The organism is Endozoicomonas sp. G2_2 (assembly GCF_017744135.1).
Lineage (GTDB): Bacteria > Pseudomonadota > Gammaproteobacteria > Nevskiales > Salinisphaeraceae > Salinisphaera.
In genome coordinates this window covers 1-217,307 of sequence record NZ_JAGHQU010000007.1, presented here as the reverse complement: position 1 = coordinate 217,307, position 217,307 = coordinate 1, and the positions used below count along the sequence as shown (strand labels likewise).

The 217,307-nt window shown below is 65.3% G+C and carries 214 protein-coding genes, 1 tRNA gene and 1 other RNA gene; 98 read left to right on the top strand and 118 right to left on the bottom strand.

Features of this window, described 5'->3' with window-relative positions; translation table 11 throughout:
• From J7355_RS10720 to moaCB, 4 genes are all read left to right on the top strand, one after another.
• On the top strand, positions 1 to 227 hold a 227-nt coding region (locus tag J7355_RS10720; RefSeq protein ID WP_209062511.1), incomplete at its 5' end, for a hypothetical protein.
• The gene (locus J7355_RS10715) at positions 217 to 1,422 is read left to right on the top strand and encodes an MFS transporter (protein WP_209062507.1); all 1,206 of its coding nucleotides are present in this window, start codon (positions 217 to 219) and stop codon (positions 1,420 to 1,422) included. The genes J7355_RS10720 and J7355_RS10715, both read left to right, overlap by 11 nt.
• An 88-nt stretch (positions 1,423 to 1,510) precedes the next feature.
• A complete protein-coding gene (locus tag J7355_RS10710; protein ID WP_209062504.1) occupies positions 1,511 to 2,224 on the top strand; it encodes a molybdenum cofactor biosynthesis protein MoaE in 714 nt (237 codons plus the stop codon).
• A 23-nt stretch (positions 2,225 to 2,247) separates the two neighbouring features.
• On the top strand, positions 2,248 to 3,168 hold the full coding sequence (gene moaCB / locus J7355_RS10705) for a bifunctional molybdenum cofactor biosynthesis protein MoaC/MoaB (protein ID WP_209062501.1): 921 nt from the start codon (positions 2,248 to 2,250) through the stop codon (positions 3,166 to 3,168).
• A 191-nt stretch (positions 3,169 to 3,359) separates the two neighbouring features.
• On the opposite strand, the gene J7355_RS17885 is transcribed toward moaCB, so the two are convergent.
• The 4 genes from J7355_RS17885 to modA all read right to left on the bottom strand — a co-directional run bounded on the left by J7355_RS17885 (position 3,360) and on the right by modA (position 6,148).
• Positions 3,360 to 3,488 carry a hypothetical protein gene (locus tag J7355_RS17885; RefSeq protein ID WP_280637602.1) on the bottom strand — a complete coding sequence of 43 codons (129 nt, stop codon included), beginning with the start codon at positions 3,486 to 3,488 and terminating at the stop codon, positions 3,360 to 3,362.
• Between the two features lie 84 nt (positions 3,489 to 3,572).
• Complete coding sequence (gene modC / locus J7355_RS10700; protein ID WP_209062499.1) at positions 3,573 to 4,673, bottom strand: molybdenum ABC transporter ATP-binding protein; 1,101 nt, start codon at positions 4,671 to 4,673, stop codon at positions 3,573 to 3,575.
• Complete coding sequence (modB, locus tag J7355_RS10695; RefSeq protein ID WP_209062496.1) at positions 4,673 to 5,362, bottom strand: molybdate ABC transporter permease subunit; 690 nt, start codon at positions 5,360 to 5,362, stop codon at positions 4,673 to 4,675. The genes modC and modB overlap by 1 nt, the downstream gene beginning before the upstream one ends.
• A complete protein-coding gene (modA, locus tag J7355_RS10690; RefSeq protein ID WP_209062493.1) occupies positions 5,363 to 6,148 on the bottom strand; it encodes a molybdate ABC transporter substrate-binding protein in 786 nt (261 codons plus the stop codon).
• 298 nt (positions 6,149 to 6,446) lie between these two features.
• Here modA and J7355_RS10685 point away from each other — a divergent pair, with 298 nt between their 5' ends.
• Positions 6,447 to 6,833 carry a hypothetical protein gene (locus tag J7355_RS10685; protein WP_209062491.1) on the top strand — a complete coding sequence of 129 codons (387 nt, stop codon included), beginning with the start codon at positions 6,447 to 6,449 and terminating at the stop codon, positions 6,831 to 6,833.
• Between the two features lie 96 nt (positions 6,834 to 6,929).
• Here J7355_RS10685 and J7355_RS10680 read toward each other — a convergent pair whose 3' ends face one another.
• The 3 genes from J7355_RS10680 to J7355_RS10670 all read right to left on the bottom strand — a co-directional run bounded on the left by J7355_RS10680 (position 6,930) and on the right by J7355_RS10670 (position 10,002).
• Entirely contained in the window at positions 6,930 to 7,724 is a 795-nt protein-coding gene (locus tag J7355_RS10680; RefSeq protein WP_209062488.1) for a DUF1223 domain-containing protein, read from the bottom strand.
• Positions 7,725 to 7,807: 83 nt separating this feature from the next.
• A complete protein-coding gene (locus J7355_RS10675) occupies positions 7,808 to 9,286 on the bottom strand; it encodes a HAMP domain-containing sensor histidine kinase (protein WP_209062486.1) in 1,479 nt (492 codons plus the stop codon).
• On the bottom strand, positions 9,283 to 10,002 hold the full coding sequence (locus J7355_RS10670; RefSeq protein WP_209062483.1) for a response regulator transcription factor: 720 nt from the start codon (positions 10,000 to 10,002) through the stop codon (positions 9,283 to 9,285). Before J7355_RS10670 ends, J7355_RS10675 begins: the two co-directional genes overlap by 4 nt.
• A 210-nt stretch (positions 10,003 to 10,212) precedes the next feature.
• Between J7355_RS10670 and J7355_RS10665 the strand changes: the two genes are divergently transcribed.
• The 11 genes from J7355_RS10665 to J7355_RS10615 all read left to right on the top strand — a co-directional run bounded on the left by J7355_RS10665 (position 10,213) and on the right by J7355_RS10615 (position 20,629).
• A complete protein-coding gene (locus tag J7355_RS10665; RefSeq protein WP_209062480.1) occupies positions 10,213 to 10,551 on the top strand; it encodes a hypothetical protein in 339 nt (112 codons plus the stop codon).
• 67 nt (positions 10,552 to 10,618) lie between these two features.
• Positions 10,619 to 11,479: a cytochrome b/b6 domain-containing protein gene (locus J7355_RS10660; RefSeq protein ID WP_247739912.1), complete on the top strand. Its 861-nt coding sequence runs from the start codon at positions 10,619 to 10,621 to the stop codon at positions 11,477 to 11,479.
• Positions 11,472 to 12,257, top strand: coding sequence for a molybdopterin-binding protein (locus J7355_RS10655; RefSeq protein ID WP_209062479.1), 786 nt, complete (start codon positions 11,472 to 11,474; stop codon positions 12,255 to 12,257). Before J7355_RS10660 ends, J7355_RS10655 begins: the two co-directional genes overlap by 8 nt.
• A 158-nt stretch (positions 12,258 to 12,415) precedes the next feature.
• Positions 12,416 to 12,871 (top strand): peptide-methionine (R)-S-oxide reductase MsrB, encoded by a 456-nt coding sequence (msrB, locus tag J7355_RS10650; RefSeq protein ID WP_348523025.1) that lies wholly within the window; start codon positions 12,416 to 12,418, stop codon positions 12,869 to 12,871.
• 10 nt (positions 12,872 to 12,881) lie between these two features.
• The gene (gene msrA, locus J7355_RS10645) at positions 12,882 to 13,610 is read left to right on the top strand and encodes a peptide-methionine (S)-S-oxide reductase MsrA (protein ID WP_209062476.1); all 729 of its coding nucleotides are present in this window, start codon (positions 12,882 to 12,884) and stop codon (positions 13,608 to 13,610) included.
• Between the two features lie 76 nt (positions 13,611 to 13,686).
• Entirely contained in the window at positions 13,687 to 14,385 is a 699-nt protein-coding gene (locus tag J7355_RS10640) for an acetoacetate decarboxylase family protein (protein ID WP_209062473.1), read from the top strand.
• Positions 14,386 to 14,605: 220 nt separating this feature from the next.
• Positions 14,606 to 15,853, top strand: coding sequence for a cytosine permease (codB, locus tag J7355_RS10635; RefSeq protein WP_209062471.1), 1,248 nt, complete (start codon positions 14,606 to 14,608; stop codon positions 15,851 to 15,853).
• 88 nt (positions 15,854 to 15,941) lie between these two features.
• Positions 15,942 to 17,807: an ABC transporter ATP-binding protein gene (locus J7355_RS10630; protein ID WP_209062468.1), complete on the top strand. Its 1,866-nt coding sequence runs from the start codon at positions 15,942 to 15,944 to the stop codon at positions 17,805 to 17,807.
• A gap of 3 nt (positions 17,808 to 17,810) precedes the next feature.
• Complete coding sequence (locus J7355_RS10625) at positions 17,811 to 18,707, top strand: DMT family transporter (protein ID WP_209062465.1); 897 nt, start codon at positions 17,811 to 17,813, stop codon at positions 18,705 to 18,707.
• 96 nt (positions 18,708 to 18,803) lie between these two features.
• Positions 18,804 to 20,072 (top strand): HAMP domain-containing sensor histidine kinase, encoded by a 1,269-nt coding sequence (locus J7355_RS10620; RefSeq protein WP_209062463.1) that lies wholly within the window; start codon positions 18,804 to 18,806, stop codon positions 20,070 to 20,072.
• The gene (locus J7355_RS10615) at positions 20,069 to 20,629 is read left to right on the top strand and encodes a response regulator (protein WP_209062460.1); all 561 of its coding nucleotides are present in this window, start codon (positions 20,069 to 20,071) and stop codon (positions 20,627 to 20,629) included. The genes J7355_RS10620 and J7355_RS10615 overlap by 4 nt, the downstream gene beginning before the upstream one ends.
• Before the next feature lie 22 nt (positions 20,630 to 20,651).
• Here J7355_RS10615 and J7355_RS10610 read toward each other — a convergent pair whose 3' ends face one another.
• Positions 20,652 to 21,365 (bottom strand): RES family NAD+ phosphorylase, encoded by a 714-nt coding sequence (locus J7355_RS10610; protein ID WP_209062458.1) that lies wholly within the window; start codon positions 21,363 to 21,365, stop codon positions 20,652 to 20,654.
• Entirely contained in the window at positions 21,362 to 21,787 is a 426-nt protein-coding gene (locus tag J7355_RS10605) for an MbcA/ParS/Xre antitoxin family protein (RefSeq protein ID WP_247739911.1), read from the bottom strand. Before J7355_RS10605 ends, J7355_RS10610 begins: the two co-directional genes overlap by 4 nt.
• Positions 21,788 to 22,210: 423 nt before the next feature.
• On the opposite strand from J7355_RS10605, the gene J7355_RS10600 reads away from it, so the two are divergent.
• Both J7355_RS10600 and J7355_RS10595 read left to right on the top strand, forming a co-directional pair.
• On the top strand, positions 22,211 to 23,461 hold the full coding sequence (locus J7355_RS10600; protein WP_209062455.1) for a dienelactone hydrolase family protein: 1,251 nt from the start codon (positions 22,211 to 22,213) through the stop codon (positions 23,459 to 23,461).
• Positions 23,462 to 23,516: 55 nt separating this feature from the next.
• Positions 23,517 to 24,392: a DMT family transporter gene (locus J7355_RS10595; RefSeq protein ID WP_209062453.1), complete on the top strand. Its 876-nt coding sequence runs from the start codon at positions 23,517 to 23,519 to the stop codon at positions 24,390 to 24,392.
• Positions 24,393 to 24,443: 51 nt separating this feature from the next.
• On the opposite strand, the gene J7355_RS10590 is transcribed toward J7355_RS10595, so the two are convergent.
• Together J7355_RS10590 and J7355_RS10585 are read right to left on the bottom strand one after the other, a co-directional pair.
• Complete coding sequence (locus J7355_RS10590) at positions 24,444 to 25,043, bottom strand: cyclodeaminase/cyclohydrolase family protein (protein ID WP_209062450.1); 600 nt, start codon at positions 25,041 to 25,043, stop codon at positions 24,444 to 24,446.
• Positions 25,044 to 25,073: 30 nt separating this feature from the next.
• Positions 25,074 to 26,726, bottom strand: coding sequence for a thiamine pyrophosphate-binding protein (locus J7355_RS10585; protein ID WP_209062447.1), 1,653 nt, complete (start codon positions 26,724 to 26,726; stop codon positions 25,074 to 25,076).
• A gap of 186 nt (positions 26,727 to 26,912) precedes the next feature.
• Here J7355_RS10585 and J7355_RS10580 point away from each other — a divergent pair, with 186 nt between their 5' ends.
• Positions 26,913 to 27,275 carry an STAS/SEC14 domain-containing protein gene (locus J7355_RS10580; RefSeq protein WP_209062444.1) on the top strand — a complete coding sequence of 121 codons (363 nt, stop codon included), beginning with the start codon at positions 26,913 to 26,915 and terminating at the stop codon, positions 27,273 to 27,275.
• Positions 27,276 to 27,290: 15 nt separating this feature from the next.
• On the opposite strand, the gene J7355_RS10575 is transcribed toward J7355_RS10580, so the two are convergent.
• From J7355_RS10575 to J7355_RS10540, 8 genes are all read right to left on the bottom strand, one after another.
• A complete protein-coding gene (locus J7355_RS10575; protein ID WP_209062441.1) occupies positions 27,291 to 29,087 on the bottom strand; it encodes an IucA/IucC family siderophore biosynthesis protein in 1,797 nt (598 codons plus the stop codon).
• A gap of 13 nt (positions 29,088 to 29,100) precedes the next feature.
• Positions 29,101 to 29,676, bottom strand: coding sequence for a GNAT family N-acetyltransferase (locus J7355_RS10570; RefSeq protein WP_209062439.1), 576 nt, complete (start codon positions 29,674 to 29,676; stop codon positions 29,101 to 29,103).
• 58 nt (positions 29,677 to 29,734) lie between these two features.
• Positions 29,735 to 31,069 carry a SidA/IucD/PvdA family monooxygenase gene (locus tag J7355_RS10565; RefSeq protein WP_209062437.1) on the bottom strand — a complete coding sequence of 445 codons (1,335 nt, stop codon included), beginning with the start codon at positions 31,067 to 31,069 and terminating at the stop codon, positions 29,735 to 29,737.
• A complete protein-coding gene (locus tag J7355_RS10560; RefSeq protein WP_209062435.1) occupies positions 31,062 to 32,651 on the bottom strand; it encodes an aspartate aminotransferase family protein in 1,590 nt (529 codons plus the stop codon). The genes J7355_RS10565 and J7355_RS10560 overlap by 8 nt, the downstream gene beginning before the upstream one ends.
• A 145-nt stretch (positions 32,652 to 32,796) precedes the next feature.
• The gene (locus tag J7355_RS10555; protein WP_209062433.1) at positions 32,797 to 35,163 is read right to left on the bottom strand and encodes a TonB-dependent siderophore receptor; all 2,367 of its coding nucleotides are present in this window, start codon (positions 35,161 to 35,163) and stop codon (positions 32,797 to 32,799) included.
• Between the two features lie 237 nt (positions 35,164 to 35,400).
• Positions 35,401 to 36,255, bottom strand: coding sequence for an SDR family oxidoreductase (locus J7355_RS10550; protein ID WP_209062431.1), 855 nt, complete (start codon positions 36,253 to 36,255; stop codon positions 35,401 to 35,403).
• A 106-nt stretch (positions 36,256 to 36,361) separates the two neighbouring features.
• A complete protein-coding gene (locus J7355_RS10545) occupies positions 36,362 to 37,180 on the bottom strand; it encodes a thioesterase family protein (protein WP_209062429.1) in 819 nt (272 codons plus the stop codon).
• Between the two features lie 78 nt (positions 37,181 to 37,258).
• Entirely contained in the window at positions 37,259 to 37,915 is a 657-nt protein-coding gene (locus J7355_RS10540; protein WP_209062428.1) for an HAD hydrolase-like protein, read from the bottom strand.
• A 151-nt stretch (positions 37,916 to 38,066) separates the two neighbouring features.
• On the opposite strand from J7355_RS10540, the gene J7355_RS10535 reads away from it, so the two are divergent.
• Positions 38,067 to 38,501, top strand: coding sequence for a septal ring lytic transglycosylase RlpA family protein (locus J7355_RS10535; RefSeq protein WP_247739910.1), 435 nt, complete (start codon positions 38,067 to 38,069; stop codon positions 38,499 to 38,501).
• Positions 38,502 to 38,504: 3 nt separating this feature from the next.
• Here J7355_RS10535 and J7355_RS10530 read toward each other — a convergent pair whose 3' ends face one another.
• A complete protein-coding gene (locus tag J7355_RS10530) occupies positions 38,505 to 40,163 on the bottom strand; it encodes an FAD-binding dehydrogenase (RefSeq protein WP_209062426.1) in 1,659 nt (552 codons plus the stop codon).
• A 114-nt stretch (positions 40,164 to 40,277) separates the two neighbouring features.
• The gene (locus J7355_RS10525) at positions 40,278 to 40,886 is read right to left on the bottom strand and encodes an NAD(P)H-dependent oxidoreductase (protein WP_209062424.1); all 609 of its coding nucleotides are present in this window, start codon (positions 40,884 to 40,886) and stop codon (positions 40,278 to 40,280) included.
• Between the two features lie 102 nt (positions 40,887 to 40,988).
• Here J7355_RS10525 and J7355_RS10520 point away from each other — a divergent pair, with 102 nt between their 5' ends.
• The gene (locus J7355_RS10520) at positions 40,989 to 41,882 is read left to right on the top strand and encodes a LysR substrate-binding domain-containing protein (RefSeq protein ID WP_209062422.1); all 894 of its coding nucleotides are present in this window, start codon (positions 40,989 to 40,991) and stop codon (positions 41,880 to 41,882) included.
• Here the strand turns inward: J7355_RS10520 and J7355_RS10515 are convergent.
• The gene (locus tag J7355_RS10515) at positions 41,879 to 43,027 is read right to left on the bottom strand and encodes an alpha/beta fold hydrolase (protein WP_209062421.1); all 1,149 of its coding nucleotides are present in this window, start codon (positions 43,025 to 43,027) and stop codon (positions 41,879 to 41,881) included. The two genes, J7355_RS10520 and J7355_RS10515, sit on opposite strands and share 4 nt — an antisense overlap.
• 150 nt (positions 43,028 to 43,177) lie before the next feature.
• Here J7355_RS10515 and J7355_RS10510 point away from each other — a divergent pair, with 150 nt between their 5' ends.
• The 3 genes from J7355_RS10510 (at position 43,178) to J7355_RS10500 (ending at position 46,940) form a co-directional block, all read left to right on the top strand.
• On the top strand, positions 43,178 to 44,242 hold the full coding sequence (locus J7355_RS10510) for an aldo/keto reductase (protein ID WP_209062419.1): 1,065 nt from the start codon (positions 43,178 to 43,180) through the stop codon (positions 44,240 to 44,242).
• Positions 44,243 to 45,220: 978 nt separating this feature from the next.
• Positions 45,221 to 46,054 carry a PHP domain-containing protein gene (locus tag J7355_RS10505; protein ID WP_209062418.1) on the top strand — a complete coding sequence of 278 codons (834 nt, stop codon included), beginning with the start codon at positions 45,221 to 45,223 and terminating at the stop codon, positions 46,052 to 46,054.
• Positions 46,055 to 46,142: 88 nt separating this feature from the next.
• Complete coding sequence (locus J7355_RS10500) at positions 46,143 to 46,940, top strand: hypothetical protein (protein WP_209062417.1); 798 nt, start codon at positions 46,143 to 46,145, stop codon at positions 46,938 to 46,940.
• A 7-nt stretch (positions 46,941 to 46,947) separates the two neighbouring features.
• Here the strand turns inward: J7355_RS10500 and J7355_RS10495 are convergent, their stop codons facing one another.
• From J7355_RS10495 to J7355_RS10465, 7 genes are all read right to left on the bottom strand, one after another.
• Positions 46,948 to 48,513, bottom strand: coding sequence for a sulfite reductase subunit alpha (locus J7355_RS10495; RefSeq protein ID WP_209062415.1), 1,566 nt, complete (start codon positions 48,511 to 48,513; stop codon positions 46,948 to 46,950).
• A gap of 76 nt (positions 48,514 to 48,589) precedes the next feature.
• A complete protein-coding gene (locus tag J7355_RS10490; protein ID WP_209062414.1) occupies positions 48,590 to 50,509 on the bottom strand; it encodes a NirA family protein in 1,920 nt (639 codons plus the stop codon).
• 49 nt (positions 50,510 to 50,558) lie between these two features.
• Positions 50,559 to 53,234, bottom strand: a complete 2,676-nt coding sequence (locus tag J7355_RS10485) for a nitrate reductase (RefSeq protein WP_209062413.1) — start codon at positions 53,232 to 53,234, stop codon at positions 50,559 to 50,561.
• Positions 53,234 to 54,499: an FAD-dependent oxidoreductase gene (locus J7355_RS10480; RefSeq protein ID WP_209062411.1), complete on the bottom strand. Its 1,266-nt coding sequence runs from the start codon at positions 54,497 to 54,499 to the stop codon at positions 53,234 to 53,236. The genes J7355_RS10485 and J7355_RS10480 overlap by 1 nt, the downstream gene beginning before the upstream one ends.
• Before the next feature lie 13 nt (positions 54,500 to 54,512).
• The gene (locus tag J7355_RS10475) at positions 54,513 to 55,880 is read right to left on the bottom strand and encodes an MFS transporter (RefSeq protein ID WP_209062408.1); all 1,368 of its coding nucleotides are present in this window, start codon (positions 55,878 to 55,880) and stop codon (positions 54,513 to 54,515) included.
• A gap of 48 nt (positions 55,881 to 55,928) precedes the next feature.
• Positions 55,929 to 57,305, bottom strand: a complete 1,377-nt coding sequence (locus tag J7355_RS10470) for a CmpA/NrtA family ABC transporter substrate-binding protein (protein WP_209062406.1) — start codon at positions 57,303 to 57,305, stop codon at positions 55,929 to 55,931.
• A gap of 353 nt (positions 57,306 to 57,658) precedes the next feature.
• Positions 57,659 to 58,228, bottom strand: coding sequence for an ANTAR domain-containing protein (locus J7355_RS10465; RefSeq protein ID WP_209062404.1), 570 nt, complete (start codon positions 58,226 to 58,228; stop codon positions 57,659 to 57,661).
• A 247-nt stretch (positions 58,229 to 58,475) separates the two neighbouring features.
• Between J7355_RS10465 and J7355_RS10460 the strand changes: the two genes are divergently transcribed.
• Complete coding sequence (locus J7355_RS10460; protein ID WP_209062402.1) at positions 58,476 to 58,637, top strand: hypothetical protein; 162 nt, start codon at positions 58,476 to 58,478, stop codon at positions 58,635 to 58,637.
• An 823-nt stretch (positions 58,638 to 59,460) separates the two neighbouring features.
• Here J7355_RS10460 and J7355_RS10455 read toward each other — a convergent pair.
• From J7355_RS10455 to miaB, 11 genes are all read right to left on the bottom strand, one after another.
• A tRNA-Gln gene (locus J7355_RS10455) sits at positions 59,461 to 59,534 on the bottom strand.
• A gap of 57 nt (positions 59,535 to 59,591) precedes the next feature.
• The gene (rpsI, locus tag J7355_RS10450) at positions 59,592 to 59,984 is read right to left on the bottom strand and encodes a 30S ribosomal protein S9 (protein ID WP_209062399.1); all 393 of its coding nucleotides are present in this window, start codon (positions 59,982 to 59,984) and stop codon (positions 59,592 to 59,594) included.
• 3 nt (positions 59,985 to 59,987) lie between these two features.
• Positions 59,988 to 60,416 carry a 50S ribosomal protein L13 gene (gene rplM / locus J7355_RS10445; RefSeq protein ID WP_209062370.1) on the bottom strand — a complete coding sequence of 143 codons (429 nt, stop codon included), beginning with the start codon at positions 60,414 to 60,416 and terminating at the stop codon, positions 59,988 to 59,990.
• Between the two features lie 113 nt (positions 60,417 to 60,529).
• Positions 60,530 to 61,117, bottom strand: a complete 588-nt coding sequence (locus J7355_RS10440; protein ID WP_209062368.1) for a nitroreductase — start codon at positions 61,115 to 61,117, stop codon at positions 60,530 to 60,532.
• A 36-nt stretch (positions 61,118 to 61,153) separates the two neighbouring features.
• A complete protein-coding gene (lptE, locus tag J7355_RS10435; protein ID WP_209062366.1) occupies positions 61,154 to 61,705 on the bottom strand; it encodes an LPS assembly lipoprotein LptE in 552 nt (183 codons plus the stop codon).
• Between the two features lie 8 nt (positions 61,706 to 61,713).
• Positions 61,714 to 64,152: a leucine--tRNA ligase gene (leuS, locus tag J7355_RS10430; RefSeq protein WP_209062364.1), complete on the bottom strand. Its 2,439-nt coding sequence runs from the start codon at positions 64,150 to 64,152 to the stop codon at positions 61,714 to 61,716.
• A 79-nt stretch (positions 64,153 to 64,231) separates the two neighbouring features.
• On the bottom strand, positions 64,232 to 65,761 hold the full coding sequence (gene lnt / locus J7355_RS10425; RefSeq protein WP_209062362.1) for an apolipoprotein N-acyltransferase: 1,530 nt from the start codon (positions 65,759 to 65,761) through the stop codon (positions 64,232 to 64,234).
• A gap of 3 nt (positions 65,762 to 65,764) precedes the next feature.
• Entirely contained in the window at positions 65,765 to 66,622 is an 858-nt protein-coding gene (locus J7355_RS10420) for a transporter associated domain-containing protein (protein WP_209062360.1), read from the bottom strand.
• A gap of 72 nt (positions 66,623 to 66,694) precedes the next feature.
• Positions 66,695 to 67,165: an rRNA maturation RNase YbeY gene (ybeY, locus tag J7355_RS10415; protein ID WP_209062358.1), complete on the bottom strand. Its 471-nt coding sequence runs from the start codon at positions 67,163 to 67,165 to the stop codon at positions 66,695 to 66,697.
• A gap of 6 nt (positions 67,166 to 67,171) precedes the next feature.
• Positions 67,172 to 68,152, bottom strand: coding sequence for a PhoH family protein (locus tag J7355_RS10410; protein WP_247739908.1), 981 nt, complete (start codon positions 68,150 to 68,152; stop codon positions 67,172 to 67,174).
• Between the two features lie 29 nt (positions 68,153 to 68,181).
• Positions 68,182 to 69,564 (bottom strand): tRNA (N6-isopentenyl adenosine(37)-C2)-methylthiotransferase MiaB, encoded by a 1,383-nt coding sequence (gene miaB, locus J7355_RS10405; protein WP_209062356.1) that lies wholly within the window; start codon positions 69,562 to 69,564, stop codon positions 68,182 to 68,184.
• 446 nt (positions 69,565 to 70,010) lie between these two features.
• Between miaB and J7355_RS10400 the strand changes: the two genes are divergently transcribed.
• Complete coding sequence (locus J7355_RS10400; protein ID WP_209062354.1) at positions 70,011 to 70,856, top strand: endonuclease/exonuclease/phosphatase family protein; 846 nt, start codon at positions 70,011 to 70,013, stop codon at positions 70,854 to 70,856.
• A 39-nt stretch (positions 70,857 to 70,895) separates the two neighbouring features.
• Here J7355_RS10400 and J7355_RS10395 read toward each other — a convergent pair whose 3' ends face one another.
• The gene (locus J7355_RS10395) at positions 70,896 to 71,642 is read right to left on the bottom strand and encodes a cyclic nucleotide-binding domain-containing protein (RefSeq protein ID WP_209062352.1); all 747 of its coding nucleotides are present in this window, start codon (positions 71,640 to 71,642) and stop codon (positions 70,896 to 70,898) included.
• Between the two features lie 187 nt (positions 71,643 to 71,829).
• On the opposite strand from J7355_RS10395, the gene J7355_RS10390 reads away from it, so the two are divergent.
• Positions 71,830 to 72,318, top strand: coding sequence for a universal stress protein (locus J7355_RS10390; RefSeq protein WP_209062350.1), 489 nt, complete (start codon positions 71,830 to 71,832; stop codon positions 72,316 to 72,318).
• A gap of 107 nt (positions 72,319 to 72,425) precedes the next feature.
• A complete protein-coding gene (locus J7355_RS10385) occupies positions 72,426 to 72,872 on the top strand; it encodes a universal stress protein (RefSeq protein WP_209062348.1) in 447 nt (148 codons plus the stop codon).
• A 59-nt stretch (positions 72,873 to 72,931) separates the two neighbouring features.
• On the opposite strand, the gene J7355_RS10380 is transcribed toward J7355_RS10385, so the two are convergent.
• From J7355_RS10380 to J7355_RS10370, 3 genes are all read right to left on the bottom strand, one after another.
• Positions 72,932 to 73,525: a pyridoxal 5'-phosphate synthase gene (locus J7355_RS10380; RefSeq protein WP_209062346.1), complete on the bottom strand. Its 594-nt coding sequence runs from the start codon at positions 73,523 to 73,525 to the stop codon at positions 72,932 to 72,934.
• Positions 73,526 to 73,663: 138 nt separating this feature from the next.
• Positions 73,664 to 74,197, bottom strand: a complete 534-nt coding sequence (ssb, locus tag J7355_RS10375) for a single-stranded DNA-binding protein (RefSeq protein ID WP_209062344.1) — start codon at positions 74,195 to 74,197, stop codon at positions 73,664 to 73,666.
• A gap of 39 nt (positions 74,198 to 74,236) precedes the next feature.
• Positions 74,237 to 75,601 (bottom strand): MFS transporter, encoded by a 1,365-nt coding sequence (locus J7355_RS10370; RefSeq protein WP_247739907.1) that lies wholly within the window; start codon positions 75,599 to 75,601, stop codon positions 74,237 to 74,239.
• A 218-nt stretch (positions 75,602 to 75,819) separates the two neighbouring features.
• Here J7355_RS10370 and uvrA point away from each other — a divergent pair, with 218 nt between their 5' ends.
• On the top strand, positions 75,820 to 78,786 hold the full coding sequence (gene uvrA / locus J7355_RS10365; protein ID WP_209062340.1) for an excinuclease ABC subunit UvrA: 2,967 nt from the start codon (positions 75,820 to 75,822) through the stop codon (positions 78,784 to 78,786).
• A 132-nt stretch (positions 78,787 to 78,918) separates the two neighbouring features.
• Here the strand turns inward: uvrA and pgeF are convergent, their stop codons facing one another.
• A complete protein-coding gene (gene pgeF / locus J7355_RS10360) occupies positions 78,919 to 79,674 on the bottom strand; it encodes a peptidoglycan editing factor PgeF (protein WP_209062339.1) in 756 nt (251 codons plus the stop codon).
• Positions 79,661 to 80,638: a 23S rRNA pseudouridine(1911/1915/1917) synthase RluD gene (gene rluD / locus J7355_RS10355; protein ID WP_209062337.1), complete on the bottom strand. Its 978-nt coding sequence runs from the start codon at positions 80,636 to 80,638 to the stop codon at positions 79,661 to 79,663. The genes pgeF and rluD overlap by 14 nt, the downstream gene beginning before the upstream one ends.
• Before the next feature lie 134 nt (positions 80,639 to 80,772).
• Here rluD and J7355_RS10350 point away from each other — a divergent pair, with 134 nt between their 5' ends.
• Entirely contained in the window at positions 80,773 to 81,675 is a 903-nt protein-coding gene (locus tag J7355_RS10350) for an outer membrane protein assembly factor BamD (RefSeq protein WP_280637601.1), read from the top strand.
• Positions 81,676 to 81,747: 72 nt separating this feature from the next.
• Here J7355_RS10350 and J7355_RS10345 read toward each other — a convergent pair whose 3' ends face one another.
• From J7355_RS10345 to sucC, 4 genes are all read right to left on the bottom strand, one after another.
• Positions 81,748 to 83,370, bottom strand: coding sequence for an NAD+ synthase (locus tag J7355_RS10345; protein ID WP_209062333.1), 1,623 nt, complete (start codon positions 83,368 to 83,370; stop codon positions 81,748 to 81,750).
• Between the two features lie 162 nt (positions 83,371 to 83,532).
• Entirely contained in the window at positions 83,533 to 83,955 is a 423-nt protein-coding gene (locus tag J7355_RS10340; RefSeq protein WP_209062331.1) for a GFA family protein, read from the bottom strand.
• Positions 83,956 to 84,129: 174 nt separating this feature from the next.
• On the bottom strand, positions 84,130 to 84,999 hold the full coding sequence (gene sucD, locus J7355_RS10335) for a succinate--CoA ligase subunit alpha (protein ID WP_209062329.1): 870 nt from the start codon (positions 84,997 to 84,999) through the stop codon (positions 84,130 to 84,132).
• A gap of 68 nt (positions 85,000 to 85,067) precedes the next feature.
• Positions 85,068 to 86,231 (bottom strand): ADP-forming succinate--CoA ligase subunit beta, encoded by a 1,164-nt coding sequence (gene sucC / locus J7355_RS10330; protein ID WP_209062327.1) that lies wholly within the window; start codon positions 86,229 to 86,231, stop codon positions 85,068 to 85,070.
• Positions 86,232 to 86,402: 171 nt separating this feature from the next.
• Between sucC and J7355_RS10325 the strand changes: the two genes are divergently transcribed.
• The 8 genes from J7355_RS10325 to J7355_RS10290 all read left to right on the top strand — a co-directional run bounded on the left by J7355_RS10325 (position 86,403) and on the right by J7355_RS10290 (position 93,807).
• Positions 86,403 to 86,660: a hypothetical protein gene (locus J7355_RS10325; RefSeq protein ID WP_209062326.1), complete on the top strand. Its 258-nt coding sequence runs from the start codon at positions 86,403 to 86,405 to the stop codon at positions 86,658 to 86,660.
• Positions 86,660 to 88,309, top strand: coding sequence for an ATP-binding protein (locus J7355_RS10320; RefSeq protein ID WP_209062325.1), 1,650 nt, complete (start codon positions 86,660 to 86,662; stop codon positions 88,307 to 88,309). The genes J7355_RS10325 and J7355_RS10320 overlap by 1 nt, the downstream gene beginning before the upstream one ends.
• Positions 88,293 to 89,714, top strand: coding sequence for a sigma-54 dependent transcriptional regulator (locus J7355_RS10315; protein ID WP_209062324.1), 1,422 nt, complete (start codon positions 88,293 to 88,295; stop codon positions 89,712 to 89,714). The genes J7355_RS10320 and J7355_RS10315 overlap by 17 nt, the downstream gene beginning before the upstream one ends.
• 76 nt (positions 89,715 to 89,790) lie before the next feature.
• On the top strand, positions 89,791 to 91,017 hold the full coding sequence (locus J7355_RS10310; RefSeq protein WP_209062323.1) for a type II secretion system F family protein: 1,227 nt from the start codon (positions 89,791 to 89,793) through the stop codon (positions 91,015 to 91,017).
• Positions 91,018 to 91,899, top strand: a complete 882-nt coding sequence (locus J7355_RS10305) for an A24 family peptidase (RefSeq protein ID WP_209062322.1) — start codon at positions 91,018 to 91,020, stop codon at positions 91,897 to 91,899. It abuts the gene before it with no gap.
• 112 nt (positions 91,900 to 92,011) lie between these two features.
• A complete protein-coding gene (gene coaE / locus J7355_RS10300) occupies positions 92,012 to 92,653 on the top strand; it encodes a dephospho-CoA kinase (RefSeq protein WP_209062321.1) in 642 nt (213 codons plus the stop codon).
• 121 nt (positions 92,654 to 92,774) lie between these two features.
• On the top strand, positions 92,775 to 93,530 hold the full coding sequence (gene zapD / locus J7355_RS10295; protein ID WP_209062320.1) for a cell division protein ZapD: 756 nt from the start codon (positions 92,775 to 92,777) through the stop codon (positions 93,528 to 93,530).
• A 70-nt stretch (positions 93,531 to 93,600) separates the two neighbouring features.
• Positions 93,601 to 93,807 carry a DNA gyrase inhibitor YacG gene (locus tag J7355_RS10290; RefSeq protein ID WP_209062319.1) on the top strand — a complete coding sequence of 69 codons (207 nt, stop codon included), beginning with the start codon at positions 93,601 to 93,603 and terminating at the stop codon, positions 93,805 to 93,807.
• Positions 93,808 to 93,827: 20 nt separating this feature from the next.
• Here the strand turns inward: J7355_RS10290 and J7355_RS10285 are convergent, their stop codons facing one another.
• Genes J7355_RS10285 through secA form a run of 3 tightly spaced genes read right to left on the bottom strand, consistent with a single transcriptional unit; the run spans position 93,828 to position 98,824 of the window.
• The gene (locus J7355_RS10285) at positions 93,828 to 94,799 is read right to left on the bottom strand and encodes a Nudix family hydrolase (RefSeq protein ID WP_209062316.1); all 972 of its coding nucleotides are present in this window, start codon (positions 94,797 to 94,799) and stop codon (positions 93,828 to 93,830) included.
• A gap of 4 nt (positions 94,800 to 94,803) precedes the next feature.
• Positions 94,804 to 96,018 (bottom strand): bifunctional glutamate N-acetyltransferase/amino-acid acetyltransferase ArgJ, encoded by a 1,215-nt coding sequence (gene argJ / locus J7355_RS10280; RefSeq protein WP_209062314.1) that lies wholly within the window; start codon positions 96,016 to 96,018, stop codon positions 94,804 to 94,806.
• Between the two features lie 7 nt (positions 96,019 to 96,025).
• Positions 96,026 to 98,824 (bottom strand): preprotein translocase subunit SecA, encoded by a 2,799-nt coding sequence (gene secA / locus J7355_RS10275; RefSeq protein ID WP_209062312.1) that lies wholly within the window; start codon positions 98,822 to 98,824, stop codon positions 96,026 to 96,028.
• 160 nt (positions 98,825 to 98,984) lie between these two features.
• Between secA and J7355_RS10270 the strand changes: the two genes are divergently transcribed.
• Positions 98,985 to 99,434: a DUF721 domain-containing protein gene (locus J7355_RS10270; RefSeq protein WP_209062310.1), complete on the top strand. Its 450-nt coding sequence runs from the start codon at positions 98,985 to 98,987 to the stop codon at positions 99,432 to 99,434.
• Here J7355_RS10270 and lpxC read toward each other — a convergent pair whose 3' ends face one another.
• The 18 genes from lpxC to rsmI form a co-directional block, all read right to left on the bottom strand.
• Complete coding sequence (gene lpxC / locus J7355_RS10265; protein WP_209062521.1) at positions 99,435 to 100,352, bottom strand: UDP-3-O-acyl-N-acetylglucosamine deacetylase; 918 nt, start codon at positions 100,350 to 100,352, stop codon at positions 99,435 to 99,437.
• Positions 100,353 to 100,629: 277 nt separating this feature from the next.
• On the bottom strand, positions 100,630 to 101,775 hold the full coding sequence (gene ftsZ, locus J7355_RS10260; RefSeq protein ID WP_209062308.1) for a cell division protein FtsZ: 1,146 nt from the start codon (positions 101,773 to 101,775) through the stop codon (positions 100,630 to 100,632).
• 96 nt (positions 101,776 to 101,871) lie between these two features.
• Complete coding sequence (gene ftsA / locus J7355_RS10255; RefSeq protein WP_209062306.1) at positions 101,872 to 103,107, bottom strand: cell division protein FtsA; 1,236 nt, start codon at positions 103,105 to 103,107, stop codon at positions 101,872 to 101,874.
• Positions 103,091 to 103,837: a cell division protein FtsQ/DivIB gene (locus J7355_RS10250; RefSeq protein WP_209062304.1), complete on the bottom strand. Its 747-nt coding sequence runs from the start codon at positions 103,835 to 103,837 to the stop codon at positions 103,091 to 103,093. The genes ftsA and J7355_RS10250 overlap by 17 nt, the downstream gene beginning before the upstream one ends.
• Complete coding sequence (locus tag J7355_RS10245; RefSeq protein ID WP_209062302.1) at positions 103,824 to 104,783, bottom strand: D-alanine--D-alanine ligase; 960 nt, start codon at positions 104,781 to 104,783, stop codon at positions 103,824 to 103,826. Before J7355_RS10245 ends, J7355_RS10250 begins: the two co-directional genes overlap by 14 nt.
• Positions 104,780 to 106,234: a UDP-N-acetylmuramate--L-alanine ligase gene (gene murC / locus J7355_RS10240; RefSeq protein ID WP_209062300.1), complete on the bottom strand. Its 1,455-nt coding sequence runs from the start codon at positions 106,232 to 106,234 to the stop codon at positions 104,780 to 104,782. The genes J7355_RS10245 and murC overlap by 4 nt, the downstream gene beginning before the upstream one ends.
• Positions 106,231 to 107,337, bottom strand: a complete 1,107-nt coding sequence (gene murG, locus J7355_RS10235; RefSeq protein ID WP_247739906.1) for an undecaprenyldiphospho-muramoylpentapeptide beta-N-acetylglucosaminyltransferase — start codon at positions 107,335 to 107,337, stop codon at positions 106,231 to 106,233. Before murG ends, murC begins: the two co-directional genes overlap by 4 nt.
• A complete protein-coding gene (gene ftsW / locus J7355_RS10230; protein WP_209062297.1) occupies positions 107,334 to 108,485 on the bottom strand; it encodes a putative lipid II flippase FtsW in 1,152 nt (383 codons plus the stop codon). Before ftsW ends, murG begins: the two co-directional genes overlap by 4 nt.
• Positions 108,482 to 109,822, bottom strand: coding sequence for a UDP-N-acetylmuramoyl-L-alanine--D-glutamate ligase (murD, locus tag J7355_RS10225; protein ID WP_209062295.1), 1,341 nt, complete (start codon positions 109,820 to 109,822; stop codon positions 108,482 to 108,484). The genes ftsW and murD overlap by 4 nt, the downstream gene beginning before the upstream one ends.
• The gene (mraY, locus tag J7355_RS10220) at positions 109,819 to 110,901 is read right to left on the bottom strand and encodes a phospho-N-acetylmuramoyl-pentapeptide-transferase (RefSeq protein WP_209062293.1); all 1,083 of its coding nucleotides are present in this window, start codon (positions 110,899 to 110,901) and stop codon (positions 109,819 to 109,821) included. Before mraY ends, murD begins: the two co-directional genes overlap by 4 nt.
• On the bottom strand, positions 110,895 to 112,277 hold the full coding sequence (gene murF / locus J7355_RS10215; protein WP_209062291.1) for a UDP-N-acetylmuramoyl-tripeptide--D-alanyl-D-alanine ligase: 1,383 nt from the start codon (positions 112,275 to 112,277) through the stop codon (positions 110,895 to 110,897). Before murF ends, mraY begins: the two co-directional genes overlap by 7 nt.
• Complete coding sequence (locus tag J7355_RS10210) at positions 112,274 to 113,761, bottom strand: UDP-N-acetylmuramoyl-L-alanyl-D-glutamate--2,6-diaminopimelate ligase (protein ID WP_209062289.1); 1,488 nt, start codon at positions 113,759 to 113,761, stop codon at positions 112,274 to 112,276. The genes murF and J7355_RS10210 overlap by 4 nt, the downstream gene beginning before the upstream one ends.
• Positions 113,761 to 115,494, bottom strand: coding sequence for a penicillin-binding protein 2 (locus J7355_RS10205; protein ID WP_209062287.1), 1,734 nt, complete (start codon positions 115,492 to 115,494; stop codon positions 113,761 to 113,763). Before J7355_RS10205 ends, J7355_RS10210 begins: the two co-directional genes overlap by 1 nt.
• Positions 115,491 to 115,760, bottom strand: a complete 270-nt coding sequence (ftsL, locus tag J7355_RS10200) for a cell division protein FtsL (RefSeq protein WP_209062285.1) — start codon at positions 115,758 to 115,760, stop codon at positions 115,491 to 115,493. The genes J7355_RS10205 and ftsL overlap by 4 nt, the downstream gene beginning before the upstream one ends.
• Complete coding sequence (gene rsmH / locus J7355_RS10195; protein WP_209062283.1) at positions 115,757 to 116,725, bottom strand: 16S rRNA (cytosine(1402)-N(4))-methyltransferase RsmH; 969 nt, start codon at positions 116,723 to 116,725, stop codon at positions 115,757 to 115,759. The genes ftsL and rsmH overlap by 4 nt, the downstream gene beginning before the upstream one ends.
• 33 nt (positions 116,726 to 116,758) lie before the next feature.
• The gene (gene mraZ / locus J7355_RS10190; RefSeq protein ID WP_209062281.1) at positions 116,759 to 117,220 is read right to left on the bottom strand and encodes a division/cell wall cluster transcriptional repressor MraZ; all 462 of its coding nucleotides are present in this window, start codon (positions 117,218 to 117,220) and stop codon (positions 116,759 to 116,761) included.
• Between the two features lie 380 nt (positions 117,221 to 117,600).
• Positions 117,601 to 117,954, bottom strand: an RNA gene (gene rnpB / locus J7355_RS10185) — RNase P RNA component class A.
• 61 nt (positions 117,955 to 118,015) lie between these two features.
• On the bottom strand, positions 118,016 to 118,861 hold the full coding sequence (rsmI, locus tag J7355_RS10180; protein WP_209062279.1) for a 16S rRNA (cytidine(1402)-2'-O)-methyltransferase: 846 nt from the start codon (positions 118,859 to 118,861) through the stop codon (positions 118,016 to 118,018).
• A gap of 96 nt (positions 118,862 to 118,957) precedes the next feature.
• Here rsmI and J7355_RS10175 point away from each other — a divergent pair, with 96 nt between their 5' ends.
• The 3 genes from J7355_RS10175 to J7355_RS10165 all read left to right on the top strand — a co-directional run bounded on the left by J7355_RS10175 (position 118,958) and on the right by J7355_RS10165 (position 121,895).
• A complete protein-coding gene (locus tag J7355_RS10175; RefSeq protein ID WP_209062277.1) occupies positions 118,958 to 120,853 on the top strand; it encodes a penicillin-binding protein activator in 1,896 nt (631 codons plus the stop codon).
• Between the two features lie 75 nt (positions 120,854 to 120,928).
• Positions 120,929 to 121,291 (top strand): YraN family protein, encoded by a 363-nt coding sequence (locus J7355_RS10170; RefSeq protein ID WP_209062275.1) that lies wholly within the window; start codon positions 120,929 to 120,931, stop codon positions 121,289 to 121,291.
• A complete protein-coding gene (locus J7355_RS10165; protein ID WP_209062274.1) occupies positions 121,281 to 121,895 on the top strand; it encodes a phosphoheptose isomerase in 615 nt (204 codons plus the stop codon). Before J7355_RS10170 ends, J7355_RS10165 begins: the two co-directional genes overlap by 11 nt.
• A 36-nt stretch (positions 121,896 to 121,931) precedes the next feature.
• Here J7355_RS10165 and J7355_RS10160 read toward each other — a convergent pair whose 3' ends face one another.
• The 11 genes from J7355_RS10160 to J7355_RS10110 all read right to left on the bottom strand — a co-directional run bounded on the left by J7355_RS10160 (position 121,932) and on the right by J7355_RS10110 (position 131,030).
• The gene (locus J7355_RS10160) at positions 121,932 to 122,357 is read right to left on the bottom strand and encodes a ClpXP protease specificity-enhancing factor (protein ID WP_209062271.1); all 426 of its coding nucleotides are present in this window, start codon (positions 122,355 to 122,357) and stop codon (positions 121,932 to 121,934) included.
• A 30-nt stretch (positions 122,358 to 122,387) separates the two neighbouring features.
• A complete protein-coding gene (locus J7355_RS10155; protein ID WP_209062269.1) occupies positions 122,388 to 123,017 on the bottom strand; it encodes a glutathione S-transferase N-terminal domain-containing protein in 630 nt (209 codons plus the stop codon).
• A 22-nt stretch (positions 123,018 to 123,039) separates the two neighbouring features.
• Complete coding sequence (locus J7355_RS10150; RefSeq protein WP_209062268.1) at positions 123,040 to 123,789, bottom strand: cytochrome c1; 750 nt, start codon at positions 123,787 to 123,789, stop codon at positions 123,040 to 123,042.
• Positions 123,786 to 125,021 (bottom strand): cytochrome bc complex cytochrome b subunit, encoded by a 1,236-nt coding sequence (locus tag J7355_RS10145; RefSeq protein ID WP_209062267.1) that lies wholly within the window; start codon positions 125,019 to 125,021, stop codon positions 123,786 to 123,788. Before J7355_RS10145 ends, J7355_RS10150 begins: the two co-directional genes overlap by 4 nt.
• Positions 125,022 to 125,621 (bottom strand): ubiquinol-cytochrome c reductase iron-sulfur subunit, encoded by a 600-nt coding sequence (petA, locus tag J7355_RS10140; protein WP_209062266.1) that lies wholly within the window; start codon positions 125,619 to 125,621, stop codon positions 125,022 to 125,024.
• Between the two features lie 130 nt (positions 125,622 to 125,751).
• Entirely contained in the window at positions 125,752 to 127,059 is a 1,308-nt protein-coding gene (gene hisD / locus J7355_RS10135; protein ID WP_209062265.1) for a histidinol dehydrogenase, read from the bottom strand.
• Complete coding sequence (gene hisG / locus J7355_RS10130; RefSeq protein ID WP_209062263.1) at positions 127,059 to 127,700, bottom strand: ATP phosphoribosyltransferase; 642 nt, start codon at positions 127,698 to 127,700, stop codon at positions 127,059 to 127,061. The genes hisD and hisG overlap by 1 nt, the downstream gene beginning before the upstream one ends.
• On the bottom strand, positions 127,697 to 128,989 hold the full coding sequence (gene murA / locus J7355_RS10125) for a UDP-N-acetylglucosamine 1-carboxyvinyltransferase (RefSeq protein ID WP_209062261.1): 1,293 nt from the start codon (positions 128,987 to 128,989) through the stop codon (positions 127,697 to 127,699). The genes hisG and murA overlap by 4 nt, the downstream gene beginning before the upstream one ends.
• Positions 128,990 to 129,029: 40 nt before the next feature.
• Positions 129,030 to 129,269, bottom strand: a complete 240-nt coding sequence (locus J7355_RS10120) for a BolA/IbaG family iron-sulfur metabolism protein (protein WP_209062259.1) — start codon at positions 129,267 to 129,269, stop codon at positions 129,030 to 129,032.
• Between the two features lie 79 nt (positions 129,270 to 129,348).
• Positions 129,349 to 130,104, bottom strand: coding sequence for an ABC transporter permease (locus J7355_RS10115; RefSeq protein ID WP_209062257.1), 756 nt, complete (start codon positions 130,102 to 130,104; stop codon positions 129,349 to 129,351).
• Positions 130,101 to 131,030, bottom strand: a complete 930-nt coding sequence (locus J7355_RS10110; RefSeq protein ID WP_209062256.1) for an ABC transporter ATP-binding protein — start codon at positions 131,028 to 131,030, stop codon at positions 130,101 to 130,103. The genes J7355_RS10115 and J7355_RS10110 overlap by 4 nt, the downstream gene beginning before the upstream one ends.
• 147 nt (positions 131,031 to 131,177) lie before the next feature.
• Here J7355_RS10110 and J7355_RS10105 point away from each other — a divergent pair, with 147 nt between their 5' ends.
• The 15 genes from J7355_RS10105 to mgtE all read left to right on the top strand — a co-directional run bounded on the left by J7355_RS10105 (position 131,178) and on the right by mgtE (position 142,824).
• Entirely contained in the window at positions 131,178 to 132,155 is a 978-nt protein-coding gene (locus J7355_RS10105) for a KpsF/GutQ family sugar-phosphate isomerase (RefSeq protein ID WP_209062254.1), read from the top strand.
• Positions 132,152 to 132,676 (top strand): HAD hydrolase family protein, encoded by a 525-nt coding sequence (locus J7355_RS10100; RefSeq protein WP_209062252.1) that lies wholly within the window; start codon positions 132,152 to 132,154, stop codon positions 132,674 to 132,676. Before J7355_RS10105 ends, J7355_RS10100 begins: the two co-directional genes overlap by 4 nt.
• A 23-nt stretch (positions 132,677 to 132,699) precedes the next feature.
• Positions 132,700 to 133,251, top strand: coding sequence for an LPS export ABC transporter periplasmic protein LptC (gene lptC, locus J7355_RS10095; RefSeq protein ID WP_209062250.1), 552 nt, complete (start codon positions 132,700 to 132,702; stop codon positions 133,249 to 133,251).
• On the top strand, positions 133,226 to 133,759 hold the full coding sequence (lptA, locus tag J7355_RS10090) for a lipopolysaccharide transport periplasmic protein LptA (RefSeq protein WP_209062249.1): 534 nt from the start codon (positions 133,226 to 133,228) through the stop codon (positions 133,757 to 133,759). Before lptC ends, lptA begins: the two co-directional genes overlap by 26 nt.
• A complete protein-coding gene (gene lptB / locus J7355_RS10085) occupies positions 133,756 to 134,523 on the top strand; it encodes an LPS export ABC transporter ATP-binding protein (RefSeq protein WP_209062247.1) in 768 nt (255 codons plus the stop codon). Before lptA ends, lptB begins: the two co-directional genes overlap by 4 nt.
• Positions 134,520 to 135,974 carry an RNA polymerase factor sigma-54 gene (locus J7355_RS10080; protein ID WP_209062245.1) on the top strand — a complete coding sequence of 485 codons (1,455 nt, stop codon included), beginning with the start codon at positions 134,520 to 134,522 and terminating at the stop codon, positions 135,972 to 135,974. Before lptB ends, J7355_RS10080 begins: the two co-directional genes overlap by 4 nt.
• Positions 135,975 to 136,016: 42 nt before the next feature.
• Entirely contained in the window at positions 136,017 to 136,343 is a 327-nt protein-coding gene (gene raiA, locus J7355_RS10075) for a ribosome-associated translation inhibitor RaiA (RefSeq protein ID WP_209062243.1), read from the top strand.
• Between the two features lie 31 nt (positions 136,344 to 136,374).
• On the top strand, positions 136,375 to 136,839 hold the full coding sequence (locus J7355_RS10070; protein WP_209062242.1) for a PTS sugar transporter subunit IIA: 465 nt from the start codon (positions 136,375 to 136,377) through the stop codon (positions 136,837 to 136,839).
• Positions 136,840 to 136,853: 14 nt separating this feature from the next.
• Complete coding sequence (gene hprK, locus J7355_RS10065; protein WP_209062240.1) at positions 136,854 to 137,861, top strand: HPr(Ser) kinase/phosphatase; 1,008 nt, start codon at positions 136,854 to 136,856, stop codon at positions 137,859 to 137,861.
• Positions 137,858 to 138,004 carry a hypothetical protein gene (locus tag J7355_RS10060; RefSeq protein WP_209062238.1) on the top strand — a complete coding sequence of 49 codons (147 nt, stop codon included), beginning with the start codon at positions 137,858 to 137,860 and terminating at the stop codon, positions 138,002 to 138,004. The genes hprK and J7355_RS10060 overlap by 4 nt, the downstream gene beginning before the upstream one ends.
• Positions 137,995 to 138,852, top strand: coding sequence for an RNase adapter RapZ (gene rapZ, locus J7355_RS10055; protein WP_209062236.1), 858 nt, complete (start codon positions 137,995 to 137,997; stop codon positions 138,850 to 138,852). The genes J7355_RS10060 and rapZ overlap by 10 nt, the downstream gene beginning before the upstream one ends.
• A 36-nt stretch (positions 138,853 to 138,888) precedes the next feature.
• Entirely contained in the window at positions 138,889 to 139,284 is a 396-nt protein-coding gene (locus J7355_RS10050) for a hypothetical protein (RefSeq protein WP_209062235.1), read from the top strand.
• A gap of 48 nt (positions 139,285 to 139,332) precedes the next feature.
• A complete protein-coding gene (locus tag J7355_RS10045) occupies positions 139,333 to 139,602 on the top strand; it encodes an HPr family phosphocarrier protein (RefSeq protein ID WP_209062233.1) in 270 nt (89 codons plus the stop codon).
• 34 nt (positions 139,603 to 139,636) lie between these two features.
• The gene (gene ptsP, locus J7355_RS10040; protein WP_209062231.1) at positions 139,637 to 141,376 is read left to right on the top strand and encodes a phosphoenolpyruvate--protein phosphotransferase; all 1,740 of its coding nucleotides are present in this window, start codon (positions 139,637 to 139,639) and stop codon (positions 141,374 to 141,376) included.
• Between the two features lie 83 nt (positions 141,377 to 141,459).
• A complete protein-coding gene (gene mgtE, locus J7355_RS10035; RefSeq protein ID WP_209062229.1) occupies positions 141,460 to 142,824 on the top strand; it encodes a magnesium transporter in 1,365 nt (454 codons plus the stop codon).
• Between the two features lie 920 nt (positions 142,825 to 143,744).
• Here the strand turns inward: mgtE and pmbA are convergent.
• Complete coding sequence (gene pmbA / locus J7355_RS10030) at positions 143,745 to 145,118, bottom strand: metalloprotease PmbA (RefSeq protein WP_209062227.1); 1,374 nt, start codon at positions 145,116 to 145,118, stop codon at positions 143,745 to 143,747.
• A 96-nt stretch (positions 145,119 to 145,214) separates the two neighbouring features.
• Here pmbA and J7355_RS10025 point away from each other — a divergent pair, with 96 nt between their 5' ends.
• The 4 genes from J7355_RS10025 (at position 145,215) to J7355_RS10010 (ending at position 149,271) form a co-directional block, all read left to right on the top strand.
• The gene (locus J7355_RS10025) at positions 145,215 to 146,714 is read left to right on the top strand and encodes a HAMP domain-containing sensor histidine kinase (RefSeq protein WP_209062226.1); all 1,500 of its coding nucleotides are present in this window, start codon (positions 145,215 to 145,217) and stop codon (positions 146,712 to 146,714) included.
• A complete protein-coding gene (locus J7355_RS10020; protein WP_209062224.1) occupies positions 146,704 to 147,336 on the top strand; it encodes a hypothetical protein in 633 nt (210 codons plus the stop codon). Before J7355_RS10025 ends, J7355_RS10020 begins: the two co-directional genes overlap by 11 nt.
• A gap of 5 nt (positions 147,337 to 147,341) precedes the next feature.
• On the top strand, positions 147,342 to 148,703 hold the full coding sequence (locus J7355_RS10015; protein WP_209062222.1) for a sigma 54-interacting transcriptional regulator: 1,362 nt from the start codon (positions 147,342 to 147,344) through the stop codon (positions 148,701 to 148,703).
• Between the two features lie 286 nt (positions 148,704 to 148,989).
• A complete protein-coding gene (locus tag J7355_RS10010; protein WP_209062220.1) occupies positions 148,990 to 149,271 on the top strand; it encodes a hypothetical protein in 282 nt (93 codons plus the stop codon).
• A gap of 377 nt (positions 149,272 to 149,648) precedes the next feature.
• Here the strand turns inward: J7355_RS10010 and mpl are convergent, their stop codons facing one another.
• A complete protein-coding gene (mpl, locus tag J7355_RS10005) occupies positions 149,649 to 151,010 on the bottom strand; it encodes a UDP-N-acetylmuramate:L-alanyl-gamma-D-glutamyl-meso-diaminopimelate ligase (RefSeq protein WP_209062218.1) in 1,362 nt (453 codons plus the stop codon).
• Positions 151,010 to 151,540, bottom strand: coding sequence for a hypothetical protein (locus tag J7355_RS10000; RefSeq protein WP_209062216.1), 531 nt, complete (start codon positions 151,538 to 151,540; stop codon positions 151,010 to 151,012). The genes mpl and J7355_RS10000 overlap by 1 nt, the downstream gene beginning before the upstream one ends.
• A gap of 45 nt (positions 151,541 to 151,585) precedes the next feature.
• On the opposite strand from J7355_RS10000, the gene rnd reads away from it, so the two are divergent.
• Entirely contained in the window at positions 151,586 to 152,734 is a 1,149-nt protein-coding gene (gene rnd / locus J7355_RS09995; RefSeq protein ID WP_209062214.1) for a ribonuclease D, read from the top strand.
• 34 nt (positions 152,735 to 152,768) lie between these two features.
• Here the strand turns inward: rnd and J7355_RS09990 are convergent, their stop codons facing one another.
• Entirely contained in the window at positions 152,769 to 153,323 is a 555-nt protein-coding gene (locus J7355_RS09990) for an adenylate kinase (protein ID WP_209062517.1), read from the bottom strand.
• A gap of 189 nt (positions 153,324 to 153,512) precedes the next feature.
• Between J7355_RS09990 and J7355_RS09985 the strand changes: the two genes are divergently transcribed.
• Both J7355_RS09985 and ppa read left to right on the top strand, forming a co-directional pair.
• Positions 153,513 to 154,775, top strand: coding sequence for a 6-phosphofructokinase (locus J7355_RS09985; protein ID WP_209062212.1), 1,263 nt, complete (start codon positions 153,513 to 153,515; stop codon positions 154,773 to 154,775).
• 98 nt (positions 154,776 to 154,873) lie between these two features.
• Positions 154,874 to 155,407, top strand: a complete 534-nt coding sequence (gene ppa, locus J7355_RS09980) for an inorganic diphosphatase (protein ID WP_209062210.1) — start codon at positions 154,874 to 154,876, stop codon at positions 155,405 to 155,407.
• 98 nt (positions 155,408 to 155,505) lie between these two features.
• Here ppa and J7355_RS09975 read toward each other — a convergent pair whose 3' ends face one another.
• Both J7355_RS09975 and moaB read right to left on the bottom strand, forming a co-directional pair.
• On the bottom strand, positions 155,506 to 157,050 hold the full coding sequence (locus J7355_RS09975) for a porin (protein ID WP_209062208.1): 1,545 nt from the start codon (positions 157,048 to 157,050) through the stop codon (positions 155,506 to 155,508).
• 177 nt (positions 157,051 to 157,227) lie between these two features.
• Positions 157,228 to 157,743: a molybdenum cofactor biosynthesis protein B gene (gene moaB / locus J7355_RS09970; RefSeq protein WP_209062206.1), complete on the bottom strand. Its 516-nt coding sequence runs from the start codon at positions 157,741 to 157,743 to the stop codon at positions 157,228 to 157,230.
• A 209-nt stretch (positions 157,744 to 157,952) separates the two neighbouring features.
• Here moaB and J7355_RS09965 point away from each other — a divergent pair, with 209 nt between their 5' ends.
• Both J7355_RS09965 and J7355_RS09960 read left to right on the top strand, forming a co-directional pair.
• Positions 157,953 to 158,822: an SDR family oxidoreductase gene (locus J7355_RS09965; RefSeq protein ID WP_209062204.1), complete on the top strand. Its 870-nt coding sequence runs from the start codon at positions 157,953 to 157,955 to the stop codon at positions 158,820 to 158,822.
• Positions 158,823 to 159,125: 303 nt separating this feature from the next.
• On the top strand, positions 159,126 to 160,271 hold the full coding sequence (locus tag J7355_RS09960) for an acyl-CoA dehydrogenase family protein (protein WP_209062202.1): 1,146 nt from the start codon (positions 159,126 to 159,128) through the stop codon (positions 160,269 to 160,271).
• A gap of 13 nt (positions 160,272 to 160,284) precedes the next feature.
• Here the strand turns inward: J7355_RS09960 and J7355_RS09955 are convergent, their stop codons facing one another.
• A complete protein-coding gene (locus J7355_RS09955) occupies positions 160,285 to 161,406 on the bottom strand; it encodes a CNNM domain-containing protein (RefSeq protein WP_209062200.1) in 1,122 nt (373 codons plus the stop codon).
• Between the two features lie 308 nt (positions 161,407 to 161,714).
• Between J7355_RS09955 and J7355_RS09950 the strand changes: the two genes are divergently transcribed.
• The 5 genes from J7355_RS09950 (at position 161,715) to J7355_RS09930 (ending at position 167,234) form a co-directional block, all read left to right on the top strand.
• A complete protein-coding gene (locus tag J7355_RS09950; RefSeq protein WP_209062198.1) occupies positions 161,715 to 163,028 on the top strand; it encodes a DEAD/DEAH box helicase in 1,314 nt (437 codons plus the stop codon).
• Between the two features lie 81 nt (positions 163,029 to 163,109).
• On the top strand, positions 163,110 to 165,017 hold the full coding sequence (locus J7355_RS09945) for an ATP-binding cassette domain-containing protein (RefSeq protein ID WP_209062196.1): 1,908 nt from the start codon (positions 163,110 to 163,112) through the stop codon (positions 165,015 to 165,017).
• A gap of 34 nt (positions 165,018 to 165,051) precedes the next feature.
• Positions 165,052 to 166,491 (top strand): exodeoxyribonuclease I, encoded by a 1,440-nt coding sequence (gene sbcB / locus J7355_RS09940; protein ID WP_209062194.1) that lies wholly within the window; start codon positions 165,052 to 165,054, stop codon positions 166,489 to 166,491.
• Positions 166,492 to 166,605: 114 nt separating this feature from the next.
• Positions 166,606 to 166,851: a type II toxin-antitoxin system prevent-host-death family antitoxin gene (locus J7355_RS09935; RefSeq protein WP_209062192.1), complete on the top strand. Its 246-nt coding sequence runs from the start codon at positions 166,606 to 166,608 to the stop codon at positions 166,849 to 166,851.
• Positions 166,848 to 167,234, top strand: coding sequence for a type II toxin-antitoxin system VapC family toxin (locus tag J7355_RS09930; protein ID WP_209062190.1), 387 nt, complete (start codon positions 166,848 to 166,850; stop codon positions 167,232 to 167,234). The genes J7355_RS09935 and J7355_RS09930 overlap by 4 nt, the downstream gene beginning before the upstream one ends.
• 139 nt (positions 167,235 to 167,373) lie before the next feature.
• Here J7355_RS09930 and J7355_RS17880 read toward each other — a convergent pair whose 3' ends face one another.
• The 5 genes from J7355_RS17880 to J7355_RS09910 form a co-directional block, all read right to left on the bottom strand.
• Positions 167,374 to 167,508, bottom strand: coding sequence for a hypothetical protein (locus J7355_RS17880; RefSeq protein ID WP_280637600.1), 135 nt, complete (start codon positions 167,506 to 167,508; stop codon positions 167,374 to 167,376).
• A gap of 106 nt (positions 167,509 to 167,614) precedes the next feature.
• Positions 167,615 to 168,376, bottom strand: coding sequence for an amino acid ABC transporter ATP-binding protein (locus tag J7355_RS09925; protein ID WP_280637599.1), 762 nt, complete (start codon positions 168,374 to 168,376; stop codon positions 167,615 to 167,617).
• 2 nt (positions 168,377 to 168,378) lie between these two features.
• A complete protein-coding gene (locus J7355_RS09920) occupies positions 168,379 to 169,203 on the bottom strand; it encodes an amino acid ABC transporter permease (RefSeq protein ID WP_209062188.1) in 825 nt (274 codons plus the stop codon).
• Positions 169,204 to 169,212: 9 nt separating this feature from the next.
• Positions 169,213 to 170,043, bottom strand: coding sequence for an ABC transporter substrate-binding protein (locus J7355_RS09915; RefSeq protein ID WP_209062186.1), 831 nt, complete (start codon positions 170,041 to 170,043; stop codon positions 169,213 to 169,215).
• A gap of 116 nt (positions 170,044 to 170,159) precedes the next feature.
• Positions 170,160 to 171,200: an AraC family transcriptional regulator gene (locus J7355_RS09910; RefSeq protein WP_209062184.1), complete on the bottom strand. Its 1,041-nt coding sequence runs from the start codon at positions 171,198 to 171,200 to the stop codon at positions 170,160 to 170,162.
• Positions 171,201 to 171,378: 178 nt separating this feature from the next.
• On the opposite strand from J7355_RS09910, the gene J7355_RS09905 reads away from it, so the two are divergent.
• A complete protein-coding gene (locus tag J7355_RS09905; RefSeq protein ID WP_209062182.1) occupies positions 171,379 to 173,370 on the top strand; it encodes an alkyl sulfatase dimerization domain-containing protein in 1,992 nt (663 codons plus the stop codon).
• A gap of 96 nt (positions 173,371 to 173,466) precedes the next feature.
• On the opposite strand, the gene J7355_RS09900 is transcribed toward J7355_RS09905, so the two are convergent.
• On the bottom strand, positions 173,467 to 174,573 hold the full coding sequence (locus tag J7355_RS09900; RefSeq protein WP_209062180.1) for a DUF1615 domain-containing protein: 1,107 nt from the start codon (positions 174,571 to 174,573) through the stop codon (positions 173,467 to 173,469).
• Positions 174,574 to 174,646: 73 nt separating this feature from the next.
• On the opposite strand from J7355_RS09900, the gene J7355_RS09895 reads away from it, so the two are divergent.
• The gene (locus J7355_RS09895) at positions 174,647 to 174,997 is read left to right on the top strand and encodes a TraR/DksA C4-type zinc finger protein (RefSeq protein WP_209062178.1); all 351 of its coding nucleotides are present in this window, start codon (positions 174,647 to 174,649) and stop codon (positions 174,995 to 174,997) included.
• A 7-nt stretch (positions 174,998 to 175,004) separates the two neighbouring features.
• Here the strand turns inward: J7355_RS09895 and J7355_RS09890 are convergent, their stop codons facing one another.
• Positions 175,005 to 175,970, bottom strand: a complete 966-nt coding sequence (locus J7355_RS09890; RefSeq protein WP_209062176.1) for a LysR family transcriptional regulator — start codon at positions 175,968 to 175,970, stop codon at positions 175,005 to 175,007.
• A 243-nt stretch (positions 175,971 to 176,213) separates the two neighbouring features.
• Here J7355_RS09890 and J7355_RS09885 point away from each other — a divergent pair, with 243 nt between their 5' ends.
• The 6 genes from J7355_RS09885 to J7355_RS09860 all read left to right on the top strand — a co-directional run bounded on the left by J7355_RS09885 (position 176,214) and on the right by J7355_RS09860 (position 180,890).
• The gene (locus tag J7355_RS09885; protein ID WP_209062174.1) at positions 176,214 to 177,434 is read left to right on the top strand and encodes a Zn-dependent hydrolase; all 1,221 of its coding nucleotides are present in this window, start codon (positions 176,214 to 176,216) and stop codon (positions 177,432 to 177,434) included.
• A gap of 56 nt (positions 177,435 to 177,490) precedes the next feature.
• Positions 177,491 to 177,643, top strand: coding sequence for a hypothetical protein (locus J7355_RS09880; RefSeq protein WP_209062172.1), 153 nt, complete (start codon positions 177,491 to 177,493; stop codon positions 177,641 to 177,643).
• A 37-nt stretch (positions 177,644 to 177,680) separates the two neighbouring features.
• A complete protein-coding gene (locus J7355_RS09875; protein ID WP_209062170.1) occupies positions 177,681 to 179,279 on the top strand; it encodes a sodium:solute symporter family protein in 1,599 nt (532 codons plus the stop codon).
• Positions 179,280 to 179,714: 435 nt separating this feature from the next.
• The gene (locus J7355_RS09870) at positions 179,715 to 180,374 is read left to right on the top strand and encodes a DUF480 domain-containing protein (protein ID WP_209062168.1); all 660 of its coding nucleotides are present in this window, start codon (positions 179,715 to 179,717) and stop codon (positions 180,372 to 180,374) included.
• A gap of 85 nt (positions 180,375 to 180,459) precedes the next feature.
• Entirely contained in the window at positions 180,460 to 180,696 is a 237-nt protein-coding gene (locus J7355_RS09865) for a hypothetical protein (RefSeq protein ID WP_209062166.1), read from the top strand.
• Entirely contained in the window at positions 180,693 to 180,890 is a 198-nt protein-coding gene (locus J7355_RS09860; protein ID WP_209062164.1) for a DUF2283 domain-containing protein, read from the top strand. The genes J7355_RS09865 and J7355_RS09860 overlap by 4 nt, the downstream gene beginning before the upstream one ends.
• A gap of 824 nt (positions 180,891 to 181,714) precedes the next feature.
• Here J7355_RS09860 and J7355_RS09855 read toward each other — a convergent pair.
• Positions 181,715 to 182,557: an FRG domain-containing protein gene (locus J7355_RS09855; RefSeq protein ID WP_209062162.1), complete on the bottom strand. Its 843-nt coding sequence runs from the start codon at positions 182,555 to 182,557 to the stop codon at positions 181,715 to 181,717.
• A gap of 321 nt (positions 182,558 to 182,878) precedes the next feature.
• Between J7355_RS09855 and msrB (J7355_RS09850) the strand changes: the two genes are divergently transcribed.
• On the top strand, positions 182,879 to 183,325 hold the full coding sequence (msrB, locus tag J7355_RS09850; RefSeq protein ID WP_209062160.1) for a peptide-methionine (R)-S-oxide reductase MsrB: 447 nt from the start codon (positions 182,879 to 182,881) through the stop codon (positions 183,323 to 183,325).
• The gene (gene msrA, locus J7355_RS09845; protein ID WP_209062158.1) at positions 183,325 to 183,834 is read left to right on the top strand and encodes a peptide-methionine (S)-S-oxide reductase MsrA; all 510 of its coding nucleotides are present in this window, start codon (positions 183,325 to 183,327) and stop codon (positions 183,832 to 183,834) included. Before msrB (J7355_RS09850) ends, msrA (J7355_RS09845) begins: the two co-directional genes overlap by 1 nt.
• Positions 183,835 to 183,936: 102 nt before the next feature.
• On the opposite strand, the gene J7355_RS09840 is transcribed toward msrA (J7355_RS09845), so the two are convergent.
• The 4 genes from J7355_RS09840 to dctP form a co-directional block, all read right to left on the bottom strand.
• Positions 183,937 to 185,139: a PQQ-dependent sugar dehydrogenase gene (locus J7355_RS09840; RefSeq protein WP_209062156.1), complete on the bottom strand. Its 1,203-nt coding sequence runs from the start codon at positions 185,137 to 185,139 to the stop codon at positions 183,937 to 183,939.
• A gap of 113 nt (positions 185,140 to 185,252) precedes the next feature.
• Positions 185,253 to 186,563, bottom strand: coding sequence for a TRAP transporter large permease subunit (locus J7355_RS09835; RefSeq protein ID WP_209062154.1), 1,311 nt, complete (start codon positions 186,561 to 186,563; stop codon positions 185,253 to 185,255).
• Positions 186,560 to 187,102, bottom strand: coding sequence for a TRAP transporter small permease subunit (locus J7355_RS09830; protein WP_209062151.1), 543 nt, complete (start codon positions 187,100 to 187,102; stop codon positions 186,560 to 186,562). Before J7355_RS09830 ends, J7355_RS09835 begins: the two co-directional genes overlap by 4 nt.
• 74 nt (positions 187,103 to 187,176) lie before the next feature.
• The gene (dctP, locus tag J7355_RS09825) at positions 187,177 to 188,226 is read right to left on the bottom strand and encodes a TRAP transporter substrate-binding protein DctP (RefSeq protein WP_209062149.1); all 1,050 of its coding nucleotides are present in this window, start codon (positions 188,224 to 188,226) and stop codon (positions 187,177 to 187,179) included.
• 449 nt (positions 188,227 to 188,675) lie between these two features.
• Between dctP and J7355_RS09820 the strand changes: the two genes are divergently transcribed.
• Positions 188,676 to 190,655, top strand: a complete 1,980-nt coding sequence (locus tag J7355_RS09820) for a hypothetical protein (protein WP_209062147.1) — start codon at positions 188,676 to 188,678, stop codon at positions 190,653 to 190,655.
• A gap of 14 nt (positions 190,656 to 190,669) precedes the next feature.
• A complete protein-coding gene (locus J7355_RS09815; protein ID WP_209062145.1) occupies positions 190,670 to 191,302 on the top strand; it encodes a pseudouridine synthase in 633 nt (210 codons plus the stop codon).
• 130 nt (positions 191,303 to 191,432) lie between these two features.
• On the opposite strand, the gene J7355_RS09810 is transcribed toward J7355_RS09815, so the two are convergent.
• The gene (locus tag J7355_RS09810; RefSeq protein WP_209062144.1) at positions 191,433 to 192,581 is read right to left on the bottom strand and encodes an aldo/keto reductase; all 1,149 of its coding nucleotides are present in this window, start codon (positions 192,579 to 192,581) and stop codon (positions 191,433 to 191,435) included.
• A 179-nt stretch (positions 192,582 to 192,760) separates the two neighbouring features.
• On the opposite strand from J7355_RS09810, the gene J7355_RS09805 reads away from it, so the two are divergent.
• Positions 192,761 to 192,946 carry a hypothetical protein gene (locus tag J7355_RS09805; protein WP_209062141.1) on the top strand — a complete coding sequence of 62 codons (186 nt, stop codon included), beginning with the start codon at positions 192,761 to 192,763 and terminating at the stop codon, positions 192,944 to 192,946.
• Positions 192,947 to 193,702 carry a hypothetical protein gene (locus J7355_RS09800; protein WP_209062139.1) on the top strand — a complete coding sequence of 252 codons (756 nt, stop codon included), beginning with the start codon at positions 192,947 to 192,949 and terminating at the stop codon, positions 193,700 to 193,702. It begins immediately after the preceding gene.
• 65 nt (positions 193,703 to 193,767) lie between these two features.
• Here the strand turns inward: J7355_RS09800 and J7355_RS09795 are convergent, their stop codons facing one another.
• The 4 genes from J7355_RS09795 to J7355_RS09780 form a co-directional block, all read right to left on the bottom strand.
• Positions 193,768 to 194,004, bottom strand: a complete 237-nt coding sequence (locus J7355_RS09795) for a DUF2835 family protein (RefSeq protein ID WP_209062137.1) — start codon at positions 194,002 to 194,004, stop codon at positions 193,768 to 193,770.
• A gap of 250 nt (positions 194,005 to 194,254) precedes the next feature.
• Positions 194,255 to 195,133, bottom strand: a complete 879-nt coding sequence (yghU, locus tag J7355_RS09790; protein WP_209062135.1) for a glutathione-dependent disulfide-bond oxidoreductase — start codon at positions 195,131 to 195,133, stop codon at positions 194,255 to 194,257.
• Positions 195,134 to 195,247: 114 nt separating this feature from the next.
• Positions 195,248 to 196,333, bottom strand: coding sequence for an amidohydrolase family protein (locus tag J7355_RS09785; protein ID WP_209062133.1), 1,086 nt, complete (start codon positions 196,331 to 196,333; stop codon positions 195,248 to 195,250).
• Entirely contained in the window at positions 196,300 to 196,485 is a 186-nt protein-coding gene (locus J7355_RS09780) for a hypothetical protein (RefSeq protein WP_209062131.1), read from the bottom strand. The genes J7355_RS09785 and J7355_RS09780 overlap by 34 nt, the downstream gene beginning before the upstream one ends.
• Before the next feature lie 45 nt (positions 196,486 to 196,530).
• On the opposite strand from J7355_RS09780, the gene J7355_RS09775 reads away from it, so the two are divergent.
• From J7355_RS09775 to J7355_RS09750, 6 genes are all read left to right on the top strand, one after another.
• Positions 196,531 to 197,709, top strand: coding sequence for a hypothetical protein (locus J7355_RS09775; RefSeq protein ID WP_209062129.1), 1,179 nt, complete (start codon positions 196,531 to 196,533; stop codon positions 197,707 to 197,709).
• 95 nt (positions 197,710 to 197,804) lie between these two features.
• Complete coding sequence (locus J7355_RS09770) at positions 197,805 to 198,737, top strand: glutathione S-transferase family protein (RefSeq protein ID WP_209062127.1); 933 nt, start codon at positions 197,805 to 197,807, stop codon at positions 198,735 to 198,737.
• Between the two features lie 94 nt (positions 198,738 to 198,831).
• Positions 198,832 to 199,026 carry a hypothetical protein gene (locus J7355_RS09765; protein ID WP_209062125.1) on the top strand — a complete coding sequence of 65 codons (195 nt, stop codon included), beginning with the start codon at positions 198,832 to 198,834 and terminating at the stop codon, positions 199,024 to 199,026.
• Entirely contained in the window at positions 199,013 to 199,408 is a 396-nt protein-coding gene (locus J7355_RS09760; RefSeq protein WP_209062123.1) for a hypothetical protein, read from the top strand. The genes J7355_RS09765 and J7355_RS09760 overlap by 14 nt, the downstream gene beginning before the upstream one ends.
• 108 nt (positions 199,409 to 199,516) lie before the next feature.
• A complete protein-coding gene (locus J7355_RS09755; protein WP_209062121.1) occupies positions 199,517 to 200,674 on the top strand; it encodes a zinc-binding dehydrogenase in 1,158 nt (385 codons plus the stop codon).
• Between the two features lie 145 nt (positions 200,675 to 200,819).
• The gene (locus J7355_RS09750; protein ID WP_209062118.1) at positions 200,820 to 201,866 is read left to right on the top strand and encodes a proline racemase family protein; all 1,047 of its coding nucleotides are present in this window, start codon (positions 200,820 to 200,822) and stop codon (positions 201,864 to 201,866) included.
• Positions 201,867 to 201,874: 8 nt separating this feature from the next.
• Here the strand turns inward: J7355_RS09750 and J7355_RS09745 are convergent, their stop codons facing one another.
• Positions 201,875 to 202,768, bottom strand: a complete 894-nt coding sequence (locus J7355_RS09745; protein ID WP_209062116.1) for a polysaccharide deacetylase family protein — start codon at positions 202,766 to 202,768, stop codon at positions 201,875 to 201,877.
• A gap of 109 nt (positions 202,769 to 202,877) precedes the next feature.
• Between J7355_RS09745 and J7355_RS09740 the strand changes: the two genes are divergently transcribed.
• A complete protein-coding gene (locus tag J7355_RS09740) occupies positions 202,878 to 203,780 on the top strand; it encodes a DNA ligase (RefSeq protein ID WP_209062114.1) in 903 nt (300 codons plus the stop codon).
• Here J7355_RS09740 and J7355_RS09735 read toward each other — a convergent pair.
• Positions 203,777 to 204,079, bottom strand: a complete 303-nt coding sequence (locus J7355_RS09735; protein ID WP_209062112.1) for an antibiotic biosynthesis monooxygenase — start codon at positions 204,077 to 204,079, stop codon at positions 203,777 to 203,779. The genes J7355_RS09740 and J7355_RS09735 overlap by 4 nt on opposite strands.
• 131 nt (positions 204,080 to 204,210) lie before the next feature.
• Here J7355_RS09735 and J7355_RS09730 point away from each other — a divergent pair, with 131 nt between their 5' ends.
• Positions 204,211 to 205,083, top strand: coding sequence for an AEC family transporter (locus J7355_RS09730; protein WP_209062111.1), 873 nt, complete (start codon positions 204,211 to 204,213; stop codon positions 205,081 to 205,083).
• 87 nt (positions 205,084 to 205,170) lie between these two features.
• On the opposite strand, the gene J7355_RS09725 is transcribed toward J7355_RS09730, so the two are convergent.
• The 3 genes from J7355_RS09725 to J7355_RS09715 all read right to left on the bottom strand — a co-directional run bounded on the left by J7355_RS09725 (position 205,171) and on the right by J7355_RS09715 (position 208,210).
• Positions 205,171 to 206,295, bottom strand: coding sequence for an alkene reductase (locus J7355_RS09725; protein ID WP_209062110.1), 1,125 nt, complete (start codon positions 206,293 to 206,295; stop codon positions 205,171 to 205,173).
• 158 nt (positions 206,296 to 206,453) lie between these two features.
• The gene (locus J7355_RS09720; protein ID WP_209062108.1) at positions 206,454 to 206,906 is read right to left on the bottom strand and encodes a plastocyanin/azurin family copper-binding protein; all 453 of its coding nucleotides are present in this window, start codon (positions 206,904 to 206,906) and stop codon (positions 206,454 to 206,456) included.
• Between the two features lie 179 nt (positions 206,907 to 207,085).
• Positions 207,086 to 208,210, bottom strand: coding sequence for a zinc-dependent alcohol dehydrogenase family protein (locus tag J7355_RS09715; RefSeq protein ID WP_209062106.1), 1,125 nt, complete (start codon positions 208,208 to 208,210; stop codon positions 207,086 to 207,088).
• 204 nt (positions 208,211 to 208,414) lie between these two features.
• Here J7355_RS09715 and J7355_RS09710 point away from each other — a divergent pair, with 204 nt between their 5' ends.
• Positions 208,415 to 208,978 (top strand): phosphoribosyltransferase family protein, encoded by a 564-nt coding sequence (locus tag J7355_RS09710; protein WP_209062104.1) that lies wholly within the window; start codon positions 208,415 to 208,417, stop codon positions 208,976 to 208,978.
• Between the two features lie 6 nt (positions 208,979 to 208,984).
• On the opposite strand, the gene J7355_RS09705 is transcribed toward J7355_RS09710, so the two are convergent.
• Positions 208,985 to 210,019 (bottom strand): sodium:calcium antiporter, encoded by a 1,035-nt coding sequence (locus J7355_RS09705; protein WP_209062102.1) that lies wholly within the window; start codon positions 210,017 to 210,019, stop codon positions 208,985 to 208,987.
• Positions 210,016 to 210,828, bottom strand: coding sequence for a crotonase/enoyl-CoA hydratase family protein (locus J7355_RS09700; protein ID WP_209062100.1), 813 nt, complete (start codon positions 210,826 to 210,828; stop codon positions 210,016 to 210,018). The genes J7355_RS09705 and J7355_RS09700 overlap by 4 nt, the downstream gene beginning before the upstream one ends.
• A 113-nt stretch (positions 210,829 to 210,941) precedes the next feature.
• On the opposite strand from J7355_RS09700, the gene J7355_RS09695 reads away from it, so the two are divergent.
• Entirely contained in the window at positions 210,942 to 212,225 is a 1,284-nt protein-coding gene (locus J7355_RS09695) for a DUF4010 domain-containing protein (RefSeq protein WP_209062098.1), read from the top strand.
• Between the two features lie 54 nt (positions 212,226 to 212,279).
• On the opposite strand, the gene J7355_RS09690 is transcribed toward J7355_RS09695, so the two are convergent.
• A complete protein-coding gene (locus tag J7355_RS09690; protein WP_209062095.1) occupies positions 212,280 to 212,948 on the bottom strand; it encodes an alpha/beta fold hydrolase in 669 nt (222 codons plus the stop codon).
• A gap of 92 nt (positions 212,949 to 213,040) precedes the next feature.
• Positions 213,041 to 213,523: a hypothetical protein gene (locus J7355_RS09685; protein ID WP_209062093.1), complete on the bottom strand. Its 483-nt coding sequence runs from the start codon at positions 213,521 to 213,523 to the stop codon at positions 213,041 to 213,043.
• A 180-nt stretch (positions 213,524 to 213,703) separates the two neighbouring features.
• Here J7355_RS09685 and J7355_RS09680 point away from each other — a divergent pair, with 180 nt between their 5' ends.
• Positions 213,704 to 214,201 (top strand): pilin, encoded by a 498-nt coding sequence (locus tag J7355_RS09680; protein ID WP_209062092.1) that lies wholly within the window; start codon positions 213,704 to 213,706, stop codon positions 214,199 to 214,201.
• Positions 214,202 to 214,204: 3 nt separating this feature from the next.
• Here the strand turns inward: J7355_RS09680 and J7355_RS09675 are convergent, their stop codons facing one another.
• Entirely contained in the window at positions 214,205 to 214,606 is a 402-nt protein-coding gene (locus J7355_RS09675; protein ID WP_209062091.1) for a S4 domain-containing protein, read from the bottom strand.
• Positions 214,607 to 214,650: 44 nt separating this feature from the next.
• Here J7355_RS09675 and J7355_RS09670 point away from each other — a divergent pair, with 44 nt between their 5' ends.
• Both J7355_RS09670 and J7355_RS09665 read left to right on the top strand, forming a co-directional pair.
• The gene (locus tag J7355_RS09670) at positions 214,651 to 214,929 is read left to right on the top strand and encodes a DUF3634 family protein (RefSeq protein ID WP_247739904.1); all 279 of its coding nucleotides are present in this window, start codon (positions 214,651 to 214,653) and stop codon (positions 214,927 to 214,929) included.
• Between the two features lie 96 nt (positions 214,930 to 215,025).
• On the top strand, positions 215,026 to 215,694 hold the full coding sequence (locus J7355_RS09665) for a glutathione S-transferase (protein ID WP_209062089.1): 669 nt from the start codon (positions 215,026 to 215,028) through the stop codon (positions 215,692 to 215,694).
• 21 nt (positions 215,695 to 215,715) lie between these two features.
• Here the strand turns inward: J7355_RS09665 and J7355_RS09660 are convergent, their stop codons facing one another.
• Together J7355_RS09660 and J7355_RS09655 are read right to left on the bottom strand one after the other, a co-directional pair.
• Complete coding sequence (locus J7355_RS09660; protein ID WP_209062088.1) at positions 215,716 to 216,102, bottom strand: hypothetical protein; 387 nt, start codon at positions 216,100 to 216,102, stop codon at positions 215,716 to 215,718.
• A complete protein-coding gene (locus tag J7355_RS09655) occupies positions 216,102 to 217,034 on the bottom strand; it encodes a histone deacetylase family protein (protein ID WP_209062087.1) in 933 nt (310 codons plus the stop codon). The genes J7355_RS09660 and J7355_RS09655 overlap by 1 nt, the downstream gene beginning before the upstream one ends.
• Positions 217,035 to 217,307: the final 273 nt, after the last annotated feature.

The following is a 217,307-nucleotide window of genomic DNA, read 5'->3' as shown; positions in this document are numbered from 1 at the left end:
GAAAGCAGATTAGCCTCGGGCATGGCGGTGGCCTTTCTTGGTTGCCTGGAATGCGTGGTAGCAATCCAAGCTTAAGCCATGCGGTCACCGCCGCCTTTCACGCTTATCTGCGAAGAACCATTTTTTTGGCCGGCAAAACCGATGCCCGGCCCATGGACATCATTGCAGCATACAGCGGTACAATCGCGCGCCTCGATGCCCGATCACCGGATATCCGTGAACGCTAGCGAATCAACCGAACTCACCCCCAGCACGCCGCTGGTCTGGCTCATGGCACTGGCCTGCGGGCTGTCGGTGGGCGGACTGTACTACGCGCAGCCGCTGCTCGATCTGCTCTCGCGCACGCTGGGCGTGTCCAGCACCGCGGCGGCCAGCATCGTGACCGTCACCCAGCTGGGCTACGCCGCCGGTCTGGTGCTGCTCGTGCCGCTGGGGGACTTCTTCAACCGCCGGCGGCTCGTGCCGCTGCTTTGTCTCGGCTCGACGCTATCGCTCGCCGCTGCCGCATTCGCACCGGGCTTCGGCGACTTCATTCTCGCCAGCTTTCTGATCGGCGTGACCGCCACGGCGGCACAGATCCTCGTGCCCATGGCCGCCCATCTAGCCGCACCGAACGCGCGCGGCGCGGTCGTCGGCCGGGTGATGAGCGGCCTGTTGATCGGCATTCTGCTCGCGCGCGCCTTTTCCGGCCTCATCGCGGACATCGCCGGCTGGCGCGCGGTATTCGGCAGTGCCGCCATCGTCATGTTCGGCCAGGCCGCGCTGCTGCACCGCGTGCTGCCCGATACGGCGAGCACGGCCGGGGCGCTGCGCTATGGCCAGGTGCTGCGTTCGGTCGGCGCGCTGCTCGTCGAGGAACCGCAGCTGCGCCAGCGCATCGTCTACGGCTCGCTCGGTTTCGCGGCCTTTACCATCATGTGGACCACGCTGCCCTTTCTGCTCGCACCGGCGCCCTATGGGTACAGCGAAACGGCGATCGGCCTGTTCAGCCTGCTCGGTGCTGCCGGCGCGCTGGGCGCATCCTTGGCCGGCAACCTGCACGACCGCGGGCATGGTCGTATCGCCACGGCCGGCTTCATGCTCGTGGCGCTGACGTCGTTCGCTCTCATGGGTGTGTTGCCGCATCAGCTCACCGCCATCGTGATCGGCATTCTACTCATGGATCTTGGCGTGCAGGGTGTACAGATCCTCAACCAGAGCACGATCTACACGCTGCGTCCGGAAGCACGCAGCCGTATCACCACCGCCTATATGGGCTGCTTCTTTCTCGGTGGCGCGGCGGGTTCGCTGATCGCCGGCGTGGCGTTCGAGATGGCCGGCTGGCGTGGCACGATGGCTGTGGCGGGCCTGCTCGAGGTGCTGGCCCTCATTGCCTGGTGTTTCGAGCCGCGCCCGGTCGCCGTACAAGACAACGCACGCTGATCCGGTATCCGCATACTGTTCACGCGCCGGTGACCCGCAGGTAAGCTGGCCCACCGCGGCCCATTCCCTCGTCCGGCCTGGTGATTCCATGAGCGACACGATCCGCGTCATCGTCGAATGCTTCGGCGAACTCGAGCGACTAATGCAGGCCGACACCGTGCCTGTCGACGTCGATGCGCCACACACCCCGGCCGAACTTATCGTCTGCGCGCAGCGCCAGTATCCGGCCGCGGCGGATCTGCTTTCACGGACCGCCTGCGCGCGCGGCGATGCGCTGCTCGCGGCCAGCGACACGCTGGTGGCGAACGACCGTATCGCACTGATTCCGCCGGTATCCGGCGGCCAGCCGGACGGCAACACGCGGCATCTCACCGACGCCCCGCTCGATCTGGACGCGCTGATGGCAGAAACCGAGGACGAGACATGCGGCGCGCTCGTGGTCTTCGGCGGCACCGTGCGCCTGGCCAATCAAGGGCGCGAAGTCGCATCCATGGACTATTCCGCCTACGGGCCGCTGGCGGCGGCGACCATGGCCGACATCGAGACCGAGACGATCGAACGCTTCGATGTTTCGGCCTGCCGTATCCAGCACCGTACCGGCCGGCTCGGCCTGGGCGCGGTGAGCGTCTATATCGTGGTGCGCGCCGTGCATCGCGATGCGGCGTTCGAGGCCGCGCGTCATGCCCTGGAAGAGCTCAAGGCGCGGGTCGCAGTGTGGAAGAACGAACACTACGCCGACGGCAGCAGCGCCTATCTGGAAGGCACGGAAGTCGTCCAGCCCGAGCGTCCGCGCAAGCCATAGACGGGCCATAGAAGGAAATCCTCATGAAAGACGTCGGCATGAAACCCGAAACGCTGCGTTCGGCAACCGCCACGGCGAGCTTTTATGCGCCCGGCCACTGCCTGCAGCGCATCGCTGACCGCGATACCGAAAAAGGCGACCCGCAGGCCTCGGCGCGCATTGCCGGCATTCTCGCGGCCAAGCGCACCGACGAACTGCTGCCGCTGTGCCACCCGCTGCCCATTCACGCGGCCGAGGTGCATTTCACGGTCGCGCCCGACCGGGTAGTCATCGAGGCCGAAGTACACACGATCGGCCCGACCGGCGTGGAAATGGAAGCGCTGACCGCCGCCAGCATGGCCGCGCTTACGCTGTACGACATGCTCAAGCCCTATGCCGAACCCGAGGAACTGGCGATCGGCGAGACCCGGTTGCTCGACAAGACCGGCGGCAAGAGCCACTTCAAGCGCACGCTCAAGCAGCCGCTGTCGGCGACCGTGCTGATGGTGTCTGACCCTGTGGCCGACGGCCAAAAGCCCGACACGGCCGCGCGCCAGGTGGTCGACGGCCTGGAAAAGGCCGGCTTCACGCCGCTGGACTATCAGATTTTGCCCGACAGCCCGTCGCGGGTGCGCGAGGCCATGCAGACCGCCCTGGCTGCCGGCACGCAGCTGATCATCACCGTCGGCGGCACCGGTATCGGGCCGAAGGATCGCGTGATCGAAACCGTCGAGCCGATGCTCACCACGCCCATGCCCGGCCTGATGGAGGCCGCCCGCGCCTTCGGCCAGCGGCGTACGCCCTATGCCGTGTTGTCGCGCGGGGTGGCCGGTTTCGCCCACAACTCGCTGGTACTGACGTTTCCGGGCAGCCGATCGGGAGCGCAGGAAACACTGGCCGCCCTACTGCCGAGCATTGTCCACGTGCTCGAAATTCACGAACGCTTTGCCGGCCACGCAGGATAGAACGACCGGCTAGAACGAAACAAGCCGGACGCGTCGTCGCGTCCGGCCTGCCCTACCTCGTCGCGCCGGTCAGGCTTGGATTTCATTGGCACCCAGCTCAGCGTGCCCGGGCCGCTGTTCTTGTCCATTTTGCAGACATAGGGCTTTTCGTTCATCGTCCCGACTGCGCCCGCGCTGTAGATGTTGCTGCGCTACAGACAGACCTTGTCCAGCGGCAACTCCGAGGCCTTCGTCGCATCGGCCGACTTCGCATCCAGGGTTCCCGATTGCTGCGCCAGAACCGGCCCGCTCGCCGCCAGCGCCAGCATCGTCGCACCCATTGTCAGCAACGGCTCTGATTATCGTTTTCTCCGTGAGAGGACGTGCGCTTCGAATCTAGCAGAAAGCGTGTTTGCCCCCGCAGGCTAGAGACCGCCCAGCCGCTCCCAGGCCTGCTCGGCGAGCGCCAGGCTCTTGATCACGGCATGGATCGGCTGGCCGGCCGCCAGCCCCAGATGCTGTGCCGAGCGTCGAGTCACCCGCGCTTCCAGGCGTTGATCGCCCACGTCGATGAGCACGTTCACCGCGTAGTCGCCATCGGCCGCGAGACTTTCGACGGTGCCGGAGAGAATATTCAAAGCGCTGATCGCCTGCGGGCGCTCGCGCGCGAGCATCACGTCGCGGGCCCGCACATGAACGGTAACCGCGCGGCCCGGCGCCTGATCGACCCTTGGGACGAACAGCGACTGGCCGCCGCAATCGAGTTCCGACAGACCGTCGGCCGGCTGATGGGCGCGCACCCGAACCCGGAGCAGCGCGCCGGCGTCGCGAGCCTGATCGGCGCCGAGCAGGTCCGGCCGGGCCAGGAATTCCGCGGTGGGCCCGCTGTAGGCCACCCGACCGTCGCGAACCGCCACGACCTGTCGATTGGCCAGCCGCAACAGCTCGTCCAGCTGATGACTGACGAACACGATCGGCAGCTGGGTTTCCACGCTGAGGCGCTCCACGTACGGCAGCACTTCCTCCTTGCGCGCCGCGTCGAGCGAGGCCAGCGGCTCGTCGAGCAGCAGCATCGCGGGATTCGACAACAGCGCCCGGCCGATGGCGATACGCTGCTGTTCACCGCCGGACAAGCCGGCCACACGACGGTCGAGCAGCGGCCCGATATCGAGCATGTCGACCACCTGATCGAAACGCGCTGCATCCAGCTTGCCGCGCGCGAACCAGGCGCCGTAACGCAGGTTGTGGCGCGCGTTCATGTGCGTGAACAGACGCGCCTGCTGAAACACGTAGCCGATACGTCGACGGTGCGCCGGCACGTGAATGGCGTTCGCGCTGTCGAACACGCAGCGCCCCGCGATTTCGACACGACCGCGCTCGGGCCGGATCAACCCCGCCATGATGCGCAGCAGGGTACTCTTGCCGGCGCCCGACGGGCCGAATAGGCCGGTCACGCGTTCGTCGCTGCAAAAACGACAGTCCAGCGAGAAATCACCGATACGGTGCGTGACGTCGACCGAGAGCATTACAGCGGCGCCTGCAGACGCTTGACGCGGCGCGCGATCAGTTCCGACACGATCAGCGCCGACAGCGATACCGCGATCGAAATCAGGATCAGCTGCAGGGCCTCGTTCTCGCCGCCCGGCACCTGGATGAAGGTATAGATCGCGATCGGCAACGTGCGCGTCTCGCCGGGGATGTTGGAAGCGAAGGTGATCGTCGCGCCGAACTCACCCAGCGCACGGGCGAAAGCGAGCACCATGCCCGCGATCACGCCCGGCAGCGCCAGCGGCACGGTCACGGTCAGAACGACCCAGACCGGCGACGCACCCAGCGTGGCGGCTGCGGCCTCCACGCGCGTATCGATGGCCTCCAGCGACAGACGGATCGGGCGGACCAGCAGCGGAAAACCCATGATCGCGCCGGCGAGCGCCGCGCCGGTCCACTGAAACGCGAATACCAGTCCGAACGTCTCGGCGAGCCAGCTGCCGACGAGGCTGTTGCGTCCGAGCCCCACGAGCAGCAGATAGCCGGTGACGACCGGCGGCAGCACCAGCGGCAGATGCACGAGCGCGTCGACCAGCATCTTGCCTCGCCAGCGTGATCGGGCCAGAAACCAGGCGACCGCCAGCGCGGGCAGCAGGCTGGCCAGCACGGCCGTGGTCGCCACCCACAAGCTCAGCGACAGCACTTCCGCCTGGGCCGAGCTCAGCATTTATTCGCCATCGGCGACGCCGAAGCCCCATTTGCGAAACAGCGTGCGCGCCTGCTCGCCCTGCAGAAAGGCGAGAAAATCCCGCGCCGCCGGCGTGTCGGCGTCCGCCGTGACCGCCGCGGGGTAGACGATGGCGTCGTGGCTGTCGCTGGCGAACGTATCGACCACGCGCACATCCGCCTGGGCAACCGCATCGCTGGAATAGACGATACCCAGCGGCGTCTCGCCGCGGGCGACAAGCGCCAGCGCGGCGCGCACGTCTTCTGCCTGTGCGATGCGCCCCTGAAGGCCATCCCACAACCCCAGATGCTGCAGCGCCTGGCGGCCATAAATGCCGGCCGGTACCGCGTCGGTATTGGCCATGGCGAGATAGCCGCCCGCGCCGAGCAGCGAACGCAAATCCGCCGACGCGTCGAGCGTCGCGCGCACATCGCTTGATGCAGGCGCAACGAGTACGAGTTCGTTGCGCAGCAGATCGATACGGCTGGCGGCGGCGATCCGGCCCTTGTTTTCCAGCCGGTCCATCCAGGCCTCGTTGGCGGACACATAGACCGCGGCCGGCGCGCCCTGCTCGATCTGTCGGGCCAGCGTCGAGCTGCCGGCATAGCTGACTCGCAGGTCGGCATCGTGCACGCGCTCGTAGGCGGCCGCGACATCGTCCATGGCGTTCTTGAGACTCGCGGCGGCAAACACGACGACACGATCGCCAGCGGCCCGGGCCGAAAGCGGCGTCGCCATGCTCGCCAGCACCAGCGCGACAATCGAAAACGCCTTGATCCCGTTCATGCCCATTTATTCAACCTATCGCTACGCCTTGCCGACAAAATACCGATTGTTCAGGCTCGACCCGCCCAACACCTTGATATGACAACCATCGTCTGCGCCGCCCCCGCACGAGACGTGCCGCACGGCGAATCCGGGTATCCACGGATACCGTAGCGAGCCGATGGCTGCCTATGATCAGGGCAGCGTCGTCGGGCCACGGCATACCGTAAAGCTGCGGTTCAGTCATCGGTCCGTACGAATGTTACCAGCGCATCGGGTCACCACATTCGCCCGATGCAACGTGCACAAGGAGTTGCATATGCGTTCCAACAAGCGTTTCACCTCGTCCCTGCTCGCCTCGCTCGTCTGCGCCGGCGTGCTCACCCTGAGCCCGGCCGCCTTCGCGGAGAACAGCGCCAGCGACCAGAGCATGTCCGGGGAAAGCAGCATGTCGACCGAAAGCGACATGTCCGGCGACACCATGCAGTCGGACGACAATGCCATGACCAACGAAAGCGGCGCTGCGAACGACGAGTACGGCAGCTCCGACGGCAGCGCGGAAGGCAATATGGATAGCGAGGACTACAACCAGTCCAGCGAAGCCGGCCACAGCAGCATGTCGGGCGACACCGAGATGGACAGCGAAGGCTCGATGTCCAGCGACGACATGGACCATGACGAAATGGACGACGACACCGACATGTAATCGGTCGGGGTCGACACAGTCGTCGACACCACAAAGGCAGCCTTCGGGCTGCCTTTTTTATTGGCACGCAACGCACGGCGGCGGCGCGCTGCCGATTCAGCGCGCTGCGGTGCGTGCGTCGAGCGATACCTCTGCAGCGCCGATAATCCGACGGTCGTCATCGCGCTGTACAAAAACCGCCGCAGACAGATCCTGCATATCGGCGCCGTGCGGACGCGACAACTGCGCGCTGAAGCGCTGCGGCTTTGCCACAGCATCTGCGGACAGGCGCCCGACGCGGCGCAGCTGGCGGACGACGCCGTTCTCCACCAGCGTGCGACCGCCGTTCTCGCCGGCTTCGACACGGGAGACGACATCGTCCTGAATCAACGCGAACCACACGCTTGCCGGCGCGTCCTGCGCCTGGGCGGCGATATCGGCAACCAGGTTCACGCCGGCCCCCTCCGAGGCGCGCGCCGTGAGCGTCACGTTCAGACGCAGGTCGTGCGCGGCGCGCGCAATCGCCGCGTGCACCTCGCTGCGGCGGCTCGCCACCATCTCCCGGCGTCCGTTGACCACCAGCTGCGGCGTATACACCCGCCCGCTGCCGAACACCTCACGCGCATAGCTGCGCTGGCGGGCGGTGAAATCCGCGCTGGAATAGCGATCGACCCAGCCGAGCCGATTCCAGTAGTCGACATGCTGGCTGAGCAGGATCAGACGCACATCGTCGACCGGCGACCGGGCGTCGAATTCGCGCAGCAGCGCGTAGGCCGGCGGGCAGCTGGAGCAGCTGTTGGAGGTGAACAATTCCAGTACCACCGGGCGCGGTGCAGCCTGTGCCGATGCGGCAAGCAGCACGCACAGCACGACCCGTCCCGCGGCACGACAAAACAACCGTAAACAGATCATGGGGGCACTCCGTCGAGTGGCGGCCGAACGGCCAGTGCCTGCGAGTCTGGCGCGCCCCGGGCACGCCAGTCCTCACGTTTCGGTCACGCGACCGGCAGTTCGAAAGCCGCGTGTGTGCCTTCGCCCGGCACGCTGCGCAGGCGCAGACGCGTGCCGTGGCGCGCGCAGATCTCCTCGACGATCGACAGCCCCAACCCCGAGCCTTCGCCACGCTGACGCGATGCCGGCGTGCGGTAGAAGCGCTGCGTGACCAGGGCAAGCTCGTCGGCCGACAGGCCCACCCCGCTGTCCACGATCCGCACCTCGACCCGTGCATCGACCACGCGCGCGCTCACCGTGACCGCGCCGCCCGGCGGCGTGGCGGCGATGGCGTTGTCGATGAGGTTGGCCAGAACGCGGTCGATGAGCGCGAGATCGGCCGCGACGGGCGGCAGCGTCGGCGCGCAATCGACCGTCAGGTCCAGGCCCGCCTCCTGGGCCTGGGCGCGAAACTTGCCGGCGATGTCGTGGATGAGCTCGGCGAGCGAAAACGCGTCCACCCACAGCGGTTTTTCGAAGGCGTCGACACGCGCCAGCGTCGACAGCTGCCGCGCCAGCCGCGTAAGCCGATCGGCATTCGCCAGTATGGCGGCCAGATGGGCGTCGCGGGTTTCGGCCGGCAGATGCTCGGCCTTGCGCAACTGCTCGGCGTAGCCGCGCAGCGAAGTCAGCGGGGTACGAAAATCATGCGACAGATTGGCCACCAGTTCGCGCCGCTGGCGATCGTTCTCGCGCAGTGCATCGAGCTGGGCCTCAATGGTCGCGGCCATGTCGTTGAAGGCGCGGGACAGGTGCCCGATCTCGTCGGCGCGGCCGGGTTCGATGCGCTGGCCGTAATCGCCGACCGCGAATCGTTCCACTGCGGCGGTCAGCCGCTTGAACCGACGCGTGAGCAGCGCGAACAGCAACAAGCCGAGCACCCCGGCCAGCGCAACCGCGAGGCTACCCGCGATCAGCAGCGTGCGCGTGATGCTGCTTGTGCGCAGCATGGCAAACATCGACATGCGCGCGCCGGCATCGAGCACGGCCAGCAGATAACCCCGCTGATCGCCCGGCCCGAAACGTACCGGCGCCACCGAGAACACGCTGGCCCGGTGCGAGCACGGCGCATCCACCACGACCGGCAGCATGGGCTCCTCGGCGAGCAGGTCCTCGAGCGCGGCCACGGAGACCCGCGCGTCGTCGCTGCAACCGCCTTCGGCATAGTTGCCGGCCACTCGGCCGTCGGCGTCGAGCACATAGAGCGAGACCGCCGGATTGATCGACAGGATACGATCCGCGGCGTCGCGAGCCGCGGGCGAGTTCGCACCCGCGCGCAGCGGGCCCTGCATGACCTGCACCAGGTTGTCGGCGAGGTCGATCTGGGTGCGCTGCTGCCACTCGCGGCCCAACTGCTCGAACTGGCTGACCGCCACCCACGCTGCGGCCACCGCCAGCAGCAACAGCCCGGCGAGATAGACGAAGACGATACGCGCGTAGAGGCTGCGCGATATGTTCGCGATGCGTTGCCAGGCGCGTCTCATGCGTCGCCCGGCATAGCGCGCGGGTCCACGAAGCGATACCCCACGCCCCACACGGTCTGGATGTAGCGCGGCTCGGCCGGGTCGGTCTCGATCTTGCCGCGTAGCCGATTGATATGCGTGTTCACGGTATGGTCGAAACCGTCGAACTCCGGACCCCAGACGCGATCGAGCAGATCACTGCGCGAAAAGCCATGGCCGGGATTTCGTGCGAACAGCGCCAGCAGCGCGAATTCCTTGGCCGTCAACGTAACCGGCGCACCATCGACATGCACCGCGTGCTTGTCGATATCCACGCTCAGTCCGCCGACCACGATCGGTGCATCGCTCGCCGTATCCGCCGACAACGCATCCTCACGGTGGCGCCGGCGCAGCAGGGCCTGGACGCGCGCCAGCAGAATGGCGGCATCAAAGGGTTTGGTGATGTAGTCGTCGGCCCCAATCTCCAGCCCGAGCACCACATCCCGTGTACCGGCAAGCGCGGTGAGCATGATCAGCGGGATGCCGGCATCCTCGGCGCGTATCTCGCGGCATACGCTCAGCCCGTCGATGCCGGGCAGCATCAGGTCGAGCACCACGAGCGCCGCGTGACGCCAGTGCTCGAGCGCCTGCTCGCCGCTGGTCACCCAGTCGGCCGGGTAGCCGGCCTCGCCGAGGATCGCGACGAGCAGCCGCCCGATATCGGGGTCGTCCTCCACGCAGAGTATGCGTTCCGCCATGCCGTTCTCCGTATTCGTCGGCTCCATTCTCTGCTATCGGCCGGCCCGGGACATCACGAATGCGTAAACGCGCCGCAACGTTATCGATTCGTGATGATTGGCCCGTGGCACCGGCCTAGTTTGATCCCAGGCCGCACACATCGCCGCGGTCTGCCGGGCAAAACGATACGAATAGCCGCCCGGCCTTTGCTCTAACAACGGAGATTTCGCATGAATACATTCCGAACCGCTCGCAATCCGCTGCTCGCCGCCCTGCTGTTCTCGGGCTGCCTCGTCTGGAGCGCGGCCGGCCTGGCCATGGAAGAGGACAGCATGGCGCACGACGAGGGCTCGATGTCGCAGGACAGCGGCATGACCCATGACGACATGGGCTCGGACGAAAGCATGAGCCACGACGGCATGGCCGCGGACCCGGGCGCCAGCGGCGAGCAAAGCGACACCTATCAGGCGCCGCTCGACGGTGACGAGCCCATGGCGGGCGACGACGACAGCATGTCGGACGAATCCGGCATGTCGAGCGAAGACAGCATGAAAGAAGACGACATGTAGTCCGCCCTCCCGGTTGCCTGTCGGCCGCGGGTCGGCAGGCGCCTCCCTCTCGGTAACGGGCCCGATCATGCACACCCCGACAAACAATCCCCACAGCAGCGCGATGCGGCGCGGCCGCCTCATTCGGCGCCACGGCCTGTTCACGCGCGTCTGGCACTGGGTGAATCTCGCCTGCCTGGTGATACTGCTGATGAGCGGGCTGCAGATCTTCAACGCCCACCCGTCGCTCTACTGGGGCAACGATTCAACCTTCGACGCCCCGACGCTGCAAATCACCGCCGTGCGCGGCGACGATGGCGCGCCCATGGGGATCGTGCGTATCGCCGGATACCGGATCGACACGACCGGCGTGCTCGGGCTTTCACGGCACAACGGCGAGCTCGACCAGCGCGCCTTTCCCTCCTGGGCAACGCTGCCCGGCCCGCAGTGGCTGGCCATGGGGCGCTACTGGCATTTCGCCGCAGCCTGGATTTTCGCTCCCCTGCTGCTGGCGTATCTCGCCTATACGCTGATCAGCCCGACGCGCCGCCGGCTGATCTGGCCGACCGCCGCCCAGTGGCGCGGGTTGCCGGCCACCATCGCACACCACGCGCGGCTCAAGTTCGATCACGGGGCCGACTACAACGGCCTGCAGAAACTCACGTATCTGCTGGTGCTGTTCGGCCTGCTGCCCTTGATGGTGCTCACCGGCCTGACCATGTCGCCCACCATGAACGCGGCCTGGCCCTGGCTGCTCGATGTGTTCGGCGGCCGCCAGAGCGCTCGCACCCTGCATTTCATCTTCGCCTTCGCGCTGGTCGCCTTCTTCGTGATCCACCTCGTGCTGGTGCTGATCTCGGGCGTGCGCAACAACCTGCGCTCGATGATTACCGGGCGCTATCGCATCGGCAGCGATACGGCGCCTGCCAAGGACAACCGTCATGCGTGACTCGAAACTCATCCTCCCCGACCCGAAGCGCCGGCGCCTGATCACCGGCCTTGGCGCGCTCGGCGCAAGCGCGGCCCTGACGGGCTGCGACAGCCTGTCGCGTAACGACCGGTTCCAGACGTGGCTTGGCGCCACGGACCGGCTCACGCGCGCCGCCCAGCGGCTGGTGTCTTCCCGCGAATCCCTGGCGCGCGAGTTTTCCGAACGCGACATCGCGCCCACGATGCGCGCCAACGGCAGCACCAACCCGAGCAACGCCGACTACAAGCGCCACGTCGCGAACGACTTTGCCGACTGGCGTTTGCGTATCGACGGGCTGGTGCGCGAGCCGGCCGATCTCTCGATCGACGACCTGAAAGCCATGCCCGCGCGCACGCAGATCACCCGCCACGATTGCGTGGAGGGCTGGAGCTGCATCGCCAAATGGACGGGGGCGGTGCTCGGCGACGTGCTGGACCGCGTGCGCCCCACGTCGGCGGCCCGATTCGTGGTCTTTCATTGCGCGGACAACATCTACGGCGGGCCGGTCAAATACTACGAAAGCATCGACATGGTCGAGGCCTATCACCCCCAGACCCTGCTGGCCTACGGCCTCAACGACGACCGCCTGCCGGTGGCCAACGGCGCACCGCTGCGCCTGCGCGCCGAACGCCAGCTCGGCTACAAGATGGCGAAATACGTCATGCGGCTGGAACTGGTCGACAGCTTCGCCACGATCCAGGGCGGCAACGGCGGCTACTGGGAAGACCGCGGTTATGAATGGTGGGCCGGCATATGAAGACGACGAACGACAGCCACGCCGCGAATGGTGCGGTCGCGTCGGTGGACAACAGCCGCCGTCGGCTGCTTGCCGGCGCGCTCGGCGCTGCGGTGGTCATGACCGGCCTGCCCTTCGCACGCCGCGCGACAGCGGCCGACCCGGCCCGCGTGCGTATCGTGGTCTTCGGCGACGACGGCGAGCGCGTCGGCGAAAAGACGCTCGACAAGATCGTGAAAACCGATGCCGCGTGGCGCAGGCAACTCTCGCCCGCCGCCTATCGCGTCGCCCGCCAGGCCGGCACCGAACGGCCCTACAGCGGCGACCATGAAAAGCCGGACACGCCCGGTCTCTATCGCTGTGTCTGCTGCGATACCGCGCTGTTCGACGCGGCCACCCAGTTCCATTCCGGCACCGGCTGGCCGAGCTTCTGGGCGCCGATCGCGGCGAACAATGTCAGCGAACATGTGGACCGCAGCTTCGGAATGCGGCGCACCGAGATCACCTGCACACGCTGCGATGCCCACCTCGGCCATGTGTTCAACGACGGCCCGCCGCCGACCCGACTGCGCTACTGCATGAACGCGGTCGCCCTGCGCTTCGTGCCGACTGCCGCCCCGTCGTCCCCCGCCTGAGGTGCGCGCCATGAAAAAATCGACCACAACACCCTTGGTTTACCGCGGCGCCATTGCGCTCGTTCTATGCGGCTGTGCCACAGCGCTGTTGTGGCCGCCGCTCGTACCCGCGGCGGGTGAGGCCATCGAGATACCGGCAGCCGAGCAGCCGATCCCGCAGCAACCGACAGGCACACAGACCGCGGTACTCGCCGGCGGCTGTTTCTGGGGTGTGGAAGCGGTTTTCGAACATGTCGAAGGCGTGGTCGATGTCGCGTCGGGCTATGCCGGCGGCAGCGCGAACACCGCAAGCTACCGCGCGACCAGCACCGGGCGCACCGGCCATGCCGAAGCCGTGCGCATCGAATACGACCCGTCAGTGGTCGGCTATACCGATCTGCTGCAGATCTTCTTTTCGGTGGCCCACGACCCGACCCAAGTGGGCGGCCAGGGCCCGGATCGCGGCAGCCAGTATCGCTCCGCCATCTTCGCGCTCGACGACGCCCAGCAGCGCGCCGCGCAACGCTATATCGCCCAGCTGGACGCCGCGCAGGCGTACGAGGCACCGATCACCACCGAGGTGCACGCCCTCACGCGCGACGCGTTCCACGCGGCCGAGCCCTATCACCAGGATTTCGCCACGCGACATCCCGACCATCCCTATATTCAAGCCTGGGACGCCCCCAAGCTGGAAGCGCTGCAGGCCCAATTCGCCGATCGTTACCGCGCACGCCCCGATCTGCCGCTCGCCGACGGCTGAATGCCGGGCCGCGCGGCCGCTCCAACGGCCGGCACCACGGATGCACGCGCAGCGGCGCATCCTCTAGGATGCGCGCATGGGCCGAGATAAAGCCGAAATCGCCCCGCCACCCTGGCAGCTCGAAGGCCAGGGCCTGATCGCGCTGTTCGCCTGCACTCGCGATTTCGGCAACGCCTGCGCCGAAGCCGTGCCGGCGCTTCGCGGCCGGGCGCGCGGCGGCATCGGCGCGCTCATGCTGGTCGACTACGCCAGATCGAACGTCGGACCCTATCGCGAACTGCTGATCGTGCCGGGGCGCTACGCCGATGCCCAAGGGCACAGCCGCCCCGCCGTCACGCATATCTGGGTGTCGACCCAGCAAAGCGTCGATGGCGGGCGATTCAACTGGGGCCTGCCCAAGCAGCGCGCCAGTTTTCGCGACCGGGCCGAGGGCGATGCCCGCGCGGTCGATATTCATCGCGGCGACACTGCGACCATTCGCCTGGCCTGGCGCACCTTCGGGCCGCCTGTGCCGGTCACGACCGGCCTGCTGCGCCCGCGCTGGCATACGCTCGACCAGCCCTGTGGCGATTATCGCTATCGCACCCGGATCACGGCACGCGGGCGGGTCCGCCCGGCGCGGCTGACCGGGCACGCGATACCGCCCGAGACCGGCTTCGCGGATATCTTCTCCCAGCGCCACCTGGCCACGTTCGCGGTCTCGCGTTTCACCATGACCTTTCCCGTGGCCGATATTCAGGCCATGCCGTCGACCGATCGCATCGCGGGTCATTGAGCCGGCACGCAACCGCGGTTTGGCCGGCGTATGGCGCGACCATGCATGCGGCCGCCAATGGCTGCCGCGACAACCGCCGACACGTTCAGCCGTGTGGATGCCATACCAATAGACGGCGCCCATGGCTACGCGGCAGCGTCTCGGTCCATGGCACGAGGTTTGCTTCAACCGCAGCCTTCAACAACGGGCTGTGAAGCCGCCCCGAAAAAAGACGACGCGCATGACAGACAAGCATACGGACTACGAACTCGAGGCAGTGCCGGCGAACGCGCGCCGTGGATTCTGGACGCTGCTCGCGGTGATGCTCGGATTCACCTTCTTTTCGGCCAGCATGTGGGCCGGCGGCACGCTCGGCGAAGGGCTTTCACTGGCGCGTTTTGCCCTGGTCGTGCTGTGCGGCAATCTCGTGCTGGGCGGTTATGCCGCGCTGCTTGCGTTCATGGCCAGCCGCACAGGGCTGTCGACCCATCTGATCAGCCGTTATGCCTTCGGCAGCCGCGGCTCGTGGCTGCCCTCGGCGCTGCTGGGCGGCACCCAGGTGGGCTGGTTCGGCGTCGGCGTGGTCATGTTCGCGCTGCCGGTTCAGGTGGCCACCGGGATCGACACGCTCTGGCTGATCATTGCCGGCGGTGTGCTGATGACCGCCACGGCCTATCTCGGTTTCAAGGCACTGGCGGTGCTCAGCCTGGTCGCGGTGCCGGCGATCTTCGTGCTCGGCAACCTCTCGGTCGGCATGGCCGTCAACGAGGCCGGCGGCCTTGCCGCGCTGGCCGCGATCCAGCCGGAAAACTCGCTCACGCTCGCGGTCGCGCTTTCGACCTGTATCGGTTCGTTCATAAGTGGCGCCACGCTCACGCCCGACTTCGTACGCTTCGCGAAATCGCCAACAATCGGCGTGAGCACCACACTGATCGCCTTCTTTCTCGGCAACTCGCTGATGTTCACTTTCGGCGCGGTCGGCGCGCTCGTCTATAGCGAATCCGATATCTCGCAGGTCATGTTCGCGCAGGGGCTGATCATCCCGGCCGTTCTCGTGCTCGGGCTGAATATCTGGACCACCAACGACAACGCGCTCTATGCCGCGTCGCTGGGTTTTTCCAACATCACCGGCTGGCCCAAGCACTGGATCGTGCTGATCAACGGCATCGTGGGCACGGTGTTCGCGCTCTGGCTGTACAACAATTTCGTCGGCTGGCTTTCGTTTCTGAGTTCGGCGCTGCCGCCGATCGGCGCGATCCTGATCGCGGACTACTTCCTCGTCGCGCGCGGGCGCTATGCCGCGCTCGGACAGGCCGCGTTCGAAACGGTGAACTGGGTGGCCGTCGGCGCCTGGGCGGCAGGCTTCGCGGCAGCGAATCTGCTGCCGGGCATTCCACCGCTCAACGCCATCGTCACGGCGCTGGTCATCCACGTGATCGCAAGCTACGCGCTCGGGCGTGCCGACACACGGGCGACGGCCACGCACTGATCACCAGCATTCACGCGCCGGCATGAGCTGACGCGCTAGACTGCGCGCGTTCCGCAACGAAACGCGTGGCCGCACGCGTAGAGCGCTCATGTTTTCGATCTTCGAACGTCTGGTCGCTCCGTTTCCGGACGACGACCGCATGCCGCCGCGCGACGGCCTGCTGCGCTTCATCGCCTTCTATGCCCGGCCAGTGTGGCCGCTGCTGCTGGCGATGGGCGTACTGACGGCGGCGATCTCGATCATCGAGGTATCGCTGTTCGCGTTTCTCGGCCAGATCGTCGACTGGTTCGATACCGGCGACCGCGCCACCTTTCTCGCCGACAACGCCCTGGCGCTGACCGGCATGGCGATCGTGGTGCTCGTGGTGCTGCCGTTGCTGGTCTTTCTCGAAGGTCTGGTGACCTTCCAGGCGCTGTCCGGCAATTTCCCGATGCGTTTTCGCTGGCAGGTTCACCGCTGGCTGCTCGGCCAGTCGCTGACCTTCTTTCAGGACGAATTCGCCGGCCGTATCGCCACCAAGCTCATGCAGACCGCGCTCGCGGTGCGCGAGACGGTGATGAAATTCCTCGACGTGATGCTCTATGTCGCGGTCTATTTCACCGGCATCGTGGTACTCGTCGCGGGCGCGGACTGGCGTCTGGCGCTGCCGTTCGTGTTCTGGCTGGCCGGCTACGTGGCGCTACTGCGCTATTTCGTGCCGCGCCTGGGCGCGATCGCCGAGCGCCAGGCCGACGCACGCGCGCAGATGACCGGGCGCGTGGTCGATGCCTACACCAACATCCAGACCGTGAAGCTGTTCGCGCATACCCGCCGCGAAGCCGGCCATGCGCGCACCAGCATGGGGGCGTTTCTGGAGACCGTGTACGCGCAGATGCGGCGCATCAACGCCTTCTACGCGCTCCTTTACGTGCTCAACGCATTGCTGCTGTTCGCGGTGGCCGCGCTCGGCATCCTGCTCTGGCAATCGGCGCTGATCAGCGCCGGCGCCATCGCCGCGGCGATCGGTCTGGTGCTGCGCATCAACGGCATGGCGCAATGGATCATGTGGGAGGTCTCGCAGCTGTTCGAGAACATCGGCACCCTGCGCGACGGCATGACCACCTTTGCCCGCACGCGCGCCATCGACGACGCGCCGAATGCCGGGGAACTGTTGGTCGAACGCGGCGCCATCGCCTTCGAGCGCGTGGGGTTTCACTACGGCCGTCCGCACGTCGACAATCGCGGCGTGATCGATGACTTCTCGCTCGCCATCGCGCCGGGCGAGAAGATCGGGCTGGTCGGCCGCTCCGGCGCGGGCAAGTCGACCCTGCTGTCGCTGCTGCTTCGCTTTCACGATCTCGAGTCGGGCCGCATTCTCGTCGACGGTCAGGATATTGCCCGCGTCACCCAGGCATCGCTGCGCTCGAACATCGGCATGGTCACCCAGGACACCGCGCTGCTGCATCGCTCGGTGGGCGACAACGTGCGTTACGGCAAGCCGGACGCCAGCGACGCCGAGATCGCCGCCGCACTCGAAGCCGCACATGCGCGCGATTTCATCGCCGATCTCGTCGACGTGCACGGCCATACCGGCCTGGACGCGATGGTGGGCGAACGCGGCGTGAAACTCTCGGGCGGTCAGCGCCAGCGCATCGCGCTTGCGCGGGTGATGCTCAAGAACGCGCCGATCCTGCTGCTGGACGAGGCCACCTCGGCACTGGATTCGGAAGTCGAGGCCGCGATCACCGAGAATCTGCATGCGCTCATGCACGGCAAGACCGTGATCGCGGTCGCGCACCGGCTGTCGACCATCGCCGCGCTCGACCGGCTGGTCGTGATCGACGAAGGCCGCATCATCGAAAGCGGCAGCCACGACGAACTGTTGGCCGCCAACGGTCTGTATGCCCGGCTCTGGGCGATGCAGTCCGGCGGCTTCATCGGCGAGGACGTGGCCGGGCGCCACGCATCCGCATAAGCCATGGGCGTTGGCATGCCGCGGGCCGGCCTGGCCTATCTCCTGCTGCTGGCGACCACCATGTGCTGGGGCGCGAATGCGGTCGCGGGCAAGCTCGCGGTGGGCCACGTCAGCCCGCTGCTGCTCACCCAACTGCGCTGGCTGCTGGCAGGGCTGGCCGCGCTGCCGTTCGCCTGGCCGCATCTCAAGCGCGACTGGCCGCAGATCCGCGCGCATCTGCCGCTGCTGCTCGCCTACGGCGGCATCGGCTTCGCCTGTTTCAACGCCGCGCTCTACAGCGCGCTCAATCACACGAGCGCGATCAACGTGGTGATCGAACAGGCCGGCATGCCGATGGTGATCTTCGCGCTCAATTTCATCGTGTTGCGCCAGGCCACGCGCGGCGTCCAGCTGCTCGGCTTCGTGATCACGGTCATCGGCGTGGCCGTGGTGGTATCCAACGGCCGGCTTTCCCGCCTGCTGCAGCTGGATCTGAATATTGGCGATGCGCTGATGCTGATCGCCATTTTCTGTTACGGCGGCTACACCTTCGCCTTGCGCTTCAAGCCACCGATGCACTGGCTGAGTTTCATCACCGTGATCTGTGCGGCAGCCGCGGTCGGCACGCTTCCGTTCGTGTTCTGGGAAGCCGCACGCGGGGCCAGCATCCTCCCGGATCTGCAGGGTGTCGCGGTGATCCTGTTCGCCGCGCTCGGCCCCGGGCTCATTGCCCAGACCTGTTTCATACGCAGCAACGAAATCATCGGCAGCAACCGTGCCGGCATATTCATTAACCTCGTACCGATATTCGGCACGCTGTTCTCGGTCGCACTGCTCGGCGAGGCACTGCATGTCTACCATGTGCTCGCCCTTGCGCTGGTCCTCGGCGGCATCGCGCTCGCCGAGCGCGGCGGCCGATAGTCGACGCCCATGGCAGGGCTGCGACATTTCGTCGCGGCGATACCGGCGCAGGCCGCAGCAACGGTATCCTGCGCGTCTGATTCGTCTTCAATTGCCATGCAGGCCGTTTCCCGACTCACACCCGTCAAACTCCTGACCTGGCTGCATCGCCTGCGCTGGGGCGCGGTCGTGTTCGTGCTCTTGGCAGTCGCCGCGGCGGCCTGGCTGCCGGCACTCGCAATCGAGCCGGCGCCGCTTCTGGCCGTAACCGCGGCGCTCGCCACGGCGAATGCCGCCATCGGTTGGAGTCTGCGCCGGCCACGCCCGGCAACCGAGGCCGAGCTGTTCGGCCATCTCGTGCTGGATACGCTGGCCCTGACCGCGCTGCTGTATTGCGCCGGCGGCTCGTCCAGCCCCTTCGTATCGCTTTATCTGCTGCCGATCGCGATCGCGGCGGCGAGCCTGCAGCGCGCGCAGGCGTGGGCGATCGCGCTGCTCGCGGCCCTCGCCTACACCGCCCTGCTGCTGCAGTTTCTCGTGCCGCCGCATACGGCCCACGGCGGTTTCACCATGCACGTGCTGGGCATGTGGGCCACTTTCATGGTGTCGGCTGCGCTGCTCGTCGTGTTCGTGACCGGCATGGCCGCCACCGTGCGCCGACGCGATCAGTCACTGGCCGAGGCCCGCGAACAGATGCTGCGCAACGAACAGATTACTGCCCTCGGCACGCTCGCGGCCGGCGCGGCCCACGAACTGGGTACGCCGCTGTCGACCATGGCGGTCGTCGTCTCGGAGCTGCGCGACAGCCGTGCCGACGACCCCGAACTCGACGCGGATCTTGCCGTTCTCGATCGCCAGATCACACTCTGCAAACGCCAGATCACCCATTTGCTCGGCGCGGCGAATCAGGCCGGCGAAAGCGAACCGCGTACCGTCGAACTGGCGCCGTGGCTGCAGTCGATCATCGACCGCTGGCGCCTCATGCGCCCCGACGTTCGGGCCCGCCTGGCCATCGAACCCGCGCTCGGCACGACGCGCATGCGCGACGAAACCGCGCTCGGCCAGTCGCTGATCAACCTGCTCAACAACGCGGCGGACGCCTCGCTTGCGAACGGCTCGGCGTGCATCGCGGTGGGCGCGGCGCGCGCACAGGACATGCTCGAGGTCGTGATCGACGACGACGGCCCGGGCATTGCGGATGCCGATACCGCGCGCGCCGGCCGGCTGCGCTTCTCGACCAAGCCCGACGGCAAGGGTCTCGGCCTGATTCTGTCGCATGTGAGCCTCGAACGAATCGGCGGCGAAGTCAGCCTGCGGCGCCGTGACGGCGGCGGTACGCGCACCCGGTTGAGCCTGCCGCTCGACGCGGCTGCGGCGTCGACATGAGCGCCACGACCACGCGCGCCATGCGTGTTTTGCTGGTCGATGACGACGCGACCTTCGCCGATATTCTCGCCCGCGCGCTGCGGCGGCGCGGGCTCGAGGTCGTCGTGGTGCACACGCCGGACGCCGCGATCGAGCGCGCCACCGCCTGGGCGCCGACCCATGCGCTGCTCGACCTCAACCTGAACTGCGAGACCTCGGGCCTGGCACTGATTGCGCCTCTGCTCGACGCCGCGCCGGGCTTGCGCATCACCGTACTCACGGGCTACGCGAGCATTGCCACGACGGTCGCCGCGATTCAGCGCGGCGCGGCCGACTATCTCGCCAAGCCGGTGGACGCGCCCGCGGTGATCGCGGCATTGAGCGGCCACGGCGACGACGCGGCAGAGCCCGCAGTCGAGGCGCCCGGTCAGCGCATGTCGCTCAAGCGGCTGGAATGGGAGCATATCCAGCGCGTGCTCGCCGAACACGACGGCAACATCTCGGAAGCCGCGCGCAGCCTCGGCCTGCACCGGCGCACCCTGCAACGCAAACTCGACAAACGGCCGGTGAAGTTCTAGCAATCGCCGGTTTTTTTAGAACTCACCCGTGCGGCGCGATGCCGCTTTCGCCGAGGGTGACCACGTCGGTGATCTGCTCGCCGTTCCAGATATAGCCGAAATGCCGGCCCTGTACCGCAGGCGCCAAGACATGCGGGCGAAATATCGCCACACATTCGCCGTGCGGGTCGCGCACGCTCGGATAGACGATGCCGTGGCTACCCGCGGCGCGCTCGGCACCGCCGAACGCCTGCGCGGCCCGGTAATCGTCGGCGTGGAGTAGCGGCTGTGCCGCGGCGATATCCGCGCGCAGATCGCGCAGCGTGCCGGTCACGTCGACGTGGTAAACCCGCATCTCGACGGTCATCGGCGGCTGCGCGCTGTCGGCGAGAAAGCGCTCGCGATGAAACACGGTCTCGCGCACCGCGGTTGTTTCGTCGTGGGCAGCATAGAACACGCCGAAGCGGCCGTCCGAGAAACGCGAACCGGCCGGGTTGAGATGCGTGAATGCGGCCATGATCGGCGTCGTACCCGGCCCGGCCAGTCGTTCGTCACGTGGTACCAGCGACAGGTCGCCCACTTCGTCGCGCAGGCGATCGTTGGTGAGCGATTCGACCGCGATCGTGGCGTCCAGATCGGCCGGATCGGCCACCCGGTCGAACAGACCGCGCGGCGGGAAACGCGACGGCACGATGCGGTGGCCCGGCCGCCAGTCGACCCGTGTGGCGGGAAAATCGTCGGGGCACGGGCGTGTCATGCCCAGCCGCCGCGCTCGGCGTCGAGATGGCGGCGCACGATCGCGAGATCCTCGATATGGCCGGCGAGCATGCGCTCCAGCGGCGTCGCGCCGCCGAAGATCGGATTGCTGTTCGGTCGCTTGACCCACGCATCGGCTGCATCGGCCCGCGGCAGCAGCATCTCCAGCCCCTTGTAGATACCCAGCAGCAGCGACAAGCGCTCGATCTGGCCGACATCGAGCGTGACATCGGGCCGGCGCTTCCAGCGTCGATAGGTGCTGGCGGGCGTACCCAGCAGCCGCGCCGCCTGAACGTCGGTGAGCGCCCAGTGCTTCGCGATGCCGAACCAGGTCCGGAGCGCGCCCGGACTCATCCGTCGACGCAGCTGCGCATCGTGGATATCGGCACGCGTATCGAGTCGTTCAGCGGTTTGTGAAGCCATGGTATCGACCCTGTTTAGTGATCATATGGTCACTTTAAGCTATTTTATGATCATTTGGTAACCGGTTATCGAGACCAGACCATCGGAATCGATCCTTTGCACCAACGCCAGCGGGCCTAGATAATGCGGCGCCGTTGTATAGGGGCGTGTTGCCGCTTCATACGAACCCGCGCCGACGATCATTGAGCCGCAAGACTAGGCGCCGTGCGCGTGGTGTAGCGAGCTACAGTAGCGCGCGACAACACCGTATTGCGGCTCAATGACCGTCGCCCCGAAGGGTTGGGCCAAAAATTGCGCCATACCGCGTTGCGACTCTTGTTCGTGGCACGCCACGATCAGCGACTCGCGCCTTGTCTGACGCAATTTTTGGACTCCAACGCGGGCTCGAATGAAACGACAACACGCCCCACCAAGAGAATTCGCATGACCGTCGACACGATTACCCTCGACGCGCCGGATGGCAGCCGTTTCGACGCTTATCGCGCCCTGCCCGAGTGCGGTTACGGACCCGCGGTGATCGTGCTGCAGGAAATCTTCGGCGTGAACAGGCACATCCGCGAGGTCTGCGACTTCTATGCCGAGGAAGGCTATGTCGCGATCGCGCCGGACCTGTTCCACCAGTTCGCGGCCGGCATCGAACTCGGCTACGAGCCGGCCGATTTCGAACAGGCCTTCGACTATTTCCAGCGGCTGGACGTGGATCGAACGGTCGCCGATATCGGCGCGACCGTCACGGCCGCTCGCAGGATGGACGCCGTAGTGGCCGACGACAGCGCCGGCGGTGTGGGCGTTGTCGGCTTCTGCCTGGGCGGCAAACTCGCCTATCTCGCGGCGGCGCATTGCGATGTCGATGCCGCGGTGGGCTATTACGGCGTCGGCATCGACGATGCGCTCGATCTGGCCGATCGGATTCGCTGCCCGATGGCGCTGCATTTCGGCGGGCACGACAAGTTCTCGCCGCCGGCGACGATCGAGAAAATCCGCGCGGCCTTCGACGGTCGTGACGACGTGCAGATCTTCGTCTACGACAACGCCGATCACGCGTTCACCCGCTGGGGCAACGACCACTACAACCCCGGCGCGGCGCGGCTGGCGCATACGCGCACGCTGGCCGTGCTGCGCGCAGCCCTGGGGCCGCATTACGATCTGGCCGCCCTCGCCGACCATCATTTCGAGCTGGAGTTCGCCGCCCGCGACGTGGACGAGACCATGAAAACCATGGTCGCCGAGCCGTATGTGAACCACGTGCCGACCATGACCGGCGGCACCGGCTACGAAAACCTCAAGCGCTTCTACAAGCACCATTTCATTCCGAAGAACCCGGCCGATCTGCAGATGAAACCGATCTCGCGCACCGTCGGCGTCGATCGCATGGTCGACGAGTTCGTGCTCTGCTTCACCCACGACTGCGAGATCGACTGGCTGCTGCCCGGCATCGAACCGACCGGCAAGTACGTCGAAATCCCGTTCGTGGTGATCGTCGCCTTCCGCGGCGACAAGCTATACAACGAACATATCTACTGGGACCAGGCGTCGCTGCTGGTGCAGATCGGCAAGCTCGACCCCGCCGGCCTGCCCATCGCCGGTGTGGAGACCGCGCGCAAGCTGCTCGACAAGGAGCAGCCCAGCAACGACCTCATGCCCAATTGGGCGACCAGCGCCGGCAAGGACTGATGAGAAACCAGGCCGACGCGTGCGCCGCGGAACGCATTCCGGCGGCGCACCGATAATGCTCGAACGCCTGCTGCCGCTGTTCTTCGTGCTGATCTGGTCGACGGGCTTCATCGCCGCGCGGCTGGTAGTACCCCATTCGGATCCGCTGACCTTTCTTTGCTACCGCTATCTGCTCACGGTGGCGGCCTTCGTGGCGATTGCCGCAACGGTGGGTGCGCCCTGGCCGCGCGGCGCTCGGGCCTGGGCCAATGCGCTGGCCGCCGGCGTATTGCTGCAGGGCATTTATCTGGGTGGTGTGTTCTGGGCGGTCAGTCACGGGCTGCCGGCGGGCATTGCCGCGCTCGTGGTCGGCCTGCAACCGCTGCTGACCGCCCTGCTCGCCTTTCCGTTGCTCGGTGAAACCGTGGGCCTGCGCAAGTGGATCGGCATCTTGCTCGGCTTCGGCGGCGCCCTGCTTGTACTCGAACCGCGGCTCGCGGTGGACGTTGCCGACGTTGCGGCAGGGCCGCTTGTCGCCGTGTTCGCCGCCATGCTCGGCATCACGCTGGGCACGATCTGGCAGAAGCGCACCGGCGCGGCGGCCGACATACGCACCAACGCCGCGGTGCAGTTCACCGGCGCGGCGATAGTGACGATTCCAATCGCGCTGCTGACCGAAACCGGCCGTTTCGAGATGGTCTGGCAGAACTGGGTCGGCCTGCTCTGGTCGTCGCTTGGCTTGTCGGTCGGCGCGATCTCGCTGCTGTTGTTTCTCATCCGCCGCGGGTCGGTTGCCAGCGTGGCATCGCTGTTCTATCTGGTGCCGCCTGTTGTGGCCGTATTCGCCTATCTGCTGTTCGGCGAAACGCTCGACGCGCTGCAGATCGCGGGCATGGTGGTCGCAGCGGCGGGTGTCGGCATCGCCAGCCGCGGGCCGCGTTCGACCACTTAAGTCCGAGTCGAGCATGCTGCGCGATCTGGCGACGGCCAGCCGCGCGATCGTTCAGTTCGACGCGTCCGCCAGACGCGCCAACAAGGCGTCGGCCCGACGCTGCAGCTCGTGGCGTTCCTCGCGCAACTGCGCTTGCTCGGCCTCGTCATCGAGGCCGTCGATATTGGCATCCACGTTGAGCAGGACCATGCACAGCCCGGCATGCAACAGCTGCGCGCCGGCACGGGTATCACTCTGCAGGGCGGCCCGGGTATGGTCGTTTGCTTCCAGGGTCAGTTCCAGGGCGCGTCGGCAGGCGCGGGCCGTGGCGAGCGGCACCTGATTGATACGTTCGATCGCTGCGTCCAGGGCATCGCTGTGCTCGTCCTCGCCCGCCTGCTTGCGCGCGGCGAGATAGGCCTGGAAGGCCGCGACATCCTCGTCGGCATAGCCGCCCAGTTCGTCGATCAGGACGTCTGCCCGCTCGATCAGATTGGCGTGTGTCTGCGAACCGTCCCGCGGTTTGGAAAGCCGCAGCCCCTTGAGCGCCAGCGACAGACCGTTCGCCGCGGCGTTTGCTGCCACCGCACCGCAGCCGGGCATGGCGCGTGACTCGATATCGTCGCGAAATTCGCCGAGCGTCATCGCCGCCAGGCTTTCATTCATGCTCATGCGAGCCCGCGTTTTGGGGCGATCGACGATTCAGGCGTCATCGTCGCGGCCGAGCCGTGATTTCAGATGCGCGCCGAGGCGCTGCATGGCCGGCGAGGCATCGCGCGGCTCCAGGCGTACGTTGATGATGCTGGCGGTCTCGGTGTTGGCCACCGCCGCGGTCAGCGCTTCTTCGAAGGCGCATTCGTTCGGCGCGTCGTAGCCGTCGAGCGGACCGAACAGCTCGCCGAGACGATGAAACTGCCATTCGGGAATATCGTTGAACGGGCCGTCGAGGATGAAACGCTCGGTGGAATAGCCGCGGTTGTTGAACACGATCACGATCGGCGCCAGGCCCTGGCGGCAGTGGCTAACCAGCTCGGTGCCGGTCATCTGGAAGGCGCCGTCGCCGACCAGGATCAGCGCGCGCCGCTGCGGTCGGGCGATCTGCGCACCGAGGGCGGCCGGCACGGCATAGCCCATGGTCGTGTAATAACCGGAGGCCAGGAACTCGGTCTGGTCGTGCACGCGCAGCTCGACACCGGCAAACAGGCAGTCGCCGGTGTCGCAGACCACCATCATGTCCGGCGTGAGCATGGCGTTGAGACGGCCGATCAGCCGCGCGATGGTCATCCCACGGTCCTTCTCCGGAAAGTTCGTTGCCTGCGGGCCGGTGGTGAACGCGGGAAGCGCCTCGTTTCGCGGCCGGGCGTCGCGGCTCAGGCGACCGAGGAAATCGCCGAGCGGCGCGCCGGGGTAACGATGATGACGAATGAACACCTCGCCCTGGGTCGCACGGATCATCTGCTGCGGGTTGAGCTGGATGGTGTAGCCGCCGGTATCGATATCGTTGAGCGTCATGCCGAGCATGAGAATGCAGTCGGAATCCTCGACCACGCGGCGGGCGTCGTCGTTGCTGAGCGCGCCGCTATAGATGCCCAGATAGTTCGGATGGCGTTCGCGAATCACCGACTTGCCGGTCAGCGTGGCCGCGATCGGCAGATTCGTCTGTTCGATGAAATCCAGCAGTGGCTGCTGCAGACCGCGGCGGTGAATTTCCACCCCGGCAATGACCACCGGCGATTTCGAGCGCGCCAGCAGCTCCGCGGTCTCGGCGACCGCTTCGGCCAGGGCGGCCTCGTCGCGGGTTTCCAGCTGTTCGTCGGGCGGCGCGGCGACGGTGACGCCCGGCTGTTCGACCAGGTCGCGCGGCAGCTCGATATACACCGGCTTGCGGTGACGCAGCGCCGCAGCGAGCGCGCGGTCGATCTGGCGAAAGGCAAGTACCGGATCGTCGATCACGGCGGTCGCACAGGTGATACGTTCGAGGATCTCGCGCTGGAAGGTGAACGGCCCGAAGCGATGATGCAACATCGGGTCGTTCTGGATCTCGTTGGTCCCCGGCGCGCCGCTGATCACCACCACCGGGGCGGATTCCGCATAAGCGCCGGCCACCGGATTGACCACGCTCAGCGCACCCACGCCATAGGTCACCGCCAGCGCGCCGAGGCCGTTGCAGCGGGCATAGCCGTCGGCCGCGAAGGCCGCCGTGTCCTCGCGCGTGGTGCCGATATGCGCGACGTCGCTATGCGCCATTTCATCGTAGAAACCGAGCACGTAATCGCCCGGCACGCCGAACACATGCGCTACACCCAGCTCTGAAAGCCGGTCGAGGAGATAGCGCCCGATTGCCGTTTCACTCATGGTTTCGACCATAGCGCAGCTGTGTGCGTAACCGCGAACGAACGCGTGAACCCTGCCCGGCGCACGGCGACCACGCACCGGAGAAGCCGCCACGGCGGCCGCCCGGTCACGACAACGCGGCTGTCGCGACTCGCTCGAAAATCATCTGTTAGCGTGGCGCTTTATTCATCGACCTTGCAGAAACCAATGCTTCGAATCGCCCCTTTCAAACCCGATGTCGACCATGTCGTACCGCTCGAGATCGATGGCGAGATCAATTCCCGGGATTTCGCGAATGTCCTCGCGGACCTGGAAACACGGCTTCAAAAACACGAGACGCTGCGTCTGTATATCGAGATCAAATCGCTCGGCGGCATGGGCGCCTCGACCGTATTCAACGAGCTCAAGGACGCGATCAAGCACTGGGATCGCTTCGACCGCCTTGCTGTCGTCACCGACGTCGAGGGCGTGCGTACCGCGACCACCGTGATCGACAAACTGGCGCCGAAGATGGAATGCCAGACGTTTCGCTTCGACGCCCGCGACACGGCCCAGGCCTGGGTGACCTGAGCCGCGCGCGATCGATCAGCCGGCGGCAATCGGATTGGCGAGCGTGCCGGCGAACTGCAGGTTGCCGGCGGGATCGTCCAGATCGATCATCTGGGCGTTGTTGCGCAGCTGCAGGCGGTTGAGACAGGAGCGCTTGAACTCGGGCGCGAACAGGTCGTATTTCGCGAACTTGTCAGCGAACTCGGGGTGCGCTGCCTGGTAGTCACGTATGCAGTTCGCGACCTGCTGCCAGAACGCTTCCTGCGGATAATCGCGTTCGGTATGCAGAATGGCGCCGATATAGCGAAAGATCAGGTCGAACAGGTCGGTGAACAGGCTGAGCACCTTCAGTTCTTCCGGCACCTCGACCGACAGGCGCGCGACCTCACCGGGCAGATCGACTTCGGTGTTCATGATGCCGACCTCTTCGGCGATGTCCTTCATGATCGCGCGCACCGGCACGTTGTCTTCGAGTACCAGAATGATGTTCTCGCCGTGCGGCATGAACACCAGGTCGTGGGCGAAGAAGCAGTGCAGCAGCGGGCTCATGTAGGCGTCGAGATAGCGCGCCAGCCAGGCGTCGGTATCCAGGCCCGAGGCGTCGATGCGCGCGCCGATCACGGACGCGTCTTCCGCATCGCGATGCAATAACGCCGCCATGGTCATCAGCCGCTGACCCGGCTCTGTCTGCGTGAACGGGCTCTCCCGCCAGAGCGCCGCCAGCATCTTGTTGTAGGCATCACGCTTGGGCGCGGCCGCCTCGAACTGCGGATGGCGGTAACCGATAGAGGCCACCTCGCGCAGGATCGAAAAGCCCTTCTCCTGCAGGGTGTCGTCGTCGCGTATCAGCCTGGCGATCCAGTCGTTGATTTCGGGCGTGCCGCGCATGTAGTACGGCGACAGACCGCGGGTGAAGCCCATGTTGAGGATCGACAGCGCCATCTTCACGTAGCAGCGCGTCGGGTTGTCGCGGTTGAACAGCGTGCGGATCGACTGCTGTGCCTGGTAGGCGTCCTGGCCGAAGCCGAGATAGACGAGGTGCTGCGAGGCGATTTCGCCGGCGAACAGATAGACGAGCTTGTTGTGCCACTGCCAGGGATGCACCGGCATGAACAGATAATCGGCAGCGTCCAGCCCGCGCTCGGCCAGCCGCTCGGCGAACGCCTCGCGGTTGGCGGCCTCGAGTTCGTCTGCCATGTGGCTGGCGTAGCTGCGATCGGCCGTGCAAGCGAAATCCGCGCGGCTGACGTGTGCAGCGACCCACACCAGTCGGATTGGCGCTGCGGCTTCCGGCGTGTAGGCACGATAATCGACGCTGTCGAAGCCGATGCGTCCACTGTTGGCAACGAATGCCGGGTGGCCTTCGGTCATCGCGGCTTCAATCTGCTGGAAATCGCCGTCGACGAAATCAGCCGCGGCCGGGCCGCCGTGGGCGATCTTGTAGGCGATGCTGTAGAGCGTGGCGGTGATCTCTTCCAGATAGATCGGCAACGCGCCGGGGCCGATGCCCAGAACGTCCTTGAGTTCGGTGATCAGGGTCACAGCATCCAGCGGCGCGGGCGCACCGTCGACGGTCTTTTCCAGCGTGCCCGGCTCGATATGCCAGTGCTCGAGTTCGAGCACACGCGCGCGAAAGCGGTAGCGCACGGCGCTGTCGTCCGGCGTGAGCGTGTAGACGCCGTTGTCTTCGTTCTCGGCCACGGGCGTGATCAGCAGTTCATGACTGAACTCGCTGATCATCTTCGTGACCATGCGGGCGTTGGCGGCGGCCCAGGTGGCGGGGTCGAGATGGGCGACGGCCTGTTCGGTCGCGGTGATCGGCATGCGGGTCATCGGTGAGTGTCCTTTAAAGAGAAGCGTCGAGCGCGGCGGCGTAATCCTCACGCGTACAGGTCGCGAACCAGGCGGTCTTGCCCGGCAGGTCGACCTGGCGGTGATAGACGAAACCGGCGCGGCGGTTGATCGGGTGAATGCCTTCGTTGGTGACGTCGGGCTCAACCACGACGCGTTCCACAGCGGGATCGCTGAATAGGAAATCCATGATCTGGACGAACACTGCCCAGGTGAAACCGGGGATGCGTTTTTCGCCGGGGGCGACGAGCACGTGCATGCCGACGTCGCCGGACTGGACGTCGTAGTGGTCGCCGATGGCTTCCGCGGCCGGCGCATAGCGCTCCATGAGGAAGGTCGGGCGGTCGTCGTGCAGGCCGATGAAGGCATTGAAATCGTCGGCGGCGGCGAGCTGTCGGAAATAGTCGTGAATCTGCTCGGCGCTCAGCGATTGCATGCCCCAGAAGCGGGCATGATCGCTACGCAGCCAGGCATGGGCGGTCGGCGCATGCCGCTCGATATCGAAGGCCGTGATCGCCAGTTCGCCGATGCCGGGAATATGGCGTGCTTGAAGAACGCTTGGATCGCTCAAGCTCGTCTCCTCGTTGAGTCTGGAAAGAAAGTGACCGGGGCAGCTGCCGTGCCGCGCTTCAGGCCGGTGTACGGCGACGATCCGAAGCCGGCGTATGCGTCTCGTCCACGGCGAATTGCTGGAAGGCGATCCGCCGCTCGATCGGGTAATGCTCGACGCTGGTGAGCGCGCGCAGGATGCAGGCGTTGCGATAGCAGGCCATGCCCAGATCCGGCGTGACGAAACCGTGGGTATGGATCTCGGCGTTCTGGACGAAGATCTCGGCGTTGTCGTGATCGACCGCATAGTGGCGCGAGGCATCAAAACGCCCCTGGGCATCCCAGCGGATGCGGTCGGCGATGCCGTGGATATAGTCCGGCACGCGATAGGCAAAGCCGGTCGCGAGAACGACCGATCCGCTTCGATGTGTGAACGCTGCGCCCTGTTCGTGCTGGAAGAAATCCAGTTCGACGGCATCCGCGGCGACACGCGCATCGCGCAGTTCCACGTTGGCCTGGAGGCCGACGTTTAGCGTGCCGGCCACGTCGCGCTCGTACATGAGGTCGTAGATCGCGTTGATCAGCGACTCGTCGATACCCTTGTAGAGCGCCTTGTGCTCCTCGCCCAGCTTGTGCCGCCGGTGTTCCGACAGGCCGTGGAAATAATCGACATATTCCGGCGACGTCATCTCCAGCGTCAGCTTGTCGTACTGCAACGAGAAGAAACGCGGCGAACGTGTGAACCAGTCGAGCCGGTAGCCGTAGCGTTCCTGATCGGCGAGCAGCTCGTGGAAGACCTCCGCCGCGCTTTGGCCGCTGCCGACCACGGTGATCGAATCACTGGCCTGGAGCGTGTCGCGGGCGTGCGCGAATTCACGCGCATGCACGGCGCGGCCATCGAGATCGCGACAGCAGTCGGGCACATGCACGCTTGGCCCGCTGCCCAGCACCAGCGATCGGGCGCGCAGTTCGCGGCGCGTGCCGTCGGCCGTGTCCTCTAGCGTGAGCACGTAGCAGCCGGCCGTGTCGTCGTAGGCCGTGGCGACGACGCGGGTGGAAAACACGAGGCTGTCGAGCCGTTCGGCGACCCAGCGGCAGTACTGGTTGTACTCGCGCCGGAGCATGAAGAAGTTCTCGCGGATATAGAACGCGTAGATCCGCCCGGTCTGCTTCAGATAGTTTAGAAAGCTGAATTGGCTGGTCGGGTCGGCGAGCGTGACGAGATCGGCCATGAACGGCGTCTGCAGGGTCGCGCCTTCCAGCAGCAGCCCCGGATGCCAGTCGAACTGATCGTTCTCGTCGATGAACACCGCGTCGAGATCGTCGAGGGGTGCGGCCAGCGCGGCCAGGCCGAGATTGAACGGGCCGATGCCGATACCGGCGACGTGGTGGATGTGCGTGTCGCGTTTATCCATGACGGCGATACGCCCGGTTCGCCGCCGGGGCCGCTGCGATCATCTGGGCATTACGATCATTGGCCATGCCGTAGGTCAGGATCAGATCGACGATCTCGCGCATCTGCTCAACGGTTGTGGCCGGGTTGAGCAGCGTGAATTTCAGATAGCGCCGGCCGTCGACTTTCGTGCCCGCGATCATGGCCTCGCCGTCGCGGGCGAGCTGGGCGCGGATCGTGGCATTGAGTTCGTCCAGTTCGGCGTCCGATGTGGTGAGACACGGCCGGTAGCGGAACACGATCGTGCTCAACTCCGGGCGGTGCAGCAGTTCCAGACGCGGCTCGGCGAGCATGAGTTCGTAGGTGCCCCGTGCAAGCGCCACGGCACCGTCGAAAGCGTCGCCGATGGCGTCGGCACCTATCGTGCGCAGGGTCAGCCACAGCTTGAGCGCGTCGAAACGCTTGGTGGTCTGCAGCGACTTGTTCACCTGATCCGGCGTGCCGGCCGCGGCCGCTTCGGCCGGGTTCAGATAATCCGCATGGTGCGTGATCAGACCGAGATCCGCGCCGTTGTTGACGATGAACGCGCTGCAGCTGACCGGCTGGAAGAAAGCCTTGTGGTAGTCGACCGTCAGCGAGTCCGCATGCTCGATACCGGCGAGCTTGTGGCGATGCCGGTTCGACACCAGCAGCCCACAACCGTAGGCCGCGTCCACGTGCATCCAGAGTTTTTCGGCACGACAGATCGCGCCGATTGCATTCATGTCGTCGACGCTGCCGAAGTCTGTCGTACCGCAGGTCGCGGCCACCGCGACCGGGATATTGCCCTCGGCGCGACACTGGGCGATCGCGTTAGCCAGTGCGGCCGTGTCCATGCGCTTTGCCGCGTCGCAGGGCACGCTCACCACCGCGTCATGCCCCATGCCGAGCAGCGCGGCGGCCTTCGAGAGACTGAAATGGCTCACCTCCGAAACGAACACGCGCAGCCGTGACGCCTCGGCCGGCAGCCCCTGCTTCTGCACCGTGCCGTGGCCGTATTCACGGGCACACCAGGCATCGCGCATCAGCAGCATGGCCATCAGGTTCGACTGGGTACCGCCGCTGGTGAACACACCGTCGGCGGCCGCGCCCAGGCCCGCACGCTCTGCGGTCCAGGCGATCAGCTTCTGCTCGATGAAGGTGCCGCCCGCGCTCTGGTCCCAGGTATCGATCGACGAATTGATCGCGCTCAGCACCGCCTCGGCCGCGATCGACGGCACCAGCACCGGGCAGTTCAGGTGCGCCGCATAGCGCGGGTGGTGGAAATACACCGCGTGATCGAGATAGAGCCGCCGCAGTTCATCGAGCGCGGCCGGCATGTCGCCGCAGGCGTCGTCGAGGTCCAAGGCCTCGAACGCGGGCGCCAGTTCACTTGGGCGCACCCCGCTGTGGACACGTGTTGCCCGCCGCACGGCCGCCGTGACCGCATCCGCGGCCTGGTCGACCTGGTCACGATAGAGATCGAGATTGTGCTCGTTGAAGATCTGGGCGCGGCGGGCAATGTCGGCGCCGCGGATCCGGTCGGCAGCATCGTCGGTGCGTGGTGCCGTGGTCGAGGTGCGCATGGCGCAGGCCTCCTTTTCGAGATAAAAACGTATCGCCCCGCGCGCCGGTGCATGCAGGCCCTGTCCCCTCGTTTTTATTTCGCTGTTCGGTCCGCGACCCGCCGCCGGAACGACGGCGGGCCGTGGCTGCTACGCGCTGTGACCGCTAGAACTGATAATCCAGCGTCGCGATGATTTCGCGGGAATAACCGTAGTAGCAGTTGTTGGCGCTGAAGCAGGCTTCGACGTATTCCTTGTCGAAGATGTTGTTGGCGTTGAGCCGCAGCGTCGCGCCGTCCATGGAGGACGCCAGTTCACCGAGCTTCACGCTAACCATGGCATCGGCAAGCGTGTAGTCCGGCACTTCGAGCGTGTTGGCGGCGTCGGCATAACTTTCGCCCACGTAGCGCACGCCCGCGCCAACGTCGACCGCCGGGGTGAGGTCATACTTCGCCCAGGCCGAGGCCTGCTGATCGGGCGTACGCGTGAAGGTATTGCCGGCGATCACGCCCTGGTCGGGAAAATTGTCCTGATACTCGACGTCGCTGTTGGTATAGGAGGCGATCACGTTCAGGCGGTCGGTGAGATCGGCGCGCGCCGACAGTTCGATGCCTTTCGACTCGACATCGCCCACGCTGTCGAAGCGTGCCGGATTGACCTGGAATCGCTGCTGCACGTTTTCCTGTGTGAGGTCGTAGAGCGCCAGCGTGAACATGGCATCCACGCCCGGCGGCTGGTATTTCAGACCCACTTCGTACTGGTGGCTTTCCACCGGATCCGCCACTTCCCCGTTGAACGGCGTGTACGCACTCGGATTGAAGCCCTCGCTGTAGGACACATAGGGCGACAGACCCCAGCGGGTTTCGTAGAGCAGCCCGGCGCGCCCGGTGAAGGCATCGTCGCTTCGGTCCACCGTTTCACCCGTGGCGCCGTTGGTGTACTCGCGCTTGAGATAATCCTGGCGGCCACCGAGCACCAGATGGACATTGTTCCATTCCATCTGATCCTGCAGATAGAAACCGACCTGGCGCGACTGGCGGTTGTTGGCCGGCGCCAGACTGTCGTCGTCGAGGATCGGATCGCCGCCGTAATTCGGATTGAACGCCTCGAGCGGCGTCGCGAGATAGCCGCTCGCATAGCGCACGGAGTTGTCGCGCTCCTCGTAGCCGAACCCGCCGAGCATGCGATGCTCGATCGCGCCCGTGTCGAATTCGAACGTGGCGTAATTATCAAAGCTGAGCGCCGTCAGATTCTCCTTGGCACGCGAGTAGAACCGGTCGAGCGCGCTCGGCGAGAACTGATCGTAATAGCCCACGGGAATGCCCGGAGATTGTTCACGGAAATCTATCGTCGCTTGCGGCACATCAGCCAAAAAGCCGTTCTGATAGACCTGCTTGAGTTCGGTATCGACATCCGCGTAGCGGCCGCGCGAGGTCAGCGTCACGTTGTCGTTGACCTCGTGGTCGAGCTGAAACGAGAACAAATTGATATCGCGATCGAATTCTTCGTAGTTGCGCGCGCCGTCGATCCACTCGTCGTCCACGGTGCGGCCGAAACGCTCGTCATCCGCTGTGATCGCGTATGGCACCGAACCGTGAAAGCCGCCCTCCGGGTCACGCTGGATATAGGCCTGCAGCAGCAGCGTCGTATCGTCGGCGAGATTGAAGCTGACCTGCGGCATGATGGTGAAGCGTTCGCTTTCGACCACGTCGTACTGGGTGTCGCTGGTCTCGCCACTCACCGTCACGCGGTAGTTGCCCAGGTCGGGATCCGCGAGCGGGCCGGTGAGGTCGACGCCCGCGCCGTAGGTGCCGAAGCTGCCGCCATAGACCCGCACCAGCCCCTGCTGCTCGGCCTGCGGCTTCTTGCTCACATAATTGACGAGCCCGCCCGGCTGCGCACGCCCGTAAAGGGCGGACAGGGCACCCTTGATCACGTCGATACGCTCCAGAAAGAACGGGTCGATCTGGATGTTGGTGAACGAACCGGGATCGTTGGCCAGCCGCAGGCCGTCGAGAAAGGTGTTGTTGACGTCGCCGCCGGGAAAGCCACGCAGCGCGATCGTGGTCTGCCGCGACGAGGACCCGGAAAGGCCGGTGAACACGCCCGGCGTATAGCGCAACGCGTTGTTGATCGTGCGCGCGCCCTGATCCTCGACCTGCTCGCGCGGTACGACATCGATGGCCAGCGGCGTCTGAATGAGTGGCGTGTCGGTCTTGGTCGCGGCGCGCGTCGCGTCGGCGGAATAACCGGTCGTCGGCGCGTCCGCGCTGTTGACCGCTTCACCCTGCACCATCAGCGGCGCCAGCGTCTGCGAACCGAGCCGGCTGTTGTTTTGCTGTGACGATCCATCGACACCGATCGCGGGCAGCGACTCGGTGCGTTGCGCGCCGTTTTCCGGGTCGCCGTCCTGGGCGAACACGGCGGCCGGCAGCACTGAAACGCTCAACCCCAGTGCGCTGCAGACCATGACGTGAACCCAGGACCGACCCACGACGCGTCGGCCGGTCTGGCAAAAATCGATTGCGGACATCCCCATCTACTCCCTATAAATCCCAAACGTGCGCATGGCTGGACCACCCATCCCGCGTAATGCGAATGATTATTATTTATTGCGCAACTATGCGTCAAATGGATTATTTCCGAAGCGCAGTCCAGCGACGAGGCCAGGGACGTTAAAAAAGCCCGTACGCAACGGCCTGCGCACGGGCTTTCTGGAGCGGCGTCGATCGGGGCGGACGGCGCGTCGCGTGGCCGCCCCTGTATTCACTCAGGTGTTGAGAATCACCCCGCCGTTGAGATGCAAGGTCTGCCCGGTCATGTACGACGACTCCTCGCAGGCGAGATACACGTAGGCCGGTGCGATCTCACTGGGTTGCGCTGCGCGATCCATCGGCACCTGGCCTCCGAAGTGGGCGGTTTTCTCGGCGTTGAAGCTGGCGGGGATCAGCGGCGTCCATACCGGGCCCGGCGCCACGGCGTTCACGCGTATACCGCGGTCCACGAGCGACTGCGCCAGCGACCGAACCAACCCCTGAATTGCGCCCTTGGTCGCGGAATAGTCGATCAGCGTGTCGTTGCCCTTGAAGGCGTTGACCGAGGATGTGGCGATGATCGTGTCACCTTCGCCCATGTGCGGTACCACGGCCTTGGACAGGTGGAAATGACTGAAGATGTTGGTCTGGAATGTACGCAGCAGCTGCTCTTCCGGGATCTCGGTGATGTCGGCCCAGTCGTATTGTTCTGCAGCATTGTTGACCAGGATATTCACGCGGCCGAACGTGGCGAGCGTGTCGTCTACAACCTGGCGGCAGAAGCCCGGGTCACCGACATCGCCTTTCATGAGGCGACAGCGACGCCCGCGCTGTTCCACTTCGCGTTGCGTTTTTGCGGCGTCGTCGTCCTCTTCGAGATGCACGAGCACAACGTCAGCCCCTTCGGCGGCGTAGTGCACGGCCACGGCGCGCCCGATGCCGCTGTCGCCACCTGTAATGATGGCCACCTTGTCGCGCAGTTTGTCGGCCGGCCGATAGCTGTCACGGATAATTTCCGGAGTCGGCTGCATGGCGGACTCGTCGCCCGGCTGTTCAGACTGGGACTGCTTCGGTCTTTTCTGGTCACTCACGGCGGCAGAACTCCTGTGCGAATCGAGTGATTTCGACTCTAGTTCCGCCGCGCGCGAGCGACCATCCGTTATTCTGCCGACCGCCGCACCGCGCGGCGCCGGGCGATCAGTGAAAGATCGCGACGTTCTGGCGCCCGATCACCATCGGCTGGCCGGCGCGGTTCCATACCGCCATCGCCTGCGATGAATACCCGTCGCGCGCGTATTCGGCGCGGCTTTGGCTGAGCCACCAGCCGTCTTCGGTCTGCGGTGCATCGCTGAGCACGTCGAAGTGCCAGGTCATGGTGCTGACCGGCGCCGGCTCGCTGAAGCTCGCCATCGAAGCCGGAGGCAACGCATCGGCCAGCGCGGCGAGGCCGACGATGACGGGATCGATCTGGCTGTCCTTGTGCCGAATCCATACCAGGTACTCGGGCGATTCCGAGTTCGTGACCGGCATCGAGCCGTCGACGAAGCGGCTGTCGAAATGCTGGGTGAAATTGGGTGCCATGCGCCCCGCCGAGGCGAAGAAACTGGCCTCGCAGGCCTCGGGCCCCGCGACCTGCGGCGCGGCGAGATCGACATGATCGACCCTGGACGCCCTGGCCTTGCCGAAACACAGGATCGCGCGTGCGGCGATATCCGTGTCGCTGAGCAGATCGACAGCGACGAACGCGGTCGACTTGCCTCGGCGCAGCACCGTCGGGCGGATGGCGATATCGCTGCCGGACGGGCCGATGAAACTGCACTCCACCGATCGCAGCGGCGGCAGATCGTCGCCGAGATGGTCGTAAGCCGCCTGCACGCACAGCGCGACCGACAGGCCTCCGTAGATCGCGCGCCCCTGCATCCAGTCGGCCGGTACGCTGACGCGCGACAGGTCGCCATCCTTGGCCATGGCCGCGAGGAGCTGGGACAGCGGAGTACGGGATTCGTCATCGGACATGGGATGCTTTCCTTGCAGGCACAAAGATCCAAGCGTATCGCAATACGCCGGCGTACGGCAGGCTTTTGATCGTCGGCCTCACGCCCGACAGGCGACCAGCGTCTCGTGCATCACCTGAAGCGTGGGAAAGAAATAATCCGGCGACTCCGCCCGCAGTTCCGCTTCGCTGCCGTAACCGTAGCCCACCGCCGCGCCGGCCACGCCGTTGTGCCGGGCGCCCACCAGGTCGAACGATCGATCGCCGATCATCAGGGTATCGCTGGCGGCCAGCTTCTCCTCGCGCAAAATATGCGCGATCAAGGCGTGCTTTTCGGTTCGCGTGCCGTCCAGCTCGCTGCCGTAGACGCTGCAGAAGAACGGATCGAGCCCGAAGTGGCTGACGATCTGGCGCGCGTAGAACCACGGCTTGGACGTCGCCACGAACAGCTGGCGCCCGCTGCGCTGCAGTTCGGCGAGCAGTTCACGCATGCCGTCGTAGACCACGTTCTCGAACATGCCGTCGCGCCCGAAACGCACGCGGTAGTCGTCCACGGCCTGGGCGGCGCCGGCCTCGTCGAAACCGTAGAAATCCATGAACGACTGCTTCAGCGGCGGCCCGATAAAGCATTCAAGCCGCGCCAGATCGTCGACCTGCACCCCCTGGCGCGCCAGCGCGTACTGCACACAGCGGGTAATACCGACACGCGGATCGGTCAGCGTGCCGTCCAGATCAAATAACAGAACCTTGTATCGCATACATCGACCCTTACCTCCTCGCGCCGGCCGCTTTTCCCGCGGGCCTGACGCCGCAACCCGGGCCCCCTCGGCCCATCCGCATATAAGCAAGAACCCGGCCGAAATGTCGATCGGCGCCCACGTCCAGCGCTTTTGCCGGTAGCCTTCGCGCATGATCGAATCTTCGCCCGAACGCACAGTGGCCCCGGTACAACGCGCGCACACGGCCGGCGCGCTGCGGCTGGCGCTGCTCGGCATGCTGATCGGCGCCAGTCTGCTGACCGGCTGTGCCAACCTGCGCGCTACCGACGGTGCGGTCTACCAGCGCGGCGAAGCCTCCTACTACGGCGCGAGGTTCCAGGGCCGTCGCACGGCCAGCGGCGAACGCTTCGATGCCAATCGCCTGACCGCCGCACACCGAAGCCTGCCGATGGGCACCCGTGTCAGGGTGACCAACGACGACAACGGCCGCTCGGTGATCGTGCGCGTCAACGACCGCGGCCCGCATGTGCGCGGGCGTGTGATCGACCTGTCTCGTGCGGCCGCCGTCCGGCTGGACATGATCCGCAGCGGTATTGCGCCGGTCACGCTGCGCCGACTCGACTGAAGCCTAGACCACCGTCGCCGCATGCCGGCCGGCACAGCGCCCCGAGAAGATGCAGCCGCCCAGAAAGGTGCCTTCGAGCGCGTTGTAGCCGTGATAGCCGCCACCGCCGAAACCGGCGACTTCGCCTGCGGCATACAGCCCGGCGATCGGCTCGCCCCCGGCGTCCAGCACCTGGCCGTCGAGATTGGTATGCAGGCCGCCCAGCGTCTTGCGGGTGAGGATATGCAGGCGCACCGCGATCAGCGGGCCATTGGCCGGGTCGAGAATCCGGTGCGGGGACGCCGTGCGGAACAGCTTGTCGCCGATATAACGGCGCGCCCCGTGGATGGCCGTGATCTGGGCATCCTTGGCATAGGCGTTGTCGATCTGCAGGTCGCGGGCGACGATTTCGGCTTCGAGCGCGGCGCGGTCGATGCGTTCGTTGCCCGCGAGCCGATTCATGCCGGCCACCAGTTCGCCGATGTCGTCGGCGACGATGAAATCCTCGCCGTTTTCCTTGAAGGCCTCGACCGGCGGCGGCGCGCCCTTGGACAGACGGCTCTTGAGCACTTCACGCCATTGCTGCGAGGTCATGTCCGGGTTCTGTTCGGAACCGGACAGCGCGAATTCCTTTTCGATGATCTTCTGGGTAAGCACGAACCAGGAATAGTCGTGGCCGGTCGCCAGAATCTCGCGCAGCGTGGACAACGTGTCGAAGCCCGGCAGGCACGGCGCGGGAAGCCGCCGACCGTTTGCATCGAACCAGAGCGATGACGGCCCCGGAATGATGCGGATGCCGTGCATCGGCCAGATCGGATTCCAGTTTTTGATGCCTTCGGTGTAGTGCCACATGCGATCGTTGTTGATGATCGCGGCACCTGCATCGTGCGTGATGTCGAGCATGCGCCCGTCGACGTGATGCGGGACGCCAGAAATCATCCGCGCCGGCGCCGGGCCGAGACGTTCCACCGGCCAGTTGGCGCGCACCCGTTCGTGGTTGCCGCCGATGCCGCCCGCGGTGACGAGTACAGCACCCGCGGCGAACTCGAATTCTCCGGTCACGTCGCGGCTGGACTGCTGGCCGCGCTCGACCGTACTCGGCGCCAGAATCTCGCCGGCCACCCCGGTGGCCGCGCCGCCGGTCATGATCAGCCGGCTCACCTGGTGCCGGCATTTCAGCGTGATGCGACCGGCCGCCATGTGTTCGCGCACACGCCGCTCGAAGGGTTCGACCGTTCCCGGCCCCGTGCCCCAGGTGAGATGAAAACGCGGCACCGAATTGCCATGGCCACTGGCCAGCGCGCCGCCACGCTCGGCCCAGCCCACGACCGGGAACCAGCGCATGCCCTGTTCGTAAAGCCAGGGCCGCATCTCGCCGGCAGAGAATTCGATGAAGGCCTCGGCGACCTTGCGCGGCCAGTAATCCTCGGGCCGGTCGAAGCCGGCGGAACCCAGCCAGTCGGCCATCGCCAGCTCGGGGCTGTCCTTGATACGCATGCGCCGCTGTTCGGGCGTGTCGATCATGAACAGACCGCCCAGCGACCAGAACGCCTGACCGCCGACCGAGTTCTCGCCTTCCTGCTCGACGATAAGCACGGACTTGCCGGCATCGGCCAGTTCCGCGGCGGCGACAAGCCCCGCAAGACCCGCGCCGACCACAATACTGTCCGCTTTATCGACCATGCCCTGTCCCCTCGACGTGCATCCGACACGCCATGTTTTCGTTTACCCGAGTGTAGCGGGGCCTACACCGAGCGACTACCGAACGCCGCACGTCATGCCGCGGCAGTAGCCGACCTAGGCCGACAGCGCGGCCCCGGCCCGGGCCTGTCCGAACACGCGGCTCAGATGCGCACGATAACGGGCACGCTGAGCGTCGACCGCCGGCGCCTTCATCACGTCCGTGGCGAGAAAAGTGGGCATGGCCTCGAGGCCGAGAAATTGCTGCGACTTGTGGAAGGGAAAATACACGCCGTCGATGCCGCGGCCTTCGAAGAATTCATCCGGCCGGTCGAAGGCCGCCTGCGGGGCGTTCCATGTGAGCGAGAGCATGTAGCGGCGCCCATGAAGCAGACCGCCGGTGCCATAGTGGCGATCCGGATCGCGGCGGCTGCGGCCATCGCTGGCGTAGAGACTGCCGTGGCCGGCCGTCAGAACCTCGTCCAGATAGCGTTTGACGATCCACGGCGCGCCCATCCACCAGCCGGGCATCTGATAGACGATGGCGTCAGACCAGAGAAAGTTCGCGACTTCTGCGTCGACGTCATAGCCCGCATCGATCGCCGTCTCCCGCAAATCGTGACCGAGGGCCTGGAGTTGTTCGACCGCCGTCGCGTGGAGCGTGGTGTTCAACCGGCCGGCGGAATGGGCGAACGGGCGTTGACCGTTGAGTAGCAGAATATTCATGGCGTACAGGCAAAACGTGTGTGAATCGGCACGCAGTCTGCTGCGCGCGCCCCATGCGCGAAACGGGATAAACTGCAAATAATTATTGATTTTCTATCAACAATGAAAACGACCCTCGCCGAACATCAGGTCTTCGCCGCCGTGGTCGACAGCGGCTCGATCACTGCCGCGGCCGAACAGCTTGGCCAGACCGTTTCCGGCGTCAGCCGCTCTCTCGCGCGTCTGGAACACAAGCTCGAAACCACCCTGCTGGCACGCACCACCCGACGCACGAAACTCACCGACGAAGGCCTCGCCCTGCTGCCGCACTCGCGCGCGCTGCTCGACGCCGCCGAAGACGCCGAGCAGGCCATGGCGACACGGCGCCAGCAGCCTGCAGGGACGCTGCGGATCAACGCCGCACCGACGTTCATGCATGCGGTGATCGCGCCGCATGTCGGCGCATTTCGCGAACGCTATCCGCAGATACGGCTATCGCTGGATACGCACGATCGATTTATCGACCTGCTCGAACAGCGCACCGATGTGGCCATTCGGATCGGCGCACTCGAGGACTCGACCCTGCACGCCCGCCCGCTCGGGCATACCCGCCTGCGACTGGTCGCCAGCCCGGCCTATCTCGCGCGCTGCGGCACGCCGACCACGGTGGCCGATCTCGCTGGCCACGCGCTGCTCGGCTTCAACCAGATGCCGCACCTCAACGCCTGGCCGGTACGCGATAACCAAGGCCGGGATCTGCACATCGAGCCAACCATTGCGGCATCGAGCGCGAGCACGCTCATAGCGCTGGCACTGGCCGGCGAAGGCATCGCCAGCATGGCGGATTACGCGACCCGCTCCCTCGTTGCCGAGGGACGGCTGCAGCCGGTACTCGCGGATCGGATTCAGACGCGCCGTCAGGCGATTCATGCGGTCTACTACCGCAACACCGCTCTCGCCCTGCGCATCCAGCTGTTTCTGGATTTTCTTGCCGAGCGGCTGCCGGCCGCTCTTTAGTCGCGAGCGATCAGCCAGTCGGCGATCTCGCGCCAGGTTTCGGTCATCGCGGTTTCGCTGGACACGATCCCGACATGGCCGCCCTTGAGCGTGCGGCAGGTCACGTCGCGGCTGGACACATGACGCAGCATCGCCTGGCTGCATGCGGTGGTCACGATCACGTCGTGCCGGCCGGTGATATTCAGAATCGGTGCGGCCACGCCGGACAAATCCGCGTCGGCACGCTTCATCGGCAGCTTGCCCTGGCCGAGCACGTTGTCGATCCACAGATAATCGATGAAGTCCTGCACCACGCCACCCGGATAGGCGACCATGCCGTCGAGAAAGGCGGCATTGGTCGCGTGGCTGCTGACATAGTGCTCGTCATGCAGGTTGGCGACGAGGCTGGCATAGCTTTTCACCGCCGTCATCGGGCTCGTGAGCTTGAACACCAGCGCGTTCAACCGACCGGGCGAACGCAGCAGCGCGGCCGGCAGCCGATGCGCGGTCAGCCCGGTATAACGCCGCACCCAACCGGCGTGGCGCGATAGCGTCTTGTAGCGCTCACCGAGCACGCCGTTGTCGTGGTAGTCGACCGGCGCGCCGACAAGCACGAGATTGGCGATGTCCGCACCCGCGATCGCGGCATGGCAGAGGCTGAACAGCCCGCCGAAGCTCCAGCCGTGCAGGCTGAGCTTGCGCTTGCCGCTGTGGGCGCGCACCCGTTCAAGCGCCTCGGGCAGCAGATCGGCGAAATAGCTCGACAGGTCGAGTCTGTCCTGCGCACGCGTGGGCGTACCCCAGTCCACCAGATAAAGCTCGAAGCCGCGGGCACGCAGATAGCGCACGAGGCTGCGTTCGGGAAACAGGTCGTAGACCAGCATGTTGACCGCCAGGGGCGGCACGATCACCAGCGGTGTGCGCTGCACGGTCTTCGCCACCGGCAGCACGCTGCCATCGGCCAGCTCGATCTCGCTGTCCGTTAGCGGCGGGTAGTAGCGCAGCGAGACCGGCCCGTCGCGATGGATCATCTCGTACGGCGTCTGGCCGGCCTGCACCAGGGCGTCGCGGTCGAACAAATGCTGACGCGCATGGCCGAGTCGCGCCTTGTTGCGCTCGAACTGTCGGCCGAGAAAATCGCGGCCGGCGGCGATTGACGATGTCATGCGAGGCGATCCTCGAATCCAGGCGAGGCGCTATTCTAGTTTGTTTTGCTGCACCGCAACAGCCGCCTGCGCGCCGCGTATCCAAATCGAGGTTTGAAAGTCCTCGGCCACATACCAAGCTTCAAGATACAGCTACGCAATGAGGCAGTTATGCAGTACCGAATCCTCGGCAACAGCGGCCTGAAGGTTTCCAAGCTCACCCTGGGCACCATGACCTTTGGCGGCGAAGGCTTCATGTCGAAACTCGGCAATACCGACGTCGACGGCGCTCGCAACCTCATCGACAAGAGCATCGATCACGGGGTCAACTTCTTCGATACCGCCAACATGTATTCGCAGGGCCGTTCGGAAGAGATTCTGGGCAAGGCGCTGGGCGCCAAACGCAACGACGTGCTTCTCACCACCAAGGTGCGTTTCCCGATGGGCGACGGCCCCAACGAGGGCGGTCTTTCGCGCCTGCATATGCGCGAGCAGGTCGAGGCCAGCCTCAGGCGGCTCGACACCGAGCATATCGATGTCTACCAGCTGCATATGTGGGACGGCACCACGCCGCTGGAAGAAACGCTGCAGACGATGGACACGCTCGTCGGTCACGGCAAGATCCGCTACTACGGCATCTCCAATTTCTCAGCCTGGCAGGCGATGAAGGTAATGGCCGTCTGTGAGCGCGAGGGTTTCACCAAACCGATCAGCCAGCAGATTCATTACACGCCGCAGGCCCGCGAAGCAGAGTACGAGCTCATGCCCATGGCCCACGACGCCGGGCTGGGCACGATGATCTGGAGCCCGCTGGCGGGCGGCCTGCTGTCCGGCAAGTACCGCCGCGACCAGGACACGCCCGAGGGCACCCGCTTCGCCGAAGGCTGGCAGGAACCGCCGATCCATGACGAGAAGCGCCTTTTCGATCTGATCGAAACGCTGATCGAAGTCGGCGATGCGCACGGCGTGTCTGCCGCGCAGGTCGCGCTGGCCTGGATCACCGAACGTCCGGGCGTGACCACCGCCGTGATCGGCGCTCGCAAGGCACACCAACTGGAAGACAACCTCGCCAGTGCCCAGCTCGAACTCGGCGCCGACGAGCACGCGGCGATCGAAAAGGTCAGCCGGCCGCATCTGGTCTATCCCTACTGGCATCAGGCTCTGAACGCCGCCGACCGGTTTGGCGCGGCGGACTGGGTGTTGCATGCCGATCACGCAGAGGACTATTCAGATTGATGATCCTGTTTCGCCACGCGACGCGAAACCGCAGGTTGGCCGGGCTGCCCAGCACCAATGGAGTCGCGGCCTTGGATCAACCCAGTTTGAATCAACGGTGCGGGTTAATTTTCACTTGAGGTTTCGCGCTGATGCGCGAGTGTCTTTTATTTGCTTGTCCAAATAAAAGTCACCAAAACAAAAGACACCCTGTCTTGCGTCGGCGCTCCGCGCCGATGCCCTCCCATCGCGGCCCGCAAGCGGGTCGGCCGGAAACTCGCTGCGCTCAAACATCCGGCCGTCTTGATCCGCTTGCGGCCCGCGCTGCTCGGCGCTACGCCCAAGGGGACCGAATACAGACAAAGACCGGCTCGCTAACGCTTCGCAAGCAAGATCGCGAAGCGATCTTCGCCGACAACGCCGGAGGCGAGTCCGACCGGAACGCAGCCAAACACCGCAACTTCGACTTGGCAGCTGTTTGAACTCCACGGTCGGGTAGGCCGCACCTGTATTCGGGTCCCGTGTGGCGCGACGAGAAGCGCAGGGTCGAAGGGTGTCCGGCGCACTGCGCCGGTGCGGACAGTTGTCTGAGCGTCGCCAAAGCGACGCGAGCCTAGTTAACTGACTAGGGCCGCATCCCTTCGGACCGAGCATCGCAGTGCACCGGCGCGCTTCGCGCCGGCGCGTAACCCGGGTGTCTTTTTCCTTTGCTTACTTTCTTTTGGACAAGCAAAAGAAAGTGAGTCGCACTGCAGTGCGAAACAAAAGGTGCGACGAACTCGTGAGTGCGGAGAACGTGCGGCCCGAACCCACCATTATCGAATCGGCAATCCAGACGAACTGGCACGTCAGCCCTTTCTCGCCCCAGCAACAACGATGGAAACAAGCCCAGGCAGCAACAGCATGCGTGCTGCAATTTGGACGCCGCGCCTGAAACCGCAAACCAACGGCCTGCAAACCCAACCGGGATCCACACACCGAACATGCGACCATACACGCGTGATCGATCTCCACGCCCACTCCACCTGCTCCGACGGCCGCCTGACGCCGACCGCGCTCGTCGCGCGCGCAGCCGAAGCCGGCGTGACGACCTTCGCGCTCACCGATCACGACACCGTCGACGGCCTCGACGAGGCCCGAACCGCCGCCGACACTCACGGCATGACATTCATCAACGGCGTCGAGATTTCGGTCACCTGGCAGCGACGAACCCTGCACGTCGTCGGCCTGGCGTTCGACAGCCGCAATCCATCGCTGGCCAACGGTCTGGCGACGCTGCAACAGGCGCGGCGCGATCGCGCGGCTCGCATCGCAGCCAAGATCGAGAAGCTCGGCGTTACCGACGCACTGCCCCGTGCGCAGGCAATGGCCGGCGCCGGCCAGATCACACGACCGCATTTCGCCCGCCTGCTGATCGAGGACGGCATCTGCCGTGACAACAACCAGGCATTCAAGAAACATCTGCGGCCGGGCCGCGATGCCCATGCCGCGATCGAATGGGCCGCACTGGAATCCGCGATCGGCTGGCTGCATGCAGCCGGCGGCATTGCTGTACTCGCTCATCCGTTCGGCTACGGCTTTTCCGGTGCCTGGCGCCAGCGCGCGATCGCGGCCTTTGCCGACGCCGGCGGCGACGGTCTGGAAATCTGTACCGGCACCACCGACCGGCAGAAGGAAGTCACCGCCGCGCGCGACGCCGCGCAGCACGGGCTCGTCGGCTCGGTGGGTTCCGATTTCCATGCGCCGGAACAATTCTGGCTTGGGCTCGGCCGCCTGCGTGCACTCCCGGGCGATATGAACGCCGTCTGGCACGACGCGCGATTCAAGGCCTGAGGCAATTTCCGGTCAACGCCGGCACGTTGCGCCCGCGCAGCCCCCACAAGCACTATGCCAACGGGGAGAATCACACAAGAAAAACATCGTGAATACCGCAACGACGCGCCATGTGGCGCGGCTGCTGGGCGCTGTTGCCTGCCTGGCGACCGCGGGCTCGGGCATCGCCGACGTCGGCCCTGACGACGAAATCTACTCGCCACAGGTCGAAACGGGCGAATTCGAGATCGAGGCGCGCTACTACGATTTGAACGGCAATAGCGACGGCGCCAACGCCACGCATGAAACCCGTATCGAGATCGGGTACAGCCCGACCGATTTCTGGCGTGCCAGCGTGTCGCCAGTACTCGTGAACGGCCCGCGCTCGGCCACGCATCTGCACCAGATTCAGATCGAGAACGTGTTCGCTTTGCCCGGCAACGGCCACGGCGTATGGCCGGACGTCGGCATATTTCTCTCGTACGAGATCGGCACGATCGATAACGCCGAGGACGAGCTGGTGATCGGGCCGGTGTTCGAGAAGCAACACGGCGCCTGGCTGTTCAACGCAAACGTCTTCATGGACCGCGCGATGGTGCACGAGCCCGATGTCGGCCTGAGCTACGGCTGGCAGGCGCGCTGGACACCCACTTCAGGGCCTTTCGACCTGGGCGTGCAGGGCTTTGGCGAGCACGAATTCCTCGATGAAGAAGACGAAGACGATTCAGCCTATCCGCATGCACCCGACTACGCGCCCGGTCATCGGGCCGGGCCGGCGCTGTTCGGCAGCGTGGCCACCGGCGAGGAATCACGCCTGAACTGGCAGCTCGCGCTGCTGTTCGGTCTCGACGACGATGCCGCGAATCGCACTCTGCGGCTGGCGGTCGAATACGAGATCGAAGGCTGAGCCCTGCTCAATACACGTCGCGCAGATAGCGATGCTCGGAGGCTAGCGTTTCCACATAGCGCCGGGCTTCGGCTTCGCTCATGCCGCCCTGCTCGGCCGCGATGTCGTGCAGCGCGGCGTCCACGTCCTTGGCCATGCGCTCGGCGTCGCCACAGATATAGATCACCGCGCCCGCCTCCAGCCAGGCCCAGAATTCGCGCGCCTGTTCGCGCATGCGGTTCTGGACATAGACCTTGTCTTGCTGGTCGCGCGAGAAGGCCAGCGTCAGGCGGCTGATCAGCCCGTTGTTGCGCCATTGTTCGAGCTGCTCGCGATAGATATGGTCCTTGGCACTTTCCGGGTTGCCGAAGAAAAGCCAGTTGCGCCCGGCGTCGCCGCGCGCCTCGCGTTCCTGCAGAAAGGCGATGAACGGCGCGATACCGGTACCGGGGCCGATCATGATCGCCGGGTGATCGGGATCGACGTTCACGCGAAACTCGTCGGAACGCTGGATATAGACCGGCACCTCACCGTTGCGCGACAGGCGCTTGGCCAGGAACGTTGATGCCACGCCCTTGTAGCCGCGGCCGTAGACCGCGGTTTTCACCACCGCCACGGTGGTATGAATTTCGTTCGGGTGCTTGCGCGCGGATGAGGCGATGGAATACAGCCGTGGCTGCAGCGGACCGAGTTCGTCCACCAGCTTCTGCACGTCGGGCCGCGCGCTCGGGTAAACGCGCAGCAGCTCGAGCAGACTCTGACCTTCTTCGGCACCACGCTCGGAGAGCATGCGCAGGTCTTCGGCCTCTTCGGTATCCGCCGCGGATTCGGCCAGCAGCGCGATCACTTCGTCGCTGGGCTTGGTGATATCCACTTCCTTGAGCAGCACCTGGCGCAGCAGCTTGTTCTCGCCGCTCGGCGCCTTCACCTTCTCGCCGCCGGAGGCCTCGATATCGGCGAGGATGGCATCGACGGTACGCGGGTCGTTCTCGGGAAAGATGCCCATCGAATCCCCGGCCTCGTATTCGATGCCCGAATCGCCGAGATCGATCACCACGTGGCGCGTATCCTTCGTCGAGCCCTCGGCATTGAGCGGTGTGCTCGACTTGAGCTTGGCCATGTAGGGGTTATCACGCGTGCCGAGCGGGCCTTTCTTCTTCGGCTTGGGTTCGGGCTTCGGTTCCGCTTCGGCGTCGTCGGCCGGCTTGTCGGCCTCGTGCTCGGCGACCAGCTCCTTGAGCTTACGCTCGGTCTCCTTCGCGCCGGGCACGCAGCGGTTGAGATCCTCTCCTTCGAAGGCGATGGCCTCTGCATAGGTCTTGCACAGATAGCCGCACTGTCCACAGTCGAGCTGGGCCATCGCGGCCATCAGCTGACGCTCGTGCGGCTTGTCCTCGGCCAGTGCCATGCGCTCGTCCATTTCCATGGCCGGGTCGTGCCAGGGAAAAGATTCCTTGGCCTCGCCGCCGCCCTGGTCGGCGCCGCCGAGAGAGCCTTCCCAGCCGGCCAGCGCGGCGATCAGGCCGTTGAGCCATTCGCGCTGCTCGGCCGGAAACGGCGCGTCCTCGGGAATCAGATCGACTTGTGTGGGCATGTGCTACCTCGTTCTGCACGCCGGCGCTCGGGCGACGCGGCGCAAGGCTGTTGGGCGTGTCTTGAGCCATTCAGGCTCAGGCGGTGTTCTTGGTCCGGGCGGGCTGCCGGTCGTAGTCATCTTGTGCGGCTTTGTCGCGGGCGGTCTTGGCTTTTTCCGGCGTGTCCGCTTTGGCCTCGGCTTCGGAGTACGCCTTTTCCTCGGATTCACGCTGGACCGCCGCGGCCTTTTCCAAGCGTTCGGCAATCCGCTGTTTGAACTCGTCGATATCCTGGCGCCGGGCATAGGCGACAAACCGCTCGCCTTGGTGGCGCTCGTCCAGATACAGGCCGAGCAGGTTCTCGAGATAGGCATTCAGATGGACGGCCGGAATCGATGTCGCGAGCTCACGGGCGATGCCTTCCTCGTCCTCGTACCCGCCGCCGATATAGACATGGAAACCGTCCACCTGATCGGCTTCGTCCGGGTCCTCGGCGTCCGGGTCGGCCACGCGCGCACCGAGCAGGCCGATATCGCCGACATAGTGCTGGGCACAGGAGTTCGGGCAGCCCGTCATATGGATATTCAGCGGCTCGTCGAGCTCGAGCTTGTCCTCGATATGATCGACGAGCTTGAGCGCATTGCCCTTGGTCTCGGCATTGGCGAACTTGCAGCCGAAGCTTCCGGTACAGGCCACCATGCCGGTACGCGCGGGGCTGGCGTTTACGTGCAGGCCGAGCTTCTCGATCCCGGCCACGAGCGTCTTCATGTCCGACTTCTTCACGTTCCCCAGCACGAGGTTCTGCCAGACCGTGGTGCGCATCTTCGCGTCGGCATAGCGATCGGCAAGATCGGCCAGGCCGTGCATCTGCGGAATAGTCAGCCGGCCAACCGGCAACACGATGCCGACATACTGCTTGCCTTCGACCTGGTCGTGAATACCGACATGGCCGGCCTTGTCTACCGGTGCGCGTTTCTCGCAGCGCGACAGCGGATAGCGGCGCAGCGTGAACGGCAGTTGTTTCTGTACCTCGCGCATGAACTTGTCGAAGCCCCAGCGATCGAGCACGTATTTCAGGCGTGCCTTGTCACGGCTGGTGCGGTCGCCGTTGGCAAGAAAGACATGCAGCACGGCATGGGCGACGGCCACGCATTCCTCGGGCTTGAGCATGACGCCGGTATCGCGGGCAAAGTCCTTGTGGCCGGTAATGCCGCCCAGCCCCATACGGAAATACGGCCGGCGTGGCAGCGGCCCGTCGGCCTTCGGCAGCACGGCGGAGAAGCCGATATCGTTGGTGCCTTCCAGCGCGCTGATCCGCCCCCCGCCATCAAACGCGATATTGAACTTGCGCGGCAGACCGTAGAGCTCGCGGTGATTGAGAATGTGGTGGTGCATCTGCCGGCAGTACGGGGTGACGTCGATCAACTCATCCGGGTCGATCCCTGCGAGCGGGCTGCCGGTGATGTTGCGGATGTTGTCGCCGCCGCTGCCCTGATTGATGATGCCGACATCCTGCAGGCCCATGAGCACGTTGACCGGATCCTTCGGGCCGATCTCGCGAATCTGCAGGTTGGCGCGGGTGGTGACGTGGGTATAGCTGCCGCCATAGGTGTCGGCCAGATCTGCCACCGCGCGGAACTGGTGTGACGAAAAGATCCCGCCGGGCATGCGCAGCCGGCACATGTAGCTGTCCTGATTGGGGGCGACATAGAACATGCCGCGGCCTTTCATCAGGAACACGTCCCCGCCCTTCGGATACTCGCCGAGGTCTGCCAGCTGGACCATCTCGTTCCACATGTCGTTGGGGTTGAGATCGGCCTTCGCTTCTTCCTGGCCGGTCAGCTCGCCGCCCATGGCCTGGGCGCGAATACGGGCCTGGGTATGAAAATCGTCCGGGCGCAGCCGCTTGCCGGTGGTCAGCCCGGTCATGCCGGGCACGCCGCGGGCGATATGCAGACCGGCCGTCACGCCCTTGAGATAGCGTTCCTGGCTTTCGTCGAAATCCTGTGTGCTCATGGTGTGTCGATCCGTGTTGTCGAACCGTTGTCGATGAAATCGGGATGAATCATTCGCCGGCGTGCGCGTCGATGAGCGCGGCGATCTCGGGCTTGCAGGAACCGCAGTTGGTACCGGCATCCAGCGCTTCGCCTACGGCGGCCACGCTGTCCAAGCCGTCTTCGGTGATCGCGCGCTGGATCGTGTTGCGACCCACGCCAAAACAGGAGCAGATCTGCGGGCCGACATCCTTGCTGGCCTCGGCCGGGCGGCCGGCAAGCAGACCGGCGCGTTCGCTCTCGTCCACCGCTTCGCCGGTAAACAGGCTGGCCAGCCAGCTGCGATCCGGAAGTGCGGCCGGCTCTGGCGCGATGAACACGCAGGCCTCGATATGGCCGGCGTCGAAATGAGCGGCCCGGTAGCGCCCGGCCGCCTCGTCGTGGGCCTCTACCCAGTCGGCGCTGCGTGCACCCACGCCGATCCAGCCGCGCGCGGTCGCGGCCCAATCGTCAGGCGTGTGCAGACCGGCGATCTCGTAGCGGTAGAAACGCTCGCCCGGCACCTTCACCCAGTAGTCGATGCCCGCCTCACCGTTGAGCCGCAACGGCCGGCTGGCGAGGATGAAGCCGTGCCAGGCCGCCTCGAACGGTGCGATCGCGGCAGGCGTGTGCTTGAACTCGGGCTCGCCGGAGATCGGGCAGACCGCCGGGTTGGCGAGCGCACCCACACGGGCCTTTGCAGCGAACTGGTCGTTCCAGTGCATGGGCACGAACAGCGTGCCTTCACGCTGGCCATCGCTGACGATCGTTCGCACATGCGCTTTGCCCAGCGCGGTCGAAACGGTAGCGATCGCCCCATCGATCACGCCGAAGCGTTCGGCATCACGCGGATGAATTTCCACGAACGGCTCCGGAATATGCGCGGACAAACGCGCGGATTTGGCCGTGCGCGTCATCGTGTGCCAGTGATCGCGCACGCGGCCCGTATTCAGCGCCAGCGGCCATTGATCGCTGAGGGCATTGGCCGGCCCGCGGGGCGTGACCGCGATCAGATGCGCCTTGCCGTCCGCGGTCGGATAGATACCGTCGGCGAACAGGCGCCGGCTGTCGGTGCGCGCCGGCATCGCGCCCGCGGCGCGCAGCGCTTCGGTGCTGTAGACCGGCCAACGCAGCGGCTCGAGCGTGTCGTATTCGGCATCCGACAGATCCGCGAGCCCTTCGAGATTGAGTACGCGCTCGCCGTTGTTTTCGAACACGGTGAGCGCGGCATGCTCGCGAAAGATCGCGGCCGCGCTGTCGAAATCGAAACCCGTGCCGAAACCCATCCGGCGCGCGACTTCGCAGACGATCCACCAGTCCGGCTTCGCCTCGCCCGGCATGGGCAGAAAGTCGCGCTGGCGCGAGATGATGCGTTCGGAGTTGGTGACCGTGCCGCTCTTTTCCGCCCAGGCCGCGGCCGGCAGCAATACGTGGGCCCGGTCGACGGTATCGGTATGGCGCATGCAGTCCGAGACCGCTACGAACTCGCAGGCCTCCAGCGCCCGTTTGGCGCGGTCCGCGTCCGGCAGGCTGACCAGCGGATTGGTGGCCATGATCCAGACCGCTTTCACCTGCCCGGCCTCGATCGCCTCGAACAGTTCCACCGCCTTCAGGCCCGGCTTGTCGGCGATCGCCGGCGAATCCCAGAACCGCTGTACGCGCTCGGCCGCGTCGAAGCCCATATGCGCGGCCAGCGTGCTCGACAGGCCGCCGACCTCGCGGCCGCCCATGGCATTCGGCTGGCCGGTGATCGAGAACGGGCAGGCGCCCGGCTTGCCGATGCGCTCGGTGAGCAGATGGCAGTTGAGAATGGCGTTGACCTTGGCGGTGCCCGCCGAGGACTGGTTCACGCCCTGGGAGAAGACCGTGACCGTGCGTTCGGTCTGCGCGAACAGCTCGAAGAAGGCCTTGAGGGTATCGGCGTCCACGCCGCAGGCTTCGGCGACGTCTTCGAGATCGCCCATCTGCCGCGCTTCGGCCACGGCGTCCCGCGCACCCGGCAGATCGCTATCGAAGCCGTTTTCGGCGAGGAAGGCCAGCAGGCCGTTGAACAGATGCACGTCTGTGCCGGGCGCTATGGGCAAATGCAGGTCCGCCCCTTCGGCAGTGGCGGTACGACGCGGATCGATCACTACCCGTTTCTTGTTCGGATTGTTTTCTTGGGCGGCGACGATGCGCTGATAGACCACCGGATGGCACCAGGCCGTGTTGGAACCAACCAGCACGACGAGGTCGGCTACTTCGAGATCCTCGTAGCAGCCGGGCACCACGTCCTCGCCGAAGCCGCGCTTGTGGCCGGCCACTGCCGAGGACATGCACAGCCGCGAGTTGGTATCGATATTCGCCGAGCCGATATAGCCCTTCATCAGCTTGTTGGCGACGTAGTAGTCCTCGGTGAGCAGCTGGCCGGAGACATAGAAGGCCACAGCGTCCGGGCCGTGTTCGGCGATGATCGCACCGAAGCGGGCGGCGACTTCGTCCAGCGCGTCGCCCCAGCTCGCCCGCCGGCCGTCGACCACCGGATGCAGCAATCGGCCTTGCAGCCCTACGGTGTCCGCCAGTGCCGTGCCTTTCGAGCACAGGCTGCCGAGATTCGAGGGATGCGCGGTATCGCCGGCCACGCTGACCGCATCGTTATCGACCACGGCATTCACGCCGCAGCCCACGCCGCAGTAGGGACAGGTGGTGCGTGTGGTCACCGCGTTCATCAGGCAGCCTCCGCGTCCACGGGTTTTGCGTCGGGGAGATAGGCCTGACCGAACAGCAGCAGATCCCGAAAAGCCGAGACGTCCGCGCCCTCGCGCATAAGCTTGAAATACCAGCCGCCGTCGCGGGTATCGCCATAGAGCACGACGCCGACAATGCGATCGTCGCGCAGCACGATGCGCTTGTAGACACCACGGCGCACATCGGAAAACGTCAGCGTTTCGGTGCCCTCGGCGTCGGAAAAATCGCCGGCGGAATAGACATCGATGCCAGTAACCTTGAGCTGGGTGGCGGTCACCGAGCCTTCGTACTGGGTATGGCCGCGATAGGCCAGATGATTGGCACAGACGCTGGCCTGATCCCAAAGCGGCGCGACCAGCCCATAGACCGAATGGCGATGCTCGACGCATTCGCCGACCGCATAGATACGCGGATCGTAGGTCTGCATCGTGTCGTTGACCACGATGCCCTTCTCGCAGTGCAGACCGGCGGTCTTCGCCAGTTCGACATTCGGGCGGATGCCCACGGCCATGACCACGATATCGGCATCGATCTCGGAGTCGTCGGCATCGTCGAAGCGCAGGCCGGTCACACGGCCGGCTTCGTCGCCGAGGATGGCCGCGGTCTTCGCGCCCATGCGAAACGACAGACCGCGCTGGGTGAGCGAATACTGAAGCAGATCGGCCGCGGTGGGGTCGAGCTGGCGCTCCATGAGCGTGTCCATGAGGTGGACGATGGTCACGTCCATGCCGCGCTTGTGCAGCCCGTAGGCGGCTTCGAGGCCCAGCAGCCCGCCGCCGATCACTACAGCCTTGCCGCCCTTTTCGCTGGCTTCGACCATGCGATGCACGTCGCCGATATCGCGAAAGCTGATCACGCCGTCGAGCGTGTGGCCCGGCACGGGCAGGATGAACGGCGTGGAGCCGGTTGCGAGCAACAGGCGGTCGTAGCCGATCTCGCGGCCGGTATCCGAGATGACCATCCGACGGCGCCGGTCGATATCGACCACGGCCTCGCCGGTGTAGAGCGTTATCCCGTTGTCTTCGTACCAGTCGCGGCCGTGGGTTTCGATCTCCTCGAACGCCTTGTCGCCCGCGAGCACCGGCGAAAGCATGATGCGGTTGTAGCTGACATGCGGCTCGGCGCCGAACACCGTCACGTTGTAGCGTTCCGGTGCGGCCTCCAGCACTTCCTCGAGCGTGCGCAGCCCGGCCATGCCGTTGCCGATCACGACCAGATCGAGTTTGGGTTGCGTGGTTTGGCTCATCTCGGTGCCCCGGCTAGGCTGGCTCCGGCTCGTTGCCGCCGCGCGCCTTGATCGGGTCGTCGCCGGAAGAGGCGGAATCGAAAGCGGCTTTTTCCTCGGCCAGCACCTCCGGCGAGAAGCGCACGAAGAAGGCAAAGAACGAGCAGACCATCACCGCACAGCCGAGAAACATCAGCCCCTGGCCGTAGGACAGCGATTCGCTCTTGAACAGGAAGCCGGCGAGCACCGCGCCCGCGTTGCCGCCCGCGCCGACGATGCCGTTCACCCCGCCCAGCGCCTTCTTGTTCATGAACGGCACGATGCCGAAGGTCGCGCCCTCGGACATCTGCACGAACAGACTGAACACGATCATGGTGGCGATCGCGGTGGCCAGCACTTCCATCTGCGAAAAGGCCACCAGCGCGATGCCCTCGATGAACATGGCGAGAAACAGGAAGCGCACGCGCCCGGTCAGGCCCATATAACGGGCCGACAGATCGGAGAAGAAGCCGCCCATGGTGCGGGCGAAGATGTTCATCAGCCCGAACAGGCCGGCGATGAGGCCGGCGGTTTCCAGATTGACGTCGAAGTTGTCGAAGAAGTAGATCGCGGCAACGTTGTTGATCGTCAGCTCGACGCCGAAACAGCCGGCATAGACCACGAACAACGCCCAGACGCGATAGTCGGAGGCCGCCTTCTTGAAGCTGGCCATGCCGCCGTTCTCACGGTCCGCCGGCGGGATCTTGCCGGCGGCGCGCAGATCCGAATAATTGCCGTCCGGCGCATCCTGGGTGAACTTCAGGTAGGCCAGGCCGAGCAGGAACAGCATGATGCCGGGCACGACCATGGCCAGGCGCCAGCCCACCGCCTCGCTCACGCCCAGCGACACGATCGCTGCAAAAACCAGCGGCATGACGATCTGGGTGGTACCGCCGCCGAGATTGCCCCAGCCGGCAGTGGTGGCATTCGCGGTGCCCACGATATTGGGCGCGAACATCACGGCCGTGTGGTACTGGGTGATCACGAAGGATGCACCGATGGCGCCGATGCAAAGGCGCGCGATCAGAAAGCTTTCGAAGCTGTCGGCAAAGCCGATGCACATCACCGGCATCGAGCCGAGAATCAGCAGCGTCGAATAAGTCTTTCTCGGGCCGAACTTGTCGCACAGCGGGCCGATGAGCAGGCGCACCAGCACCGTGATCGCCACCGAGGCGATGATGGTCGAGCCGACCATCGACTTGTCGAGGTTCAGGTCCTCGCGCACCACGGCCATCAGCGGCGCGATGCCGAACCAGCCAAAGAAACACAGATGAAAAGCCAGCCAGCTCATATGGAAGGCGCGCATCTGTACCGACTTGAAGTCGAACAGGCGGATGCGGGTGGCCTTGTTGGCAAGTTCCATGGGGTGGGTGCTCCTGCTTAAAGAAGAATGGACGGTCGAGCGCGAGGCCTAGCCGTAAGCGGCCGCCGCGCGGGCGCCCGCCACGGGCGCCTCCAGCGTGGAATTGAGGGCAGCAAAGCGCTCGAGCAGCGCGGGCGGCATGCGCGGTGCGGCATCGGCCAGATGCCCTGGCAGGTCCGCGGGATCAAAGACACGGCCGTCGAGAAAGCGATCCGACGCCATCTCGATCACGCCGCCTTCGCGGGCCGTAATCGACCATGGCCCGGCGTGCGCGCCCTCGGTCTTGTGATCACGATCGGGACAGGCGATGCCGAGCGGCGCGACGGCTTCGCGATAGATATCCGGGCGATAGACGCCGGCGGCGGTGGCAGCCACATCGATCGCCTCGCCGAGCTGGCCCCAGCGCAGCATTTCGGCGATGAACCACATCGCATGCGAGCGCCAGGGAAAGGTCGCGGCATGACGATGGAACACGTTGAAATACGGCGCCGGCCTGGGCGCGGCGCCGGGCCGGTAGCAGAACCGGCCGGTAAACGTACGCCGGATCACTTCGACCGGCGCATCCACATACTCGGGCGCGGCAATCGCTTCCGCGGCTGCCTCGCGGTTGTCGTGGCCGTCGAGCCAGGCCGCGGTACGCACGAGCGCGCGAATCAAGGCGCGATGGGTGCGCGGATAGGCCTCGGCCCATTCGCGGGTCACGCCCAGCACCTTTTCCGGCGCGTTATTCCAGATCTCGTAGCCGGTGATCACGGCATGGCCGAGCCCGGCACGCACCGCCATCTGATTCCACGGCTCGCCGACGCAGTAACCGGCCAGGCGCCCGGCCTGCAGATTGGCGACCATGCGGGCCGGCGGCACCACGATCAGGCGCACGTCGCGATCGGGATCGATGCCCGCGGCGGCCAGCCAATAGCGCAGCTGATAGTTGTGGGCCGAGGCCGGATGCACCATGCCAAAAGTCAGCGGCGCGAGCCCGGCTCCACGGTCGGCTTCGATCACACGGCGCAACGCGGCGGCACTACAGGGCCGTGCCGACATCGCCAGCGGATCGGCCGCCTGCATACGCTCGTACAGCGCGCTCGAGAGCGTGATCGCATTGCCGTTCAGGCCCAGCGAAAGCGCTGTCACCATCTCGTGTGGCGGCGCGCCGACCCCAAGAGTCGAGGCGATCGGCATACCGGCGAGCATTTGGGCGCCATCAAGCAGGCCCAGCGCCACCTTGTCGCGGATCGCCGCCCACGAGGCCTCCCGCGACAGCGTCACGTCGAGGCCTTCGGCTGCGAAGAAACCCGCCTCGCGAGCCATCACCAGCGGCGCGCAGTCGTTAAGCGCAATGAAGCCAAGCGTGAGCCGGGTACGTTCCAGGCCGGCATTGGCGCTACGCCCACCGCGTCCGAAGTTTGCCTCATGCCATGTCGTCATCGTGCGTGTTCCTTGCAGCCAGCCCGCGCTGTTGTTGCGCGCATAAAAAAAGCCCGGCCGCACGCGTATCGAATCGACGCATGCGTAGCCGGACTTCGTTGTCCCAATCAGATTGTGGCGGTCGCCGCCCGCATCGCTTGATCGAGATCGACCCATAGCGGCGAGAACAGACGCGCAGATGATCCGTAGCGAGAACCGTGCCAACCCCACGCTGTCGCCAGCGCGGCCGTTCGGGCGCAAGGGATTGACGCCGCACGGGCGTTCTTCAAACCCCTGCGGTGTGGGTCTCGCGAGCCGCACCGGTGCATTCGCAAAGTGCGCGTCGCACCCTATTCGTGCGCGCCGGCATTCTTTTAGTCGGCGGCTGCGCGCACCATCAGCTGCCGCGCGATTTCCGGCAACGGCAGACCGTGATCCATCGCGGTCTTGCGCAGGCGGGTGTAGGCCTGCTTCTCGCTCAAGGCACTGCGTTCCATAAGCAGACATTTGGCCCGGTTGATGGCCTGTCGATCGGCCAGCGTTTCCCGGGTCTCGGCGAGTTCCCGCTTGAGCGATTCCATCTGCTGCCACTGCCGCATCGCCACATCGACGAGTGAACGCACCAGCGCCGGCGACAGCCCTTCCATCACGTAAGCGCTGATGCCGGCTTCCGAAGCGCGCGCCATGAGATGCCGGTCGTCACGCGACGCCAGCATCAGCAATGGTTTCGGATAGTGTTCGCCGAGCGTCGCCACATCCTCGAGCACGTCGCGTGACGGGGAATCCGCGCCGACGATCACGGCATCCGGCGCCAGCCGATCGACCGCCGCGTAGAGATCGGCGTCCTCGCTGACCACGGCCACGACATCAAAACCTGCCTCGGAGATCACCGCACGCAGTGCAGATAGCCGGTCCGAATGACGATCCACGAGCAGCACACGCATGATCAGCACACCTCCGCACAACTGATGCGTAAATAGCCGCAACAAACATGCCACCGCCGAATGAAATGCAAGGCGAGCGCGGCACGGCAGGGCGCGCTCCGCGCACATGCCATACGCCGGCAAACCCTTCGCGATACAAGCATTTCGCTTGATGACACAGTGTTTCGAAAATTCTGGAATTCCTGATTATCGTTCGCTACTCTAGTGTTTCGAAAATCCGCGGCACTCGCGTGGTTCGATGGTGGTCATGACGATATCCATAGCCCTCCTCCTTGCCGCGCTCGGCTGCGGTGCACTGGTCTGGGCGAAAAGACGTCGAGAACAGCGCCACCAGGTGGACATCACCTATCGCCGCATGCGAGGCGAACGCTTGAAGCCGGACCGCTGGCGTCGCGACGCCGATCACTGAAACCCGCTCTCGGTATCTATCCCGGCCCTCGCCGCGCGGCGCACCCGATCTGCACGAAGGTACGACATGTGTAGGCGGGCTTTCCGCTCACGCCTACTTGCTGCAAGAGAATGCGCCAAACCACATGCTGCGAGTTGGGAGACGCACGCCGTGTGTTCGACGCGCCATACCTTTTGACTTGGCGCGTCCAGCCAATCGAATAGATCCGCCGATCGTGGCACTTCCGGCATTCGGGTCGGTGCGCGGCGCGTAATAGTCGAGTCGACGAATCATCACCGACAATCCGATTGATCGACATAGGGCGCGATCTCAGGCGGGCTGTTGCGGCGGTCACCGGAAATTCGGTTTATTCGCGGCTGCGTCGCTGCGCGCCGGCGTACCTCGCGCGTTGCGCGCTCGTGTAACCGGCAGGCTCTCGATCGGAACCCCGAGTTATAGACACGAAAAACCCGCCTTTTGGCGGGCTTCGGTCGCACTACGTGGTTCGGAAGAACCAGGATTATTCGCGGCGTCGCCGCTCACCCCTTCGGGGCCGGTATCGCTTTGCGATACCGTTCTCGCGAGCTTTGCTCGCTCGTCGAACGGTTGGTTCTCATCTGGAACCCCAATGATAGACACAAAAAACCCGCCTTGCTTGGATCGCTTCACCGGGGTCGGAAAGACCAGGATTGCTCGCGGCTTCGCCGCTCGGCCCTCCGGGCCCAGTTTGGCTACGCCAAACTGTCCTCGCGAGCGTTGCTCGCTCGTCGAACGGTTGGTTCTCATCTAGAACCCCAAGTGATAGACACAAAAAACCCGCCTTGTGGCGGGTTTTTTGTGTCTATGGCTGGGGAACCAGGATTCGAACCTGGATTGACGGAGTCAGAGTCCGTAGTCCTACCGTTAGACGATTCCCCAACAGCGACTTGGGTCGGGCCGGGACTACTCGGCCCTTCAATCGTACAGTTGCAAGCGTTAGCGCTTGGAGTACTGCGGCGACTTGCGTGCCTTGTGCAGGCCGATCTTCTTGCGCTCGACCTTGCGGGCGTCGCGGGTCATGTAGCCCGCGGCACGCAGCGGTGCGCGCATCATTTCGTCGTACTGCACCAGCGCACGCGCCAGTCCGTGACGAATGGCGCCGGCCTGGCCGTTCGGGCCGCCGCCGGCGACCGTGACGTTGATATCGAAACGATCGGTCGCTTCCGTGGCTTCCAGCGCCTGACGCACGATCATGCGCGAGGTCGGACGACCGAAGTATTGGTCCAGCGTCTTCTTGTTGACGGTGATCTGGCCGCTACCCGGCTTGATGAAGACACGGGCGGTCGCGGTCTTGCGACGGCCGGTACCGTAGGCTTGTTCGGTTGCCATTGACTAAATCTCCAGCGTCTGCGGCTGCTGTGCGGTATGCGGATGCTCGGCGCCCGGATAGACGCGCAGCTTGCGGGCCATCTGACGGCCCAGCGGGTTCTTCGGCAGCATGCCCTTCACCGCGTGCTCGATGACGCGCTCCGGATGTGCCGCGAGCTGATCCTCGAGGGTGATCGACTTCATGTTGCCGACGTACCCGGTAAAGCGATAGTAGATCTTCTGCTGCGGCTTCTTGCCGGTGACCCGAATCTTGGAGGCGTTCACGACCACGATGTGATCGCCGACATCCATATGCGGGGTGTATTCCGGCTTGTGCTTGCCACGCAGGCGCGTGGCGACTTCCGAAGCCAGACGGCCGAGGGTCTTGCCGTCGGCATCGACGACATACCAGTCACCGGGGACTTCGTCTTTCTTCGCAGAAAACGTCTTCATTGCACTGTTCCTGGACCAACGCGATTAGGCAGCCGGGCGGCTGCGAAAGCGCGCAATTCTATAGGGCGTACACGGTATTTGCAACGCCCGAATTCGGGGTCGCGAGTGATGCGCTACGGACAGCGGCTCACGATGCTGTCCAGATCACTGCGCTGGCTGCGAGGCCTGCGCCTTGGATAGCCGTACCATAGCAGACCCACGCAGTATTCGCGCGCTGCATCGATACCGAGCATGGGCAGCAGATCGGGCGAGCGTGTCACTTCCCCGCTGATCCATTTGCTGCCCAGGCCAGCGCTGTGCAGGTACAAGGCGAGGTTCTGCAGTGCGCAGGCACAGGCAGCATAGTCTTCGCGCGCGACGACCGGATCGTCATTGTGCTCGCAGGTCACCGCGAGCCATCCGGGCATCTGCTGCCAGCGTTCGCGTTTGGCTGCGGCTACCTCGTCGCCCTTGCGGGCGGCAACGAGACGCGTGTTCAGATCGACGATCGCGGCGCGGGATTCGGGCCCGATCAGGTAGAAACGCCAGGGCTGGGTCAGATGATGATTCGGCGCCCAGCGCGCGACCTCGATGGCGTCGCGGATGATCGCCTCGTCCGGCACCTCGGCAGTGAACTGATCGACGGTACGACGACCGCGTATGAACTCGGCCGCCTGGGCTGGAGATATGGGGCTGGACGTCAGTGCGGCGCGATCGGCCATGACAGAACGTACGGTCGGAAAATGACGGCGACGATTCTAACGCTCGAGCCGGTCGTTGGCGGTCGCCACCCGCAGAAGAATCAGATGCGCGAGTTCCTCGTGCATGCTGGTGAGCAGTTCGCTCTGCTCCTGCTCGGCGCCGAGTCGCTCGGTATTGTCGAAACTGTAATTGCGACTGATCTTGAGCGTCTCGTTCTGGAGCTGGCTGGCGCCCTTCACGTCGTAATCGAACGAGACTTCAGTGGTGAGTTCGTACTCCGCGACCCGACCGTCCACCGGGCTCACCGACACGATGCGCTGCCGGTTGTCGATTTCTTCGATATCCAGCCGCGCCGGCGCATCCACCTCGCCAAGCACGCCGCGCTCGCGCAGGCGCTGACGCAGGGTTTCGACCAGCGGCGGGTCGCCCACCCGATAGTCGTCGTTGTAGCTGACGTACATGGATTCGATGCCGTCCGGCAGCGGCGACGCGCCCTGCAGGTGAAAACCGCAGCCGGCCAGCAGCATACCCACGCCGGCAAGCAGCGCCAGCACGCCACCGCGCATCCGGTTGTGCGACCGCATCGTTCGGGTGTTGTTGTCGTTCATAGCGCGATCTATACCACGAGATTGACGAGCTTGCCCGGCACGACGATCGTCTTCTTGATCGGCGCGCCGTCGATGAAGCGCAGTACATTGCTCTCGGACTGCGCGATCTCGGCGACCGCGTCGCGGTCGGCCTCCGCCGGGACATCGATCTTCGCGCGCACCTTGCCGTTGACCTGCACGACGAGGGTGAGCGTATCGCGCGCGAGCGCCGCCTCGTCGGCCCGCGGCCAGGCCACGTCCAGCAGCAGGTCGTCGTGGCCCAGCTCGCGCCAGAGGGCGTCGCAGACATGGGGCGTGATGGGGGCGAGCATCTTCACGACGGCTTCGAGCGCTTCCTGACGCACGGCCTGTTGCGGCTCGTCGCTGCCGTCGGCACGGCCGAGCGCGTTGCACAGTTCCATGATCGCGGCGATGGCCGTATTGAAGGTGTAGCGCCGGCCCACGTCGTCGCCGACCTTGGCAATGGTCTCGTGCAGCTTGCGGCGCAGCTCGCCGGCCTCGCCTTTGGCGCTCGTCGCCGGCGCGACGATGCCGGCTTCGACGTGCTCCGCGACCAGCCGCCACAGGCGCTTTATAAAGCGATTGGCACCTTCCACACCGGCTTCCGACCACTCCAGCGACTGCTCGGGCGGCGCGGCAAACATGGTGAACAGGCGCACCGTGTCGGCGCCATAGCTTTCGATCAGCGCCTGCGGGTCCACGGTATTGCCCTTGGACTTGGACATCTTGGCGCCGTCCTTGAGAACCATGCCCTGGGTGAGCAGGCGCTTGAACGGCTCGCCGGCGTCGGACAGGCCCTCGTCGCGCATCACCTTCTGGAAGAAGCGCGCATAGAGCAGATGCAGGATGGCGTGCTCGATGCCGCCGATGTACTGGTCCACCGGCAGCCAGTAGCGCTCGCGATCGTCGAGCATGGCATCGGCGTCCGGGCAGGCGAAACGGGCGAAATACCAGGACGACTCCACGAAGGTGTCGAAGGTGTCGGTTTCGCGTTTCGCTGCCTTGCCGCAGGTCGGGCAGTCGACGTTCACGAACTCGGGCATGTCCGGCAACGGCGAACCGGCACCTTCCGGCGTGACGTCTTCCGGCAGCACCACCGGCAGATCGGCTTCGGGTACGGCTACCGGGCCACAGTCATCACAGTGGATGATCGGAATCGGCGCGCCCCAGTAGCGCTGGCGCGACAGCCCCCAGTCGCGCAGGCGGTACTGGGTCTTGCGGCGGGCGATGCCCTGGCCTTCAAGACGGTCGGCGATATCGGCAAAGGCGGTCTCGAAGTCCTTGCCGTCGTCCTCGCCCGAGTTGATCAGTACGCCCTTCTCAGCACTCGCGCCTGCGCTGATGTTCGGCGCGTTGCCGTCGGCGTCTGCAACCACGGGCACGATCGGCAGATCGTAGGCGGTGGCGAACTCCCAGTCGCGCTGGTCGTGGGCCGGCACGCTCATGACGGCGCCGGTGCCATAGCCCATGAGCACGAAATTGGCCACGAAGATCGGCAGCCTGTCGCCGGACAGCGGATGGATCGCTTCGACCGGCAGGCGATAGCCGCACTTGTCGCGTGTTTCCAGGCTGGCTTCGGCAGTGCCGGCCTTGCGGCATTCCTCACAGAAGGCAGCCAGCTCGGCGTCGGTATCCGCGGCCGCGGCGACCAGCGGATGATCGGCGGCCAGCGCCATATAGGTCGCGCCGTGCAGGGTGTCGGGGCGCGTCGTGTAGACGGTGAGCGGGGCGTTCTGGCCGGCAACCTCGAAGTCGATCTCCAGACCGGTCGAGCGGCCGATCCAGTTGGCCTGCATGGTCTTGACCGCATCCGGCCAGCCGTCGAGGGTGTCCAGATCGTCGAGCAGTTCGTCGGCATAGTCGGTGATCCGGGCGAACCATTGCGGGATCGCCCGCTGCTCGACGACCGCGCCCGAACGCCAGCCGCGCCCGTCCACCACCTGTTCGTTGGCGAGCACGGTCTGGTCGACCGGGTCCCAGTTGACCACCGACTCCTTGCGATAGACCAGGCCTTTTTCGAACAGCCGGGTGAACAGCCACTGTTCCCAGCGGTAATAGCTCGGATCGCAGGTGGCCAGCTCGCGCGACCAGTCATAGGCGAAGCCGAGCTGCTTGAGCTGACCGCGCATGTAGGCGATGTTTTCGCGCGTCCATTGTGCCGGCGGCACGCCGTTCTTGATCGCCGCGTTCTCGGCCGGCAGGCCGAAGGCGTCCCAGCCCATGGGCTGAAGCACGTTGCGGCCGCACATGCGCTGATAGCGCGAGATCACGTCGCCGATGGTGTAGTTGCGCACATGCCCCATATGCAGCTTGCCGCTCGGGTACGGGAACATCGACAGGCAATAGAACTTCTCGCGGTCGTCGCGCGTGACCTCAAAGGCGCCGGCGGCGTCCCAGCGGGCCTGCACGTCGGCCTCGATTGCGTCGAAACGGTAGGTGGAATCCATCGGCGGCTATGAATCGTCAGCGGCAAAAACAGCCGGCAAGTGTACTGCGTCGCATGCCGCTACGCATCAGCACCGGCGGCTAGTCGGCCTTGCGCACGGGACGACGCCGGCGCTGCACGAACCCCGCCAGCAGCCCCAGCCCGGTCAGCAGGAAACCGGCAATCCACAGTGGCCCGTCACCGATGCGCATATACGGGGTGAGGCCCTCACGTGGCTGCACACGGGATTCGATATTGGCCACCGTGAATTCGGGCGTACGTTCTCGTACCCGGCCGTCGTAGTCGATGATCGCCGAAATGCCGGTATTGGCGGCTCGCAGCATGGGCCGCCCGGCCTCGAGTGCGCGCATGCGCGCGATTTCCAGATGCTGGGCCGCGGCCGTGGTGCCCGCAAACCAGCCGTCGTTGGTGACATTGACCAGCAGACCGGCGGCCGGCAGCGCCTTGGCGATTTCGTAGCCGAACGCATCCTCGAAACAGATCGACAGCCCCACTTTCACGCCGTCGACATCGATCAGCGGCTGGTCGTCGGCACCGAAACCGAAGTCGCTGTAGCGCATGTCGATGCCGTCGAGCCAGCTCTTGATGAAATCCGGCACCGGAAAATACTCGCCGAACGGCACGAGATGACGCTTGTAATAGCGCCCCTCGCCCGCGCCGAGCGCGAGCACCGCGTTGTAATACGGCGCATCGTCGGATTCGTGCACGAGCACGCCGGCCAGCACTGTCTGGTCGCGGTCGCCGGCCAGCTTGCGGATATCGGACAGATAAGCCTGGACCCTGTTTGCCGGCGCGGGGATCGCGACCTCCGGCCAGACCACGAGATCGGCGTTGGAGCGTTCGGTGAGCGCGCGATAGCGATTGAGCGTGGTCGCGAAGGTGTCGCGCTGCCACTTGATCGACTGGGCGAAGTTGCCCTGCACCACATCGACGCTGATCGGCGCCCCCGCGGGCCGGGTCCATTCCATGGCCGGGGGCGTGTACCACAGCCCCAGCGGCGTCAACGCGATGATCGCCACCGCCAAGGCACGCGCGAACAACGAACCGGCAAACAGCAACACCACCGTGGACGCGCCGATCATCATCAGCACGCCGAGAAAATACACGCCGCCAAGCGGCGCGAGCGAGGTGACCGGGGCATCGATGAGCGAATAGCCGAGCGACAGCCAGGGAAAGCCGGTCATCACCCAGCTGCGCACCAGTTCGGCCAGCAGCCAGGCGCCGGGAAGGATCGCGAGCGCCCAGACCGAGCGCGGCAGGCGCCGCGTGAATCCGGCCAGCGCCCCGACGAATGCCGGATACAACGCCATATAGACGGTCAGAAGACAGACCAGCCCGATGGCCATCGGCAGCGGCGCGCCGCCGTAGTAGTAGGTGGACACGAAGGTCCAGTAGATGCCGGTGCCGAAATGCGCCAGCCCGAACACGAAGCCGCGCCACGCGCCACGGCGCGTTGTCGCCGGCCACCACAGCGCTATGAGACCGACGAGCGCGAGGAAGGTCAGCCCGTAATAGCCAAACGGCGCAAAGCCGAGGGTGGCCGCCGCCCCCAGAAGGGCGGGGGCCAGGACGTCGAGACCGAAAATGCGGGCCAGGCGCGCGACGCCCATGCCCTACTCGGAAGCCTCCGGCAGGATCGTCATCTGAAACAGATGGATACGCCGCGAATCTGCGCGCTGCACGTTGAACTGGAAACGATCGATGATGGTCGTCTCGCCGCGCTTGGGCATATGCCCGAACTCGTGCACGACCAGCCCGCCGATGGTGTCGAAGTCCTCGTCCGAGAATTCGGTGTCGAAGTACTCGTTGAACTCCTCGACCGGCGTGAGACTGCGGATGAGAAAGCGATTCTTCTCCTGTCGCAGGATGTTCGCGCCCTCGGCCTGGTCGTATTCGTCGTCGATGTCGCCCACGATCTGCTCGAGCGCGTCCTCGATGGTCACCAGGCCGGCCACACCGCCGTATTCGTCGACCACGACCGCCATGTGGTTGCGCGAGGCCTTGAACTCCTTGAGCAGCACGTTCACGCGCTTGGATTCAGGGACATAGACCGCCGGGCGCAGCACCGAGCCGAGTTCGAAGTGGTCGCCGTCATTGCCGGACTCGGCCAGCTGCAGCATGTCCTTGGCCAGCAGAATGCCGACGACCTCGTCGCGCGATTCGCCGATCACGGGAAAACGCGAATGGCCTGATTCAATCGCACTGGACAGCACGTCGACCGCGGCCGCGTCGGATTCGACCACGACCATCTGCGAACGCGGGATCATGATGTCGCGCACCTGCTGCTCGGACACCTTGAGCACGCCCTGCATCATCCAGAGCGCGTCGATATCGAGCAGGCCGTTCTCCTGGGCCTCCTTGAGCACCGTCACCAGTTCATCACGATCACGCGGCGGGCCGGCGAGGCTCATGCCGATCTGTCGCAGCCAGTTTCCGCTGTTTCGGTTCTGGTCGCTGTCGTCGTCGCTCATTGCGTGTGCGGCCGCAGCCGCGCCCTCCCGTCGTTGATTCTGGTTTTGGACTTGGCCCTGCGGCCTGCGGTGTCAGTCGTGCGCGCGTGCGCGATACGGATCGTCGTGACCGAGCTCGGCCATGATCCGACGCTCCAGCGTTTCCATGGTATCGGCTTCATCGTCGCCGATGTGATCGTAGCCGAGCAAGTGCAGAACGCCGTGCACGACCATGTGGCACAGATGCGCGTCCACCGACTTGTGCTGCGCGTCGGCTTCGCGTTCGATCACCGGCATGCAGATCACGAGATCGCCGAGCACCACAAGACCGGGCAACTCAGCACCCGCAGGGAACGACAGCACGTTGGTCGCATGGGGCCTGTCGCGATAATGGCCGTTCAACCGGGCCGACTCGGCCACGTCGACCAGCCGCACGGCGATCTCGTAGACCGGCTCGCTATCCTGTCCCGCGCCGCGCAGGGCCGCGATCGCGGCCGTCTCGAGAGCGGCCGTCTCGACCGATGCAACACCGGGCGCGCACTCGAGGGCGAGTTCGACGTTCACGCTGGACTAATGACCGCTCTGTTCGGCTTCGCTCTCGCGATCGTAGGCCTGAACGATGCGCTGGACCAGCGGATGGCGCACCACATCGCGCGCCGAGAACCGGGTCACGCTGATGCCTTCGATATCCTGCAGCAGCCGCACGGCGTGGCGCAGGCCGGATTTCTTGGCCACCGGCAGGTCGATCTGGGTCATGTCGCCGGTCACGACGGCGGTCGACCCGAAACCGATACGGGTGAGAAACATCTTCATCTGCTCGACGGTCGTGTTCTGGGCCTCGTCGAGGATGATGAAGGCCTCGTTGAGCGTACGCCCGCGCATGTAGGCCAGCGGCGCGATCTCAATCACGTTGCGCTCGATCAGCCGGCTCACCCGGTCGAAGCCGAGCATCTCGTAGAGTGCGTCGTATAGCGGTCGCAGGTACGGATCGATCTTCTGGGCCAGATCACCGGGCAGAAAGCCCAGGCGCTCGCCGGCTTCGACCGCCGGACGCACCAGCAGCAGGCGCCGCACACGCTCGGATTCCAGGGCGTCCACCGCCGCGGCCACGGCGAGATAGGTCTTGCCGGTCCCGGCCGGGCCGATGCCGAAGTTCAGATCGTTGTCGGCCAGATTCGCCAGATAGCGCCGCTGGCTGGGACCACGACCGCGCACCAGACCGAGGCGCGTCTTGATCACCACGTCGCGCGGGGACTTGTCCTCGGTGTCGCCGCCACGCTCGCGCTCGGCGGTACGCGCGACGATATGCACGCGCTCCGGGTCGATCGCGCCGGCCGCCGTTGCGGCATACAGCTCGTTGAGGGTATCGATCGCGGCCTCGGCCGCCGCCTCGCCGCCTTCGACCTGAAACAGATGCCCCCGATTGTGCACATGCACGTCCAGCGTGCGTTCGATCAGGCGCAGGTGTTCGTCCTGTGGCCCGCACAGATGGGCGAGACGATCGGTATCCGGCGGCGTGAGTTCGAGGGTCTTGCGGATGTTTTCGCTCAAGATGACTCGTCAGGTTGGCGGCTGCCCAATCAGCCCGCCGCGGTGGCGAGCTCGGGCGTGGCCGGCTGGGGTTCGATCACGGCCACGCGGCCGCGCAGCGAATTGTCGAGCGCTTCAGTGACTTCGACCTCGATGAAATGCCCGACCATGCGCGGGTGACCGTCGAAGTTCACCCAGCGGTTGGAATCGGTACGGCCGGCCATCTGGCCACCGCCGCGCTTGGATTCGCGCTCCACGAGCACGCGCTGGGTCGTACCAACCATGCCCTGCATGTATTGCCGGTTGAAGTCGCCGATGCGCTTCTGCAGCCGCGCGAGACGCGCTTTCTTCTCGTCACGCGGGGTCTCGTCGGCCATGTCGGCGGCCGGCGTACCCGGACGCTTGCTGTAGACGAAGGAAAAGGCCGCGTCGAAGCCGATATCCTCGACCAGCTGCATGGTCTGCTCGAATTCCTCGGCGCCCTCGCCCGGATGGCCGACGATGATATCGGTCGACAGGCTGATGTCCGGACGCACCTCGCGCAGCTTCGCGATCCGCTCGCGGAAGTGGTCCGCCGTGTAGCCACGCTTCATATCGGCCAGCACGGCATCCGAACCGGACTGCACCGGCAGATGCAGATAGTTGGCGAGCTTGGGCACCCGGGCATAGGCCTCGATCAGCGCGTCCGAGAATTCCAGCGGATGGCTGGTGGTGTAGCGGATACGCTCGATGCCCTCGATCTCGGCCACGAACTCGACCAGCATCGCCAGATCGCAGACCGAGCCGTCTTCCATCGGCCCGCGATAGCCGTTGACGTTCTGCCCCAAAAGCGTGATTTCCTTCACGCCCTGCTCGGCCAGCTCGGCGACTTCGAGGATCACATCGTCAAAGGGCCGCGAGATTTCCTCGCCGCGCGTGTAGGGCACGACACAAAAGCTGCAGTACTTGGAGCAGCCTTCCATGATCGACACGAACGCGGTCGCACCCTCGGCTTTCGCCGGCGGCATGTGGTCGAACTTGTCGATTTCCGGGAAAGCGATATCGACGATGCCGGCGCCATTGTCCTGTACGGCGTCGAGCATCTCCGGCAGCCGGTGCAGCGTCTGCGGGCCGAACACCATGTCCACGAACGGCGCGCGCTCGCGGATCGCATGGCCTTCCTGCGAGGCGACACAGCCACCCACGCCGATCACGATTTCGGGCCGTTCGAGCTTGAGCTCGCGCCAGCGGCCGAGCTGGGAAAACACCTTTTCGGCCGCTTTCTCGCGCACCGAGCAGGTATTCAGCAAAATGACGTCGGCTTCTTCCGGCGTATTCACGCGCTCGGCGCCGCGCTGCTTGCGCAGCACTTCCACCATCTTGGCCGAATCGTACTCGTTCATCTGGCAGCCCCAGGTCTGAACGAAGACTTTGGGTTGGGTCGCGCTGGTCATGACCGATTCGTGCCCTGTCGGGCCCATTCAAGCAAGCCAGATAGTGTAACCCACACTACAAAACCTGGCGCCTTTCGAGCCGCGAACGCATGCCGATCCACCGAATTGATAACGAGCGCCGCGCCAGCCCTATCCTTAAATCGACGCGCGGCGCCGCTTTGCCGAAAGGCGCAAACCACGGCAAATACCCGGCGCCAAAGGCGTTGCGATACAGTGCCGGTGGAATCTGCAACTTTGTTTTGCGTGCACTACTCCATACCCTGGCAACCCCAACGCGTTTTCGAAAGCGCCGCCCGATCATGACTGTTGCCGCCGTGTCGCCGCGCCGGCGAACCATATCGTCCGCGCGCCGGATTTGCGCGGCGCTACTCCTGGCTGGCCTGGCGGGCTGTACCACGGTGCCCACGACCCGTTTGGTGCAAGACACCGGCTACCCCGATGGCGCATTGGATGCGCGTTCAATCACGCTGGTCAGCTGGAATGTCGAGAAAGGCAACGGCGACAACTGGGCTAGCCTGGATAGCGATGCCGCGCTTCGGGCGCGCCTAAGCAGCGCCGATCTGCTTCTGTTCCAAGAAGCGTGCGCGGCCGACTCGAATGCCACCGATAACGGCGGGCCCTCGGTAGACCCGTTGATCGATCTGCTGCGCGAACGCGGCTATGGCTGGTCGCTGGCGGTAGGCTTTGAATCCCGGCTGCTGGGCTGCGGGCCCGATACCGCTACCGGCGTGCTCACCGCCTCGCGTGTCCAGCCGCTGGCCGTGATGCCGCTGCGCAGCCGCCACCGCGAATTCGGCATCACGCCCAAGACCGCCCAAGCCAGCACCTTCGCGCTGCGCGGGAGCCCGCGGTCCGTCGACGACGCCGGCCCGAGACTGCTGGTGATCAACGCCCATCTGCTGAATTTCGAGTGGCTGGGCACGGGCGATGTGGGCGATCAGCTGGCCGCGATCGGTGCGCGTATCGCCGCCCATGCCGGACCGGTAATCCTGGCCGGCGACCTGAACACCCGCAACCAAAAGCGTCAGGCGCAGGTCGACCGGTTCGCGGCGCGCCACGACCTGCAACCGGTCTTCGGCGAGGCGCCGGCCGGGCGTACGCAATCCATCTTCGGCGGCGGCCATGCGCTGGATCATGTCTATTACCGCGGCCTGCAGGTCGTCGAGCCGGGCACCGTCGGGCAGGAGGCCGAGCGCGGTATGGCCGATCACAACAGCCTGACCGTGCGTTTCGCTCTGCCAGACGACAAATATCTCTCCGCGCGTCTACCGATGCCGCCACTGGCGCGATAGCGTGGCGCGAACGATCGCGCCGCACCCACCGAGGCAGGCTCAGGACTGATCTGCGACCCAGGCGCCCTGCCCGGAACGTTCGCGCAGCGCGCCCATATCCAGGATTTCGACTTCGCCGGGCGCGACCTTGATGACGTGATCGCGCTGGAGCTTGGTGAAAACACGGCTGACCGTTTCCAGGCGCATAGACAGAAAATTGGCCATCTCGTTGCGCTTCATACTCAACGGCACGCGATCGCCGGCCAACCCGCGCAACGCGAGGCGGCGGCTGAGCGTGAGCAGCAGGCTGGTGACCCGACCCTCGCTGTTCTTGCGCCCGAGCGTGAGCAGCAGTTGCTCTTCGTCGGAGAGAGCCTGGCTCATGAGCCGCATGAGCTGATGACGCAGGCTCGGCAATTCGTCGACCAGCGCATCAAGACGGTCGACGGGTATACGACAGACCGTGGTGGGCTCGAGCGCGATGGCGGTGCAGTGGTGGCGCTGATCGGCAAAGCCGTCCAGACCGAGCAGATCACCCGGGTAGTAGAAGCCGAGGATCTGCTCAAAGCCATCGGCATCCACCACGACGGTCTTCATCGACCCATCACGGATGGCATGGATGTTTTGTAGATCGTCGCCCTGTGCGAACAATTCGTCGCCCAGCTCCAACGGCTCGCCGGGGCGCACCAGCGCCTCCAGCCGGCCGACATCCGTAACGCTCAAGCCATACGGCAGGCACAGATAACGCAGCGAGCAGTGACTGCAGGTCTCGCTGAGCTGTTCGAGCTGACGCGACGACGCAACCATGGCGGCTCTTCTCCAAATAATGCGGTCAGGTCCGGCCGTTTGCCCCCACCGCTTCAGAGTAGCCAATCGCGGCCGGGTTTTCATGCAGGTCTGACGGCAACATGCAGCATACGGGAATTGATCTGGGTCAAGCCGTTGGCCTCGGCAGCCATGGAAACTGGCAGCGAAGCCCAAGGAGGAGACAGACATGACCCAGACGATTCTCGTACCCCTGGATCTGAACCAGGAACTCGTCATCGACAGCGTGTTCGCCGCGGTCAAGCGCGTGGCTGGCACGGAGAAGGCACGCGTCATACTGCTGACGGTGATCCCGGAAATCGATGCCGGTGACTTCCCCTATGTCGAGACCGAATACCTGAAAAAACTCGGCACCAGCGCACGCAACCAGCTGGAACGAATCGCCCGTGGCCAGATCGGCGACGCTCAGGACTGGGAAACGGACGTTCGCATCGGCCCGGTCGGGCGCACAATCGTGCGCCGGGCCGATCATTTCGAGGCCGACCTGATCGTGATGGCCTCGCACAACCCGGTGTTCTGGGACGTACTGCTGGGCAGCATCGCTGCCCAAGTGGTCAAGCATGCCCGGCATTCGGTGCTTGTCGTACGCCAGAAAGACCCCGGCAAGAGCGACAAGCCGCCGCAGGGCGATGTCAGCCGCGATGCCAGCGCCGCCTAGCAGCGTGACACGCCCGGCGCCCCGAAAACGGCGCCGGGCACATTCGTCATTTCGAAATCGAGCCGGCCGACAGACCCCGTGCCGGCCCGCAGTACGGTGGAGACGTCATGAAGAATCATATCCTTGTCCCGATAGACTTGGCCCACGAGGCCTCTTTCGACCTCATCTTCCCGGCGATCGGCGCCATTGCCAGAACCCGAGATGCGGTACTGCATTTGCTGACCGTGGTACCGAACGAACTGGCGGCCTGGCCGTATGTGCCGCGCAACTTTATCGACGATAGCCGCAAGCAGGCCGCCGAACAGCTCGGGGAGATCGCGCGGATCGACATGCCCGAAGAGATCGAATGGCACAGCGAAGCCGTAGTCGGCCCGGTTGCCCCCACGATCGTGCGCCGGGCGGTCGAGCACGGCGCCGGGCTGATCGTGATCGCCTCGCACGACCCGAAGGCGAGCGACATCCTGCTCGGCGGCGTGGCTGATCGCGTACTGCGACGCGCGCCCTGCTCGGTGCTGGTGCTGCGTGCCGCTGGCGGTTGGGCGTGGACAGGTTAGACCGGGCCGCGGCGCCGGCGGTTTTGCGTTGGAATGCCCGCCGGACGCCGGTACCGAACTCAGGGTTCCTGTACGGCGCTTTGCCAGCCGCCGCCGGGGGCGCGCTCGAAAAGATAGCGCGGCCGCGCCCGGTGCCAGCCGGTCGCCCAGAATTCGAGCCGGGTCGGCGACAGCCGGTAGCCGAGCCAGTTGTCGGGCCGCGGCGCGCGGTGAAAGCTGTAGGTGTCGTGCTCCTGTTCCAGCCGCGCGTGAAACGCATCGAGATCGCCAAAGACGGCGTGCTGCTCAGAGCTGCGCGCGACCAGCGTGCTTTCATGTGATCGCTGGGCCCAAAGCCGGTCAGCCGCTTCGTCGTCGAGGAGATCGACGACGCCCTCGACATTCACCTGTTGCTGCAGACCACGCCAGAAAAAACACAGTGCGGCATGCGGGTGCCAGCGCAGCTGCTGACCCTTGCCGCTGCGCGTGTTGACGAAGAACACCAGCGCATCGCCGTCGATCTGTACATAGACGGTACGAACGCTCGGGCGGACGAAGGCAGGGTCGACGGTGGCAAGCGTGGCGGCATGCGCATCGCTCTCGCCGCGTCGGCGGGCGGATTCGATCCACTCGGCAAGATGGCCTACCGGGTCGGTGACTTCGCTGACGTTCATGGCGCGCTCTTTCGGTTGGAATTGGAACGCCAGTGTCGGCCAGGCCGAACGAATGCCACTTGATCTGCGTCAACCGCTGCCCAACGAAAAAGACCCTCGCGAGGAGGGCCTTTTCGATATGTCGACGAAGGAAAACGCCTAGAACGGGATATCGTCGTCCAGATCGTCGTCGAAACCGGGATCGCCACCCGCCGGCTCGCGCTGCGGCGGCTGGTAGGACTGCTGACCGCCGCGACCACCGCCGCCCTGGCCGCCGTAACCGCCACCCTGCTGCTGCGGGCGCTGTTGACCGCCGCCACCACCGAAGGGCGCGCTGCCGCCACCACCGCCGCCCTTGGAGTCGAGCATCTGCATTTCGTTGGCCACGATCTCGGTGGTGTAGACGTCCTGGCCTTCCTTGTTCTGCCACTTGCGCGTCTGGATTCGGCCCTCGACATAGACCTTGGACCCCTTGCGCAGATATTCGCCGGCCACTTCAGCCAGACGGGCAAAGAACACCACCCGATGCCACTCGGTGCGTTCCTGCATCTCACCGCTGGACTTGTCGCGCCAAGTGTCCGAGGTGGCGAGGTTGACGTTGGTCACCGCGGTGCCGCCGGCGGTGTAGCGCGTTTCCGGATCGGCGCCGAGATTGCCGATCAGGATCGCCTTGTTGATGCCTCTGCTTGCCATGGGATCACTCCATCGATGATTGGGTCGCCCGGGCGCGCCTCAGGCTTCGGCGGGCCGGTGGGAAAAAGCGTCGAGATCGACCGCGTCTGCCTGCGCGCTGTCGACCTTTATATAGGCCACGCCCTCGTCGAGGGCAACCGCGGCCTCCACCACGCCGGGCTGCGCCGCGAGGCGCGCCTGAAGCGCCGTGGCGTCCGCCGCGTCACGCACGTCCACGCTGATCATGCGCGTCTGCGTGAAACGCGGCGGCTTCATGGTAACCGCCACCACGAACCATAGCAGCGCCACGATCGCCGAGAAAATAAAGACCCCGGCCGCACCGTCCGCGCCATAGGCCCAACCGCCAACCGTGCCACCAATGAAAATGCCGAAGAACTGCGAGCTCGAGTACACGCCCATCGCGGTGCCCTTCGCATCGGCCGGGGCGACCTTGGAAATCAGCGACGGCAGGCTTGCCTCCATGATGTTGAAGGCGGCGAAGAACAGCGTGAGCACGACCACCAGCTCAACCAGGCTCGTATGCCAGGCCAGCAGCGCGAGCTGACTCAGCCCCAGGGTGACCACCGCCCCGACGAACACCGACTTCATGCGCCGCTTGGCCTCGGCGAGAATGATCATCGGCACCATGATGATCACCGACGCGGCCAGCACCGGCAGATAGACCATCCACAACTCGTTCTCGCCCACGCCGACGACGTCGCGCAGTAGCACCGGCACGGCGATGAAGCTCGCGGTGAGCATGGCGTGCAGCGCGAAGATGCCGAAATCCAGTCGCAGCAGCTGGGGATCGCTGAGCACCCGGGCAAACATCGCCGGGACCGCGCCGGTATCCCGGTGCGACTGCAGCTTCGCCGGCTGCGGCGTGACGCCGTAGAGCACGGCGATGCCGACCAGGGCCATCATCGCCGTCGCCCAGAAGATGCCGGAAACGCCGACCACCGCATTGAGCAACGGCCCGAGCACGAGCGCGAGCGCGAACGAAAGCCCGATGGTCATGCCGATCACGGCCATGGTCTTGGTGCGCTGTTCTTCGCGGGTGAGATCCGCGCCGAGAGCGAGAATCACCGAACCCACGGCCCCTGCCCCCTGCAGAATGCGGCCCGCGATCACACCATAGATACTGCCCGAAAGCGCGGCGACAACGCTGCCGGCGGCGAAGATGACCAGCCCGATGGTGATCATGCGCTTGCGGCCATAGCGGTCCGAAAGCATGCCGAACGGTATCTGCAGCAGCGCCTGGGTCAGCCCGTAGGCCCCCAGCGCCAGCCCGACGGTGACCGGGGTCGAGCCGTCCAGATGCTTCGCATAGAAGGCGAACACCGGGTAGATCATGAACAGACCGAGCATGCGCAGGGAGAAGATGCCTGCGAGGGAGAAAGCCGCCCGGGTCTCGAATCGGGTCATGAATACACTCTTGCCAGCGAGGGACCGCGGTGGTCGATACCCGACCATCGTGGCCCGCGGATGCGCGATCGGGCACCGCGAAACCGTCGAATGACGGCGCCAATCAGGCGGCGAATTCTAGCATAGCGCCCGCGCGGCCCCGCCTTCGCGCGCGTTTTGTGGCGCGCTTGCGGCGCTGCGTATACTTGTCGGTTATTCCTTTCCCCTGCGCCCGATCCATGGACAACATCCGCATTCGCGGTGCACGTACGCACAACCTGAAGAACGTCGATCTCGATCTGCCGCGCAATCAGCTGATCGTGATCACCGGGCTTTCCGGCTCCGGCAAGTCGAGCCTCGCTTTCGACACCGTCTATGCCGAAGGCCAGCGCCGCTATGTCGAGTCGCTGTCGGCCTATGCGCGCCAGTTTCTGTCGATGATGGAAAAGCCGGACCTCGATTCCATCGAGGGCCTGTCGCCGGCGATCTCGATCGAACAGAAATCCACCTCGCACAACCCGCGTTCCACCGTGGGCACGGTCACCGAGATTCACGATTATCTGCGTCTGCTCTATGCCCGTGCCGGTACACCGTACTGCCCGGACCACGACGAACCGCTGACCGCCCAGAGCGTGTCGCAGATGGTCGACCAGACGCTCGAAAAAGAGGCCGAATCCGCCTGGATGCTGCTCGCGCCGGTGATCCGCTCGCGCAAGGGCGAGCATCGCGACGTGTTCGAGCAGATGCGCGGCCAGGGCTTCGTGCGCATGCGCGTGGACGGCGAGATCGTGGAGATCGACGAGATCCCCGAACTCGATCCCAAGAAGAAACACGATATCGAAGTCGTGGTCGATCGCTTCAAGATCCGCGCCGATATCCAGCAGCGCCTGGCCGAATCCTTCGAGACTGCGCTGCGGCTATCCGAAGGCATCGCCTGGATCCTGCCCTGGCGCGGTGAAGCCGAGCCGGAGGTATTCTCTTCCCAGTTCGCCTGCCCGGTCTGCGGCTACTCGATCAACGACATGGAACCGCGGCTGTTTTCCTTCAACTCGCCGCACGGCGCCTGCTCGGGCTGCGACGGGCTGGGCTCGCAGAGCGTGTTCGATGTCGATCGCGTGATCACCGACGATTCACTCAGCCTCGCCGGTGGCGCGGTACGCGGCTGGGACCGCCGCAATCCCTATTTCTTCGGCCTGATCCAGTCGCTGGCCGAGGAGTACGGCTTCGATGTGGACACGCCCTGGCGCGATCTGCCGGAGAAAGCCCGCAAGGTGATCCTGGAAGGCTCGGGCAGCAAGCGCATCGAGTTCCGCTATGTGAATGCCCGCGGGCGCACGCGCGTGCGCAAGCATGCCTTCGAAGGCGTGCTCAACAACATGCAGCGTCGCTATGCCGAGACCGACTCCATGGCCGTACGCGAGGAGCTGGCCAAGTATCTGTCCGACAAGCCCTGCCCGACCTGCAACGGCGCACGCCTGAACACGGCGGCCCGCCATGTGCGCGTGGCCGACACCACGCTGCCGACGATCAATGCCGCCAGCATCGCGGGCGCGCATGAGATCATCGAAGCCCTCGATATTCCCGGCCACCGCGCCGAGATCGCCGCGCCGATTCTCAAGGAGATCCAGCAGCGGCTGAAATTCCTGCTCGATGTCGGCCTGAACTATCTCACCCTGTCGCGCAGCGCCGAGACGCTGTCCGGCGGCGAGGCCCAGCGTATCCGCCTGGCTAGTCAGATTGGCGCCGGCCTCGTGGGGGTGATGTACGTGCTCGACGAGCCTTCGATCGGCCTGCACCAGCGCGACAACCGGCGCCTGCTCAACACGCTCGAGCGCCTGCGCGATCTGGGCAATACCGTGATCGTGGTCGAACACGACGAGGACGCCATCCGCGAGGCGGAATACGTGGTCGACATGGGCCTGGGCGCCGGCGATCACGGCGGTCATGTGATCGCCGAAGGCACGGCCGAGGAAATTGCCGCGCACAAGCAGTCGCTGACCGGCCAGTACCTCTCCGGCCGGCTCACGATCCCGATTCCAGAAAAACGCATCGCCTTCGACGACGAGCGCGTGATCAAGATCACCGGCGCGCGGGGCAACAACCTCAAGAACGTGTCGGTCGAGCTGTCCATGGGCCAGCTGACCTGCATCACCGGCGTGTCCGGCTCCGGCAAGTCCACGCTAATCAACGAAACGCTGTTCCCGGCGGCCGCCCGCCAGGTCAACCGCGCCGTGGCCCGCGCGGCGCCGATGACCTCGATCGAGGGCCTGGAGCATCTCGACAAGGTCATCGATATCAGCCAGGCGCCGATCGGGCGCACGCCCCGATCCAACCCGGCGACCTATACCGGCCTGTTCGGCACCATCCGCGAGCTGTTCGCCAATACGCCGGAAGCGCGGGCGCGCGGCTATCAGCCGGGGCGTTTCTCGTTCAACGTCAAGGGCGGGCGCTGCGAGGCGTGTCAGGGCGACGGCGTGATCAAGGTGGAAATGCATTTCCTGCCGGATATCTATGTCACCTGTGACACCTGCAAGGGCGCGCGCTATAACCGCGAGACGCTGCAGGTCCACTACAAGGGCAAGACCATCTCCGACGTGCTGGAAATGCGCGTCGAAGCGGCGCTGGAGTTCTTCGCGCCGGTGCCGAGCCTGAAACGCAAGCTGGAAACGCTGATGGATGTCGGCCTGAGCTATGTGAAGCTGGGCCAGAACGCGACCACGCTATCCGGCGGCGAGGCGCAGCGCATCAAGCTCGCCCGCGAGCTGTCGAAACGCGATACCGGCCGAACGCTCTACCTGCTGGACGAACCGACCACTGGCCTGCATTTCCACGACATCAACCAGCTGCTCAAGGTGCTGCTGCGGCTGCGCGATGCCGGCAACGCGGTGATCGTGATCGAGCACAACCTCGACGTGATCAAGTCGGCCGACTGGCTCGTGGACCTCGGCCCCGAGGGCGGCGAAGGCGGCGGCGAGATCATCGCCACCGGCACGCCCGAGGACGTGGCCGCGGTCGAAGCGTCACATACCGGGCGTTTCCTGAAACCCATGCTGGGTGACACCACGCCGGGTACCGGCCACAACACCAGCGGCGACGAACGCGACCTGGCCTTGCCGCCGAAGAAGGAGCAGACAGAGAAGAAGAAGCGTCGCAAGCCGGCCGCCACCAACAGCGACGGCACCGCGCGCCGCCAGACATCAAGCTAGGACGCCGCGTTTCGGGCAAGTCTCACGCGAAGACGCCAAGGCGCGAAGAAGACTCTTCGACACGAGGGGCATTTCTCTTTGCGCCTTGGCGCCTTGGCGTGAGTTCGGAAAAGGCGCGGCTTCTCGACCGGTTCAGCCGCCCGCGGTAGACCAGATCAGACTGGCCATGCGGCCAGTCCGGGGCTCACGCCGGTAGGAATAGAAACGCGCCGCATCGTCGATGGTGCATAGCCCGCCGCCGTAGATGGCCGTAACGCCGGTGCGTTCGAGCCGGGCGCGGGCGAGCGCGTAGATATCGGCGAGATACTTGCCGGGCGTCTCGCGGGCGGTGAAAGCCCCGGCGTCCGACGCGGCGTGATCACAGAAAGCCGCGCGTACGTCCTCGCCCACTTCGAAGTTGTGGGCGCCGATCGAGGGGCCGAGCCAGGCCATGAGTCGATCAGCGGGTGCCGCCAATGCCGCTACGGTGGCTTCCAGGACGCCACCCGCCAATCCGCGCCAGCCGGCGTGCGCCGCGCCCCAGCAGCTGCCGTCGACATCACAGAACAGCACCGGCAGGCAGTCGGCGGTAAGGACCGCGCAGACCGCATCGTCATCACGGGCCACACTCGCATCGGCCTCGCCTTCCACCGGGCCCGCGGCATCGACCACGCGATTGCCATGCACCTGGTAGAGCCACGCCGGCTCGTCCGGCAACGCCAGCTGTTCGCGCAGCCGTTGCCGGTTGGCTGCGACCGCAGCCGGCTCGTCGCCGGCACGATCGCCCAGGTTGAAGCTGTCGAAGGGCGGCGCGCTCACGCCGCCCGTACGCAGCGTGGTGCCGGCCCGGATATGGCTCGGCGCCGGCCATTCCGCAGCGAGAAAACCGATGGGCTCAGCTTTCGGCATGGGCTTCGGCGTCCGCGGCCAGGGCCGCGAGCAGGCTTTCGAAATCGGCCGGGCGCGGTGCTTCCCAGCTCACGAACTCGCCGCTGTCCGGATGGGTCAGACCGAGCTTGCGGGCATGCAGGGCCTGGCGTCGAAAGCCGCGCAGGGTGTCCATAAAAGCGTCGCTGGAGTCGCGCGGCAGGGCCAGCCGTCGGCCGTAAGTGGCATCGCCGAGCAGCGGATAGCGAATATGCGCCAGATGCACGCGAATCTGGTGCGTACGCCCCGTCTCGAGACGGCAACGCACATGGGTATGAGCACGATAACGCGTGACCACACGATAATGCGTGACCGCCTCGCGGCCGGTGTCGCGTACCGCCATGCGCTTGCGATCCACCGGATGGCGGTCGATCGGCGCATCGACATGCCCGCCCGCGGTCATCACGCCCACGGCCACCGCCTCGTACTCGCGCTTGACCGTGCGCTCGGCCAGATCGGCGACCAGTTTCGCGTGCGCGGCGAAAGTCTTGGCCACCACGAGAATGCCGGAGGTGTCCTTGTCCAGCCGGTGCACGATGCCCGCGCGCGGCAGCGCGGCCAGCGATGCGTCGTGGTGGATCAGCGCGTTCTGCAGCGTGCCGTCCGGGTTGCCGGCGCCGGGATGCATCACCAGCCCGGCCGGCTTGTCGAGCACCAGAATGGCCTCGTCTTCGTGGATGATGTCGAGCGCGATCGGCTCGGCCACCACGCGATCATCGTCCGGCTCGCTGGGCACGCACAACCGCACCTGCTCGCCGCCGGCGACCTTGGTCTTGGCCGCCGGGGTCTCGCCGTCGACCGTGAGCGCGCCCTCGGCGAGCCAGTTCTGCAGGCGCGAACGCGAGTAGTCGGGCAGCATTTCAGCCAGAGCCCGATCCAGCCGCCGGCCGGCGAACTCGTCTGGAATCGACGCTTCAAAATCGGGGTCGCGGCGGCTTGCCGGCATGGATTTTCTCTTCGTTGGCAGCATGGTTGCGCGCGGCAGTCGCGCGGCGATCGTAAATGACTCGATTGCCGCTTCCTAGGTATACTCCGCGTTCGTTTTGATCTGTTGGCGTGCGGCGCACGTCCGGGACTGGCATGCGGAAACTCGCTCTCGCGCTTTCTATTCTGATGCTGCTTGCAGCCGCCGGCTGCGGCGGTGACAAGGGCATCAACGAAACCGGCTACAGCGACGAGCCGCTCGTCGACCGCGAGGGCAACAAGCTCGACTCGGCCGACGCCGAACGCCTGTACAAGTCCGCGCGCGAATTCATGGTCAGCAACGACCCGCAGCGTGCACTTCGATTATACGCGGAAGTACAGGCGCGATTCCCGTTCTCACCCTACGCGGCGCAGTCGGAGATGGAATCGGTGGCAGCGCACTACAAGGCCCAGCAATACGAGGCCGCCGTGTCGGCCGCGGACCGCTTCATCAAGCAGCGCCCGCGCAACGCCCACATCGACTACATCTATTACCTGCGCGGGCTGTCCAACTACGACCGCAACGATGCGGGCCTGCTCGGCGGCGACCCCGACAAGCGCGACACGCGTTTTCTCGAGCAGTCTTTCACCGACTTCAACCTGCTGGTCGAAAACTATCCGCAGAGCGTCTACCGCAAGGACGCACAGCTGCACATGATCGAAATCCGCAACCGGCTGGCGGAATTCGAGATCAACATCGCGGAATACTATCTGCGCCGGCGCGCCTATGTGGCCGCCAGCCGCCGCGCGGAAGGCGTGCTCAAGCGTTTCCAGGGCTCGGATTCGGTGCCGCGCGCGCTCGAGATCATGGAAGAGAGCTATGCGCGCCTGGGCCTGACCGACTTGTCCGAAGACGCGCGCGCGATCCTGCAGGCTTCCTACCCGAACTACATCCTGCATCGCGACGAGTTCTACCGGCAACGCGCCGGTGAAGCGCCGCGCTACGAACTGCCGGAACCCGGGGCCGATGCAGCAAGCGGGGAGCAGCTGGCGCCGCAAGCGGCTGAACAGGCCGAGTAGACACCCGGCAGCCGCCCGCGCCTCGCGGGCGCGTCACTTCAACCGTGGATGCGCGGGCCCGAGGCCAACGCGCTAGAGATCACCGTAGACAGCCGTGATCGGATAGCGACGATCACGCCCGAAGGCACGCAGCGTGACTTTCGGGCCGGGCGCCGCCTGCCGCCGCTTGTATTCGTTGCGCCGTATCAGCCCGGCCGCCTGGCGGACATCATCCTCCGCGAAGCCCGCCGCGCAGATATCCTCGATCGACTCGCCCCGCTCGACATAGGCCTCGATGATCGGATCCAGCACGTCGTATTCGGGCAGCGTATCGGTATCCGCCTGGTCGTCGCGCAGCTCGGCGGACGGGGCACGTGTAATCACGCGCTCGGGGATGACTTCGCCACGCGTATTGCGGAATTTCGCCAGCCGGTACACCCAAGTCTTGTACACGTCCTTGAGCGGCGCAAAGCCGCCGCACATGTCGCCGTAGAGCGTGGCGTAGCCCACCGCCATCTCGGACTTGTTACCGGTGGCGAGCACCACGTGGCCGAACTTGTTGGATAGCGACATCAGCAGCGCGCCGCGAATGCGCGACTGCAGATTCTCTTCAGCGGTGTCGGGCGCGCGGTCGCCGAACAGCGGCCCCAGCGTATCGAGCAGCGCGGAGAAACCGTTCTCGATCGGCACTTCGTCGTAGCGCACGCCCATGCGCTCGGCCTGGTCCGCAGCGTCGACGTTGCTGATATCGGCCGTATAGCGCGACGGCATGGACACGGCCCAGACGCGTTCGCCGCCGACCGCATCGGCAGCGACAGCCATGGCGAGCGCCGAATCGATCCCCCCGGATGCGCCGATCAGCGCCCCGGGGAACCCGTTGCGGTCGATATAGTCACGCGTGGCCCGCACCAGCGCATCGTAGATGAGCGCCTCGGGCGGCTGGTCTGCGGCGATCAACGCGTGGGTATCACCCGCCGGCGCCGGCCAGTCCACGCAATAGACCCCGGACTCGAATGCCGGCGCCCGCAGCGTCAGCGTGCCCTGGCGGTCGACCGCGCAGGAACGGCCGTCGAAAACGAGTTCATCCTGGCCGCCGACGCAGTTCACGTAGCAGATCGCGAGGTTGTTCGTCTGCGCGCGCTGGGCGAGCAGGCTTTCTCGCTCGGTCTGTTTCTCGACATGAAACGGCGAGGCGTTCAGATTGACCAGCAGCTCGGCGCCGGCCGCCTTTGCCTGCGCCGCCGGGCCGGCTTCCCAGATATCCTCGCAGATGGTCACGCCGACATGCCGACCGGCGAGCTCGAACACGCAGGGCGCATCCCCCGGCCGATAGTGCCGGCGTTCGTCGAAGACTCCGTAGTTCGGCAGACATTGCTTGCGGTAATGGGCGATGCGCTCGCCATCGCGCACCACCACCGCCGCGTTGTAGATGATGTCGTCGTCGTATTCGGGATAGCCGATGACCGCCGTAATGCCGCGCAGCTCCTGCGCAAGCCGTGTCAACGCCGTGTCGATGGCGCTGGGCAAGCCGCGCCGCAGCAGCAGATCGTCCGGTGGATAGCCCAACAGCGCCATTTCCGGGAAAGCCACCAGGTCGGCGCCATATTCGTCGCGCGCGGTTGTCGCGGCGTCGACCATCTGGCGGGCATTACCCTCGATATCCCCGACCCAGACGTTGAGCTGGGCCAGTGCGATACGAAGTGACGAATCACCCATGGTGGGGGACTCCTAAAAGCTGGAGAAAGGCCGCCTGGTTAATCGGCGTGCGTCGCGACGCCAAGGATACGCCAGGACGCGGGCCGCCGAAACGACAACGGGCCGGGGCAAGGCCGGCCCGTCTCGACTCGCGTCCGGGTTGGGTTTTGACCGGCGCGTCGGCTACAAACCGATCGCCGAGCCGTCCTCACATTTTTCCAGATCGTCGTCGATATCAAGGACACGCTCGCCGTAGAACAAGTGCAATGTGGGTGCCAGTTCAGGCGGCAGTTTCCCGCCATTGTTCTTGCGGAACAGGTTCTGACGGATGACCGGAATCCCCGGCTTGTGGCGTCCGTACATGATCATGCCGCACTTCGGGCAGCCATAGCGGTGCATTTCCTTGCCATCCATCTGATGGTGATACAGCTCGGACTCGTCCGGCAGATCGACCTTGTCTTCATCCCAACCGGTCAGGCCCAGAACGTCTGCCGAATACAGCTCGCGGCAGCTGCGACAGTGGCAATGAAGGGACAACTTGGGCGCACCGTGGGCCGTCATCTTGACGTGGCCACAGTCACAGCTGATCTCGTAGCTCTGGCTCATATCGATTGTGCTCAATTGAACGGTGCAATCATTCGAGCACGCAAGCGGCGTGTAACTCTATAACACCGTGTCGGCCCAACGGCCGCGCATCGCTTCCATGAAAAAGCCGGCGCCCGTCAAACGGACACCGGCTTTCGTGCATCCCAATGGATGTCGATACGATCAACCCATCGATCAGCCGAGGATCTCTTCCATCTTGCTGCCGATCTCCGCGGTGGAGCGCACCGTGGCGACGCCGGCCTTCTCGAGCGCGGCGAACTTGTCGTCGGCCGTGCCCTTGCCGCCGGAGATGATCGCGCCGGCATGGCCCATGCGCTTGCCGGGGGGCGCGGTGACGCCCGCGATGTAGGCCACGACGGGCTTGGACATGTTGGCCTTGATGTACTCGGCGGCTTCTTCCTCGGCGGTGCCGCCGATCTCGCCGACCATGACCACGCCTTCGGTCTGGTCGTCGTTTTCGAACATCTCGAGCACGTCGGTGAAGTCCAGGCCGTGGATCGGATCGCCGCCGATGCCCACGCAGGTGCTCTGGCCGAGACCGATGTTGGTGGTCTGGAAGACCGCTTCGTAGGTCAGCGTGCCCGAGCGCGACACGATGCCGATCTTGCCTTGCTTGTGGATGTGCGCCGGCATGATGCCGATCTTGCACTCGCCCGGGGTGATCACGCCGGGGCAGTTCGGGCCGATCAGCACGCTGTCGGACTCGTCCAGCACCGCGCGCACCTTGAGCATGTCCATGACCGGAATATGCTCGGTGATGCAGATGATGGTCTTGATGCCCGCGGCTTCCGCTTCGAGGATCGCGTCGGCCGCGAACGGCGCCGGCACGTAGATCATGGTGGCGTTGGCGCCAGTTTCGGCGACGGCCTCGGCACAGGTGTTGAACACCGGGCGGTCGAGATGCGTCTCGCCGCCGCGGCCGGGCGTGACGCCGCCGACGATGTTGGTGCCGTAGTCGATGCACTGTTCGGAATGGAAGGTGCCCTGCGAGCCGGTGAAGCCCTGGACGATGAGTTTGGTGTCGTTGTTGACGAGAATGCTCATGAATTGATCCTGGTCTAAATCGTGTTCGGTAGAAGGTCGATCGGCGGTTGCCGCGCGCGGGCCGGGAATCAGCCCTGCGCTTCGGCCACGACCTTCTTGGCCGCGTCGGTCAGATCCTGGGCGGCGATGAGGTCGAAGTCGCACTCGTCGAGCAGCTTGCGGCCGGCCTCGGCGTTGGTGCCCTCAAGACGCACCACCACCGGCACGCTGATGCCGACATCCTTGGCCGCGGTGATGATGCCTTCGGCGATCAGGTCACAGCGCACGATGCCACCAAAGATGTTGACCAGAATCGCTTTCACGCCTTCGCCGGCGGTGATCAGCTTGAAGGCCTCGGTCACGCGCTCGGTGGTCGCACCGCCGCCGACGTCCAGGAAGTTGGCCGGCTCGCCGCCGTGCAGCTTGACCAGGTCCATGGTGCCCATGGCAAGACCCGCGCCGTTGACCATGCAGCCGATATTGCCGTCGAGCTGGATATAGTTCAGGTCGAATTCGGCGGCCTGGGCTTCGCGCTCGTTCTCCTGGGTGAGATCGCGCATTTCCCTGAATTCCTTGTGACGGAACAGCGCGTTGTCGTCGAAGTTGAGCTTGCCGTCGAGGGCCACGAGGCCGCCCTGCTTGGTGGTGACCAGCGGGTTGATCTCGACCAGCGAGGCGTCGGTCTCGACGAACATCTCGTACAGGCCTTTCATGACCTTCACGAATTCACCGACCTGCTTTTTGTCCAGACCCAGAAAGAAACCGAGCTGGCGGCCCTGATAAGCCTGAAAACCGGCGGCCGGATGAATCGCGACCTGGGTGATCTTCTCGGGGGTGGATTCGGCGACTTCCTCGATATCCATGCCGCCTTCCGGCGAGGCGATGAACGTCACCTTGCGGGTGGCTCGATCGACCAGCACCGACAGGTACAGCTCGGATTCGATATCGGCCGGCTTCTCGACATAGACCGAATTGATCGGCAGGCCGACGTCGCCGGTCTGCTTGGTCTTGAGCTCGCCGCCGATCATGTCGGCCGCGGCCTGCTTGACCTCGTCCACGCTGTCACAGATCTTCACGCCGCCGGCCTTGCCGCGCCCGCCGGCATGCACCTGGGCCTTGACCACCCATTTCTCGCCGCCCAGCGACTTCGCCGCCTCGACCGCCTCGTCGGCCGAGCGCGCGACCTGGCCTTCGCCAGCGGGCACACCGAACCGTGCAAAGATTTCCTTGGCCTGATATTCGTGAACGTTCATGGCATCGCCTTTGTGGAATCAAATCTTCGAGATGCCGCGCATTGTGGCGCCTGTGGCGCGCAGCGACAACTTCATGAAGCATTCAGCCATCGGCCACGAGCCGCGACAGCGGCCATCGCTGACGTATGATGCCCACTGAATCACCCACCGCGACTCGATGGGTCACTCGTCATGGCACGCCTGCTCGGACTACTTCTGCTTCTCGGCCTCGGCTGGCTGATCGTCAGGCAACTGCTCGGCGCGACCCGAGCCGGCCAAGACCGGACGCGTAACGAGAACACGCCTCCGCGATTCGAGAAAACCGTGCGCTGCGCACGCTGCGGCGTGCACATGCCGCTCGCGCTCGCCCACGAAACCGACGACGGCCATGTCTGCGGCGAGCCGGATTGCAGCGCCCGCGCCGACAGGGCCACCCGCGACCGTCGTTGATGCAGGCCGTATCCGGCAATCCGCTGATCCGGCACGTCGAGGACTGGCGTGCGATCACCTCGCTGAACATCTATCGCAGTCTGGTCGCCTTCGGGTTGGTCGCGCTGTTACTTCTGGGCGCCGCCGAACAGCTGTTCAGTCTCGAGCAGCCGGACCTGTTTCGTGTGGCGTGTCTGCTCTATCTCGCTCAGTGCGCGGTGTCGCTGTTCATGTCGATGTCGCATACCCCGGCGCTACGTGTGCAGGTGCTGCTTGCCTGTTCGGTCGACGTGGCGCTATGCACCACGCTGACCTATGCGAGCACCGGCGTCTCCAGCGGTCTTGGCATGCTGCTGATCACGCCGGTGGCCGCCGCCGGGATGCTGCTGCCGGCGCGACTGGCGACGTTGCTGGCCGCCTGTGCCGCGATCGGCATCATCGGACAGGAAGGCTGGCGCGCGATCCAGTTCGCCGAGGTGAACGCCGAATTCGTGCAGGCCGGCATCCTCGGCACGATCTTCTTCATCACCTCGAGCGTTGCGCATTGGCTGGCACGCCGCGCCCGCGTGAGCGAGGCACTCGCCGCCGAACGGGCGACCGAGGCCCGGGACCTGGCGACACTCAACCGCCATATCATCCAGCAGATGGAGATCGGCGCGGTGGTGGTGGACGGCGCCCACCGCGTGCAGCTGATCAACGACGCCGCTATTCGCATGCTCGAGGTGGACCCGGTCGAGGCGCAGGACGACGAGCCGCTCGCCCATCTCTCGCCTGCGCTCGAGCGCGCGCTGATGCACTGGCGCGAGCGCAACCCGGCGAGCAGCGAAATCATCCGCGCGGGGTCGCACTCGTTGCTGCCCGTGTTCTCGACGCTCGGCCCCGAACCGCATGCGTCGGTCCTCATCTTTCTGGAAGATGCCATGCGCCAGAGCGAGCAGGCGCAGCAGCTCAAGCTGGTATCCATCGGCCGCCTGTCGGCCAGCATCGCCCACGAGATCCGCAACCCGCTGGGCGCGATCAGTCATGCCGGCCAGCTGCTGGCCGAGTCGCAGGCCCTGGATCCGGACGACCGGCGCATGCTGGACATCATTCATCGCCACAGCCGGCGCATCGACAACATCATCAACAGCGTGCTCGGCCTGTCCCGCCGTTCGCAGCTGTCGCGCCGCACGCTCGCGCTGTCCGGCTGGCTGCTCGATGCGATCGACGATTATCTGGGCACCAACGAGGAGTCGCCGGATTTCGATCTCGACGAGTTCGACCCGCAGCTGCAGATCGAATTCGATCCCGACCACCTGCGTCAGGTGCTTTTCAATCTCTGGGACAACGCGCAGCGCTATGCGCGCAAGCAGGACATCGAACTGACCATACGTCTGAGCGGCCATCGCAACCGCCACGACCGCTTCTGCCTCGACGTGATCGACAACGGCCCCGGCATCGACCCGGCCATACTCGACCAGATCATGGAGCCGTTCTTCACCACCACGCGCGAGGGCACGGGGCTTGGCCTGCATATCGCGGGCGAACTGTGCGAAGCGAACGGCGCGCAGCTCATGCCGGTTGCACATTCGGCCGGAGCCTGCTTTCGTATCGTTTTTGCCCACGTCTGGCCGGCCGCCACGCCTGCCGGTCTATTTGTTCAAAGCAGCCTCAATGACTCCGACCGATAACGCCCCGACCGCGCTGATCGTTGATGATGAAGCGGATATCCGCGAACTGGTGGAAATCACGCTGGCCCGCATGTCGATCGAGACGCTGGCCGTGGCGACCCTGGCGGAAGCACGAGCAGCCTTCGAGGAGAAGGGCTTCGATCTGTGCCTGACCGACATGCGCCTGCCAGACGGTGACGGCCTGGAACTGGTCAGCTATATCAGCGAACGCCACCCGCACTGCCCGGTGGCGGTGATCACGGCCTACGGAAGCGCGGACAGTGCGGTGGCCAGCCTCAAGGCCGGCGCTTTCGATTTCGTATCCAAGCCGATCGACGTGGCCGGTCTGCGCTCGCTCGTGGCGCAGGCGCTCAAGCTGGCCGGTCTGGATCATGACGCGCCGCCCCATCCCTCGCTGGACGCCTCACCCCGCCTGATCGGCAACACACCGGCGATGCAGCAGCTGCGCCAGACCATTGCCAAGCTCGCACGCAGCCAGGCGCCGGTCTATATCACCGGCGAATCGGGCACGGGCAAGGAACTCGTGGCGCGCATGATTCATGCCGAGGGTCCGCGCATGGGCAGCACGTTCGTGCCCGTGAACTGCGGCGCGATTCCCTCGGAATTGATGGAATCGGAATTCTTCGGCTACATGCGCGGCGCGTTCACGGGCGCGATGCGCGATACACCGGGCCTGTTCGCCCGCGCCGACGGCGGCACCCTGTTTCTGGACGAGGTGGCCGACCTGCCGCTGACCATGCAGGTCAAGCTGCTGCGCGCGATTCAGGAGCGCGCGATCCGGCCGGTCGGCGCCAACGACGAGACCGCTGTCGACGTACGCGTGATCTGCGCAACGCATCGCGATCTGGCCACCGAAGTCGCACGCGGCAGCTTTCGCGAAGATCTCTATTACCGCCTCAACGTCATCGAGGTACATGTGCCGCCGCTGCGCGAGCGACGAGCCGATATCGCGGCGCTGGCCACGCGCATACTCGAGGCACTCGCGCGCAAGCTGCGTCTGCGGCGCGCGCCGCAGCTTTCGCGCGAGGCGCTGGAAGCGCTCGAGCAGTACGCCTTCCCCGGCAACATCCGCGAACTGGAAAACATTCTCGAGCGCGCGGTCACGCTCAGCGAGGACGCTGTTATCGAGCGCCAGTACCTGCGCCTGAGTTCGCCTCTGCTCGAGAGCAACCGGACCACCACGGCGCCGGAAGCCCCGGGCCCCGTCGGCGGCTACCACAGCAACGGTCAGCCGGCGGCGATGGACACCAGCGCGGATCTGGAAAGCCAGCTCGAAGCGGTCGAGCGCGAGCGCATTCAGGCAGCGCTCGAGGCCTGTCACTACAACAAGACCAAGGCCGCCAAGCACCTCGGCATCACGTTCCGGGCGCTGCGCTACCGGCTGGCCAAACTGGGGATGAATTAATCCCGCCTTCCGCCGATAAACCCTGTATGCAGATTATGTCCACGCCCACAGGCGTTTACCGGCACGGAATCGACTGATGGCAAGCACGATGAGCGAAAACCAGACCTTCTTCTGGATCGGCACCGATCGCAGCGGAAGTCGGGTCAAGGGCCAAACCGACGGCCCCAACGAGGCCATGGTCAAGGTCGCACTGCGCAAGCAGGGCATCAACCCGATCCGGGTACGCAAGCAGACCACGATTTTCGGCCTTGGCGGCAAGCGCAAGAAAAAGGTCAAGGCCGGCGACATCGCGATCTTCGCGCGCCAACTGGCGACCATGCTCGCGGCCGGCGTACCGCTGGTTCAGTCGCTGGACATCATTGCCAAGGGTGCGGACAACCCGACCCTCGCCGAACTGGTGGAAACCATCCGCGGCGATATCGAGGACGGCATCCCGCTGGCCAGCGCCCTGGCGCGGCATTCCAAGCACTTCGACGATCTGTTCGTGAATCTGGTCGATGCCGGTGAGAAATCCGGCGCGCTCGAGTCCCTGCTCGACAAGATCGCGACCTACAAGGAAAAGACCGAGGCAATCAAGGCCAAGGTCCGCAAGGCGCTGTTCTACCCGAGCGCGGTGATCGTGGTTGCGATCATCGTGATGGGCATTCTGCTGTACTTCGTGGTGCCGCAGTTCCAGTCGCTGTTCCAGGGTTTCGGCGCCGATCTGCCCGCCTTCACGCTGCTCGTGATCAGTCTTTCCGAAGGCGTACAGGCCTGGTGGTGGGCGATCATCGGCGTCATCGCCGCGACCTTCTACGGCTTTTTCCAGGCCCGATTACGATCTCGCAACTTCAGGCGCATGAACGACCGGCTGGCGCTCAAGCTGCCCGTCATCGGCGATATTCTCTACAAGGCGGCCGTGGCGCGGTTTGCGCGTACCCTGTCGACCATGTTCGCGGCCGGCGTGCCGCTGGTCGAGGCGATGGATTCGGTTGCGCGCGCGGCTGGCAATATCGTCTTCGAGGAAGCGATCCTGCAGATGCGCGATCAGGTGGCCTCCGGCGTGCAACTGCAGCTGGCGATGAACAACACCGGCCTGTTCCCCAGCATGGCATTGCAGATGGTCGCGATCGGCGAGGAATCCGGTTCGCTCGATGCCATGTGCTCGCGCGTGGCCGACTTCTACGAAGCCGAAGTCGACAATCAGGTCGATTCGCTGTCGTCGCTGCTCGAGCCCATGATCATGGCCATTATCGGCGTGCTCGTCGGCGGGCTCGTGATCGCCATGTACCTGCCCATCTTCAAGCTTGGCTCGGTGGTCTGAATGCAGGCGCTGTTCGCAGAGCATCCGTTGTTCTGCTTTGCAGCTGTCGGCCTGTTCGGCCTGATCGTCGGCAGTTTTCTCAACGTCGTCATTCTGCGCTTGCCGCGCATGATGCAGGCCGAATGGCGGGCCAGCGCGGCCGAGATCCTCGGCCAGCCAGTCGCCGTTTCCACCCGGCCCCGCATGAGCCTGTCGCAGCCGCGCTCGACCTGTGGCCACTGCCGCACGCCGATCAAGGCCCGGCACAACATTCCGGTTCTGAGTTTCCTGCTCCTGCGCGGACGCTGCGCAAACTGCAACCACCCGATCTCGCTGCAGTACCCGGCCATCGAACTGTTCAGCGCCGTGCTTGCCCTGGTCGTGCTGGCGACATTCGGCGCCTTGCCGTTCACGCTGTTCGCGCTGGTGTTCACCTGGACGCTGCTAGCCGCCGCGATGATCGACTGGCACACCCAGTTTCTGCCGGACGCGCTGAGCCTGCCGCTGCTCTGGCTCGGTCTGCTGATCAGCCTGGGCCACGATGCCGGCTATGCGCTGGTCGATCCGGCCACGGCGATCATCGGCGCAGCGGCGGGCTATCTGATTCTCTGGTTCGTCTTTCAGGCCTTTCGTCTGGTGACGGGCAAGGAAGGCATGGGTTACGGCGACTTCAAGCTGCTCGCGGTGATCGGCGCCTGGCTAGGGTGGCAGGCGCTACCCATGGTGCTGCTGATGGCTTCGCTGGCCGGCGCGATTGTCGGCGGCGCGCTCATGGCTACCGGCACACTCGAACGCGGCAAGCCCATGCCGTTCGGTCCATGGCTCGCGATTGCCGGCTGGCTGGCGCTGGTGGCAGGCGATACAATCAGCGGCGCTTATTTATCGCTTGCCGGATTGCGTTGATGCCGATGGTTGCCGAAGTCGCGCTTGCGAGCTCGTCACGAGCGCCGTGCTGCGGCTTGATGCATCGACGCCCCAAACGAGCGGCCCCACCCGGTCGCAAAGGACGCTAAGGATGCCGAGTACTCTCACCGTCGGTCTCACCGGCGGTATCGCCAGTGGCAAATCCCTGGTCGCCAGCGCCTTCCAGCGGCTGGGCGTGACCATCGTGGATGCGGACGTCGTCGCTCGCGACATCGTCGAGCCGGGTCAGCCGGCACTGGCCGAGATCGTCGAGCGTTTCGGCGCCGAGATCGTGGACGACGGCGGTCGCCTCAAGCGTCGCGATCTGCGCGAGATCGTATTCGCCGATGCGCAGGCGCGTTCTGATCTCGAAGGCATCACCCATCCGCGCATTCGCGCCGAACTGGCCCGCCGGCGCGACGCGGCGCAATCCGACTACTGCCTGCTCGTGGTGCCGCTGCTGGTCAAATCCAGCATGATCGACCTGGTGGACCGTGTGCTGGTCGTCGATGCACCGGAAGTCGTGCAGATGGAACGGCTGATGTCGCGTGACGACATCGACGAGGATCTGGCGCGACGCATGATCGCCGCCCAGGACGCACGTAGCGAACGTCTCGCCATGGCCGACGACGTGCTCATCAACACCGGGCCACGCAAGGATATCGCCGATCTCGCGGCGGCCCTGCACGCCGGCTATCTGCGTCTTGCCCAGGGCGAAGTGGCCGACCTGCCGCCACTGCACCTGCCGGGCTGACACGCGCGCCGACTGTTTCGACGACGCCCGGCGCGGTACGGCGACTTTGCCTGTCCGGCCGTGGGGCATAGACTGAACGCCCGATTCATTTCAAAGAGGGTTGTCTGTGGCGGACAACGGCATGTTCTGTTACGAGCAACCGCTCAATGAACGCATAAGAACCTTCCTGCGCCTGGAGCATCTCATCGCGCGCCTGCGCTACCACCAGGCCGATGAGAGCGTTTGGGGCCGGCGCGCCGCGCTCGACGCCCTGCTCGATATCCTCAACGTGATGTCGCGCTACGACACCCGCGCCGAGGTCAGCAAGGAACTCGGCGGTCGCTATGCGTCGCTCGAGAAGCTCGCCGATCGCGAGGATGTCGACGACAAGGCGCTGCGCCAGGTCCTCGAGGAACTCGACAACCTCGGGCGCGAGATGCAGCGCATGCCGCCGCAGTTCGCCTCCTACCTGATCCGCGACAACGAGTTGCTCAACAGCCTGAACAACCGCAGTCCGATTCCGGGCGGCAACTGCAGTTTCGATCTGCCGACCTATCAGCACTGGCTGTCCCAGGACAGCGACCGGCAAAGCCGCGACCTGGCCGCCTGGTGTGGCCATATCGCACCGTTCGAACAGGCGATCGCCACCCTCCTGCGGCTGCTGCGCGACAGCACGCGCCCGGCACCGTTCACCGCGAAGGCCGGCGTACTCGTACACAACACGGAAGCCGGAACCCAGCTGATCCGGGTGATGCTGGGCGATGCGAGTGTCTTCCCGGAAATCAGCGCCGGCCGGCATCGCGCCACGATCCGATTCATGGAATACCAGGACAAGAAGCTGCGGGTACGCCAGTCACAGGCGCCGATCGAGTTCCGCATGGCCTGCTGCCGGTTCTGACCCGCACCGCCTGCCGCGCAGCGGGCCCGGCCCGCGCACAAGTTCTGTCTCACCAGCATCCAGCGACACGATGACCGAAGCCAAGACTATCGATTGCCCGCAATGCGGCAAGCCGTCGCGCATCGCCGCCGACAACCCCTACCGGCCGTTCTGTTCCAAGCGCTGCAAGCTCATCGATCTGGGCGACTGGCTCGACGAAAGCAATCGCATTCCGGACCCGAGCGGCTCGGCGCCCGGCACCGGCCAGGACCCCGACGGCGGCGGCCTGCCGCACTAGGGCGCGCAGGCGAAGCGCGGTCAGCCCGCGGGCCAGAACCCGCGAATTGCGGCCACACCCTGGCCGTTGTGCCGTTGGGCGGTGGCCATATCATCCGGCCCGAGACCGCCGAGCGCATAGACCGGCAGGGCATGATCGGCACGGGCTGCCGCCCAGCCATCCCAGCCCAGCGGGGCCGCGCCGGGATGTGTGGTGGTCGCAGCCACGGGCGACAGCACGGCGAAGTCGGCCCCCCGCCGTGCGGCCATCGCCAGATCGCTGTGCGTATGCGCGGACACGGCGACAAGCCCTGCCGGGTCCAGATCATCGGGACGGCCCTTGTCGATCAGGCGTGCGACCGGCCAGTGCAGCCCGTCGGCGCCGACCGCACGACAGAGATCGACAGAGCGGTCCACGAGTACGCGCACGCCGTGGGCATGCGCGGCCTCGACGACGTCCGCCGCCAGTCGTTCATACGCCGCGTCATCGAGGCCTTGGTCTCGCAGGCGCACCAGCATAGGGCCACTCGACAACAGCGTTCTAAAGGATCGCCACCAGCTGTCGGTATCGGTCGCGCTGTGCGCCGGCGTGATCGCATAGCGCGCCGGCAGATCAAACGCGTTGAGAATGACGTCCGTCGCCGGCAGGAGCCGGTAATCGCGCAACGCCTCGCGAGACACCCAGGCCAGCTGCTGGCCCTCCAGGCCGGCGACATCGCCCTGCCAGTCGTCGATACGGGATACGTGCAGCCGCACCGGCCTCTCGCCCTTGCTGTGGCTGAAACGGATCAGAGGCCGGGCGACACAATCGCGCACGCCGATCTCTTCGCCCAGCTCACGCGCAAGGCAGTCCGCCATGGGTTCATCACCCTCACGTTTGCCGCCGGGAAATTCCCAGAAGCCGGCCCCGGGCGTACCCGGACGACGCTGGGCGATCAGCAGCCGCTGACGCGCATCCACCAGAATACCGACCGCGATATCGATCGGCGGGCGTTCCGCCTGTTCCGAATCCATTGGGTTAGCTGCGGTACTCGGCGTTGATACGCACGTACTCGTAAGATAGATCGGACGTCCATACCGTGGTGCACGCTTCGCCGCGCCCCAGGTCGATGCCGATGGTGTATTCGCTTTGCGCCATCACCGCCGCGGCATCGGCCTCGGCGTAGTCCTCGCGCGGCTCGCCATCGGCCACGATCGCGACATCATCCAGCGCGATCGCCACGCGATCGATAGCGAAGTCGGCGACCGGCGCTCGGCCCACGGCGGCCAGAATACGCCCCCAGTTCGGATCGCCAGCGAAACAGGCGGTCTTGACCAGCGGCGAATGCGCCACCGTGAACGCCACTTCCCGCGCCTCCGCGACATCGCGTGCACCGGTCACGGCGAGCGTTATGAAACGGGTCGCGCCTTCGCCGTCGCGCACGATCGCCTGGGCCAGCTCTCGCGAGAGATCGGTAAGCGCGGTGACGAACAATGGCCAGGCCGCGCTCTTCGGTGTGAGCTTCGCGGATCGGCCGGTCGCGCACACGATGCAGGCGTCGTTGGTCGAGGTATCGCCGTCCACCGAGATCGCGTTGAAGGAGCCTTGCATCGCCTCGCGCAGGGCAACGTCGAGATCGTCGGCGGCAATACGGGCGTCGGTGGCAATGAAGGAAAGCATGGTCGCCATGTCGGGGCGGATCATGCCGGAACCCTTGGCGATACCACTAAGCATGATGCGCTCGCCGCCGCCGATATCCACGGCCCGCGACGCGCCCTTTTCCACCGTGTCCGTGGTCATGATGGCGCGCGCTGCATCGAGCCAGCCGTCGCTTTCCAGACGCCCACCGAGGGTATCGATGGTGTGTCGCATGCGATCGAGCGGCAACGCCTGGCCGATCACGCCGGTCGAGAACGGCAACACCTGCTCGGGCGAAATGCCGAGTGCCTCGGCCGCGGACACGCAGCACGCCTGGGCGTCGGCATCGCCTTGCCGGCCGGTGCCGGCGTTCGCATTGCCGCTGTTGACCAGCAATGCCCGGATACGACCACCGGCGAGATTCTTCTGCGCCAGGCGTACCGGCGCTGCCGCGAATGCGTTGCGGGTGAAGACGCCGGCAACAGTGGCATCGTCGGCCAGCTTGAGCAGCGCGATGTCGTTGCGGCCGGGCTTCTTGATCGCGGCCTCGCCGACCGCCCATTCCGCACCGGCAACAGGTTCGATACGCGCGGGTGCGCGGAGATTGACTGCCATTGCTGCCCTAGTCTCGCCCGTGGCAATGCTTGAATTTCTTGCCCGAGCCGCAGGGACACATCTCGTTACGACCGATCTTGCGCTCGCCACGCACGAAGGTCTCGGGCCGCTGATCGCCGTCGCCCGGCACGCGATCGGTCGGCGCATCCGAACCGGGCAGATTGGCGCGCGCGGCCTGCTCGGCCGGGTCGGGCCCGCCCTCGCCGGCCTGCTGCTGTGCTGCCGCGGCCACCGCCTGGTCGGCCGCCGACGACGCTTCCGCGTGCTGGAAGTCCAGATTCTCCATCTGCTTGCGCCGTTCCTCGCGCGCTTCCTCGGTGGCTTCGGCGCGCACCCGTCCCCGCGCGAGCACGGTCACGGTTTCGTGCTTCAGACGCGAGAGCATGTCGTTGAACATCTCGAAGGCTTCGCGCTTGTATTCGTTCTTCGGGTCCTTCTGCGCATAGCCGCGCAGGTGGATACCCTTGCGCAGATAGTCCATGGACGCGAGATGCTCGCGCCACAGCGAGTCGAGCACCTGCAAGAGCACGGCCTTCTCGATCTGGGCCAGCACGTCCGGCCCGGCCTCTTCGCGCTTGGCTTCGTAGGTCTGCTTGAGCTCCGCGGCGATACGCTCGCGCAGGCCTTCTTCATCGAGCTTGCTGTCTTCGTCGAGCCATTGCTGGATCGGCAGATCCTGGCCGAAGTCGCGCTGGATCGCCTCGGACAGGCCGTCGACATCCCACTGTTCCTCGAGACTCTGCGGCGGAACATGCTGACTGATGACGTCGTTGACGACCTCGTCCCAGATGTTTTCGACGATGTCGCCGACATCGTCGTTGTCCATGATCTCGTTGCGCTGCTCGTAGACCACCTGGCGCTGATCGTTGGCCACGTTGTCGTATTCAAGCAGCTGCTTGCGGATATCGAAATGGTGCGATTCGACCTTGCGCTGCGCGTTCTCGATCGCGCGGGTAACCCATTTGTGCTCGATCGCCTCGCCATGTTCGAGGCCGAGGTTCTGGAGCATCGACCGCAGCCGCGGCGGCGTGAAGATACGCATGAGCGCATCCTCGAGCGACAGATAGAAGCGGCTCGCGCCGGGATCGCCCTGTCGGCCGGAACGACCGCGCAGTTGGTTGTCCACGCGCCGCGATTCGTGACGCTCGGAACCGATCACGTACAGACCGCCGGCCTCGAGCACCGCGTCGTGGGTTTTCTGCCATTCGTCCTGCAGGCGCTGACGGCCGACCTCGTCGCCTTCCTCGAGCGCCTCCAGTGCGTCGTCGATATTGCCGCCGAGCACGATGTCGGTACCGCGACCGGCCATGTTGGTGGCGATGGTGACCGCACCCGGGCGACCCGCCTGCGCGATGATGTCGGCCTCGCGCTCGTGCTGCTTGGCGTTGAGCACCTCGTGGCGCAGGCCGCGCTGGCGCAGAAGCCGCGACAGCAGCTCGGAGGCCTCGATGGAGGCGGTACCCACGAGCACCGGCTGGCCACGATCGCTGGCCTGCTTGGCCTCGTCGGCGATCGCCTCGAACTTCTCCGCCCCGGTCATGAAGATCTGATCGGGCAGATCCTTGCGCTGCAGCGGCCGGTTGGTCGGAATGACCACCACTTCCAGGCCGTAGATGGACTGGAACTCGAACGCCTCGGTATCGGCGGTGCCGGTCATGCCGGCGAGCTTGTCGTAGAGGCGGAAGAAGTTCTGGAAGGTGATCGACGCGAGCGTCTGGTTCTCCTTCTGGATCTTGACGCCTTCCTTGGCCTCGATGGCCTGGTGCAGCCCGTCCGACCAACGCCGCCCCGGCATGGTGCGACCGGTGAACTCGTCGACGATGACGATCTGACCCTCGGCGATGATGTAGTCGACGTCGCGCTGATAAAGCACATGCGCGCGCAGCGCGGCGTTCATGTGGTGCATGAGCGCGACGTTGTTGGCGTCGTAGAGGCTTTCGTCTTCATCGAGAAGGTCGGCTTCGCGCATGAGCCGCTCGACCTTCTGATGGCCCTCCTCGGTGAGAAAGACCTGCTTGTTCTTTTCTTCCGGCGAATAATCGCCGGGCCCGTCCTCTTCCTCCTGCTTGTCGAGATGCTTGACCAGCTTGTCGACCCGCAGCGAGGTTTCCGGGTCGTCGTCGGTGGGCCCGGAAATGATCAGCGGCGTACGCGCCTCGTCGATGAGAATCGAGTCAACCTCGTCGATGATCGCGTAGTTCAGCGGCCGCTGGACGCGGTCCGCCGGCGCGAACGCCATGTTGTCGCGCAGATAATCGAAGCCGAACTCGTTGTTGGTGCCGTAGGTGATGTCGCAGGCGTAGGCCGCCCGTTTGCCCTGCGGATCCTGGCCGGAAAAGATCACCCCGACGGTCAGTCCCAGGAAACGATAGATGCTGCCCATCCATTCGGCGTCGCGGCTGGCGAGATAGTCGTTGACGGTGACGATGTGCACGCCTTCGCCGGGCAACGCGTTGAGATAGGTCGCGAGCGTGGCGACCAGCGTCTTACCCTCGCCGGTCTTCATCTCCGCGATCTTGCCCTGGTGGAGCACCAGGCCGCCCACGAGCTGGACATCGAAGTGGCGCATGCCGAGCACGCGCTTGCCGGCCTCGCGAACGGTGGCGAAGGCCTCGACGGTCAGATCATCGAGCTTGGTGCCTTCTTCGAGACGACGGCGGAACTCGACCGTCTTGGCCTGCAGCTGCTCGTCGGTGAACGATTCGTACTCGGCCTCGAGCGCGCTCACATCGCTGACGATGCGGTGCAGGCGCTTGACGACCCGCTGATTGCGGCTACCGAGAAGCTTGGTCAGGAAATTGCTCATGAACCCTCGTCGTCTGGCCCGTCGAATCGCGCCCGCGTGCCCGCTCCACGCGCGATCCAAAAGGGGCATGATACCGCAGGCCCGACACGCCTTTCAGTGACGATTGAGCGGGCTGCCTGATACGCTTGGACGGATCAAAACCGTCGCCCGAGGATCGATCATGGGGACGACACCGCGCTCAATCCAGTCCCTGTTGCATACAGCGACACCGGACATTGCCGACCTCATCGGGCGCGCGCGATTTCTCGAACGCATGCGCAGGGCGATCCTCGAGATCCTGCCCGAGGCCGCGGGCGCGCATGTCCGGGTGGCCGCCTACGACAATTACCGGCTGCGGCTGCATGTCACCCATGGCGGGTGGGCAACACGACTGCGGTATATGCAGCCTAGCATCGCCCAGGCGCTTGCTCAGCGCATGCGCCTGCATATCGAACAGGTGGAAATAAAGGTTCGACCGGATCCGAACCCGGTGGCACCGGCACCCGTGCCCCGCTTCATGAGCGACACGGCACGTACGCATATCCGGCGTAGCGCCCGCTATATCGAAGACAGCGAGCTCGCCGGTGCACTCGAACGGCTCGCGGCCGCGGGTCGCGGCCCCGAACAGTGACTACGCGGCAGCGACCGGCCGCGCGTTGATGTAGGAAATCGGGGAGTCCTCGATGTCCTCGTAGGTGACTTCTTCCCAGGCTTTTTCGTCCGACAGCAGCGCGCGCAGCAGCTTGTTGTTGAGCGCGTGTCCGGACTTGTAACCCGAGTAACTGCCGATCAGGCCGTGACCGAGCAGATAAAGGTCGCCGATAGCGTCGAGAATCTTGTGGCGCACGAACTCGTTGTCGTAGCGCAGCCCGTCGGCATTGAGTACGCGGTAGTCGTCGAGCACGACCGCGTTGTCCATGCTGCCGCCCCGGGCAAGGTTGTTCGAGCGCAGGAATTCAATATCCCGCATGAAACCGAAAGTCCGCGCACGGCTGACTTCTTTCACGAACGAGGTCGTGGAGAAATCCACCGTCGCCGACTGCGTGTCGGAATCGAAGGCCGGATGGTCGAAATCGATACAGAAGCTGACCTTGAAGCCGTCGAACGGATCGAACCGGGCCCACTTGTCGTCTTCGGTAACCTGTACTGAGCGCTTGATGCGAATGAACTTCTTCGGCGCGTCCAGTTCCTGGATACCGGCCGACTGGATCAGAAACACGAACGGCCCGGCACTGCCATCCATGATGGGCAGCTCGTCGGAGGAGAGTTCGACAATCGCATTGTCGATACCCAGGCCGGCCATGGCCGAAAGCAGATGCTCGACGGTTTGCACACGCACGCCGTCATCGACCAGCGTGGTCGCGAGCGTGGTGTCGCCGACCTTGAAGGCGTCGCCGCGGAACTCTTTCATCGGGGAACAGTCGGTGCGACGGAACACGATGCCCATGTCCGCCTCGCCCGGGCGCAGGGTCATGTAGACCTTCTGACCGGTATGCAGGCCAACACCGGTCGCCCGGATGGGATTCTTGAGGGTGCGTTGTCTAAGCATCGAATTCTTGTCCTTGTGGCGGTCCAGTAACGCTAGGCGCGCCATGTCACAAAGTCGTCACCTGATGGACAGATACTTTATGCACAATGGCTTAACTTCGCCTTAACCCGCCGCGCCTTTGCTGTCGCGTCTGGAGCAGGCCCGAAGCCCCGCCCACAAAGCCGCTTAGATTAACACAGAGGCGTCGGTCGGCAGTGCACGGCTACCACCGACCGACGCGCGATCCACTGCCGCCGGCCCGCAGGCCGGCTCTGGCAGTTTCCCTGCATCGAGGTCTTCAGTCCGCCTGATTGCGCAGGAAGGCCGGGACGTCGAAGTAGTCCATGTCGACCGCTGCGTTCTCGCGCGAGGACTGCTGCGGACGATTGCGAATGACCGTCGGACGGTCGAGATCCTCGTAACGCATCTGGCCACCGGCGTCGCGCTTGACGGCACGGATGGCTTCGCGTTCCTGGGCCTGATGGCCGAGGCCGGTCGCCACCACGGTGACGCAGATCTCGTCGCCCATGTTCGGGTCTTCGGCCATGCCGACGATGACTTCGGCGTTGTCCGCGCCCATGTCGGCGATGACTTCGTTGACGATCTGGAACTCGTGGATACCCAGGTTCTCGTCACCGGAGACGTTGACCAGCAGGCCCTGGGCGCCATGCAGAGACAGGTCGTCGAGCAGCGGCGAAGCCAGCGCGGCCTCGGCGGCCTCGCGGGCACGGTCGTCGCCCACGGCGGTGGCGCGGCCCATCATGGCCATGCCCTGCACCGACATCACGCGACGCACGTCCGCGAAGTCGACGTTGATCACACCCGGGCGCGTGATCAGGTCGGAGATGCCCTGCACCGCGTTGTGCAGCACGTTGTTGGCCGCCTGGAAGGCGTTCTTCAGCGTGGTCGCCTTGCCGAGCGCGGTCAGCAGCTTCTCGTTCGGGATCACGATCAGCGAATCGACGAAGCGACCCAGCTCCTCGATACCCTGCTTGGCGATGTCCATGCGCTTGCCGCGCTCGAACGGGAACGGCTTGGTGACCACGGCCAGGGTCAGGATGCCCATTTCGCGGGCGATCTCGGCTACCACCGGCGCCGCGCCGGTGCCGGTGCCGCCGCCCATGCCGCAGGTGATGAACAGCATGTCCGCGCCTTCGATGGATTCACGAATGCGATCGCGATCCTCTTCGGCAGCTTGGCGGCCGATGGCCGGATCGGCGCCCGCGCCCAGGCCGCGGGTGACGTTCATGCCGAGCTGCACGAGCACGTCGGCATCGCAGCGTTCCAGATGCTGGGCGTCGGTGTTGGCACAGATGAAATCGACGCCTTCGATACCGCCGTTCACCATCTGGTTGATGGTGTTACCGCCGCCACCGCCGACGCCAATGACCTTAATGACCGCTTTGTCGGTCTTCTGATCTGCGAATTCAAATACTTCTGGCATGATGCACCTCTTCTTGGTTGCCGTGCTTTTTCCTTGCGGAAAAACCTTTTGAGTTGAAACCGGCGGTTGCCGGCTCATTCCCCTCGTTGATCGAAACTAGAAATTCCCCTGGAACCAGGCCTTCATCCGTTCCCAGACCTGGGCGAAAGAGTTGTCGTTGTTGGACAAGTCCAGCCCTGGCCGCGGCTGGGAGCGGTTACCGAATTCCAGCAGGCCGACGCCTGTGGCATGGATCGGATTCTTGACCACGTCAGACAGCCCCTGAACACGCTGCGGCGTGCCCAGACGAACCGACATGTGAAAGACTTCTTCGGCGAGATCGGTCAGGCCTTCCATCTTGGAAGAACCGCCCGTGATCACCACGCCGCCGGCCAGCAGATCCTCGAAACCGGATCGCACCAGCTCCTTGTGGATGAGCATGAACAGCTCTTCGTAGCGCGGCTTGATGACCTCGGCCAGCGTATAGCGCGACAGCCGCCGCGGCGGGCGCTCGCCCACGCTCGGCACTTCGATGGCGTCGTCGTCCTCGATGAGCTCGGGCAGCGCACAGCCGTAGCGGATCTTGATGCCTTCGGCGTGCTGGGTCGGCGTACGCAGGGCCACGGCGATATCGTTTGTGACCTGGTCGCCGGCAATCGGGATCACCGCCGTGTGGCGGATCGAGCCGTTGACGAACACCGCGATATCCGACGTGCCGCCGCCGATATCGACCAGCGCCACCCCGAGGTCCTTCTCGTCGTCGGCCAGCACCGCATAGCTGGATGCCAGCTGCTCGAGCGAGAGCTTGGAGACTTCCAGCCCGCAGCGGGCCACGCACTTCTGGATGTTCTGGGCGGACGTCACCGCGCCGGTGACGATATGCACCTTGGCTTCCAGCCGCACACCGGACATGCCGACCGGCTCCTGAATGCCTTCGTTGTCATCGACCGCGAACTCCTGCGGGAGCACGTGCAGAATCTTCTGATCCGCCGGTATGGCAACTGCGCAGGCCGCGTCGATGACGCGCTCGATGTCGGACTCGGTGACTTCCTTGTTGCGCACCGCCACGATGCCATGCGAATTCAGCGACCGCACATGGGCGCCGGAAATACCGCAGTGCACCGACTGGATCCGGCAGCCGGCCATCAGCTCGGCCTCCTCGACCGCGCGGCGGATGGAATCGGTGGTCGACTCGATATTGACCACCATGCCCTTCTTCATGCCGCGCGAAGGCGCGCTGCCCAGACCGATGATCTCGAGCTTGCCCTCGTTCACTTCGGCCACGATGCAGGCGACCTTCGAGGTGCCGATATCGAGGCCGACGACGAGATTCTGGTCAGGCCGCTTGCTCATCACCCTTCTCCTGATCGGCGGTGGCGGCACGCGTGCCGCCGACCGCAAAACCGTCGCTGTAGCGCAGATCCACGTAGCCCGCTTCGGCGAGCTTGCCGCGGGCCTGCGGGTCGCCCAGCGCGTAGCGCACGAAACGCTGCACGCGGGCATCGAGTTCATCGCGCCCGAGGCGCAGCTCCAGGCCGTCTTCGAGCATGGCCGTCCACGAGCCGCGGGCGTCGAGCGTCAGGCTCGCGAGCTTCACATCCCGACCCGCCAGCGTCTTCGACAGCGCCTGATACTGCTCATAGACCTTCATGCCGGCGGTGTCGGGGCCGCCCAGTTGCACCAGTCCTTCCGGGCGCGTGCCCTGGGTCGGCGTGAACACCTGCCCGTCGCGTGCGAGAAGCCCCTGCTCGCCCCACAGCGCGACCGGCTCGTGCTCGCTCACGCGCACCACGACGCCGTCGGGCCAGTGGCGCGAGACCTTGACCTCGCGCAGCCAGGCCAGATTCGACAACTCGGCCTGCAAGCCCTCCAGGTCGACGTCGAAGAACGATGCGTCCAGATACGGCGAGGCGATGGCGGCGATACGGTCATCGCTGACATGCGCGGCGTCGCCGCTGATATACAGATGCCGGGTCTCTTCGCCCTCGGGCTTGATGCCCTGCCAGGTGCAGGCGGCCACACCCATCAGCAGGCCCGCGCCCAGCACCACATCGCGCCAGCGTCGGGGATCACGCCAGTTCATGATCTTTCTCCTTGTGACTCGTCGTGGCCGCGAGAATGCGCCACACCAGTTCGTCGAAATCCATTCCCGCCGCGCGGGCTGCCATGGGCACCAGCGAATGGGAGGTCATGCCGGGAATGGCGTTGAGTTCCAGAAACCAGGGCTGGCCGGCGTCGTCGAGCATGAAGTCGACGCGGCCCCAGCCGGTCGCACCGGTGATCTCGAAAGCCCGCAGCGCCAGCCGCTGGAGGTCGGCCTCGCGGCCCTGCTCGAGATCGCAGGGGCAGTGGTAGAGCGTGTCGTTGGCGACGTATTTCGCTTCGTAATCGTAAAAACCGCTGGACGGCTCGATATGAATCAGCGGCAACGCGCGGCCGTCGAGAATGCTGGCCGTGTATTCCGGCCCGTCGACGAACTGCTCGGCCATCACCTCGCGGTCGTACTTCGCCGCTTCGGCGCGCGCGGCGTCGAGATCCTCGATGCGCTCGACCTTGCTGATGCCGATGGTCGAACCCTCGTGCACCGGCTTGACGATCAGCGGCAGACCAAGCGCGTCGACCACGGCTTTCGAATCCGTATGCGCATCGAGCAGACGATGCGCCGGCGTGGGAATGCCCTGGGCTGCCCAGAGCGCCTTGGTCCGCACCTTGTCCATCGACAGCGCACTCGCGAGCACGCCACTGCCGGTATAAGGCAGGCCCTGCAGCTCGAGCGCGCCCTGGACCACGCCGTCCTCACCGCCGCGCCCGTGCAAGGCCAGCCACACACGGTCGAAACCTTCCTCGGCCAGGCCGAGCACGCGTTGGCGGTCGACATCGATGAGCGTCGTATCGACGCCGCGACGCTTCAGGGCCGCGCCGACGGCCGCGCCGGAATCCAGCGACACGGCGCGCTCGGCGGACCAGCCGCCCATGAGTACCGCGACACGGCCGAAGTCGGCCGGATCGGTCACGCGAACAGTGCTCATGCCGCACCTCCCTTGCCGGTTCGCGCCATCTGCTGGGCCACGGCGCCGATATCGCCGGCACCGAGAGTGAGCAGCACATCACCGTCGCGCAGGATGCCCGGCAGCACCTCGCCCAACCGCTGTACATCGTCGACGAATACCGGGTCGGCCTTGCCGCGGGCGCGCACGCCGCGCGCCAGGGCGCGACCATCGGCATTGGCCACCGGCGTTTCGCCCGCCGCATAGACTTCACAAAGCACGAGCACGTCCAGTTCCGCCAGCACCTGGCAGAAGTCGTCGAAAAGATCCCGGGTCCGGGAGAAACGGTGCGGCTGGAACACCACGACCAGGCGACGCTCCGACCACGCGTTGCGCGCCGCGCCGATGATGCTCACGAGCTCGCGCGGGTGGTGGCCGTAATCGTCGACCAGCAGAACCTGGCGATCTCCGACCGTGATCTCGCCGTGCACTTCGCAGCGCCGGCCGATGCCCGCGAACTGCGACAGCGCCTGCCCGATCGCCGGCATGTCCACACCCAGTTCGTGCGCCACTGCCGCGGCCGCCAGCGCGTTGAGCACGTTGTGCTTGCCCGGCAGGTTGAGGTGCACGTCGTAGCCGTCGTGGCCGGCACGGCGCAGGGTGAAGCGCGTGCCGGTGCCGTCGAAGGTCAGATTCTCGGCCATGATGTCGGCGTCGTGTTCGATGCCGTAGGTCACGATCGGACGCCCAACATCCGGCAGGATCGAGCGCACGACCGGATCGTCGGCACACAGCACCGCCAGACCATAGAACGGCAGGTGATGCAGAAATTCGACGAAGGTATCGGTCAGGCGCGAGAACTCGCCGCCGTAGGTTTCCAGGTGATCGGCGTCGATGTTGGTGACGATCGCCATCATCGGCGTGAGCAGCAAAAAGCTCGCGTCGGACTCGTCGGCCTCGGCCACGAGATACGGGCCTTCGCCCAGACGCGCGTTGCTGTTGGCGCCCAGCACCTTGCCGCCGACGATGAACGTCGGATCCAGACCGCCCCCGGCCAGCAGCGCGGCGACCAGGCTGGTGGTCGTTGTCTTGCCGTGGGTGCCGGCGACCGCGATGCCGTAGCGAAAGCGCATCAGCTCGGCGAGCATCTCGGCCCGGCGCACCACCGGCACCAGCCGGTCGTGGGCGGTCACCACTTCGGGATTGTCTGCGGCCACGGCGGTCGAGACCACGACCACATCCGCGCCCTCGACGTTCTCGGCGACATGGCCGATGAATATGGTGGCGCCCTGGGCGGCCAGCGCCTGCGTGGTCACGCCGTCCTTGATATCGCTGCCCGTCACGTTGTAACCGAGGTTGAGCAGCACGCTGGCGATGCCGGCCATGCCGACGCCGCCAATGCCCACCATGTGCACGGTATTAACGCGCCGCATCGGCCGTTCCGCGAGCGGCTGGAAGTCGTTGCCGTTGCTGCGAGTCTGCGCGTCGGTCATGCGGCCTCCGCGGTGTCGAGACAGGCGGCGACGATGTCGTCGGTCGAACGCGGCCAGGCCACGGCACGTGCTGCCTCGGCGCGCTGCAACAACGCGGCGCGATCAGCACACAGATGCGCGATCTCGTCGGCAAGACGATCGACCGTAAGCGCCGACTGGTCGATGAGCGTGGCCGCCCCCGCATTCACTAGATACGCGCCGTTCGCGCGCTGGTGATCGTCGACGGCATACGGGTACGGCACGAGCAATGCGCCGACGCCGGCCGCGGCGAGTTCGGCGACGGTGAGCGCGCCGCTGCGGCAGATCACGACATCCGCCCAGGCGTAGGCCGCGGCCATATCGTCTATGAAGGCGCTCACGTCCGCGCCGACGTCTGCCGCAGCGTAGGCGGCCTCGGCCTGTTCGAGCGTGCGGCCCGCCTGATGCCGTACCTGCGGCCGCGTATCCGGCGCCAGCTTGGCCAGCGCGGCCGGAACGCGTTCGTTGATCGCGAGCGCCCCGCCACTGCCGCCGAGCACGAGCAGGCGGATGGCATCGTCGCGGTCGGCGAAGCGTTCGGCCGGTGCCGGCAGATCAAGAATTTCGCGGCGCACGGGGTTGCCCACGCTGCGCGCCTTGTCGCCCGAGAACGTCTCGGGAAATGCCTGCAATACCGTGTTCGCGATCCGCGCCAGCAGACGATTGGTCAGACCCGGCGCGGCATTCTGTTCGTGGATCAGCAGTGGACGGCCGCTCAGACGCGCGGCCAGACCGCCGGGGCCGGAGGCAAACCCACCCATGCCGACGACGAGCTGCGGCGCGAGCTTGCGCACCACGCCCAGCGCCTGCAGACAGGCGCGTGCCAGTCGCAGCGGAGCCACGAGCCAGGAGAGTGCGCCCTTGCCGCGCAGGCCGGCCACGTCGATGGTGTGCAGCTCCAGATCGTTGGCCGGCACAAGCCGCGCCTCGATGCCGGCCTCGGTGCCCAGCCAGGACACACGCGCGCCGCGTTCGATCAGCGCCTTCGCCACCGCGAGCGCCGGGAACACATGACCGCCGGTGCCGCCCGCCATGATCAGCACATGCGGCATGCCGTTCGCGTTTCGAGTCGCCGCGGCGTTCATCGACGGCTCCTCTTTTCCGGCACGCGCGTTTCCAGATCCACGCGGATCAGCAACGCGCACAAAACACACATCATCACCAGGCTGGAGCCGCCGTAGCTCATCAACGGCAGCGTCAAGCCCTTGGTCGGCAACAGGCCCATGTTCACCGCGATGTTCAGAAACGCCTGCAACACCAGCCAGGCCGACATGCCGTAGGCCACGAAACCGGCGAACAGCTGATCAGCCACGAGCGCCCGCCGGCCGATGACGAAGCCGCGCCAGACCACCACGGCGAACAGGCCGATCAGCAGCAGCGCGCCGATCAGGCCGAACTCCTCGGCATAGATGGCGAACAGGAAGTCGGTGTGCGTTTCCGGCAGGTAGAGCAGCTTCTGCACCGAATTGCCCAGCCCCACGCCGGCCACTTCGCCGCGGCCGATCGCAATGAGCGACTGGGTCAGCTGGAAACCACTCGCGTAGGGATGCGCCCAGGGGTCGGCAAAGCTCACCAGACGCGCCAGACGATACGGCGACGACAGCACGAGCCCGACCACCGCCGCGCCGGCCAGCGTGCCGAGCACGAGCAGGTAGATCAGGCGCGCCCCGGCAAGGAAAAGCACGATCGCGGCGACCGCGACCATGACCGCGGCGGCGCCGAAGTCCGGCTCCAGCAGCAGCAGGAAGCTGGCCAGCGCCATGAAGAACATGGGCCGGAACAGCCCGCCCCAGCTGGTCGCCAGATCGAACTGGCGCCGGGCCGCGTAGCCGGCAACGTAGAGAATCAGGCAGAAGCGCGCCGGCTCCGATGCCTGCATCGCCACCGGGCCGATGTCGATCCACCGACGCGCGCCGTTCACCGCATGGCCGATGCCCGGAATCAGCACGAGCAGCAGCAACAGGAGACCCGCGCCGAGCAGCGTGAACGTGTTGGCCTGCCACACCCGCAGCGGCACGTGCAGAACCGTGAAGCCCGCGACCAGACCGATCAGCGCGAAGATGGCCTGCCGATAGAAGAAGTACATCGGATCGTCTGTCAGCCGGTCCGCAACCGCGACCGATGCCGAGCCGACCATCACCAGGCCGATGCCGATGATCAGCGACAGCGCGATCAGCAACGCCGCGTCGGGGCGCACACGCGGCAGGCTGAGGGTGCCGAGCAAGCGCGTCATGCTGCAAGCTCCTGTACCGCCGCGACGAAACTTTCGCCCCGATGCACGTAGTTGTCGAACTGGTCGAAGCTGGCACAGCCGGGCGAGAACAGCACCGTATCGCCGTGCTCGGCGATGTTCGCGGCTTCGGCCACGGCTTCGCGCAGGGTTTCCACGCGGTGCACCGGCGCATGATCGGTCACGGCAACCGCGAGCTTTTCACGGTCCTGGCCGAACACGATCACGGCACGCGCCTTGTCAGCGGCCAGCGGCCCCAGCGGCGTGAAATCCGCACCCTTGGCCTGACCGCCCGCGAGCAGCACGACCGGCGTGGTCATGCCGGCCAGCGATGCCATCAGTGCGCCCAGATTGGTGCCCTTGGAATCGTTGATCCAGCGTACGCCGCGGATATCGGCGACCGTCTGGCAGCGATGCGGCAGGCCGGCAAAAGCCTGCAATCCCTCACGAATCGCGGCTTCGTCGATGCCCGCCGCCTCTGCGAGCGCCCATGCCGCAAGCGCATTGGCGTGGTTATGGCGGCCGGCGAGGCGCAGCGTGTGACAGGCCAGCCACGCATGTTCGCCGCGTGCCAGCGCGGTCTCGCCCTCGGCATCGATCAGACGATAGTCGGCATCCGCCGTGTGGCCGAACCGAAGCACGGTCGCGCTGTCGGTCGGCATCGCCGCGACGCGCGCGTCGTCGGCGTTCACCACGGCCACCTGGGACCCGTGAAAGATGCGCGCCTTGAGCGCGGCGTAATGTTCGATATCGCCGTGGCGATCGATATGGTCGGCGCTGACGTTCAGCACGGTCGCGGCGCGCGCGGCCAGCGACTCGGTCAGCTCTAGCTGGAAGCTGGACAGCTCGAGCACATAGAGCTCGATATCGTCGGCGAGCATATCCAGGGCCGGCGTGCCGAAATTGCCGCCGACCGCCACCTTCAATCCGGCGGCGCGAGCGATCTCGCCCACCCAGGCGGTGACGGTGGACTTGCCGTTCGAGCCGGTGATGGCGACCACCGGCGCATTCACCACGCGGGCGAACCATTCGATATCGCCGATCACGTCCATGCCGCGCTCACGGGCTGCGGCGATCAGCGGCTCGCGCAGATCCACGCCCGGGGACACCACGATATGGGTCATGCCCTCGAGCACCGCCGGGCTGAATTCGCCCACGATCAGGCTGGCCTGCGGGCAGTCGCGATGCAGCGCCTCCGCGCCCGGCGGCACATCGCGCGAATCCACGACGCGTACCCGCGCGCCGCAGGCCACAGCGAAACGCGCGGCCGAAACGCCGGACAGACCACAGCCGACCACCAGCACGGCGGCGTGGGCGAGTTGTTCGCGCAGGCCGCTCATCGGATCTTCAACGTGGACAGACCGATGAGCACGAGCACCAGCGTGACGATCCAGAATCGCACGATGATCTTGGGCTCGGCCCAGCCCTTGAGTTCGAAATGGTGATGCAGCGGCGCCATGCGGAACATGCGCTTGCCGGTCATCTTGAAAGTGGCGACCTGCAGGATCACCGACACCGTTTCGGCCACGAACACGCCGCCCATGACCAGCAGCACGAGCTCCTGGCGCACGGCCACGGCCACCACGCCGAGTGCCGCGCCCAGCGCCAGCGCACCGACGTCGCCCATGAACACCTGCGCCGGATAGGCGTTGAACCAGAGAAAGCCCAGCCCCGCGCCGCCGATCGCGGTACAGAAGATCGACAGCTCGCCCACGCCCTCGATATAGGCAAAGCCCAGATAGTCGGAGAACACGGCGTTGCCGCTCACGTACGCGAAGACAGCCAGCGCCGAGGCGACGAGCACGCAGGGCATGATCGCCAGCCCGTCCAGGCCGTCGGTAAGGTTGACCGCATTGCTGGAGCCGACGATCACGAGATAACTCCACAGGATGTAGCCCGCGCCGAGCGGAATCGATACGTCCTTGAGCATCGGAATCAGCACGCTGGTTTCGGCCGCGCTGGTGGCGCCGACATACAGCCACAGGCCGGCAACGAGGCCGACCAGCGTCTGCGCGCCGTACTTGGCCTTCGCCGACAGGCCCTTGCTGTTGCCGAACTTGAGCTTGCGATAGTCGTCGATGAAGCCAATCGTGCCGAAAGCGAACGTGACCAGCATCGCCAGCCAGACCCAGCGATTGCCGAGGTCGCCCCAGAGAAGCGTCGCGACCAGCACCGCCGCGATGATCAGCGTGCCGCCCATGGTCGGCGTACCGGCCTTGACCAGATGGCTCTGCGGACCATCGTCGCGCACGTACTGACCGATCTGGTGAAAGGTCAGCTTGCGAATCATGATCGGACCGAACACGAACGAGAACACCATCGCCGTCAGCACGCCCAGAATCGCGCGCAGCGTGATGAACTGAAATACGCGAAAGCCGCTGTAGAGCGGCTCCAGCCATTCCGCGATGAAGGTCAACATGACGCACCCGCCTTCGCGCCCTGCTCGGCGGCGAGTGCGTCGGCGACCCGATCCATGCGCGCGCTCCGCGACCCCTTGATCAGCAGCGTGGCCTCGCTGCGCCGTACCGACAGTGCGGTTTCCAGCGCAGCGATCAGCTCACCGTGGGTGGAGAACCACTGCGCGCCCGGACCGAAGGCCTCGGCCGTCAGGCGGCTGAGTTCACCGGTCACCCAGAGACGTTCGATGCCCGCATCGCGGGCGGCCAGACCGGCGTTGCGATGCGCATCTTCGGCGATGTCGCCGAGCTCGCCCATGTCGCCCAGCGCCGCCCAGCGCGTGCCGTCCTGCTGGGCCAGCCAGCCGAGGGCGGCGGCCAGCGAACCGGGGTTGGCGTTGTAGCTGTCATCGATGATGCGCGTGCCGTGGCGGCCCGCGGTCACGGCCATGCGGCCGGACACCGCACTCATGCCGCCGAGCGCACGCGCGATCAGGTCGGCATCGAGATCGATCGCGCTCGCGGCAGCGGCCGCCGCCAGCGCATTACTGACGTTATGGCTGCCCGCCAGCGGCAGCGTGACCGCGGCGGCGCCGGTCGGCGTATGCAGGGTAAAACGGCTTTCGCCGGCATCGAGGGCTTCGTCGCTTGCGAACACATCGACGTTATCCGCCTTGCCGCGCGCGAACACGAGTTGCCGCCGCGAACCCGCCAGTTCCCGCCAGAGCGGTGCGAATTCGTCGTCGCCGTTGATCACCGCGGTGCCGTCGTCCAGCAGGCTCGAGAACATCTCGCCCTTGGCCCGCGCCACGCCCTCGCGACTGCCGAAACCTTCGATATGGGCGAGACCGGCGTTTGTGACCACGCCAACCTGCGGCTGCGCCATCTCGGCCAGCATCGCGATCTCGCCGGCATGGGAGGCCCCCATTTCGATCACGGCGCGGTTGATGCTGTCGTTCAGACGCATCAGCGTCAGCGGCACGCCAAGATGATTGTTCAGATTGCCTTCGGTGGCCAGTACCGAGCCGGCTTCACGGAGAATCGCGGCCAGCATCTGTTTGACCGTCGTCTTGCCGTTGCTACCGGTCACACCGATCACCGCACCGCCGAAGCGGCGACGGGCTTCGGCGCCGGCCTGCTGCAGCGCGGCTTCCACATCGGCAACCACGATCTGGGGCAGCGGCGAATCCACTTCGTGCGTCACCACCGCACCGGCAGCGCCGAGACTGGCCGCGCGCGCGACGAAATCGTGACCGTCCACGCGTGCACCCGGCAGCGCGAAGAACAGCGCGCCGCGGGCCAGCCGGCGGGTGTCGATGCTCGCACCCGCGTAATCGCTATCGCTTCCGCTCAGATTCGCGCCGAGCAGCGTCGCCATATCGGACAGGCGGCCGTTCATGCCGCCTCCAGGGCGCGGCGCGCCTCGATCCGGTCGTCGAAGGGTCGCTTGTCGGCGCCGACCTGCTGTGTGGTTTCATGCCCCTTGCCGGCAATCAGCACCACATCGCCGGGCCTGGCGGCCGCGATGGCCGCGCGGATGGCGCGGCGCCGGTCATGTTCGATCGTCACATTGGCCTTTTCAGTCATGCCGGCACGGATATCGCGCACGATGTCAGCCGGCATCTCGCTACGCGGGTTGTCATCGGTCAGCCAGACGGCGTCGGCCGTTTCGGCTGCTGCCCCCATCAAGGCGCGCTTGCCGCGGTCGCGATCGCCGCCGCAACCGAATACACACAGAACGCGGCCATCGGCGTGCGCCCGTACGGCTTCGAGGGCATGGGTAAGCGCGCCCGGCGTATGGGCATAGTCGACGACGACCAGCGGCTGATCCGCGCTCGCGTCGATACGCTGCATACGGCCCGGCACGGTAGTGACCTGCGCGAGTGCTTCGATGGCGGCATCGAAATCGATATCGCGCGCCAGCATCACCGCCAGCACGGCGGCCAGATTCATGGCGTTGAAACGCCCGACCAGCGGGCTTTCGACGCGCGCACTGCCCCAGCTGGTCTGTAGTTCCAGCTGCAGACCGTTCGCATGGGGCTGCGCGGAAATAACGCGCACATGACGCGCGCCGAGTGCGGCCATATCGCCAAAGCCGTAAACGACCGGCTCCACCGCCGCATCGAGCGAGGCGAGCCAAGCCCGCCCATGTGCATCGTCGCCGTTGAGAACCGCCGTGCCGAGCCCGGGGAAGGCGAACAGACGCTGTTTTGCGGCGGCATAGCGGTCCATGTCGCCGTGATAGTCGAGATGATCACGACCGAGCTGTGTCAGCACGGCGACGTCGAAGGCCACGCCGTCGACACGATGCTGATCGAGCGCATGCGACGAGACTTCGAAGGCGACCGCGTCGGCATCCGCGGCGACGAAGCGGGCCAACCAGTCCTGCACGCCCACCGGCCCCGGCGTCGTGTGCGTGGCTTCCGCGAGATCGTCGGCAAAACCGAAACCGAGCGTGCCCATGTAGCCGCAACGCTGACCCAGTGCGGCGAAGGCTTGAGCGAGCATCCACGCACAGGACGTCTTGCCGTCGGTACCGGTGACCCCGGCCGCGAACAAGCGATGCGACGGATCGCCGTAGAACCGGGCCGCGATCGGGCCGGCTTGCGCAGCGAGGCCGGCGACATGAATATCGGGCACGCTCAATGTTGGGCGCGTATCGGCGTCCCAGGCCACCGCCCGGGCGCCGCGGGCCACGGCATCCTCGACATGGTCCAGACCATGACCCTGCGTACCCTGATAGGCGAGAAACAGCCCGCCATCACGGACGCTGCGGCTGTCGATCGCCACGCTGGCGATGTTCATGTCCGGCACATCGTCGGCCAGACCGGCCAGCAGCGCCGGCAACGCACGCGGCGGCATGTTGGCAGCAGCGAGCGCCATCACGTACCCGTCCCCGAGCTTTCACCGGCCGACGCGGTGAGCACGCCGGGGTTGTCCGGCGGCACGCGCAGCAGCCGCAGCGCATCACGCATGACCGCCGCGAACACCGGCGCGGCGACCGCACCGCCGTAGTAGGCATCCTTCTTGGGCTCGTCAAGCATCACCAGCGTGACGAGCGCCGGCTTTTCGGCCGGCGCCATGCCCACGAACAGGGCCTGGTGCCGATTCTCGTTGTAACCGCCACTGCCGGCCTTGCGCGCGGTGCCGGTCTTGCCGGCCACGCGATAGCCGGGAATCGCGGCGCGGGTGGCGGTACCCGCCGGCGACACGACGCCTTCGAGCAGGTGACGCATGGTGCGCGCCGTCTCGGGCTTGAGCACCCGCTTCGGCGGCGAATGCATGTTCGCGCCGTCGCCCTGTACGAGACGCAGGCTGCGCAGCATGCCGTCGTCGGCGATCGCCCCGTAGGCACGGATCAGCTGGAAGGCGGTTACCGCCATGCCGTAGCCGTAGGACGCCGTGGCCGTCTCGACCTTGTTCCACTCGTAGAAGTCGTTGAGCACGCCGAAACGCTCGCCCGGGAAGCCGCTGCCGGTGATGTCACCGAAACCGAACTCCTTATAGCCCTTCCAGACGTTCTCGCTGCCCATTTCAAGGCCGACGTGCGCTGCGCCCACGTTGCTCGACTTCTGCAGGATCTTGGCGAAATCGACGTCGCCGTAATTGCGAAAATCCTTGACGGTCAGGCGCCCGACCATGAACCAGCCCTTGGTGTGGATCACGTCGTCGGTGTCGTACAGACCACTGTCGAGCGCCTGCGACAACAGCAGCGGCTTGACCGTCGAGCCCGGCTCCATGACGTCGGTCGCGGCTCGCGCGCGCACGCCCGAGGCGTCGATCGAACCGCGGTCGTTGGGGTTGAAGCTCGGGTACGACGCCACCGCGCGCAGCTCGCCGGTCGCGGGATCGAGCATGACGACCATGCCGCCCTTGGCATCGTTCTTGATCACAGCCGACTTGATATGGCGGTAGGCCAGATACTGCATCCGCGAGTCGATCGTCAGGCGCAGGTCGTGACCCGCCTGGGGCGGATTGAACTCGGCCAGATCCTCCACGACACGGCCGACACGGTCCTTGACCACGCGGCGGCTGCCCGGCTCGCCGTGAAGATAGGCGTCGCGATCCAGCTCGAGGCCTTCCTGGCCGCGGCCATCGATATTGGTCATGCCCACGATCTGGGCCGCGGCCTCGCCGGCCGGGTAATAGCGCTTGTATTCGCGCTGCAGGAAGATGCCCGGCGCGTCGACCGCCATTACGGCGCGCGCGTCTGCCGGCGCCAGCTGGCGACGCAGGTAAAGGAACTGGCGACTCTTGTAGTTCTCCAGGCGCTTGCGCAGGTCGGCCACCGACATGTTCAGCTGCCGGGCCAGCGGCGCGAGTTTTTCGGGCGCCTCGAGCACCGCGCCGGGCACCGCCCAGACGGACTCCGTTGGCGCCGATAGCGCCAGCGGCTCGCCGTTGCGGTCCTTGATGACGCCACGACCAGCCGGAACGGAAACGGTTCGCAGATGGCGCTTGTCGCCCTCCTTGGCCAGAAACGCCTGGTCGAGCACCTGCAGGTCGAACGCGCGCGCGGCGAGCACCACGGCGAAGACGCCGAACAGGCCGAGCACAAAGTGCGCACGCCAGCGCGGCGGCGCCGTCAGTTTGGTGTTCTCTGAGCGACGGCTCATCGCTGCGACTCCAGCACCACGTAGTTGCGGGGCTGCACCATGCTCAGTTCACGGCGTGCCACCTGAGCCACGCGGTCGGGATTGGCCCAGGCGCTCTCCTCGAGCTGCAGCTGCGCCCATTCGGTAGACAGCTTGTCGCGCTCGACGCGCTCCAGCTGCAGCTCGTGCGCCATCTCGCGCGTCTTGTGCTTGGCCTGGACGACGGCCACCGCGCTCACGAGAATCGCAAGCGACAGTGTCGCGATTGTCACCAGCTGGCGCGTCATGCCGTCACCTTCGGCGCATCGGTGCGCTCGGCCACGCGCAGAATCGCACTGCGCGCCCGCGCGTTGAGTGTCAGCTCGTCGGCGCCGGCACGCACCGGCTTGCCGATCTCGCGCAGGGCCGGATCGACGGCCGGCGCCATCGGCACCGGGGGCGCCGGCGGACGCGCCTGGTGGCGGATGAAACGCTTCACGCGCCGATCCTCCAGCGAATGAAAACTGATTACGGCCAGCCGCCCGCCGGGTGCGAGCACGTCGAACGCCCCCTCGAGGGCGCGATCGAGCGCTTCGAGCTCGTCGTTGATATGCAGACGGAACGCCTGAAAGGTGCGCGTGGCCGGATGAATGCGCTTGCCCGCCTGCACCCGCGCGGGAATGGCACCGGCGACGATATCGGCCAGTTGACGGGTATCGGCGATCGGCGCCTTCGCACGCGCGTCGACGATGGCAGCCGCGATCCGCCCGGCCATCGGCTCTTCGCCATAGCGCTTGATCACCGACGCGATCTGACCGTGACTGGCCCGGTGCAGCCACGCCGAAAGCGGCTCGCCGGCGTCCGGATTCATGCGCATGTCCAGCGGACCGGCATGACGAAAGGAAAAACCGCGCTCGGCGACATCGAACTGTGGCGAAGACACACCCAGATCGAACAGCACGCCATCGATGCGCCCCATCAGGCCAAGCGCCTCGACACGTTCGGCCATTTCGGCGAAGGAAGCACGCACGAAGGTCAGACGCGAATCGACGGCTGCCAGTTCCCGGGCGTGGGCCTCGGCATCGGGATCCTGGTCGAAGGCGACCAGCCGCCCTTGCGCGCCGAGCTGCGACAGGATCGCGCCGCTGTGGCCGCCGCGACCGAATGTGGCGTCCACATAGACGCCATCGGCGCGCAGCGAAAGTCCCGCCAACGCGGCGTCGAGCAGTACCGGTTGATGTTCGGCCTGCGGCATTTCGGCGGCGATCCTCATGGCTTTATGTACGGCGATGATTGATGAACGGGATCACAGGCTGAGATCCATCAGAACGTCGGGGAGTTCGCCCTTGGCGGCGTCCTCAGCCAGCTGCGCGGCGATATCGGCAGAACGGGCGTGGTAGGTCGCCTCGTCCCACAGCTCGAAGAGATTGCCCATGCCGGACAGCACCGCCTTGGATTCCAGACTGGCGTAGCCGCGCAGATTCGACGGCAACAGCAGGCGACCCTGCCGGTCCATCTCGACATCGCGCGCATTGCCAATCAGAAAACGCTGGATATTTCTCACCTTCGGATCGAGCCCGCCCTTCGCCAACAGCTTCTGCTCAAACGCCTGAAACTCGGACAGCGGGTAGATCAGCAGGCAGCCGTCCCAGTGCTGGGTGACGACCATCCGGCCCGCGCAGTCGTCGATCAACGACTGGCGATACGACGCCGGGATCGCAATACGACCCTTGGCATCGATAGTGACCGGATGCGACCCCTTGAACACGGTGCGGCCTCTTTATCGCCGTTGAACCACTTTGCCCCACTTCCTACCCCTCGGCGCCACTATAGGCAGCGCCGCTTCAGAGTGTCAAGCACAAGCCGGAAGCGAAAAAATCTCAGCAAAACAGTGATTTCTGACGCCTTCCGATAGCGATTTGAGCCGAAAATCGAGGTCGATTTTTTGCTTTGTTTTTTAGGGTTTTACCGCTTTTTTCTCGACGATTTTATGAGCCTCGAACCGCTGCAAAAGGCTTTATGCCCCAACGACTGCGCCACCGCAGCTATCGCGGTGGAATGAAAATCGGCGCGCGATTTGCGCAAGTGGGGTGTCATCCCACAAGGCGGACCATGAAAGGGCCAAAGTGGGGCAAATGGCCGGGGTGGATTCGGAGTCGGCCGATAAGCCGGGTTCTGTCTGGCGCAGCCATTCATCTGGGATGTACGTCGCCGTACACCTCATGCGACCTACCCGAGGACTGTGCGGGCCGCACGTCGTCCTCCTATTTGGTCTTGCTCCGGATGGGGTTTACCGTGCCGCGAACCGTTGCCGGACGCGCGGTGCGCTCTTACCGCACCGTTTCACCCTTGCCTGGCCTGCGAACAGGCCATAGGCGGTCTACTCTCTGTTGCACTTTCCGTAGGCTCACGCCTCCCAGGGGTTACCTGGCATCCTGCCCTGTGGAGCCCGGACTTTCCTCCGTGCCCGCGAGCGGGCACCGCGGCTGCGTGGCCGACTCCGAGCGCGGATTCTAGCACTCTGGCGCCACCCCGAGGCCCGCACGGCCATACCGACGCCCGATCACTCGCCGAGCGCCAGCGCCCGGGCGTAGATCTCGTTGGTGGGCCGGCCGGTCAGGCGTGCCGCGGCCTTGGCCGCCTGCTTGGTTCCGGTCAGCGACAGCAGTTCGGCGAGCAACGCGTCGAGTGGAATGTCGGCGTCCGCGCGCTCGATCGGTGGCGCGCCTTCGATCACGAGCACGAATTCGCCGCGCCGTCGGTTGTCGTCCGCCGCAAGCCACACGGCCAGCTCGGACGCCGCCATGACCACGCTCTGCTCGTGGAGTTTGCTGAGTTCCCGGCACAGCCCCACCGCGCGCCCGGCACCCATGACCGCCGCGATATCGGTCACCGACTTCTCGATGCGATGACTCGATTCGTATACAAGGAGTGTGCGTGTCTCGTCGGCCAGCGCTTCGAGACGCGCACGGCGCGCACCGGCCTTCGACGGCAGAAAGCCCTCGAACACAAAGCGATCGCTCGGCAGCCCGGCCACCGACAGCGCCGCGATCGCCGCACAGGGCCCCGGCACGGCCTGAACAGCGAAGCCGGCCTCGCGTACGGCACGCACCAGCGCATAGCCGGGATCGCTGATCAACGGCGTGCCGGCGTCGCTGATCAGGGCCACGGATTCGCCGGCCGCGAGCCGGTCGATGACCTGTTCGATACGCGCCTGTTCATTGTGCTCGTGCAGCGAGATCATCGGCGTATCGATGCCGAGGTGGCGGGTCAATCGGCCGCTGTAGCGCGTGTCCTCGGCCGCGATCACGTCGACCTGCGCCAGCGTGCGGCTCGCACGCGGGCTGAAATCCTCGAGATTGCCGATCGGTGTGGCCACGATCCACAGCGTTGCGGACGTCGACGGCATGGGCGTGTCACGACTCAAAAGGGGTGGCGCTGATATTATGCCGGTCACGACCGCGCGCATGGGGGATCTGGCGCGCAAACCTGGGAGCCTGACTCAATGATCGTTTCACGAAAGCCTTCGCTCGGCGTCTTCGCCCTTTTCCTGTTCGCGCTGACGCTGGGCGGCTGCGCACAACAGATGCGCCAGACCAGCCCGGATGCCGCGCCCGCGCCGGCAAGCAGCCCGACGCAGGCAATCGCCGCCGGCGACTATGCGCGCGCAGCCGAGCTCTACATGCAGGCATCGAGCCGCGAGTCGAACCCGGATCGCAGCCGGCGCCTGCGCTTCGAGGCCGGACTGGCTGCCGCGCAGGCCGGTAACGTGTCTATGGCCCAGCAGATTCTCGACAGCTTCACGCCGTCGTCGCTGCAGCGGCTCGACCGGGGTCGCTACGAACTCGCGCGGCGCGAGATCAGCATCGCCAGCCTGCCGCCGTCGCAGGCGCTCGACCGCCTGCCGCCGCCCTCCAGCGGCACCGCGCCCGAAATCGCCGAACGCGTGTGGGAAAAACGCGCGCAGCTGCATTTCGAGCAGAACAATCTGATCGCGGGCATCGGCGCGCTTGTGCAGCGCGGCGTCTGGCTGATCGACGACCAGATGCTTCGCGGCAACGACAACACCATTTACGACAAGGCGCTGGACGCCATCTCGCTCGGCCAGGGCCCGCAGAGCCCGGCGGCCCGCGATGCCGACCAGACGACGATCGGCTGGCTGGCGCTGGCCGATATCGGCCAGCGCCGCTGGTCGAGCCGCAACGAACGCGATCGCGCCCTGCGCGACTGGGAGCAGCGCTTCGCACAGCATCCCGCGACACGCGCGGTGCTCGAGGACCGCTTCAACTACCGCCCTGCCACTTCGCCGGCGCAACGCGAACCCGGGCAGCAGGCCTTCGGTGAGGCGCCGCGTCCGCAGAACGACAGCGTTGCCCTCGCCCTGCCGCTGACGGGCAAGTTCGAGAATGCCGCCAAGGCCATACGCGACGGCTTCATGTTCGCCTACGAGAACGACGACACGGCGTCCTCGCGGCCGATGATCTACGACACCAACACGATGTCGGCCACCGACCTGCAACGCCGCGCCGAAAGCGACCGCGTCGGCGTTCTGGTCGGCCCACTCGACAAGCCCAAGGTTGCCGAGATGTCGCGTCTCAACAGCCGGATCCCGACCGTGGGGCTGAACTACAGCGACAGCCCCGATGCGCGCCCGGGCTTTTACCAGTTCGCCCTGGCCCCGGAAGACGAGGCCCGCGAGGTCGCCCGCCATGCGGCCGATGAGGGCCACCGCGGCGCGCTGGCGCTCGTGCCCAGTGGTGGCTGGGGCAGTCGCGTGTTCGACGCTTTCCGCGAGGCGTTCGAGCAGCGTGGCGGTCAGCTGGTCAACTATGCGACCTATGAACCTAGCGAGCCGGACCACCGCGACCCGATTCAGGCGGTGTTGCGCAACCGGAGCGGCGCCGACTTCATCTTCGTGGCCGGCCAGCCCGACCAGGCACGCCTGATCCGCAGCCAGCTGCGCTACTACCGCGCCCGCAATCTGCCGATGTTCACGACCTCGCATGCCTATACCGGCACCGTGAACGCCGGTGACGATATCGACCTCAACGGCGTCGGCTTTGCCGACATGCCCTGGGTTATCGGTCAGGGCAACTTCCTCGAGACCCGTCGGACCGAGGCCGAGCAGCGCTACGGCACGACCGCCAAGCACTACAAGCGGCTGTTCGCCATGGGCATGGATGCCTGGCGCCTGACCGACCGCATCGCCGCACAGGGGCTTTCCGGCGGCGATGTCTTCGAAGGCATGAGCGGCGTGCTCAAGGTCAATCCCGACGGCACGATCCGTCGCTATCTGGCGTGGGCCGTGTTCCGCAACGGCGAACCGCAGTTGGTCGAGATGCCTTCGATGAGCGATGCCCGCAACGACACCTCGTCGCGCGACCCGTGGGCCACACGCTAGGGCGGCCTGTCGCTGTTTCATACGCCTTGTCTTGTCGCTCCTAGTAAATCCAGGCAGTGCTCGGCGCGGATTTGTATGAAACGGCACCAGACCCTAGCCAAGGGACGCGCAGCCGAAAGCCGGGTCGATGCGGCCGCCCGCCGGCGCCGCTGGCGGCTTATCGCCCGCAACTACAACGTCCGCGGCGGCGAGCTCGACCTCGTCTACGATGCACGCGGCACGCTTGTGGTCGTCGAAGTCCGCTATCGTGCGCGCAGCGACTATGGCAGCGCCGCGGCGAGCGTGACGGCCACCAAACAGCGGCGGATCGTACTCGCGACCCGGCATTTTCTGGCCGCGAATCCGCGCTACGCCGAGGCCACGATACGTTTCGACGTGGTCGGTGTGGACGACAGCAACGAACTGGACTGGATAGAGAACGCCTTCTATGCCGAATGACACGTCACGAGACGAACGCGCCGATCTCATCGGGCGCCTGTTCGCCGACAGCGCCCGCACCAATGCCGCCACGCTTGCGGCAATGCAGACACGACTAGTCACCGCGGCCGATCAGCTCATCGCCTGCCTCGATCAGGGCCACAAGATTCTGTCGTGCGGGAACGGCGGCTCGGCGGGCGACGCACAGCATTTCTCGTCGGAGCTCATCAATCGGTTCGAGCGCGAGCGCCGCGCCCTGCCTGCGGTCGCGCTTACCACCGAGAGCTCGACGCTGACCGCGATCGCCAACGATTACGACTACGATCGTCTGTTCTCGCGTCAGGTCGAGGCGCTGGGCCAGCCCGGCGACGTGCTGCTCGCCATCAGCACCAGCGGCAATTCCGCGAACGTCTGCAAGGCCGTTACTGCGGCCCACGAGCGCGGCATGACGGTGGTTGCCCTCACCGGCAAGGACGGCGGACGAATGGCGGGCCTGCTCGGCGAAACGGACTGCGAACTACGCGCGGCCTCGCAGATCACGGCACGCATTCAGGAGATGCACCTGCTGTTCATCCATTGCCTGTGCCGGCTCATCGAGGATCATCTGCTCGGCCCGCAGGACTGACGGGCAAATTACAGCCGTTCTGCGCAGAAAGCGCCGCTACTTGACGACTTTCAGGTGCGGGCGCTTTTTCGCCCCGTCGCCGCCGTCACCCTCGCCGTCGGCGGTGTCGCCCGGCCCACCCTCGGGCGGCGTCGGCGGCGTCTCCACCTCGCCGAAAAGCATGCCTTCGCCGTTTTCCCGCGCATAGAGCGCGAGAACGGCACCCGGCGGCAGGCTGACGTTGTAACTTTGCCCCGAAAAGCGGGCAGAAAAGCTCACCAGCTCGTTATCCAGCGACAGGCCGCGCACGGCGCCGGGGCTTATGTTGACGGTGATCTTGCCGTCCTCGGTCACGAACTCGCGCGGCACGTCGACGCCCTCGGCGTCCGCGGCGACGAGCAGATGCGGCGTCAGGTCATTGTCCAGCACCCAGTCGTATAGGGCGCGGATGAGATACGGCCGGCGGGAAGTCAGTTCGGCCATGATGGAAAACCTCTGCTCTCTGAAGTCACTTCAGCCGGCGTCGCCCTGGCCCATGTCGGCCTCGATCGCCGACAGACTCTCGGCGAATGCCGGGCGGGCAAACAGCCGCTGCGCATAGCGACTGAGCTGCTTGCCGTGGCGCTCGGGCAGCTTCACGCCGTAGTGATCGAGCCGCCAGAGAATCGGCGCCAGCGTGCAATCCACCAGTGAGAATTCCTCGCCGATGTACTCCCGCGGCGAGAACTCCGCCGCCAGCTGCGTCAGCAGTTCGGTCATGCGCTCGCGGGCCTTGCGGGCGACGGCCGGCGTGGATTCGAGATCGTCGCACAGCGCGTACAGATCCGACTCCATTCGGAATATCGCGAGCCGGTATTGCGCACGCAGCACCGGATCCACCGGCATGAGCGGCGGATGCGGATAGCGCTCGTCGATATACTCGAGAATGATACGCGGGTCGTAAACCACGAGATCGCGATCGACCAGCGTCGGCACCGTATTGTACGGATTGAGCTCGAGCAGATCCTCGCTTTCCTCGTCCTCGCGCAGTTCCACGACCTCGTAGCTCGCCACGCCCTTTTCAGCCATGACGAGCCGTACCCGGTGGCTGTGTACACAGGCCGGGCGCGAATAGAGCGTGATCGTGGCGCTACGGTTGGCCATGGGCTATGCGGCGCGCGGTCCTCTAATGGACATCGCGCCAGAACTCCTTCTTGAGCATGTAGGCGAGTGCGGTGAACAACAGCAGGAACACGATCACCTTGAAGCCGAGCGAATACCGCACGAGCTTCACGGGCTCGCCGACGTAGACGAGGAAGTTGGTGAGGTCGGCCGCCGCGGCTCGGTATTCGGCCGGGTTCAGCTGCCCTTCCTGGACGAGTTCGAACTGCGGCTCGCCATGGCCACCGCCATGCCCGTCGCCCTCGGATTCGCCCTCCTCTTCATGCTTGAGCACCTGGAACCCCTGCAGCGGCGCCAGTACGGCCGGCATCGCGGTATTGCTCATCACCACGTTGTTCACGCCCGAGGGGCGCGAGTCGTCGAGATAGAAACCGAGCAGGAAGCTGTAGATCCAGTCCGCGCCGCGCTCGCGCGCGGTGAGCGTCAGATCCGGCGGCGCCTTGCCGAACCACTCGGCCGCCTTTTCCTTGGACATCGTGCCCTGGATCGTGTCGTGGATCTTGCCCCGGGTCAGGATGAGATTGTTCTCCATCACCTCCTCGGGAATTTCCAGGTCCTCGGAAATCCGCTGATAACGCATGTACTGCAGCGAATGACAGCCCGAGCAGTAGTTCATGAACATCTTGGCGCCGCGCTGGAGCGAAGCCTGGTTGCCCAGATTGGTTTCATGGTGGAACGGAACGGATTCGCCACCCGCGGCCATGGCGGCCAGCGGCATCATCAGAAACAGCGCAATGAACAGCTGGCGCATCATCCCGTCACCCTTTCCGGAACCGGCTTGGTCCTGTCGAGCACGCTGTAGAACGGCATCAACAGGAAGAAGGCGAAATAGATCGCGGTACAGATCTGCGCGATCGTGGTAAGCAGCGGGCTCGGCGCCTGCGTGCCGATATAGCCCAGAATCAGGAACGACACCACCAGCGCCGCCAGCATCACCTTGAAGATGATGCCCTTGTAGCGGATCGACTTGACCTTGCTGCGATCCAGCCAGGGCAGCACGAACAGGATGAGCACCGCGCCGAACATGGTGATCACGCCCAGCAGCTTGGCGTCGATACCGAACAGCTGGAAGTTGATCGCACGCAACATCGCGTAGAACGGCGTGAAGTACCACACCGGGGCGATATGCTCTGGCGTGACCGACGGATTGGCTTCGGTGAAGTTCGGCGGTTCCAGGAAGAAGCCACCGAATTCGGGCGCGAAGAAGATCACCGCTGCGAACAGCGTCAGGAACACACCCACGCCGAACAGATCCTTCACCGTGTAGTACGGATGGAAGGGAATGCCGTCGACCGGATGGCCGTCGCTGCCCTTGTTGGCCTTGATCTCGATGCCGTCCGGGTTGTTCGAGCCGACGTGATGCAGCGCCATGATGTGCGCGATCACCAGTCCCACCAGCACGAACGGCAGGGCCACGACGTGCAGCGCGAAAAACCGGTTGAGCGTCGCATCGCCAATCACGAAGTCGCCGCGAATCCAGGTCGTGAGCTGCTCGCCGACCACCGGAATGGCCGAGAACAGCGAGATGATCACCTGGGCGCCCCAGTAGGACATGTTGCCCCACGGCAGCACGTAGCCCATGAAGGCTTCCGCCATCAGCGCCAAAAAGATCAGGCAGCCGAAGATCCACAGCAGTTCACGCGGCTTGCGGTACGAGCCGTACAGCAGCGCACGGAACATGTGCAGATAGACGACGATGAAGAAAAACGACGCACCCGTGGAATGCATGTAGCGGATGAGCCAGCCCCACTCCACATCGCGCATGATGTAGGCGACCGAGCCGAACGCCGCAGCGGCAGACGGCTTGTAGAACATGGCAAGCCAGATACCGGTCAGCAGCTGGTTGGCCAGCACCAGCATCGCCAGCGAGCCGAAGTAGTACCAGACGTTGAAATTCTTGGGGGCGTAGTACTCGCCGATGTGCTCGTTCCACAGCTGAGTAGCCGGAAAGCGGGCATCGACCCAGTTCATGAACCTGCTTGCCATTTACGCAGCCTCCTCGCCGCCTTGGTTCGGATCCTCACCCACCACTATAAGGTCGTCGCCCTCATAGCGATGCGGCGGCACCACCATGTTCAGCGGCGCGGGCACGCCCGAATAGACGCGGCCTGCGATATCGAACTTGGAACCATGGCAGGGGCAGAAGAAGCCGCTGTAGGACAGCTGACCACCACCGGCATCGGGCCGGAACTTCGGCGAACAGCCCAGGTGTGTGCAGATGCCCACCATCACGAGCACCGCGGGCTCGATCGAGCGATGCGGGTTGCGGCAGTACTCGGGCTGCTGATCCGTCTGCGATTCGGGATCCGCCAGCTCGGGCTTGACCTGCTCCAGCGTATCCAGCATGTCCTGCGAGCGGCGCACCACCCACACGGGCTTGCCTCGCCAGGTCACGCTCACGAGCGCGCCTTCTTCCAGAGCGGCGATGTTGACCTCTACCGGTGCGCCAGCGGCCCGGGCGCGCGCACTCGGCATCCAGGACTTGACGAACGGTGTGGCCACAAAGGCCGCGCCCACGCCACCGACGGCTGCGGTGGCGGTGGTCAAAAATCGGCGCTTGCCGACGTCGACCCCCTCTTTGCTCATGCGTAAAACCTCTTCGAGCAGGGCAGTATTGCCGGTTCGATTTTTCTTAAGGGTGCGTGATCCACGGCGTGGCGTGACGCCGATAGGAGTCGCAAAAGTATAGCATAGCCAATATGTACCGCCGCCCTATTCAGGCGTCGGTATCGGTGATGCGACCGCGTACCGCGGCGGATTCGGCATGTGCATACAGGCCTTCGCCGCGCGCGAGCTCGGCCGCGACCGGTGCCAGCGCGGCCGCGCCGCGCTCGCTGGCGTGGATCACCGACAGCCGCTTCTGGAAATCGTAGATGCCCAGCGCGGACGAGAACCGGGCGGTCCGACCAGTGGGCAGCACATGGTTCGGGCCCGCGCAGTAGTCTCCGAACGCTTCCGGCGTGCGATGCCCCATGAATATCGCCCCGGCATGCACGATACCGTCGATCAAAGCCTCGGGCGCATCGACCGCCAGCTCGAGATGCTCCGGCGCGATCCGGTTCGACAGCGCGACCGCCTCGGCCATGTCCGCAACGTGAATCAGCGCACCATGGTTGGCCAGCGAGGCGCGGATGATGTCGCCGCGCGGCTGGGCAGCGATCAGCCGCTCGACCGCGGCGTCGACCGCATCGAGAAACCCCGCATCCGGGCTGATGAGAAGCGCGCGCGAATCCTCGCCGTGCTCGGCCTGGGCAAACAGGTCCAGCGCGGCCCAGTCGGCATTGCCGCTGCCGTCGGCAAGAATCAGCACTTCGGACGGCCCGGCGACGGATTCGATGCCCACCCGGCCAAAAACCTGCCGCTTGGCTTCCGCGACATAGGCATTGCCCGGCCCCACGATCTTGTCCACCTGGGGCACGGTTTCGGTGCCGTAGGCCAGCCCGGCCACGGCCTGCGCACCGCCAATAGTAAAGAAGCGATGCACGCCGGCCAGTGCGGCCGCGGCGAGCACCCAGTCGTTGACCTCGCCGTTTGGCGCCGGCGACATCATCACGATCTCGGACACGCCGGCCGCTCGCGCGGGCAGCGCATTCATCAGCACGCTCGACGGATAGGCTGCCTTGCCGCCCGGCGCATAGATGCCGGCGCGCTCGATCGGGCGCACGACGTGGCCGAGCCGGTTGCCGTACTCGTCCTCGAAGCTGTGCGCTTCGATCGCCTGCGATTCGGCATAGCGCGTGATACGCGCGGCTGCCGTCTCCAGCGCAGCGCGTGGCGCGTCGGGCATCGCGTCGAGAGCAGCCTGCAGGCGTGCCGGGTCGATCTCCAGCGCGGCCATGTCCGTGGCGGGATGGCCGTCGAGTTCGCGGGTGTATTCGATCAGTGCGGCATCGCCGCGTGCGCGTACATCCGCGATGATCGCCGCGACGCGGCTGTCGATCTCGGCCTGTGCCGGGGTGTCGTGATCGATCAGGGCCGCGAAGGCGACCTCGAAATCCGGCTGATCTGTCGCGAGACGCCGCATCACGATGCCTTGCGGGCCGGGTCGAACAACGATATCAGCTCACCGATCTCGGCGTGCTTCATCTTCTGTGCCGCCTTGTTCACGACCAGGCGCGCACTGATGTCCTCGATCACCTCGAACGGCTCCAGGCCGTTCGCGCGCAGCGTATTGCCGGTATCCACCAGATCCACGATCACGTCGGCCAGACCAACCAGCGGCGCCAACTCCATCGAGCCATACAGCTTGATGATCTCGACCTGACGACCCAGACGCGAGAAATAGGCGCGCGTGGTCTCGACATACTTGGTCGCCACCCGCAGCGGGCGGTGCCCGGCCGCGTCCATGGCGCCCGGCAGCCCGGCGGTCATCAGCTTGCAGCGGGCGATGCCCAGATCGAGCGGCTCGTAGAGATCCGCCCCGCCGTGCTCGATGAGCACGTCCTTGCCGGAGATACCGATATCCGCTGCGCCGTAGGCCACGAACGTCGGCACGTCCGAGGCACGAATGACGAGCAGGCGCAGACCCGGCCGGTTGGTCTCGAACACCAGCTTGCGCGAGCTTTCGGGATCCACCTCGGGCTCGATGCCGGCCGCCGCGAGCAGTGGCAGCGTGGCTTCCAGAATGCGCCCCTTCGAGAGCGCGAGGGTGATGTCACGACTCATTCGACAACACTCCGTGCAGTCACCGGCGCGCGATCGGGCAGACGCTGGATGTGTCCGCCCAGCTGCGCCATCTTCTCCTCGATGCATTCATAGCCGCGATCGATATGATAGATACGCCGGACATCCGTCGCACCGTCCGCGACCAGCCCGGCGATCACCAGCGAGGCGGAGGCGCGTAGATCGGTGGCCATGACCGGCGCGCCGGTCAGGCGTTGCACGCCGGTCACGATCACCGTGTTGCCTTCCTGGCGGATCTGCGCGCCCATGCGCTGCAACTCCGAGACGTGCATGAAGCGGTTCTCGAACACTGTTTCGGTGACCGTGCCCACGCCGTCGGCGAGCGCGTCGAGCACGCAGAACTGGGCCTGCATGTCGGTGGGGAAACCCGGATAAGGCGCGGTGCGCAGGTTGACGGATTTCGCCTGCTTGCCGCGCATGTCGACCTCGATCCAGTCGTTGCCGGTAGTGACATGTGCGCCGGCCTGGGCGAGTTTGTCGGTAATCGCGTCGACCAGCACGGGGTCGGTATGCGTGACCTTGACGCGCCCTCGGCTGGCCGCGCCCGCGACCAGAAAGGTGCCGGTCTCGATCCGGTCCGGCAGCACCCGGTGACGCGTGCCGTGCAGGGTCTTCTTGCCGCGAATGGTGATGGTTGGCGTGCCGGCGCCTTCGATCTCGGCGCCCATCGCGATCAGGCATTTGGCCAGGTCGACCACTTCCGGCTCGCGGGCGGCGTTTTCCAGAATTGTCACGCCGTCGGCCAGCGTCGCCGCCATCATCAGGTTTTCGGTGCCGGTGACGGTGACCGTGTCCATGGCGATGCGCGCGCCCTTGAGCCGCGACGCCTTCGCCTTGACGTAACCACCCTCGACGCGAATCTCGGCCCCCATGGCTTCGAGCCCGCGCAGATGGATATCCACCGGCCGTGCGCCGATCGCGCAGCCGCCGGGCAGCGACACCTCGGCCTCGCCGTGGCGCGCCAGCAGCGGGCCGAGCACGAGAATCGACGCGCGCATGGTCTTGACCAGATCATAGGGCGCCACGCAGCGGGTTATGGTCGAGGCATCGGCTTCCACCACCATGTAGTCGCCGATCGTCACCGAAACGCCCATGTGCGCGAGCAGCACGTTGGTCGTGGTCACATCCTCGAGATGCGGCACGTTCTCGACCAGCAGCGGCTCGTCGATGAGCAGCGCCGCGGTCATGATCGGCAGGGTCGCATTCTTCGCCCCGGAAGCACGCACGTCGCCGTTGAGCGGCGGACCGCCCTCGATACGCAGTAGATCCATCACGCTAGGTCCTGTTCGCGTTATCGAAACGGGCCGGCCGTCAGGCCATGCCCGCCTGTTCCGGCGTCATCGTCTTCAGCGACAGCGCATGGATCTCGCCGCCCATGCGCTCGCCGAGCGTGGCGTAGACCATGCGATGCTGTTCGACGATGCCCTTGCCGGAGAAACTCGCGCTGATCACGCGGGCGGCGAAATGCTGGCCGTCGTCGCCCATGACTTCGACATTGGCGTCGGGCAGGCCGGCCTGAATGAGTTCGCGTATGGCTTCGGCGCTATACATGATAGTCACTGATTGAATTCGGGCGCGAAATGCTAGCACGAGCGCGCATTGCGAACCCGGTTAAACGGAGTCCGCGCGATCAGCCGCGGATCTTGTAGCCGCGCGAGAGCATGGTGATACAGATCGACGATACGAGCACGAAAAACACGCCCGCCACGATCACGCTGCGCAGCGGGTCACTGTCGCCGACACCGAAGAATCCCTGACGAAAGCCGTCGATCATGTAGAAGACCGGATTGAAGCGCGACGCGTGTTGCCAGAACTCCGGCAGCGAGTGGATCGAATAGAACACGCCCGACAGAAACGACAGCGGCATGATGAAGAAATTCTGGAACGCCGCCAGATGGTCGAACTTGTTCGCCAGAATCCCGGCGATCAGCCCCATGACCGCGAGCGTGCCGCCGCCAAACACCAGCATCGTGAGCACCAGCAGCGGATGCGTGATGGGCACGGTGACGAACAACTGCGTGACCAGATAGAGCACGACGGCTACCAGCGTCGCGCGCACCAGCGACGCGCTGATATAGGCCAGGTAGATCTCGAAGGCCGACAGCGGCGTCATCAGCAGAAACACCAGATTCCCGTTGATCTTCGACTGCGTGAGGCTCGACGACGTATTGGCGAACGAGTTCTGGATGATGCTCATCATCATCAGCCCCGGCACCAGAAATGCCGACGACGGCACGCCCTGAATCGTCTGCCCCTGCAGCACCTGGCCGAACACCACCATATATAAGAGTGCGGTCACGACCGGCGCACCGACGGTCTGCAGTATCACGCTGTAGAACCGCCGAATTTCCTTGAAGAACAGCGTGAAGCAACCCTGCCAGTTCATGCCGCGTCCTTGTCGTGATCGGTGGTGAGCTCGACGAAGATGTTCTCCAGCGAAGGCTCGCGCGTACGTACATCCTGGATGCGATAGCCTGCGCCGCGGATCGCCTCCATCACGTCGGCGATGAAATCGCGGCCCTGCTCCAGCTTGAGCTCCAGCGTGTCCTCATGGCGATCCTCGATCAGCCGCTCGACCGATTCCGGCAGCGGTCCGCCATTACCGGACAGCTCCAACGACAGGAATCGATAGGGGTGACGGTTGAGCAGCGCGCGCTTGTCTTCCAGCACGGACAACTCGCCATGATCGAGAATCGCGATGCGGTCGCAGAGCTCCTCGGCCTCTTCGAGATAGTGCGTGGTCAACACGATCGTATGCCCGGCGTCATTCAGATCGCGGGTGAAATGCCAGAGCGTGCGCCGCAGCTCCACGTCCACACCCGCGGTCGGCTCGTCGAGGATGACCACATCGGGCTTGTGCACCAGCGCCTGCGCGATGAGCACGCGCCGCTTCATGCCGCCGGACAGTGCGCGCATCGACACCTCGGCCTTGTCGGTCAGATCCAAACGCTCGAGCAGTTCGTCGATCCACGGCCAGTGGTCGCGACCGCAGCCGTAGTAGCCGGCCTGGATGCGCAGCATCTCGCGCACCGGGAAAAACGGGTCATAGACCAGTTCCTGCGGCACCACACCGAGCGCCCGCCGTGCCTGGCGAAAATCGCGACGCACGTCGTGCCCGAGCACGGCGACGTTGCCGGCACTGGCATGCGTCAAACCCGCGATGATGCTGATCAAGGTCGATTTTCCGGCCCCGTTCGGCCCCAGCAGGCCGAAGTATTCACCGCGCCGGATATCGAACGACACGCCCTTGAGCGCATGCGTGCTCGCATAGCGCTTTTCGACGTTCCGAATGGCAATGGCCGGTTCACTCATGCAGCCGCGCTCGATAATCAAAAGGGCGCGCATTATACGGCCTGGCGCAAAACCTGCATATGACAACCACGCGCATCGCAACCGTGCTCGGCGCAAAGACTGTGGCAGCAATATCTTGGCGGCTTGCGGCTGGGCTAGAATGAAGCCATGAACAGCCACGAGATCATTCGCGCGGGCCAACGCGTGATCGGCATCGAAGCGGCGGCCGTCGCCGCTCTCGAGACCCGGATAGACGACACCTTCGCCGCTGCCGCCGAGCGCCTGCTCGCATGTGAAGGGCGCGTGGTGGTCACGGGCATGGGCAAGTCCGGCCATATCGGCGGCAAGATCGCGGCCACGCTCGCCTCCACGGGCACGCCGGCGTTCTTCGTGCATCCGGGCGAAGCCAGCCACGGCGATCTGGGCATGATCACGCCTCAGGATGTCGTGCTCGCGCTGTCGAACTCGGGCGAGACCGGCGAGATCCTGACCATCCTGCCGCTGCTCAAGCGCCTCGGCGTGCCGCTGATCGCCATGACCGGCAAGCCCGAGTCCACCCTCGCGCGGCGTGCCGACGTGCATATGGACGTGGGCGTGGAACTGGAAGCCTGCCCGCTGGAACTGGCACCGACCTCGTCGACCACCGCCTGCCTGGCCATGGGCGACGCGCTGGCGATCGCACTGCTCGAAGCCCGGAATTTCACCGCCGAAGACTTCGCCCGCTCGCATCCCGGCGGATCGCTCGGCCGCCGCCTGCTGGTAACCGTCGCCGACATCATGCATACCGGCGATGCACTGCCGCTGGTCGACGACGACGCCGCACTGCGCGATGCCCTGCTGGAGATGACGAGCAAGGGCCTGGGCATGACCGGGGTGACCGACGGCAACGGCCGGCTCGCCGGTCTGTTTACCGACGGCGATCTGCGCCGCACACTGGATCGGGACATCGACATCAAACAGGCGACCATCGCCGAGTTCATGACGCGGTCGCCCAAGACCGTGACCGCGGACATGCTCGCCGCCGAAGCGGTACGGTTGCTCGAAACGCATCGTATCGGTGGCGGCGCCCTGATGGTGGTCGACGCGGACAACCGGCCCATCGGGGCCCTCAACATGCAGGATCTCCTGCGCGCCGGGGTGATATGAGCACGGACAAGACATCAATCAGCGCCGACGAGCTCCAGCAGCGCGCCGCCGATGTGCGCGTGGCCGTGTTCGATGTCGACGGCGTGATGACCGACGGCAAGCTTTATCTCTACGACCACGGCGAGGAGATCAAGACCATGCACGTACGCGACGGCCTCGGGCTCAAGCGCCTGCAGGCCGCGGGCGTGGCTGTGGCCGCGATCAGTGGCCGACCGTCGCCGGCTGCTGCGGCGCGCCTGCATGACCTGGGCATCGACTACATCTATCTCGACAGCCGCGACAAGCAGCTCGATTTCGAAGCCCTGCTCGCCGAGCTGGAACTCACCCCCGATCAGGCGGCCGTAATGGGGGATGACCTGCCCGACCTCGGACTCATGCGCCAGGCACGTCTGGCACTTTGCGTGGCCGATGCGGTCGATGATGTCATCGACACCGCGCACTGGGTCAGCCGCTTCAACGGCGGCCAGGGCGCGGTCCGCGAAGCGTGCGAGCTGATCATCGCCGCGCGAAACGCGCACTAGACACCGATCAGGAGAACCGGGCCATGCTCAGAATCGTCGCCGTCCTGCTCGTGATCTCCGCGGTGCTGCTCGGCATCCGCGCGCTCGATGCACCCGCCATCGGCACGCCGAGCGAGCCGCGGCTGGAGACGCCGGACAACAGCGACTACTACATGACCGAAGCCGTCGTGCATCAGATGAACGAGAACGGCGGCCTCGATTACCGCATGACGCTGGCCGAGACCCTGCACTTCCCGGACGACTCGGCTCGCATGACGGATATTGACGTACACTACCTGGCAGGTACGAAGACCTACTGGGACGTCACCGCAAAGCATGGCCGCGTGCCTCCGGGCAAGCGCGACATCTATCTCTACGATGGCGTAAAGGGCCGCCATCCCAAGGCGAACGGCAACGTCGTCGACATCACAACGGACAATGCCTGGGTACGCCCCGATGCCGATCGTATCGACACCGAGGCCCATGTGACCGCGGTGGAACCGGGCCAGCGTGTCGAAGGTGACGGCATGGAGGTCAACCTGAAAACGGACAAGCTGAGGCTGCTGAACAATGTACAAGTCACCTACACGCCGTAGGCTGCGCCTCGCCGCCACTCTCGCACTCGGTCTCGTGCTGATGGCCGGCACCACGGCCTTTGCGCAGCAGAAAGCGTTGCCGATTCATATCGAATCCAACGACGCCGATCTGTCCCAGCAGGAAGGCGTGAGCACCTACACGGGCAACGTGGTGCTCACCCGCGGCGGGCTTACGCTCACCGGCCATCGCCTGGTGATCACCCGCATCAACGATCGCGGTAACGTGAAGGCCGTACTCGACGGCAGCCCCGCGCGCCTGGACAAGCAGCCGGATCGCGAAGGCGACGACGTGGTTACCGGTAATTCCAGCAAGATCGAGTACACCAACAGCAATTCCACCGTACTGCTACGCGGCGACGCCGTGGTGCGCCGCGGCGGTGACGAGATACACGGCCAGCTGATCCGCCACAACGTCGACACCGGCCGCACCCAGGCAGAACGCGGATCCGGCAGCAGCGAACGCGTACGCATCACGATCCAGCCGAAAAACGGGGACGGTCAGTCATGAGCAGCACCGCCGCGCGCACCGCCACCGCGGCGGCGACCGGCCAGCGGCTGGTGGCCGAAAACCTGAGCAAGCGCTACAAAGGGCGCGCGGTGGTACAGGACGTCAGCCTGTCGCTGGCCCAGGGTGAAGTCGTGGGCCTGCTCGGGCCCAACGGCGCAGGCAAGACCACCTCCTTCTACATGATCGTGGGCCTGGTCACGCCGGATTCGGGCCGCATCACGCTCGGCGAGCGCAACCTCGTCGGTCTGCCCATGCATACGCGGGCACAGCTGGGCATCGGTTACCTGCCGCAGGAAGCCTCGGTATTCCGCAAACTGTCGGTGTCGGACAACATCCGCGCCATCCTGCAGGTGCGCCCCGGCCTTACCAAGGCGGATATCGACCGTGAGCTCGCGGCCCTGCTCGACGAACTCTCGATCGGGCATATCGCCGATTCCAAGGGCATCAACCTGTCCGGCGGTGAACGCCGGCGTGTGGAAATCGCCCGCGCGTTGGCCGCCGAGCCACAGTTCATGCTGCTCGACGAACCCTTCGCTGGCATCGACCCCATCTCGATCGGCGACATCCGCGGCATCATCACGCATTTGAAGAATCGCGGTATCGGTGTGCTCATCACCGACCACAACGTGCGCGAGACGCTCGGCATCTGCGAACGCGCCTATATCCTGAGCGACGGCGCGGTCATCGCCGACGGTACCGGCGACGAGATCCTGGCGGATCGCAAGGTACGGGAGGTCTACCTCGGCGAGGATTTCCGACTATGAAACAGTCGCTGAACCTCAATCTCTCGCAGAGCCTGACCATGACGCCTGCGCTGCAGCAGGCGATCCGCATGCTGCAGCTCTCGACCCTGGATCTGAAGACCGAAATCCAGGAGGCGCTGGAATCCAACGTCATGCTCGAGGCCGACGAAGGCCACGGCGAGATCGATACCCGAGAAGCGACCAAGGCCGAAACCACCGAGACCGAGCGCTCCAGCAGCGGCAGCGAAGCCGAGATTCCCGAGAATCTGCCGGTCGATGCCGACTGGAACGATATCTACGCCGGCAGCGCCGCGCCCGCCCCGGCGCCGAGCAGCGAGGACGACGACTACTGGGATTATCGTCAGGCCAACCTGACCAGCACGCCCGACCTGCATGCGCATCTGACCTGGCAGGCGGACATGCACCGCTTCGACGACACGCAGCGCGCGATCGCGGATCACCTGATCGACGCGATCAACGAACACGGCCTGCTCGACGACTGGAAGGAACTCAGCGCGCGGCTGGTCGACGAGTTCGACACCGACGCCGCCGCGGTCGAGGCGGTTCTGGTCGAGCTGCATCAGTTCGACCCGCCAGGCGTGGCGGCCCGATCGCTGGCGGAATGCCTGAGCATTCAGCTGCACCAGATGCCCGAGTGCACGCCGGCACGCGATATCGCCCTGCGCATTGTGGACAACGAACCGCTGGAATGCCTCGCCTCGCGCGATCGCGCCCCGGTGGCGCGGCGTCTGGGCATCGAGGTCGAGGAACTGGCGCAGGCAATCGCCCTGATCCAGACCCTGCAACCGCACCCCGGTGAAGCCTTCAGCGACCACGAATCGAGCTACGTGGTGCCCGAGGTCTTTGTCACGCGGCAGTCCGCGCGCTGGCAGGTCTCGCTGAATGCCGACATCGCGCCGCGCCTGCGTATCAACAGCCAGTACCTCGCGCTGATCAAGCGCGCCGACAAGAGCGCCGACCAGACCACGCTGAAATCGCATCTGCAGGAAGCGCGGTTTTTCCTCAACAGCCTCAAGAGCCGCAACGACACGCTGCTGCAGGTTGCCCAGACGATTGTCGAGGCCCAGCGCGCGTTCCTGGAATACGGCGAAGAGGCGATGAAGCCGTTGGTGCTACGCGACGTGGCCGAGCAGCTCGAGATTCACGAGTCCACGGTGTCACGCGCGACCGCGAACAAGTACATGCAGACGCCGCGCGGCATCTTCGAACTCAAGTATTTCTTCTCCAGCCACGTGTCGACCACCGACGGCGGCAGCGCATCGGCCACCGCCATCCAGGCGATGATCAAGCGCATGGTCGCGGCAGAAACCGCCGGCAAGCCGCTGTCGGACAGCAAGCTGGCCGACATGCTGCTGGACAACGGCATCAAGGTGGCACGTCGCACCGTGGCCAAGTACCGCGAAGCCCTGTCGATCGCGCCTTCCCACGAGCGCCGTCGACAGGCCGGCTGACCCCTCTTTCATGCGATTCCCCAAGCCGACAAGGAGTACACGATGAACCTGAACATCTCCGGGCATCACATCGACATGACCGAAGCCCTGCACAACTATGTGGCTTCAAAGATGGAACGCGTCGAGCGTCATTTCGATCACGTGATCGATGCCGAGGTCGTGCTCGAAGTCGAAAAGGTTCGCCACAAGGCCGAAGTCACCATGCAGGTGCGCGGCGCAACGCTGCACGCGGAGTCCACCAAGGAGGACATGTACGCCGCGATCGACTGCATGGTCGACAAGCTTGATCGGCAGACGCTCAAGCACAAGGAAAAGGAAAAGGATCACCACAACCGGCAGGCGCGGCACGTCAACCTCGACGCCGGTTGAACGCTTTACTGCATCGTCTAGAAGGAAGTTTATGAACATCGCCGATATCGTCGCTCCGGAACGTGTACGTCTAGCCGACGACGTCCAGAGCAAGAAACGCGCGCTCGAGCAGCTGGCCGAGATACTGACCCAGGGCACCCCGTATCTGACCGCCAGCGAAATATTCAACGGATTGATTTCCCGCGAAAAACTCGGCAGCACCGGCATCGGCGACGGGGTGGCCATTCCACATGCGCGCATGAAAGGCATCGATGACTGCATCGGTGCCTTCATGCGCCTGCCTCAGCCCGTCAATTTCGAATCCAACGACGAACAGCCGGTCGATCTCGTGTTCGGCCTGCTGGTCCCGGAAAAATCCACGGAAGAGCATCTCAACCTGCTGCGCAAGCTGGCCGAGATCTTTTCCGAAGGTCAGGCGCTCGCCGAACTGCGCGACGCCGCAGACGACGAGACCCTGCACAAGACTCTGGTCGCACGCGACACCGGCGACGCCTGAACGCCAGCCGCGGCGTGACCTTGTCCGGCGACGATCTCTTCGACGAAGACCTGGCCACACGCCGGGTCGCGGTCGAGGACGTGTTTGCGCGTCTGAAATCCTCGCTCGGGCTGCAATGGCCGGCCCCCACCGCTGGCGGCAGCGCGACCCTGGGCCCGACCCGCGTGTCGGGCCGCCGGGTGCCGATGGTGGGCTATCTCAACTTCATCCATCCGCCGCAGGTCCAGGTGATCGGCGAACCCGAAACCGGCTACCTGGACAGCGTTGATACCGACCAGCTTCGCCACGTGCTCGACCGCGTGACCTCGGGTGCGACCAAGCTGGTCGTCGTCGCCGATGGGCGCTCGCTCATCGCACCGGTACGCGAAGCGTTCGACACGGCGGGCATCGCGATCTTCGAAACCGCCGCCAGCGCCCACCGGGCGGCCTACCGGCTGCGTCATTTCCTCGGCGAGGCGTTGGCACGCCAGATCACCGTCCACGGCGTCTTTCTCGAAGTGCTGTCCATCGGCCTGCTGCTTACCGGCGACTCCGGGGTCGGCAAGAGCGAGCTGGCGCTGGAACTCATCAACCGCGGCCACCGGCTGGTGGCCGACGACGCGCCCGAATTCGCCCTGCTCGGCCCCGACGATCTCAACGGCGGCTGCCCGCCGGTGCTGCAGGATTTTCTCGAGGTGCGTGGCCTGGGCATCCTCAACATCCGCGCGATGTTCGGCGAGGCGGCCATCAAGCGCCGCAAGCAGCTCGGGCTGATCATCCGCCTGGTACGGCCGGAATCCGGCGTCGCCCACGTCCCGGACCGGCTGACCGGCACCCGTACGGTACGCACGCTGCTGGATGTGGAAATCCCGGAAATCACGTTGCCGGTGGCCGTGGGACACAACCTGTCCGTACTGGTCGAAGCCGCCTGTCGTGACCATCTGCTGCGCATGCAAGGGCAATTCAGCGACGAGCAGTTCGCCGAGCGCCAGCGCCTGGCCATGGGCCCCGGCGAACCCGACACCCCGTCGGACACGCCATGAGTCCGGCATCCGGCGCGCTGTTCACCACGCGCGCCGGCGCTGTCTCGCAGGGCCGCGCTCGCGTGCAGTCGAATGCTTCGCCACAATACGGGCATCGTCGCCCGTCGGGCATCTTCCATCGCAAGGGTGAGTCATGCGCCTGATCGTCGTCAGCGGGCTGGCCGGTTCCGGCAAGTCGGTCGCGCTGCACATGCTCGAGGACCTGAATTACTACTGTATCGATAACCTGCCGCTGGGCCTGCTAAGCGAGGTGTCTGCCGATACGCTGCACCGCCAGGGCCTGGACTTCGACCGGCTGGCAGTGGGAATCGACGCCCGCTCGCGGCGCGGCGAGATCGCGGGTTTTCCCGACCGGATCCAGGCCCTGCGCGACGGCGGCATCGATATCGAGGTGATCTACCTGCACGCCGACAAGGAAACCATCCTGCGGCGCTATTCCGAGACCCGCCGCAAGCATCCGCTCACCGATGCCGACACCTCGCTCATCGACGCCGTGGACGCCGACCGCAAGCTGCTGGAGCCGATCGCGGATACCGCCGATGTCTCCATCGACACCAGCCAGACCAATATCCATCAGTTGCGCGACATCATCCGCAACCGGGTCGAAGGCGGCACCACCGGCGAGCTGTCAATCCTGTTGCAGTCGTTCGGCTTCAAGTACGGCCTGCCCCAGGCGGTGGACTTCATCTTCGATGTGCGCTGCCTGCCCAATCCGCACTGGATCGCCGAACTGCGCGAGCTGACCGGCCTCGATGCGCCGGTCGCCGAGCATCTCGAGGCACAGCCGGAAACCGGCGCCATGCTCGACGACATCCACGGTTTTCTCGCACGCTGGCTGCCCGCCTTCGCGCGCGAAAACCGCGCTTATGTCACGATTGCCGTCGGCTGCACCGGCGGCAAGCACCGCTCGGTCTATATCATCGAACAGCTGGCCCGCCGACTGCGCGAGACCTATGCCCAGACGCTGGTACGACACAATGAACTGCACTGAAGCACGCGCTCGGGCGCGGCCCACGGGAGTCCGGTCATGATCGGCGTACTGCTGATCACCCACGGCAAACTGGGCTCGCATTTCGTCGAGACGGTCACCGGCATGATCGGTGATCTGTCACGGCCCACGGAGGTGCTCGAAGTGCACCGCCACGATGACCCGGACGAGCGCAGCGAGGCCGCGGCCGCCGCGCTGGAACGCCTCGACGACGGCGACGGCGTGCTGATCATCACCGATGCCTTCGGCTCGACGCCGAGCAACATCGCCACCCGCGCCGCCAGCAGCAACGCCGCGCGAGTGGTTGCCGGCATCAATCTGTCGATGCTCGTGCGCGTCTACAATTACCCGCAGCTCGCCCTCGACGACCTGGCGGATTCCGCCATCGAGGCCGGCCGCGCCGGCGTGATGGCCTGCCCGCAGGCGCAGCGCTAGCACGACACCCGGCACTTCTTTCTCTTCTCAACCGATACGATCCACGTTATGCCCACCCGCGAATTCGCCATCGTCAACAAGCTCGGCCTGCACGCCCGTGCCGCCAGCAAGTTCGTGACCGTCGCCTCGCAGTACGAGGCCGACATCCGGGTCGCCAAGGACGGCCGCGAGGTATCGGGCAAATCGATCATGGGCGTGATGATGCTCGCCGCCGCGCGCGGCTCGCGTATCGACGTCAGCGCCGAGGGCGCCGATGCCGAAGCCGCGCTCGACGCGCTCGAGGAGCTGGTGCGCGACCGCTTCGGCGAAGGTCAGTAATGGTGTTGTTCGCCCGCAATCGCCGCGCGCCGACATGAGTCTCTGGCTGGCGGCAATCGGTGTCTCGCGCGGGGTCGCGATCGGCGCCGTGCATCGCGTGCACGGTACCGATCTGGATATCCCCGAGTATTCGATCGCGCCCGACAACATCGAGCCCGAAGTCGAGCGTTTCGGGAACGCGCTCACGGACGCGCGCGCCCAGCTGGCCGATATTCGTGAACAGATCCCGGCCAACGCACCGTCCGAGATCGGTGCGTTCATCGAAACCCATCTGCTGATGATGCAGGACAGCGCGCTCACCGACACGGTGGCGTCACTGATTCGCAAGCACCAGTGCAACGCCGAATGGGCGCTGAAGATGCAGGCCGAGCACCTCACCGCGGTGTTCGACCAGATGGACGACAGCTATCTGCGCACGCGCCGCGACGATGTCGCCCACGTGACCGCGCGCATCCAGCGTATCCTGCTCAAGCAGGAGCGCACCATCGAGACCAGCGAGGCCGACGATGCGCCGCCCCCGGTCATCGTCGCCGACGAACTCACGCCTGCCGACATCATCCTGCTGCATCAACAGGGCGTCGCCGCGTTCGTGACCGAGCACGGCGGCCCCTTGTCGCACTCCGCGATTCTGGCGCGCAGCCTGCGCATACCGGCCATCGTGGGCATGCACAACGCACGCCGCATGTTGCTCGACGACGAGACCGTCGTCGTCGACGGCGAGGCCGGCCATGTACTGGCCGGCCCGGACGCCGCGGCGCTCGAGTTCTATCGTCATCGCCAGAAACGAGACGCCCGCTATCGGCGCATGCTCGGCATGCTCAAGGACGAGGCGGCGCTGTCCACCGACGGCGTTCGCATTCGTATGCTGGCCAACGTCGAATTGCCCGACGACAGCGCGGACGCGGCCGAGGTCGGCGCCGAGGGCGTCGGCCTGTACCGCACCGAATTCCTGTACATGAATCGCGACGAGACGCCGGGCGAGGAAGAGCAGCTTGCGGCCTATCGCCGCGTGCTGCGTTCCGTCGACGGGCCGGTCACCATCCGCACACTCGACCTCGGCGCCGACAAGACGATCGGCCGCGATACCGGCAAGACGTCCAGCAACCCCGCGCTGGGCCTGCGCGCCATCCGTCTCTGTCTCAAGGAGACGGACCTGTTCCGTACCCAGCTGCGCGCGCTGCTGCGGGCGTCGGCCGAGGGCGACCTGCGGGTGATGCTGCCGATGGTCTCCAACATCCAGGAAATGCGCCAGACGCGCCACCTGATCAGCGAGCTCAAGGACGAGCTGCGCCGCGACGGCCTGGATTTCGACGCCAACCTGCCGGTGGGCGCGATGATCGAAGTCCCCGCGGCCGCGCTGGCCGCACCGCTGCTCGCGCAGTACTGCGATTTCTTCTCGCTGGGCACCAACGACCTCATTCAGTACACGCTCGCGATGGATCGTATCGACGACGAGATCAACTATCTCTACGATCCGCTGCACCCGGCGGTGCTGCAGCTCATTCGCATGACCATCGAAGCCGGCGAGGCCGCCGGCATCAGCGTATCCATGTGCGGCGAAATGGCCTCCGACAAGCGCTACACCGCGCTGCTGCTCGGCCTCGGGCTGACCGAGTTCTCCATGCATCCGGCCAGCGTGCTCGAGGTCAAGCGCGCGATCATGGGTGCCGACGTCGCCGCGCTGAAAACGCGTACGCGCGAGATTCTCGCGCTGACCGACTCGCATGCCTATCGCGACGCGCTCGAGACCTTGAGCGAGCAGCTCGGCGGCTGACAATTCGTTAAGAAAACGCAGGAAAATCCGGATTTTTCTGCTATTTTCTAGAGGCCACCTCCCTGCCTGGATACCGCGCCCCCATGAGCGACGCCAAGACCACTGAAGATCAGATGGAATCGCGGCTCGCGCATCTCAACGAGGCGCTGGAATCCGGGCGCATGCGCCGGCTCAAGCCGCTGCTGCATTCGCTGCATCCGGCCGAGATCGGCCTGCTTCTCGAATCGATCCCGCGGACCAAGCGAGAGCTCGTCTGGCGTCTGGTCCCCGAGGACGATCACGGCGAGACGCTGCTGCACGTCAACGACGAAGTGCGTGCCGAGCTGATCGACGCCCTCGACGACGAAGTCCTGCTGGCCGCCACCGAGGGCATGCCGATCGACGACCTCGCCGATCTCATCGAGGATCTGCCCGAGCAGGTCACGCGCGAAGTGCTGCACTCGATGGACGTCGACAACCGCGAACGTCTCGAGGCCGTGCTGTCCTATCCGTCGGATTCCGCCGGCGGCCTGATGAACAACGACACGATCACGGTGCGTCCGGACGTGTCGCTCGACGTGGTCAGCCGATATCTGCAACAACGCGGCACGCTGCCCGACGATACCGAATCGCTGTTCGTGGTTTCGCGCTACGGGCGGTATCTGGGCATGCTCTCGCTGGCCAAGCTGGTCACGCTCGACCCCGAGCGCGACGTATCCGAGGTCATGAACACCGACCTCGAGGCGCTGCCCGTGGACATGGCCGCGGCCCAGGTCGCCAAGCGCTTTCAGGACCTCGACCTGATCTCGGCGCCGGTCGTCGACGAGAACGAAAAGCTCGTCGGGCGTATCACCATCGACGACGTGGTGGACGTGATCCGCGACGAAGCCGAGCACTCGATCATGAGCATGGCCGGTCTCGACGAGGAGGAAGACGTGTTCGCGCCCATCGCGCGTAGCGCGCGCCGCCGTGCAACCTGGCTGGGCGCGAATCTGCTCACCGCCTTTCTGGCGGCACAGGTCGTCGGCCTGTTCGAGGCCACACTGTCCCAGGTGGTTGCCCTCGCCGTGCTGATGCCCATCGTGGCGAGCATGGGCGGCATCGGCGGTTCGCAAACGCTCACCCTGATGATTCGCGGCCTGTCGCTCGGCCAGATCGGTTTCGGCAACGCCAAGACGCTGTTGATCAAGGAACTGGCGGTGGCCGTCATCAACGGCGTGCTCTGGGGGGTCGTGGTCGGCGTGGTGGCGCAGGTCTGGTTCGGCAACCCGACCCTGGGCGTGATCATCGCCGCCGCACTCGTGGTCAATCAGATCGGCGCCGCCATCGCGGGCGTGGCAATCCCACTGGCGATGAAGAAGATGGGAATCGATCCGGCGCTCGCCGGCTCGGTGGTGCTGACGACCATTACCGACGTCATCGGGTTCGGGGCTTTCCTCGGACTCGGGACACTCTTTCTGCTGCGCTGATGGCGAGGGCGCGACCTATTCGCCTTGATGTCGCCGCTCACCGAGCGATGCCATTTGAGTGAACGGACGAGGCCGGGCCGGCTCGATGTATCGCGCTTTTGTGCAGAAAACAATAAGCCACGCTCGACTTCAGCCGACGAGGGGTCAATGGCGGTTTAGAATCGTGGGTTGTGAATCAACGGCGCGGATGAGTTTTGGCTTGGGGTTTCGCACTGCTGTGCGAGCCACTTTTATTTGCTCGCCCAAATAAAAGTAGCCAAAACAAAAGACGCCCTGTCTTGCGTCGGCGCTTCGCGCCGATGCCCTGCGCGGCTCCGGCCGAAAGAGGACAGCCGGAAACTCGCCGCGCTGCGCGCGACTCAGACATCCGTCTGTCTTTTTCTCTTTCGGCCTCCACTGCTCGGCGCTGCGCCCAAGGGGACCCAATACAGACAAGCTCGCTGTCGCTCGCTCAAGGTCGCGTTCCTTCACGTCCGCCTGCGCATCCGCCGAATCCAACGAGAACCAAGTCGCGTGTTGGATTTCGGCTAACACGGCAAAGGCGACTCTTGCCGCGCGCTTTGTTTCTGTATTCCAGCCCGTTGCACGGCGACGGAGACACGGAGTGGCGACGGGTGTCCGGCGCACTGCGCCGGTGCGTACAGCATGTCTGAGGATCGCCAAAGCGATCCGAGTTCTGTACGCATCCCGTCGCCGCTGCGTGTCGGAGTGAACCGGCGCTTTGCGCCGGCGCTGTGCCCGGGTGTCCTTTTCCTTTGCTTACTTTCTTTTGGACAAGCAAAAGAAAGTGAGTCGCACAGCAGTGCGAAACAAAAGAAACGACAAACTCGCGAGTGCGCAAAACGCGTAGCCAGTACCGAAAGCCTCTTGAATCAACGACTCAAATCCACTGGCGCAAGGCAAGCCTCAAGCGCTAAACATTAACTACCCGCAATCGTCATCGCCCCCACCAGAACCGACGGCGTACGCAGCGCGCTACCGCGTTCCACATCACTGCCAAACGCCTCGATATTGCGATACATATCGGCAAGATTGCCGGCGATCGTGGCGTTCTCGACCGGGTAAGCGATCTCGCCGTTCTCGACCCAGAAACCTGCCGCACCGCGGGAATAGTCGCCGTTGACCAGATTCACGCCCTGGCCCATCAGTTCGGTCACCACCAGACCGCGACCCATGCCGGCCACCAGCGCATCGAAATCGTCGACGCCCGGTGCGACGTCGAGATTGAATACGCCGCCCGCATTGCCGGTACTCGTCAGACCCAGGCGGCGGGCGGTATACGCCGAAAGCAGATAACCGCGCAGCACGCCGGCCTCGACAAGCGTGCGCTCGGCGGTGGCTACACCGTCGCCGTCGAAACCGGCACTGGCCAGCCCGCGTGGACGGTGGGGATGCTGGGTGAGCGTGAGCCGGTCGACGGCGATCGTCTCGTCGATCCGATCCTTGAGGAAACTGGCGTTGCGATAGAGCGTGCCGCCGCTGATCGCACCGATCAGGTGACTCCAGAGGCTCCGCGCCACGCGCGGCGTGAACAGCACCGGCGCGGTGGTGGTCGGCGGCGTTTTCGCCCCCAGTCGGGCCAGCGCCCGCTCGGCGCCGAGGCGGCCGATGGCGGCGACATCCTCGAGGTCATCGGCATGGCGTGCCTGCGAGAAAGCGATCTCGCGCTGCATACCGCTGCCGGCACTGGCCAGCGGCTGACAGCTGATCGCCTGCCGACTGGCACGCTCGCCGGCGATGAAGCCGTGGCTATTGCCGTACACGCTCACGCCGTCCTGACTGGCCACCGTCGCACCTTCGGTCTGGACAATGCGCGGATCGTGGTCGAGCGCAGCCGCCTCCAGAGCGAGCGCCATCTCGAGCGCGCCATTCGCGCTCAGCCCCCAGGGATGAAACAGCGACAGATCGGGCCAGCCATCGGCCATCTGCTCGGCGTCGGCAAGCCCGGCAAAGGCATCGGCCTCGGTAAAACGAGCGACCGTGAGTGCCTGTGTGAGCGCGGCCTGCAGCCCGTCGGGCGTGAGATCGGTGGTCGAGGCGCTGCCGCTACGCTTGTCGCAATACACCGTAATGCTGGCGTTGCGATCGCCTTCGTGTTCGATCGACTCGCGCTGGCGGGCCCGCGCGCTCACGGACAGCGCGCGCGAGGCCGATAGCGCAACTTCGGCCTCGTCCGCACCGCCCGATTTCGCCTGCGCCAGCAGTTCGCCGGCGCGATCCTTGAGCCAGTCCAGCTCGGGCAGACTGCGATCGTCGGCGGCCGATGTGGTTTCGATATCCTGGCGCTTGGCCATGCAGGCGTCTCTTTGACGAGAAAGTATGGCGCGAACACTAGCGCCGCGGGCTTGGCACACGCAACGTATGGCAGCGGTCACGGTATGCTAGGCGCCATGTCACGACCTGCTGTCGCTGGCCCCGACGCCGGCCGCGCTCAAAATCCACGCCGCGGGCTGTTCATCCGGCCCCGCTCGATCACGGGCCTGCTGCTGACCAGCTTCGGCCTGGTCGCGCTGCCGTTGATCGTGGCCATCGTGTTCGGCGTGCTGTACGTGGATCGGCTTACCGACCAGAGCGAACGCCTCGTGCTGCAGGGCGTGGAGGTCACCCGCTACAGCAAGCGGCTGAGCACCCTGCTGATCGGCATGGAACGCAGCGCCCGTCAGTACGGCGTGCTCGAAAGCGAGGAGCTGATCGACCGCTTCGAACGCCAGACCCGGGAGTTCGACGCGATGCTCGATGCGCTCGGCGGGCTGCAGCTCGACACGCTGCCCGACTGGAACCTCGACGCCCTGCGCCGTGAGGCGCGCACGCTGTCCCGGCAGCTTGCGTCGGCGCAGCCGGGAGAGGTCGGCGGGCTGATCGGCGAGATCGGCAAGATGCAGCGCGAAACCGATCTGATCACCGACCAGGGCAACCTGTTCATCGACCGCGAACTCGCCCGCCTGCAGGCCACCGCCGCCGACGCGCGCACCTTTCTGCTGCTGTGCGTTTTCGCGCTCATTCCGGGCGTACTGGCGCTGACCGCCTTCTTCGTGGCCGTCATATCGCGCCCGTTGCGCCAGATCTCGGGCGCGGTCACCCGGCTGGGCGATGGCGACTTCTCGCAGCAGATCCGGGTGTTCGCGCCAACCGCCGAACTCGACGCGCTCGGGGCGCGCCTCGACTGGATGCGCCGGCGCCTGGCGACCCTGGAAAACGAAAAGCAGCAGTTCATCCGCCACATGTCGCACGAGCTCAAGACGCCGCTGGCGAGCATCCGCGAGGGCGCGGAACTGTTGCGCGATGGCACGGTCGGGGAACTCACGAGCGCACAGGCGGATGTCGCGGAAATACTGCAGCAGAACAGCCTCGAGCTGGCCAAGCTCATCGACAACCTGCTCGACTTTGCAGCCTGGCAGCAACAACACGCTAAACTCGAATATGAGCGCTTCGATCTGAACGCGCTTTTCGAGGCGATCGTGGCCCGGCAGCGGCTCACGATCGAGGGGAAGAAGCTCGACGTCACGACGCCGGGCCAGCCGATACACGTCACGGCCGACCGGGACCGTATGCATCTGATCATCGACAATCTGCTCGCGAACGCGGTGAAGTTCGCGCCGGCGGGTTCCACCGTCGCGCTCGAAGCCGGGCGCCTGGCGCAGGCCACGCTCGTGCGTGTCTGCGACCAGGGCCCCGGCGTGCCCGTGGCCGAGCGCGCAGCGATATTCGACGCCTTCTACCAGAGCGCCACCACCCAGGCGAGCGCCCAGGGCGCGCTGCGCGGCACGGGCATTGGGTTGTCGGTGGTGCGCGAATGCGTCCAGGCCCACGGCGGCCGTATCGACGTCGACGACGCGCCGGGCGGCGGCGCGCAATTCAGCGTCGAGATACCGGATCGTCATGCGCTTTGATCACCCGACACGCCTGAGCCTGGCCCTGGCCGTCGCGCTCGCGGGCACGATCGCTGCGGGCTGCGCGAACTCGCCCCGGCACGCGAAGGCCGCTCAGGCCGACCGGATCGAGTCCTCGCCCGCGGCCTCGATCACGCCGGCGCGCGATCCGGTGCTCGACCTGCTCGAGTACGCCGCACGCCTGGACGACGCCACGCCGGAGGCCCGCGCCGAGGCAGTCGGCCAGGCCCGTGCGCAGGCCAGCGCCTCACCGGGCGCATTGAGCTATGCCCGCCTGGCCCTGGCTTTTGGCACCCCGGGCCAGCGCCGCTACACGCCGGACGAAGCCGCACGCTATGCGCAGCGCGCGCTCGACGCCGACGACGCGCAGTGGAGCCCGGCAGCGCGCCAGTATCTGAGTGAGTTCGCGCGTCTGTATACCGAGCTCACGCGCCATCCCGATACGCCTGCGACGCCGCAGATCGCCCGCCGCGACACACCGTCGGCCACGCAACGCGCGGCCCGCCCGGCCGGCGGCGAAACCGAACGCGTGCGCGCACTCGAGAGAGAGCTCGACGAAGCCCATCGCAAACTGCGCGAGCTGGCGGATATCGAGGATCGGCTCAGCGAATCCGGCTCCTGACCGCCATGGCGCGCCAAGGCAAGATTCTGCTCGTCGATGATGACCCGAGCCTCAGACGATTGCTCGCCCTGCGCCTGGAGGGCGCCGGCCACGAGGTCGAGTCGGCCGAGAGCGGTGCGGCGGCGCTGCGCGCGCTGGACAGCTACGACGCGGAATGCGTGATCACCGATCTGCGCATGGACGGCATGGACGGCATCGACCTGCTGCAACGACTGAGCCACGAGCGTCCTACCCTGCCCGTGATCCTGCTTACCGCCCACGGCACGATTCCCGAAGCGGTCACCGCCACGCAGCGTGGCGCGCTGGATTTTCTCTCCAAGCCGGTCGACAAGGACGTGTTGCTCGCACGGGTGGATCAGGCTCTCGAACAGGCCGGCGTGGCCGGAGGCGACTGGCGCGAAGTCTGGCGCTCGCGCATCGTCACCCGTTCGCCGCTCATGCACCGCCTGCTCGAAGAAGCGCGGCTGGTGGCGGAGACCGAAACCAGCGTGCTGATCACCGGCGAGTCCGGCACCGGCAAGGAAGTGCTGGCCCGCGCACTACACGACGCGAGCCCGCGCGCAGGCCATGCATTCGTGGCCATCAACTGCGGCGCCATGCCCGAGCAGCTGCTCGAATCCGAGCTGTTCGGCCACGAGAAAGGTGCGTTCACCGATGCCAAGCAGGCGCAACAGGGCCTGTTTCGCAGCGCCGAGGGCGGTACCGTATTTCTCGACGAAATCGGCGACATGCCACTCGCACTGCAGGTGAAACTGCTGCGTGTGCTTCAGGAACGCGAAGTCCGGCCCGTGGGTTCGCAACGCTCGCTGCCGGTGAACGTGCGGGTCATATCGGCCACCCATCGCAACCTCTCGCAGGCCATCGACGCACAACAGTTTCGCGAGGATCTGTATTACCGCCTCGCCGTGGTCACGCTCGCCCTGCCCAGCCTGCGCGAACGCCCGGAAGACATCGCCCCGCTGGCACGTCATTTTCTGGACGGCATCGCACGGCGCAGCAGCCGCAGGGCACGCGTCTATTCGCCGGATGCCATGGAACGGCTGTGCCAGCATCACTGGCCCGGCAATATCCGCCAGCTGTCCAACGTGGTCGAGCAGAACGTCGCGCTCACGCGGGGACACGTCATTTCTCCGCAGGCGGTCGACAAGGCACTGGCGGGCCACGGCGACCGGCCGGGCACCAAGACCCCGACGCTGCAACCGCTGGCCGAGGCACGCGATGCTTTCGTGCGTGACTACCTGATTCAGCTGCTGCGCATATCGGAAGGCAACGTCGCCCGCAGCGCACGCCTGGCCAAGCGCAACCGAACCGAGTTCTACAAGCTGCTCAACCGGCACGAGATCGACCCCGCCGACTACAAGCACTGACGCCCCGCCGCGTTGCCGTTTGGCGACACCGACAAGACGGCGCCCTCGCTTTTATGTCGCCAATCGGCGACATTTTTTATTTATATATTTCAGCGTCTTGCGTGATATACCCCGGATTCGTCGCCTGACGGCAACGCATTTTTGCCGTATTTCGGCACCCTGTGGCCCACACCCTTTCCCGGGAGGCGCAGGCGTCACCTAAGACACTGTAATAAAAAGGATTTTATATTCTGGCACGGGGGTTGCTCTAGCCCCACTCAGATATGAAACGAATTGCAGTCGATTCATGAAAAGACGTTACGCAGTGGTCGCCGGCATGGCATTCGCGATTCCCTTCGGAACCGCACTGTCGACAAGCCAGGCGTTCGCCGCAGAGACCGCCGCTGCTTCCTGGGCCACGATGGATGCAGACGCCGATGGCGCGCTTTCGCCCGAAGAAGTCATGGGCACGCCATGGGAAGCCACGTTCGACGACATGGATTCGGACGGCGACGGCAAGGTCACGAAAGAAGAGTTTCAGGCCTACATAGAAGACATGAAGGCGTCGCAGGACAGCGACAAGGAATAGGAGTTTTTTCGCAGCCGTTGCTGCACACAAGTTTTCGCCTGGTCGGGCCGGCGTCTCCCGGTCCCCCCCTCGTGCCTCGACGTGGTTCGGCCCAGCTTTGGCGAAATTAAAAAAAACGCTCATTCACTGGATGAGCGGCCCAGTTTTCGCTTGGTCGGGCCGGCGTCTCCCGGTCCCCCCTCGTGCCTCGACGTGGTTCGGTCCGGCCAAAGCGAAATTTACAACGGCTCGGAGTCATCGTGGCTCCGGCCAATACTTTCGCTTGGGTCGGGCCGGCGTCTCCCGGTCCCCCCTCGTGCCTCGACGTGGTCCGGCTCGGCCTTGGCGAAACTCTCCCGCTCCCTGGGGAGAATAAAAAAACCGCTTCGGCGGTTTTTTTATGTCTGCTGTGCCAGCGCGGCGAGCAGCTTGCCGTGGATGCCGCCGAACCCGCCGTTACTCATCACCACAACGGTGTCACCTGGCTTTGCCGCGGCGGCGACATCGGCGACCAGTTCCTCGAGATCCGAGCGGCGTGTCAGGCCTTCGCCCAGGTTCTCGAATACCGCCGCTGCGTCCCAGTCAAGATCCGCGTCATAGACGAACACGTGATCCGCATCGGCAAAGCTCGCGGCGAGCGTTTTCGCATGCACGCCGCGGCGCATGGTGTTCGAGCGCGGCTCGAACACGGCGAGGATGCGACCGCCGTGGTGGCCCGCACGCAGGCCGGCGAGCGTGGTGCGAATGGCGGTGGGGTGATGGGCGAAATCGTCGAAAAGCCGGATGTCGTTGGGTGTTCCGCGCAGTTCCATGCGCCGTTTGACACCGCGAAATACCGACAGCGCCTCGATCGCCACAGTCGGCGTCACGCCAACATGGCGAGCGGCGGCGATCGTGGCCAGCGCATTGGCGGCGTTGTGTTCGCCGGTCAGGGCCCACTCGAGTTCACCCACGCGCTCGCCTTGGTGACGAATCGCCAGACGCGTGCCGTCGACCGCGAGCGGCTCGGCATGCCAGCCCTGGGCACTCGCGCCGTCGAACGCCACGGTCGGCGTCCAGCAGCCGCGAGCGAGCACGTCGTCGAGTTCCGCGTCGGCGCCGTTGTGCACGATCTGCCCGGCGGCCGGCACGGTACGAACCAGATGATGGAACTGGCGCTTGATCGCCTCGAGATCGTCGAATATATCGGCGTGGTCGAACTCGAGATTGTTGAGAATCAACGTACGCGGACGGTAGTGCACGAACTTCGAGCGCTTGTCGAAGAAGGCGGTGTCGTATTCATCGGCCTCGACGACGAAGAAGTCGCTCTGGCCCATCGCGGCTGACTGACCGAGATCGGCGGCGATCCCGCCGATCAGATAGCCCGGCGCCATGCCCGCATACTGCAGCACGTGGGCGAGCATGCTCGAGGTGGTCGTCTTGCCGTGCGTGCCCGCGACGGCCAGTACCCAGCGGCCGTCGAGCACGTTCTCGGCCAGCCACTGCGGACCGGAGACATAGCGCAGACCGGCGTCGAGGGCGTATTCGACGGCCGGATTACCGCGCGTCATCGCGTTGCCGATGATCACCTGATCCGGCGCCGGCTTGAGATGTGCGGCGTCGTAGCCGTCCATGACATCGATGCCGGCATCGGCCAGCTGTGTACTCATGGGCGGATACAGACCGGCGTCGGAACCGGTCACGGTATGCCCGGCAGCCCGCGCCAACAGCGCCACCCCGGCCATGAACGTGCCGCCGATTCCCAGAATATGGACGTGCATCAGCCCAGCACCGAGAAAACGACCAGAAGCAGCACTTCGAAGGCCATTGCGGCCCCCACGCCGAGCCACAAACTGCCGTCCAGGGCGTTGCGATAGACATGGCTGTAGATCGCCAGCCCCCAGATCCCGAGCGCGACATAGGCCAGGGTCACGAAGCTGGGCGGCATGGGGACGCTCTGCGGGTCGCTCGCTTCGGCAATCGCGTTGAGATACGGCGCCATCACATGGGTCGGCGCCAGCATGATCAGCGTCAACACTGCGCCGGAGGCGAACAGGGCAATCGCGGTCTGGTTGTAGCGATTGGGCAACTTGCGGATACGCAACAGGGTGCGCACGTAGAGGGCGAGCAGCCCGGTGGCGAGCACGGCCTGCAGTACCGCGGGCCCGGCAGGCATGATCAGCCCGACCTGCAGAAACAGCAGGATACAATAGGCTGCAGCACTGCCGAACAGCGTCGTCGAATCCCCGGGCATATCCTGGGGGCCGAGACGCAGCAGCATCAGTTCGATCACCCGGCGCGCAAAAACCATGGACGACGCATCCTTATGAAAGCGAAGCTTATTAGAGCAGACGGCATGATACCGAAGCCGCCCGAGCACGTCGCCACGATCACCGACGCCGCGACCCTGGCCACCTTCTGCGAGCGCATGCGTGCGCGCGACTGGATCGTCGTCGATACGGAGTTTCTGCGTGAATCCACCTATTACCCGAAGCTGTGCCTGGTCCAGATCGCGGACGCCGAGGAAGTCGGGCTCGTCGACGTACTCGTCATCGACGATCTGACCCCGCTGGCCGATCTGCTCGGCGATCCGGCGGTACTCAAGGTGTTTCATTCCGCCGAACAGGATCTCGAGGTGCTCTATCAGCGCTTCGGCACGCTGCCGGCGCCCCTGTTCGATACCCAGGTCGCCGCACCGCTGATCGGCCTCGACGACCAGATGGGCTACGCCCGCCTGATCAAGGCGCTGCTCGACGTCGACCTGGCCAAGACCCATACACGCACCGACTGGAGCAAACGCCCCCTGCCCGCGGGCGCGCTCGACTACGCGGCGGACGACGTGCGGTATCTCGCGCTGGCCTACCACATGATCGGCGAAAAGCTCGTCGAACAGGCACGCGAGGACTGGCTCGCCGCGGATTTCGAACGCATGGTCGAGCCGGCGCGTTTCGAAGTGGACACGGCCCAGGCCTGGCGACGCATCAAGAGCTGGCACAAGCTCGGCGCCGCCCAGCAGCAGGCACTCGGCGCGATCACCGACTGGCGCGAACGCGAAGCCATGGCCGCCGATCGCCCACGCCGCTGGATTCTGCCCGACGATGCTGTGATGGAGATCGCTCGACGCCGCCCGCAGGATGTCGACGGCCTGACCGCGATCCGCGCGCTACCCGGCAAGACGGCGAGCCGGCATGGCGACGCCCTGCTCGCCTGTGTACAGGCAGCTGCCGCGCACACGCCGACACCATTGGCACCCCAACCGGAACCGCCGAGCAACGCGGAGAAACGGCGTATCAAGGCCGGCATGGATACGCTCAATCGCTGCGCAGAAGACACCGGCATCGCCGCCTCCGCGCTGGCCAGCCGCAAGGAAATCGCCGCCATGGTCGACGGCGAGCGCGACGTTCGCCTGCTTTCGGGCTGGCGCGCCGAGGTTGCGGGCACGGCCGTGCTCGAAGCCATAAAAAACGCCGAAGCCGCGGACGGCTTCGGCGTATCGGACAACTGACGCGTGCGGCGCCGCGTCGGCGCCCTGACTGCGCTTAGCCCGCCGGCAGCGCGGCCTTGATTCGGGCATAGATGTCGTCGATCTCGCCGACGCCGGCCACTGCCGTCAACAGCCCCTTGTCCTCGTAGAATTTCACCAGCGGCTGGGTCTGTTCCTGATAGACCTTGAGACGATTGCGGATGGTCTCTTCGTTGTCGTCCGAGCGACCGCGCGCCATCAGGCGCTGCACGATCTCCTCGTTATCGACCTTGATATGCACCACGCCCTGCAGCGGGCGATTCATGTCGTCGAGCAGACCGTCGAGCGCCTTGGCCTGATCGAGGCTGCGCGGGAAGCCGTCGAGAATGAACCCGTTCTCGGTATCGTCCTGCTTGAGACGCTCGCGAATCATGCCGACCACGATATCGTCGGACACCAGTTCACCGGCATCCATCGCGGCCTTGGCCTTCTGGCCGAGTTCGGTCTGATTGGCCACCGCGCTGCGCAGCAGGTCGCCAGTCGAAATCTGCGGTACGCCGAATTCGGCCACCAGCTTCTCACTCTGCGTTCCCTTGCCCGAGCCGGGCGCACCCAGCAGCACGATTTTCAGCATGATCTCTCCGCGAACGGCTAATGACGTTATTGAAATCGGGATATTCGGCATCGATGCGCGCAGGCCGCCACCGGGCGCGCGCAAGCGAACGCTCGACGTTAATGATTCCCATAAGGCAAGTCAATTTTCGAGACCCGTCCGTCTAACGTATCCTTTGCGTCCATCTGATCAGCCCAGGATGAACCCATGACCGTGAAGAATGCCTTTTATGCCCAGAGCGGCGGCGTAACCGCCGTCATCAACGCGTCGGCCGCCGGCGTGATCGAAGCCGCGCGCGAGCACGGCGACAAGATCGGCAAGGTCTACGCAGGGCGGGATGGCATCGTCGGGGCACTCACCGAAGACCTGATCGACACATCGGCCGAGTCCGCAGGCGCCATCGCCGCGCTCAAGCACACGCCGGCCGGGGCCTTCGGCAGCGCCCGCTACAAGCTCAAGGGCCTGGAGGACAACCGCGAACAGTACGAGCGCCTGATCGAGGTCTTCAAGGCGCACAACATCGGCTACTTCTTCTACAACGGCGGCGGCGACTCGGCCGACACCTGCCTGAAGATCAGCCAGCTGTCGGAGAAGATGGGCTATCCGATCCAGGCGATCCATGTGCCCAAGACCATGGACAACGACCTGCCGCATACCGACTGCTCGCCGGGCTTCGGCAGCGTGGCCAAGTACACGGCCGTGTCCATCCGCGAGGCCGGCTTCGACCTGGCCAGCATGTGCAAGACCTCGACCAAGGTCTTCATCCTCGAAGTCATGGGCCGGCATGCCGGCTGGACGGCTGCCGCCGGCGGGCTGGCCAGCGAGGCTGAGGGCCAGGATCCGCACGTGCTGCTGTTCCCGGAAATCGCCTTCGACGAGGAGAAATTCCTCGCCAAGGTCGACGAGACCGTCAAACGCCACGGCTACTGCACGATCGTCTCCTCTGAAGGCGTGCGTAACGCCGACGGCGAGTTCCTGTCCGATGCGGGCAGCACCGATGCCTTTGGCCACAAGCAGCTCGGCGGCATGGCACCGACGCTGGCCGAGCTGATCAAGAACAAGCTCGGCTACAAGTATCACTACGCGATCGCCGACTATCTCATGCGCGCCGCACGGCATATCGCGTCCCAGACCGATGTCGAGCAGGCCTATGCGGTCGGCCGGGCGGCGGTGGAATATGCGGTAGCCGGCAAGTCCGGGATCATGGTCTCGATCGTGCGCGAATCCGACGAACCCTATGAATGGTCGATCGGCGAAGCACCGCTGGACGAGGTCGCCAACGTCGAGAAGATGATGCCGCGCGAGTTCATCAGCGAGGACGGCTTCCATATCACCGATGCCGCACGCCGCTATCTCAAGCCGCTGATTGCGGGCGAATCCTATCCGCCCTATGCCGACGGCCTGCCGCAGTACGCACGCCTGAAGAACGTGGCCGTGGAAAAGAAACTGGCGGACGGTTTCGAGGTCTAGCGACCGACGCTGCCAGGCACGGACGCGGGCGTCGTGCCTGTTCGGTTACACTGGCGGCCCTCGATTTAAGCTCAACTCACCATTACAGGGGTTTCGCAATGGGTTATGAAGCACTCACCCCGGGCAAGAATCCGCCCGATGAAATCAACGTCATCATCGAGATCGTGGAAGGCTCGAGCTCGGTGAAGTACGAGGTCGACAAGGACACCAACTGCCTGATGGTCGACCGCTTCATGAACGTGGCCATGCACTATCCGGCCAACTACGGCTTCGTACCGAAGACCCTGTATGACGACGGCGACCCGGTCGACGTGCTGGTGCTCACCCCCGAGCCGATCGTGCCGGGTGCGGTGATCAAGTGCCGCCCGGTGGCGGTGCTGGGCACCGAGGACGAGTCCGGCCTGGACGCCAAGATCCTGTGCGTACCCACCGACAAGATCAGCACCGACTACTACAAGGACGTGCAGGACCTCGACGACATCGACGATCGGCTGAAGAACAAGATCCACCACTTCTTCGAACACTACAAGGACGAAGAGAAAGGCAAGTGGGTCAAGATCACCGGCTGGGAAGGCGTCGAAAAAGCCAAGGCCGAGATCACCAAGTCGATCGAGGCCTACAACAAGGGCTGATCCAACCGCGATCACTGCGCCGGCCAGCCGGCGCAGACAAGAAAAAGCCCCCGACCGGCATGCCGGCGGGGGCTTTTTCGTGGCTCGATCCGGCGAGCCTAGAAGATCACCTGGGCACGGGCGCTGATGGTGTTGCCATCATCCGAGCCGGTGAACTCGCGATCGGTCGGATCACCCGCGATCGGCACGCGGTTGTTGGTGTTCCAGTTGATCCAGTTGAGCATGAAGCGGGTGTAGTTGTTGAGATACCAGCTCACGCCCAACGTGGTGCCATGGCCGGTGCCGCCGGCGAAGGTGGCGTTGTTGTCGTAGTCCAGCGCGTCGTAGCGGGCCATGACCTGCCAGGCACCCCAGCCGCCGTCGGTGACGGGGTTGGCGATATCCGGCGCGCTCCAGGTGCCGTTCTTGGTCGAGTAACCGAACTGTTCGCCGGTCAGCGAGTAGCCGATCTGGGCCGAGTAGGCATCGTAGTCGGTGTCGTCGCCGGCCCGGGTATCGATGGTGCGCCGACCGTATTCGGCGCCGGCCGCGACCGGACCGGCCAGGCCGGCGAGTTCGACGCCATAGCCGGTGCTGGTTTCCGGCTCGTCGATGGTGTCGGAGTAGACGCGGACGTTGTCGTTGAAGTGCGAGGCGAAGCGTTCGCTATCGGTCAGCGAGTCGATGTTGTCGCGCGCGAAGTCCTCGTAGAAGCCCCAGGCGCCGACGTGCATCATGGCGTTGTCGGTCGCGATCGGGTTGAAATGGGCGCGCGAGATCAGCGTGGTGTTGTCCGACTCGTTGTTGTCGTCGCCCAGCTGGCCCTTGCTCACACCCGCCGACAGATGCCAGTTGTTCTTGCCGTAGAACGCACTGGTCACACCGAGGTTGTAGTAACCGGATTCCGGGATGATCGCGTTGGCGACCGGGTTGCGCTCGAGAAACCAGATGTACTTCGACGAAGTCGCCCCCTCGAGGCTGCGATCGGCGAACTTGTTACCCACATAGACCACGCCCTGGCCGAGCGCGAAGTCTTTCTTGGTAGCGATGTAGGCATCGCGTACGCCGACGTTCTCCTCGGCAAAGTCGAACTCGACCTTGTAGAGAATCGGCTCCATGAGCTGACCCTGAAAGCCGATACGCAGTCGCCGGAACTCGCTGCCGTCGATCTCGCGATCCGCAAAACGCGACCCGTCGGTCGTGGAATAGTCGTACTGCAGACGACCGAGCGGCTGGAAGGTAAACTCGCCGTCGCGGCTGGAGAATTTCGGCGAGCCGCTTTTCCAGTCGACCTGGACGCTGTTCTGCTTCAGCGTGTCGATCTGCTTTTGCATGCTCGCCATCGAGCCGGCCGCAGTCTGTGCGCCGGTCGCGCCCGGCCCGGATTGCGGCTGCTGGCGACTGTCGACGACGCTGCGGCTGCTGTCGGCTGCCGCGCCGCTGGATTCCGGTGCCATGCCGGCGCTGCCCGAAGCCGCGGCCCCGTCGGTCTCGAGCGCCTGAATACGGCTTTCGAGACGTTCGATCTGGGCGGCCTGGCGCCGGACCAGATCGGCAAGTTCGTCATTGCTGGTCTGGGCGATCGCGGTGGTCGGCACGTAGACGGCAGCACTGGCGACGACGGCCGTCATCACGCGTGCGCGCCATGCATTAGATTTATTCATGATGCTCCCCTGAACGGTGTGTAGCCCCACGCTACGCCGCCATACTACAAAAAATACATAATGCAGTCTCGGGATTTGACTTAACCTTCAGTCGAATACGATTACTTTCTCAAGCACGACCGAAAACAGGCACCGAAATCGCGCAGGCGACCCGCCGCCGCCGGCCCCCGGCTGGCGCTAGCGCTCGGTCAGGCGCGGCAAAAGTTCGTGAAGGTTGCAGGGGCGCGTGCGCGCGTCGATCTGCGCGGCGATGAGCTTGTCCCAACCGTCCGCACAGGCCCCCGAGGAGCCGGGCAGGCAGAACACGAACGTTGCCTTCGAGACCCCGGCCAACGCGCGCGACTGCAGCGTCGACGTGCCGATCGATTCGTAGGACAGCATGCGAAACATCTCGCCGAAGCCGTCGATACGCCGATCGAAGAGCACCTCGACGGCCTGCGGGGTGACGTCCCGGCCGGTCAGGCCCGTGCCGCCGGTGGTTATGACGACATCGGGCCTGTCGTCGGCGATCCAGCGGGCCACGCGGGCGCGAATCTCGTGCACGTCGTCGGCGCAGATCGTTTTTTCGTGCAGCACATGGCCGGCGGCTTCCAAGCGATCCACGAGCACCCGGCCCGACTTGTCGTCGGCTTCGGTACGCGTGTCGGATACCGTGAGTATCGCGATATGCAGGGCCGTGAAAGCATCGCTCATGACATGTGATCGGTGGGCATTCGAAGGCCGTCAAGATGCCACAAACCGAGGTGTTCGCGTGCCGGGCCGCGATCCAGGGCCGTGCATGTATTCGCGATTACTGAAATGATGCCATCGACTGATGTCAGCATTACCCGACCGCCTGGCGGCCGGCACCACAAAACGAATGATCGCCGTATCGCTGCCGGCGACTGCGCGAAGGAGAAACCGTGAGCTATTCCTCTGTCTTCCGTTCCGATCTGTTCGCCAACCGCCATGTCATCGTCACCGGCGGCGGCAGCGGGATCGGCCGCTGCACCGCCCACGAGCTGGCCGCGCTCGGCGCGCGGGTGGCGCTGATCGGCCGGACCGAATCCAAGCTCGCTCGCGTGGCAGAGGAAATCGCCGAGGCCGGCGGCCCGGCGGCAAGCACGCACGGTTGCGATATTCGCGATGAACAGGCCGTGGCCGCGACCGTCGCGGCGGTGCTGGCCGAACACGGGCGTATCGACGGCCTGGTGAACAACGCCGGCGGCCAGTTTCATGCGCCGCTCAAGCAGATCTCACAGAAAGGCTTCGACACAGTGGTGCGCAACAACCTCACCGGCGGCTTCCTCATGGCGCGCGAATGCTTCACCCAATGGATGGAGCACAACGGCGGCTCGGTCGTGAACATCATCGCCGACATGTGGTGCTCCATGCCGGGCATGGGCCACTCCGGCGCGGCGCGGGCCGGCATGCTCAGCCTGACCGAAACCGCGGCCGTCGAATGGCAGTACGCGGGCGTGCGCGTGAACGCGGTCGCACCGGGCTGGATCGCCTCGTCCGGCATGGATACCTACCCCGACGAGATCAAGCCGATGCTGCGCGCGTTGCCGCAGTTCGTGCCGCTCAAGCGCTGGGGCACGGAGTCCGAAGTCTCCGCCGCGATCGTGTTTCTGCTCTCGGAAGCCGCCGGGTTCATCTCGGGCAGCTGTATTCGGGTCGATGGCGCAGTGCCCAACGCACGCGCCAACTGGCCGATGGCCGATCACGACAAGGCGCCGGCCTACAACGGCTTCCACCTGGCCGAAACACCGCGCCTGCTGCGCGACGAATAGACCCTATCCGTCGCCCTATGTCCGCAAACAAGGCGTCGGCCGCACCGGACTTGAAGAACCCATTGACGATCCGTCTTGCCCGGTTCAAACCGGCGTTCATTCCTAGCAGTGCGCAAATCAACGCAAAGGCCGCAAATACCGGGAAGGCAAGGTCTGGTGTCGCGGGCGGTCGACAGGCACCGGCGCGCACTCACGCGCCGATGGTGCGTCCCTATTATTTGCGCTGATTCGCATTCATTTGCGCACGATCCTGTCTCCCAAAAGTCGACGAATTCGCGAGAAAAACGAAAACGAGGTCGCGCCATGCACGAAACCCATCCCGCCTACACCGAAGCCCACGCGCTCTATCGCGACACGCTGCGCCACTGGGTCGCCGACGAGATCGCGCCCCACGTCGACGCATGGGACGAAGCCGGCACCTTCCCGCGCGAATTCTACAAGCGGGCCGCCGAGATCGGCCTGCTCGGCCTGGGCTTTCCGGACGCATACGGCGGCATCGAGGCCGATCGTTTCTTCATCATCATCGGCGCCCAGGAACTGGCCCGCGCCGGCGCGGGTGGCCTTTCCGCCAGCCTGCTCAGCCATACGATCGGCGCCCCGCCTATCGTCAAGGGCGGCTCGAACGCGCTCAAACAAGCCGTTTTGCCCGCCATCCTCGCCGGCGAAAAGATCAGCGCGCTGGCCATTACCGAACCCGGCGGCGGCTCCGACGTGGCCAATCTGAAGACCACTGCCGTGCGCGACGGCGACGAATACATCCTCAACGGCTCGAAGACCTTCATCACCTCCGGCATGCGCGCGGACTATGTAACCGTCGCCGTGCGTACCGGCGGGCCGGGCCGCGCCGGCGTATCGCTGCTGCTCGTGCCCACGGACACGCCCGGCTTCTCGCGCACGCCGCTGGATCGCAAGATGGGCTGGTGGTGTTCGGATACCGCCACGCTCTACTTCGACGACTGCCGCGTGCCCGCCGCCAACCTGCTCGGCGTCGAGAACGAAGGCTTTCGCCTGATCATGGACAATTTCAACAGCGAACGGCTGTGGCTGGCCGCCGGCTGCAACGGCTTCGCCCAGGTCTGTCTCGACGAGGCCACCGCCTACGCTCGCGAACGCCATACCTTCGGCACGCCCCTGATCGGCCACCAGGCCATACGCCACAAGCTCGCCGACATGGCCCAGCGCATCCGCGCCACCCAGGCCTATCTGGAACAGGTCGCCTGGCAGATCGATAACGGCGGCAATCCGATCGCCGACGTCTGCCTGCTCAAGAACCAGGCCACGCAGACCATGGAATTCTGCGCCCGCGAAGGCGTGCAGATCTTCGGCGGCGCCGGCTACCTGCGCGGCGCCAAGGTCGAACGCATCTATCGCGAGGTGCGCGTCAACGCCATCGGCGGCGGCGCCGAGGAGATCATGCGCGATCTGGCTGTGCGCCAGATGGGGTTGTAGCCGCGAAATTCGACTAGACGGCCGAACCCGCCGATGATTCGTGGCTCGATGCCGCTTCGCGACGCGCCTTGGCCGCGTCCTCGTCGAGGTCTTCATCGATGAGGCCCAGCTTGCGCGCGCGGCGCTCCCATTGCTCGCGGGCCATCACACGCATGTCCTCGACCTTGTCGCCCTCGTCCATGATTTCCATGCCGAGCATGGTTTCGACGATGTCTTCCATCGTCGCCACGCCGACGATACCGCCGTACTCGTCGACCACCACGGAAAGCTGCTGCTGACGTTCGAGCAGGTTGCGGAACAGGCCGTAGAGCGACAGCGATTCGGGCACCACGAGCACATCACGCTGGATCGCCGACAGCAGTGTGCCGTGGCGGTCGCGCGCGATTTCGCTGAGCACGTCCGACAGCAGCACGAAGCCGGTGATTTCGGTGTGATCCTCGGAAAACACCGGCAGACGCGAAATGCGCCGCGTGCCCAGTGTTTCGAAGACCCGGGTCACGGTCTGGTCCTGCGTGAACGCCATCATCACAACGCGCGGGGTGAGCACGTCTTTCACACGCAGCGACTGAAAATGCAGCAGGTTGCGCAGAATACGCGATTCCTCGATATCGAAGACGCCATCGGCTTCGCCCTGGTCCGCCATGGCCTGAAATTCGTCGCGCGAAAAGGTCGGCCCCGAATGTTTGGGCGTGAGCAGGTTGGTGATCACCATCGACAACGCGACCAGCGGATACATCGCTGTCGTCATCCACTGCAGTACCAGCGCCGCGCTTGGCGCGAGCTGTTTCCAGTACGTCGCGCCCAGGGTCTTGGGGATGATCTCGGAGAGCACGAGAATCAGCAGCGTGAGCACCACCGAAGTGGCGGTGAGATAGCCGTTGCCGAATACCGCCTGCGACTGCGCACCGACACCGGCCGCGCCGATCGTGTGGGCAATGGTGTTCAGGCTCAGCAGCGCGGACAGCGGCCTGTCGATATCGGCCTTAAGCCGGTCGATACGCGCACCCACGCGCCCGCCCTGCTTCTGCATGAGCGCGATATAAGACGGCGTGATCGAAAGCAGCACGGCTTCCAACACCGAGCAGAGAAAGGACACGCCGAGGGCGAGAAACAGGTAGAGAAGAAGTAGCGCCATTTGAGTTGTCGTGCACGTACGCCTCGCCGGCGCACGCGTGAATTTCTGGTGAAAAACCCTGCCCGTGCGACAGACGGTCACCGGTTTGGTTCGAAACGCCGCGCTATCGTTGCTGCGCCGCGACGCGTATCATGACGAATTCGGTCGGTCGTCCGCGGATTCAATCGCGGCCAGCGCCATCAGCCATCGCGCCCGACCACTGCAGCGCCACGGATTCGCCGACAGGGGCTGCGACCCACGCCATCATGCCATGCGGCGGCCGGTGTCCGTGTTCATGATGTGCCGCAGTTCAACGGAAACGAATCTCTATGCCCTTTGATCAACTCGGCCTGGCGCCGTCGCTTCTCGAAGCCGTGGCCGCCGCCGGTTACAGCGAACCCACGCCCATCCAGGCCAAGGCCATTCCGGCCGTACTCGATGGCCAGGACGTGCTTGCCGCCGCCCAGACCGGCACCGGCAAGACCGCTGCCTTCACCCTGCCTTTGCTGCATCGCCTGGGCGAGACCCAGCAGAAAAAACCGCGGGTGCTCGTGCTCGCGCCGACGCGCGAACTCGCCGCCCAGGTCAACGAATCCGTACGCACCTATGGCAAGGCCGGTTCGATTCGCTCCACCGTGATCTTCGGCGGCGTCGGCTATCAGCCGCAGATCGGCCAGTTCAAGAAAGGCGTGGATATCGTCGTGGCCACGCCCGGGCGTCTGCTCGATCTGCTCCAGGAAGGCCATGCCGACCTGTCGAATATCGAGACGCTGGTGCTCGACGAAGCCGATCGCATGCTCGACATGGGCTTCATCCACGATATCAAGCGCGTGCTCAAGTACGTGCCCGAAAAGCGCCAGACGCTGCTCTTCTCGGCGACCTTCTCGAAGGATATCCGCAAGCTCGCCTCGAACCTGCTCAACAAGCCGGTCGAGATCGACGTCGCGCCGCGCAACGCCACCGCCGATCGTATCGACCAGAAAGTGGTGATGGTGGAAAAACCGCGCAAGCGCGCAGTGCTCAGCCACCTGATCAAGGAAAACGGCTGGCATCAGGTACTGGTCTTCGCGCGCACCAAGCACGGCGCCAACCGCCTGTGCAAACAGCTCGACAGCGACGGTCTACCGGCTGCGGCCCTGCATGGCAACAAGAGCCAGAACGCCCGCACCAAGGCGCTCGACGGCTTCAAGGACGGCAAGATCCAAGTGCTGGTCGCTACCGATATCGCTGCCCGCGGTATCGATATCGAATCGCTACCGTACGTGGTGAACTTCGAACTGCCCAACGTTTCCGAAGACTATGTCCACCGCATCGGCCGCACCGGGCGTGCCGGCGAAGCCGGCGAAGCCGTATCGCTGGTCGGCCCGGACGAACGCAAGCTGCTCAAGGACATCGAGAAACTCACCGGCAAGCAGATCGAGCGCATGACCGTCGAGGGCGTGGACCTGCGTGCCGGCGAGAACGACGAGCCGGACGAGCGCCCAGCGCGGCGGCCGAACAACAAGGGCGGCCACGGCAACCGTCCGCCCAAGCGCGGTGGCGGCAACAACAACGCGCCCGGGCGCAACCAGCAGCGGCGTCGTAGCCGCGGCGGCAAGCGGGGAGGCAACCGCTCGGGCGGTGGCGGCGGCGGTCAGTCCTGATCGGCCCTGCCCGCTGAACCTGGAACGGCCCGCTTCGTGCGGGCCGTTTTCATTTCACCGCCTCATTTACAATAGCGCCCCATGATCGGTTTCAACCAAGTCACACTGCGCCGCGGTTCGCGCAAACTGCTCGAAAACGTCAACCTGCGCCTGCATGCCGGCCAGCGCGTCGGCATCGTCGGGCGTAACGGCACCGGCAAGTCGAGCCTGTTCGCCCTACTGCTCGGCGAGCTGTCGGCCGATGCCGGCGAGGTCGACCTGCCCGCGCGCCTGGATATCGCCACCGTCCGCCAGGAAACACCGGCCGGCGAACAGCCGGCGATCGATTTCGTGCTCGACGGCGATACCGAGCTGCGCGATATTCAGAACCGCCTCGCCCGCGCCGAGGAAGAAGCCGACGGCAACGCCATGGGCGAGCTGCATGCGCGCCTGGCCGAGATCGACGGCTATGCCGCGACCGCCCGCGCTGCCCGCCTGTTGCACGGTCTGGGTTTTTCGCCGGACACCCACAGCGCACCGATCGACGCATTTTCCGGCGGCTGGCGCATGCGACTGAACCTGGCCGCCGCGCTGATGCGCCGCTGCGACGTGCTGCTGCTCGACGAGCCCACCAACCATCTCGATATGGACGCGGTGTTCTGGCTGCAGGAATATCTCGCCAGCCACCCGGCCACGCTGCTGATCATCTCGCACGACCGGGATTTTCTCGACGCGATCACCCAGCAGACGCTGCATCTCGAGCACGGCAAGGCCAACCTCTACAGCGGCAATTATTCCGCCTTCGAGAAGATGCGTGCCGAGGCCAAGCTGCAGCAGCAGGCCGCGTTCGAGGCCCAGCAGAAGCGGGTCAACGAACTCCAGCAGTTCGTCGACCGCTTTCGTGCGAAGGCCACCAAGGCCCGCCAGGCCCAGAGCAAGCTCAAGCAGATCGAGCGCATGGAAACGGTCGAGGCCGCCCACTGGGATACGCCATTCTCGTTTCGTTTCTTGAAGCCCAACCGCCTGCCGGAAACGCTGGTGCGGGTGGATAACGCCGCGATCGGCTACGACGGCGAGCCATTGGTGGCCGGCATCAAGCTGCGGATCGTGCCGGGCGATCGCATCGCGATCCTCGGGCGCAACGGCGCCGGCAAGTCGACGGTCATGAAGATGCTCGCCGGTGAGCTGGGCGCGATGGCCGGCGAGATCCAGCACGACCGCTATATCAATATCGGCTATTTCGCCCAGCACCAGCTCGAACAGCTCGACGACGCGGCGAGCCCGGCCACCCACCTGCAACGCCAGGACCCGAAGGCCAGCGAGCAGCATATCCGCGACTTCCTCGGCGGCTTCGATTTCCACGGCGACAAGGCGCTGGAACCGATCGGCCCGTTCTCCGGCGGCGAAAAGGCAAGGCTGGCGCTGGCACTCGTCGTGCACGCCAAGCCCAACCTGCTGTTGCTCGACGAACCCACCAACCATCTCGATCTCGACATGCGTCACGCGCTGGAACTGGCCCTGCAGGCCTATGACGGCGCGGTGGTGCTGGTGGCCCATGACCGGCATCTCATCGATGCCACCTGCGAACAGCTCTGGCGGGTCGACGACGGGCATATGGCGCCTTTCGACGGCGACCTGGACGACTATGCCAAGTGGCTGACCAGCCAGCGCGCCAACACCGAAGGCGATACGCCAGTCGCCCCCGCGGCCAACAGCGCTGACAAGCCGAAGGACGCTGCCCAGAACCGCCGCGACGCCGCCGAACGCCGCGCTCGGGAAAAACCGTTACGCAACGCGATCAAGCAGGCCGAGCGGGAAATGGCCACGCTCGAGGAAAAACTCGCCAACGTGGAAAAAGAGCTGTCCAAGCCCAGCGTCTACGGCAACAAGACCGAGGTCGCGCGGCTGTCGCAGGAACAGGGCAAGCTGCGCAAGCAGCTCGATGCCGCCGAAGCGCAATGGATGGAGAACGCCGAGGCGCTGGAAGAAGCCCAGGCCGCCGCCTCCTGAGCCGGGCGCCGATCGCTATCGAAAAGAGCCGCCGATGAGCACCCCGACCTATTTCTGGCACGACTACGAAACCTTCGGCGCAGACCCACGGCGCGACAAGCCGGCCCAGTTCGCCGGTATTCGTACCGACATGGATTTCAATATCGTCGGCGAACCGGTGGTGCTCTACTGCCAGCCGCCGGTGGACATGCTCGGCCATCCCGAAGCCACGCTGATTACCGGCATCACGCCGCAAACGGCGCTGGAACGCGGCGTGCCCGAGCCCGAGTTCATCGAAACCATCGTCGCCGAGATGGCGGTGCCGAGCACCTGCAGCGTCGGCTACAACAGCCTGCAGTTCGACGATGAAGTCACCCGCCATACGCTCTGGCGCAATTTCTTCGACCCCTATGCCCGCGAGTGGCAGAACGGCTGCTCGCGCTGGGACATCATCAACATGGTGCGTCTGGCCTATGCCCTGCGCCCGGACGGTATCGAATGGCCGCAGCGCGAGGACGGCACGCCGAGCTTCAAGCTCGAACATCTGGCCAGTGCGAACAACCTCGCCCAGGAACGCGCCCACGACGCGCTATCCGACGTGCATGCCACTATCGGCCTCGCGAAGCTCATCCGCGACAAGCAGCCCAAACTGTTCGACTACGTGGTGAAAAACCGCGACAAGCACAGCGCACGCAAGCTGCTGGATATGGATACCCGCAAGCCGGCGCTGCATGTCTCGTCCAAGTTCCCGGCCGCCAACGGCTGCCTGTCGCCGGTAATGCCGATCGCGGCGCATCCCAGCAACCGCAACTGCGTGATCGTCTACGACCTGCGCGTCGACCCCGCGCCGCTGCTGGAACTGCCGCCAGACGAGATCTTCGAGCGCATCTTCACCCCCACCGCGGACCTGCCCGACGACATGCCGCGCGTCGCGCTCAAGGGCGTGCACCTGAACAAGTGCCCGGTGCTCGCGCCGTTCGAGATGATGCGCGAAGAAGAAGCCGCACGGCTGAACCTGGATATCAACCAGTGCCGGCGCAACTGGAAGGCGATCCACGATCAACTCTCCGAAGTCGAAGCCAAGGCCACCGCCGTGTTCGACGCCCACAGCTTCGAGCCCGACGGCGATGCCGAAGCCGCCCTGTACGACGGCTTCGTCTCCAACGACGACCGCAAGCTCGCCGACCAGGTGCGCCGCACCTCGGCCGCAGATCTCGCCGACGGCGCCATCGTGTTCAAGGACAACCGCCTCAACGAGCTGCTGTTTCGCTATCGCGCCCGCCATTTTCCGGACACGCTGGTCGACGCCGAACGCGACGACTGGAACAACTGGCTGTCCAAACGCCTGGAATTCGCCCCCGACGGCGGCCTGACTCTGGACGACTACGACGACGTCGTCGCCCAGCTCATGGAACGCGTGCAGGGCGAGCCGGACAAGCTTCAGCTACTGCTGGATCTCAAAGCCTGGAGCGGCAAGCTGCGGCGGCTGGTCTAGGGTTCGCGCCTGGAAGACGCTAAGCGAAAACCAACGCAGCGCCCGACGTGCCCATCTTGTCGGTGCGGCGGTCACCCGATAAACTAATCTGCGTTAGTTCATCCGGTGAATCCCGTGAACACATTCAACATCCACGAAGCCAAGACCCATCTGTCGCGCCTGATCGAGGACGCCGCCAAAGGCGAACCGTTCATCATCGCCAAGGCCGGCAAGCCACTGGTAAAAGTCAGCGCCCTGGACGTGCCCGACACGAAAAAACCGTCGCGCATCGGCTTCATGGCCGGCGAATTCGATACGCCCGACGACTTCAACACGCTGGGCGCCGACGCCATCGAAGACGCATTCCACGACGCCTCGTGATTCTGCTGCTGGATACGCATCTGCTTCTGTGGGCGGCCGCGGGATCTCCCAAGCTATCGTCCAAAGCGGCCGAACTGATTCTGGACGAAAACAACCGGCTACTATTCAGCGCTGCCAGCATCTGGGAAGTGGCCATCAAGACCGGTCTGAACCGGCCTGACTTCCAGGTGTCCGCATCGCGACTTCGGCGCGGCCTGTTCGACAACGGCTACGACGAGCTGCCGGTCACTGGACGCCATGCCGCAGCCATCGCCAACCTGCCCGAGATACACAAGGATCCCTTCGATCGAATTCTGGTAGCTCAGGCACAGGTCGAAGACGTCACGCTTTATACCAACGATCGTATCGTGGCGAGTTACCCGGGACCGATCGAACTCGTTTGATCCTTGCGGCCATGGCCGATGGCAAACCGCTACCGACCCAGCGCTAGGCATTCGCGCGCGCCTCACCGACGTCGTGTGAGAAGTCGGTAGGCGCGAATTCGCAAACCGATCTCAGCGTTTCAGGCGGTTTTTGCCAAGATCACCGGTAGCCGTGGAACCCGTACTTGCTCTGCTTCTTCGGCCGCGTCTTGCCGCGCTCGGCATCCTTGATGTTCTTGAGGCTCTGGCGGGGTATTTTCTGTTGCGATTTCTGCTTGGCGCCCATGGTTTCCATTCAATGGCACAGGTTGCGAGGCTATCGACCGGGCGGTCGGCAACGAATCATACAGGGCGCTGCGGACGTTGCCGGCAAGATCCTCGCCTGGCGGGGCGGCCGCCGATCAATCCTCGCTCTCGGCCGGCTTTAGCACGCGCTTGAGAAAATCGCGGGTACGCGGCTCGCGCGGGTCAGAGAGCAGCTGTGACGGCTTGCCCTGTTCGACGATACCGCCGCCGTCCATGAACACCACGCGGTCGGCCACTTCACGCGCAAAAGCGATCTCGTGGGTGACCACGATCATGGTCATGCCTTCGCCCGCGAGCCGGCGCATGACGGCGAGCACCTCGCCGACCAGCTCGGGATCCAGCGCGGAGGTCGGCTCGTCGAATAGCATGAGATCGGGGCCCATGGACAACGCCCGCGCAATCGCCACACGTTGCTGCTGGCCGCCGGACAGGCGACCCGGATAGGCGTCCATCTTCTCGGCCAGACCTACGCGTTCGAGATTGCCCCGCGCGATACGCTCGGCCTCGGGGCGTTTCTTCTTGAGCACCGTCATCAACGCCAGCACGCAGTTGTCGAGCGCGCTGTGGTGCGGGAACAGATTGAACTGCTGGAACACCATGCCGATATGCCGACGCGCGGCGTCGATATCGCAGTCGGGATCGGTCAGATCCTCACCGTTGACCACGACGGTGCCGCCCTGCGGCTGTTCGAGCAGGTTGATACAGCGCAGCAGCGTGGACTTGCCCGAGCCGGACGGCCCGATCACGCACACCACTTCGCCGCGCGCGACGCTGAAGTCGATATCGCGCAGCACGTGATTGGCGCCGAAGTACTTGTTCAGGCCGCGTATTTCGACCAGTGCATCGCTGGCGGCCATGTTCAGCGCCCTTTGGAAGCCGAGGCTTCCATACGCCGCACGATGATCGACAGCGGCAGCGTGATGATCAGATACCCCAGCCCCGCGACCACCAGCGGTGTGATATTGACGTTGCTGTTCGCCGCCGCACGGCCGAACTTGGTGAGATCGAAATTGGCCGCCGACAGGCCGACGATGAACACCAGCGAGGAATCCTTGATGAGCATGATCAGCTCGTTGGTCAGCGGCGGAATCATGATGCGAAAGGCCTGCGGCAGCGTGACCTGCCACATCGCCTGCCCCGAGGTCATGCCCAGCGAACGCGCGGCCTCGATCTGGCCCCTGGGCACGGCCTGAATACCGGCGCGGATGGTCTCGGCCATATAGGCACTGCCGACGATGCCGAGTGCAGCCCAGACCGTACCGTAGGGCGGCCACGGCATCGCCAGGCCCGGAAAGGCCAGCGGCAATAGCGAAAACGCCATAAACACTACCAGCGCCGGCAGGCCGCGAAAGAACTCGATATAGATCGTGGCCAGCCAGCGATAGGGCGCGACGTCGGACAGCCGCATCAACGCCAGCAGCGTGCCCGCCACCAGCCCGATGACGAAGCCACCCGCGGTATAGACGAGCGTGTTCCAGAGCGCGCGCCAGAGCCCGTGCGCAACGGTGTCGCGCATCAGCCCCGGGTCGAAGAACGTGCGCCCGACCTGGGACCAGTCGGCGAACAGCACCGCCGCGCCGATCACCGCGATCAGCACCGCATACTGCACCGCGCGGATGCGCTGGGCGCGGCGCCGCGGGCTCAGTCGCCGCCGCGGCGCCGCGCCATTGTCAGGCGAACTCATGCGTTGCGATTACTCGTTGACGTCGCCCGGCACCTGGCCGAACCACTTCTTGAAGATCTCGTCGTAGGTGCCGTCTTCCTTGGCCTGGGCGATCAGCTTGTTGAGACGGTCGATCATCTTCTGCGCGTTCTCATCGTCCTTCTTGGCCAGAAAGCCGTAGTTCTCTCCGGTGTCGAACTCGGCGGCGATCTCGGTATCCGGATTGTCGGCAGCGTACTGGTAGAGCGGGCCATTGTCGTTGATCGCGGCATCGATCTTGCCGGCACTCACGGCCGTGGTTTCCAGCGAGAGATCGTCGAACACCACCGTGGTGTAGCCGTATTCCTCGGCGTGCTTGTCGGCATAGATCGCGCCCGTGGTGTCGGTCTGCACGCCCACGCGCTTGCCGTCGAGATCCTCCAGGCCTTCATAACCGCTGTCCTTTTTCACCAGCAGCGCCTGGGTGGCGTTGAAATAAGGCTCGGAGAACAGCACCGCTTCCTGGCGTTTCGGGGTGATGGTCGCGCCGCCCATGGCCAGATCGCACTTGCCGGCCGCGAGTACCGCACCCGAAGTGATCTGGTTCCAGTCGGTGCTGATCACGTTGGTTTCCACGCCGAGGTCATCGCCCAGCAACTTGACCAGATCGACATCGAAACCGACGACTTCCCCGCTGGAATCGGTGAACTGGAACGGCTTGTACGGCAGATGCGTGCATACGGTCAGCGCGTCCGCATCGACCAGCTCGATGCCGTCGACGGTGCCGCCCTCGTCCTGACTGCAGGCAGACAGCGCCAGCGTCAATACGGCGGCGCACAGCAGAACGGCAATTCGGCCCGGATGGGCAAATAGTGATTTCACGATGTCGTCTCTCCCAATGGATCGCTCGGTTTCCCCTGCAATGAGTCTGCCACATGGGCGCGGCGGCCCGGCAATGCGACGTTCGCACGGCAGGATTCGTGCGACGGGCACGGCAATCATCGTCGGGGCGGCCTTTCGGGCGCACTCGCGCCGGCGCGGGCCAACAGACCGTGGCGATGCGCACGCGGTGTCTGGCCGAACCAGCGCCGGCAGGCGCGATTGAATGCGCTCTGCTCGGTATAGCCCAGCAGTGCCGCGACCTGGCTGAGCGGCAGGTCGCCTTCGGCGAGATAGCGCGTCGCCCGGTCTGCGCGCACGGCATCGAGCACGGCCGAGAAACTCGTGCCCTCGGCGACCAGGCGCCGCTGCAGGGTCCGCCGGTTGAGGTTGAGATACTCGGCGGCAAGGTCGATGCCTGCCCCGCCGGTCGGCAGCAGGCGACGACAGATCTCGCGTACCCGCATCGACACCGGCCGTTCGCGCGCGCCACCGGTCTGTTCCATGAAGGCGATCGCCATCGAACGGATATGCCGGTTCGAGCGCTGCAGCGAGGCCCGCATGGTGGCGGCGTCGATATCCAGCCCGCAGACCGGCTGCTCGAAATGCAGTTCGGTCACGCCGAACACCTCGCGATAGACACCCAGCGGCGACAGCCGGCTGTCGCCGAACAGCACGCGGCGCGGCGGCGGCACGTCCCCGCCCAGCTCGACCGTGCGCTTGAGAAACACCAGCGCCCGCTCGTTGGCCTGACGGGTATAGGGCACGTTTTCGAGCAGGATCTGAAAACGCAGCTTCACGCAGGCGCCATCGCGATGAACGGTCATGCGCTGACCGGGATTGAACACGTGCAGATACTTAGCCGCCTGCTCGAAGGCCTCGGCCACGGTACGGGCATGGCGAATCACCACCGCCAGCGGCCCGAGGATCTCCATGCCCTGCGCGTGCGCGAGACGCATGCCGAAATCCGGGCGCGCCAGCCGCTCGGCGCAGTGTTCCAGCAGCGCGATCAACGCACGGTAGGCCAGAAACGCATCCTGCTGGGTTTCGATGTCGGTCGGGATGCCACAGGCGGCCAGCAGCTGCCCCGGTTCACCACCGAGCTCCTGTACGAGCGCCCCGAAACCGTCGAGCGCGCTGTTTCGGACTAGGCTCGTCATGCACCGCCCCCGCGATTGCGTGTCACCAAAAGTTAAAATATTGGCGCGAACTGTCAATACGCGCCGTGTTGCCGGCGCGACCATGACGTTGATCGGCGAACAGAAAGCATGACCGGCACAAGGCCTGCCGCCACATGCGCAACGCCACGCCACAACCCGTCACCTCGGAGGAGAACCCATGCATCATTCCACCCGCGCGTCGGCGCTGGTCCCTGCCCTGGCCCCGGCTCTAGCGATCACGCTGGCCGTGATCGGCATCGGCGGTCATGTCACCAGCGCGCTGGCCCAGAACGCGACGGCCACACCGGCCACGCCGTCGACGCAGCAGGCCAATGCGGCCATCGCCGCGCAGCTGCCGCTCGACGACCGCGGCGATTTCGAGGCCGCCGAACGGGGCCTGATCGCCCGCGACGACAATTTGGTCATCAAGGAAGACAATGGCGCGACGGTCTGGGACATGCCGGCCTACGACTTCATCGAAGGCCAGGCCCCGGATACCGTGAACCCGAGCCTCTGGCGTCAGGCGAAGCTCAACAACAAGCACGGGCTCTACAAGGTCACCGACCGCATCTATCAGCTGCGTGGCTACGACCTGTCGAACATGTCGCTCATCGAAGGCGATACCGGCTGGATCGTGGTCGACCCGCTGATCACCGCCGAAACCGCCGGCGCGGCCTGGCAGATGGCCAAGGAACACATCGTCGGCGACAAACCCATCGTCGCCGTCATCTTCACCCACAGCCATGTCGATCATTTTGGCGGCATCGAAGGCGTGGTCAGCGCCGAGCAGGCAAAGAAGAACGGCGTGCGCATCATCGCCCCGAAAGGCTTCATGGAAGAATCGACGAGCGAGAACCTGCTCGCCGGGCCGGCGATGGGCCGGCGCGCGACCTACATGTTCGGCGGCGCGCTCGAGCGCAGCCCGCGCGGGCATGTCGGTTCCGGTCTCGGCAAGGCACCGGCCCAGGGGCATTTCAGCATTCTCGCGCCCACCGACGAGATCGACCACACCGGCCAGACGCTCACCGTCGACGGTCTCGAATTCGAATTCCAGTACACGCCGGAGTCCGAGGCACCGGCAGAACTCACCTTCTACCTGCCGCGGCTCAAGGCCTTCTGCGGCGCGGAGCTGGTCAGCCGCAACCTGCATAACCTGTATACGCTGCGCGGCGCCAAGGTGCGGGACGCGCTCAAGTGGAGCGGCTATATCGACGAGGCGCTGCAGATGTACGGCGATCGCGCCGAGGTGGTGTTCAACAGCCACCACTGGCCGATCTGGGGCCACAACGAGATCGTCGACTATCTCAAGACCCAGCGCGACACCTACAAGTACATCCACGACCAGACCCTGCGCATGGCCAATGCCGGCATGACCCCGCGCGAGATCGCCGAGCAGATCACCCTGCCCGATTCACTGGCCCAGTCGTTCCACAACCGCGGCTACTACGGCACGGTGAGCCACGATTCCAAGGCCGTGTACCAGTGGTACTTCGGCTGGTTCGACGGCAACCCGGCGAACCTGAACCCGCTGCCGCCGGCCGAGTCCGCAAAGAAATACGTCGCCTTCATGGGCGGCGCGGATGCGGTGGTCGACAAGGCCCGGACGTCGTTCGACGCCGGCGAATACCGCTGGACCGCCGAGGTGCTCAATCACGTCGTCTTCGCCGAACCGGACAACACGCGCGCCAAGCAACTGCTGGCCCGCACCTACGACCAACTCGGCTACCGCGCGGAGTCGGGCCCGTGGCGGGATTTCTATCTCACTGGCGCTAAGGAACTGCGTGAAGGCGCGCAGGGCACATCGCTGGATCTGCGCAAGGGCATCGGCCTGCTACGCCAGGTGCCCATCGCGCGATTCTTCGACGCCATGGCCGCCCGCCTGAACGGCCCCGAAGCCGCGAAGCACGATCTGACGATCAATTTCGACTTTTCCGACCTCGGCGAGAACCACGTGCTGCAGATCGAGAACGGCGTGCTGCACCACTGGCAACGACCGGCCGCGGACGACGCGAACGCCACGGTGCATCTGACCCACCCTGCGCTGCTCGCGCTGATCGGCGGCCAGCTCTCGCCCAAACAGCTGAAGGTCGACGGTGACCGTGCCAGCCTCGGTCGTTTCTTCTCGCTGCTGGAAGCGCCGGACCGCGGGTTCGCGATCGTAACGCCCTAGCCATCACGCCGGTGTCGCCGTACCCGGTCGCGGTACGGCGATACTGGCAAACGCAGCAAAAACCCGGGCCGGCCGCACCCACGACTGGCCCGTTTTTCATCGCCCGCCCGATCGCGCCATACAGTCTTCCCAGCGCGACTGCACCCGCTTCGCGAACCAGGCGGTGGTCAGATCGCGGGTGATCTTTGGGCTTTCCAGCTTGATACCGGGCAGGATCTGGCGGGGCACACGCGCGCCGGCTTCGGCGTCGGCCAGGGCATACAGCCGGCGATAGAGTTTGGTGTCGGGAAAATCCGGCGTGCTGCCTTCGGTGAGATCGCGGCGGATGGGGCCTTCGCCCATACCGAGGCGCTCGCGCAATGATTTGGTGGCCCGCTCCGTCTGGCTGATCGAGAACGCGCCATAGGCGATCAGGTCCCCGTCCAACGCCAGATCGGTACCGCTGAGTTCGCTGACCGCGCGCTGGAAAGCCGCATTGCGGCTGGCATACCAGCCGGCGTTGAAATCGCCGAAGCGATACAGCGGGCTGGGATAATCGACCTCGTAGCCGAGCAGATGGCCGATGCCGAAATACAGCCCGCCACGCCGGCTGAAAACCTCGGCGCGCACCGATTCGGCGTCGTCGTAGGGATAGTTCTCGGCGTGGTCTTCGGCAAAGGCAATCGACACCTGCATCGGCCCGCCGGTATGCACCGGGTTGAGCCCGCCGAACAACGATCGGCCAAGCGGCACCTTACCGATGAAATCGTCGAACAGTTCGCTGAGCTCGCGCTCGGTACGCACCGTATCCAGCCGCGCGTCGTAGCTCTGGCCGTTGGATGACTTCAGCGACAGCGCCTTGTCCAGCAGAAAGCCCGGAATATGCGCGGCGGCCGCGCGCCGCTCAATCTCTTCGCGGGCGATGCGTGCCAGGCCGTGCACTGCCGGATCCGCCCGGTAGGTGGATTCCTGTTCGATCACCGCGAGCGTGGCGCAGAGATTGGCGCTCGTGGCCTCGATATTCTGGGCAGCGAACGCCGTTTCGATATCCGCCGCCCAGCCGGCACGGTCGTTCACGCTGGCGGGCATGAGGGCGATGAGTTCGGCGCGCACATCGGCGGCCGGGCGGCGTGGTGTTTCGGGCGTACGCAACGATGCGCAGCCGGCCAGGCCCAATAAGGCAACGACGGCAAGCGCCCGGATCAGGCGATGAGAATGCAGCATGGGCGCGACTCTGCACGAGCCGCGCGGCCCACGCGAGCTTTGAAACACGGACCACTTGCGCCAAGCTCGAGCCATGGCCGATTCCATGCCCACTGCCGAACATCTGACCGAGCGCCTCGACGCCCTGGAAACCGAAACGCGGGCCTATCTCGCGGATAGCGAAAACGCCGACGAGGCCGTGGAACTGGACCAGACCCGCCAGGGTCGGCTGTCGCGCATGGATGCCCTACAGGCCCAGGCCATGAGCCGCGCGGCCCGCAACCGCGCCCACCAGACGCTGCAACGCATTGCCGCCACGCGCAAACGCCTCGACAGCGCGGATTTCGGCCTGTGTATCGACTGCGACGAGCCGATCGCGCCCGCGCGCCTGCTGCACGACCCGACCACCCTGCGCTGTCTGGACTGCGCCGCGGCGCGCGAATAGCCGCACTTCAACCGGCGTCGAAAGCCGCCAGCAGCTCGTCGCGAAACACCGCTTCGGCGCTACGCAGCGGCCGCTCGCTGTTCCAGAGCAGATGGATATCCACGTCGGCGAGGCCCTCTTCCGGCGGCAGCTTGCGCAGCAGCCCGGTTTCGGTCTCGCGGCGAAACGCGTCTTCCGGCAAAAAGCCGATGCCGTAGCCGCACAGGATCAGGCGGCAGACCTCTTCGAGGTTCGACGACGACGCCGCCAACCGCCCCTGGAAGCCGTGGTTCTCGCGAAACAGCGTCAGCGGCGAGAGCGTGTCGCCGAGATGGTCGCCGGTGAAGGTCACCAGATCCTCCTGCAGCAGCGTATCGATATCGATATGCCGCGCCGCGTAGAGCCGATGGGACTGGCCACAGAACAGCGCGTAGCGCTGCGGAATGATCAGACGGCGCTCGATCTGCGGCGTGGGCACCCGGCACAGGCCGATGCCGAACGAGGCGGTGTTCTGGCGCAGCGCCAAGAGTAGATCGTGACCCCGCATCACCTCGATCTCGAGTTCCACGCGCGGATGGCGGCGATGAAAATCCACGAGAAACCGGTTGTAACGCGCCGAATGCACGCGGCTCACGCTGAGCAGTTTCACCCGCCCGACGACCTGTTCATCTGCACCGCGCGCCGGCATCTCCAGGCTGGAGACGTCCACGAATACGCTGCGCGCGATGCGATAGACCTCCTCGCCGGCGGCGGTGAGCGCGATACGCGGCCCGCGCCGCTTGATCAGCGTATAGCCGAGCTGGCCCTGCAAGCGCTTGATCGCCTGACTCACCGCCGGCTGGGTCACGAACAGCCGGGCCGCGGCGCGGCTCAGGTGCAGCTCTTCTGCCACCACGAGATAGGTGCGGATGAGGTTCCAGTCCAGACGCGCGGCCAGCGCGCGCTGGCCATGGCCGAGCGCGCTGCCCGGGGTTTCGTGGGTCGGTTCGTCCATCGTCTTGCCTGGTCGGCTTTTCGAATTATTAGCACGAGTGATGATCAGAATAATATCGCGTGCTTTGACTAATTAATGGTTTCTGCCGCTAGATGAAACACGGGCCGCGCTCGACGCCGAGGGCACGAGACGCTCGCGACGGCCCGTCGCGCCACGCCGCGCCGCGATCCGGGGGATCGCCACAACCGATAACGCACCACCACCGCCGCCTGTGCCGGCGCGTGCCAGATCACGGGACTCTCGATGCTCGAAACCGACGGCCGACGACTGTGGGACAGCCTGATGGCCATGGCCGCAATCGGCGCGACCGCCAACGGCGGCAGCAGCCGGCTGGCCCTGAGCGGCGAAGACGCAGCCGCGCGCGCACTGTTCGTGGAATGGGCCGAAGCCGCAGGCCTCACGATTGCGCGCGATGCCATCGGCAACCTGTTCGCCCGCCGCGCCGGCCGCGAGGATCGCGCGCCGGTCATACTGGGCAGCCATCTCGACACCCAGCCCAAGGGCGGGCGTTTCGACGGCGTGCTCGGCGTACTCGCGGCGCTGGAAGCCGTGCGCACGCTCAACGACCAGAACATCGACACCCTGGCCCCGCTGGAAATCGCGAACTGGACCAACGAGGAAGGTGCGCGCTTCACACCGGCCATGCTCGGCTCTGCCGTGTTCACCGGGGCGATGCCGCTGGACGACGGCCTGGCGCGAACCGACGCCGACGACATTTCCGTCGCCGACAGCCTAGCCGCGATCGACCAGGCCGGCGACACGCCCCTCGCCCGCGAGCTCGATGCCTATTTCGAGCTGCATATCGAACAGGGCCCGGTGCTCGAGGACAACGGACACACCGTGGGGGTGGTCACCGGCGGGCAGGCGATCCGCTGGCTGGACGTGCAGATCAGCGGGTCGGCCGCGCATGCCGGCACCACGCCCATGCCGGCACGCCGCGACGGCATGTTCGCCGCGGCCGAATTCGTGCGCGTGCTCGAGTACCGCGTGAGCGAAACGCCCGGGCTGCTGGCCACGGTGGGCGAAATGCACGTGCCCAACGGTTCACGCAACACCATCGCCGGCGATCTGCATTTCACCCTCGACCTGCGCCACCCGCAGGATGCCGTCGTGGATACCGCAATCGACGATCTGCGCGACCTGTTCGACGGCATCGCCCGCCGCCGCGGCGTCGAGTATTCGCTGTCCGTGCACTGGCGCAGCCCGGCCCTGCCCTTCAACCACGACTGCGTGGCCCGGGTTCGCAAGGCCGCCGCAGCACTCGAATGCGACTGGCAGGACATCATCAGCGGCGCCGGCCACGATGCCTTCAATTTGGCACGGCACTGCCCCACGGCGATGATCTTCATTCCCTGCGCCGACGGGCTGAGCCATCACGAGGCCGAATCGATCGAACCCGAGCACGCGAAGATCGGCGCCGACGTGCTGCTCAACGCCGTGCTCGCGCGCGCCGGCCGCGCCTGAGCCCACTGCCCAATCGCCCGCCACGACGCGCCGGCGACGAAACACTGGAGATCCCGATGGATTTCAACCCCTACGTTCTGATGCTGTTCGGCAATGCCCTGCTCACCACGGTGATCTGCTGTGTGGTCGTGGGCGTGATCCTGCTGCGCGAATACCGCCCCACCATCACGCGCCTCAAGCGCGAGCGCGACGCCCACAAGCGCGGCTGAGGCCGCAGCGCATCGTCATCGAACACGAGGCCCCACCATGAACATCACGCTCGTCATCTTCGTCACCGTGCTGGCCGCTTATGTGCTGGTGGCCGCCGGCCTGACCCGCTTCATCAAGAACCGCGACGATTTCTACGTGATGGGCGAACAGGGCTCGACGCTGCTGCTCACCGGCACGCTGGCCGCGACCTTTCTGAGCGCGGTCACGCTCATGGGCATCGCCGGCATCTCCTACAGCGAAGGCCCGCTGGTGATCGGCGCGCTGGGCTCGTTCGGCGCGTGGCTGGGCACGCTCATCGCCGTGGTCTGGATCGGGCGCAAGATGAAGGCCATGGAATGCCGAACGATGATGGATTTCTTCGATCGGCGCTTCAATAACAAGTGGGTGAGCGTGGTCGCGCTCATTCTCATGGTGATCGGCCTGCTCGGCTACGGCATCATCCAGCTGATCGGCGCGGGGCTCGTGCTCGCCGAGATCATCGACGTGCCCTTTCCGGCGATCATCATCGCCTTCACCTTCGCGCTGATGATCTTCTGCAGCCTGTCGGGCATGTATGGCGTGGTCTACACCGACACCATGATGTTCTTCACCATGCTGGCGATCGCGTTCGTGATCTCGCCCATGCTCATCGGCCAGGCAGGCATGGAGAACCTGCGCGGCTTGAGCGATACGTTGCCCGGCTACTGGACGCTGGCCGGCGCCGACGATCGCGCGCTGAGCTGGTCGATCTCGCAGTTTCTGGTGTGGATTCTGTTCTTTGCCTGCACGCCGGCGCTGGTGTCGCGCGTGTTCCCGGCCAAGAACGATTTCGTGATCCTCAAGGTCGCCATCATCGGCGTGTTCTTCGCCCCGGCCATGCAGCTGATGGTGTATCTCGCCGCGGGCGCGATGCAGGTGATCCAGCCGGGTATCGAGCCGGCCGACCGCGCCATGATCGTCGGCTTCATGGACCACACCAACCCGGTACTCGCCGGCGTGGGCCTGGCCGGTCTCATGGCCTCGATCATGTCCACGGCGTCCACGCTGTTCGTGCTCACGGGTTTTGCCCTGGCCCGCGATCTCTACGAAAAGCTGTTCGAGAAGAAGCTGAGCGAACAACGCAGCGTGCTCGCCGGCCGCATTTCGCAGGTTATCGTGTCGATCATCGTCTGCGTGATCGCCATCGCCCGGCCGGCCGGCATCTACTGGATCTCCATCTACGCCGGTTCGATCTTCGCGGTCGCCTGGCTGCCCACGATTGTCGCCGCCATGCAGTGGCGGCGCACCAACGCCGCGGCCGTGCTGTCCTGCATGCTGGTCGGCTCGATCAGCTTCATCCTGCTGGGTGAACTCGAACGCCACGCGCTGATTGCCTACCCCGCCGGCATCGACAACCTGATGATGGCCTTCGCGCTGGGTACGATCACGCTGGTCGTGATGTGCGTCGTGCGCAACCCGAGCGGCTACGAGATCGAGCGCTTCGAGGAAATGCAGGGCCAGCGCATGGCCGAGATCACCATCGGGCGTTTCCTCGATGCCGATTCCTCCGGCGCCACGCTGATCCGCGAATACCGCCGCGTGTGGCTCGCGCTGTTCGTCATGCTCGCCGTCGCCGGCGGGCTATGGGGCTATTTCTTCGTCCAGCTCGGCCTCTGACGCCAACGCGCCCGAGCGGCGCTAAGGCAACCCGCTTCGCCCGGCACCGTCCTGCGGTCCGGGCGTTTTCTTTTTAACGCGTGTGCCCATGGCCGTGCCCGACAGACGTTAGGGGCTGTTGCCGTTTCATGCGAGCGCCGCGTTGGCGTCCGCAAATCGTGTTCTGCAAGGCGCGAGTTGAAGGTCGTGGCGAGCCACGATCAAGACTCGCAACGCCGCAGAAGGCGATTTGCGGCCCAACCCTTCGGGACAAGGGCTGTTTTACGGCAATCCATCGTTCTAGCACGCTTGCGCAGAATGACTGCGCAGCGCGTACTACGCCTCGTGTTGCCGTAAAACAGCCCTTGGCGCGGACTCGTATGAAACGGCAACAGCCCCTAAACTCGAAGCCGCGCATCGCGCGCCGTTGTCGATTTCCACGTCTGCGAGAGACCCATGCTGCCCCAGCTCACCGCCACCGAAGCCCGCGTCATCGGCTGCCTAATGGAGAAATCCGTCACCACGCCGGATCAATACCCGCTCACGCTCAACGCGCTCACCAACGCGGCCAACCAGAAATCCGCCCGCGAGCCCGTGATGGCGCTCAAGCCCGCCGAAGTGCAGCACGCCGCCCGCGCCCTGCGCGATCGCAGCCTCGTGCACGTCGAGGAGAACTTCAAGAACGGCGTGGAGAAGTACAAGCAGCGCCTGTGCAACACCACCTACAACGACCTGCAGCTGAGCCGCGCCCAATACGCCGTGCTCACGCTATTGCTGCTGCGCGGCCCGCAGACGCCCGGCGAACTGCGTGCCCGCAGCGGGCGCTTGCATACCTTCGAGGATAACGCCGCCGTAACCGCTGCGGTCGCGGAACTGATGGGCGACGACGACAGCGCCCTGCTCGTGCAGCTGCCGCGTACGCCCGGGCGCAAGGAAGCCGAGTTGATGCATCAGCTTTGTGGGCCGGTGGATATGGCGGCGCATGCCGAGAAGGCGGCGGCCGGGCGTGGCGATGGGGGTGCTTCGCGGGGGCGGATTGCTGAGTTGGAGGCGCGGGTGAGAGAGTTGGAGGTAGAAAACGCTCAGCTGCGAGACCGGCTCGGCGGACCGCGCTAAATTTCTCGGCAACCGTATCGCGCGTTATCGCGTGGGCCACTTGAATCCCGGGCTGGCGGCGTTTGCTGACGTGAACTAGACGGCGATGAAAGTAACGAAGTACTTTGAAGCGACGCGCTCACGGCCTGATCGAGCGCAGATACGCGACAAATGGATTCAGAGGGTCGTCGAATCGCCTGAACGCGAAGTCGTGCAGCAAGATGGGCGTATTCGACGGTGGGCACCAGTTCCGGAGGCGAACAATCGCTATCTGCGCGTGATCCTGCTTCCCGATCGCGAAACGGTTCACAACGCGTTCTTCGACCGCGGGTACAAGCCATGAAAGTACAGTATTTCGAGGACACCGATACGCTCTACATCGAATTCCGGACTGGCGATATCGCGGAGTCGAAGGATCTCGACGAGAACACTATTCTCGATGTCGATGCTGCCGGGAATGTTTGCGCCATTACGTTCGAACATGCGAGCAAGCGGACCGATATCGATCGGGTACAGCTTGAAGGGATCGCGGCCTGAGAGTTACTGCTTAAAACTCGGCGGTTTTAGGTCGCGAGTATTTGGTCCACCTACGAGTTCTTCGGACCTTTTGTTTCGCACTGCTGTGCGACTCACTTTCTTTTGCTTGTCCAAAAGAAAGTAAGCAAAGGAAAAAGACACCCGAACACAGCGCCGACGCTTCGCGCCGGTGCACTCCGATGCTCGCGGCGAAGGGATGCGGCAAAAACTCGCATCGCTTTGGCGATGCTCAAACACCTTGCCGCACCGGCGCAGTGCGCCGGAAACCCTTCACCGCTGCGCGTCTCCGTCGCCGCGCAACGGGGCCCAAATACAGACGCCCGGCCAACTACCGAAACCAAAGCCCCTACCGAACCAGAACGCACCCACCGACTCCGTTCTCGTCGAATTAGGCGCACGCCTAATTCGGCACAAAAAGCGCGACCTTGAGCGAGCGACAGCGAGCTTGCCTGTATTGGGTCCCTTGGGCGCAGCGCCGAGCAGTGGAGGCCGCAAGCGGATAAGACAGCCGGATGTCTGAGTCGCGCGCAGCGCGGCGAGTTTCCGGCTGGCCCGCTTGCGGCCGGAGCCGCGCAGGGCATCGGCGCAAAGCGCCGACGCAAGACAGGGTGTCTTTTGTTTTGGTGACTTTTATTTGGACAAGCAAATAAAAGACACTCGCGCAGCAGCGCGAAACCCCAAGTCGACTTCGGCTGCATGGTTGATTCGAAACTGGCCAACCAAAGCCTCTTATTCGTGCCTGCCCCCTTTAGGACTCCGATGCAATATCTGGACTGACGCGATTACAACCCTAGAGAGTTGATTAAACCTCGAAGCGCAAGATGTCATGAGGAATTTGCCGCATTACGTATCGCGTCAAAGGCTAAGGTTTCAAATAGTGACTCTTCGTTGCCAAAAAGTGTATAGGCATTGATGTTCATTTGATTAAGGCGTTGCATTGCCTGGTTTGTTACATCGCTCGGGCAAACGAACCGCGTAATAATTTCATCGTACGGTTCGGATTGCTGTAGGAATTCATCGTGTCCTGCGAACCACATATTTTGCCCATGCCCGCGTAAACAAACGGTATACCGCGCTTGTTGCATAAAATGACGTTTATGGGAGGCGACACTCGGCTTTAGTGTTTCAATTCTCGAATTCTTTCCAAATGTATGAGGCTGAACACTACTCCTATCGTATTTCTCGCCGGTCGGACTTTCTTGAAAAGCGTATACGGATATCGGATAGCTCGGATTCGCATTAGCGAAAGCGAAATACATTGCTACATAAGGACTAGCGGTCGAATCCATTAAGGGCGAAGGAAACCCGTGATGCCTAGCATGAACCATTAGCGGATACGCGCGGAGCAGGCCTAGCTGTTCAGATAGAGGTTGATCTACCCTGACTTCTTTTTTGAACTCGTCTCGCTGAACCTCCCACCTTTCGCCCGTATACGCCTGCAATACAGGCTGAATTTTCTCGAGCGTAGAGAGATATTCGTCAAGCGAAAATTGTCGCCTCGTATAGCGCTCAAGCGTGGTAGATAACGGCCAAGCCGCATTACCCTGCCCTCGGAATAGAAGAGGTCCGGGCGCACCATAGTCTCTAGCTAAAGACTCCCGTTTCGCTTGCTGCTTCAACAATGCATTTTCTAGTTGCTCAAGATTTTGAACTCGTTCTTCGAACATCCCATCCCCAGAAAGCTTTGCAATAACTATGCGACCTTAGCTAGCGCGATGCACAGATTCCTGCGAGTACTGAGGCCCGTGCTAAGTGTAGCGATCAGAAGTGCAGAAATCCGTAGGTTGCGCGATTTCTCTCAGTTCCGACAGCGCCAGCTACGAGGCCAAACGCCGATAAATCTAAGGGACAGGCACAGTCATTGTTCGTGAGAGCCTCTATTGACTGCTCTTATCCACGCGCGGAACCCGGAGCGCAAGACACGCGCTTGATTTAGCGTCGCAAACCATCATTGTTCGACTTATTCGCAAACGAAACGAAGCGCGGTCATGCCGACCTACACCAAATCCCAAGAAGCCCTCTCTAACCTAGACCAAACCCAATACTGGGTAACCCAGGAAAGCGGCACGGAGCCGCCGGGCACCGGCGAATACCTGAACAATAAGGAACCGGGCATCTACGTGGACGTGGTGTCGGGCGAACCGCTGTTCGCGTCCAGCGACAAGTACGAATCCGGCTGCGGCTGGCCGAGCTTCACGAAACCGATCCAGCCCGCGTACGTAAACGAACTACGTGACGACTCGCACGGCATGACCCGTACCGAGGTGCGTTCGACGCACGGCGACAGCCATCTCGGGCATGTGTTTCCCGACGGCCCGGCCGATCGCGGCGGGCTGCGTTACTGCATCAACTCGGCGTCGCTGCGCTTCATCCCGAAAGACGAGATGGAAGCCGCGGGCTACGGCGAGTTCATCGATCAAGTGGAGGACATCTGATGGCGACCGAAAAGGCAATCCTTGCAGGCGGCTGTTTCTGGGGCATGCAGGACCTGATTCGCCGCTACGACGGCGTGGTTTCGACCCGCGTGGGCTATTCCGGTGGCGACGTGCCGAACGCCACCTATCGCAACCACGGCGATCACGCCGAGGCGATCGAGATCGTGTTCGACCCGGATACGATCAGCTACCGGGAACTGCTGGAGTTCTTCTTCCAGATCCACGATCCGACCACGAAGAACCGCCAGGGCAACGACGTGGGGCGCAGCTATCGCTCGGCGATCTACTACACGAACGACGCGCAGAAGGCCGTGGCCGAGGATACGATCGCGGACGTGGATGCCTCCGGCATCTGGCCCGGCAAGGTGGTGACCGAGGTCGAACCGGCCGGCGACTTCTGGGAGGCCGAGCCGGAACACCAGGATTATCTGGAGAAATTCCCGAGCGGCTATACCTGCCATTTCGTGCGCCGCGACTGGCAGCTGCCGCGCCGCAACGAAAGCGCCTGAACGAGAACGCCTGAAAAACGCGGCCGGCGCGGCGAATTGATCGCTGCGCCGGCCGCGATGCGTTGTGGGTGGGCGTCTGTCTGAACGCCCACGCCGCGACGCCTAGCCTTCGCGGGCCGCCGGCGTGAGCCGGATGAGCCGGGCTGCCATGCTGTCGTCGCTTGCGCCCTTCGCCTTGTCCTCGAGCACCCAGAGCGCGCCGTCCGGGCCCTGCTCGAGTTCGCGAATGCGTTCCCCCCAGCTGTAGCGGGCGACTTCCTTGCTATCGTCGCCGTCGAGCGTGACGCGTACGATGGCCTTGGCGACCAGGCCGCCGATGAAGCCATCGCCCTGCCAGCCCTCGAACAGATCGCCGTTATAGATCACGAAGCCCGCCGGGCCGATCGACGGCACCCAGGCGACTTCAGGCGCGTTGAATTCGTCGCGGGTGGCGTGATCCGGAATGGCAACGCCGCTGTAGTTGTCGCCTTCGGAGACAACGGGCCAGCCGTAGTTGTCGCCGGCTTCGATCCTGTTGAGTTCGTCGCCGTGGGCCGGACCCATTTCATGCGTCCAGAGCGCGCCGTCGGCATCGAAGGCGATGCCGAGCATGTTGCGGTGGCCGATGCTGTAGAACTCGCGGGCAAGTTCGCCCTCGCGGGTGAAGGGGTTGTCCGGCGGCACGCTGCCGTCGGCTTCCAGGCGAATGATCTTGCCCAGGTTGGTGTCCATGGCCTGTGCGGGCGTCTGTTTCTGGCGCTCGCCGGAGGTGATGAACAGATCGCCAGCGTGCGTCGCGTTGTCGGGCGCGAAGGCCAGGCGGTGCGAGAAATGCCCGCGGCCGGCGCGGTAGGGCTGTTGGCGCCATAGCCGCGTGATGTCTTCCAGCGCCGGCTTGCCGTCGTTCATGGCCAGCCGCGCGCGCACGACCGTGGCCCCGCGGGTGGCGCCGTCGTCCAGCGATTCGACATAGGACAGGTAGATATGCCGGTTCTCGGCGAAATCCGGGTCGAGAATGACATCACCCAGGCCGCCCTGGCCGCCGTAAGCCACATCGAACAGATTGCCGACCTCGGTCTTGGCCCCGTCGCGGTCGACATGCAGGAGCTGGCCGCGTTTCTCGGTGACCAGCATGGTGCCGTCGGGCAGAAAGGTCATGGCCCACGGATGGTTGAAACGCGCGACGGTTTCGGCGGTGAGCGCCGTGCCGTCGCTGGCCTGGACTTCGGGCCCATCGCCCGGTGCGGCGACAGCAGCGAGCGGCATGGCGAGCGCGGCCGCTAAAAGCGTGTGCGCAGGCCGCGTGGCGAAACGGTGACGAGTCATGGAATCCCCTTAACGTACGTACGGAACTCGAACATACGCCGGGCGGCCCGTTACCGATGATCGGCACGCTGCCCGCCGCAGCGGCGACGGGCAGCGCATCCAACGCGACGTGACTAGAACACGTAGCCCGGCAGCCAGGTGGCGATCTGCGGGAAGATCATGATGATCGCCAGCCCCACGATGCCCACGAGCACGTAGGGCAGCACCGAACGGTAGATATCCTGCATCGTGATCGAGGGCGGAACCACGCCCTTGAGATAGAACAGGTTGAAGCCGAACGGCGGCGTCATGTAGCCAATTTCCATGTTGATCACGAACAGGATGCCGAACCAGATCGGGTCGAAGCCGAGGCTTTCGACGATCGGCATGAACACCGGCAGCGTGATCAGCATGATGCCGACCGGGTCGAGCACCATGGCCATCAGGAACAGGATGATCTGCATGGCGATGATCGTGCCCCAGGGCCCGCCCGGAATCGCCTGCATCCAGCCTTCGATCATGGCCTGTGCGTCCATGCTCTGATACGCCGCGCTAAAGGCGTGAGCCGCGAACAGGATCCACATGATCATGCCGGTCAGCGAGAAGGTGCGCAGGCTGGCTTCCTTGATCAGCGTCCAGGAGAACTTGCGATACACGGCGGCCGAGATCAGCGCGCCGAGCACGCCCATGGCCGCGGCTTCCGTGGGCGTGGTCACGCCCAGCATGATGGAACCGAGCACCATCACCACGATCATGATCGGCAACAGCACGGCACCGAGGGCGCGGAATTTCTCCGGCCAGTCGCCCCGCTCTTCCGGCGGCAGCGCCGGCGCGAGATGCGGCTGGAAATAGCAGCGCACCAGCACGTAGATCGCCACCAGAACCACCAGCAGGATGCCCGGCAGGATGCCGGCCGCGAACATCTGACCCACCGACACGCCGGTGATCAGCGAGTAGAGGATCATAATGATGCTGGGCGGAATGAGAATGCCCAGCCCGCCGCCGATATTGATGGCGCCCAGCGCCATGTGCTTGTCGTAGCCGCGTTCGAGCATGGACGGCAGCGCGATCGTGCCCATAGCCACCACCGCCGCGCCGCTGATGCCGCACATGGCCGCGAATACGGCACAGATGAACACCGTGCCGATCGCCAGGCCGCCACGGGTGCCGCCCCACCACAGATACATCATGCGGTAGAGCGAATTGGCCACGCCGGTGCGCTCCAGGATCATGGCCATGAACACGAACAGCGGAATGGCGACGAGGGTGAAGCTCTCCATCGTGCCCCAGATCTGCGAGGCGACGAGGTAGAAGGAATCGATCCCCCAGGTGAAGTAGAGGAACACTACCGACACGCCGCCGAGCACGAACGTCAGCGGCAGGCCGAGGACGAGGAAGAACAGCAGCGCGCCGAAGAACAGCAGCGTCGTGAGTTCGATGCTCATGCCGCTTCTCCCTTGTCAGCCGCGGACCGGGGGGCGTCGATAGCACCCACGGCGATCGCGATGTCCTCGACCAGCTTGGCGATGCCCTGCAGCAGCAGCAGCGCGGCGGCCACCGGGATCGCGATCTTGAACGGCCATACCGGCGGATTCCACGCCGAGTAGGACGTCTCCATGCTGTCGACCGATTCCCAGGCGATGATGCCGCCGTAGTAGAGCAGCGTGATCGTGAACAGGAAGAACAGCGACGACGTGAGCACATCGAGCGTCGCGCGCACACGCGGCGCCAGCGAGCTGTAGAGCAGGTCCACGTTCACATGGCCGCGATGGGCCATGACATAGCCGCCGGACATGACCGCATAGAAGCCGAACACGAACTGGGTGAGTTCGGTCGTCCAGACGCGCGGCGCATCCAGCGCATAGCGGTAGATCACGCCGAGCAGCAGCACGGCGAACATGACGAAGATGAGCAATGCCACCGCCCGACCGATCCAGTCGTTGAGCCGGGTGATGCCATTGATGAAACCGTTGAGCAGGCGCATAGGCGACTCCCGCAGAAAAAGCCGCCCCGATGGCCGCGAGGGCCACCGGGGCGGTGGTCATGACGAGACGAGGTTCAGGCGTTTTCGTCGATATAGCCCAGCCGGGTCAGCATGGACTTGAGCTTGTCCAGCGCCTCGGCGGCCTTGTCGCTGCGCTCGCCCTGCTCGGCCCAGGATTTCTGTGCCACCTCGGTGAGCTGGTTCTGCACGTCTTCCGGCAGCGTCGTGATCTTGACGTCCTGCTCGGCCATGGCGTTGGCGAGTGCGAGCTGCTCCTTGTAGAGATACTCGTTGGTGCGCACCCAGAACTGCTCGTTGAGCGCGTCCTTGACCGTCTTGGCGTCTTCGGGCGAGAGCTTGTCGAGCGCCTTCTGGTTGATGATGAACACGTCCGTGCCCGCGATATTGAGCGCCGGCTTGACGTGGTACTCGGCCACCTCGTACAGGCTCATGCTGGCCGCGCCCTGCGCCGCGCCCCAGTGCGCGCCGTCGACCACGCCGCTGGACAGCGCCGTGTAGAGCTCGCCGCCCGGGATGTAGCTGGCGGAAGCACCGGCTTCGGTTAGGAAGGTCTGTAGCGCGCCGGAGGAACGGATCTTCAGACCCTCGAAGTCCTCCATGCTCTCGATCGGGCGATCGACGACCATTTCGGTCGGGTAGACCTTGTCGGTCGACCAGTAGACGCCTTCCTCGGCGGCTTCTTCACGCAGCATGTCCTCGAAGCCGAGGCCCTTGTGGAAGTACGCGACTTCCCACACGTTGCGGAAGGCGAACGGCAGACCCGATGCGATACCCGCGAGGCTCATCTGGTTCTGTGCGTAGGCCGGCGCGATGGTGCCCATCTGAATGGTGCCGCGCTTGACCGCGTCGAACGTCTGTTGCGCCTTGAACAGCGCGCCTGCCGGGTAGAGCTTGAGCTTCACGCGGCCATCGGTGCGCTCTTCGATGACGTTCTTGATGCGTACGAGGCTGTCCTCGTACGAGCTGCTGGAGCTGGGCCAGTGCGACTGCACGCGCCAGGTGGTGCTCTTCTGCGCCAGGGCGGTGCCCGGGGCAAGGAAGACGGTCAGGGCAAGCGCGGTGGCGCCGGCCAGCAGACCGCGTGTGAGAGTGGTCGAAGCCATCGGAATCTCCTCCGTTAATGTCGCTAAGCAGACGGCGCCCGCTTTTTTGCCCGCGTTGCGCGCCTGCCATCCGGCGAATCCGGATGCGAGGGATCATGCCTCAATTGAAATGCCGTTTCACGTCTAATTTTTCTGTGTTTTACAGGCAATTGCCCATGCTCTGCCGTATGGGCGATGAAAAACCGCAGCCGCAGCACGGTCCGCATCGCCCTGCCGCGACACACCGCGACAGCCGAACGTATCGCGCCGCAGACGGGTGCCTCTAACCGCGTCACGAGCGCGTCCACGGTCTTTCAGCCCCACCCTAGCGCATCGTCGCGGCGCATGCGCTGCCTGTGGCGCGCGCGGTTGTCATCACGAGGATTACGGCTGGTCTTCGACGCCGATAAGTGCGTCAATGCGGCCCAGACAGGCGGGGGCACCGCCCGGTTTTCGTCAACGGACCCGACATGACCCAACACACCGAAACCCTCGCCGCACTGGCCGCCCGCTTCGATGCCGGTCTGGCAAAGCTGGCGGCGATCGCGGACAAGAAGGCACGCAAGCCCGCCAAGATCGACGCGCTGGAATGCGCCGCCGCCATGCTTGCCCTGAACGGCGGCGCGCCGGCGCTGTATGCGCGCGTGGCCGAAATCGAGTCCGCGGGCGTGTTCGCGCACAGCGACTGGGGCCGGCCGAACATCCTGCAGCCGGCACTAGCCGTACGGTCGCTGCGCCAGGCCGATCGTGCGACTACCGCGATCGAGGCCTTGAGCGAACTGCGCCTGCTGGCCGTGGCCAAGGGCGAATACTTCCACCCCGGCATCACCGCCGAGCGCGCCCGCAATTTTCTTACCCAGGTGATGGCGCTGAATCTGGACCTGCTTGCCGGTTCGCTCAGCGAGGCGGACCGCGAACGCGAGCACGACCTCGGTCGCGCCGTGCAGGCGCTCTATCAGTACCAGCTCGCGCACATGGGCTACGAGAGCATTCTCGACAGCCTGGTGAACGAGGTGTGGCGCATCCTCGCCCAGCGCCCGATCCAGGTCGACGATGCGCGCCAGATGGTGATCCAGATCGCGACCTGTCTCTACGATCCGGAACTGGCCGCCGCGGCCGACAACGACGACGCCAAGCGGCTGGTCGAATCGCTGTTCGCGCCGGCGCCGGGCTGCGCGGAAGATCCGGGGCTTGCGGTCTATGCCGAACGGCTGGTCGAGATGGATCGCGACGAACTCAAGGCCGACGCCCACGGCTTCGCCGACGCCATGCACGACACCGGCCTGGTGTCGGTCTATCACGCCGTGTTTCTGCGTCACCTGCGCGCCATTCCCCAGGGCGGCGGCGATGCGCTGATTCCGGTCGCGCTGGGCCTGAGCCCCACCGGCCGCGACGCCCTTCTGTGCTACCGCGAGCTCATTCATACGCTGATCGACGAGGCGGTGTTCGTGGAGACCTGCCAGGCCATCTACGGCCTCGCGCTGTTGCTCGAACGCGGCGTGCTGTTCTCGACGCCGGTGGCGGCCGGCCTGTGGCGTCAGATCCGCCTGTCGCTGTCGGCCGAAACCGCCGCAAACCTGCGCGAAGTCTTTGGCGACGCCCAGCCGCCGCGGGTATTTCTGCTCGCGGGTGTGCTCGGTCTGCTCGGCCAGCCGCTGGGCGTTGGCCAGGGCAACAACCCGACCTGCCAGTCCGTGATCGGCCTGTCGATGTGGGCCGACAACGACCCGGACTACCTGCTCCAACTCGTGGCCTGGGCCGCGCGTGACGACGAGGTGCTCACCCGCTTCGAGGGCGAGCGCGTCTCTTCCAAGGGCCTGGAAGCGGGACTGGCCAAGGAGCGTCCGCTCGACGTGGACCCGGTCTCGCTCGTGCTCGTGCCGCATCTGGACCGAATCTATATCGAGATGGGCCGGCTGTGCGGCGAGCGCGACGACGACCTGCACCGCTGGATCAACCCCGAATTCTACGGCTGGTGGGTCGGCCAGGGCTTTCGCGTGATCGCAGATCCCGAATCGGGCGAGATCGACGACTACGCCGGTTTCGTGCGGCATTTCTATGCCTGCTATCACCCCTACTACAACGACAACATGCCGGTGATCCATTCCCAGCCGGCCGGTATCGCCGTGACGGACAGCGCCGCGCGCTATGTGGGCCGGCATGCGATCAGCATCCTGCGGGTCGGGCTCGACCCCGACAACGAGATGCGCGTGTATTTCTACAACCCCAACAACGACAGCGGCCAGGACTGGGGCCAGGGCATCGTCACCGCCACCGAAGGCCACGGCGAGATTCCCGGCGAGGCATCGCTGCCGATCGCCGAATTCGCATCGCGGCTGTTCGTGTTCCACTACGACCCGCTCGAACGCGGCAACGCCGACTGCGTACCGGACGACGAGATCGCGCGCATCATCGAGCTGGGCCGGTCGAGTTGGGCGAAGGACTGGTAGCCTGCGCGGTTCATATGAGCCGACGGCCACCGAAAAAATGCCCGCCACGGCGCCCGAAACCCCGCCGCAAGCCCGCGGCGAGACCCGAGACGCCGCGGCTGCTCGCCTTCAACAAGCCCTTTCGCGTGCTCACCCAGTTCACCGATGCGGACCAGCGCGCGACGCTGGCCGGCTATATCGACGTGCCGGGCGTCTACCCCGCCGGCCGGCTCGACCGCGATAGCGAGGGGTTGCTGCTGCTGACCAACGACGGCCGCCTGCAGTCGTGGATCACCGACCCGAAGCACAAGATGCCCAAGACCTACTGGGCGCAGGTGGACGGCGAGGCGAGCGCCGAGCAGATCGACGCCCTGCGCGCGGGCCCCACGCTCAAGGACGGCCCTACCCAGCCGGCGGATGTCGAGATCATCACCGAGCCCGATCTCTGGCCGCGCCACCCACCGGTGCGTTATCGCAAGAACGTGCCGACCACGTGGCTCGAGATCACCATCCGCGAAGGGCGTAACCGCCAGGTAAGGCGCATGACCGCGGCGGTCGATTTGCCGACGCTGCGCCTGGTTCGAATGCGTATCGGCGACTGGACGCTGGGCTCGCTCGCCAGCGGCGAATGGCGGTCGCTGGCACTACCGGCGGGTTGCAAGCGCTGACTTGATTACGCCTGCCGATACCGGACAGCCGCCGGTATTGCTGCAGGCGCGATTTCCGCCGAACGGCATACGTCCGGTCGCAACCTGCGGCCAGCGCCCTGCTCGCTCGGAAACCGATACCGGGCCGGATTCAGGCGCTCGTATCGAGCGCAGTCGGCGCGGCTTCGGCGATCAGGCCTTCGTCCTTGAGCGCCTGCCAGAAGGCCGGATCGATCGTGGCGCGCATGGAGGCGGCGTTCTCGCGGGCCTGTTTGGCATCTCGCGCGCCCGGAATCGTAGCCGACACGATCTTCGGCGCGGCGGTGAACTGCAGGGCAGCGGTACGCAGGTCGGTGCCGTGCTGCCTGGCGATCTCGCTGATACGCGCGCGCTTCTCCGGGTAGCCTTGCGGCGTGTCGTCGCCATAGAGCCAGCGATCCTTGCCGGCCAGAAAACCGGCACCCAGGGGCGCGCCGATGACCACCGAACAGCCCTGGGCCTCGCATTTCGGGAACAGGCGTTCGAGCGCGTCCTCGTGGTTCATCAGGGTATAGCGCGTGGCCTGCAGGATGACATTGGGCTCGGCGTTGTCGAGCGCGGCCAGTGAGGGCTCGATATCGTTCACGCCCATGCCCCAGCCCTTGATCAGGCCTTCTTCGCGCATCTTGGTGAGCTCGGGCATGGCACCCTCGATCGCCGTCTTCAGCTGAGCGCCGTAATCGTCGAGATCCTTGTTGCTGGGCGCCAGATCGTGGATGAAGACCATATCCAGACTCGGCACACCCAGGCGCTGCAGGCTGTCCTCCACCGAGCGGCGTACACCCGCGGCGGTGTAGTCGTAGCGATAATTGAAGTTCAGGTCGCCCGCCCAGATGCCGTGGCTGTCCATTGAGGCATCGGGCGTGAGCAAGCGCCCGACCTTGGACGACAGCATATAATCGCTGCGCTTCTGGCCGTCGAGAAAATGCCCGAGGCGGCGTTCGCTCAGGCCCAGGCCGTACCAGGGCGAGGTATCGAAATAACGCACGCCCGCATCCCACTGCGCCTGCAGCATGGCCTCGGCGGTGTCGTCCGAAGTTTCGAAGAACATGTTGCCGATCTGCGTGCCGCCCGCGCCGTATTTCTGCGGCGGACGATAGCCCGCGGCGGCATCGCCCGCCGGATTGCCCGGCAGCGACTCGGGCGCGCGCATCTCGTGCTGGACGTTCGAATCGGCCAACGCACGCGGCGCCAGCATCGTTGTCGCGCCGGCGAGCCCGCCAAGCGCGGCGATACGCAAGAATTGGCGTCGATCTGTCATGGATAATCAATGTCTTGAACAGGATGGCGTCAAACTATCAGAGACTGCCTGATCGGCACAGGACATAAAGCGCACGACAGCCGAAGCGAGACCGAGACCGTCGATGCTCCGCCCCATCGGCCGACCTGCGATCACGCCTGACAAATCCGGCCGTGCGCGCGGCACGTAGATGGATCCGAATGCCTTTTGAATGGGCATCACAGCACAAGCCGGTATCCGCTGCGCTCAACGCCCTTGCGATCAAGACCGGCTTTTTTTGTCGCGTTAAGCGCTTGATAGTCTTGAAGCGCGGCATCGCGACGTGCGCCATCAAGCCGGCGCGCCCCGTTTTTTATGCCGGATCAACAGCGCCGCAAGAGGTTTGAATGCGTGATCGATCACTGCCTTGGCGTGTCTTGGCGCTATGCGTCGTTATGTTTGCGTCCAGCGGTTGCGCGTTCATACGCGGGTCGGCTGCGGGCACTGCGTTCGTCGAGCGCGATCAACAGCATTTGCGGCTGCCGAGCGCGGAAGATGCGCTCGCGTTTCGGCCCATCGCCTATCTAAGCCCGTATACCTACGTGGAATATGCGCGCGCTCGTAGCGGCGATGGCCGCAGCGAGGCACTGCTGTATCGAACGCGCGGCCTCGGTACGGCGCTGGATCTGGATCCCCGGCATCTGAACGCGTTCACGCGCCAATGGGTGTTCAACAGCGGCGGCGCAACGCTGACCTGGCAGCAGCCGCGACCCGCGCGATTCGCGCCGACCGGCATCCACTACCGCCGCTATCAACTTCACCGACCGGGCGAAGCCGGCAGCCGTGACTGCGTTGCGTTCCTGAAACGCTGGGATTTCCAGTCGCTCGATCCGTTGCATCGACCCGGCCGCGGTTATTTCGGCTATACCTGTCGTCCACCGGGCGTCGCATTGACGACGGCCGATGTCGCGGCGTACCTGCAACGTATCGAAACTGCCACGCCGTCGCTGCCGGATTTTTATATCGGCCAACGTGTGCCACGCGACCCGCAGGCGCTGGCACAGGCTCGCGGCCAGGCGGATGTGCGTTGGGGCATCACGGCATTTCCTTATGACCGCACCCGTCATTATCCGCTCGGCGGGTCGCATAACGGCGGCTCGTAGCGCGAGACATGCTCGGCTGACGTCGTTGTTGCCACCGTGATGCCGGATCGATACCAGCCCTACGCTCAGCCCGTCGGGGAATCTCCGATACGCCGTAACGATTGAAAACGCCCACCCGCGTCATATGCGAGTCGATAGATACCGTGCACGCCGTCGCGCATGACGACCTTGCGCAGCGCGTGCGCCGGCAACAACACGCGCCTGCCATCCACGCTGCGTGCGTACACGTGGTCGATGGCGCCGGCATAGTGCGCCTGGCACTGGGCGGCGGACAGCTCGATCACGACATCGATACTGGGCATGTCGGTCACACGAAATAACGGACCACCGGTCTGCCCGCCGTCAATCGGCGGGCCCCGGCCGGCGCGCCAGCCGCCGCGCTACTCGTGCACATGCCGAGCGTCTCACCACGACAGATGTGCCACCGGCGCTTGTTAACCTCTCCCCGTTTCGACCACCAGCGACATGCGCGGCCCGGACAATCGCCGCCGGCACGCAGGAATAGGCGTGCAGACATTTCTGGCCCGGCGTGCCGCGCTCGTAATACCGGGCTCAAGAGTCCGCGGACTGCAGCTTGTCTTCGGTGCGATGCTCGAAATCGCTGGCGTCGTGGCGTTCGCGCAGCTGCTCGGACGGATCGCCGAACGGGCGATTGACCATGCGCCCGCGCTGCACCGCGGGGCGGGCTTCGATCTCGTCGGCCCAGCGCAGCACGTTCTTGTACTCCTGCACCTGCAGGAATTCGCCGGCGTCGTAGAGACGCCCCTTGGCGAGTGCGCCGTACCACGGCCAGGTGGCGATATCGGCGATGGTGTATTCATCACCCGCCAGATAGCGCGTTTCGGCCAGACGACGATCGAGCACGTCGAGCTGGCGCTTCACTTCCATGGCGAAGCGGTCGATCGGGTATTCGAGCTTCACCGGCGCATAGGCATAGAAATGCCCGAAGCCGCCGCCCAGATACGGCGCGCTGCCCATCTGCCAGAACAGCCAGTTCATGGTTTCGGTACGGGTGGCGATATCGCTCGGCAAGAACGCGCCGAACTTCTCGGCCAGATAGACGAGGATCGAGCCGGACTCGAACACGCGCTGCGGCTCGGGCGCGCTGTGGTCGACCATCACCGGAATCTTGGAGTTGGGGTTGATCGCGACATAGCCGCTGGAAAACTGATCACCCTCGCCGATGTTGATCAGCCAGGCATCGTACTCGGCGCCGCTGTGGCCGGCCGCGAGCAGTTCCTCGAACATCACCGTTGCCTTCACGCCGTTCGGCGTGCCCAGCGAATAGAGCTGGAACGGATGTTTGCCGACCGGCAATTCCTTGTCGTGGGTCGGGCCGGCGATGGGGCGGTTGATGTTTTCGAACTTGCCGCCGCTGCCCTTCTCCCATTTCCAGACGGCTGGCGGCGTGTATTCGTTGTCGTTGCTCATGAATCGTTGGTCCTTTCGCAAGAGGATGACCGCCACGCGTGGCGATACCGTGTACGGCAGTCTACATAGGGATTGTTGCGGCACACGCAATGCATCTTCCGCCCCGCAACGGCATCAGCCGCCAGGGTGGCCGGCGATGTCGTCCAGTCGATACACGCGCGCGGCGGTGCCCGAGAACAGCGCGGTCTTCTCCGCCTCGCTGTAATCGGCCACCAGATGCTTGAAGGCATTCCAGAGCGTGGCGTAATCGCAGGTGAAATGATCGACCGGAAAATTGCTTTCGAACATGCAGCGCGCCACACCGAACGCCTCGATACAGGTTTCGATATACGGCGCCCAGGCCGCGGCCAGCAGTTCGTGGCCATCCGGCCGGTCGTCATAGGACCAGTCGAACCCGGCGAACGGCATGGCCAGACCGCCGAGCTTGACGACGACGTTCTCGCAACGCGCGAGCGCGAGCATCTGAGCGCGCCAGCCGTCGAAACGCGCGTCGCGCTGGCCGGCATAGGCGCCGATGCCCACCGGCCCGCCGACATGGTCGAGCACGATGGTCGTATCCGGAAAGGCGCGGGCGAGATCGAGCAGTTCCGGCAGTTGCGGTTCCAGCAGCCAGGCATCGAAACTCAGGCCGAGCGGCGCGAGCGCGGCGAAGCCACGGCGAAAGTCCGCGTCGCCCAGCAGCCCTTCCGGCGCGCCGCGGGTGGACAGCGGCCCGAGCACGTTCGGGTCGCCGTCATGGGCCGCGCTCTGGCGAATCCCGCGAAAACGACCGCCGCCGGCCTGGATATGCGCCTGCAGCACATCGGCCACCGCATCGCCGCCGCGCAGATCCGCGTGGCCCACGATCCCGGCACAGGCCTGCGTGTCGCCATAGACGCCGCTGGCCGCCACCGCGGCCACGCCGTTGACGAACTCCGTCTCGCCCACGCAGCGCAACGCCTTGTCGCCGGTGGCCCGATACATGGCCCGGCACTCGATGAACACGGTGGCGCGGATATCGTGGCCGCTGTCGGTATCGGCCAGTAACTCGTCGAGCAGGTAGCGCGGGCGCTCGCGCAGCATTGCGCTGAAGCCGTGGTCGGCGAACGGGCCATCGCCGAGCGCGAGTCGCGAGCGATCCCAGAGGTGGTGATGCGGGTCGATGATCGGGCGCTCGGGTTCGAGGATCACCCGGTCTGAACCGGAATCGGGATGGGCCATGGTGTCTCCTTCGCGGTGGGCCGCCGGTTGCCGGCGACCCGTGTTGTTTTATCGATGAACAACTTAGCACCGAACGTGCGTTCGTTGTCGGCCCGGATGAAGCCGATGCACACGCCACCGCGAAGGCGCAGCCAATTTGCTGTATCTGCCATGTTCTGGCCTGCTGGGGCCATGACGGTTATCAGTACAGCGCAATCATGAGCAGCTATCGAGACGGCATTCGCCTGGGTGTGGCGGGCGCGGCGGCGGCCGCATGTATCTATTTCCCGCAGCCGCTGGCTGCGCGGATTCAGACCACGTTCGACGTGTCCGTGCTCTGGGCGGCGATGCCCATGACGTTCGCCTTCATCGTGCTCACGTCGGGGCCGGTGCTGTTCGGGCGCTTCATCACCGTGGGCCGCGCCATGCGCATCGTGCTGGTCACCGAGCTGCTGCTGGCCGCCCTCTTCGCCCTGCAGGCCGTGGCGTTCTCCGCGGTGCCGTATTTCCTGCTGCGCGGCGCCCAGGTGATGCTGTTGCCGCTGCTCATCCCGGCGGTGATCACCGGCTCGTCGAATATTCAGGGCTCGAACAACCGAGCGCGCGATCTCGCGCTCTATACCGCCGGCACCATCGTCGGCGGCGTGGCCGGCCGCCTGATCGCGGTGGGCTCGGTCGCCTTCGACCACTGGCAGCTGGGCAGCCTGGCGATCACGGCCATGCTGCTGCTGTCCGCCTGGCTGTTGCGCCAACCGCCGGTGCTTTCCGGCGCGCTGCAACGCACCGGCGCGACGGCAAGCACGCCGCCCGCGCCCGACACGAAGAAAAGCTGGATGACACCGGTCGCCCTGTCCTACCCCGGCCTGGCGCTGGCCTTCGGGGTGCTGACCACGGTGCTGACCTGCCTGCCGTTCGAGATCGGCTACGAGCGCGGCGGCACGCTGATGCTGGCCATCGTCTACGGCGGCTATGCGGTGGGCATCGCGACATCGCTGGGCGCGCCCACGATCACCCGTTTCAGCCGCGGCCTGCCCAACGCCACCCTGACCGCCGCCGTGCTGTTCGTGATCGGGCTGTGCGGGGTGATCCAGGGCTCGTTCGCGGCGCTGGTGATCGGCGTGGTGCTGCTGTGCGGCAGCATGGTCTTTCATCAGGCGACCCAGATCGTGCTGCTCAACGATTATTTCGCCCGCTCGCAGTCGGGCACGGTGAGCGCGCTGTTCGTGGCCGCGGTATTCGCCGGCGGCACGCTGGGCTCGAGCCTGATGCTCTCGCTCTACGAATGGCTGGGCTGGGGCGCGGTGATGACGGTCTGCCTGCTGTTCTCGCTGGTGGCCGGCTACTGTGTCTATATCGCTGCGCGGCGCCAGGCCCAGGCTGCGGCTGCCGTGGGTTGAAAGCGACGGCGCGCCCCGGCCGCTCGGGCGTGCCGCGGTAGCCAGCGCGCGCCACGCATCGCAGACTGATCGCCCGATCCCATCCGGCCGCCTGCATGACCTCGATCATCCTGCATCACTTCGAAGCCTCGCCTTTCTCGGAAAAGGTTCGCGCCCTGCTGGGTTACAAGTCGCTGTCGTGGCAGTCGGTGCTCATTCCACGCATCCTGCCCAAGCCGGATCTGGTGGCGCTCACGGGCGGCTATCGCAAGACGCCGGTAATGCAGATCGGGCGCGATATCTACTGCGACACGCGGCTGATCGCACGCACGATCGAAACACACGCGCCGAACCCGCCCGCGATTCCGGCAGCCGACACGACGAGCGTGGTCGCGCTGGAACGGTTCGCCGATCGCCAGCTGTTTCTCGCAGCGGTGCCGGCCATGTTCCGCCCCGCGGGCCGTGCTTTTCTGGTCGAGAAAATGGGCGAAGACGGTCTCGCCCGTTTCCAGGCCGATCGCGCCGAGCTGTTCGCCAGCGGCAATGTAGCCCGTCCCGATGCCGCGTTCTCGGAAGCCGTCCTGCCGCCGTCTCTGGCCGCGCTCGACACCCAGCTGGCCGCGCGCGATTTCCTGCTCGGCGCGCAGCCGACGCTGGCCGATTTCGCGGTCTATCACCCGGTCTGGTACATCCGCGCCAACGCGGGTATCGCCGATCTACTCGACCCCTATCGCCACCTGCTCGCCTGGGCCGACCGCGTACGCGCGCTGGGCCACGGCCACCGTGAGGAACTGGATGCAGCCCAGGCGCACGCGATCGCCGCACAAACCACCGACTGGCAGCCACTGCCCGAGCCCGTCGAACACAAGCTTGCGCCCGGCACCGCCGTGACCGTGGCCGCCACGGACTATGGCACCGAACCGGTGGCCGGGCGTCTGGTGTGCATCGGGCGCGACTCGATGACGATCGAGCGCGACGGGCCACAGGGCGCGCCGGTGCGCGTGCATTGCCCGCGCGAGGGCTTTCATGTCGCGGCAGCCGACAACTGAAGCGTTGACCGGCGACCACAGCGCCCACATTGTCTAGAACTGGACGCACACGTCGCCGCATTCAGGAGCGATCATGAAACGAGCCCTCGGCGCAATGGCCATGAACTGGCTGCGCAAACCGGAAAACCAGGAACGCGTCAAACGCACCGCACGGGACGTGTGGGGCCGCTTTCAGGCGCACCGCAACGCGCGCGCGACAACAGATGCCGGCCGCACCGACCGCGCGCCCGCCGCATCGCGCCCTTCGCGCGACACGGCATCCGACCGACGCGACGATGGCCAGCCATAGCGTCGGCCCGGCCGTCGCGCCGGGTTCGGCCGCGCGCTGGGCCACGCTCGCGGTTGCTCTGCTGATACTCGCAGGCTGTGGCGGCGCGCCGCGCACGGATCCCTCCGAGGCGGATTACCAGCGCTACTGGGCCTGTGCCTACGCCGCGGCGATGCCCTATGCGAGCGATCGCAACCTGCCCGCCCGGCAAGCCGCCATGCGCGCCCAGTCCGCCTGCTACCCGAGCTACGTCGTCTATCGCGACGCCAAGATCCGCCATGTGCGGTCCGCGGTGCCGGCCGGCGATCGTCAGATGGCGACCACGCTGGGCACCCAGGCCGCACTGCAGCGGCGCAAGGCCGTCACGAAACGATTGACCGAACTGGTGGCCGAGGCGCGCTAGCCGCGACTGCGGCATGGCTCTGGCCGGCGCCAGGCGCGTGTGATCGGTTTCGCGCGAGGTCTTTGATATTGTCGCCGGCCACACGGTGACAGCGACAGGAGCGGCATCATGGCAACCCAGACGCTACCCGACACCATGGCGGCCATGCTGCTGACCGGGCATGGCGGCATCGACAAGCTGGTCTACGATTCGAATGTGCCCAGACCGTGCGCCGCCGCCGGTGAGGTGCTGGTCCAGGTGACGGCCACGGCCAAGAACAACACCGACCGCAAGGCGCGTGAAGGGCTGTACCCGACCAAGGATGCAGACGACGTGACCTCGTTCGCGATCGGCGGTTCGCCCACGCTCACCTTCCCGCGTATCCAGGGCGCCGACGTGGTCGGGCGCGTGGCGGCCGTGGGCGACGGCGTGGCGACGACGCGTATCGGCGAGCGCGGCCTGCTCGATTTCAACATCTACGCCGACGCACGCCGCGACATCAATCTTACCCCCGACTACTACGGCCACGGCGCCGACGGCGGCTATGCCGAATATGTGGCGGTGCCGGCCGACCAGTTCCACGCCGTGGACAACGACGCCCTGTCCGACGCGGAACTCGCCAGCATGGGCATGTGCTCCTACCAGACCGGTTATCACATGCTTACCGCGGCCGGCGTGAAGGCCGGCGAGCGCGTGCTGGTGACCGGCGCCAGCGGCGGCGTGGGCACGGCGTTGATCCAGCTGTGCCGGGTGATCGGCGCCATTCCCTACGCGCTGAGCACACCGGACAAGGCCGATGCCCTGCGCGCACTCGGCGCGGAAGCGGTGTTCGACCGCGCCGACATGGACGATTTCACCGCCAAGGTGCGCGACGCCACCCACGACGAACCCTTCGATGCCGTGATGGACCTGGTCGGCGGCGACATGACGCATCGCTTTATCGACACGATGATCTTCGACATGACGCGTCGGCGCACCTACCCGCGCCTGAGCATCGCCGGCGCCAGCGGCGGCAACGTCAGCGAAATGCTGTGGACGCGCATCTATCTCTATCAGGTCCAGATCTTCGGGGTGTCGCACGGCACCCGCGAAGAAGCCGAACAGCTGATCGCCTGGATTCGCTCGGGCGATCTCAGGCCGGTGCTGCACGCCGCGTTCAAGCTCTCCGAACTGCACGAGGCCGAGCGTTATTTCATGGATCGCTCGAGCAATTATCTCGGCAAGATCGTGATCGTGCCCGATGCCCAGTGGGACGCCCACGGTGCACCGCACGCGCTCGCCCCGTAGCGCCGAACCATCGCCGAACGCCTGCTGCCGCCGCGCCCACCGCTTGCATGGGCACCGTGCGATACCTGTGTGGCGCGGGCAGCATCTACGCCTCTATCCAGGGGGTCGGGTCCGCGCCTGACCCCGTAGCCATTCGAGATTTTCCATGAGCCAGGAACTGTCCTTTCAGATCATCGATACCCACGCCGGCGGCGATGTCAGCCGGATCGTGGTCAGCGGGATCAACGCTCTGCCGGGCGATACCGTGCGCCGCCAGATGGAATACCTGCGCGACGACGCCGACGGGCTGCGTACCCTGCTGCTCGAAGAGCCCTACGGCATTCCCGAGATGTCGGTGGATCTGATCGTACCGCCGACAGATCCCCAGGCGCAGGCGGGTTACATCATCATGGAAGTGATGGGTTACCCGATCTATTCGGGTTCCAACACCATCTGCACGGCGACCGCGCTGCTCGAAAGCGGCATGATTCCCAAGCGCGAAGGCCGCCAGCATTTCGTGCTCGAGTCGCCGGCCGGGCTGGTCCAGGTCGAGGCCAACGTCGAGAACGGCGTGGTCGAAGCCATTACCTGCGAAGGCCTGCCCAGCTACATCGATACCTACCGGGCCACGATTCACGTTCCGCTGATCGGCGACGTGAACTACAGCGTGGCCTATAGCGGCGGCTTCTATGCGCTGGTGGACGCCACCGAACTCGGTTTCGAACTCACGCGCGACGAGGAATCCCGACTGGCCCACTGCGCGCAGGCGATCGTGGAGGCCATCGTCGAGGAACGCGGTTTCTCGCACTACTCGCTGGGCGATGTCGGGCCGCTGCCGTTCCTGCATTTCATGGGCCCGGTCGAGCAGGTGGCCGGCGATTACTATCGTTCGCGCTCGACGACCTATGTCCATCCCGGCGTGATCTGTCGCAGCACCACCGGGACCGGCACGTCCGCGCGCATGGCGCTGATGCACCATGAAGGCCGCATGCAGCCGGGCGACAAGCTCGAAACCGTCTCGCTGCGGGGCTCCAGCTTCATCGGCTCGTTCACGCGCGTCTCCAGAGGCGGCCCGCACGATGTGGTGGAAAACACCATCACCGGCAAGAGCTATGTCCTGGCGCGCTCGCAGATCGTGGTCAACCCCGACGATCCGCTGGTCGACAGCACACATCTGCGCCCCATCCTCACGAGCAACGCGCCGAGCGGCTGAAAACTGCTTCAATCGGCGGCAAAGCGCGCGGCGTAGTGTCGCGCGATCGCGCCCGGCGTGGTCAGCCACACCGCGTCGCGGTGCGCGGCGACATGCGCCAGCGCCTGGCGCAGCACACGCAGCCGGAACGGCTGGCCGGTGATATAGGGATGCAGCGCGATGCCCATCACCAACGGCTGTTCGCGCGACTGTTCGAGCATCTCGTCGAACTGGTCGATGATGCGCACCGCGAACTCCCGGTAGTCGATATGGTGGGCCGCGATCGCCGGGATGTCGTTGATCTCCTGCGGATACGGCACCGACAGGATTCGCCCGCCGCCGCGCGTCGCCATCCAGGTCGGCTGGTCGTCGTGACACCAGTCCAGATGATAGGCAAACCCCGACTCGGCCAGCAGATCGGGGGTGAGGTGGCTTTGTGCGATCCACGGTCCGAGCCAGCCCTGCGGCGTTTCACCGAAGGCCTCGGCCAGACGCGTCCGGGATTCATCGATCAGCACCGCTTCCCCGGCTTCGTCGAATTCGTTCTGCGACTCACTGTTGGTGCGCCCGTGCGCGATCAGCTCCGTGGACAATCGCGCTCGATACGCGGCGACCAGTTCCGGGCAGTGATCGACGATGCTGCTGTTCACGATCAGACCGACCGGCAGCCCGAGCGATTCGAACATCGAAAGCATCCGCCATGTGCCAACCCGGTTGCCGTATTCGCGCCAGGCATAGTTGAGTACGTCGGGCTCGCGGCGACCGTCGGCGAGCGTCGCGCCGTGGCCGCCACCGAAATCGAAATGCTCGAGATTCAGGCCGATGTACACCGCCAGACGGCGGCGCTCCGGCCAGTCGAAGTCCGGGCGATCAGTGATCGCGCGGTAACCGAAGCGGGCATGAGGCATCGTTCGTCGCGGCATGATTTCGAACCGTTAGGAGCGCCGCTCCACTCTAGCGCCCGAAACGCTCATTGGATGCGCACACCGCGGTTGCGCTAGCGTCGACCCCGCGTCGACGGTGGAGCGCCTCATGACCCGACCCTTTTCGCATCGAACGCCCGCGCTGCGCGCGCTGGCCCGACTCGCGATTCTCGCGCTCGCGTTTTCAGGGGTTGCGCGCGCTGCGCCGGCACCGTCCGTGACCCTGGCCGAAACCTACCGGGGCGGCATCGATCTGGCCGATTACTGGGTCAGCGAGAAATACGATGGCGTGCGCGGCTACTGGGACGGCCAGCGCCTGATCACGCGCGGCGGTCTGGTCATCCAGACGCCTGCATGGTTCACGGCGGGCTGGCCCGACCATGCGATGGATGGCGAACTGTGGACCGGTTACGGCGAGTTCGCCCGCGTATCCGGCATCGTGCGCTCGCATGAGCCGCACGATGCCGACTGGCGCGACGTGCGCTATCGCGTGTTCGACCTGCCGGATCATCCCGGCCCGTTCGATGCGCGCGTGCCGGCGATCCGCCACGTCGTCGCCGCGATCGACCAGCCCTGGGTGACGGCCGTCGGCCAGTTCCGCATCGACGACACGACCGCACTGGATACAGCCATGGCGCAGGTGATCGCGCGCGGCGGAGAGGGGCTGATCCTGCATCGCGGGGCCGCGAAATACCGCGCCGGACGCAGCGACGACCTGCTCAAGCTCAAGCCCTACGACGACGCCGAGGCGCGGGTTATCGGCCATAATCCGGGCCAGGGTCGGCTTGAAGGCCTGATGGGTTCGCTCGATGTGCGTACACCGGATGGACGCGAATTCGCCATCGGCAGCGGTTTCACCGACGCACAGCGCGCCAGCCCGCCACCGATCGGCTCGTGGATCACCTACCGCTACAACGGCGAGACCGTTACCGGCCTGCCCCGCTTCGCGCGTTTTCTGCGCCGACGCCCGGGCGGCCCGCCGCTCGAGGTCGATCGCGTGCCCGATCGCTAGATCTTGACCTCGAACCCCTCGAACTGGGGCGGGCCGAGATAGATATCCTTGCGCGCGCCGGCATTGGCGTGCGCCTTGCGAAACGCCTCCGACTGGGTCCAGGCCTCGAACGCGGCGCGCGATTCCCATTCCGAATGCGAGGCGAACAGCGTGTATTCGTCGTTGGTCGCGCCGTGCAGCAGGTTGAACTGCTTGAAGCCCGGCACGTCCTGCAAATGGGTGTCACGTTCGCGCCAGATGGCAAGGAATTCGTCCTCGCAGCCCGGCTTGATCTTGAAACGGTTCATGGCGATGAACATGGCAAAACCTCGGTTCGGCAAGTCAGGCGCCCGAGTATACGCACGCCGATGGCTAACGGATGGCGCGATCGCTGCGCAATACAGATAGACTGTCGCGCTTTGCCCGGCCCGCGGGCGAACAGGAACATCACGTGCTGATTCGGATTCTCGAGATCACGGTGCCGGTGTTCGGCATCATCGCGCTGGCCTATGCCTACGGGCGCAAGCGCCCGACCGATCTGCGCGACGCCAACCGCCTGAACATCACCATCTTCACGCCGGCGCTGATCTTTCACGCGCTCACCGAGCGTTCTCAGGGCGGCGACGATTTCCTTCTGGCGGCGATCGGCGCGACCGTCATCGTGCTCGGCTCCGGCCTGCTCGCCTGGGCCTGGGTTCGGCTGACAAAACGCGACCCGGCCGTCTACATCGGCCCGGCGATGTTCAACAACTGCGGCAACCTCGGCCTGCCGCTGGCGATTCTTGCCTTCGGCGAGGATGCCCTGCCGCTGGCGGTGGTACTGCTGGTCACCGAAAACCTGCTGCAGTTCACCGTGGGCCTGTGGCTGCTCGGCGACTCGATCCATATCAAGCGCCTGGCGACCAACCCGATGCTGGTCGCCACCTTCGCCGGCGTGCTCGGCATGGTGATGGACTGGCACGCGCCGGCCATGATCGAACCGGGCATTCGCATGCTCGGCGAGATCTCGATTCCGCTGATGCTGGTCGCGCTCGGCGTGCGTCTGGCCGACGGTGCGCCGGGCCAGTGGGCGGCCGGTTTCTGGGGCGGGCTGCTGTGCCCGCTGACGGGCCTGATCGTGGCCGTGCCCTGGGTGCTAATCACCCAGCCCGCGCCGCCGCTGGCGGCCCTGCTGCTCGTGTTCGGCGCCCTGCCGCCGGCGGTGCTCAACTACATGCTGGCCGAACAGTTCGAGATCGCGCCGCAACAGGTCGCCGCAATCGTGGCCGTGGGCCATGTGGTCGCGCTCGCGGTGATACCGCTCACGCTCTACTGGGTGCTCTAGTCCGGCGCTTGCGCGCCATAACACGCCGCGCATGAAAAAGGCCGGCGGAAGCCGCCGCCGGCCTTTTCATCAGGCAGACAAGACCGCCTATTCGGTGCCGGTCTTGCCCTGTTCGTCGAGGAAGGGATAGTCGGTATAACCCTTCTCGTCGCCGCCGTAGTAGGTGGCTTCGTCCGGCTTGTTGAGCTCGGCACCCACGCGGAAACGCTCGACCAGATCCGGGTTGGCGATATACGGCCGCCCGAACGCGGCGCCGTCACCCAGGCCCTTCTCGATCAATTCCTCGGTGCCTTCGGCGGTGTAGTGGCCGCAGAAGATCAGCGCACCGTCGGCGAAACGTTCGCGCATCGCCTGGCGAAACTCGTCGGTGAGCTTGATATCGCCGCCGGCCCAGTCCGGTTCGTTGATATGCAGATAGGCCAGGCCGCGCTTGTTGAGCTGCTCGGCCATGTAGAAGGCCATGGCCTTGGGCTCGTCGTCGCTCAGGCCGAAGATCTCGATGAAGGGCGACATGCGGATGCCCACGCGGTCGGCGCCCATGACCTCCACGACCGCATCGACGACTTCGAGCGGCAGCCGCGCGCGATTCTCGATCGAGCCGCCGTAGGCGTCGGTGCGCTTGTTGGAGCCGGTGGCCATGAACTGCTGGAGCAGGTAGGCATTGGCGGCGTGCACCTCTACCAGGTCGAAGCCGGCGCGCTTGGCCCGGATCGCGGCCTGGCGATACTCGTCGACGACCTCGGGGATTTCCTTGGTTTCCAGCGCCCGCGGGGTGCTGGAGTCCTGCAGGCCGTTGGAGCCATCCTCGAATTCGACAAAGCTCTTGGCGCCTTCGCCGCGGATGGCGCTCGGGGCGACCGGCTTGCGCCCGTCCGGATGCACCATCTCATGGCCCACGCGGCCGACATGCCACAACTGCAGGGCCATGCGACCACCGGCATCGTGAACGGCGTCGACGACGCCCTTCCAGCCGGCTTCCTGTTCATCGGTGAAGATGCTCGGCGTGTAGACGTAGCCACGCGCGCTTTCCGAGATATTGGTGGCCTCGGAAATGATCAGCCCCGCGCCGGCACGCTGGGAATAGTATTCCTGCTGCATCTTGCCCGGCACCTGGTCGGGCGTGCGCGAGCGCGTGAGCGGCGCCATGATCACGCGGTTCGGCAGCTGGACAGCGCCGAAATTGACGGGGGAAAGCAGTTTGTCGACAGCCATGATGGCTCCTTGTTCGATCCACGTTGGTACCCACTGGAAGTGGAGCCCGCGGGACATGAATCAAGTCGGTTGCCGTCAATTCACCCGTGCGCAAGACACAAAAAAGCCCCGCCGCAATGCGACGGGGCCTTGCATCCAGCCTCGGCCGGACAGGCCGCCTATTCGGCCTTGACCGTAAGCGTGCCCTTCATCCCGGCCGCGAAGTGGCCCGGGAAGGTGCAGATGTATTCATAGTCGCCCGGCGCTTCCGGTGCAGTGAAAGTCACCGTATCGGACTCACCGCCGGCCACGAGACCGGTATGGGCGATGATCTGATCGCTCATGTCGCTCGGGACGTAGTCGTTCGCCTTGGCACTGGCAGCGGCTTCGTCGAGCTTGCGCGCATCCGCGTCGGCCTTGAGCAGAATCCAGTTATGCGCCATGGCGGACGCCGGCAGCTTGGAGTTGTTCACGAGCTTGATCGTGACTTCCTCGCCCGGCTTCACGGTAATCGATTCCTGACTGAACTTCAGGCTGTTCTTCGCCTCGATCTCGACCGTCTTGGCCTGGGCCGCGATCGCCATCGTCGACAGCGCGGCGAACATCACGAGCATGATCGTCTTCTTCAACATCGAGTATCTCCTGCTTGTATTTTGTCGTTGCACAATGCAGCCGAAACGCGCGTTGCGCAAGTTGCGGCGCACCATGAAAAGACGGCGCGTTTTTACTGCGTGGCTCGTCCTACCATCGATCCAGACTAGCCACCGCGGCTTAACCGTCGCTTGCTGAAATCAGCGGATCGGCCGCGCGGCTAGAACAGCACGACCTGCCGGATCGCCTGCCCCGCGGCCAGACGCTCGAAGCCGACGTTGATATCGTCGAGCGACAGACGATGGGTGAGCAGCTTGTCCACCGGCAGACGACCCGCCTGATAGAGCGCGATATATTCGGGAATATCGAGCTTGGGCACGTGACCGCCAAGATAGGAGCCCATGAGCGTGCGCTCCTGGGCCACCAGCTGGGTCGGCGAAACCGGCAGGCGCACATCGGGATGCGGCAGGCCGGCCGTGACCGTCTTGCCGCCCTTGCCGGTCGCGGCGAAGGCGAATTCCAGTGCCGGCTGTACGCCGGCGAACTCGGCGGCCACGTCGACGCCGCCGCCGGTCAGATCCTTGACCTTTTCGAGCGCCTTGTCGTCCTTGGTGTTCACGGTGGCGGTCGCGCCGAGCTCGCGGGCGCGCTCGAGCTTTTCGTCGTCGATATCGGCGGCGATCACCTGGGCGGCGCCGCCGGCGATCGCGCCCAGCACGGCCGACAGACCCACGCCGCCGAGCCCGACCACGAGCACGGTCTGGCCCAGACGCAACCCGGCGGTATGCACCATCGCGCCCACACCGGTGAGCACGGCGCAGCCGAACACCGCCGCGATCTCGTAATCGAGCGTCGGGTCGATCTTGACCAGCGACTCGGTGCGGATCACCGCATGTTCGGCAAAGCCGGAGATCCCGAGATGATGATAGACATCCTCGCCCTTGTCGCTCAGACGAAAGCCGCCATCGAGCAGGGTGCCGGCATTGTTGGCCGCAGCGCCCGGCGCGCACAGCGCGGCGCGCCCGTCGGCGCAGTAGTCGCAATGGCCGCAGCTGGGCACGAACGAGCAGACCACGTGATCACCCACCGCGAAATCACGCACATTCGGGCCAACCTCGACGATCTCGCCGGCCGCTTCGTGGCCCAGCACCATGGGCACGGGGCGCGGCCGGTTGCCGTCGATCGTCGATAGATCGGAATGACACAGCCCGGCGGCATGCACCTTGACCAGCACTTCGCCGGCCTGCGGCGCGGCCAGGTCGAAGGTTTCGATACGCAACGGCTGCGAATCGCTGTAGGGGCGCGGCGGGGCCATTTCGCGCAGTACGGCGGCTCGGGTCTGCATGCATGCTCCTTGTGAAGGCTTGAATTCGTGACGGGCCGTGGGGACCGCGGAGCCTAAATCTATCATCCGTACCGGCCAGACCCTATTCATGCGCCGCCGGATTCGAGCCCGGCGCCCTGCTCGTGCAAAATACTGCGCTTGTGCCAGCGCCGGTGGCGCACGAGAAGCCGACCGGCCATCGACATCGTTTCAGGAAGACCGCCCATGACGCCGAGTGCCGCCACCCATGCCATCGACATCGCCGGCCTGCACCGCGAGCTGCCGCTGTTCGAGGTCGCGCCGGGCACGCGGATCGCGGTGCTGAACGTACTCGGCGATACCGAGCTGGTGGAAGTGGCCGGGCGCGCGCTCGGCGCCCAGCTGGAAGCGATCGACTACAGCGTGCTGGTGACCGCCGAGGCGAAATCCATTCCGCTCGTGCACGCGCTGTCGGTGGCCACCGGCAAGCCCTATGTCGTGCTGCGCAAGAACTACAAGCCATACATGGGCGACGCGCTGCGCGCCGAGACGCTGTCGATCACCACCGGCAAGCCGCAGACGCTGTATCTGGATGCCAAGGACCGCGATCTGGTCACCGGCGCGCGTATCGTGCTGGTCGACGACGTGATCAGTTCCGGCTCCACCCTGCAGGCGATGCGCACGATCATGGATCTGGCGGGCGCCACGCTGGCCGCGGAAGCCGCCATTCTCACCGAGGGCGAGCGCGAGAACTGGCACGACATCGTGTCGCTCGGCCATCTGCCGATCTTCACCGACGAGGCAAGCTGAACGCGTCTACGCCGCGGCGACGGACAAGCCGATGCCCGCGGCATAGAGCACCGCAATCGTCGCGCTCTCGAAGCCGATATTGCCAAGCCCTTTCTTTTCTCGCCGGATCAGCCCCAGCAGCAGCACGCCGGTCATGAGCAACGACAGCGCCATCCACAGCAGCGTCTGATCGGGAATGGCGTGATAGATCGAGCCGCCGCGGTAGGCAAGATCGGCCGCGCCCGCGAACAGGCAGTCGAAGGCATTGCCGCCAATGATGCCGCCGACCGCGAGCTGTAGCGCGCCGCGTCGCACCGCGGCCACCGAGGTCACCAGTTCCGGCAGCGAGGTGCAGATGGCGGTAAGCACCACGCCCACCGCCGTCGCGCCCAGGCCGGTCTGTTCGCCGAGCCGGCTTGCGACCGTCTCGAGCACGAACCCGCTCAGCCCGAGTAGCGCCGCGAGCACGACAAACCCCAGCCACAGCGGCAAAAGCGGCTTGGCGAGCGCGTCGTCTTCCGGTGTTTCCTCACGCGTTTCGCCGGTCTTGCGCGGCGCCCACATGCGCAGCTGCTGGGTATCGTTGACCACGCGCAGCCCGAAGGCATAACCGGCAAACAGCAGGATCGTGGCCGGATGCACGCCCAGCAGTGTGTACTCGGGCACGTAGGGCACCACCAGCAGCAGCGACAGCAGGCAGATCAGCAGTGCGCTCTGCGCGAGATTGGCCGTCGACGCCGCGGCGTGTTCCAGATTGGCCCGCTGATAGACGACGTCCGCGATCGCAAGAAATACGGTCTGCACCGCGATGCCGCCGAGGGCGTTGCTCATGGCCAGCTCGGGCTGGCCCTTCAGCGCGGCGGTTACCGACACGACGATGCCGGACAGCGACGTCGCCGCGCCCAGCAGCACGGCGCCTGCGACCGCCTCGCCCAGGCCGGTACGATCGGCCAGATCGTCGGCGATATGGGTCAGCCGGGTGCCCACCACCGCGATCACCGCGGCGATGAGCGCAAACAGCGCGAGATTGCCCCCCAGACCGAGTTCCGCGATGAAGCTCATGAGCCGATGCGGCGCTTGTCGAACGGCTTGTCGGGATCGCTGCCGTTACGCGCGATGCTGATGCGCTGGTTGCTGCGCCCGATCAGGCGCCGCTGCCAGCGTCGTTCGGCGGCCGTGGCCTCCGATTCGCTGCCGTCCCAGGCTTCCTGTAAAAGGAGCTTGCCGGCAGCGACCGCATCCGGCGAGAAGGCGCTCATCTCGGCGGCGATCTCCTCGGCGCGGGCGACCGGATCGTCGGCCAGATGCGTGACCAGGCCCAGGGCATGGGCCTCGCGCCCGTCGATGATCTTCGCGCTCATCACCAGCTGCTTGGCCACGTCGATACGCACGAGTTCGCGCAGCAGCGCCGCACCGCCCATGTCCGGCACGAGTCCCCATTTCGCTTCCATGACCGACAAGCGGGCGTCGGGCGTGGCCACACGCACGTCCGCGCCGAGCGCGAGCTGTATGCCGGCACCAAAGCAGTTGCCGTGGATAGCGGCGACCACCGGCACGCCCAGATCGCGCCAGGCCAGGCTCCAGCGCTGAAAGCGATTGGCGTAGGGCAGCATCAGCTGGCTCATCATCAGCGGCGCGGCGGTCAGCGGCGATTTCAGGACCGATCCGAAATCCAGCCCGGCACAGAAGGACGGGCCGTTGCCGCGAATCACCACCGAACGCAGGGCCTTGTCCTTGGCCAGCGATTTCGCCGCCTCGTTGACGCTATCCAGCATGTCGAAGTTCATGCCGTTGTGCTTTTCGGGCCGGTTCAGACACACGTGGACGCGTTCGTCGTCACGCTCGAGCACAACCGTTTCAGACCGGGACATGGGCACCTCCGACATAAAGCGCATCATCCTGCCGGGTTTTCCACGGGGCGCCTAGCCCCGCTCGCCATGCGTTGGGCCTACAATCGAATCAGCACTCGACCGGGGGAAAGCGCATGGATCCCGACAGCACGCTGGCCCTGTTTCGCAACGTCGCGGTCGCACTGGCGATCGGCCTGCTGATCGGCCTCGAGCGCGGCTGGCAGAAGCGAGAAGCCATCGCCGGCCGGCGTGTGGCCGGGCTGCGCACCTTCGCCATCATCGGCGTGACCGGCGGCGTCACCGGCCAGCTGGCGCTTACGGTCGGCCCTGTCGTGCTCGGGCTGGGGCTGATCGCGATCGCATCCATTTTGCTGGCCGCGCATGTGGTGTCGTCGCGCGAGAGCGACGATTACGGCATCACCAGCGAAATGGCGGCCATGGCGACCTTCGTGCTGGCGGCGCTCGCCACCACCGGCGAGCCCGCGCTCGCGGCCGCCGCAGCGGTGGTGGTCGCGACCCTGCTCGGCCTGAAGCCGGAACTGCATCGCTGGATCGAACGCCTGGACCGGGACGAGCTCATCGCCGCGCTCAAGCTGCTGATGATCTCCGTGCTCGTGCTGCCGCTCATGCCCGATCGCGGGCTGGGGCCCTGGGACGCGCTCAATCCCTACAAGCTGTGGATGCTGGTCGTGCTTGTGGCCGCCATTTCTTTCGCCGGCCATTTCGCGGTACGCGTGCTTGGCCAGACCCGGGGCATCCTCACCACCGGCATCTTCGGCGGCCTCGCCTCGTCTACCGCGCTGACGCTCAACTTCGCCCGCCTGTCGCGCCGCACCCGCGGCGTCGACGACCTGCTGGCCGTCGGTATCGTCCTGTCCCTGGCCATGGGCATGGTGCGCATGATCGTCGTGGCGGGCGCAGCCAACCCGGCGCTGGCCGGCGCGGCCTGGCTGCCGCTGGCCGTTCTCATGGCGGTGGCCATGGGCGCCGCGCTTGTGCTGCGTCTGCGTATCGACACCACCGGCCAACGCGCGCCGCGTCGGCTCGGCCCGCCGTTCCGGCTCAAGGAGACGCTGCGCTTCGCCGTGCTGCTGATCGGCATCACGATTGCGACCCATGCCGCGCATGCGATGATCGGCAACGCCGGCGTTTACGTCGTCGCGGCCGTGGCGGCCATGGGTGATCTCACCGCGGTGACGCTGTCGATCGCGCAGCTGGCCAGTGGCGGCGTCGAACCCGAGACGGCGGCTCGGGCACTCGTGGTGGCGGCCGTGAGCAGCGTATTGTTCAAAAGCGTGCTGGCCTTCTGCCTGGGCGGCCGGCGCCTCGGCCTGCTCGTGGCAGCGAGCGCCGTAAGCATGGCACTCGCCGGCGCAGCACTGCTCTGGGCGATGCATCACGGCCTACCCATGCCCTGATAACGAAAAAGGCGGCCCGAAGGCCGCCCTCATCATCGGCGCAACGGCCCGGCGCTAGCCCTTCAGATGTTTCTCGAAGAACGCCATGCTGCGCTGCCAGGCGGCCTTGCTCGCCTCGGCGTCGTAGTAATCCCAGTCCTCGTTGCCGAAGGCGTGCGGCGCGTCGTAGCGAAAAGCTTCGTAGGGCACGTTGGCGGCCTTGAGCTTTTCTTCGAACGCGTCTGCCTGATCGATGGGGAAGAAGGTGTCCTGCTCGGCGAAGTGGCACTGCAGGGGTACGGAAATCGTGCCGGGATCGCCGGCTTCCTCGGGCGGAATCCCGTACCAGGACACGGCCACATCGGTTTCGTCGTTATTCATCGCCGACAGTACGGCGAGCACGCCGCCCATGCAGAAACCGATGACGCCGACCTTGTCGCTACCCTGTTTCAGATACTGCAGAGCGCCGCGGATGTCCTGGGTCGCGGCGTCGCCGAAATCCAGGTCGTTCATCTTGTGCTCGGCTTCCTTCTCATCCAGCGCTTTCTCGCCGTGGTAGAGATCGGGCACGAGCACGCGATAACCGGCGTCGGTCCACTGCTTGCCGACGCGCTTGATCTGGTCGTTCAAGCCCCACCACTCCTGGATCACCACGATGCCGGGGGCGTTTGCGGCCGCCGGCTCGGCGTAAAAGCCGCTCGCAGTCTTGCCGTCGGGGCGCTGGAACTGGATATGCTCGGACATGTCGGGTCACTTTCCGGTGAAAAGATGTACCCGGATGCTACCGTGCCCGCTCACGTTTTTTAAGCACGACGAGCAGGCGCGGCGCGGCGTGGCTACTGGCGTGCCGCCTGCTGGTGGGCGCCGGTCAGTGCCGCGAACTGGGTCTGGTTGACCACGGCATTGAGCGGCAGCCAGGCTTGGCCATCGGGCTTGCGGGTACGCAGCGCCGGATCGGCCAGCGAGACCTTTTCGCCGGTCTTCTCCTCGATCTTGCGCTCGATGGTTGCGGCATCCAGCTCGCCGTTGCGGAGCTTGACCATTTCCGACTCGTCGAGATCGAGCGTGGTGTTGTTCGCGCTGCCGGGCAGGTAGATCGCGCCGGTCGCGAAATCCACCGCGAAAGCGATCACGCCGGGCACGATGAAGAACAGCAGACCGATACCGTCGAGCACCGCGACCGCCGGATCGATGCGACCGTCGACCTGGCCCTTGCGCTCCGGATAGAGAATGACCCCGCAGGCCGTGGTGCCGATCAGCGTGCCGGCCATGGCTGCGGCAATACCCATGCGACGCGCGTTCCTGAGTCGATCCGTCATCGAATTCCCCTTTGTATTGAATTGGCCGCCGGCAGCGTCGCCACTTACAGCAAACGAACGGCAGGCGAAAACAATTGTAGCGGCTTGATCAGAAGTTGCGCGCGCGGCCGATCTATAGGGAACATGCGCGAGTCGCCACGCTGAACGACAATTCATATGCCAGAACAACAAGGGGCGGCCATGAACCGATCCCGTTTTCGCCGTTTTTACAACCGCAATAACGCCGGCTTCACCCTCATCGAGCTCATGATCACGGTCGCGATCGTCGGCATTCTTGCGGCGATCGCGGTGCCGGTCTACATGAACTACATCGCCAAGGCCAAGGTCAGCGAGGGCCTCGCGCTGGCAGGCCCCGTGAAGACCGCGGTGACCGAGTACTACAGCGTTCACGGCCGCCTGCCGGTGGTGGAGAACAACAACTGGCTGTTGCTGCTCAAAGAACTGAACCTGCCGGACGATTCCGATACCGGCGCGGCCTCGGGCAACTACGTCAAGCGTATCTGGTGGAACAACAATGCGACCACGCCATCGATCCGTATCCGCTATGCCGGTTTTCCCATAGACGACGCGCTGCTCTTCCTGGAGGCCACCATTGGCGACGGCGCGATCAGCTGGAACTGCACCGCGCCCGGCAGCGGCGGCGTGCCCGACCGCTACCTGCCGGCGAGCTGTCGCTAGACATCACTCGCCCTGCTTGAACCGCCGCAGGGCACGGCGCTGCTTCTTGTCCGGACGAATCGCCGGCCGCGGCATGGACAGCCGGGCCGCGCGCCGCTCTTCGGCCTGCCTTTCGCGCGCGTCGCGGCTCGCCGGCGTTTCCGTGTAGAGCTGCGCGGCGACCGAGGCAGGGCCTCGCTTATCCGACAGATCCCGCACGTCGATCTCGAATGCCGTTTCGCCCTTGGTGATCTCGAGCCGATCATCGACATGCACCCCGGTGCTCGCCTTTGCGCGGTGACCGTTCACCTCGACCTTGCCGCCCTTGACTGCCTTCGAGGCCAGCGAACGCGTCTTGAAAAAGCGTGCCGCCCAGAGCCACTTGTCGACTCGGACCGAGGCGTTGTTGTACGCGGTGTCAGTCATACGCAAACTGTGACATCAAATCCCGCGCACGCAAGCCGGCCTGCATGCTCGATCGCTTCAGAGTTGTCTACCGAATAAACGTGAGCGCGGACGGCGCGGTCGTCACCCACGGCAGCGTTCCGGCGCGTTTTCTGTCCGCGGTGCGCGATGTGATCGCGTTGCACGGCATCGAGCGCGGCACGATTGAATGCAAGGGCCGTGGCCGCAAGGCGCGTCTCAAGTTCTCCAGCGACTTTCCCGAAACCGGCCGCCAGGCGATTCGCAACGTCTGGACGCCGCCGACCACGCCCGGCCCCAGCGGCGGCCGGCGTGCCAGCGGCTAGCCGCTGGCATACGGCAACGAATACGACTAACGTCTGACAAGAACGCCACAATGGCGTATGTTGACTTGCGATTTCGTCCGTACTGGGGAGAACAGGATGATCACGGTTCATCATCTCGAGGACTCGCGCTCGCAGCGCGTACTCTGGCTGCTCGAAGAGCTTGAGATTCCCTACGAGATCAAGCACTACAAGCGTGACCCCAAGACGATGCTCGCGCCGGCGGAATTGCGCCACGTTCACCCGCTCGGCAAGTCGCCCGTGATCACCGACGACAAGCGTACCGTCGCCGAAACCGGCCTGATCGTCGATTATCTCGTGGACCGGCACGGCAACGGCCGTCTCGCCCCGCCCACCGACAGCGAGGCACGCCTGAACTACGAATACTGGCTGCACTACGCCGAAGGCTCGGCCATGCCGCCACTGCTGCTGCATCTCGTGTTCGACACCGTCGAAAAGAAGGCGCCGGTCGTGATCAAACCGATCGCCAAGGCGATCTCCGCCAACGTGAAGAAACAGTTCATCCGGCCGCAGCTGAACCTGCATCTGGATTACATGGAGAACGAGCTGCGTCAGCACCGCTGGTTCGTTGGCGACGAGTTCAGCGCCGCGGACATCATGATGAGCTTCCCATTGGAGGCTGCAAGCAGCCGCCAGCCCGACCTGAAGGGCCGGTGCCCGAACATCGCCACGTTCGTGCAACGCATACACGAACGCCCCGCCTACCAGCGCGCCCTCGAGGCCGGTGGGCCCTACGCCTACGCCTGATCAGTAGGGCTGCCGCGACGCTCAGCGGGCGAATTCGGCGGACTTGATCTCCCAGCGTCTTTTCAAGCCGCTCGTGCCGTTGCAGCCCAGCGGCTGCGGCTCGCTATCGGGACGCAGGAGCAGCTCGCTGTCGCCCTGGCTGCGCGTGTTGCCGGTATAGCTGACGAGCACCGCACGAATGGGTTTGTCGGGGTGGGTGTTCTCGATCCGACGCAGACGTGCACGGTGGAGCATGCAATCGGAGTTCAGGGTATTGCTGAACTCGAGATAGTCGCGCGCGCTCGACCTGGCCTGGTCGTCGGCCTCGTCGGCGCGGACGCCCGTGCCGGCCGCGGCATCGCCCGCACTCGCATCGAGCGGCATCATCGTCGCGAGCGCGATAACGACAGCCCACGCGACGCGGCCCATCACCGATCCCCGGCGTCGCACAACGCGCGAATATGCACGGCGGCGCTGGCGGCCAGGGCATCGAGGGCGTAACCGCCTTCGAGCGTCGAAACCACGCGACCGCCACAAAGCCGATCGGCGGCTTCCGTAATACGCTGACTGACCCATTCGTAGTCCTCGGCCTCGAACATGAGATCGGCCAGCGGGTCGGAGCGATGCGCGTCGAAACCGGCGGACACGAAGATCATATCCGGCTCAAACGCGTCGAGCGCGGGCAGCCAGTCACGCTCGACGGCTTCGCGAAAAACACTGCCGGGCGTGCCGGCCTTGAGTGGCGTCTTGATCAGCTTGCCCGGCACGCTGACGTCCTGCGTGAAGGGAAACAACGGGTTCTGATAGCTGGAGCAGAACAGCACGTCGGGCTCGTTGCGGAAAACGTCTTCCGTTCCGTTGCCGTGGTGCACGTCGAAGTCGAGGATCGCGACGCGCTTGAGCCCGTGCGCACGCAGGGCATGCGCCGCACCGACGGCGACGTTGTCGAAAAAACAGAACCCCATGGCGCGATCGTGCTCGGCATGGTGCCCCGGCGGGCGCACGGCACAGAACGCATTGGCGGCCTCACCGGCGATCACGGCATCGGTCGCGGCGATCACCGCGCCGGCGCCGTGCAGCGCGGCGGTGAGACTGTGGCGGTTCATCGAGGTATCGCCGTCGATCCGCACCGTGCCACGCGAGGGTGCGAACATCACCAGTTCATCGACGTAGTTCGGGTTGTGGACGCGCTTGATCGCGTCCAGCGGCGCCTGAGGCGCGTCGTGCCGGGCCACCCGCCGGTCGACGCCGACCACGCTCATGCCCTTCTCCACGGCCACGAGCCGCGCCGGCGACTCGGGATGGCCGCTACCCATGTCGTGAAGCGGGCAACTCGAATGGCTGAAATAGGCAGTGCTCATGCGGCGCGATTCCGGAATGGGAACGGGGTGACGGACGGATGACAGCACCGCCCTCCAACTGGCATCGAACAACAGCCATCGCTGCATTGCAACCGGACCAATATCCCATTGCCCGCGGGCGCCGCCCGGTTCTACGGCCAAAAAAAGGTTCTTCGCAGATAAGCGTGAAAGGCGGCGGTGACCGCATGGCTTAAGCTTGGATTGCTACCACGCATTCCAGGCAACCAAGAAAGGCCACCGCCATGCCCGAGGCTAATCTGCTTTCCCTGTTCT

Bases quoted from the DNA above. Each gene is read 5' to 3' on its own strand.
- J7355_RS10575 (WP_209062441.1), bottom strand. From the start codon at position 29,087: ATGACCCGCATGCCGATCACCGCGACCGAACAGGCCGTCGCCCATCTC.
- J7355_RS10170 (WP_209062275.1), top strand. From the start codon at position 120,929: ATGAAACGGCACCAGACCCTAGCCAAGGGACGCGCAGCCGAAAGCCGG.
- J7355_RS10020 (WP_209062224.1), top strand. From the start codon at position 146,704: ATGCGCTTTGATCACCCGACACGCCTGAGCCTGGCCCTGGCCGTCGCG.
- J7355_RS10660 (WP_247739912.1), top strand. From the start codon at position 10,619: ATGCACACCCCGACAAACAATCCCCACAGCAGCGCGATGCGGCGCGGC.
- hisD (WP_209062265.1), bottom strand. From the start codon at position 127,059: ATGCGGCGTCTCGCGACAGATCAGCCGGATTTCGAGGTCGCCTTCGCG.
- lptE (WP_209062366.1), bottom strand. From the start codon at position 61,705: ATGAACGACAACAACACCCGAACGATGCGGTCGCACAACCGGATGCGC.
- J7355_RS10150 (WP_209062268.1), bottom strand. From the start codon at position 123,789: ATGATGCGCCAGCTGTTCATTGCGCTGTTTCTGATGATGCCGCTGGCC.
- rnd (WP_209062214.1), top strand. From the start codon at position 151,586: ATGATACCGAAGCCGCCCGAGCACGTCGCCACGATCACCGACGCCGCG.
- J7355_RS10350 (WP_280637601.1), top strand. From the start codon at position 80,773: ATGCGGAAACTCGCTCTCGCGCTTTCTATTCTGATGCTGCTTGCAGCC.
- rluD (WP_209062337.1), bottom strand. From the start codon at position 80,638: ATGCCGGCAAGCCGCCGCGACCCCGATTTTGAAGCGTCGATTCCAGAC.
- J7355_RS09855 (WP_209062162.1), bottom strand. From the start codon at position 182,557: ATGTTCGAAGAACGAGTTCAAAATCTTGAGCAACTAGAAAATGCATTG.
- J7355_RS10160 (WP_209062271.1), bottom strand. From the start codon at position 122,357: ATGGCCGAACTGACTTCCCGCCGGCCGTATCTCATCCGCGCCCTATAC.
- J7355_RS10380 (WP_209062346.1), bottom strand. From the start codon at position 73,525: ATGAACGTCAGCGAAGTCACCGACCCGGTAGGCCATCTTGCCGAGTGG.
- modA (WP_209062493.1), bottom strand. From the start codon at position 6,148: ATGAACGGGATCAAGGCGTTTTCGATTGTCGCGCTGGTGCTGGCGAGC.
- uvrA (WP_209062340.1), top strand. From the start codon at position 75,820: ATGGACAACATCCGCATTCGCGGTGCACGTACGCACAACCTGAAGAAC.
- msrA (WP_209062158.1), top strand. From the start codon at position 183,325: ATGGCGACCGAAAAGGCAATCCTTGCAGGCGGCTGTTTCTGGGGCATG.
- J7355_RS10525 (WP_209062424.1), bottom strand. From the start codon at position 40,886: ATGAATATTCTGCTACTCAACGGTCAACGCCCGTTCGCCCATTCCGCC.
- J7355_RS10100 (WP_209062252.1), top strand. From the start codon at position 132,152: ATGAGCACGGACAAGACATCAATCAGCGCCGACGAGCTCCAGCAGCGC.
- ptsP (WP_209062231.1), top strand. From the start codon at position 139,637: ATGAGTCTCTGGCTGGCGGCAATCGGTGTCTCGCGCGGGGTCGCGATC.
- J7355_RS10340 (WP_209062331.1), bottom strand. From the start codon at position 83,955: ATGAGCCAGAGCTACGAGATCAGCTGTGACTGTGGCCACGTCAAGATG.
- ftsW (WP_209062297.1), bottom strand. From the start codon at position 108,485: ATGACGCGCTTGCTCGGCACCCTCAGCCTGCCGCGTGTGCGCCCCGAC.
- J7355_RS10520 (WP_209062422.1), top strand. From the start codon at position 40,989: ATGAAAACGACCCTCGCCGAACATCAGGTCTTCGCCGCCGTGGTCGAC.
- msrA (WP_209062476.1), top strand. From the start codon at position 12,882: ATGAAAAAATCGACCACAACACCCTTGGTTTACCGCGGCGCCATTGCG.
- msrB (WP_209062160.1), top strand. From the start codon at position 182,879: ATGCCGACCTACACCAAATCCCAAGAAGCCCTCTCTAACCTAGACCAA.
- sucD (WP_209062329.1), bottom strand. From the start codon at position 84,999: ATGAGCATTCTCGTCAACAACGACACCAAACTCATCGTCCAGGGCTTC.
- J7355_RS09810 (WP_209062144.1), bottom strand. From the start codon at position 192,581: ATGACAGATCGACGCCAATTCTTGCGTATCGCCGCGCTTGGCGGGCTC.
- J7355_RS09795 (WP_209062137.1), bottom strand. From the start codon at position 194,004: ATGCCCAGTATCGATGTCGTGATCGAGCTGTCCGCCGCCCAGTGCCAG.
- J7355_RS10480 (WP_209062411.1), bottom strand. From the start codon at position 54,499: ATGAGCCAAACCACGCAACCCAAACTCGATCTGGTCGTGATCGGCAAC.
- J7355_RS09860 (WP_209062164.1), top strand. From the start codon at position 180,693: ATGAAAGTACAGTATTTCGAGGACACCGATACGCTCTACATCGAATTC.
- yghU (WP_209062135.1), bottom strand. From the start codon at position 195,133: ATGAGCAACGACAACGAATACACGCCGCCAGCCGTCTGGAAATGGGAG.
- J7355_RS09880 (WP_209062172.1), top strand. From the start codon at position 177,491: ATGGATTTCAACCCCTACGTTCTGATGCTGTTCGGCAATGCCCTGCTC.
- J7355_RS10490 (WP_209062414.1), bottom strand. From the start codon at position 50,509: ATGAGCACACAGGATTTCGACGAAAGCCAGGAACGCTATCTCAAGGGC.
- J7355_RS09815 (WP_209062145.1), top strand. From the start codon at position 190,670: ATGAGCCGACGGCCACCGAAAAAATGCCCGCCACGGCGCCCGAAACCC.
- J7355_RS10070 (WP_209062242.1), top strand. From the start codon at position 136,375: ATGAACATCGCCGATATCGTCGCTCCGGAACGTGTACGTCTAGCCGAC.
- codB (WP_209062471.1), top strand. From the start codon at position 14,606: ATGACAGACAAGCATACGGACTACGAACTCGAGGCAGTGCCGGCGAAC.
- J7355_RS09890 (WP_209062176.1), bottom strand. From the start codon at position 175,970: ATGGACGAACCGACCCACGAAACCCCGGGCAGCGCGCTCGGCCATGGC.
- J7355_RS09840 (WP_209062156.1), bottom strand. From the start codon at position 185,139: ATGACTCGTCACCGTTTCGCCACGCGGCCTGCGCACACGCTTTTAGCG.
- J7355_RS10605 (WP_247739911.1), bottom strand. From the start codon at position 21,787: ATGGCTTCACAAACCGCTGAACGACTCGATACGCGTGCCGATATCCAC.
- J7355_RS10385 (WP_209062348.1), top strand. From the start codon at position 72,426: ATGAAGAATCATATCCTTGTCCCGATAGACTTGGCCCACGAGGCCTCT.
- J7355_RS10655 (WP_209062479.1), top strand. From the start codon at position 11,472: ATGCGTGACTCGAAACTCATCCTCCCCGACCCGAAGCGCCGGCGCCTG.
- J7355_RS10345 (WP_209062333.1), bottom strand. From the start codon at position 83,370: ATGGGTGATTCGTCACTTCGTATCGCACTGGCCCAGCTCAACGTCTGG.
- J7355_RS09780 (WP_209062131.1), bottom strand. From the start codon at position 196,485: ATGGCAGATACAGCAAATTGGCTGCGCCTTCGCGGTGGCGTGTGCATC.
- J7355_RS09670 (WP_247739904.1), top strand. From the start codon at position 214,651: ATGCTCGATCGCTTCAGAGTTGTCTACCGAATAAACGTGAGCGCGGAC.
- J7355_RS10395 (WP_209062352.1), bottom strand. From the start codon at position 71,642: ATGGTTGCGTCGTCGCGTCAGCTCGAACAGCTCAGCGAGACCTGCAGT.
- J7355_RS10670 (WP_209062483.1), bottom strand. From the start codon at position 10,002: ATGGCGGAACGCATACTCTGCGTGGAGGACGACCCCGATATCGGGCGG.
- J7355_RS09905 (WP_209062182.1), top strand. From the start codon at position 171,379: ATGCATCATTCCACCCGCGCGTCGGCGCTGGTCCCTGCCCTGGCCCCG.
- moaB (WP_209062206.1), bottom strand. From the start codon at position 157,743: ATGAGCGATGCTTTCACGGCCCTGCATATCGCGATACTCACGGTATCC.
- J7355_RS10485 (WP_209062413.1), bottom strand. From the start codon at position 53,234: ATGAACGCGGTGACCACACGCACCACCTGTCCCTACTGCGGCGTGGGC.
- J7355_RS10250 (WP_209062304.1), bottom strand. From the start codon at position 103,837: ATGAACTGGCGTGATCCCCGACGCTGGCGCGATGTGGTGCTGGGCGCG.
- J7355_RS10010 (WP_209062220.1), top strand. From the start codon at position 148,990: ATGAAAAGACGTTACGCAGTGGTCGCCGGCATGGCATTCGCGATTCCC.
- J7355_RS10510 (WP_209062419.1), top strand. From the start codon at position 43,178: ATGCAGTACCGAATCCTCGGCAACAGCGGCCTGAAGGTTTCCAAGCTC.
- miaB (WP_209062356.1), bottom strand. From the start codon at position 69,564: ATGACCAGCGCGACCCAACCCAAAGTCTTCGTTCAGACCTGGGGCTGC.
- J7355_RS10465 (WP_209062404.1), bottom strand. From the start codon at position 58,228: ATGCGTGTGCTGCTCGTGGATCGTCATTCGGACCGGCTATCTGCACTG.
- raiA (WP_209062243.1), top strand. From the start codon at position 136,017: ATGAACCTGAACATCTCCGGGCATCACATCGACATGACCGAAGCCCTG.
- J7355_RS10145 (WP_209062267.1), bottom strand. From the start codon at position 125,021: ATGGCAAGCAGGTTCATGAACTGGGTCGATGCCCGCTTTCCGGCTACT.
- mgtE (WP_209062229.1), top strand. From the start codon at position 141,460: ATGAGCGACGCCAAGACCACTGAAGATCAGATGGAATCGCGGCTCGCG.
- sucC (WP_209062327.1), bottom strand. From the start codon at position 86,231: ATGAACGTTCACGAATATCAGGCCAAGGAAATCTTTGCACGGTTCGGT.
- J7355_RS09760 (WP_209062123.1), top strand. From the start codon at position 199,013: ATGGCCAGCCATAGCGTCGGCCCGGCCGTCGCGCCGGGTTCGGCCGCG.
- J7355_RS09720 (WP_209062108.1), bottom strand. From the start codon at position 206,906: ATGTTGAAGAAGACGATCATGCTCGTGATGTTCGCCGCGCTGTCGACG.
- J7355_RS10015 (WP_209062222.1), top strand. From the start codon at position 147,342: ATGGCGCGCCAAGGCAAGATTCTGCTCGTCGATGATGACCCGAGCCTC.
- J7355_RS09920 (WP_209062188.1), bottom strand. From the start codon at position 169,203: ATGAGTTCGCCTGACAATGGCGCGGCGCCGCGGCGGCGACTGAGCCCG.
- J7355_RS09775 (WP_209062129.1), top strand. From the start codon at position 196,531: ATGAGCAGCTATCGAGACGGCATTCGCCTGGGTGTGGCGGGCGCGGCG.
- coaE (WP_209062321.1), top strand. From the start codon at position 92,012: ATGCCGAGTACTCTCACCGTCGGTCTCACCGGCGGTATCGCCAGTGGC.
- J7355_RS09865 (WP_209062166.1), top strand. From the start codon at position 180,460: ATGAAAGTAACGAAGTACTTTGAAGCGACGCGCTCACGGCCTGATCGA.
- J7355_RS10080 (WP_209062245.1), top strand. From the start codon at position 134,520: ATGAAACAGTCGCTGAACCTCAATCTCTCGCAGAGCCTGACCATGACG.
- modC (WP_209062499.1), bottom strand. From the start codon at position 4,673: ATGCTCTCGGTCGACGTCACGCACCGTATCGGTGATTTCTCGCTGGAC.
- J7355_RS10685 (WP_209062491.1), top strand. From the start codon at position 6,447: ATGCGTTCCAACAAGCGTTTCACCTCGTCCCTGCTCGCCTCGCTCGTC.
- J7355_RS10630 (WP_209062468.1), top strand. From the start codon at position 15,942: ATGTTTTCGATCTTCGAACGTCTGGTCGCTCCGTTTCCGGACGACGAC.
- J7355_RS09950 (WP_209062198.1), top strand. From the start codon at position 161,715: ATGCCCTTTGATCAACTCGGCCTGGCGCCGTCGCTTCTCGAAGCCGTG.
- J7355_RS10680 (WP_209062488.1), bottom strand. From the start codon at position 7,724: ATGATCTGTTTACGGTTGTTTTGTCGTGCCGCGGGACGGGTCGTGCTG.
- lnt (WP_209062362.1), bottom strand. From the start codon at position 65,761: ATGGGCGTCGCGCGCCTGGCCCGCATTTTCGGTCTCGACGTCCTGGCC.
- J7355_RS09820 (WP_209062147.1), top strand. From the start codon at position 188,676: ATGACCCAACACACCGAAACCCTCGCCGCACTGGCCGCCCGCTTCGAT.
- argJ (WP_209062314.1), bottom strand. From the start codon at position 96,018: ATGGCAGTCAATCTCCGCGCACCCGCGCGTATCGAACCTGTTGCCGGT.
- J7355_RS10325 (WP_209062326.1), top strand. From the start codon at position 86,403: ATGGCACGCCTGCTCGGACTACTTCTGCTTCTCGGCCTCGGCTGGCTG.
- J7355_RS10540 (WP_209062428.1), bottom strand. From the start codon at position 37,915: ATGCGATACAAGGTTCTGTTATTTGATCTGGACGGCACGCTGACCGAT.
- J7355_RS10420 (WP_209062360.1), bottom strand. From the start codon at position 66,622: ATGAGCGACGACGACAGCGACCAGAACCGAAACAGCGGAAACTGGCTG.
- J7355_RS10025 (WP_209062226.1), top strand. From the start codon at position 145,215: ATGTCACGACCTGCTGTCGCTGGCCCCGACGCCGGCCGCGCTCAAAAT.
- ftsA (WP_209062306.1), bottom strand. From the start codon at position 103,107: ATGAGCAAGCGGCCTGACCAGAATCTCGTCGTCGGCCTCGATATCGGC.
- J7355_RS09830 (WP_209062151.1), bottom strand. From the start codon at position 187,102: ATGCGCCTGCTCAACGGTTTCATCAATGGCATCACCCGGCTCAACGAC.
- J7355_RS10155 (WP_209062269.1), bottom strand. From the start codon at position 123,017: ATGGCCAACCGTAGCGCCACGATCACGCTCTATTCGCGCCCGGCCTGT.
- J7355_RS10640 (WP_209062473.1), top strand. From the start codon at position 13,687: ATGGGCCGAGATAAAGCCGAAATCGCCCCGCCACCCTGGCAGCTCGAA.
- J7355_RS10615 (WP_209062460.1), top strand. From the start codon at position 20,069: ATGAGCGCCACGACCACGCGCGCCATGCGTGTTTTGCTGGTCGATGAC.
- J7355_RS10665 (WP_209062480.1), top strand. From the start codon at position 10,213: ATGAATACATTCCGAACCGCTCGCAATCCGCTGCTCGCCGCCCTGCTG.
- modB (WP_209062496.1), bottom strand. From the start codon at position 5,362: ATGCTGAGCTCGGCCCAGGCGGAAGTGCTGTCGCTGAGCTTGTGGGTG.
- J7355_RS09665 (WP_209062089.1), top strand. From the start codon at position 215,026: ATGATCACGGTTCATCATCTCGAGGACTCGCGCTCGCAGCGCGTACTC.
- murF (WP_209062291.1), bottom strand. From the start codon at position 112,277: ATGAACGGCCGCCTGTCCGATATGGCGACGCTGCTCGGCGCGAATCTG.
- J7355_RS10560 (WP_209062435.1), bottom strand. From the start codon at position 32,651: ATGCGCACCTCGACCACGGCACCACGCACCGACGATGCTGCCGACCGG.
- lpxC (WP_209062521.1), bottom strand. From the start codon at position 100,352: ATGCTTAGACAACGCACCCTCAAGAATCCCATCCGGGCGACCGGTGTT.
- murD (WP_209062295.1), bottom strand. From the start codon at position 109,822: ATGAGCGGCCTGCGCGAACAACTCGCCCACGCCGCCGTGCTGGTGGTC.
- J7355_RS09750 (WP_209062118.1), top strand. From the start codon at position 200,820: ATGAGCCAGGAACTGTCCTTTCAGATCATCGATACCCACGCCGGCGGC.
- J7355_RS09835 (WP_209062154.1), bottom strand. From the start codon at position 186,563: ATGAGCATCGAACTCACGACGCTGCTGTTCTTCGGCGCGCTGCTGTTC.
- J7355_RS09715 (WP_209062106.1), bottom strand. From the start codon at position 208,210: ATGCAGACCCGAGCCGCCGTACTGCGCGAAATGGCCCCGCCGCGCCCC.
- J7355_RS10210 (WP_209062289.1), bottom strand. From the start codon at position 113,761: ATGGCGCTCGCTGCTGCCAACATGCCGCCGCGTGCGTTGCCGGCGCTG.
- J7355_RS09660 (WP_209062088.1), bottom strand. From the start codon at position 216,102: ATGGGCCGCGTCGCGTGGGCTGTCGTTATCGCGCTCGCGACGATGATG.
- petA (WP_209062266.1), bottom strand. From the start codon at position 125,621: ATGAGCAAAGAGGGGGTCGACGTCGGCAAGCGCCGATTTTTGACCACC.
- dctP (WP_209062149.1), bottom strand. From the start codon at position 188,226: ATGGCTTCGACCACTCTCACACGCGGTCTGCTGGCCGGCGCCACCGCG.
- J7355_RS09895 (WP_209062178.1), top strand. From the start codon at position 174,647: ATGGCCGATTCCATGCCCACTGCCGAACATCTGACCGAGCGCCTCGAC.
- murA (WP_209062261.1), bottom strand. From the start codon at position 128,989: ATGGATCTACTGCGTATCGAGGGCGGTCCGCCGCTCAACGGCGACGTG.
- J7355_RS10305 (WP_209062322.1), top strand. From the start codon at position 91,018: ATGCAGGCGCTGTTCGCAGAGCATCCGTTGTTCTGCTTTGCAGCTGTC.
- pgeF (WP_209062339.1), bottom strand. From the start codon at position 79,674: ATGCCGAAAGCTGAGCCCATCGGTTTTCTCGCTGCGGAATGGCCGGCG.
- J7355_RS10620 (WP_209062463.1), top strand. From the start codon at position 18,804: ATGCAGGCCGTTTCCCGACTCACACCCGTCAAACTCCTGACCTGGCTG.
- J7355_RS09695 (WP_209062098.1), top strand. From the start codon at position 210,942: ATGGATCCCGACAGCACGCTGGCCCTGTTTCGCAACGTCGCGGTCGCA.
- J7355_RS09685 (WP_209062093.1), bottom strand. From the start codon at position 213,523: ATGACGGATCGACTCAGGAACGCGCGTCGCATGGGTATTGCCGCAGCC.
- J7355_RS10310 (WP_209062323.1), top strand. From the start codon at position 89,791: ATGGCAAGCACGATGAGCGAAAACCAGACCTTCTTCTGGATCGGCACC.
- J7355_RS09875 (WP_209062170.1), top strand. From the start codon at position 177,681: ATGAACATCACGCTCGTCATCTTCGTCACCGTGCTGGCCGCTTATGTG.
- J7355_RS09675 (WP_209062091.1), bottom strand. From the start codon at position 214,606: ATGACTGACACCGCGTACAACAACGCCTCGGTCCGAGTCGACAAGTGG.
- ppa (WP_209062210.1), top strand. From the start codon at position 154,874: ATGGGTTATGAAGCACTCACCCCGGGCAAGAATCCGCCCGATGAAATC.
- ssb (WP_209062344.1), bottom strand. From the start codon at position 74,197: ATGGCAAGCAGAGGCATCAACAAGGCGATCCTGATCGGCAATCTCGGC.
- J7355_RS09740 (WP_209062114.1), top strand. From the start codon at position 202,878: ATGACCCGACCCTTTTCGCATCGAACGCCCGCGCTGCGCGCGCTGGCC.
- J7355_RS09945 (WP_209062196.1), top strand. From the start codon at position 163,110: ATGATCGGTTTCAACCAAGTCACACTGCGCCGCGGTTCGCGCAAACTG.
- J7355_RS10245 (WP_209062302.1), bottom strand. From the start codon at position 104,783: ATGAGCACTGTTCGCGTGACCGATCCGGCCGACTTCGGCCGTGTCGCG.
- lptA (WP_209062249.1), top strand. From the start codon at position 133,226: ATGTACAAGTCACCTACACGCCGTAGGCTGCGCCTCGCCGCCACTCTC.
- J7355_RS09705 (WP_209062102.1), bottom strand. From the start codon at position 210,019: ATGAGCTTCATCGCGGAACTCGGTCTGGGGGGCAATCTCGCGCTGTTT.
- zapD (WP_209062320.1), top strand. From the start codon at position 92,775: ATGTTCTGTTACGAGCAACCGCTCAATGAACGCATAAGAACCTTCCTG.
- J7355_RS09710 (WP_209062104.1), top strand. From the start codon at position 208,415: ATGACGCCGAGTGCCGCCACCCATGCCATCGACATCGCCGGCCTGCAC.
- J7355_RS10320 (WP_209062325.1), top strand. From the start codon at position 86,660: ATGCAGGCCGTATCCGGCAATCCGCTGATCCGGCACGTCGAGGACTGG.
- J7355_RS10535 (WP_247739910.1), top strand. From the start codon at position 38,067: ATGATCGAATCTTCGCCCGAACGCACAGTGGCCCCGGTACAACGCGCG.
- J7355_RS10675 (WP_209062486.1), bottom strand. From the start codon at position 9,286: ATGAGACGCGCCTGGCAACGCATCGCGAACATATCGCGCAGCCTCTAC.
- J7355_RS10045 (WP_209062233.1), top strand. From the start codon at position 139,333: ATGCCCACCCGCGAATTCGCCATCGTCAACAAGCTCGGCCTGCACGCC.
- J7355_RS09765 (WP_209062125.1), top strand. From the start codon at position 198,832: ATGGCCATGAACTGGCTGCGCAAACCGGAAAACCAGGAACGCGTCAAA.
- J7355_RS09870 (WP_209062168.1), top strand. From the start codon at position 179,715: ATGCTGCCCCAGCTCACCGCCACCGAAGCCCGCGTCATCGGCTGCCTA.
- J7355_RS10105 (WP_209062254.1), top strand. From the start codon at position 131,178: ATGAACAGCCACGAGATCATTCGCGCGGGCCAACGCGTGATCGGCATC.
- secA (WP_209062312.1), bottom strand. From the start codon at position 98,824: ATGAGCAATTTCCTGACCAAGCTTCTCGGTAGCCGCAATCAGCGGGTC.
- J7355_RS09960 (WP_209062202.1), top strand. From the start codon at position 159,126: ATGCACGAAACCCATCCCGCCTACACCGAAGCCCACGCGCTCTATCGC.
- J7355_RS10370 (WP_247739907.1), bottom strand. From the start codon at position 75,601: ATGACCCGATTCGAGACCCGGGCGGCTTTCTCCCTCGCAGGCATCTTC.
- rsmH (WP_209062283.1), bottom strand. From the start codon at position 116,725: ATGAGGATCGCCGCCGAAATGCCGCAGGCCGAACATCAACCGGTACTG.
- J7355_RS10285 (WP_209062316.1), bottom strand. From the start codon at position 94,799: ATGGATTCGGAACAGGCGGAACGCCCGCCGATCGATATCGCGGTCGGT.
- J7355_RS09735 (WP_209062112.1), bottom strand. From the start codon at position 204,079: ATGTTCATCGCCATGAACCGTTTCAAGATCAAGCCGGGCTGCGAGGAC.
- J7355_RS10205 (WP_209062287.1), bottom strand. From the start codon at position 115,494: ATGAGCCGTCGCTCAGAGAACACCAAACTGACGGCGCCGCCGCGCTGG.
- J7355_RS09800 (WP_209062139.1), top strand. From the start codon at position 192,947: ATGCGTGATCGATCACTGCCTTGGCGTGTCTTGGCGCTATGCGTCGTT.
- J7355_RS10390 (WP_209062350.1), top strand. From the start codon at position 71,830: ATGACCCAGACGATTCTCGTACCCCTGGATCTGAACCAGGAACTCGTC.
- sbcB (WP_209062194.1), top strand. From the start codon at position 165,052: ATGAGCACCCCGACCTATTTCTGGCACGACTACGAAACCTTCGGCGCA.
- rsmI (WP_209062279.1), bottom strand. From the start codon at position 118,861: ATGCCGTCGACGTCCGCAACGCTGTGGATCGTGGCCACACCGATCGGC.
- J7355_RS09785 (WP_209062133.1), bottom strand. From the start codon at position 196,333: ATGGCCCATCCCGATTCCGGTTCAGACCGGGTGATCCTCGAACCCGAG.
- J7355_RS10290 (WP_209062319.1), top strand. From the start codon at position 93,601: ATGACCGAAGCCAAGACTATCGATTGCCCGCAATGCGGCAAGCCGTCG.
- J7355_RS10600 (WP_209062455.1), top strand. From the start codon at position 22,211: ATGACCGTCGACACGATTACCCTCGACGCGCCGGATGGCAGCCGTTTC.
- rapZ (WP_209062236.1), top strand. From the start codon at position 137,995: ATGCGCCTGATCGTCGTCAGCGGGCTGGCCGGTTCCGGCAAGTCGGTC.
- J7355_RS09900 (WP_209062180.1), bottom strand. From the start codon at position 174,573: ATGCTGCATTCTCATCGCCTGATCCGGGCGCTTGCCGTCGTTGCCTTA.
- ftsZ (WP_209062308.1), bottom strand. From the start codon at position 101,775: ATGCCAGAAGTATTTGAATTCGCAGATCAGAAGACCGACAAAGCGGTC.
- J7355_RS10270 (WP_209062310.1), top strand. From the start codon at position 98,985: ATGGGGACGACACCGCGCTCAATCCAGTCCCTGTTGCATACAGCGACA.
- J7355_RS10060 (WP_209062238.1), top strand. From the start codon at position 137,858: ATGAGTCCGGCATCCGGCGCGCTGTTCACCACGCGCGCCGGCGCTGTC.
- mraY (WP_209062293.1), bottom strand. From the start codon at position 110,901: ATGTTGACCTTCATCGCGGAATGGCTGGAGCCGCTCTACAGCGGCTTT.
- J7355_RS10625 (WP_209062465.1), top strand. From the start codon at position 17,811: ATGGGCGTTGGCATGCCGCGGGCCGGCCTGGCCTATCTCCTGCTGCTG.
- leuS (WP_209062364.1), bottom strand. From the start codon at position 64,152: ATGGATTCCACCTACCGTTTCGACGCAATCGAGGCCGACGTGCAGGCC.
- J7355_RS10120 (WP_209062259.1), bottom strand. From the start codon at position 129,269: ATGTATAGCGCCGAAGCCATACGCGAACTCATTCAGGCCGGCCTGCCC.
- J7355_RS09725 (WP_209062110.1), bottom strand. From the start codon at position 206,295: ATGGCTGTCGACAAACTGCTTTCCCCCGTCAATTTCGGCGCTGTCCAG.
- J7355_RS10565 (WP_209062437.1), bottom strand. From the start codon at position 31,069: ATGGATAAACGCGACACGCACATCCACCACGTCGCCGGTATCGGCATC.
- J7355_RS10115 (WP_209062257.1), bottom strand. From the start codon at position 130,104: ATGAACTGGCAGGGTTGCTTCACGCTGTTCTTCAAGGAAATTCGGCGG.
- J7355_RS09680 (WP_209062092.1), top strand. From the start codon at position 213,704: ATGAACCGATCCCGTTTTCGCCGTTTTTACAACCGCAATAACGCCGGC.
- lptC (WP_209062250.1), top strand. From the start codon at position 132,700: ATGCTCAGAATCGTCGCCGTCCTGCTCGTGATCTCCGCGGTGCTGCTC.
- J7355_RS10580 (WP_209062444.1), top strand. From the start codon at position 26,913: ATGCTTCGAATCGCCCCTTTCAAACCCGATGTCGACCATGTCGTACCG.
- J7355_RS10440 (WP_209062368.1), bottom strand. From the start codon at position 61,117: ATGGCCGATCGCGCCGCACTGACGTCCAGCCCCATATCTCCAGCCCAG.
- J7355_RS09745 (WP_209062116.1), bottom strand. From the start codon at position 202,768: ATGCCGCGACGAACGATGCCTCATGCCCGCTTCGGTTACCGCGCGATC.
- J7355_RS10515 (WP_209062421.1), bottom strand. From the start codon at position 43,027: ATGACATCGTCAATCGCCGCCGGCCGCGATTTTCTCGGCCGACAGTTC.
- J7355_RS17880 (WP_280637600.1), bottom strand. From the start codon at position 167,508: ATGGAAACCATGGGCGCCAAGCAGAAATCGCAACAGAAAATACCCCGC.
- J7355_RS09955 (WP_209062200.1), bottom strand. From the start codon at position 161,406: ATGGCGCTACTTCTTCTCTACCTGTTTCTCGCCCTCGGCGTGTCCTTT.
- J7355_RS10175 (WP_209062277.1), top strand. From the start codon at position 118,958: ATGATCGTTTCACGAAAGCCTTCGCTCGGCGTCTTCGCCCTTTTCCTG.
- lptB (WP_209062247.1), top strand. From the start codon at position 133,756: ATGAGCAGCACCGCCGCGCGCACCGCCACCGCGGCGGCGACCGGCCAG.
- mpl (WP_209062218.1), bottom strand. From the start codon at position 151,010: ATGCACGTCCATATTCTGGGAATCGGCGGCACGTTCATGGCCGGGGTG.
- J7355_RS09655 (WP_209062087.1), bottom strand. From the start codon at position 217,034: ATGAGCACTGCCTATTTCAGCCATTCGAGTTGCCCGCTTCACGACATG.
- J7355_RS09755 (WP_209062121.1), top strand. From the start codon at position 199,517: ATGGCAACCCAGACGCTACCCGACACCATGGCGGCCATGCTGCTGACC.
- murC (WP_209062300.1), bottom strand. From the start codon at position 106,234: ATGACCGACGCGCAGACTCGCAGCAACGGCAACGACTTCCAGCCGCTC.
- J7355_RS10050 (WP_209062235.1), top strand. From the start codon at position 138,889: ATGATCGGCGTACTGCTGATCACCCACGGCAAACTGGGCTCGCATTTC.
- J7355_RS09770 (WP_209062127.1), top strand. From the start codon at position 197,805: ATGACCTCGATCATCCTGCATCACTTCGAAGCCTCGCCTTTCTCGGAA.
- J7355_RS10610 (WP_209062458.1), bottom strand. From the start codon at position 21,365: ATGACACGCCCGTGCCCCGACGATTTTCCCGCCACACGGGTCGACTGG.
- J7355_RS09805 (WP_209062141.1), top strand. From the start codon at position 192,761: ATGCCTTTTGAATGGGCATCACAGCACAAGCCGGTATCCGCTGCGCTC.
- moaCB (WP_209062501.1), top strand. From the start codon at position 2,248: ATGAAAGACGTCGGCATGAAACCCGAAACGCTGCGTTCGGCAACCGCC.
- hisG (WP_209062263.1), bottom strand. From the start codon at position 127,700: ATGAGTCGTGACATCACCCTCGCGCTCTCGAAGGGGCGCATTCTGGAA.
- J7355_RS10470 (WP_209062406.1), bottom strand. From the start codon at position 57,305: ATGACGACATGGCATGAGGCAAACTTCGGACGCGGTGGGCGTAGCGCC.
- J7355_RS10530 (WP_209062426.1), bottom strand. From the start codon at position 40,163: ATGGTCGATAAAGCGGACAGTATTGTGGTCGGCGCGGGTCTTGCGGGG.
- J7355_RS09885 (WP_209062174.1), top strand. From the start codon at position 176,214: ATGCTCGAAACCGACGGCCGACGACTGTGGGACAGCCTGATGGCCATG.
- J7355_RS10110 (WP_209062256.1), bottom strand. From the start codon at position 131,030: ATGAGTGAACCGGCCATTGCCATTCGGAACGTCGAAAAGCGCTATGCG.
- pmbA (WP_209062227.1), bottom strand. From the start codon at position 145,118: ATGGCCAAGCGCCAGGATATCGAAACCACATCGGCCGCCGACGATCGC.
- J7355_RS10710 (WP_209062504.1), top strand. From the start codon at position 1,511: ATGAGCGACACGATCCGCGTCATCGTCGAATGCTTCGGCGAACTCGAG.
- J7355_RS10165 (WP_209062274.1), top strand. From the start codon at position 121,281: ATGCCGAATGACACGTCACGAGACGAACGCGCCGATCTCATCGGGCGC.
- J7355_RS09700 (WP_209062100.1), bottom strand. From the start codon at position 210,828: ATGTCCCGGTCTGAAACGGTTGTGCTCGAGCGTGACGACGAACGCGTC.
- J7355_RS10555 (WP_209062433.1), bottom strand. From the start codon at position 35,163: ATGTCCGCAATCGATTTTTGCCAGACCGGCCGACGCGTCGTGGGTCGG.
- J7355_RS09910 (WP_209062184.1), bottom strand. From the start codon at position 171,200: ATGACGAGCCTAGTCCGAAACAGCGCGCTCGACGGTTTCGGGGCGCTC.
- murG (WP_247739906.1), bottom strand. From the start codon at position 107,337: ATGAACGCCGCGGCGACTCGAAACGCGAACGGCATGCCGCATGTGCTG.
- J7355_RS09985 (WP_209062212.1), top strand. From the start codon at position 153,513: ATGACCGTGAAGAATGCCTTTTATGCCCAGAGCGGCGGCGTAACCGCC.
- J7355_RS10475 (WP_209062408.1), bottom strand. From the start codon at position 55,880: ATGGAACTTGCCAACAAGGCCACCCGCATCCGCCTGTTCGACTTCAAG.
- J7355_RS10585 (WP_209062447.1), bottom strand. From the start codon at position 26,726: ATGAGTGAAACGGCAATCGGGCGCTATCTCCTCGACCGGCTTTCAGAG.
- rpsI (WP_209062399.1), bottom strand. From the start codon at position 59,984: ATGGCAACCGAACAAGCCTACGGTACCGGCCGTCGCAAGACCGCGACC.
- J7355_RS09690 (WP_209062095.1), bottom strand. From the start codon at position 212,948: ATGTCCGAGCATATCCAGTTCCAGCGCCCCGACGGCAAGACTGCGAGC.
- J7355_RS10590 (WP_209062450.1), bottom strand. From the start codon at position 25,043: ATGAGCATGAATGAAAGCCTGGCGGCGATGACGCTCGGCGAATTTCGC.
- J7355_RS09975 (WP_209062208.1), bottom strand. From the start codon at position 157,050: ATGAATAAATCTAATGCATGGCGCGCACGCGTGATGACGGCCGTCGTC.
- J7355_RS10495 (WP_209062415.1), bottom strand. From the start codon at position 48,513: ATGCCCACACAAGTCGATCTGATTCCCGAGGACGCGCCGTTTCCGGCC.
- rplM (WP_209062370.1), bottom strand. From the start codon at position 60,416: ATGAAGACGTTTTCTGCGAAGAAAGACGAAGTCCCCGGTGACTGGTAT.
- J7355_RS10315 (WP_209062324.1), top strand. From the start codon at position 88,293: ATGACTCCGACCGATAACGCCCCGACCGCGCTGATCGTTGATGATGAA.
- J7355_RS10000 (WP_209062216.1), bottom strand. From the start codon at position 151,540: ATGGTTTTTGCGCGCCGGGTGATCGAACTGATGCTGCTGCGTCTCGGC.
- ftsL (WP_209062285.1), bottom strand. From the start codon at position 115,760: ATGACGCGCCAGCTGGTGACAATCGCGACACTGTCGCTTGCGATTCTC.
- J7355_RS17885 (WP_280637602.1), bottom strand. From the start codon at position 3,488: ATGGGTGCGACGATGCTGGCGCTGGCGGCGAGCGGGCCGGTTCTGGCG.
- J7355_RS10460 (WP_209062402.1), top strand. From the start codon at position 58,476: ATGACGATATCCATAGCCCTCCTCCTTGCCGCGCTCGGCTGCGGTGCA.
- J7355_RS10545 (WP_209062429.1), bottom strand. From the start codon at position 37,180: ATGTCCGATGACGAATCCCGTACTCCGCTGTCCCAGCTCCTCGCGGCC.
- J7355_RS10595 (WP_209062453.1), top strand. From the start codon at position 23,517: ATGCTCGAACGCCTGCTGCCGCTGTTCTTCGTGCTGATCTGGTCGACG.
- J7355_RS09925 (WP_280637599.1), bottom strand. From the start codon at position 168,376: ATGGCCGCCAGCGATGCACTGGTCGAAATACGCGGCCTGAACAAGTAC.